Annotated in this window: 187 protein-coding genes and 4 pseudogenes (2 of these 191 running past the window's edge); 107 read left to right on the top strand and 84 right to left on the bottom strand. The window is 74.1% G+C overall.

Annotated elements, in window-relative coordinates; translation table 11 throughout:
- Positions 1 to 126 carry the 3' end of a sensor histidine kinase gene (locus IE217_RS06650; protein WP_190176775.1) on the top strand. 1,101 nt of this gene lie to the left of the window's left edge, so the window shows 126 of its 1,227 coding nt (coding positions 1,102-1,227); its start codon lies beyond the left edge, outside the window; it ends in the stop codon at positions 124 to 126.
- The gene (locus tag IE217_RS06645; protein WP_190176774.1) at positions 123 to 788 is read left to right on the top strand and encodes a response regulator transcription factor; all 666 of its coding nucleotides are present in this window, start codon (positions 123 to 125) and stop codon (positions 786 to 788) included. Before IE217_RS06650 ends, IE217_RS06645 begins: the two co-directional genes overlap by 4 nt.
- 23 nt (positions 789 to 811) lie before the next feature.
- Here IE217_RS06645 and IE217_RS06640 read toward each other — a convergent pair whose 3' ends face one another.
- Positions 812 to 1,555 carry a maleylpyruvate isomerase family mycothiol-dependent enzyme gene (locus IE217_RS06640; protein WP_190176773.1) on the bottom strand — a complete coding sequence of 248 codons (744 nt, stop codon included), beginning with the start codon at positions 1,553 to 1,555 and terminating at the stop codon, positions 812 to 814.
- Between the two features lie 150 nt (positions 1,556 to 1,705).
- On the opposite strand from IE217_RS06640, the gene IE217_RS06635 reads away from it, so the two are divergent.
- On the top strand, positions 1,706 to 4,219 hold the full coding sequence (locus IE217_RS06635; protein ID WP_190176772.1) for an ATP-dependent Clp protease ATP-binding subunit: 2,514 nt from the start codon (positions 1,706 to 1,708) through the stop codon (positions 4,217 to 4,219).
- Between the two features lie 499 nt (positions 4,220 to 4,718).
- Here the strand turns inward: IE217_RS06635 and IE217_RS06630 are convergent, their stop codons facing one another.
- The 3 genes and pseudogenes from IE217_RS06630 to IE217_RS06620 all read right to left on the bottom strand — a co-directional run bounded on the left by IE217_RS06630 (position 4,719) and on the right by IE217_RS06620 (position 6,936).
- Positions 4,719 to 5,981, bottom strand: a complete 1,263-nt coding sequence (locus tag IE217_RS06630; protein WP_190176771.1) for an MFS transporter — start codon at positions 5,979 to 5,981, stop codon at positions 4,719 to 4,721.
- Between the two features lie 72 nt (positions 5,982 to 6,053).
- Positions 6,054 to 6,284, bottom strand: a pseudogene (locus IE217_RS35195) (cytochrome P450); the annotation flags it as partial.
- Positions 6,285 to 6,330: 46 nt separating this feature from the next.
- Positions 6,331 to 6,936, bottom strand: coding sequence for an Rv1733c family protein (locus IE217_RS06620; protein WP_229865070.1), 606 nt, complete (start codon positions 6,934 to 6,936; stop codon positions 6,331 to 6,333).
- Between the two features lie 198 nt (positions 6,937 to 7,134).
- Between IE217_RS06620 and IE217_RS06615 the strand changes: the two genes are divergently transcribed.
- Positions 7,135 to 7,518 (top strand): luciferase domain-containing protein, encoded by a 384-nt coding sequence (locus IE217_RS06615; RefSeq protein ID WP_190176770.1) that lies wholly within the window; start codon positions 7,135 to 7,137, stop codon positions 7,516 to 7,518.
- Positions 7,519 to 7,607: 89 nt separating this feature from the next.
- Here the strand turns inward: IE217_RS06615 and IE217_RS06610 are convergent, their stop codons facing one another.
- Positions 7,608 to 8,387: a DeoR/GlpR family DNA-binding transcription regulator gene (locus IE217_RS06610; RefSeq protein ID WP_190176769.1), complete on the bottom strand. Its 780-nt coding sequence runs from the start codon at positions 8,385 to 8,387 to the stop codon at positions 7,608 to 7,610.
- 123 nt (positions 8,388 to 8,510) lie between these two features.
- On the opposite strand from IE217_RS06610, the gene IE217_RS06605 reads away from it, so the two are divergent.
- Positions 8,511 to 9,392, top strand: a complete 882-nt coding sequence (locus tag IE217_RS06605) for an SIS domain-containing protein (protein WP_190176768.1) — start codon at positions 8,511 to 8,513, stop codon at positions 9,390 to 9,392.
- Between the two features lie 96 nt (positions 9,393 to 9,488).
- Entirely contained in the window at positions 9,489 to 10,349 is an 861-nt protein-coding gene (locus IE217_RS06600; protein ID WP_190176767.1) for a class II fructose-bisphosphate aldolase, read from the top strand.
- 23 nt (positions 10,350 to 10,372) lie between these two features.
- On the opposite strand, the gene IE217_RS06595 is transcribed toward IE217_RS06600, so the two are convergent.
- On the bottom strand, positions 10,373 to 11,518 hold the full coding sequence (locus IE217_RS06595) for a methyltransferase (protein ID WP_190177022.1): 1,146 nt from the start codon (positions 11,516 to 11,518) through the stop codon (positions 10,373 to 10,375).
- Positions 11,519 to 11,644: 126 nt separating this feature from the next.
- On the opposite strand from IE217_RS06595, the gene IE217_RS06590 reads away from it, so the two are divergent.
- On the top strand, positions 11,645 to 12,295 hold the full coding sequence (locus tag IE217_RS06590) for an alpha-ketoglutarate-dependent dioxygenase AlkB family protein (protein ID WP_190176766.1): 651 nt from the start codon (positions 11,645 to 11,647) through the stop codon (positions 12,293 to 12,295).
- Positions 12,296 to 12,529: 234 nt separating this feature from the next.
- On the top strand, positions 12,530 to 13,768 hold the full coding sequence (locus IE217_RS06585) for an ROK family protein (protein ID WP_190176765.1): 1,239 nt from the start codon (positions 12,530 to 12,532) through the stop codon (positions 13,766 to 13,768).
- Between the two features lie 476 nt (positions 13,769 to 14,244).
- Here IE217_RS06585 and IE217_RS06580 read toward each other — a convergent pair whose 3' ends face one another.
- Genes IE217_RS06580 through IE217_RS06570 form a run of 3 tightly spaced genes read right to left on the bottom strand, consistent with a single transcriptional unit; the run spans position 14,245 to position 16,359 of the window.
- Positions 14,245 to 15,156 carry a phosphotriesterase family protein gene (locus tag IE217_RS06580; protein ID WP_190176764.1) on the bottom strand — a complete coding sequence of 304 codons (912 nt, stop codon included), beginning with the start codon at positions 15,154 to 15,156 and terminating at the stop codon, positions 14,245 to 14,247.
- A complete protein-coding gene (locus IE217_RS06575) occupies positions 15,153 to 15,749 on the bottom strand; it encodes a DUF4865 family protein (RefSeq protein WP_190176763.1) in 597 nt (198 codons plus the stop codon). Before IE217_RS06575 ends, IE217_RS06580 begins: the two co-directional genes overlap by 4 nt.
- 16 nt (positions 15,750 to 15,765) lie before the next feature.
- Positions 15,766 to 16,359: a TetR/AcrR family transcriptional regulator gene (locus IE217_RS06570; protein WP_229865069.1), complete on the bottom strand. Its 594-nt coding sequence runs from the start codon at positions 16,357 to 16,359 to the stop codon at positions 15,766 to 15,768.
- A gap of 157 nt (positions 16,360 to 16,516) precedes the next feature.
- On the opposite strand from IE217_RS06570, the gene IE217_RS06565 reads away from it, so the two are divergent.
- Both IE217_RS06565 and proS read left to right on the top strand, forming a co-directional pair.
- Positions 16,517 to 16,807, top strand: a complete 291-nt coding sequence (locus IE217_RS06565) for an SHOCT domain-containing protein (RefSeq protein WP_190176761.1) — start codon at positions 16,517 to 16,519, stop codon at positions 16,805 to 16,807.
- A gap of 243 nt (positions 16,808 to 17,050) precedes the next feature.
- Positions 17,051 to 18,463: a proline--tRNA ligase gene (gene proS / locus IE217_RS06560; protein ID WP_190176760.1), complete on the top strand. Its 1,413-nt coding sequence runs from the start codon at positions 17,051 to 17,053 to the stop codon at positions 18,461 to 18,463.
- A 502-nt stretch (positions 18,464 to 18,965) separates the two neighbouring features.
- Here the strand turns inward: proS and IE217_RS06555 are convergent.
- Positions 18,966 to 19,505 (bottom strand): ATP-binding protein, encoded by a 540-nt coding sequence (locus IE217_RS06555; protein ID WP_190176759.1) that lies wholly within the window; start codon positions 19,503 to 19,505, stop codon positions 18,966 to 18,968.
- A 196-nt stretch (positions 19,506 to 19,701) separates the two neighbouring features.
- Positions 19,702 to 20,025 (bottom strand): hypothetical protein, encoded by a 324-nt coding sequence (locus IE217_RS06550; protein ID WP_190176758.1) that lies wholly within the window; start codon positions 20,023 to 20,025, stop codon positions 19,702 to 19,704.
- A gap of 299 nt (positions 20,026 to 20,324) precedes the next feature.
- Here IE217_RS06550 and IE217_RS06545 point away from each other — a divergent pair, with 299 nt between their 5' ends.
- Positions 20,325 to 21,452 (top strand): PLP-dependent cysteine synthase family protein, encoded by a 1,128-nt coding sequence (locus IE217_RS06545; protein WP_190176757.1) that lies wholly within the window; start codon positions 20,325 to 20,327, stop codon positions 21,450 to 21,452.
- Positions 21,453 to 21,511: 59 nt separating this feature from the next.
- On the opposite strand, the gene IE217_RS06540 is transcribed toward IE217_RS06545, so the two are convergent.
- Positions 21,512 to 21,979, bottom strand: coding sequence for an SRPBCC family protein (locus IE217_RS06540; protein WP_190176756.1), 468 nt, complete (start codon positions 21,977 to 21,979; stop codon positions 21,512 to 21,514).
- 71 nt (positions 21,980 to 22,050) lie between these two features.
- Positions 22,051 to 22,878 (bottom strand): DeoR/GlpR family DNA-binding transcription regulator, encoded by an 828-nt coding sequence (locus tag IE217_RS06535; protein ID WP_190176755.1) that lies wholly within the window; start codon positions 22,876 to 22,878, stop codon positions 22,051 to 22,053.
- 367 nt (positions 22,879 to 23,245) lie between these two features.
- On the opposite strand from IE217_RS06535, the pseudogene IE217_RS06530 reads away from it, so the two are divergent.
- Positions 23,246 to 25,634, top strand: a pseudogene (locus tag IE217_RS06530) (hypothetical protein).
- On the opposite strand, the gene IE217_RS06525 reads toward IE217_RS06530, so the two are convergent.
- The 4 genes from IE217_RS06525 to IE217_RS06510 form a co-directional block, all read right to left on the bottom strand.
- Positions 25,604 to 28,042, bottom strand: a complete 2,439-nt coding sequence (locus tag IE217_RS06525; protein ID WP_190176754.1) for a right-handed parallel beta-helix repeat-containing protein — start codon at positions 28,040 to 28,042, stop codon at positions 25,604 to 25,606. The pseudogene IE217_RS06530 and the gene IE217_RS06525 overlap by 31 nt on opposite strands.
- A gap of 153 nt (positions 28,043 to 28,195) precedes the next feature.
- The gene (locus IE217_RS06520) at positions 28,196 to 28,801 is read right to left on the bottom strand and encodes an Rv1733c family protein (protein ID WP_190176753.1); all 606 of its coding nucleotides are present in this window, start codon (positions 28,799 to 28,801) and stop codon (positions 28,196 to 28,198) included.
- Positions 28,802 to 28,968: 167 nt separating this feature from the next.
- Positions 28,969 to 29,793 carry an MOSC domain-containing protein gene (locus tag IE217_RS06515; protein ID WP_190176752.1) on the bottom strand — a complete coding sequence of 275 codons (825 nt, stop codon included), beginning with the start codon at positions 29,791 to 29,793 and terminating at the stop codon, positions 28,969 to 28,971.
- Positions 29,794 to 29,834: 41 nt separating this feature from the next.
- Positions 29,835 to 30,275 (bottom strand): DUF6643 family protein, encoded by a 441-nt coding sequence (locus IE217_RS06510; protein ID WP_190176751.1) that lies wholly within the window; start codon positions 30,273 to 30,275, stop codon positions 29,835 to 29,837.
- Positions 30,276 to 30,566: 291 nt separating this feature from the next.
- Here IE217_RS06510 and IE217_RS06505 point away from each other — a divergent pair, with 291 nt between their 5' ends.
- A complete protein-coding gene (locus IE217_RS06505) occupies positions 30,567 to 31,922 on the top strand; it encodes a TerD family protein (protein WP_190176750.1) in 1,356 nt (451 codons plus the stop codon).
- A gap of 25 nt (positions 31,923 to 31,947) precedes the next feature.
- Here IE217_RS06505 and IE217_RS06500 read toward each other — a convergent pair whose 3' ends face one another.
- Entirely contained in the window at positions 31,948 to 33,153 is a 1,206-nt protein-coding gene (locus IE217_RS06500) for a glycosyltransferase (RefSeq protein ID WP_190176749.1), read from the bottom strand.
- A gap of 57 nt (positions 33,154 to 33,210) precedes the next feature.
- Between IE217_RS06500 and IE217_RS06495 the strand changes: the two genes are divergently transcribed.
- Both IE217_RS06495 and IE217_RS06490 read left to right on the top strand, forming a co-directional pair.
- Entirely contained in the window at positions 33,211 to 33,996 is a 786-nt protein-coding gene (locus IE217_RS06495; RefSeq protein ID WP_190176748.1) for a glutamate racemase, read from the top strand.
- Between the two features lie 197 nt (positions 33,997 to 34,193).
- The gene (locus IE217_RS06490; RefSeq protein WP_190176747.1) at positions 34,194 to 34,736 is read left to right on the top strand and encodes a hypothetical protein; all 543 of its coding nucleotides are present in this window, start codon (positions 34,194 to 34,196) and stop codon (positions 34,734 to 34,736) included.
- Between the two features lie 72 nt (positions 34,737 to 34,808).
- On the opposite strand, the gene IE217_RS06485 is transcribed toward IE217_RS06490, so the two are convergent.
- A complete protein-coding gene (locus IE217_RS06485; RefSeq protein WP_229865068.1) occupies positions 34,809 to 35,888 on the bottom strand; it encodes an O-antigen ligase family protein in 1,080 nt (359 codons plus the stop codon).
- Positions 35,889 to 36,220: 332 nt separating this feature from the next.
- Between IE217_RS06485 and lnt the strand changes: the two genes are divergently transcribed.
- The 4 genes from lnt to IE217_RS06465 all read left to right on the top strand — a co-directional run bounded on the left by lnt (position 36,221) and on the right by IE217_RS06465 (position 41,656).
- On the top strand, positions 36,221 to 37,831 hold the full coding sequence (lnt, locus tag IE217_RS06480; protein WP_190176746.1) for an apolipoprotein N-acyltransferase: 1,611 nt from the start codon (positions 36,221 to 36,223) through the stop codon (positions 37,829 to 37,831).
- 155 nt (positions 37,832 to 37,986) lie between these two features.
- Positions 37,987 to 38,466 carry an NUDIX hydrolase gene (locus IE217_RS06475; RefSeq protein ID WP_190176745.1) on the top strand — a complete coding sequence of 160 codons (480 nt, stop codon included), beginning with the start codon at positions 37,987 to 37,989 and terminating at the stop codon, positions 38,464 to 38,466.
- Positions 38,467 to 38,520: 54 nt separating this feature from the next.
- Entirely contained in the window at positions 38,521 to 39,321 is an 801-nt protein-coding gene (locus IE217_RS06470) for a 3-hydroxybutyrate dehydrogenase (protein ID WP_190176744.1), read from the top strand.
- Between the two features lie 82 nt (positions 39,322 to 39,403).
- The gene (locus IE217_RS06465) at positions 39,404 to 41,656 is read left to right on the top strand and encodes a helix-turn-helix domain-containing protein (RefSeq protein WP_229865067.1); all 2,253 of its coding nucleotides are present in this window, start codon (positions 39,404 to 39,406) and stop codon (positions 41,654 to 41,656) included.
- 284 nt (positions 41,657 to 41,940) lie between these two features.
- Here the strand turns inward: IE217_RS06465 and IE217_RS06460 are convergent, their stop codons facing one another.
- The gene (locus IE217_RS06460) at positions 41,941 to 43,338 is read right to left on the bottom strand and encodes an MFS transporter (protein WP_190176743.1); all 1,398 of its coding nucleotides are present in this window, start codon (positions 43,336 to 43,338) and stop codon (positions 41,941 to 41,943) included.
- A gap of 741 nt (positions 43,339 to 44,079) precedes the next feature.
- Here IE217_RS06460 and IE217_RS06455 point away from each other — a divergent pair.
- The 3 genes from IE217_RS06455 to IE217_RS06445 all read left to right on the top strand — a co-directional run bounded on the left by IE217_RS06455 (position 44,080) and on the right by IE217_RS06445 (position 48,518).
- The gene (locus IE217_RS06455) at positions 44,080 to 46,206 is read left to right on the top strand and encodes a serine/threonine-protein kinase (protein ID WP_190176742.1); all 2,127 of its coding nucleotides are present in this window, start codon (positions 44,080 to 44,082) and stop codon (positions 46,204 to 46,206) included.
- A 73-nt stretch (positions 46,207 to 46,279) separates the two neighbouring features.
- On the top strand, positions 46,280 to 46,723 hold the full coding sequence (locus IE217_RS06450; RefSeq protein WP_229865065.1) for a MarR family winged helix-turn-helix transcriptional regulator: 444 nt from the start codon (positions 46,280 to 46,282) through the stop codon (positions 46,721 to 46,723).
- A 73-nt stretch (positions 46,724 to 46,796) separates the two neighbouring features.
- Entirely contained in the window at positions 46,797 to 48,518 is a 1,722-nt protein-coding gene (locus IE217_RS06445; protein WP_190176740.1) for an MFS transporter, read from the top strand.
- A 31-nt stretch (positions 48,519 to 48,549) separates the two neighbouring features.
- On the opposite strand, the gene sbnA is transcribed toward IE217_RS06445, so the two are convergent.
- The 5 genes from sbnA to IE217_RS06420 are packed head-to-tail and all read right to left on the bottom strand — an operon-like array spanning position 48,550 to position 57,691.
- Complete coding sequence (sbnA, locus tag IE217_RS06440) at positions 48,550 to 49,635, bottom strand: 2,3-diaminopropionate biosynthesis protein SbnA (RefSeq protein WP_190176739.1); 1,086 nt, start codon at positions 49,633 to 49,635, stop codon at positions 48,550 to 48,552.
- A 38-nt stretch (positions 49,636 to 49,673) separates the two neighbouring features.
- Positions 49,674 to 50,756: a 2,3-diaminopropionate biosynthesis protein SbnB gene (gene sbnB, locus IE217_RS06435; protein WP_373297963.1), complete on the bottom strand. Its 1,083-nt coding sequence runs from the start codon at positions 50,754 to 50,756 to the stop codon at positions 49,674 to 49,676.
- Entirely contained in the window at positions 50,753 to 51,766 is a 1,014-nt protein-coding gene (locus IE217_RS06430) for a TauD/TfdA family dioxygenase (RefSeq protein ID WP_190176738.1), read from the bottom strand. Before IE217_RS06430 ends, sbnB begins: the two co-directional genes overlap by 4 nt.
- A 55-nt stretch (positions 51,767 to 51,821) precedes the next feature.
- Positions 51,822 to 55,085 carry a non-ribosomal peptide synthetase gene (locus IE217_RS06425; RefSeq protein WP_190176737.1) on the bottom strand — a complete coding sequence of 1,088 codons (3,264 nt, stop codon included), beginning with the start codon at positions 55,083 to 55,085 and terminating at the stop codon, positions 51,822 to 51,824.
- Between the two features lie 14 nt (positions 55,086 to 55,099).
- A complete protein-coding gene (locus IE217_RS06420) occupies positions 55,100 to 57,691 on the bottom strand; it encodes a Pls/PosA family non-ribosomal peptide synthetase (RefSeq protein WP_190176736.1) in 2,592 nt (863 codons plus the stop codon).
- Between the two features lie 834 nt (positions 57,692 to 58,525).
- Between IE217_RS06420 and IE217_RS06415 the strand changes: the two genes are divergently transcribed.
- The 7 genes from IE217_RS06415 to IE217_RS06385 all read left to right on the top strand — a co-directional run bounded on the left by IE217_RS06415 (position 58,526) and on the right by IE217_RS06385 (position 82,234).
- On the top strand, positions 58,526 to 59,947 hold the full coding sequence (locus tag IE217_RS06415) for an NsdA family TPR-like regulatory protein (RefSeq protein WP_190176735.1): 1,422 nt from the start codon (positions 58,526 to 58,528) through the stop codon (positions 59,945 to 59,947).
- A 547-nt stretch (positions 59,948 to 60,494) separates the two neighbouring features.
- Complete coding sequence (locus tag IE217_RS06410) at positions 60,495 to 61,427, top strand: MIP/aquaporin family protein (protein ID WP_190176734.1); 933 nt, start codon at positions 60,495 to 60,497, stop codon at positions 61,425 to 61,427.
- A 417-nt stretch (positions 61,428 to 61,844) separates the two neighbouring features.
- Positions 61,845 to 63,569 (top strand): fatty acyl-AMP ligase, encoded by a 1,725-nt coding sequence (locus IE217_RS06405; protein ID WP_190176733.1) that lies wholly within the window; start codon positions 61,845 to 61,847, stop codon positions 63,567 to 63,569.
- 159 nt (positions 63,570 to 63,728) lie between these two features.
- Positions 63,729 to 77,804 carry a type I polyketide synthase gene (locus tag IE217_RS35065; protein WP_190176732.1) on the top strand — a complete coding sequence of 4,692 codons (14,076 nt, stop codon included), beginning with the start codon at positions 63,729 to 63,731 and terminating at the stop codon, positions 77,802 to 77,804.
- A 57-nt stretch (positions 77,805 to 77,861) separates the two neighbouring features.
- Positions 77,862 to 80,255, top strand: coding sequence for a thioester reductase domain-containing protein (locus tag IE217_RS06395; RefSeq protein ID WP_229865064.1), 2,394 nt, complete (start codon positions 77,862 to 77,864; stop codon positions 80,253 to 80,255).
- Positions 80,252 to 81,391, top strand: a complete 1,140-nt coding sequence (locus IE217_RS06390; RefSeq protein WP_190176730.1) for an alpha/beta hydrolase — start codon at positions 80,252 to 80,254, stop codon at positions 81,389 to 81,391. Before IE217_RS06395 ends, IE217_RS06390 begins: the two co-directional genes overlap by 4 nt.
- Positions 81,392 to 81,454: 63 nt before the next feature.
- Entirely contained in the window at positions 81,455 to 82,234 is a 780-nt protein-coding gene (locus IE217_RS06385; RefSeq protein ID WP_190176729.1) for an alpha/beta fold hydrolase, read from the top strand.
- A 61-nt stretch (positions 82,235 to 82,295) separates the two neighbouring features.
- Here IE217_RS06385 and IE217_RS06380 read toward each other — a convergent pair whose 3' ends face one another.
- Both IE217_RS06380 and IE217_RS06375 read right to left on the bottom strand, forming a co-directional pair.
- A complete protein-coding gene (locus IE217_RS06380) occupies positions 82,296 to 83,324 on the bottom strand; it encodes an alcohol dehydrogenase (RefSeq protein WP_190176728.1) in 1,029 nt (342 codons plus the stop codon).
- A 119-nt stretch (positions 83,325 to 83,443) separates the two neighbouring features.
- Positions 83,444 to 84,160: an SDR family oxidoreductase gene (locus IE217_RS06375; RefSeq protein ID WP_190176727.1), complete on the bottom strand. Its 717-nt coding sequence runs from the start codon at positions 84,158 to 84,160 to the stop codon at positions 83,444 to 83,446.
- Between the two features lie 62 nt (positions 84,161 to 84,222).
- Here IE217_RS06375 and IE217_RS06370 point away from each other — a divergent pair, with 62 nt between their 5' ends.
- On the top strand, positions 84,223 to 85,038 hold the full coding sequence (locus IE217_RS06370) for a helix-turn-helix transcriptional regulator (RefSeq protein ID WP_190176726.1): 816 nt from the start codon (positions 84,223 to 84,225) through the stop codon (positions 85,036 to 85,038).
- Positions 85,039 to 85,054: 16 nt separating this feature from the next.
- Here the strand turns inward: IE217_RS06370 and IE217_RS06365 are convergent, their stop codons facing one another.
- The 3 genes from IE217_RS06365 to IE217_RS06355 form a co-directional block, all read right to left on the bottom strand.
- Positions 85,055 to 86,209, bottom strand: coding sequence for a Gfo/Idh/MocA family protein (locus IE217_RS06365; protein ID WP_190176725.1), 1,155 nt, complete (start codon positions 86,207 to 86,209; stop codon positions 85,055 to 85,057).
- Positions 86,210 to 86,323: 114 nt separating this feature from the next.
- Complete coding sequence (locus IE217_RS06360) at positions 86,324 to 87,775, bottom strand: purine-cytosine permease family protein (RefSeq protein ID WP_229865063.1); 1,452 nt, start codon at positions 87,773 to 87,775, stop codon at positions 86,324 to 86,326.
- A gap of 167 nt (positions 87,776 to 87,942) precedes the next feature.
- Positions 87,943 to 88,368 (bottom strand): ATP-binding protein, encoded by a 426-nt coding sequence (locus tag IE217_RS06355; RefSeq protein WP_190176724.1) that lies wholly within the window; start codon positions 88,366 to 88,368, stop codon positions 87,943 to 87,945.
- Between the two features lie 145 nt (positions 88,369 to 88,513).
- Between IE217_RS06355 and IE217_RS06350 the strand changes: the two genes are divergently transcribed.
- Together IE217_RS06350 and glpK are read left to right on the top strand one after the other, a co-directional pair.
- Positions 88,514 to 89,281, top strand: coding sequence for an IclR family transcriptional regulator (locus tag IE217_RS06350; protein ID WP_190176723.1), 768 nt, complete (start codon positions 88,514 to 88,516; stop codon positions 89,279 to 89,281).
- 46 nt (positions 89,282 to 89,327) lie between these two features.
- The gene (gene glpK / locus IE217_RS06345) at positions 89,328 to 90,845 is read left to right on the top strand and encodes a glycerol kinase GlpK (RefSeq protein WP_190176722.1); all 1,518 of its coding nucleotides are present in this window, start codon (positions 89,328 to 89,330) and stop codon (positions 90,843 to 90,845) included.
- Between the two features lie 16 nt (positions 90,846 to 90,861).
- On the opposite strand, the gene IE217_RS06340 is transcribed toward glpK, so the two are convergent.
- Complete coding sequence (locus IE217_RS06340) at positions 90,862 to 91,185, bottom strand: helix-turn-helix transcriptional regulator (protein WP_190176721.1); 324 nt, start codon at positions 91,183 to 91,185, stop codon at positions 90,862 to 90,864.
- Between the two features lie 132 nt (positions 91,186 to 91,317).
- Between IE217_RS06340 and IE217_RS06335 the strand changes: the two genes are divergently transcribed.
- Both IE217_RS06335 and IE217_RS06330 read left to right on the top strand, forming a co-directional pair.
- Entirely contained in the window at positions 91,318 to 91,659 is a 342-nt protein-coding gene (locus tag IE217_RS06335; RefSeq protein WP_229865061.1) for an STAS domain-containing protein, read from the top strand.
- A 211-nt stretch (positions 91,660 to 91,870) separates the two neighbouring features.
- Positions 91,871 to 92,278 (top strand): SseB family protein, encoded by a 408-nt coding sequence (locus IE217_RS06330; RefSeq protein ID WP_190176720.1) that lies wholly within the window; start codon positions 91,871 to 91,873, stop codon positions 92,276 to 92,278.
- Positions 92,279 to 92,305: 27 nt separating this feature from the next.
- Here the strand turns inward: IE217_RS06330 and IE217_RS06325 are convergent, their stop codons facing one another.
- Both IE217_RS06325 and IE217_RS06320 read right to left on the bottom strand, forming a co-directional pair.
- Positions 92,306 to 92,695, bottom strand: coding sequence for a MarR family winged helix-turn-helix transcriptional regulator (locus IE217_RS06325; protein WP_190176719.1), 390 nt, complete (start codon positions 92,693 to 92,695; stop codon positions 92,306 to 92,308).
- Positions 92,696 to 92,781: 86 nt separating this feature from the next.
- Complete coding sequence (locus tag IE217_RS06320) at positions 92,782 to 93,123, bottom strand: VOC family protein (protein ID WP_190176718.1); 342 nt, start codon at positions 93,121 to 93,123, stop codon at positions 92,782 to 92,784.
- 206 nt (positions 93,124 to 93,329) lie between these two features.
- Here IE217_RS06320 and IE217_RS06315 point away from each other — a divergent pair, with 206 nt between their 5' ends.
- From IE217_RS06315 to IE217_RS06270, 10 genes are all read left to right on the top strand, one after another.
- The gene (locus IE217_RS06315; protein WP_190176717.1) at positions 93,330 to 93,617 is read left to right on the top strand and encodes a helix-turn-helix domain-containing protein; all 288 of its coding nucleotides are present in this window, start codon (positions 93,330 to 93,332) and stop codon (positions 93,615 to 93,617) included.
- Positions 93,618 to 93,687: 70 nt separating this feature from the next.
- A complete protein-coding gene (locus IE217_RS06310) occupies positions 93,688 to 94,659 on the top strand; it encodes an SMP-30/gluconolactonase/LRE family protein (RefSeq protein WP_190176716.1) in 972 nt (323 codons plus the stop codon).
- Between the two features lie 188 nt (positions 94,660 to 94,847).
- Positions 94,848 to 95,312: a fluoride efflux transporter CrcB gene (crcB, locus tag IE217_RS06305; protein WP_190176715.1), complete on the top strand. Its 465-nt coding sequence runs from the start codon at positions 94,848 to 94,850 to the stop codon at positions 95,310 to 95,312.
- Positions 95,309 to 95,689 (top strand): DUF190 domain-containing protein, encoded by a 381-nt coding sequence (locus IE217_RS06300; protein ID WP_190176714.1) that lies wholly within the window; start codon positions 95,309 to 95,311, stop codon positions 95,687 to 95,689. Before crcB (IE217_RS06305) ends, IE217_RS06300 begins: the two co-directional genes overlap by 4 nt.
- The gene (gene crcB, locus IE217_RS06295) at positions 95,686 to 96,054 is read left to right on the top strand and encodes a fluoride efflux transporter CrcB (protein ID WP_190176713.1); all 369 of its coding nucleotides are present in this window, start codon (positions 95,686 to 95,688) and stop codon (positions 96,052 to 96,054) included. Before IE217_RS06300 ends, crcB (IE217_RS06295) begins: the two co-directional genes overlap by 4 nt.
- A 78-nt stretch (positions 96,055 to 96,132) precedes the next feature.
- On the top strand, positions 96,133 to 96,969 hold the full coding sequence (locus IE217_RS06290) for an undecaprenyl-diphosphate phosphatase (RefSeq protein WP_190176712.1): 837 nt from the start codon (positions 96,133 to 96,135) through the stop codon (positions 96,967 to 96,969).
- Between the two features lie 174 nt (positions 96,970 to 97,143).
- Positions 97,144 to 97,830: a FadR/GntR family transcriptional regulator gene (locus tag IE217_RS06285; protein ID WP_190177016.1), complete on the top strand. Its 687-nt coding sequence runs from the start codon at positions 97,144 to 97,146 to the stop codon at positions 97,828 to 97,830.
- Positions 97,831 to 98,028: 198 nt separating this feature from the next.
- Entirely contained in the window at positions 98,029 to 99,045 is a 1,017-nt protein-coding gene (locus IE217_RS06280) for an asparaginase (protein WP_190177015.1), read from the top strand.
- A 49-nt stretch (positions 99,046 to 99,094) separates the two neighbouring features.
- The gene (aspA, locus tag IE217_RS06275; protein WP_190176711.1) at positions 99,095 to 100,504 is read left to right on the top strand and encodes an aspartate ammonia-lyase; all 1,410 of its coding nucleotides are present in this window, start codon (positions 99,095 to 99,097) and stop codon (positions 100,502 to 100,504) included.
- Positions 100,505 to 100,541: 37 nt separating this feature from the next.
- Positions 100,542 to 101,474: a glutaminase gene (locus IE217_RS06270; protein ID WP_190177014.1), complete on the top strand. Its 933-nt coding sequence runs from the start codon at positions 100,542 to 100,544 to the stop codon at positions 101,472 to 101,474.
- 27 nt (positions 101,475 to 101,501) lie between these two features.
- Here IE217_RS06270 and IE217_RS06265 read toward each other — a convergent pair whose 3' ends face one another.
- Together IE217_RS06265 and rho are read right to left on the bottom strand one after the other, a co-directional pair.
- Complete coding sequence (locus IE217_RS06265) at positions 101,502 to 102,662, bottom strand: D-alanyl-D-alanine carboxypeptidase family protein (protein WP_190176710.1); 1,161 nt, start codon at positions 102,660 to 102,662, stop codon at positions 101,502 to 101,504.
- A gap of 243 nt (positions 102,663 to 102,905) precedes the next feature.
- Positions 102,906 to 104,057 (bottom strand): transcription termination factor Rho, encoded by a 1,152-nt coding sequence (gene rho / locus IE217_RS06260; RefSeq protein WP_190176709.1) that lies wholly within the window; start codon positions 104,055 to 104,057, stop codon positions 102,906 to 102,908.
- 305 nt (positions 104,058 to 104,362) lie between these two features.
- Here rho and IE217_RS06255 point away from each other — a divergent pair, with 305 nt between their 5' ends.
- Positions 104,363 to 105,088 (top strand): class I SAM-dependent methyltransferase, encoded by a 726-nt coding sequence (locus tag IE217_RS06255; protein WP_190176708.1) that lies wholly within the window; start codon positions 104,363 to 104,365, stop codon positions 105,086 to 105,088.
- Positions 105,089 to 105,113: 25 nt separating this feature from the next.
- Here the strand turns inward: IE217_RS06255 and IE217_RS06250 are convergent, their stop codons facing one another.
- The 3 genes from IE217_RS06250 to IE217_RS06240 all read right to left on the bottom strand — a co-directional run bounded on the left by IE217_RS06250 (position 105,114) and on the right by IE217_RS06240 (position 108,109).
- Entirely contained in the window at positions 105,114 to 105,881 is a 768-nt protein-coding gene (locus IE217_RS06250) for a GntR family transcriptional regulator (protein WP_190176707.1), read from the bottom strand.
- 151 nt (positions 105,882 to 106,032) lie between these two features.
- Positions 106,033 to 107,199 carry a serine hydrolase domain-containing protein gene (locus tag IE217_RS06245; protein ID WP_190176706.1) on the bottom strand — a complete coding sequence of 389 codons (1,167 nt, stop codon included), beginning with the start codon at positions 107,197 to 107,199 and terminating at the stop codon, positions 106,033 to 106,035.
- Positions 107,200 to 107,524: 325 nt separating this feature from the next.
- Positions 107,525 to 108,109, bottom strand: a complete 585-nt coding sequence (locus tag IE217_RS06240; RefSeq protein ID WP_190176705.1) for an Rv1733c family protein — start codon at positions 108,107 to 108,109, stop codon at positions 107,525 to 107,527.
- Positions 108,110 to 108,413: 304 nt separating this feature from the next.
- Between IE217_RS06240 and IE217_RS06235 the strand changes: the two genes are divergently transcribed.
- Together IE217_RS06235 and IE217_RS06230 are read left to right on the top strand one after the other, a co-directional pair.
- Positions 108,414 to 109,340 carry an NADP-dependent oxidoreductase gene (locus IE217_RS06235; protein WP_190176704.1) on the top strand — a complete coding sequence of 309 codons (927 nt, stop codon included), beginning with the start codon at positions 108,414 to 108,416 and terminating at the stop codon, positions 109,338 to 109,340.
- A gap of 236 nt (positions 109,341 to 109,576) precedes the next feature.
- Positions 109,577 to 110,353 (top strand): GNAT family N-acetyltransferase, encoded by a 777-nt coding sequence (locus IE217_RS06230; protein ID WP_229865093.1) that lies wholly within the window; start codon positions 109,577 to 109,579, stop codon positions 110,351 to 110,353.
- On the opposite strand, the gene IE217_RS06225 is transcribed toward IE217_RS06230, so the two are convergent.
- Positions 110,317 to 110,802 carry a MarR family winged helix-turn-helix transcriptional regulator gene (locus tag IE217_RS06225; RefSeq protein ID WP_190176703.1) on the bottom strand — a complete coding sequence of 162 codons (486 nt, stop codon included), beginning with the start codon at positions 110,800 to 110,802 and terminating at the stop codon, positions 110,317 to 110,319. The two genes, IE217_RS06230 and IE217_RS06225, sit on opposite strands and share 37 nt — an antisense overlap.
- Before the next feature lie 81 nt (positions 110,803 to 110,883).
- Between IE217_RS06225 and IE217_RS06220 the strand changes: the two genes are divergently transcribed.
- Both IE217_RS06220 and IE217_RS06215 read left to right on the top strand, forming a co-directional pair.
- Positions 110,884 to 111,945: an ABC-2 transporter permease gene (locus IE217_RS06220; RefSeq protein WP_190176702.1), complete on the top strand. Its 1,062-nt coding sequence runs from the start codon at positions 110,884 to 110,886 to the stop codon at positions 111,943 to 111,945.
- A gap of 62 nt (positions 111,946 to 112,007) precedes the next feature.
- Positions 112,008 to 112,835 (top strand): putative protein N(5)-glutamine methyltransferase, encoded by an 828-nt coding sequence (locus tag IE217_RS06215; RefSeq protein WP_190176701.1) that lies wholly within the window; start codon positions 112,008 to 112,010, stop codon positions 112,833 to 112,835.
- A gap of 1 nt (position 112,836) precedes the next feature.
- Here the strand turns inward: IE217_RS06215 and IE217_RS06210 are convergent, their stop codons facing one another.
- Positions 112,837 to 114,915: a SpoIIE family protein phosphatase gene (locus tag IE217_RS06210; RefSeq protein WP_190176700.1), complete on the bottom strand. Its 2,079-nt coding sequence runs from the start codon at positions 114,913 to 114,915 to the stop codon at positions 112,837 to 112,839.
- Positions 114,916 to 115,186: 271 nt separating this feature from the next.
- On the opposite strand from IE217_RS06210, the gene IE217_RS06205 reads away from it, so the two are divergent.
- The 3 genes from IE217_RS06205 to IE217_RS06195 all read left to right on the top strand — a co-directional run bounded on the left by IE217_RS06205 (position 115,187) and on the right by IE217_RS06195 (position 118,275).
- Positions 115,187 to 115,558: a hypothetical protein gene (locus IE217_RS06205; protein ID WP_190176699.1), complete on the top strand. Its 372-nt coding sequence runs from the start codon at positions 115,187 to 115,189 to the stop codon at positions 115,556 to 115,558.
- A gap of 117 nt (positions 115,559 to 115,675) precedes the next feature.
- Positions 115,676 to 117,691, top strand: coding sequence for an NADPH-dependent 2,4-dienoyl-CoA reductase (locus tag IE217_RS06200; RefSeq protein WP_190176698.1), 2,016 nt, complete (start codon positions 115,676 to 115,678; stop codon positions 117,689 to 117,691).
- Between the two features lie 32 nt (positions 117,692 to 117,723).
- Positions 117,724 to 118,275, top strand: coding sequence for a PadR family transcriptional regulator (locus IE217_RS06195; RefSeq protein WP_190176697.1), 552 nt, complete (start codon positions 117,724 to 117,726; stop codon positions 118,273 to 118,275).
- A 32-nt stretch (positions 118,276 to 118,307) separates the two neighbouring features.
- Here the strand turns inward: IE217_RS06195 and IE217_RS06190 are convergent, their stop codons facing one another.
- Positions 118,308 to 118,850, bottom strand: a complete 543-nt coding sequence (locus IE217_RS06190; protein WP_190176696.1) for a hypothetical protein — start codon at positions 118,848 to 118,850, stop codon at positions 118,308 to 118,310.
- A gap of 658 nt (positions 118,851 to 119,508) precedes the next feature.
- On the opposite strand from IE217_RS06190, the gene IE217_RS06185 reads away from it, so the two are divergent.
- A complete protein-coding gene (locus IE217_RS06185) occupies positions 119,509 to 120,279 on the top strand; it encodes a glycoside hydrolase family 75 protein (protein ID WP_190177012.1) in 771 nt (256 codons plus the stop codon).
- Here IE217_RS06185 and IE217_RS06180 read toward each other — a convergent pair.
- The 5 genes from IE217_RS06180 to IE217_RS06160 form a co-directional block, all read right to left on the bottom strand.
- Positions 120,264 to 120,674 carry a PTS-dependent dihydroxyacetone kinase phosphotransferase subunit DhaM gene (locus IE217_RS06180; protein ID WP_190176695.1) on the bottom strand — a complete coding sequence of 137 codons (411 nt, stop codon included), beginning with the start codon at positions 120,672 to 120,674 and terminating at the stop codon, positions 120,264 to 120,266. The genes IE217_RS06185 and IE217_RS06180 overlap by 16 nt on opposite strands.
- A 1-nt stretch (position 120,675) precedes the next feature.
- Positions 120,676 to 121,275 (bottom strand): dihydroxyacetone kinase subunit DhaL, encoded by a 600-nt coding sequence (dhaL, locus tag IE217_RS06175; protein WP_190176694.1) that lies wholly within the window; start codon positions 121,273 to 121,275, stop codon positions 120,676 to 120,678.
- 52 nt (positions 121,276 to 121,327) lie between these two features.
- Positions 121,328 to 122,320: a dihydroxyacetone kinase subunit DhaK gene (dhaK, locus tag IE217_RS06170; protein ID WP_190176693.1), complete on the bottom strand. Its 993-nt coding sequence runs from the start codon at positions 122,318 to 122,320 to the stop codon at positions 121,328 to 121,330.
- 123 nt (positions 122,321 to 122,443) lie between these two features.
- Entirely contained in the window at positions 122,444 to 122,935 is a 492-nt protein-coding gene (locus IE217_RS06165) for a DUF1360 domain-containing protein (RefSeq protein WP_190176692.1), read from the bottom strand.
- A 94-nt stretch (positions 122,936 to 123,029) separates the two neighbouring features.
- On the bottom strand, positions 123,030 to 123,749 hold the full coding sequence (locus tag IE217_RS06160) for a YhjD/YihY/BrkB family envelope integrity protein (RefSeq protein ID WP_229865092.1): 720 nt from the start codon (positions 123,747 to 123,749) through the stop codon (positions 123,030 to 123,032).
- A gap of 300 nt (positions 123,750 to 124,049) precedes the next feature.
- Here IE217_RS06160 and ctaD point away from each other — a divergent pair, with 300 nt between their 5' ends.
- On the top strand, positions 124,050 to 125,723 hold the full coding sequence (gene ctaD / locus IE217_RS06155; RefSeq protein WP_190176690.1) for an aa3-type cytochrome oxidase subunit I: 1,674 nt from the start codon (positions 124,050 to 124,052) through the stop codon (positions 125,721 to 125,723).
- Positions 125,720 to 126,238: an aa3-type cytochrome oxidase subunit IV gene (gene ctaF, locus IE217_RS06150; RefSeq protein ID WP_190176689.1), complete on the top strand. Its 519-nt coding sequence runs from the start codon at positions 125,720 to 125,722 to the stop codon at positions 126,236 to 126,238. The genes ctaD and ctaF overlap by 4 nt, the downstream gene beginning before the upstream one ends.
- Here ctaF and qcrB read toward each other — a convergent pair.
- From qcrB to IE217_RS06130, 4 genes are all read right to left on the bottom strand, one after another.
- Positions 126,187 to 127,803: a cytochrome bc1 complex cytochrome b subunit gene (gene qcrB, locus IE217_RS06145; protein WP_190176688.1), complete on the bottom strand. Its 1,617-nt coding sequence runs from the start codon at positions 127,801 to 127,803 to the stop codon at positions 126,187 to 126,189. The two genes, ctaF and qcrB, sit on opposite strands and share 52 nt — an antisense overlap.
- A gap of 88 nt (positions 127,804 to 127,891) precedes the next feature.
- On the bottom strand, positions 127,892 to 128,245 hold the full coding sequence (locus IE217_RS06140; protein ID WP_190176687.1) for a DUF8129 domain-containing protein: 354 nt from the start codon (positions 128,243 to 128,245) through the stop codon (positions 127,892 to 127,894).
- 111 nt (positions 128,246 to 128,356) lie between these two features.
- A complete protein-coding gene (locus IE217_RS06135) occupies positions 128,357 to 128,725 on the bottom strand; it encodes a DUF6479 family protein (protein ID WP_190176686.1) in 369 nt (122 codons plus the stop codon).
- 60 nt (positions 128,726 to 128,785) lie between these two features.
- Entirely contained in the window at positions 128,786 to 129,190 is a 405-nt protein-coding gene (locus tag IE217_RS06130) for a ChaB family protein (RefSeq protein WP_190176685.1), read from the bottom strand.
- Between the two features lie 124 nt (positions 129,191 to 129,314).
- Here IE217_RS06130 and IE217_RS06125 point away from each other — a divergent pair, with 124 nt between their 5' ends.
- The 6 genes from IE217_RS06125 to IE217_RS06100 all read left to right on the top strand — a co-directional run bounded on the left by IE217_RS06125 (position 129,315) and on the right by IE217_RS06100 (position 136,052).
- On the top strand, positions 129,315 to 129,698 hold the full coding sequence (locus tag IE217_RS06125; protein WP_190176684.1) for a four-helix bundle copper-binding protein: 384 nt from the start codon (positions 129,315 to 129,317) through the stop codon (positions 129,696 to 129,698).
- A gap of 135 nt (positions 129,699 to 129,833) precedes the next feature.
- Complete coding sequence (locus tag IE217_RS06120) at positions 129,834 to 131,012, top strand: acyl-CoA dehydrogenase family protein (RefSeq protein WP_190176683.1); 1,179 nt, start codon at positions 129,834 to 129,836, stop codon at positions 131,010 to 131,012.
- A gap of 93 nt (positions 131,013 to 131,105) precedes the next feature.
- A complete protein-coding gene (locus IE217_RS06115; RefSeq protein ID WP_190177011.1) occupies positions 131,106 to 131,903 on the top strand; it encodes an oxygenase MpaB family protein in 798 nt (265 codons plus the stop codon).
- Positions 131,904 to 131,969: 66 nt separating this feature from the next.
- A complete protein-coding gene (locus tag IE217_RS06110) occupies positions 131,970 to 134,138 on the top strand; it encodes a serine/threonine-protein kinase (RefSeq protein ID WP_190176682.1) in 2,169 nt (722 codons plus the stop codon).
- A 58-nt stretch (positions 134,139 to 134,196) separates the two neighbouring features.
- Positions 134,197 to 135,765 carry a phytoene desaturase family protein gene (locus IE217_RS06105; protein WP_190176681.1) on the top strand — a complete coding sequence of 523 codons (1,569 nt, stop codon included), beginning with the start codon at positions 134,197 to 134,199 and terminating at the stop codon, positions 135,763 to 135,765.
- A 95-nt stretch (positions 135,766 to 135,860) separates the two neighbouring features.
- On the top strand, positions 135,861 to 136,052 hold the full coding sequence (locus IE217_RS06100; protein ID WP_190176680.1) for a DUF2795 domain-containing protein: 192 nt from the start codon (positions 135,861 to 135,863) through the stop codon (positions 136,050 to 136,052).
- Between the two features lie 79 nt (positions 136,053 to 136,131).
- Here the strand turns inward: IE217_RS06100 and IE217_RS06095 are convergent, their stop codons facing one another.
- From IE217_RS06095 to IE217_RS06075, 5 genes are all read right to left on the bottom strand, one after another.
- On the bottom strand, positions 136,132 to 138,081 hold the full coding sequence (locus tag IE217_RS06095; RefSeq protein WP_190176679.1) for a serine/threonine-protein kinase: 1,950 nt from the start codon (positions 138,079 to 138,081) through the stop codon (positions 136,132 to 136,134).
- Positions 138,075 to 139,697: a VWA domain-containing protein gene (locus tag IE217_RS06090; protein WP_190176678.1), complete on the bottom strand. Its 1,623-nt coding sequence runs from the start codon at positions 139,695 to 139,697 to the stop codon at positions 138,075 to 138,077. The genes IE217_RS06095 and IE217_RS06090 overlap by 7 nt, the downstream gene beginning before the upstream one ends.
- 32 nt (positions 139,698 to 139,729) lie before the next feature.
- The gene (locus tag IE217_RS06085) at positions 139,730 to 142,354 is read right to left on the bottom strand and encodes a hypothetical protein (RefSeq protein ID WP_190176677.1); all 2,625 of its coding nucleotides are present in this window, start codon (positions 142,352 to 142,354) and stop codon (positions 139,730 to 139,732) included.
- 37 nt (positions 142,355 to 142,391) lie between these two features.
- Positions 142,392 to 143,921, bottom strand: a complete 1,530-nt coding sequence (locus IE217_RS06080; RefSeq protein ID WP_190176676.1) for a hypothetical protein — start codon at positions 143,919 to 143,921, stop codon at positions 142,392 to 142,394.
- 98 nt (positions 143,922 to 144,019) lie between these two features.
- Positions 144,020 to 145,927 (bottom strand): hypothetical protein, encoded by a 1,908-nt coding sequence (locus tag IE217_RS06075; protein ID WP_190176675.1) that lies wholly within the window; start codon positions 145,925 to 145,927, stop codon positions 144,020 to 144,022.
- A gap of 489 nt (positions 145,928 to 146,416) precedes the next feature.
- Between IE217_RS06075 and IE217_RS06070 the strand changes: the two genes are divergently transcribed.
- From IE217_RS06070 to IE217_RS06055, 4 genes are all read left to right on the top strand, one after another.
- Positions 146,417 to 147,526 carry an NAD(P)H-dependent flavin oxidoreductase gene (locus IE217_RS06070; RefSeq protein WP_190176674.1) on the top strand — a complete coding sequence of 370 codons (1,110 nt, stop codon included), beginning with the start codon at positions 146,417 to 146,419 and terminating at the stop codon, positions 147,524 to 147,526.
- Positions 147,523 to 149,223, top strand: a complete 1,701-nt coding sequence (locus tag IE217_RS06065) for an acyl-CoA synthetase (protein ID WP_190176673.1) — start codon at positions 147,523 to 147,525, stop codon at positions 149,221 to 149,223. The genes IE217_RS06070 and IE217_RS06065 overlap by 4 nt, the downstream gene beginning before the upstream one ends.
- A 192-nt stretch (positions 149,224 to 149,415) precedes the next feature.
- Positions 149,416 to 150,915, top strand: coding sequence for an acyl-CoA synthetase (locus IE217_RS06060; protein WP_190176672.1), 1,500 nt, complete (start codon positions 149,416 to 149,418; stop codon positions 150,913 to 150,915).
- A 32-nt stretch (positions 150,916 to 150,947) separates the two neighbouring features.
- Positions 150,948 to 151,526, top strand: coding sequence for a GNAT family N-acetyltransferase (locus tag IE217_RS06055; RefSeq protein ID WP_190176671.1), 579 nt, complete (start codon positions 150,948 to 150,950; stop codon positions 151,524 to 151,526).
- Here the strand turns inward: IE217_RS06055 and paaK are convergent.
- On the bottom strand, positions 151,507 to 152,805 hold the full coding sequence (paaK, locus tag IE217_RS06050) for a phenylacetate--CoA ligase PaaK (protein ID WP_190176670.1): 1,299 nt from the start codon (positions 152,803 to 152,805) through the stop codon (positions 151,507 to 151,509). The two genes, IE217_RS06055 and paaK, sit on opposite strands and share 20 nt — an antisense overlap.
- A gap of 152 nt (positions 152,806 to 152,957) precedes the next feature.
- Here paaK and IE217_RS06045 point away from each other — a divergent pair, with 152 nt between their 5' ends.
- Positions 152,958 to 153,797, top strand: coding sequence for an alpha/beta fold hydrolase (locus tag IE217_RS06045; RefSeq protein ID WP_190176669.1), 840 nt, complete (start codon positions 152,958 to 152,960; stop codon positions 153,795 to 153,797).
- 87 nt (positions 153,798 to 153,884) lie between these two features.
- Here the strand turns inward: IE217_RS06045 and IE217_RS06040 are convergent, their stop codons facing one another.
- The gene (locus IE217_RS06040; protein ID WP_190176668.1) at positions 153,885 to 155,504 is read right to left on the bottom strand and encodes an acyl-CoA synthetase; all 1,620 of its coding nucleotides are present in this window, start codon (positions 155,502 to 155,504) and stop codon (positions 153,885 to 153,887) included.
- A 193-nt stretch (positions 155,505 to 155,697) separates the two neighbouring features.
- Between IE217_RS06040 and IE217_RS06035 the strand changes: the two genes are divergently transcribed.
- The 7 genes from IE217_RS06035 to IE217_RS06005 all read left to right on the top strand — a co-directional run bounded on the left by IE217_RS06035 (position 155,698) and on the right by IE217_RS06005 (position 161,776).
- Entirely contained in the window at positions 155,698 to 156,498 is an 801-nt protein-coding gene (locus IE217_RS06035) for a crotonase/enoyl-CoA hydratase family protein (RefSeq protein ID WP_190176667.1), read from the top strand.
- Positions 156,499 to 156,543: 45 nt separating this feature from the next.
- A complete protein-coding gene (locus IE217_RS06030) occupies positions 156,544 to 157,494 on the top strand; it encodes a Zn-ribbon domain-containing OB-fold protein (RefSeq protein WP_190176666.1) in 951 nt (316 codons plus the stop codon).
- Positions 157,491 to 158,561: a thiolase family protein gene (locus tag IE217_RS06025; protein WP_190176665.1), complete on the top strand. Its 1,071-nt coding sequence runs from the start codon at positions 157,491 to 157,493 to the stop codon at positions 158,559 to 158,561. Before IE217_RS06030 ends, IE217_RS06025 begins: the two co-directional genes overlap by 4 nt.
- Positions 158,558 to 159,724 (top strand): thiolase family protein, encoded by a 1,167-nt coding sequence (locus IE217_RS06020; protein ID WP_190176664.1) that lies wholly within the window; start codon positions 158,558 to 158,560, stop codon positions 159,722 to 159,724. Before IE217_RS06025 ends, IE217_RS06020 begins: the two co-directional genes overlap by 4 nt.
- An 83-nt stretch (positions 159,725 to 159,807) precedes the next feature.
- Positions 159,808 to 160,050: a DUF397 domain-containing protein gene (locus IE217_RS06015; RefSeq protein ID WP_190176663.1), complete on the top strand. Its 243-nt coding sequence runs from the start codon at positions 159,808 to 159,810 to the stop codon at positions 160,048 to 160,050.
- 128 nt (positions 160,051 to 160,178) lie between these two features.
- The gene (locus IE217_RS06010; protein ID WP_190176662.1) at positions 160,179 to 161,108 is read left to right on the top strand and encodes a universal stress protein; all 930 of its coding nucleotides are present in this window, start codon (positions 160,179 to 160,181) and stop codon (positions 161,106 to 161,108) included.
- A 170-nt stretch (positions 161,109 to 161,278) separates the two neighbouring features.
- On the top strand, positions 161,279 to 161,776 hold the full coding sequence (locus tag IE217_RS06005; protein ID WP_030166146.1) for a glycosyltransferase family protein: 498 nt from the start codon (positions 161,279 to 161,281) through the stop codon (positions 161,774 to 161,776).
- A gap of 74 nt (positions 161,777 to 161,850) precedes the next feature.
- On the opposite strand, the gene IE217_RS06000 is transcribed toward IE217_RS06005, so the two are convergent.
- The gene (locus IE217_RS06000; RefSeq protein WP_190176661.1) at positions 161,851 to 163,842 is read right to left on the bottom strand and encodes an N-acetylmuramoyl-L-alanine amidase; all 1,992 of its coding nucleotides are present in this window, start codon (positions 163,840 to 163,842) and stop codon (positions 161,851 to 161,853) included.
- A 1,122-nt stretch (positions 163,843 to 164,964) separates the two neighbouring features.
- A complete protein-coding gene (locus IE217_RS05995; RefSeq protein WP_190176660.1) occupies positions 164,965 to 166,095 on the bottom strand; it encodes an aminoglycoside phosphotransferase family protein in 1,131 nt (376 codons plus the stop codon).
- Positions 166,096 to 166,331: 236 nt separating this feature from the next.
- Here IE217_RS05995 and IE217_RS05990 point away from each other — a divergent pair, with 236 nt between their 5' ends.
- A complete protein-coding gene (locus IE217_RS05990) occupies positions 166,332 to 167,825 on the top strand; it encodes a DNA-binding protein NsdB (protein ID WP_190176659.1) in 1,494 nt (497 codons plus the stop codon).
- A 22-nt stretch (positions 167,826 to 167,847) separates the two neighbouring features.
- Here the strand turns inward: IE217_RS05990 and IE217_RS05985 are convergent, their stop codons facing one another.
- Positions 167,848 to 169,299: a PP2C family protein-serine/threonine phosphatase gene (locus IE217_RS05985; protein WP_190176658.1), complete on the bottom strand. Its 1,452-nt coding sequence runs from the start codon at positions 169,297 to 169,299 to the stop codon at positions 167,848 to 167,850.
- Between the two features lie 334 nt (positions 169,300 to 169,633).
- Between IE217_RS05985 and IE217_RS05980 the strand changes: the two genes are divergently transcribed.
- Entirely contained in the window at positions 169,634 to 170,047 is a 414-nt protein-coding gene (locus IE217_RS05980; RefSeq protein WP_190176657.1) for an SsgA family sporulation/cell division regulator, read from the top strand.
- 23 nt (positions 170,048 to 170,070) lie between these two features.
- Here IE217_RS05980 and IE217_RS05975 read toward each other — a convergent pair whose 3' ends face one another.
- Both IE217_RS05975 and IE217_RS05970 read right to left on the bottom strand, forming a co-directional pair.
- The gene (locus IE217_RS05975) at positions 170,071 to 171,108 is read right to left on the bottom strand and encodes a Gfo/Idh/MocA family protein (RefSeq protein WP_190176656.1); all 1,038 of its coding nucleotides are present in this window, start codon (positions 171,106 to 171,108) and stop codon (positions 170,071 to 170,073) included.
- Between the two features lie 64 nt (positions 171,109 to 171,172).
- Positions 171,173 to 172,273, bottom strand: coding sequence for a baeRF3 domain-containing protein (locus IE217_RS05970; protein ID WP_190176655.1), 1,101 nt, complete (start codon positions 172,271 to 172,273; stop codon positions 171,173 to 171,175).
- A 314-nt stretch (positions 172,274 to 172,587) separates the two neighbouring features.
- Here IE217_RS05970 and asnB point away from each other — a divergent pair, with 314 nt between their 5' ends.
- Positions 172,588 to 174,429: an asparagine synthase (glutamine-hydrolyzing) gene (asnB, locus tag IE217_RS05965; protein ID WP_190176654.1), complete on the top strand. Its 1,842-nt coding sequence runs from the start codon at positions 172,588 to 172,590 to the stop codon at positions 174,427 to 174,429.
- A gap of 30 nt (positions 174,430 to 174,459) precedes the next feature.
- Here the strand turns inward: asnB and IE217_RS05960 are convergent, their stop codons facing one another.
- Complete coding sequence (locus IE217_RS05960; protein ID WP_190176653.1) at positions 174,460 to 176,073, bottom strand: alpha/beta hydrolase; 1,614 nt, start codon at positions 176,071 to 176,073, stop codon at positions 174,460 to 174,462.
- Between the two features lie 293 nt (positions 176,074 to 176,366).
- Between IE217_RS05960 and IE217_RS35190 the strand changes: the two genes are divergently transcribed.
- The 5 genes from IE217_RS35190 to IE217_RS05935 all read left to right on the top strand — a co-directional run bounded on the left by IE217_RS35190 (position 176,367) and on the right by IE217_RS05935 (position 182,354).
- Positions 176,367 to 177,062, top strand: coding sequence for a chaplin (locus IE217_RS35190; protein ID WP_190176652.1), 696 nt, complete (start codon positions 176,367 to 176,369; stop codon positions 177,060 to 177,062).
- A gap of 241 nt (positions 177,063 to 177,303) precedes the next feature.
- Positions 177,304 to 178,179, top strand: coding sequence for a GNAT family N-acetyltransferase (locus IE217_RS05950; RefSeq protein ID WP_190176651.1), 876 nt, complete (start codon positions 177,304 to 177,306; stop codon positions 178,177 to 178,179).
- Between the two features lie 88 nt (positions 178,180 to 178,267).
- On the top strand, positions 178,268 to 179,191 hold the full coding sequence (locus tag IE217_RS05945) for a Rieske (2Fe-2S) protein (RefSeq protein ID WP_190176650.1): 924 nt from the start codon (positions 178,268 to 178,270) through the stop codon (positions 179,189 to 179,191).
- 199 nt (positions 179,192 to 179,390) lie between these two features.
- Positions 179,391 to 180,620, top strand: a complete 1,230-nt coding sequence (locus IE217_RS05940) for a cytochrome P450 family protein (protein ID WP_190176649.1) — start codon at positions 179,391 to 179,393, stop codon at positions 180,618 to 180,620.
- A 273-nt stretch (positions 180,621 to 180,893) separates the two neighbouring features.
- Positions 180,894 to 182,354: a hydrolase gene (locus IE217_RS05935; protein ID WP_190176648.1), complete on the top strand. Its 1,461-nt coding sequence runs from the start codon at positions 180,894 to 180,896 to the stop codon at positions 182,352 to 182,354.
- 63 nt (positions 182,355 to 182,417) lie between these two features.
- Here IE217_RS05935 and IE217_RS05930 read toward each other — a convergent pair whose 3' ends face one another.
- Positions 182,418 to 185,147 (bottom strand): glycoside hydrolase family 2 protein, encoded by a 2,730-nt coding sequence (locus IE217_RS05930; protein ID WP_190176647.1) that lies wholly within the window; start codon positions 185,145 to 185,147, stop codon positions 182,418 to 182,420.
- A 108-nt stretch (positions 185,148 to 185,255) separates the two neighbouring features.
- Positions 185,256 to 186,440, bottom strand: coding sequence for an ROK family transcriptional regulator (locus IE217_RS05925; protein ID WP_190176646.1), 1,185 nt, complete (start codon positions 186,438 to 186,440; stop codon positions 185,256 to 185,258).
- A gap of 103 nt (positions 186,441 to 186,543) precedes the next feature.
- Here IE217_RS05925 and IE217_RS05920 point away from each other — a divergent pair, with 103 nt between their 5' ends.
- From IE217_RS05920 to IE217_RS05900, 5 genes and pseudogenes are all read left to right on the top strand, one after another.
- Complete coding sequence (locus IE217_RS05920; RefSeq protein ID WP_190176645.1) at positions 186,544 to 188,004, top strand: APC family permease; 1,461 nt, start codon at positions 186,544 to 186,546, stop codon at positions 188,002 to 188,004.
- Positions 188,005 to 188,038: 34 nt separating this feature from the next.
- Positions 188,039 to 188,500: pseudogene (locus tag IE217_RS05915) on the top strand (SRPBCC family protein); the annotation flags it as partial.
- A 42-nt stretch (positions 188,501 to 188,542) separates the two neighbouring features.
- The gene (locus IE217_RS05910) at positions 188,543 to 189,016 is read left to right on the top strand and encodes a MarR family winged helix-turn-helix transcriptional regulator (RefSeq protein WP_229865060.1); all 474 of its coding nucleotides are present in this window, start codon (positions 188,543 to 188,545) and stop codon (positions 189,014 to 189,016) included.
- Between the two features lie 144 nt (positions 189,017 to 189,160).
- Positions 189,161 to 191,251, top strand: coding sequence for an MMPL family transporter (locus IE217_RS05905; RefSeq protein WP_190176643.1), 2,091 nt, complete (start codon positions 189,161 to 189,163; stop codon positions 191,249 to 191,251).
- Between the two features lie 117 nt (positions 191,252 to 191,368).
- Positions 191,369 to 191,533 carry a DUF8839 family protein gene (locus IE217_RS05900; RefSeq protein ID WP_190176642.1) on the top strand — a complete coding sequence of 55 codons (165 nt, stop codon included), beginning with the start codon at positions 191,369 to 191,371 and terminating at the stop codon, positions 191,531 to 191,533.
- 206 nt (positions 191,534 to 191,739) lie between these two features.
- On the opposite strand, the gene IE217_RS05895 is transcribed toward IE217_RS05900, so the two are convergent.
- The gene (locus tag IE217_RS05895) at positions 191,740 to 192,216 is read right to left on the bottom strand and encodes a hypothetical protein (protein ID WP_190176641.1); all 477 of its coding nucleotides are present in this window, start codon (positions 192,214 to 192,216) and stop codon (positions 191,740 to 191,742) included.
- 201 nt (positions 192,217 to 192,417) lie between these two features.
- Between IE217_RS05895 and IE217_RS05890 the strand changes: the two genes are divergently transcribed.
- From IE217_RS05890 to IE217_RS05875, 4 genes are all read left to right on the top strand, one after another.
- Positions 192,418 to 192,774, top strand: a complete 357-nt coding sequence (locus IE217_RS05890; RefSeq protein ID WP_190177009.1) for a YciI family protein — start codon at positions 192,418 to 192,420, stop codon at positions 192,772 to 192,774.
- Positions 192,774 to 194,102 (top strand): RNA polymerase sigma factor, encoded by a 1,329-nt coding sequence (locus IE217_RS05885; protein WP_190176640.1) that lies wholly within the window; start codon positions 192,774 to 192,776, stop codon positions 194,100 to 194,102. Before IE217_RS05890 ends, IE217_RS05885 begins: the two co-directional genes overlap by 1 nt.
- A 152-nt stretch (positions 194,103 to 194,254) precedes the next feature.
- Complete coding sequence (locus IE217_RS05880) at positions 194,255 to 195,148, top strand: glycoside hydrolase family 19 protein (RefSeq protein WP_190176639.1); 894 nt, start codon at positions 194,255 to 194,257, stop codon at positions 195,146 to 195,148.
- An 81-nt stretch (positions 195,149 to 195,229) separates the two neighbouring features.
- Positions 195,230 to 196,600, top strand: a complete 1,371-nt coding sequence (locus IE217_RS05875) for a phosphoinositide-specific phospholipase C-related protein (RefSeq protein WP_190177008.1) — start codon at positions 195,230 to 195,232, stop codon at positions 196,598 to 196,600.
- 28 nt (positions 196,601 to 196,628) lie between these two features.
- Here the strand turns inward: IE217_RS05875 and IE217_RS05870 are convergent, their stop codons facing one another.
- Positions 196,629 to 197,345, bottom strand: coding sequence for a dienelactone hydrolase family protein (locus IE217_RS05870; RefSeq protein WP_190176638.1), 717 nt, complete (start codon positions 197,343 to 197,345; stop codon positions 196,629 to 196,631).
- A 205-nt stretch (positions 197,346 to 197,550) separates the two neighbouring features.
- Between IE217_RS05870 and IE217_RS05865 the strand changes: the two genes are divergently transcribed.
- The 4 genes from IE217_RS05865 to IE217_RS05850 all read left to right on the top strand — a co-directional run bounded on the left by IE217_RS05865 (position 197,551) and on the right by IE217_RS05850 (position 200,723).
- Positions 197,551 to 197,922: a BlaI/MecI/CopY family transcriptional regulator gene (locus IE217_RS05865; RefSeq protein WP_190176637.1), complete on the top strand. Its 372-nt coding sequence runs from the start codon at positions 197,551 to 197,553 to the stop codon at positions 197,920 to 197,922.
- Positions 197,919 to 198,848, top strand: a complete 930-nt coding sequence (locus IE217_RS05860) for a M48 family metalloprotease (RefSeq protein WP_190176636.1) — start codon at positions 197,919 to 197,921, stop codon at positions 198,846 to 198,848. Before IE217_RS05865 ends, IE217_RS05860 begins: the two co-directional genes overlap by 4 nt.
- Before the next feature lie 292 nt (positions 198,849 to 199,140).
- A complete protein-coding gene (locus IE217_RS05855; RefSeq protein WP_190176635.1) occupies positions 199,141 to 199,536 on the top strand; it encodes a VOC family protein in 396 nt (131 codons plus the stop codon).
- Positions 199,537 to 199,625: 89 nt separating this feature from the next.
- Positions 199,626 to 200,723: an adenosine deaminase gene (locus IE217_RS05850; RefSeq protein ID WP_190176634.1), complete on the top strand. Its 1,098-nt coding sequence runs from the start codon at positions 199,626 to 199,628 to the stop codon at positions 200,721 to 200,723.
- Here the strand turns inward: IE217_RS05850 and IE217_RS05845 are convergent.
- Positions 200,705 to 201,220 carry a mycothiol transferase gene (locus IE217_RS05845; protein ID WP_190176633.1) on the bottom strand — a complete coding sequence of 172 codons (516 nt, stop codon included), beginning with the start codon at positions 201,218 to 201,220 and terminating at the stop codon, positions 200,705 to 200,707. The genes IE217_RS05850 and IE217_RS05845 overlap by 19 nt on opposite strands.
- Before the next feature lie 58 nt (positions 201,221 to 201,278).
- Entirely contained in the window at positions 201,279 to 202,172 is an 894-nt protein-coding gene (locus IE217_RS05840; RefSeq protein ID WP_190176632.1) for a LysR family transcriptional regulator, read from the bottom strand.
- Positions 202,173 to 202,300: 128 nt separating this feature from the next.
- Here IE217_RS05840 and mgrA point away from each other — a divergent pair, with 128 nt between their 5' ends.
- Positions 202,301 to 203,296, top strand: a complete 996-nt coding sequence (gene mgrA, locus IE217_RS05835) for an L-glyceraldehyde 3-phosphate reductase (RefSeq protein ID WP_190176631.1) — start codon at positions 202,301 to 202,303, stop codon at positions 203,294 to 203,296.
- 16 nt (positions 203,297 to 203,312) lie between these two features.
- Here mgrA and IE217_RS05830 read toward each other — a convergent pair whose 3' ends face one another.
- On the bottom strand, positions 203,313 to 203,696 hold the full coding sequence (locus tag IE217_RS05830; protein ID WP_190176630.1) for a nuclear transport factor 2 family protein: 384 nt from the start codon (positions 203,694 to 203,696) through the stop codon (positions 203,313 to 203,315).
- A 347-nt stretch (positions 203,697 to 204,043) separates the two neighbouring features.
- Here IE217_RS05830 and IE217_RS05825 point away from each other — a divergent pair, with 347 nt between their 5' ends.
- From IE217_RS05825 to IE217_RS35185, 3 genes are all read left to right on the top strand, one after another.
- Positions 204,044 to 204,454, top strand: coding sequence for a hypothetical protein (locus IE217_RS05825; RefSeq protein ID WP_190176629.1), 411 nt, complete (start codon positions 204,044 to 204,046; stop codon positions 204,452 to 204,454).
- Between the two features lie 78 nt (positions 204,455 to 204,532).
- Positions 204,533 to 206,872 carry an ABC transporter ATP-binding protein/permease gene (locus tag IE217_RS05820; RefSeq protein WP_190176628.1) on the top strand — a complete coding sequence of 780 codons (2,340 nt, stop codon included), beginning with the start codon at positions 204,533 to 204,535 and terminating at the stop codon, positions 206,870 to 206,872.
- A 10-nt stretch (positions 206,873 to 206,882) separates the two neighbouring features.
- A complete protein-coding gene (locus IE217_RS35185; protein WP_308432690.1) occupies positions 206,883 to 207,758 on the top strand; it encodes a hypothetical protein in 876 nt (291 codons plus the stop codon).
- Here the strand turns inward: IE217_RS35185 and IE217_RS05810 are convergent.
- A complete protein-coding gene (locus tag IE217_RS05810; RefSeq protein ID WP_229865059.1) occupies positions 207,736 to 209,127 on the bottom strand; it encodes a streptophobe family protein in 1,392 nt (463 codons plus the stop codon). The two genes, IE217_RS35185 and IE217_RS05810, sit on opposite strands and share 23 nt — an antisense overlap.
- A gap of 179 nt (positions 209,128 to 209,306) precedes the next feature.
- Here IE217_RS05810 and IE217_RS05805 point away from each other — a divergent pair, with 179 nt between their 5' ends.
- The 3 genes from IE217_RS05805 to IE217_RS35180 all read left to right on the top strand — a co-directional run bounded on the left by IE217_RS05805 (position 209,307) and on the right by IE217_RS35180 (position 211,740).
- The gene (locus tag IE217_RS05805) at positions 209,307 to 210,602 is read left to right on the top strand and encodes a DUF6777 domain-containing protein (RefSeq protein ID WP_190176627.1); all 1,296 of its coding nucleotides are present in this window, start codon (positions 209,307 to 209,309) and stop codon (positions 210,600 to 210,602) included.
- Positions 210,603 to 210,735: 133 nt separating this feature from the next.
- A complete protein-coding gene (locus IE217_RS05800) occupies positions 210,736 to 211,191 on the top strand; it encodes an ATP-binding protein (RefSeq protein ID WP_190176626.1) in 456 nt (151 codons plus the stop codon).
- A 126-nt stretch (positions 211,192 to 211,317) separates the two neighbouring features.
- Positions 211,318 to 211,740 carry a helix-turn-helix domain-containing protein gene (locus tag IE217_RS35180; protein WP_190176625.1) on the top strand — a complete coding sequence of 141 codons (423 nt, stop codon included), beginning with the start codon at positions 211,318 to 211,320 and terminating at the stop codon, positions 211,738 to 211,740.
- Positions 211,741 to 211,791: 51 nt separating this feature from the next.
- Here IE217_RS35180 and IE217_RS05790 read toward each other — a convergent pair whose 3' ends face one another.
- A complete protein-coding gene (locus IE217_RS05790) occupies positions 211,792 to 212,394 on the bottom strand; it encodes a ClpP family protease (RefSeq protein ID WP_190176624.1) in 603 nt (200 codons plus the stop codon).
- Position 212,395: 1 nt separating this feature from the next.
- Positions 212,396 to 213,034: an ATP-dependent Clp protease proteolytic subunit gene (locus IE217_RS05785; RefSeq protein WP_189703779.1), complete on the bottom strand. Its 639-nt coding sequence runs from the start codon at positions 213,032 to 213,034 to the stop codon at positions 212,396 to 212,398.
- Between the two features lie 187 nt (positions 213,035 to 213,221).
- Here IE217_RS05785 and IE217_RS05780 point away from each other — a divergent pair, with 187 nt between their 5' ends.
- Positions 213,222 to 213,704, top strand: a complete 483-nt coding sequence (locus IE217_RS05780) for a VOC family protein (RefSeq protein WP_190176623.1) — start codon at positions 213,222 to 213,224, stop codon at positions 213,702 to 213,704.
- A gap of 132 nt (positions 213,705 to 213,836) precedes the next feature.
- On the opposite strand, the gene IE217_RS05775 is transcribed toward IE217_RS05780, so the two are convergent.
- Positions 213,837 to 214,844, bottom strand: coding sequence for a zinc-binding alcohol dehydrogenase family protein (locus IE217_RS05775; RefSeq protein ID WP_190177006.1), 1,008 nt, complete (start codon positions 214,842 to 214,844; stop codon positions 213,837 to 213,839).
- Between the two features lie 205 nt (positions 214,845 to 215,049).
- Between IE217_RS05775 and IE217_RS05770 the strand changes: the two genes are divergently transcribed.
- Positions 215,050 to 215,847, top strand: a complete 798-nt coding sequence (locus IE217_RS05770) for a VOC family protein (protein ID WP_190176622.1) — start codon at positions 215,050 to 215,052, stop codon at positions 215,845 to 215,847.
- Between the two features lie 19 nt (positions 215,848 to 215,866).
- Positions 215,867 to 216,586, top strand: coding sequence for a ribonuclease H family protein (locus IE217_RS05765; RefSeq protein WP_190177005.1), 720 nt, complete (start codon positions 215,867 to 215,869; stop codon positions 216,584 to 216,586).
- Between the two features lie 42 nt (positions 216,587 to 216,628).
- On the opposite strand, the gene melC2 is transcribed toward IE217_RS05765, so the two are convergent.
- Positions 216,629 to 217,453 carry a tyrosinase MelC2 gene (melC2, locus tag IE217_RS05760; RefSeq protein WP_190176621.1) on the bottom strand — a complete coding sequence of 275 codons (825 nt, stop codon included), beginning with the start codon at positions 217,451 to 217,453 and terminating at the stop codon, positions 216,629 to 216,631.
- A gap of 34 nt (positions 217,454 to 217,487) precedes the next feature.
- On the bottom strand, positions 217,488 to 217,874 hold the full coding sequence (gene melC1, locus IE217_RS05755; protein WP_190176620.1) for an apotyrosinase chaperone MelC1: 387 nt from the start codon (positions 217,872 to 217,874) through the stop codon (positions 217,488 to 217,490).
- Between the two features lie 347 nt (positions 217,875 to 218,221).
- Here melC1 and IE217_RS05750 point away from each other — a divergent pair.
- Positions 218,222 to 219,194, top strand: a pseudogene (locus IE217_RS05750) (FAD-dependent monooxygenase).
- A gap of 12 nt (positions 219,195 to 219,206) precedes the next feature.
- Positions 219,207 to 220,190: an aldo/keto reductase gene (locus IE217_RS05745; RefSeq protein WP_190176619.1), complete on the top strand. Its 984-nt coding sequence runs from the start codon at positions 219,207 to 219,209 to the stop codon at positions 220,188 to 220,190.
- Positions 220,191 to 220,202: 12 nt separating this feature from the next.
- On the opposite strand, the gene IE217_RS05740 is transcribed toward IE217_RS05745, so the two are convergent.
- Complete coding sequence (locus IE217_RS05740; RefSeq protein WP_190176618.1) at positions 220,203 to 220,547, bottom strand: hypothetical protein; 345 nt, start codon at positions 220,545 to 220,547, stop codon at positions 220,203 to 220,205.
- A gap of 150 nt (positions 220,548 to 220,697) precedes the next feature.
- Here IE217_RS05740 and IE217_RS05735 point away from each other — a divergent pair, with 150 nt between their 5' ends.
- Positions 220,698 to 221,195 (top strand): DUF6328 family protein, encoded by a 498-nt coding sequence (locus tag IE217_RS05735; RefSeq protein ID WP_190176617.1) that lies wholly within the window; start codon positions 220,698 to 220,700, stop codon positions 221,193 to 221,195.
- On the opposite strand, the gene IE217_RS05730 is transcribed toward IE217_RS05735, so the two are convergent.
- From IE217_RS05730 to IE217_RS05700, 7 genes are all read right to left on the bottom strand, one after another.
- On the bottom strand, positions 221,180 to 221,620 hold the full coding sequence (locus tag IE217_RS05730; protein ID WP_190176616.1) for an SsgA family sporulation/cell division regulator: 441 nt from the start codon (positions 221,618 to 221,620) through the stop codon (positions 221,180 to 221,182). The two genes, IE217_RS05735 and IE217_RS05730, sit on opposite strands and share 16 nt — an antisense overlap.
- Before the next feature lie 118 nt (positions 221,621 to 221,738).
- Complete coding sequence (locus IE217_RS05725; RefSeq protein ID WP_190176615.1) at positions 221,739 to 222,710, bottom strand: LLM class F420-dependent oxidoreductase; 972 nt, start codon at positions 222,708 to 222,710, stop codon at positions 221,739 to 221,741.
- A 97-nt stretch (positions 222,711 to 222,807) separates the two neighbouring features.
- A complete protein-coding gene (locus tag IE217_RS05720) occupies positions 222,808 to 224,403 on the bottom strand; it encodes a serine/threonine protein kinase (RefSeq protein WP_190176614.1) in 1,596 nt (531 codons plus the stop codon).
- 243 nt (positions 224,404 to 224,646) lie between these two features.
- Positions 224,647 to 225,606, bottom strand: a complete 960-nt coding sequence (locus IE217_RS05715; protein WP_190176613.1) for a threonine/serine dehydratase family protein — start codon at positions 225,604 to 225,606, stop codon at positions 224,647 to 224,649.
- 116 nt (positions 225,607 to 225,722) lie between these two features.
- Positions 225,723 to 226,760 carry a polyprenyl synthetase family protein gene (locus IE217_RS05710; protein ID WP_229865058.1) on the bottom strand — a complete coding sequence of 346 codons (1,038 nt, stop codon included), beginning with the start codon at positions 226,758 to 226,760 and terminating at the stop codon, positions 225,723 to 225,725.
- The gene (locus tag IE217_RS05705) at positions 226,757 to 227,821 is read right to left on the bottom strand and encodes a tetratricopeptide repeat protein (protein ID WP_190176612.1); all 1,065 of its coding nucleotides are present in this window, start codon (positions 227,819 to 227,821) and stop codon (positions 226,757 to 226,759) included. Before IE217_RS05705 ends, IE217_RS05710 begins: the two co-directional genes overlap by 4 nt.
- A gap of 111 nt (positions 227,822 to 227,932) precedes the next feature.
- Positions 227,933 to 228,578, bottom strand: partial view of an AIM24 family protein gene (locus tag IE217_RS05700; RefSeq protein ID WP_190176611.1) — the 3' portion only. 32 nt of this gene lie beyond the right edge of the window; the window shows 646 of its 678 coding nt (coding positions 33-678); its start codon lies beyond the right edge, outside the window; it ends in the stop codon at positions 227,933 to 227,935.

The raw sequence follows: 228,578 nt of genomic DNA, 5'->3' as shown, positions 1-228,578 counted from the left end.
GGGCTGGCCGGGATGCGGGAGCGGGCCGCCGCGCTCGGTGGCACCATCGACGCCGGTGAACAACCGGGCGGCGGCTGGCGGGTGGTGGCCGTGCTGCCCCTGACGAACCAGGAGGACAACCGGTGATCCGTGTGCTGCTCGCCGACGACCAGTCGCTGGTGCGGGCCGGCTTCCGGGCCCTGCTCGACGCGCAGCCGGACATCGAGGTCGCCGGGGAGGCCGCCGACGGCGAGGATGCCGTGCGCCAGGTGCGCCAACTGCGCCCGGACGTCGTCCTGATGGACATCCGCATGCCGCTGCTCGACGGCCTCGCGGCGACCCGGCGCATCACCGGGGACGCGGCGCTCGGCGAGGTCAAGGTGGTCATGCTGACCACCTTCGAACTGGACGAGTACGTCTTCGAGGCGATCCGCTCGGGCGCCTCCGGCTTCCTGGTCAAGGACACCGAACCCGATGAACTCCTGCGCGCCGTCAGGGCGGTGGTCGCCGGCGACGCCCTGCTCTCGCCCGGCGTGACCCGCCGCCTGATCGCCGAGTTCGCCGCCCGCTCCAAGCAGCCCGCGGCCGCCGGGGCGCTCTCCCGGCTCACCGAACGCGAGCGCGAGGTCATGGCCCTGGTCGGCATCGGCCTGTCCAACGACGAGATCGCCCGCCGCCTGGTGGTCAGCCCCCTGACCGCCAAGACCCACGTCAGCCGCACCATGATCAAGCTCGGCGCCCGCGACCGCGCCCAACTCGTCGTGATCGCCTACGAGTCGGGCCTGGTCCGCCCCGGCTGGCTGGGCTGACCGCGCGCCGGTCCCGTCCGTGGTCAGGTGATCGCCGAGGTCCGCCGCCACAGTTCGGCGAGCGCGGGGTCTCCGGTCACCTCCGGCACCGGGCGCCGGTTCCACAGGGACAGGTACAACTGGTCGGCAGGACCGGCGAGTTCGGCGTCCGCCGGCCCCGAGGCGTCCCGAACGGTGACCGGCGGCGCGTCCGACAGGCGTACCGTCCACACCGCGTCGGCGTCCGTGGCGCGCACCCGCAGCACCCTCGGCTCGGGGCTGCGTACACGGCTGCGGGAGCGGGCGTGGAAGCCGCGCAGCAACTCGTCCACGCCGTCCACGGCGAAGTCGGTGCCGATCGCGGACGGGGCGCCGCCGCGCGCCGACTCGGCGTCGAAGCGGTGGACCGCCGTCTCGTGCGCCTGGCGGCGGGTCCAGAACGCCAGCGGCGAGGGGTCGGCCGAGGGCGCCGGGTGGAACGTCCAGCACTCGACGTCCGAGGGCGCCTTCGCCAGCGTCTCGACGAGCCTTCGGTGGCTCTCGCGGTACCAGTCCACCAGCTCGGCGCTGTCGAGGTCCGGCCCGTCCGCGATGGGGCGCGGCGCCGTTCGCGCGCCGGCGACGAAGGCGGCGGCCCATTCGTGCACGGCGCCCGTGTGCCGCAGCAGGTCCCGCACCCGCCAGCCGGGGCAGGGCGGCACCCCGGCCCCCGTGCCCGCCTCCTCGGCGGCCGCGGCCAGCAGGCGGCCCTCCTGGTCCAGTACGCGCAGGAGCTCCTCGGTGTCCATGCGGGGGAGTGTGCCCCACGTGCCCCGCCCCCGGGCAAGAGGGTCCCGGCGAAGGCGCCGCCACCCGGGTCGGCGTATGCCGCGTTGCGGTGGGCCATTCGGTGGGTTGGGGTGGAAGGGACTCATTTCCCAGTGTCCCGGACGGCGATCATGACGATGTCCTCCTTCGGCGCCTCCTTCGGCGGCCCGGACCCGTTCTCCGAGATCCTCAACCGGTTCTTCGGGATGACGCCGGGAGCCTCGCCCCCGCAGGTGCAGCGGGTGCCCATCGGGCGGCTGCTGACCGAGTCCGCGCGCGAACTGATCAACCGCGCCACCAGCCGGGCCGCCGAGGACGGCAGTTCCGACCTCGACACCGAGCACCTGCTGTGGGCGTGCACCCAGGTGGAACCCACCCGCGGCCTGCTCGCCCATGCCGGGGCCGACCCCGACCGGCTCGGCTCCGACCTCGCCGAGGCGCTGCCCGGCGAGAGCGGCACCCCTTCGTCCCAGCCGGGCCTCACCCCGGCCGCCAAGCGCGTACTGCTGCGCGCCTACGAGCACTCACGGGCGGCCGGAGTGTCGTACATCGGCCCGGAACACATCCTCGGCGCCCTGCTCGACACCCCGGGTGCGGCGGCCGGGCGGGTCCTGGCCGCGCACGGCCTCGAGGCGGAGCAGGTGCGCCGCGGCGCGGAGACGGCCGCGCGCGCCGAGGCCGCCCAGGGCGGCGCCGAGACCCCCAGCAACACCCCGACCCTCGACCAGTACGGCCGCGACCTCACCGAGGAGGCCCGGGCCGGGAAGCTGGACCCCGTGGTCGGGCGGGCGCTGGAGATCGAGCAGACCGTGGAGATCCTCTCCCGCCGCTCCAAGAACAACCCGGTCCTCATCGGCGAGCCCGGCGTGGGCAAGACCGCGATCGTCGAGGGCCTCGCCCAGCGGATCGTCGCCGGGGACGTGCCGAAGACGCTGGAGAACAAGCGGGTCGTCGCGCTCGACCTGACCGGGCTGGTGGCGGGCGCCCAGTACCGCGGGCAGTTCGAGGAGCGGCTGAAGAACGTCATCGACGAGGTGAAGGCGGCCTCGGAGTCGACGGTCCTCTTCCTCGACGAGCTGCACACCGTCGTCGGCGCCGGCGCCACCGGCGAGGGCTCCATGGACGCGGGCAACATCCTCAAGCCGGCCCTGGCCCGCGGCGAACTGCACGTCGTCGGCGCCACCACCCTCGACGAGTACCGGCGGTACGTGGAGAAGGACGCCGCCCTGGAGCGCCGCTTCCAGCCGGTCATGGTGCCCGAGCCGAGCGTCGAGGAGACCGTGCAGATCCTGGAGGGCCTGCGCGACTCCTACGAGGCCCACCACCAGGTCCGCTACAGCGACGACGCCCTCGTCGCCGCGGCCGGGCTCTCCGACCGCTACGTCACCGACCGGTTCCTGCCCGACAAGGCCATCGACCTGCTCGACCAGGCCGGGGCGCGGGTGCGGCTGCGTTCGCTGGGCCGGTCCACCGAGGTCGCCGAGCGCGAGGACCGGCTTGCCAAGCTGCGCCGCGAGAAGGACGAGGCCGTCGCCGCCGAGGACTTCGAGCGGGCCTCCGGGCTCAAGGACCGCATCGCCGAGGTGGAGACCGAGCTCGAAGGGCTCGCCGAGCGCCGCGAGGGCGTCCTGGAGGTGACCGTCGACGACATCGCCGACGTGCTGTCCCGGCGCACCGGCATCCCCGTCGCCCAGCTGACCGAGACGGAGAAGGAACGGCTGCTGAAGCTGGAGGACGCGCTGCACGACCGGGTCGTCGGGCAGGACGAGGCCGTCACCGCCATCGCCCAGGCGGTGCGCCGCAGCCGTGCCGGCATGAGCGACCCGAACCGGCCCGTGGGGTCCTTCCTCTTCCTCGGCCCCACCGGGGTGGGCAAGACCGAACTGGCCAAGGCGCTCGCCGAACTGCTCTTCGGCGACGAGAGCCGCATGGTCCGCTTCGACATGAGCGAGTTCCAGGAGAAGCACACGGTCTCCCGGCTCGTCGGGGCCCCGCCCGGCTACGTCGGCCACGAGGAGGCCGGCCAGCTCACCGAGAAGGTGCGCCGCCAGCCGTACAGCGTGCTGCTGTTCGACGAGGTGGAGAAGGCCCACCCGGACGTCTTCAACACCCTGCTCCAGGTCCTCGACGACGGCCGGCTCACCGACGCCCAGGGCCGCACCGTCGACTTCCGCAACACCGTGGTCATCATGACCTCCAACATCGGCGCCCAGCGGATCCTGGCCCACCACGGGGACGTGAGCGCGATCAAGGACCAGCTGATGGAGGACCTGCGGGCGAGGTTCCTGCCCGAGTTCCTCAACCGCATCGACGAGATCATCATCTTCCACGCGCTCGGTGAGCAGGACCTCGACCGGATCGTGGACCTGCTGCTCGACAACAGCCGGCGGCGCGTGCGGGCCCAGGGAATGGAGCTGGAGGTCACCGACGCCGCGAAGAAGCTGCTCATCGCGCACGGCCACCAGCCGGAGTTCGGCGCCCGCCCGCTGCGCCGCACCATCCAGTCCGAACTCGACAACCGCATCGCCTCCCTCCTGCTCAGCGACTCGGCGGACCCCGGCGACACCATCGTGGCCGACGTCGTGAACGACGCCCTGGTCTGCCGGGTGGAGCGACCGGCGGCGACGACCGCACCGTCCATGTGACCGTCCCGCGGCGGGGCGGACGAGGCCGGCGGGGCGACGAGTTCGGCGCGCGCCGGACGGGCACGGGCGGCGGGCGCGGCCAAGCCGGTCGGGCCGATGTGACCGGGAGCGCCGGCGGAGCCGTACGGCCGAGGCGGCGGGCGGGGTGACGAGGACGGCGGGGCCGCCGCGGCGGGCGGCCCCGACGTGCGGCACCGCCGGTCCGCCGAAACTCGGCGCTGGCACCGCGGGCTCGGCCGCGCGGGGAACCGGGTCGGTCGTGCGGTGGGTTCTCGGGTTGGCCGCAGCGCGCGTCCCCCGTCGGTCGCGCGCGTGACCCGTGCCGGCCGTGTGGCGGGTCCCGCGTCGGTCGTGCGGGCGGGTCCCTCGTCGGTCGTGCGGGCGGGTCCCGTGGCGGACGCGCGCGGTCCGCGTCGGGGGGGCGGGAGTCAGGCCTGCGGCGCCCGTGGCGTCCCGCGTCCGGCGCGTTCGGCGTCGGCCGCGTGGGGTGCGTGCCGGCTCAGTCGTGCAGCGCCCGCCGGGTCACGAAGCCGATCGTGGCGGCGACGGCCGCCAGTGCGGCGACGCTGGTGAGTGCGGTCGGCAGGGAGAAGCAGTCGGCCATGAAGCCGATCGCCGGGGGTCCGAGGAGCATGCCGCCGTAGCCGAGAGTGGAGGCCGTCGCGACGCCGCTCGGGCCCGCGAGGGCGCCGGCACGTTCGACGGCCACCGGGAAGAGGTTGGCCAGCCCCAGGCCGGTGACGGCGAAGCCGAGCAGCGCGGCCCACACCGAGGGCGCGAGCGCGCCGAGCAGCATGCCCGCCGCCGCGGTGGCGCCGCCCGCCACGACCGTACGGGTGCGGCCCAGCCGTTCCAGCAGGGCGGTACCGCTCAGCCGCCCTACCGTCATCGCCAGCGCGAAGCACGAGTAGCCGACCGCGGCGGCGCCCGGCGAGGCCCCCAGGTCCTGCTCGAAATGCAACGCGCCCCAGTCGGCCATGGCCCCCTCGCCGTACGCCGTGCACAGGGCGACGAGCCCCAGCACGAGTACGACCCCCCGCGTCCGGCCCCCCGCGCGGCGCACGGCGGAGCCGCCGGCGCGTTCGCGGCCCACCGGGCCGGCCCCTTCCGCCGGGCCCGGCCCGTCCACCGCGCCCGAACCCTCAGCGGGGCGCGCGGCCTGTACCGGGCCCGGTGGCTGGACGCGCAGCAGCGTGCGGCCCGCGACCGCCGTGACGGCGAGGCCGATCACGGTGAGGCCCAGCAGATGCTGTGCGGGGGACACATGTCCCGCGACGATCGCGCCGAGGCCCGCCCCTGTCATGCCGCCCAGGCTGAAGGCGGCGTGGAAGGTCGGCATCACCGGTCGCCGCAGCCCGGCCACCAGGTCGACGGCCGCGCTGTTGAAGGCGACGTTGATGCCCCCGTACGCGGCGCCGAACACCAGCAGTACGGCGCCCAGGGTCCACACGGAGTGGGTGAGCGGGGGCAGCGCGACGCTGAGGGACAGCAGGACCGCGCAGACGACGGTGACGGGATGGCTGCCGTACCGGCGGCACAGGCGCCCGGTCAGTGTCATCGTGATCACCGCGCCCGCGGAGACCCCGAGCAGGGCCATGCCCAGGGCGCCCGCGGAGGCGTTGGTCTGGTGCTTGATGGCGGGGATGCGCACGACCCAGCCGGCGAAGACGAAGCCGTCCAGGGCGAAGAAGGTGGTCAGGGCTATTCGGAGACGGGTGAGGGTGTGGTCCGGCACGGCACTGTGCGAACGGACTTTGTTCATTAGCGGCACAAATGCAGGCTAGGAGGCCCGTCGCTCCGGGGCAAGGGCGGTCAGGGGAGCGCCGGGCTTCCGTCACGCGAGCGTGACCTCCACCGGCAGCCGCTTGATGCCGTTGACGAAGTCGCACCGCACCCGGGGCACGTCGCCGGCGAGGCGGATGCCGGCCAGGCGCGGGATCAGCTCCTCGGACATGATCCGGATCCCGGTGCGGGCGAGGAGGTCGCCCAGGCACAGGTGAGGGCTGCCCTTGCCGAAGGTGACGTGGTCGTTGTTCCGCCGGGTGACGTCGAAGTCGTAGGGGTTCCAGCTCGTGAAAAGCGCGCCGGATCCGGTGACTTGCGGGGACCGCTCAGCCCGTCTTGCGCCCCCACCGCGTGTCCACGCGGGCCCATTCGTCGGCCCACTGCTCGAAGCGGCGGTGGTCCAGCCGCGCCCGCACCAGCTTGGAGCCGCCCACCACCAGTCCGGCCGCTGCCGTACCGGCCCACAGACCGCCGAGCACCGACTGGAACGCGGTGTCCGCGGCGGAGGCGGGCGGGGAGGTCAGAGCGCCGTGGCCGTTCGTCCACACCGTGACGGAGGTGCCGGGCCGCGCGGTGGCCGGAACTCTGGCCCGGTCGGTGTGCGCGGAGCCGTCCGGCTCGGTCCAGCGCACCGTCCCCCAGACCAGGGAACTGCTCGTCGGCCGGGCGGCGCCGTGGGTCGCCTCCTGGGTGAGCACCGCCGCCACCGGACGGCTCTGCGCACGCACCCGGTCGGCGCTCTGCTGCATCGCGCCCGCCGTCAGCAGCCCGGCGACCAGACCGCCCGACACGGCGAGGACCCAGGCGACGAGCAGGATCCACGCCTCCACGACGTCACTGGTCCGCCTCAGCGGATTGCGCCGCCATCGCCACAGCCACACTCCCGCACGACGTGTCACCTTCGACACCCCCTCGTGAGCACCGATGGCCATCAAAGCCAGTGTGCGCCCAGAACGGATCAAAGGCTCCTCGGAGAACCTGGAGCGACGGTGGAACAGGCTCGGCGACGGTTCCCGGCGGCGGCGAGGATCATCAGGACGAGGGCGGCCGGGCGGCGGGTTTTGGACACGGATTGGTTAAGGCTTGCTCACGCGCCGGTTGCCCCGTGGTGAGCGCGCCATGATGGAACCATGACGCTCGCGGCGCGTGCCCTGGCCCAACTGGCCACCTGGCCAGACCTGATGGAGGCGGAGCCGAGTTGCGGCACCGGGCAGGCGCTCACCTCCCGGCATGGCGAGATCGCGCACTTCCACTCCGACCGGGACGTCGACCTCCACCTCACCGACCGGGCCATCCGGCGGCTGGCGGGCGACCTCAGGCGGTTCGCCGCGGCGGTCCGGGTCGTGCCCGGCTCGCAGTGGGTGACCGTCCGCCTCGACGCCTCGGCGGACGTCGATCTGCTCATGACCCTGGTGAGCGTCGCGCTCCAGGCCCACCAGAACGCGCCGACGGGGAACGGCACCGCCGCCACCGGCTGCAACGACGGCCGGGGCGTGGGCTTCCTGCGCACCTGAGCCCGCGTACGCCCCCCTCGCCCACGCACGCCCCCGTCCCCGCACGCACCCCGCCCGCGGGCTCCCTCACGCTGTGGGGCCGGAGTCCCTCACGCCGTGACGACCCGGATGCCCGCCTCCTCGAACCGCCGCACCGTCTCCGGCTCCGCCGCGGTGTCCGTGACCAGCGTGTCCACCGAGGCGGCCGGGCAGATCCGGGCGAAGGCGCGCCGGCCCAGCTTGCTGGAGTCGGCGGCCACGACCACGCGCGCGGCGCGCTCGCACAGCAGCCGGTTGACGGCGGCCTCCGCCTCGTCGTTCGCCGCCGCGCCGTGGGCGACGTCGAAGCCGACCACCCCGAGCACGGCAACGTCGATGGTGATCTGACCGAGTACGCCGTCCGCCAGCGGTCCGATCAGCTCGTACGACTGCGGACGCGCCACCCCGCCCGTCACCACGATCTTGAACTGGGGCCGTACGGCGAGCTCCCCCGCGATGTTGAGGGCGTTGGTCACCACGGTCAGGGCGGGCGAGCCGGTGGCGAGATCGCCGCGCACCGCGAGCGCGCGGGCCACCTCGGTGGTCGTCGTGCCGCCGGTCAGGCCCACCGCCTCACCGGGCGCGACGAGATCCGCGACCGCCTTGGCGATCCGCTGCTTCTCCGAGGCGCGGCGGGCGGTCTTGTAGCGCAGGGGGAGTTCGTAGGAGACGCCGTGCACGACCGCGCCGCCCCGGGTGCGCACCAGCATCTGCTGTTCGGCGAGCTGGTCGAAGTCGCGCCGGATGGTCGCGGCCGACACGCCCAGCTCGGCCGCCGCCTCCTCGACCTCCAGGCGCCCGCGCTCGACGAGCAGCTCCAGCAGCGACTTCCAGCGGGCGTCCCGCGACATCCGCACCCTCCGATCCACGGTCCTCCGTGACCCTAACGCACCCGACATACCTGGTCCGTAGTGCTTGATTGTGCTCGAAAGTCGGCGCTATCTTGCAGGAACAATCACAGCGGAGGGTGTGTCATGACGTATGTGGAGGACGAACTGACGAGCCAGCCCGAGTGCTGGACCCGCGCGGCGGCCGAGGCCGCCGGACACCGCCCGGCGCTGCCGGCACCGGGGGAGCGGGTCGCGATCGTCGGCTGCGGCACCTCGTACTTCATGGCACAGGCGGCGGCCGCCCTGCGCGAGGGCGCGGGACAGGGCGAGACCGACGCCTTCGCCGCCTCGGAGTTCCCCCACGGCCGCTCCTACGACCGGGTCGTCGCCCTCACCCGCTCCGGAACCACCACCGAAGTCCTGGAACTCCTGGGCAAGTCGAGGCCGGGCACCCGCACCACGGCCGTCACGGCGGACCCGCACACCCCCGTCGTCGACGCCGCCGACGACCTCGTCGTCCTCGACTACGCCGACGAACGCTCCGTGGTCCAGACGAGGTTCGCCACCACCGCGCTCACCCTGCTGCGCGCCCACCTCGGCCTGCACACCGACACCGTCGTCGCCGACGCCGGCACCGCGCTGTCCGAACCGCTGCCCCAAGGGCTGGCCGACTGCACCCAGTTCACCTTCCTCGGACGCGGCTGGACCGTGGGACTCGCCAACGAGGCCGCGCTGAAGATGCGCGAGGCCTCGCTGTCGTGGACCGAGGCCTACCCGGCGATGGAGTACCGGCACGGGCCCATCAGCGTCACCACCCGCGGCACGGCCACCTGGATGCTCGGCAGCGCGCCGGAAGGACTCGCCGGGCAGGTGCGCGCCACCGGCGCACTGTGGATCGAGGGCGGCCTCGACCCGCTCGCCGAACTGGTGCGCGCCCAGCGGCTCGCCGTCGCCGTCGCGGCGGCCGGCGGCCTCGACCCGGACCGGCCGCGCCACCTCACCCGCTCGGTGATCCTCACGCCCTGACGGCCATTCAGGAAAGCCAGTCAGGAAAGCACGCCCGTCGTCCTCCGGCGGCCACCCGTCGCCCTCTCCCGCAGGCAGCCCACGAAAGGACAGGCCGTGCCGCTTGCAGCCACCGGCGAGCTGGTCGGCGGCGCCGCCGCCGCGCGCTCCGCCGTCGTCGCCTTCAACATCATCACGCTGGAGCACGTCGAGGCCGTCGTGGCCGGCGCCGAGGCGGCGGGCACACCCGTCGTGCTCCAAGTCAGCGAGAACGCGGTCAAGTTCCGCTACGGACGGCTCCTGCCGCTCGCCCGCGCCGCCGCCGCCGCGGCCGAACGGGCCGCTGTGCCCGTCGCGTTGCACCTCGACCACGTGCAGAGCGACGACCTGCTGCGGCAGGCCGTGGAGGCGGGCTTCAGCTCCGTCATGTACGACGCCTCCCGGCTGCCGTACGCCGAGAACCTCGCCGCCACCCGGGCCGCCGCCGAGTGGGCACACGCCCAGGGCCTGTGGATCGAGGCCGAACTGGGCGAGGTCGGCGGCAAGGACGGCCGGCCCCCGCTCGACGCCCACGCCCCCGGCGCCCGCACCGACCCCGGCGAGGCGCACGCCTTCGTCACCGACTCGGGGGTGGACGGCCTGGCGGTCGCCATCGGCAACACCCACGCCATGACCGAGCGCACCGCCGCCCTCGACCACGATCTGCTCAAGCGGCTGGCCGGCGCGCTGGACGTCCCCCTCGTCCTGCACGGCTCGTCCGGCGTGCCGGACGGCGAACTCACCGCTGCCGTCGCCGGGGGCATCGCCAAGGTCAACGTCGGCACCGCCCTCAACATGGCGATGACCCGCGCGATCCGCGACTTCCTGGCCGCCCACCCCGAGGCCGTCGACTCCCGCAAGTACCTCGGTGTGGGCCGGGAGGCGATGGCGCGGGAGGCGGCACGCCTCATCGGAGTGATCGGCACACCCCGCACGTGAGGCCCCTCACGGCTTGACCCGCCCTACCGCCGGACGGCTTTCAGCACCACGAACTTCGGGTCACCCGCGACGAGTTGGCTGTTCCCGAAGACCCGTCGCAGCTTGACGTGGTAGCCGAGGTGACGGTTGCCGACCACCCACAGCTCGCCGCCGGGGCGCAGCGCCCGCCGCGCCCCGGTGAACATCCGCCACGCGGTCGCGTCCGTCGTGGCCTGGTGGGAGTGGAAGGGCGGGTTGTTGAGCACCAGGTCCACACTGCCGGCCGGCACCCCGGCCAGCGCGTCGCCGACCCGGAACTCGGCGTGCCCGGGCGCGCCGTTCGCCTTGTACGTCGCCTCCGCCGAGGCCACGGCCTGGAACGACTCGTCGGTGAACAGCACCTCGGCCCCGGGGCTGGTGAGGGCCATCGCGGTGCCCACCACGCCGTTTCCGCAGCCCAGGTCCACCACACGGCGGGCGTCGCGGCCGTCCGGGAGGTGCCCGAGGAAGAAGCGGGTGCCGATGTCGAGCCGGTCCGCGCAGAAGACCCCGGCGTGGTTGACGACCGTCCGCCCGGACACGGCGCCGACGCCTTCGGGCAGCGTGTAGGTGTACGGCCACGGGTTCGCGGCCCGCTCCAGGGACGGGTCCGGCGTGCAGAAGATCAGCCGGGCCTTGCGCACGGCCTGCGAGGTCCGGGTCGGACCGAGGAGGCGCTCGAACAGCGCCAGCGTGGAGGTGTGGATCTCCTTCACCATGCCGGCGCCGACGACGACCGTGTCCTGGTGCACCGAGGGCGCGAGCCGCAGCAACTGGTCCTCGAGCAGCGCCAGGCTCTTGGGCACCCGCACCAGCAGCACGTCGATACGGCCGGGCGGCGCGTCCCGCGTGGTCAGCAGCCGCACCTCCCCGGGCTCCACGCCGGCCCGGGCGAGGTTCGCACGGGTCGCCTCCTGACCGAGGTAGGAGTCGGTGATCTGCACCGGGACGCGCACCGAGGGGTGCGTCGCGAGCGCCGTGACCTGGGCGCCCCAGCGGTCCCCCACGGTCACGACGGTCCCCGACAGGTCGGTGCCCTGCTCGGCGAGGTGCCGCAGGAGGTACTCGTCGGAGGCGTCCCAGGCCCGCAGCCGGTCATGCGGGTGCTCGGGGAAGCGCGTCAGCCCGAGCTCGCCCCAGGGCGTGGTCATACGGTCGTTCATCGTCCGTCAAGGTTAGCCGAGCCGCAGCTCACGCCCGGTCCGGCAGGATGGAAGGTACGAGGGGCGTGGACGTCATGGCCATCGTGGACGTCGTGGACGGTTATGGAGGGCACCGTGGACGCCGAGCTGTTCCCCCGCGGCCGTACGACGATCGCGCCGGGCGCGGTGCATGTGCCCGAGTGGCTGGACGCGGCGCGGCAGGCGGAGCTGCTCGCCGCCTGCCGGGAGTGGGCCCGCCCGCCGGCCGGCCTGCGCACGGTGCGCACCCCCGGCGGCGGCACGATGACCGCCCGCCAGGTCTGTCTCGGCCTCCACTGGTATCCGTACGGCTACGCCCGCACCGTCGTCGACGGCGACGGGGCGCCCGTCAAACCGTTTCCGGTCTGGCTGGGCGAACTGGGCCGGCGCGCGGTGGCCGACGCGCTGGGACCGGAGGCGGCGGCCGGCGCGGCGTACGACATCGCGCTGATCAACTTCTACGACGCGGACGCCCGCATGGGCATGCACCGCGACAGCGACGAGCGCTCCGGCGCGCCCGTGGTGTCGCTGAGCCTTGGCGACACGTGCGTGTTCCGCTTCGGCAACACGGAGAACCGCAACCGGCCCTGGACGGACGTCGAACTGCGCGGTGGGGACCTGTTCGTGTTCGGCGGCCCGTCGCGGCTCGCCTACCACGGCGTGCCGCGCGTCCACCCGGGCACCGCGCCACCGGGGTTGGGGCTGAGGGGGCGCCTGAACATCACCCTCCGCGTGAGCGGCCTCTAAAACCTTTTCTTCCGGATCAGGCCGGCTCCCCGTCGCCGCGCCTCCCGGCCGGGCCCGAGCGGGGCGCGGCGCGTGCGGCTGCAAGGCGGAGGAGGGCGGAGGAGGGCGGCGACGCGATGCGGGTCCCCCGCTCGAAGAGCCTGGGGGAGTGCGTGCCGGGCCCCGCGACCGCGGCGGAATCCGGAAGGGAGACTCTGGGCCGCCCGGCCTGCGGATCATGACAGACTCGCCCTCATGAGCGGCAAGGCGGACCCCCGGGCGGCGGGGGAAGGGACCACCTCGAGGACGCGGCTGGACCGGGGGCGCGGCGCGCTCGGGCCCGCGTTGGAGCTCGTGCACACCGGGCGCGCCCCGACCCGGGCCGTGCTCACCGCCGAACTGGGGGTGACCCGGGCGACGGCCGGCGCGGTCGCCGCCGAACTGGAGGCGCTCGGCCTGATCCGCGTGGACGCCCGGCCGGGCGCCGCCGCCGGTTCGCAGGGCCGCCCCTCGCACCGGCTGTCGGTCGCGGAGGACGGCCCGGTGGCCCTCGCCGCGCAGGTGCACGCCGACGGTTTCCGTGCGGCCCTGGTCGGCCTCGGCGGCCGGATCGTGGCCACCGCGCCGGGCTGCGAGACCGTGGACGCCGACCCGGCCAAGGTGCTCGGATCCGTCGTGGAGGCCGGCGCCGAGCTGCTGCGCACCACCGGCCGGCGGTGCGTGGGCGCCGGGCTCGCGGTGCCGTCCGCGGTCGCCGAGCCGGACGGCCTGGCCCTCAACCCGCTCCACCTGGCCTGGCCCGCCGGCGCGCCGGTACGGCGGATCTTCGCGGAGTGCGTGCGCGCGGCGGGCATCGGCGGACCGGCGTTCGCCGCGAACGACGTCAACCTCGCCGCGCTCGCCGAGCACCGCCACGGCGCCGGGCGGGGCGCCCGAGACCTGCTGTGCGTGGCCACCGGCCACCGGGGCGTGGGCGGCGCGCTGGTGCTGGACGGCAGGCTGCACTCCGGCAGCTCGGGCCTCGCGCTCGAGGTCGGCCACCTCACGGTCAACCCCGAGGGGCGTCCCTGCCACTGCGGCAGCCGGGGCTGCCTGGACGTCGAGGCCGACCCGATGGCCTTCCTCACCGCCGCGGGCCGCGAGCCAGGCCCCGAGGTCTCCCTGCTCAAGCAGGCCGACGACCTCATCCGCCACCACTACGACGACACGGCCGTCCGCGGCGCCACCGAGGCCCTCATCGACCGCCTGGGTCTGGGCCTGGCCGGCCTGGTGAACATCCTCAACCCCGACCGCATCATCCTCGGCGGCCTGCACCGCACCCTGTGCGACGCCGACCCGCAGCGCCTGCGCGCCGTCGTCGCCGACCGCAGCCTGTGGGGCCAGAGCGGCGGCGTCCCCATCCTGCCCTGCACCCTCGACCACAACAGCCTGGTGGGCGCCGCCGAACTGGCCTGGCAGCCGGTCCTCGACGACCCCCTCACGGCCCTCACCTGACAGCCCACGCGACGCCCGTGCCCCAGCCGGGCTCGCCCCACCCACGACCGCCCCGGCCGCCTGCCCGGCCTGGTCCCCGCCCGCCCGCCTGCCCGGCGCGTCCGGCTGCCGCGGTCTGCCCGGCTACGGTCGGTACTCCGGGTCTGCCTGGCCGGTTCGGGCGTTCCTGGTCTCCGCACGGTCCTGCCGGTACCGGGCGGCCCGCCCGGCGCGTCCGGCGTTCGCCGTCTGCCCGGCTCCGGCCGCGCCCGCGGTCTGCCCGGCTTGTCCGGCGAGTGCGGCCCCTGGCCGGGCCGCCTCGTCCCGTGACCTGCCCGGTCCGTCCAGCGCCGGCGACGCTGCCGGCGCTTCGGGTGCCCGCGACCTGAACAGCCTGCTCGGGCGCCCGCGGCGCTGACCGGCCCGGCCCGTTCCCCTGTGGCGCTGGCTGGCTCGCCCGGTCCCCGCGGCGCCGACCGGCCCGCCCGTTCCTCCGGTCAGCGCCAGTCGGTGGCGAAGGCGCGGGCCGGGTTCGCCGTCAGGATGAGGTCCACCGCCTCCGCGCCCAGTTCCGCTTCCAGGCGCGGGCGTACACGGCGCAGCAGGTACGGCATCCCGGGACCGCCGTCGACCGAGCGGGCCCCGGCGGTCACCGTGTCGCCGCCGAGCAGCAGCCGGTCGGCGAAACCGGCCTCGGCCAGTGCCCGCACCGCGCCGGGCATCCGCCAGTCGGTCGCGTGATGGGCCCGGGAGGGGCCGTCGAAGGCCAGGTAACAGCCGCTCCGCGCGGCCTGGCGGTGCACCACGGGGTCGGGGGAGCGGTTGAGGTGCCCGAGGATCACCCGGTGCGGCGGCACCGCCAACTCCCCGCACAGCAGGTCCAGTACGTCCATCTCGAGGTGCACGGTGACGGGCGCCCCGGTGGCGTGGTGGGCCTCGGCGGCGGCCTTCGCCGTCCAGCGGGCGTGCGCGTCGAGCGCGTGGAAACCGCCGGCCACCTTGACGAGCCCGGCCCGCGCGCCCGACTCCCCGATGCCCTCGGTCAGTTCGGACACGAAAAGCCGGGCGAGGCCGTCGCCGCGCAGCGCGGTGAGCCGCTCGTCGTCGTAGTGGGCGGCCTGGTGCAGCCCCGTCGCGCACACCACGTGCACCCCGGTGGCCCGCGAGATCCGCACCAGTTCGGCGGCCCGCCGGCCCATCCCGTACGGCGTCCACTGCACCACGCCGGCGCCGCCCGCCGCGCGGAACGCGGCCAGCTCGGCCCGCGCCGCGACCACGTCGGCCAGTTCCCGGCCGGGCAACCGCGGGCTGCGCAGGAAGAGATGGTCGTGGGCGTCGGTCACGCCCAGTTCGTCCGGGCGGATGTCACCGAGGACCGTACGGACGCGGACCGTGTCGGCGCCGTTCACCACTGGCGGCCCCTCGGCAGCGCCTTGCGACCCGGCTGGGACACGTGCAGCACCTGGAACACCTCGCCCTCGGCGTCCGGCAGCCCGTCCTCCCGCCGCGCCCAGAGCGAGAAGTGGACCAGCTCCCAGGCGCGCGTGTCCACGGCGGCCGCCGCGAGCACGGCACCCTCCTGGCCGGCCAGCCGCCGCGTCTCCCGTACCGCCTCCTCCATCAGCTCGGACAGCACCACCGCCTCCGGGACCGGCCGGCGGCGCCGTACGGCCACGCCGATCGCGGAGACGTCCGCGGCGTCGCCCTCCTCATAGGCCAGGCCCGTCCACTGCTGGGCCTCCGGGCGGCCGAAACTGTCGGCGAGACCCTGGAAGGCGCCGCCCCACAGGAACGAGTTCATGCCCTCCACGGTGTTCCACAGGTAGAACGGCGCGTACTGGTTGACCGGCGAGCCGTGCACCCCGCGCTCGCGCATCAGGTACGCCTTGATTCCGAGCCCGTCCCAGTCGTCGAGCAGGTGCCCGATCCTGGCCACGCGGTCGCGGATGATGCCCATGTCGTAGTCGGCGGGCAGGGTCAGCTCGTACTGCAGGGCGTGCATGGTCGGGTTCCTTCCCTCAGGCCGGACGGTCGCAGGCCGGGCGGTCGTGGTTCTCGTGCGGGGCGAGGAGCGACAGCAGTCCCCGGACAGCGGTGTCGAAGGCGGTGGGCGAGCCGGAGGCGCGGGCGAGGACGTAGCCGCCCTGAACGGTGGCGAGGACGGCCGCCGCGATCTCCTCGCCGTCGAGCGTGGCCGCGAACAGGCCCTTTTCCCTGCCCTCCTCGACGATCCGGGCGAGCCGTTCGCGCAGCCAGTCGAGCGTCTCGTCGACCGGCGCGCGCAGCTCCGGGCTGGCGACGACCTCCGGGTCCATGGTGAGCCGGCCGATCGGGCAGCCGCGCAGCACGTCGCGCTCGCGCAGCAGGTACGCCTCGATGCGCTCGTAGGGCGTACCCGGGCCGTCGAGCACGGCCTCGGCGGTGGCGCGCATCTCCTGGGCCGTCCGCCGGATCGCGGCCAGGGCGAGGTCCGGCTTTCCTTTGAAGTGGTGGTACATGCTGCCCTGTCCGGCGCCCGCGCGCTCGAGGATCGCCTTGGGGCTCGTGCCCACGTAACCGCGCTCCCACAGCAGCTCGCGGGTGGAATCGATCAGACGTTCCGGGGTGCTCATGCGGACACTGTACATACCAGTAGGTACAGAAGTCGAGGGTGTCCGTACTCCGCGCGAAGTACCCCAACTGCCGCTGGCCGTACGACGCCCCGCACCCGGTCCGGGTGTGACCCTCGAAGCAGCACATCAGCTCACAACCCCGAGGAGATGAACCGGGATGGAGACCCTTGCCAACTGGCACGGCGGCGGCCCCGGGCCGTGGATCCTGCTCTTCCCGCTGATCTGGGCGGCCGTGATCGTCGGTGCGGTCACGGTCCTGCGCCGCACCGGGTGGCGGACGGCCGGCGGACCGTGGCGCGCCGCCGGCGGCCGCCCCGCAGGCGACTCACCCCTGGCCGTCCTCGGTCGCCGCTTCGCCTCCGGCGAGATCGACGAGGACGAGTACTGGCGCCGCCTGTCGGTCCTGGACGACCAGTTCGGCACCGCGAACAAGGGCGGCACCCACTGACACGGGCCCTCCGCCCGCGCCACCGGCCACGCCCCGCCACATACGTGCGATGCGCGCCGACCGGCGCGCGAGCGGGCCGACGTCACAGGTGCGGGCATCTCGCCTACCCGATGCGGATGTCCGCGCTCGGCGTCTGGACGCGCAGCAGTCTCGCGAGCCGGGGCACTCTGGTGAACCGTCAGCGGCCCGTTCTTGAGGTAATTGATTCGCGCATGGGCAAGCCCGCGCATTACGGTGCGCGCCATGGCAAAGGCGCACGTTCTCACGCCCCGGGCGGACGACTTCCCCCGCTGGTACCAGGACCTGATCACCAAGGCCGAACTGGCCGACAACGGGCCGGTCCGCGGCACCATGGTCATCCGACCGTACGGGTACGGCCTGTGGGAGCGGATGCAGCAGGAGATGGACACCCGGATCAAAGACGCGGGCGCCTCCAACGCGTACTTCCCGCTCTTCATTCCGCAGTCGTACCTGACGAAGGAGGCCGAGCACGTCGAGGGCTTCGCGCCGGAACTTGCCGTCGTCACACACGCCGGCGGGAAAGAGCTGGAAGAGCCCGTCGTCGTCCGCCCCACATCCGAGACGATCATCAACGACTACTTCTCCAAGTGGGTGAACAGCTACCGCGACCTGCCCCTGCTCATCAACCAGTGGGCCAACGTGGTGCGCTGGGAACTGCGGCCGCGCGTGTTCCTCCGTACAACGGAATTCCTGTGGCAGGAGGGCCACACCGCGCACGCCACCTACGAGGACGCCCGGGACTACGCCGCGCACATCCACCGGAACGTGTACGCCGACTTCATGGAGAACGTCCTCGCCATGGACGTCGTGCCGGGACGCAAGACAGCCAGGGAACGGTTCGCCGGCGCGATCAACACGCTCACCCTGGAGGGCATGATGGGCGACGGCAAGGCCTTGCAACTGGGCACCAGCCACGAGCTCGGCCAGAACTTCGCCAAAGCCTTCAACACGCGATACCTGTCGAAGGACGGCCGGCAGGAATACGTCTGGCAGACCTCCTGGGGCTCCACCACGCGTCTGGTCGGCGCACTGGTGATGATGCACGGAGACGACAACGGTCTCCGCATCCCGCCACGTTTGGCCCCGATCCAGGCAGTGGTCCTCGCCGTCAAGGGCGACGACGCGGTTCTGGCCAAGGTCCGCGAGATCGGCGACCGGTTGAGCGCAGCGGGTGTACGCGTGCGCGTCGACGACCGCACAGACACGCCGTTCGGCCGCCGCGCGGTCGACTGGGAGCTCAAAGGCGTGCCCGTACGGATCGAGGTGGGGCCGCGCGACCTGGAGAACGGGACCGCTGTGCTGGTCCGCCGTATCCCGGGGAGCAAGGAGCCGATGGCGATCGAGGCGCTTTCCGCGCTGCTGCCCAGGGTCCTGGAGGACGACCAAGCGCTGCTTCTTGCCCAGTCCCACCAGCGCCGCAAGGACCACACCGTTGAGGTGGCCTCGATCGAGGAGGCCGAGGAGGCCGTGAACAGCGGCTGGGCGCAGATCCCCTGGGCCAGGCTGGGCCCGGAGGGCGAGGCGAGGCTCGCCGAGCAGGGTGTATCCGTGCGGTGCCTGGTGGCCGCGGACGGCTCGGTACCCGAGGCCGACGATCAGCCGGGCAACGTCGCCGTGATGGCACGGGCCTATTGACCGGACGTGGGTGCCACGGCGGTGGGGCTCCAGAGCCGAAACAGGCTTTCGCCGACGGGCTCATGCCTCCTCGTCGACGTCGTCGGGCGCTTCCGGATCGCGAAGGGGGCGCAGACCCTGGCCGGGCCCGCCGGCCGCGAAGTTGAACTGGCCTGCCGGGCCGTGACCGGCCGGCGATTCGGTGACCGGGCCCTACCCGCGAGCCGGTCACCGGCCGCATCCACAGGGCGGCCACCGGCCCCACCCGCGAGGCAGCCAGCGGCCCCGCCCGCGAGCCGGTCACCGGCCCCGCCCGCGAGGCCGTCCATGGCCCGGGCCGCGAACCGGCCCGTGGCTCAGGCCGCGAATAGCCCGGTGGCCCGGCGTGCGGCGCACCGGGTGGCGCTGGTCCCCCCGCCGTGGGTGGCGCGGGTCCGTGGGCCGGCCCGGGGGCTGTCCGGGCCGGCGTGGGTCGGTCGGGGCGCGTGGGTGGGCGCCACGGTGGTGGGTGCGTTGGCCGGGGTCAGCCGGCAACGGCGGACCGGGCCGGGGCGGCGGGGCGGGCGCCCTCGAGGGCGGGGCCGGCTTCGGTGAAGCGGCGGGCGGGCTGGTCCGCGGCCACCAGCCGTGGCGCCCGCGCCGGCACCGCGACGGGCGCGGCGGAGGTCGGCAGGGTGAACCACACCACCTTGCCGTCCTCCCCGTCCGGACGAGCACCCCAGCTCTCGCTCATCGCGGCCACCATGGCCAGCCCGCGCCCCTCGGTGGCGAGCGGCGCGATCTCGCCCATCTCCTCCACGACCGGAAGACGTGGATCGTGGTCGCGTACGGACACGGTGAGCCGGTCGAGCAGCAACTCCAGCTCGACGGTGCACAGCTTGTCGGGCCGGGCGTGCTGGTGGACGTTGGTCAGCAGCTCCGTCACACCGAGCGCGGCCCGGTCTATCAGAGCGTCCAGATGCCAGTAGCGCAGATGCGCCGATACGATTCTGCGGACCTGGCCGATCCGCGACGGCAGGGCTTGGAGCTCCACCGTGCAGTGCCTGCTTGGGTGACTGATCACGGCTGCGACTCCCCGACGTTGAGGTCCGGAAGAACACGACGTTTCGGATGCAGCAGGGCGCCTGCGTGACGCTGCCGCCTGCTGTCGTGGCCGGCGGGCTGGTTCGCAGCGTTATCGCCGGTAAACCCAGAGTGACGTGAGACCAGCGTGACGCAAGGGGTTCGGTACCGCAACTTCGAGCCACCTTCCCGGCCGCTCAGCCGCGCCGCCCCGACGCCCTGCGCACGGCCTCGACGAACCGGTGCGCGGCGGGCGGTCCCGGCTCCCCGGGAGCGGGGTCCCGGCCGCCGAGGGTCAGCACGTACCGCGTGCCGTCGAGGTCGGCGAGTGCCCGGCCCTCCGGCGCGAACCACGGCCTGGAGGCGCGCACCGCCCGCAGCGGCGCGCTGTCGATCTCGCTGCCGCAGCTGTTGAGCAACTCCAGCCTGCCGTCGGCGATCCGGACCCGCCCGGCCCGCGTGAGCGACCGCAGCCGTCTGCCGATCCCCACACCCGTCGCCGTGAACTCCGCCTTCGCCATCCTTCCCCGCCCCCTCGCACGGGTCCTCGCGTCCCGCGCCGTGCAGTCTGCCCCCCTTCGGCACGGAGCACCAGTGCACGCGGCGCGTTCCCGACCGGCGCCCGGAGCACTCGGCCGAATGCGCCCCCACCCGTGCGCTCGATCGCCCCCCGCAGGCTTCTGGCGTGCCATGCCCAAGCCCTCTCTTTGAGACCCTCAAAGGGGCGTTTATGCAGGTGAGAAGCGTACGGAAGCCGTCTATCATCGGTTGCGTCCGGCCGCGCGACACGCCGTCGGCGCCCAGCCCAAGGAGTCCCGCCGTGAGTAGCACCGAGCAGCGCCGGACCGGCGAAACCCTCGACGTCGACCGCAGCGACGCCGGCTACCGCGGCTGGCTGAAAGAAGCCGTGCGCAAGGTCCAGGCCGACGCCAACCGCTCCGCCGACACCCACCTGCTGCGCTACCCGCTGCCCGAGGAGTGGGGCATCGACCTGTACCTCAAGGACGAGTCCACCCACCCCACCGGCAGCCTCAAGCACCGTCTGGCGCGCTCGTTGTTCCTCTACGGTCTGTGCAACGGCTGGATCCGTCCCGGACGCCCGGTGATCGAGGCCTCCAGCGGTTCCACGGCCGTGTCCGAGGCGTACTTCGCCAAGCTGATCGGCGTCCCCTTCGTCGCGGTCATGCCCCGCACCACCAGCGCCGAGAAGTGCCGGCTGATCGAATTCCACGGCGGCCGCTGTCACTTCGTGGACGATCCGCGCACGATGTACGAGGCCTCCGCCGCGCTCGCGGCCGAGACCGGCGGCCACTACATGGACCAGTTCACCTACGCGGAGCGGGCCACCGACTGGCGCGGCAACAACAACATCGCCGAATCCATCTTCCGCCAGCTGGAGTTGGAGCGCTTCCCGGAGCCGGCCTGGATCGTGGCCACGGCGGGCACCGGCGGCACCTCCGCGACCCTCGCGCGCTATGTGCACTACATGCAGTACGACACCCGCATCTGCGTCGCCGACCCGGACAACTCCTGCTTCTTCGAGGGCTGGACGACCGGCGACACGGACGTCACCTGCGACTGCGGCTCACGCATCGAGGGCATCGGCCGGCCCCGCATGGAGCCGAGCTTCGTGCCCGGCGCGATCGACCGCATGATGAAGGTGCCGGACGCGGCCGCCGTCGCCGCCGTACGCGCCCTGGAGCACGCCATCGGCCGCAAGGCGGGCGGTTCCACCGGCACCGGCCTGTGGAGCGCCCTGAGGATCGTCGCCGGGATGGTGGCGGCGGGCGAGCGGGGGAGCGTGGTCACGCTGCTGTGCGACCCGGGCGACCGCTACCTCGACAAGTACTACTCGGACGCCTGGCTGGCCGCCCAGGACCTGGACATCGCCCCCTACGCGCGGACCATCGACGCCTTCCTCACGACCGGCGAATGGCCGCAGGGCTGAGCCGCACGCATCGCGCACCTCACCGAACCGCCCGCCACGTGCGCCCGCGCGCGCCCTCCTCAGCCCGCCGCCAGGCGCCGGTCCAGCGCGGTCACCGCGTCCCGGAAGGCTCGGCCGAGGCCCGCGCGGCCGACGGTGAGCAGGAGCCGCAGCGCGGCCGTGCCGTCCACCGCGAACGTCCACTGGACCCGGGTCCCGCCGCCCGCGGGCGTGAGCCGCCACTCCTCGGCCAGGGCCCGTAGGCCAGGCGCGTTGGTGGCGTCCACGCGGTAGGCGTAGACCTCGGCCTCCTTTGCGGCCAGCACCGTCTCCTCGAACCACGTCCCGCCCCGCAGCCGCACCTCGCGCCCGAGGTCGGTCGGCCGCGCCGACGTCACCGCCGAGAACCAGTCGGACCAGCCCGGCACGTCCTCGGCGAGCGCGCGGTAGACCCGCTCGGGGGCGGCCCGGATCTCGCGCGCGAAGACCAGGCGTACGGGGGCGGTCTCGACGAAGTCGATTCCCACCGGGCGCAGACGGCGAACCATGGACGCAACCCCCTCCTGGCGGCGGCCGGCGGTGGGTCGGCCGGGCGCCGCTCAGCGTAGCTGACGGCCCCTCAGATGTCTGCCCCGTCCTCCGGCTCGCCCGCCACCACCAGCCGCAACTGCTCCGCGACCTCCGCGCGCGCGTCGTCCGGCAGCCCCGCGTCCGTCACCAGAGTGTCCACCTGGTGCAGCCCGGCGAACGAACTCAGCCCCACCACACCCCACTTGGTGTGGTCGGCGACCACCACGACCCGGCGGGCCGACTGCACCAGCCGCCGGTTGGTCTCGGCCTCCGCCAGGTTCGGCGTGGACAGCCCGGCCTCGGCCGATATCCCGTGCACCCCGAGGAACAGCATGTCGAAGTGGAGCGCGGCGATGGCCTGGTCGGCCACCGGCCCCACCAGCGAGTCGGACGGGGTGCGCACCCCGCCGGTCAGCACCACGGTCGCCGCACCCGGCCGCTGACCGGAGGTGCGGTGCGCCGCGTGGAAGACGTCCGCCACCCGCACCGAGTTGGTCACCACGGTCAGGTCCGGCACGTCCAGCAGATGATGGGCCAGCGCGTACGTCGTCGTACCGCCCGACAGGGCGATCGCCGTGCCCGGCGCGACCAGCCGGGCCGCCGCCCGCGCGATGTCCTCCTTGGCGGTCAGCTCGAGACCGGACTTCGCCTCGAAGCCCGGCTCGTGCGTGCTCGCCTCCAGGACCGGGACCGCGCCGCCGTGCACCTTCTCGAGCATGCCCTGGCGGGCCAGCGCGTCGAGGTCGCGGCGGACGGTCATGTCCGACACGCCCAGCTTGCGGGTCAGCTCGTTGACCCGGACACCGCCGCGGCGCCGGACCTCGTCCAGAATCAGGGCGCGCCGCTGCTCCGCGAGGAGGTTCTGATTCTCACTCACGTGTGCTCCGGTTCCTCTCGCCTCAAGCCGACCGACCCGCTTCGCGCACGCGCCCCGGCGAGGAGGTCCGAATCCGTCACGTCACCGGTGTGCGGGCGTCCCATCCTTTCACGGGTGGCCGTCCGGCGCGCCACCGCCCACCTCGGCGCGCTCATGCCATACACACGCCGTCGCCGTCGCTGTCGCCGCCGTCCCGCCGTCACCGTCGCCCCGGTGTCGCCGTACGCCGGTGTCGCCGCACGCCGCTGTCACCCGGATCGGGGACATCGCGTCCCAGGGGCTGTGCCGGCGTGCCCCGACCGGGATCCTGGTGCCACGGGCCCGCACGGACACGGCCCGACGGTGCGTCACGGGGGAGCGGCGAACAGTGGAACGTGCGCAGCAACGCGCGGCGGCCGGGGCCGGGGCCCCCGAGCCGCCCGAGCCGGCGGAGACCGCCCTGGAACTCCTGGTCCACGGAGTCGGCGGCACCACGCCCGAGAAGATGCTCGACGACCCGCGCACCGTGCGGATCACCGGGGACGACACGGCGGCGGTCTTCCGCCGCGCGGCCGACGCCGACGCCGAGGACCGCCCCGCCGGGCGGCGCGCCGAGCCGGTGCCGGAGGCGTACGTGTGGTGCAACCTCACCTCCGGCAACGGCGCCCGCGCGCTGTGGCTGCTGCTCCTGCCGTTCATGGTCGTCAACCTCGCCCACTGGATGCGCCCCACGGCCCACTCACGCCCCCGCACCGTGCGCCTGTACGGGCTGCTCGTACGGCTGGCCGGCCTCACCCTCACCGTGCTGCTCGTCGCCGCCGCCTGCGAGGTCGCCCTCGACCTGGCCGCCTGGCAGTGCGCGGGCACGCGCGCGTGTGCGGCACGGCATTCCTGGCTCGGCTTCCTGTCGCCGGCGGGCGGCGGCTGGTGGAGCGCGCCCGGCCGCCGTCTCTCCCTCGCCGCCCTCGTCCCCGCCGCCCTCACGGCCCTGCTGTGGTACCTCTCCCACCGCACCTGGAGCGCCTACGAGTCCCAGCAGCCGATGTCCCGGGACGCCGAGCCGGAGGAGACCGGCGCCGGCGGGCCGGAGCCGGAGGAGACCGGCGCCGGGGGGCCGCTCGGCCGGCCCGGCTTCTGGTACGGCCGCCGCCTCGTGGCCCGGCTGCGCGCCGCCCACACCGCCGCGGGCCTGCTCACCGTCGCCGCGGCCGTCGCCGCGCCCGCGGCCGCCTTCGACCGCCGTCCCGGCGGCCCGACGGCCCTGGACGTCCTCGGCTGGAGCCTGCACGCCGCGCTCGTCGCGCTCGCCGCCGTGGTGGTGGGCGTCGTCTGCCGCCGGGGCCGCAGCGAGCACCGGCCCGACCGGCGGCTGGACCGCCACCTCGTACGGCGGCTCCCGCTCGCCGCGCTGCTGCTGCTCCTTCTCACCGCCGTGTACGCGGGCTGGCCGCGCCCGGCCTGGCACTCCACGGGCCGGCTGGCCGGCGACACCACGTTCGGCGGGATCGCCCTGGCCCAGGGCCTGCTGGTCGTGCTGCTCGCCGTCACCGCCCACGCCCTGTACCGCACCGCCCCCGACCCCCGCGCCGCGTTACACGGGCAGGGCGGCCCCGCCGTCGCCACACTGGCGTGCGCGCTCGGCGGGGTGATGTCCGGCGGGGTAGCCCAGCGCGTGGCCGACTGGATGGACGGCACCGGCGGCTCGATCCCCGGCCCGCCGGTACTGCTGACCTGGCAGGCCTCCGTCATCCCGCCCCTGCTGCTGCTCCTGCTGGTGCTCGGCGCACGCCTCGCCGGCCGCGCCCGGCGGCTGGCCCGCGCCGAGCGCCACGGTCCGCCGGGACTACCCGGACGAGCCCGAGGACCCCGAACGCACCCGCCGGATCGCCCGCACCCGCGCCATGGCGACCCTCACCGACGACGCTCCCCTCGTCGTGGGCGTCACCTCCCTGGCCACCCTCCTGCTCGGGGGCGCCGCGCTGGCGGGCGCCCTGACCGGCCACCGCACCCCGGCCGGCGCCGCGCGAGGCGCCCACCCGCTGGTCCAGGGCGCGTCCGACACCGCGCAGGCCCTCGGGTCCTGGCTGGTCGGACTCGGCTTCGTACTCCTGGTCACCTGGGGGCGCCGCGCCTACAAGGACGCCTCCGCCCGGCGCACCATCGGCATCCTCTGGGACGTCGGCACCTTCTGGCCGCGCGCCGCCCACCCCTTCGCCCCGCCCTGCTACGCCGAACGCGCGGTGCCCGACCTCACCTGGCGCATGGCCACCTGGACGCGCGCCACCGGCGGCCGGCTGGTGCTGTCCGGGCACTCCCAGGGCAGCGTGCTGGCCGCCGCCGCGGCCTGGCAGCTCACCCCCGCGGTGCGCCGGCGGGTGGCGCTGTTGACCTACGGCTCCCCGCTCACCCGGCTCTACGGCCGCTGGTTCCCCGCCCACTTCGGGCCGGCCGCCCTCGGCGCCCTGCACCGCGACGTCGACTGCTGGCGCAACCTGTACCGGCTCACCGACCCCATCGGCGGCCCGGTCGCGCCGCCCGGCGACAGCGGCGCCGCCGTCGACCGCGCCCCGCTGAAGGACCCGCTCGCCTACGGCCGCACCGCACGGCATCCGCTGCCCGCACCGATCCTCGGCCACTCCGACTACCAGGCCGACCCCGCCTTCGCCGAGGAACGCGCACGCCTGCTCGCCCGCCTCCACCCGGACCTGCCCACACCGCGCCGCGGCCGGAGCCTGCCCGGCGGCGCTCAGGGCAGCGCGGGCAGGTCCTCGGCGTAGAGCAGCGTCAGGTCGTCCGTGCTCGGGTCGGCGAACTGGGCCACCCGGCCCGCGTGCCGCTCCACCATGGCCTCGAAGGTCTGGCGCGCGGTACGGCCGTTGCCGAACGCGGCGCCCTTCGGGATCTCGGTGAAGTACTTCAGCAGCGCCTCGGCCGTTCCCGGCGCCAGCCGGTACTCGTGCTCCTCGGCCTGCTGCTCCACGATCCGCAGCAGCTCCTCGGGACCGTAGTCGCCGAAGGTGATGGTGCGGGAGAAGCGGGACGCCACACCCGGGTTGACGGACAGGAAGCGCTCCATCTCGGCGGTGTAGCCGGCGACGATCACCACTACCGCGTCCCGGTGGTCCTCCATCAGCTTCACCAGCGTGTCGATGGCCTCCTTGCCGAAGTCGCGGCCCGCGTCCTCGGGCGAGAGGGCGTACGCCTCGTCGATGAACAGCACCCCGCCGCGCGCGCGTTCGAAGGCTTCCTGGGTGCGGATGGCGGTGGAGCCGATGTGCTCGCCGACCAGGTCGACGCGGGACACCTCGACCAGATGCCCCTTGTCGAGGACGCCCAGGGAGGCGAGGATCTCGCCGTAGAGACGGGCGACCGTCGTCTTGCCGGTGCCCGGCGAGCCGGTGAAGACCAGGTGCCGCTTGACCGAGGCGGCCTTCAGGCCCGCCCGCTGCCGGCGCCGGCCCACCTCGATCATGTCGGTGAGGGCGCGCACCTCCCGCTTCACGCTGTCCAGGCCCACCAGCGCGTCGAGCGCGCCCAGCACGTCCTTGGCGCTGCGCGCGGACGCCTCCGGCTCGGGGGCGGTCACCGCCGGCTCCTGCTCGGTGCTGCGCTGGCCGGGGATCGCGCCCAGCAGACCGGGCGACGGACTCGTCGTCTGCACGGCCGTCTCCCGGGCCGCCGGCGGGCGCACCCCGCCGCTCTCGTCGCTGGAGCAGTCCTCGACCACGGGTCCGGAACCCGGCCCGGCGTCGGCGCCACCGTCCGCGAACTCGTAACCCCCGCGCGCGCAGCGCTCCGTACGGCACTTGCGCAACGTCGTACGGCAGCCGTCGATCACATGGAAGCCGTAGCCGCCGCTGCCCGTCACCCGGCAGCCCAGGAAGCTGCCGCGGCCGCCCGCCGACACGTAGAAACCGGCCTCGGCGGGGTTGGAGACCGTGCAGCGCTCGACGGTGGGGTCGGCGCCCTTGGTGACGATCACGCCGGTCTGGGTGCCGTCCACCGTGCAGTTGCTGAGCGTGCCCCCGCTGCCGTGGTCGCGGAACCAGGCGCCGGTGGCCGCCTGGCTGATGCGGCAGTCGTCGAGCTGCGCGGTGGCGCCGTCGCTCACCGACACCGCGGTGTTGCGCACCTGGGTGAGGTCGCTGTCCACCACGTCCGCGCGGGAGCCGCGGTCCAGCACGAACAGCGCGTCCGGCACGTCGTGCACCCGGCAGGAGTCCAGGACCGCGGTCGCGCCGTCGCTGACCCACACCGCCGGGTAGTCGCCGGTGCTGTCGAAGATCTCGCACTGGTTGGCGTCCACGCGGGTCCCCGGGTCCCACACGGACAGGCCGTTGCGCCCGAACTGACGCACCGTCGTCCGCTTCAGCGTCAGCACCGAACGCGACCGCAGGTCCACCGCGTTCTCCGGGATGTCGTGGATGCGGCAGTCGGCCAGCGTCAGCACGGCGTCCGTGTCGAGCGTGACGCCGTCCGCGGTGGTGCGGTGCACCTCGCAGTCGGTGAGGTGGGCGGTGGCCCGCGCGGTGACCTGGACGCCGCTGCCCCGCACCTCGTAGACCTCGCAACCGACCGCCTCCAGCGCGGAGTTGTCGCCGGTCACGGTCAGGCCCGAACCCGAGGCATGGTGCACGCGGCAACGCTCCAGGCGGGGGTGCGCGCCGCCGTGCACCGCCACCGCGGCCTGTCCCGCCGCGACGACCTCGCACTCCTCGAACACCCCGCCGCCGCCGTCCAGTACGGCGATGCCGATGCCGGCCGGATTGTCGACGGAGCAGCGCCGCACGGTCGGCCGGGCGCCGCCGCGCACCTCGATGCCCGCCGCGGACCGGGTGACGATCCGCACGTCCCTGAGCTCGGGCGCGCCCTCCTCGACCAGCAGCGCTGGCGCGGCCGCGTCCTGGCCCTCCACGTGCAGGTCCTGCACCACCGCCGAGGCCCGCACGGTCAGCGGCACCCCGTCCGCGGGCGCGATGCGCACCGAACCGGGGGAGCCCTCCGGGCCGCGCAGGGTCACCGCCCGCTGGACGACGAGGTTCTCGCGGTAGGTGCCCGGGGCGACGGTGAGGACGTCGCCGTCCGCCGCGGCCTCCAGGGCGGCGGCGAGCGATGCGTACTCCCCCGTGCGGCGCCGCCACCGCGATGTGCCGGTGTGCGTCACCTGGACCGTGCCCTGTGCCATGGCGTTGCTGTGCCCCCACCTCGTCGTGCTGACGGCTCGTTCGCCTTCGGAGAGCTCCCCGGTGGCTCGCGCGCGTGGACCTGATGCCGAGTGCGTCGGCCGGTCCACCGTAGCGTGCGCGCGGGCGGTCGGTTGACCGGAGCCGGAAGGCCGTCAGCTGCCGGTGCCGGTACGGCCCCAGTCGGGGCCGGCGCGGTCCCATGCCTGGTCCCAGCGGGCGTATCTGCGGCGCACCAGCCGCCAGACGATCAGTCTGCGTATGCTCTCGAAGAGGCCCGCGGAGAGCATCGCCGCGCCGAGTCCGGCGATGACCGCGTGCGTGGTGGCGGTGGCGGAGTCCAGGGGACGGGTCACCATCGTGCCGTGCTCGTCCGTCCACAGGGTGAAGTGGTCGCCGGTGTGCGGGTGGTTGAGGGTCGTGGTGAGCTGGCCGTGCCGCCGGGTGCCGTCGGGGGCGGTCCAGTCGGCGGCGACCCGGCTGCCGGAGTCCCGCCCGGAAGCGCTCTCCGGAGCCGGCGCGGGCGCCGCTTCGGCCGCCTTGCCGGTGATGGTGGCCGTGACGAGGTGGCGGGCCGCGCGCTGCTCGCGCACGGACTGCTGGAGCGCGTCCTGGGCGGCGAAGCCGACGAGCGAGCCGATCACGGGGGCGGCGACCAGGATCAGCAGCAGCGACACCAGGGCCACCCAGGACTCGACCAGGTCCGTTGTGCGCCGCAGCGGATTGTGCCGCCAGCGCCACAGACCGCCCACTGCCCGCAAGGCCCCCACCCCCTTCCCGCTCCGTGATAACCCCCGGCGGAGCCCTTCGCCCGTGGAACCGGCCGAAGAGAGAGCGAAATCACCCCCCGGCCGGCGCCTCGCGGACTGGTCCGCCGACATCACAACGGCCCGGCCCCGGCCGGTGGTTCCCGGACGCGCCGGGCGGATCACTCCAGGATCGCCACCGGGTCGCCGATCCGGAGGACGCCGGTGGACTCCGGCACGAGGTTCTGCCCGAAGACCAGCTCGCCGCCGAAGCGCCTGTGGCGGCCGAGCGTGCGCAGCGGCTCCTTGCCGCGTTCGGCGGTGGCCTGGTCGGTGGTGGTCACCACGCAGCGGCCGCACGTCTTGGCGACCCGGAAGGTCACCTCGCCGATCGCGACGCGCCGCCAGTCGTCCTCGGCCCAGGCGGTGGTGCCCGCGACCACCACGCTCGGCCGGAAGCGGTTCATGGGCAGCGGGCCCTCGTCGGCGTGATCGCCCTCGGCGATCAGGGAGTTGAGGGAGTCGAGCGAGGAGACGGCGGTGAGCAGCAGCGGGAAGCCGTCGGCGAAGCTCACCGTCTCGCCGGGCAGCGCGTAGTCGGGGTCGACGGGCCGGCGCGTGGCGGGGTCGTCCATGTGCAGCAGGCGCACGTCCGCGCCCACGTACTCGCTGCACCAGGCGTGCGCGGCGGGGCCGGCCGGAACGGCCTCGACCTTGTCGCCGAAGATGTCCACGGTCACCGTGGCCCCCGGCCGGGGGGCGTGCACCGTCAGCGGGTCGCGCCCGGGCGCGGACAGACGGAGACCGCCGCCGGGCACGGGCTCGGCGGCGGCCAACGCGAGGTGTGGCTGCTGGCGTTGGGTGACGACCTTTCCCCCGTCGTCGATCAGTGCCCAGCGCCGGTCCCCGGCCAGCCCCCAGGGCTCCACCACGGCCTCCCGGGGCGCGAGGCCCCGGAACGCCTTGACCGGATAGAGGTGGATCGACCGCAGCTCCGCATTCCCCATGACCTCATCCTGCCAGGCGGCGCGGACGGCCGGGGAGCGGATCAGTAACCGCGGTACTGCTGGTTGTTGTACGGGTCCTGGTAGGGCGCCGCGGCGGGACGGGGAGCGGCTGGACGCATCGCCTCGTAGCCCGTGCCGCCCATCATCGGGCGCGGGGGCTGCGGCTGCGGCTGGCCGGGATACCCGCGCGGGGCCGAGGCCTGCTGCGGGATGTAGTACGCCGCCGGCGCCTGCTGCAGCGGGGCGGGCTGCGGCGCCTGCGGGTAACCGTAGGAGGGCTGGGACGGGGCTGCCGGGAGGGCGGGCAGGGCCGAGGGGAGCGCGGGCAGGTGGCTGCTGCTCGTGTCGTACGGCGCGGGGACCCGGATCGGGGCGATCTGCGGGGTGCCCCGCTCGGCCACGAGCGAGTCGTAGATCGGGGTGTCCGGGAAAGGCGACGCGGAGTAGTAACCGCCGCCATAAGTGGAGCGGGGGGAGGTCATGGCACATAAGTTAAGCCCACGATGTGCTGGTTGGGGAGACCGATAAGAGGGTTGTTTTCCGTGTCGGCGGTGACGTGGGATCCCCAATGCGAGCGAACTTGGCAAAAAGGGGCGCCAATCGGTGCTCGGATCGGGTAAATGGCAAGCTCCCGGCGGGTTACCGGCGGTCGGCCGGGGCCCGTCCCACCGCTTTTCCGTGGGAGTCCGGGGCCTGGCGGGAATAGGTTGGGACGGGCGGCGGGCCGAGCGACCGCCGGGACACGGCCTGGCCGACACGCGATGGGGGCGAACATGTCAATGCCGAAAGGCTCGAACACACCGGTGCCGACCGCGGCTCTCCGCGTCGAGATCGGCCGGCGCTCCGGACCGGGCGTGCCCGACACGGACGCCTCGGCGCTCCTCCTGGCGGGCAAGAAGGTCCGCTCCGACTCCGACTTCGTCTTCTACAACCAGCCCGCGCATCCCTCCGGCGCGGTCCGGCACGAGGGCAAGCGCGACGCCGGCGGCCACGTGAGCGAGACACTCCTCGTCGACCTGGCGCGCGTGGAGCCCGGCATCGACCGCATCGTCCTGGCCGCCTCGGCCGACGGCGGCACCTTCGGCCGGGTGCCCGGCCTCTACATCGAGGTGCGGGACGCCGCCGGGGGCCAGGTGGCCGCCCGCTTCGACAGCGTCGGCGCCACCGTCGAGACGGCGTTCCTGCTCGGCGAGTTCTACCGCAGACAGGGCGCGTGGAAGTTCCGCGCCGTGGGCCAGGGCTACGACAGCGGCCTGGAGGGCCTCGCGACCGACTTCGGGATCACCGTCGACGAACCCCGGCACACGGCGCCGCCCACCGCCCCCGCACCGGGACCGGCGTCCGCGACCGGACCCGGGCACGCTCCCGCGCCGGGCACGCTTCCGCCGCCCGCCGGGGCGCCCGTACCGCTTCCCCCGCCCGCCGGCCGGCCGGCGGCGCCCCCCGTCACCGTTCGCCCGCCCGCCGGCTCACCGCCGCCGCCCGCACCCGTCCGCCTGGCCAAGGTGACGCTGACCAAGTCGGCCCCGTCGGTCTCGCTGACCAAGCAGGGCGGCACCTCGGGCGCCATGCGCGTGAACCTCAACTGGCAGGTGCGCAAGCAGTTCACCGGCTGGGGCAGCAAGCGCGGGCGGGCCGTCGCCGCCCACGCCGACCTCGACCTCGACCTGTGCGCCCTCTACGAGCTCTCGGACGGCCGCAAGGGCGTCGTCCAGGCCCTCGGCAACGCCTTCGGCGCCCTGCACCAGCCGCCGTACATCCACCTCGACGGCGACGACCGCACCGGCGCCGTGGCCGAGGGCGAGAACCTCACCGTCAACCTCGACCACAAGGACGCCTTCCGGCGCATCCTCGTCTTCGTGACGATCTACGAAGGCGCCCGGTCCTTCGCCGACCTGCACGCCACGGTCACGCTCCAGCCGCAGCACGGCGCCCCGATCGACTTCTCCCTCGACGAGTGCACCGTCCCCTCGACCGTCTGCGCGCTCGCCCTGATCACCAACACCGGCGGCGACCTCCTCGTCCAGCGCGAGGCCCGCTACCTGGTCCCGGACCGCGGGGTGAGCCCGCAGCGCACCATCGACCGCGCCTACGGCTGGGGCATGAACTGGACACCCGGCCGCAAGTGAGCCGCCCGCCGGGCCCGGCGGGCGGTCACCCCTCGTCGGGCACGGCGTCCGGGCGCGCGTAGGTGCGGCCCTTCCAGGCCGCGCCCCGGCCCCGGTAGTGCTGCACCGCCGAGTCCACCGTCATCAGCAGATAGAGGAACGCGGTCAGCGGCAGCAGCGGAGCGAGCCACAGCGGCAGACGGTAGTAGCGCAGCATCGGGACGTACGTCCCCGTCATCACCAGCCACGCCAGGCCGCCCGCGAGGGCGCCCGCCGCGCTGCCCCCCGCCAGTCCCGCGACCAGGGCCACCGGCGGCACGAGGTAGACCAGGACCAGGCCGGCGACCGTGCCGAGCAGCAGCAGCGGGCTGTGGCGCAACTGCGCATACGCGCTGCGCGAGACCATGCGCCACAGGTCGTGCAGCCGGGGATAGGGGCGCACGCTGTCCACGCCCTCGGCTAGCCCCAGCCAGATGTGCCCGCCGCCGCCCTTCACCGCCCGGGCGAGCGCCACGTCGTCGATCACGGCCTGCCGGATCGCGTCCGGGACGCGCGCCCGCTCGGCGGTGTCGGCGCGCAGCAGGACGCAGCCGCCCGCGGCCGCCGCCGTCCGCGAACCCCTGCGCCCGATCCGGCGGAAGGGGTACAGCTGCGCGAAGAAGTAGACGAAGGCCGGCACCACCAGCCGCTCCCAGGCGCTCTCCACCCGCAGCCGGGCCATCTGGGACACCAGGTCGAAGCCCCCGGCCCGCGCCGACGCCACCAGCCGGCGCAGGCTGTCGGGGGCGTGGGCGATGTCCGCGTCCGTCAGGAGCAGGTACTCGGGGGCACGCCCGCGTGCCAGGCCGATGCCGTGCCGTACGGCCCACAGCTTGCCCGTCCAGCCGGCCGGCGGCTCCCCCGGGGAGGCCACGGTCAGCGGCAGCCCGCCCCCGGCGCGCGCCAGTTCGCGGGCCAGGTCCCCGGTGCCGTCCGTGCTGCCGTCGTCGATCAGGAAGACCTCCGCCCGGCCGGGGTAGTCCTGGGCGAGCAGCGTGGGCAGGCTCCGCGGCAGTACGGAGGCCTCGTCCCGCGCGGGGACCACGACGCACACGGCGGGCCACTCGCCGGCGTCCGGTTCGGCGGGCGGCGGCGGATCACCGGCAGCGGCCCGGGGGAGTCTGACGTCCGTGCGCCAGAAGAACCCCTGGGCGAGCAGCAGCCACAACCAGGCGGCAAGCGATACGACGGCACTCCACACGATCACGCTCACCCGCGCAGTCTGCCCCACGCGGGTCGCTCGTTCGAGGGCATCGTCTATCGTGGCCGGGTGAAGATCGCGCTCATGGACTCCGGAATCGGGCTGCTGGCGGCCACCGCCGCGGTACGGCGTCTGCGACCCGACGCAGATCTGGTGCTCTCCCTGGACCCCGCGGGCATGCCGTGGGGTCCTCGTACGCCGGAGGACCTCACCTCGCGTGCCGTGTCCGTCGCCGAGGCGGCCGCCGCCCACGCGCCCGACGCCCTGATCGTCGGCTGCAACACCGCGACCGTGCACGCGCTGACCACCCTGCGCACGCTCCTGGAACCGGCCCTGCCGGTCGTCGGCACGGTGCCCGCGATCAAGCCGGCCGCGGCGGGCGGCGGCCCCGTGGCCATCTGGGCCACCCCCGCCACCACCGGCAGCGCCTACCAGCGGGGCCTGATCCGCGACTTCGCCGGCGGCGTGCCCGTCACCGAGGTGCCCTGCTGGGGACTGGCCGAGGCCGTGGAGCACGCGGACCAGACGGCGATCGACGACGCGGTCGCCGCGGCCGCCGCGCTGACCCCGGGCGACGTGACGACCGTCGTACTGGGCTGCACCCACTACGAACTGGTCGCCGAGCGCATCCGCGCCGCCGTGCAGCGCCCGGGCCGGCCGCCGCTGGCGCTGCACGGCTCGGCGGGCGCCGTCGCCGCGCAGGCCCTGCGCCGCATCGGCGCCCGGCCCCGGCCCGAGGCGCCCGCGCGGGGCGCCGTGACGGTGCTGCTCAACGGAGAGCAGGGCGTGCTTCCCGCCCCGGCGCTCGCCTACGACGAGGGCCGCCTCCTGCAGCCGGTCACCCCCGCGCTCTGACCCGCGCGTACCCGCGCGTACCCGCGGCGTCCCGCGCGGGTACGCGGCCGGTCCGAAGCCGGTACGGCCGGTAGGGGGCCGGTGCGCGGCCGGTAGGGCCCGGTGCGCCGCCGGTCGGGCCCGGTGCGCGGCCGCCGGGGACACTCGGCGTCCGCGACGCGCTACCCACGGCGAGGAACTTGAGTAACCTCGTTGGCATGAGGGACCACCGCCGAGGCGACCACGGCCCGAACCCCGACGTCTGGACCGGACGCGCCACCAACCGGTTCCAGTGGCTGCTGGCGCTGGTCGGCGCCGCCTGCCTGGCGCTGGGCGTCGAACTCGCGGTGGACTCGGCGTGGAACTCCGGCGTGGCACCCCTGGTGATGTCCGTGGTCGGCTGCATCGCGGCCGGACTGCTCGTCCTCTTCGGCACCCTGGCCTTCGTGCACGTCGCGCTGAAGGTCGACAAGGAGACACTGGAGGTGCGCTGCGGCCACATCGGGCTGCCGCGCCGCCGCATCCCGCTCGCGCACGTCGCCGGCGCCGAGTTCGCACCGCACGTCACCCCCCGCCACTGGGGCGGCTGGGGCTACCGCTGGCGGCCGGAGAAGGGCACCGCCGTCGTCGTGCGGCGGGGTGAGGGCATCGTGCTGCGGCTCTGGGACGGGCACACGTTCACCATCACGATCGACAACGCCGAGTCGGCGGTCCGCGTGATCAAGGACCGCCTGCACCCGCCGACGCCGGGCGCCGTCTGAGCAGCGCCGCACCCGGGCCCACGGCCGCTGAAGACCCAAGGCGTCAGCGGTCGAGCCTCGCAGGGTTGGCGCTCACGGTGTGAGCCGGTCCCGCGACGGGCGTGCCCCGGCCACCGCGGGCCCGGCCTCCTCGGCCAGGGGGCGTGCCGTGGCCAGCCCCGCCAGCAGCCCCGCGCCCACCGACACCTCGGTGAAGCTCAGCGCGTCACCGACGGCGGCGATCGCCGCGAGGGCGGTCAGAGCGGCACCCGCCGTCAGGGCGACGGGCGTGGGCCGCGCGGTGCGCCACAGCGCGTAGAGCACCCATGCGTACGCCGCCGCCAGCAGCGCCACGCCGATCAGGCCCTGCTCGGCGGCCTGCTGCCACAGCGCCGAGTGCGGCTTGCCGTCGGGCTGCAGCGACTGCGCGGCTGTCGCGCTGAACTCCCCGAAGCGGCCCGGTCCGACGCCCAGGCCGGCGTCGCGGTGGGCCAGGTGGAGCGCCTCCCGCCAGAGGGCGACGCGGTGCGCGGTCAGCTGCCCCTCGAGCGAGTCGGCGAGGCCGCCGGGCAGCATCCGCGCGGCCAGCGCCCAGCTCGCCCCCGTCACCCCGGCGGCCACCAGCGCCAGGGCGGCGACGGCGGGCCCGCGGCGCCGTATCCGGCCGGCGGCCAGCGAGCAGAGCAGCACCACGACGCAGCCGGCCAGCCCGGCTCCCGAGCCGAGCGCGGCGGCGGTCACCGCGACCGCGACGGCCAGGGCGCGCAGCGCCAGGCGCAGCACGGGCGCCGGCGCGGCCCACGCGGCGCAGCAGGCGGCGCCCGCCGACAGCGTCAGCACGCCCGCCGTGGCGCCCGCGTGCCCCAGCGGGGCGGTGAACTGCGCACCGGGAGCCAGCCCCGGGGCCGCCACCGCGAGCGCCGCCCCGGCCAGCGCCCCGGCGCAGGGCGCGGCCACCGGCAGCAGCGCGCCGCAGATCCTGCCCGTGGCGTACCCGGCGGCGACGGCGAGCACGGCCAGCAGCACGCCCTCGGGCCGGCCCTCCTGCCACGCGCCCGTGACCAGCGACCATGCCGCGCAGGCGCCGAGCACCGCGACACCGGCCGCGTCAGAAACGTTTCGTCCGGCGTCGTACGCCTGTCTTCCGCCGTCCGCCCCGCCCGCGGACGTCATCCCCGTGGACCGCACCCATCGCCCCCCGGAACACCCGGTCGCCCCCGACCCGACACACGCACCCCGCCCGGCCCGGCCGCGAACGGCCGCACCACCGGGGCTCCGGCACACCGTAACGGCTGATGACCGGATTGTGGACGTCCCGTGCGCAAGGACACGGCCACGCGGGGCACGGATCACGGGCCCCCGAACGGCGACGCCGTCCGGTGCGAACAGGCCCATGAACCGGCGCGGACAGGCCCGTGAAGAGGGCTGCCGTGCGCGCGCCGCCGCCCGCCTGGGCCCGCGGACCGCGCTGTCGGCGCCGAGGTCACGCGCCGTACACTCCCGGGGTGACCGTCACCGCAACTTCCGTCGACGAGTCGGACCGGCTGCGACCGCGGCCCGAGTCCGGGCCCTGGAGGGCCCGGCTGGTCCGGCTCGTGCCTGCCGCCGCCGCGGCGCTGTCCGGCGTGCTCCTGTACGTCAGCTTCCCGCCGCGCGCGCAGTGGTGGCTGGCCCTGCCCGCCTTCGCCGTCCTCGGCTGGGTGCTGCGCGGCCGCGGCTGGAAGGCGGCGCTCGGCCTCGGCTACCTCTTCGGGCTCGGTTTCCTGCTGCCGCTGCTGGTGTGGACCGGCGTGGAGGTCGGCGCCGGTCCGTGGCTGGCGCTCGTCGTCGTGGAGGCCGTCTTCGTCGCCCTGGTGGGCGCCGGTATCGCCGCGGTGTCCAGACTGCCCGCCTGGCCGCTGTGGGCCGCGGCCGTGTGGATCGCCGGTGAGGCGGTACGCGCGCGCGTGCCGTTCCGCGGCTTCCCCTGGGGCAAGATCGCTTTCGGGCAGGCCGACGGGGTGTTCCTGCCGCTGGCCGCCGTGGGCGGCACCCCTGTGCTGGGCTTCGCGGTCGTCCTGTGCGGATTCGGGCTGTGCGAGGCCGTGCGCCTGGCGGTGGAGGGGCGGCGCACCCGCACGGTGCGGCGCCCGGCCGCCGCGGTCGCCCTGCTGAGCGTCGCGGTGCCGGTGGCCGGCGCGGTGGCGGCCCGGCCCCTGGTGAGCGACAAGGCGGAGAACGGCACCGCGACCGTCGCGGTCATCCAGGGCAACGTGCCGCGCTCGGGCCTGGAGTTCAACGCCCAGCGGCGGGCCGTGCTCGACTACCACGCGCGGGAGACCGAGCGGCTGGCGGAGGCGGTCAAGGCCGGGAAGGCGCCCAGGCCCGACTTCGTGCTCTGGCCGGAGAACTCCTCCGACATCGACCCCTTCGCCAACGCCGACGCCCGCGCGGTCATCAACCGGGCGGCGCGGGAGATCGGCGTGCCCATCTCCGTGGGCGCGGTCGTCGAACGGGACGGCAAGCTGCTCAACGAGCAGGTGCTGTGGGACCCGGTCCAGGGCCCCGTGCAGACCTACGACAAGCGGCAGATCCAGCCGTTCGGCGAGTACCTGCCGCTGCGCTCCCTGCTCGGGACGATCAACAAGAACTGGACGACGATGGTCCGGCAGGACTTCAGCCGGGGCGCCAAGCCGGGCGTGTTCGACGTCGAGGGCACCAAGATCGGCCTGGCCACCTGCTACGAGGCCGCCTTCGACTGGGCCGTGCGCGACACCGTCACCGACGGTGCGCAGATGATCTCCGTGCCGAGCAACAACGCCACCTTCGACCGCAGCGAGATGACCTACCAGCAGCTCGCCATGTCCCGCATCCGCGCGGTCGAGCACAGCCGCACCGTCACCGTGCCGGTGACCAGCGGCGTCAGCGCCGTCATCATGCCCGACGGGCACATCACGCAGAAGACCGGCATGTTCGTCCCCGCCTACCTGGTCCAGAAGGTTCCGCTGCGCTCCTCGAAGACCCCGGCCACCGAACTCGGCGTCCTGCCGGAGATCGCCCTGGTGCTGGTCGCGGCGGGCGGCCTCGGCTGGGCGATCGGCGCGGGCCTGCGCGGACGGCGCGCCGGGGAGGCGTAGGCACGGGGCCGTACGCGACCGGCGAATACGGAACGGCCGCTACGAAAGGCGAATACGGAGCGGGCGCTACGGAGCAGGTGCCACGGAGCTGGCGCCACGGAACCGGGCGGTGGGCCGGAGACAGGGGCGCCGAGCCGCCCGTTAAGGTCCCCCGCATGGGTACTCCTGACTTCATCCGCACGATCCGCGCCTCGGCCGGGCAGCAGTTGCTGTGGCTGCCCGGGGTCAGCGCCGTCGTCTTCGACGACCGGGGCAGGGTCCTGCTGGGCCGGCGCGCGGACAACCGCAAGTGGGCGCTGATCTCCGGCATCCCCGACCCCGGCGAGCAGCCCGCCGCCTGCGCCGTGCGGGAGGTCCACGAGGAGACCGCCGTACGGTGCGTGCCGGAGCGGATCGTGATGGTGCAGTCAGGCAGGCCCGTCACCTTCCCCAACGGCGACGTCTGCCAGTTCATGGACATCACCTTCCGCTGCCGCTCGGTCGGCGGCGAGGCGCGGGTCAACGACGACGAGTCGCTGGACGTCGGATGGTTCGAGGTAGACGCGCTGCCGAGGATGGACGAGCGCCACTACGTGCGGATCAAGCAGGCCCTGTCCGATGAACCCACATGGTTCGAGCCCACGAGTCTTGAATGAAGTATGGGGTCGGCCCACATGTGGTCCGGTAGGGGTGCTGCCTAGGCTCGACGTATGACCTCGCCCAGCCCCCCCACGGGATCCCACGCCACCTCGCTCGACCTCGGCGGCCGCACCGCCCTCGTCACCGGCGCGGCCGGCGGCATCGGCCGCGCCTGCGCGCTGCGGCTGGCCGCCGCCGGGGCGAAGGTGAGAGCCGTCGACCGGGACGCCGAGGGCCTGGAGGCGCTCGCCGCGCTGTCCGGCCCGCTCGCGGGCACCCTCGAGGCGCGCGTCCTCGACCTCACCGACCTGGACGCCGCCGAGCAGGTGGCCGCCGGCACGGACGTGCTCGTAAACAACGCCGGCATCCAGTTGGTACGGCCCGTCGAGGAGTTCCCGCCCGAGGTCTTCCACACCGTGCTCACCGTGATGCTGGAGGCGCCGTTCCGGCTCGTCCGCGGAGCGCTGCCGCACATGTACGGGCAGGGGTGGGGGCGGATCGTCAACATCTCCTCCGTGCACGGCCTGCGCGCCTCCGCCTACAAGTCGGCGTACGTGGCCGCCAAGCACGGGCTCGAAGGGCTGTCCAAGACGGTCGCCCTCGAAGGCGCCCCGCACGGCGTCACCTCCAACTGCGTGAACCCCGCCTACGTGCGCACCCCGCTGGTCGAGAAGCAGATCGCCGACCAGGCACGCGCCCACGGCATCCCGGAGGAGCGGGTGGTGTCCGAGGTGCTCCTGCAGGACAGCGCGGTCAAGAGGCTGATCGAACCGGAGGAGGTCGCGGAGGCCGTGGCGTACCTGTGCGGCCCGCAGGCGTCCTTCGTCACCGGCACGTCGCTGGTGCTGGACGGCGGCTGGACCGCGCACTGAACGGCACCGCCGTGCAGCCCGGCCGCTCCGCGGTTTTCCACAGGGCTCACCGCACCGCCGGGCGATGGGGAATCCTGTGACCATGTCCAGCGATCACACGCAGCCCGACGGCCGCCCCGCCACTGCCCAGGCCACCGCGCCCGCCACGCGGACCGACGCCCGCCACGAGGCGGCCGCCGGGCGGCCCGGTCCCAGCGCCGGGGATGCCGTCGTGCGGCCCGGCGCGCCTGGCGGAGGGAGCGGCCCGGGCGGTTCGCGGGGCGACGGCAGGGACGGTCCTGCGGTTGGCCGGCCGGGTAGGCGGCACGACCTGGGTGCCGAGCAGGGCGGCGAGGTGCCGGAGCGGGCGGCCGGGCAGGCCGGCGGGCGGCGGGAGCCGGGTGCGGTGCGCACGCCCGGGCGGCACGAGGCGGACGGGCGGCACGAGGCCGGTGCGCTGTCGTCGGACGTCGCCGCCGGGGCTCCGTTCCTCGAGCTTCTGGCGCGGGGGGCGCCGGCCGCCGCGTACGAGCAGCCGGTGCTGAGGGCGCGGGCCGAGGGGCGTCCGGCCGAGTGGATCGCGGCGCTGGAGCACGCGAAGTTCCTCGCGCTGCGCGTGCGCGCGGAGCTGGAGGGACGCCGCCGCCGCGAGGCGGAGCTCTCGGCGCTGTTCGAGACCGCCCACGACCTGGCGGGCCTGCGCGACCTGAACGCGGTGCTCCAGGCCATCGTGCAGCGCGCCCGCTCCCTGCTCGGCACGGACGTCGCCTACCTCACGCTCAACGACCCCGCGCGCGGCGACACTTACATGCGTGTCACCGAGGGCTCGGTGGCCGCGCGCTTCCAGCAGTTGCGGCTGGGCATGGGGGAGGGGCTGGGCGGCCTCGTCGCCCAGACCGCCCGCCCCTATGTCACCGACGACTACTTCGAGGACGCCCGCTTCCAGCACACCGGCACCATCGACGCCGGCGTCCAGGACGAGGGCCTGGTCGCCATCCTCGGCGTGCCCCTGATGCTGGGTCCCCAGGTCATCGGCGTGCTGTTCGCCGCCGACCGCCGGGCCCGTGTGTTCGAGCGGGAGCAGATCGCCCTGCTCGGTTCCTTCGCGGCCCTCGCTGCCGCCGCCATCGACAGCGCCAACCTGCTCACCGAGACCCGGTCCGCGCTGGCCGGTCTTGAGCGGGCCAACGAGATCATCCGCGACCGCAGCGGCGTGATCGAACGCGCCTCCGACGTGCACGACCGGCTCGCCGAACTCGTCCTGCGCGGCGGCGGGGTGCACGACGTGGCCGCCGCCGTCTCCCAGGTCCTCGCCGGCACCGTCGACTTCACCGAGGCCGGCGACGTCCCCGCGCGCGCCCTGGAGGCCTCCCGGGCCGAGGGACACGCGGTGCGTCACGGCGACGACTGGATCGCGGCGGTCGCCGCCGGTGGCGAACTGCTCGGTGCGCTGGTGCTGCGGGGGCAACCCGGTCTGGATCCCGTGGACCAGCGCACCCTGGAGCGCGCCGCGATGGTCACCTCGTTGCTGCTGCTCGCCAGACGCTCGGCCGCCGAGGCCGAGCAGCGCGTCAGGGGCGAGTTGCTGGACGACCTCCTGGACGCCCGCGACCGCGATCCGCGCCTGCTGGTCGAGCGCGCCGCCCGGCTCGGCGCCGACCTGGACGCCACCCACGTCGTTCTCGCCGCCCGCCTGGACGCGCCGGCCGCCGACGCCGACGAGGAGGCCGACGCCCGGCGCCGCCTGTGGTCCGCGGCCTTCCACCTGGCGGCCACCCGTCGTGGCCTGGCCGCCGCCCGGGACGGCGGCACCGTCCTGCTGCTGCCCCTGCGGCAGGGGGACAGCGCGACCGGACTCGCCCGCCGCACCGCCCGTCACCTGGGCACCGCCGTGCACGAGGCGGTCACCGTGGGCGCCTCCGCCCCGGTCGACGACCTGGCCGCCCACCCCGGCACGGTCACGGCCGCCTACGAGGAGGCGCGGCGCTGTCTCGAGGCCCTCGGGCTTCTCGGCCGCACCGGGGACGGCGCCGCCGCCGAGGACTTCGGCTTCCTCGGCCTGCTGCTCGCCGGAGACCGTGACATAGCGGGCTTCGTCGAGCGCACCGTCGGCCGTGTCGTCGCCTACGACGAGCGGCGCGGCACGGATCTCATACGCACGCTGGAGTCTTACTTCGCCTGCGGCATGAGCCCCGCCCGCACCAAGGACGAGCTGCACGTGCACGTGAACACCGTCGCCCAGCGCCTGGAACGCGTCGCGCGCCTGCTGGGCGACGACTGGCAGACCCCGGCCCGTGCCCTGGAGATCCAACTCGCCCTACGCCTGCACCGCCTGTCCGCACCCCCCCACCCCTGACCCGCCCCCACGCGCCCCACACCGCGCCGGTCCGCACGCGCGGGGCGCTCGGTCCTGCCCCCGCCCTCTTGTCCCGCACCGTGCCGGGCCCGGCAGCCCGCCGACCCCCGCACCCCGAATTCCCACGCCCGGCGCCGCGCGTACGGCGCCGCGCGGCCTCCGCCCGCGCGGCCCGCACCGCCGGGGTTGCGCCGCGCCGCCCCGCACGCGCGGCCCGCACCACGGCGGCCGGCCCCCGCACGTGTGGGCGTGCGGGGGCCGGGTGGAAGGGTGGCGTGGGTGGGTCAGGCGGGCCGTGCGTCGGCGGTCCGGGGCGTCGTGGGCTCGGCGGACTCGTCGGCCTCGGCGGCGGCCAGGTCGCGGTGGCGCGTCTCCTTGGCCACTCCGACGGCGATCAGCGTCAGCACGGAGGCGGCGACGACGTAGAGGGCGATCGGGGTGGAGCTGCCGTAGTCGGACAGCAGGGCGGTGGCGATCAGCGGGGCGGGGGCGCCTGCGGCGACCGAGGCGAACTGGGCGCCGATCGACGCGCCGGAGTAGCGCATCCGGGTCGCGAACATCTCGGAGAAGAAGGCCGCCTGCGGGGCGTACATGGCGCCGTGCAGGACCAGACCCACGGTCACCGCGATGACCAGGTTGCCGAAGCCACCCGTGTCGATGAGGGAGAAGAACGGGAACATCCACAGGCCGACCCCGGCCGCGCCCAGCAGGTACACCGGCCGGCGCCCGATGCGGTCCGAGAGGGCACCCCAGGCCGGGATGACGGCGAAGTGCACGGCGGAGGCGATGAGCACGGCGTTGAGCGCGGTCTGCTTGGAGACCCCGGCGGAGGTGGTGGCGTAGACGAGGATGAAGGCGGTGATGACGTAGTAGCTGATGTTCTCCGCCATGCGGGCGCCCATCGCGATCAGCACGTCGCGCCAGTGGTGCCGCAGCACGCCGACGAGCGGCAGCTTCTCGCTCTCGGCATCGGCCCCGGCGGCGGCCGCGGCCTTGCGGGCCTCGGCCCGCTCCAGCGCCTGCCGGAACACCGGCGACTCATCGACAGAGAGACGAATCCACAAACCGACGATCACCAGCACCCCGGACAGCAGGAACGGGATCCGCCAGCCCCAGCTCCCGAAGGCCTGGTCCGACAGCACGGCGGTCAGCAGCGAGAGCACGCCCGTGGCGAGCAACTGCCCCGCCGGCGCCCCGGTCTGCGGCCACGAGGCCCAGAACCCGCGCCGCCGCGCGTCCCCGTGCTCGGACACCAGCAGTACGGCCCCGCCCCACTCGCCGCCGAGCGCGAAGCCCTGGACCAGACGCAGCGTGGTGAGCAGCACCGGAGCGGCGGAGCCGACGGTCGCGTGGGTGGGCAGCAGACCGATCGCGAAGGTCGCCCCACCCATCATCAGCAGGCTCAGCACCAGCAGCTTCTTGCGCCCGATCCGGTCGCCGTAGTGACCGAAGACGAGCGCGCCCAGCGGCCGGGCCGCGAACCCGACCGCGTACGTCAGGAACGACAGCAGCGTCCCCACCAGCGGATCGGAGTCCGGGAAGAACAACTTGTTGAACACGAGCGCGGCGGCCGAGCCGTACAGGAAGAAGTCGTACCACTCGATGGTGGTGCCGATGAGGCTGGCGGCGACGATGCGGGGGAGGTTCGCCGGTTTGGGCGGGGCGGATGCTGCGGAGGCCATGTGCGCCACTTCCTCGTGTGCGGTGGGGACGGGTACGTGTCGGCACACCGTAGAAACGCACAGGTCGGGCGGACATGTGGTGGGACTACATAGTTCCGGCGTGAGGTGTGCGCGCAGGCGCCATGCTGGGGAGCCGGCGGGTCCCGAAAGCGCCGGGCGGACCTGGACCGCCCGGTCGCCGTCAGCGGTGCCGCCGGCGGACGCTCACGCTCCTGCGCGTGTGCAGCCGGGGCCCCGGCTGTTGCCGTCGGCGCCTCTTTGCCGCGCCCTTGGCGCTCCCCTGCGCACGGGGCCGACCGGGCGGGAGCACCCGCTGAGCTCCCCGATGGCGGTCTCGACGGCCCGCAACTCCTCCTCGGCGCGCCCCGGTTCCTCCGCGTCGAGCCGCAAGAAGGCGTTCCGCGCCTGCTCGTGAACGCGCAGCACCTTGCTCTCGGTGTTCACCGGCGGCTACGGGGCGCCCGGCCGGGTCCGCTGGGCGGTGACGAACACTGCGTCACCTGGGCCGAGGAGATGAGCTTCACGGATGCCTGCTGGGGTGCAACACGGATGAGGCCTGGGGCGTGGTCTGACGGGTACGCCTGCGGCGAGCGGCGGTCCTCGAGGGCGATGTCGCCGTCCCCGTCGCCGTCTCCCGGCATCTGCCCTGTCACCATCGGCGGTGGTCCTCGATCATCTGCGTGATATATACATCCTCCACATCTTCTTCACCGTCTGCTTCGTCGTGCTGGGGGGAGTTCCATGTCCGAAGGGGGACGGGTCGGGCGGGTGCTTCCCGCTCGGCCCGGTGATCCGTCGTGTGTCGGGCCGTACCGGATCATCGGCCGGCTCGGCTCCGGCGGCATGGGTACCGTGTACGCAGGGCTGGACGCCGGGGGACTGAGGGTCGCGGTCAAGGTGATCCATCCCGCGCAGGCGGAGGACCCGGAGTTCCGCGCCCGCTTCCGGTGGGAGGTGCAACTCTCGGCGCGGGTGCAGGGGCCGTGCCTGCTGCCGCTGCTCGCCGCGGACACCGAGGCCGACGCGCCCTGGCTGGCGACCGCCTACGCCCCCGGACCCACCCTCAGCGGGTACCTGGCCGAGCACGGCCCGCTGACCGGCGGCACCCTGTACGCCTTCGCGACCGGCACCGCGCAGGCGCTGGCGGCCGTTCACGCCGCCGGTGTCGTGCACCGGGACGTGAAGCCGCAGAACGTCATCCTCACGCCCGCCGGGCCCCGGGTCCTGGACTTCGGCATCGCCCGCGCGGCCGACGGCACCAGCGTCACCCGGACCGGCGTCATGACCGGCACGCCCGGGTGGATCAGCCCTGAGTACTACCGCACCAGTGAGGCGGGGCCCGAGGGTGACCTGTTCGCCTGGGGCGCGCTCGTCGCGTACGCCGCCACCGGGCGGCTGCCCTTCGGCACCGGCGCTCCGGACGTCGTGGCCTTCCGCGTGCTCTCGGGCGAGCCCGACCTCGGCGAAGTGCCGGAGGCGGTGAGGGAGGTCGTCGAGAAGGCGCTCGCCAAGGACCCCGCCGAGCGGATCACCGCCGAGTCGGCGGCACAGGAGTGCTCGCGGCTGCTTGCCGCCGAGACCACCCAGGTCGTCGCCGGCGCCGGGGGATGGGAACCCACCCGGGTCGGTGAACTGGTCGCCGCCGAGTGGGAGATGCCCACGCTGGACGACCCAGCTTGGCATGCCCCTGCCCCCGCCCCCGCCTCTGCTCCTGTCCCCGATCCGGCTGTCGGCCGAGCCGCCGGTCTCGCCGCCTCCCGCAGACGTACCGTCGTCACCGTCCTCGCCGTCGCCGCCGTCCTCGGTGCCGCGGCGGGCGGTGTCATGGCCCTTCCCGCCCTCGGCCATGGCGGCGGGGCGGACCGGGGAGCCAAGGCCGCCTCCGGCCCGGCCACCGCCGGATCGCCGGCCGCCCCTGTGGACGGCACCGCGCGGTCCGCGTCCGGCGCGTCCGCCGCACCCCGCGCCTCGGCGGAGCCGGCGGGTGATCCGCGTTCGGCCGCCGTCCCGACCGATCCGCTGGCCGGTGTGCCCGACCCCGCCTACACGCGTTCCGCCGACCAGGACCAGCCGACGGACGCCGAGTGGGCGGCCAGTGCCAGGGCGAGCGACGCGGGGGAGCGGGACGCCGCGCTGGCGATCCGGGACGACATGACGTCGATGCTCGCCACCAAGGGCATGGACTTCATGACGCCCACGGTGACGTTCAACAAGCGGGCGCAGACGGTGATGGTGACCGGGGGTCCCGTCTCCCAGATCCCCGAGGAGGACCAGGAGTTCTTCACCAGGACCGGGCAGGCGGCGGCCTGCACCGCACTGGCCCGCCGGCTCGGCGCGGCCCCCACCGCCTGGCCGTACGGCCGCTACGCCGTCTACTGGAAGAACTTCGACGGCGACACCGAGGCCGCCGTCCTCGGCTTCGGCCAGGCGACCGACGGCTGCTACGGCGCGATCGCCGGGCAGTGGCAGGGTGACGAGTCCGGACTCGCCGCCGCCCGCATACCGAGCACCGACCGGGCCGAGATCCGCGTCGCCGACGCCATCGACAAGGCGCTCGGCTCCGCGTGGAAGGCCCGGGTCGCCGAGGGGAGCGGAGTGGATCCGTCCGCGGCCCAGGACGACATCAGTCTGGGCTTCGACCCGGCCGAGAAGGCGACCTACGTGTGGATCGACGACACCTACGGCGACCTCGTCGGCCGCGCCCAGCGGGCCGACTTCCAGGACGTGGTGACCAGGACCGCCTGCCGGAAGCTGGTCGCGGAGTACGGCAGTGACAAGGCCTGGAAGTACACCCGCTGGTCCGTGGCCGTCTACGAGGGCAACAGCGGGCAGCCGGAGTTCACCGGTTCCGGGGACTGTGTGGGCTGAGCTGGGCGGTCGGCCGGGGCGGGTTGTTTCGCATTACACCTAAGTGCATAATGCAGTTATGTATGAGCCGGTCATGGACTCCGAAGGTGCCGCGGCCTCGGCGGAGGAACTGATCATCGCCGTCGAGGAACTGGTCCGGCACGTGCGCCGCAGCGCCACGGCCGGCGGGCTGAGCACCGCGGCCTCCTCGGTGCTGGCCCGGCTGGGCCGGGAGGGTCCGCACCGGCTGACCGAGCTGGCGCGCACCGAGGGCGTCTCCCAGCCGAACATGACCCAGCTCGTGACCCGCCTGGAGCGGGCCGGACTGGTGCGGCGCGCCGCCGACGCGAGCGACGGCCGGGGTGTGGTGGTGCGGGCCACCGACCTGGGCCGGGAGGTGTTCCGGCAGCGGCGTGCCGAACGCGCCGAGGCCCTTGGGCAGCTCGTCGAGGAACTGCCCGCCGCCGAACAGCAGGCGGTGCGCGTCGCGCTGCCCGCGCTGGCCCGCGCGATCAGGAACCGTCAGGCTCGCCCGTGAACCCCGGCAGGGCCGGCGCACCATCCCTCCCCACTCCCGTTCCCAACCCCAACTCCCCGGAAGAGAACCGCACATGAGTGCACCGCACGGAAAGGCTGCCAGCCCCTTCAAGCAGCCCAAGGCCGTCTGGGCCGTCGCGTTCGCCTGTGTCATCTCGTTCATGGGCATCGGCCTGGTCGACCCGATCCTGCCCGCCCTCGCCGAGAGCCTGCACGCCTCGCCCAGTCAGGTCTCCCTGCTCTTCAGCAGCTACCTGATCGTCACCGCGGTGGCCATGCTGATCGTCGGCTGGTTCTCCAGCCGCTTCGGCGCCAAGCGCACCCTCGTCGTAGGCCTGTCGGTCATCGTCGTCTTCGCCGCCCTGGCCGGCTGCTCCGGCTCCATCAACGGCATCGTCGGCTTCCGTGCCGGATGGGGACTGGGCAACGCCCTGTTCATCGCCACTTCCCTGGCCGTCATCGTCGCCTCCGCCAGCGGCGGCTTCGGCGGCGCGATCATCCTCTACGAGACCGCGCTCGGCCTCGGCATCGCGGTCGGCCCGCTGCTCGGAGGCGAGTTGGGCGCGATCAGCTGGCGCGGTCCCTTCTTCGGCGTCGCCGGCCTCATGGCCATCGCGCTCGTCGCCACCCTGGCCTTCGTGCCCGAGCTGCCCAAGCCGGCACGCCGCACCTCACCCGTCGCCCCGCTCAAGGCACTGCGCCACCGCGGCCTGCTGACCATGGGCATCATGGCCCTGCTCTACAACTGGGGCTTCTTCACCATGCTCGGCTACGCGCCGTACCCGATGAAGCTGAGCGCCCATCAGCTGGGGCTGGTCTTCACCGGGTGGGGCCTGCTCGTGGCCGCCTTCAGCGTCTTCTTCGCGCCCCGGCTGCAAGCCCGCTTCGGCACCGCGCCCGTGCTGTACGCCAACCTCCTCGGACTCGGCGTCGTCATGGCCGTCATAGCCGCCGGGGTCGCCACCCCCACGGTGGTGATCGTCGCGGTGATCGTCAGCGGCGCGTTCATCGGCATCAACAACACCCTGACCACCCAGGCGGTCATGCTCGTCTCCCCGGTCGAGCGTCCCGTCGCGTCCTCCGCCTACGGCTTCCTGCGCTTCATCGGCGGCGGCCTGGCCCCCTACGTCGCCGGCAAGCTCGCCGACGCCACCGATCTGAGCGTGCCCTTCTACGTCGGCGCGGCCACCTTCGTCCTCGCCATCCCGGTGCTGGCCAGCGGCCACCGGCTGCTGCGGCAGGCGGAGACGCGCACCGGCGAGGGCGAACCCGTCGAGCCGACGCTCACCCGTGTCGGCGACGCGCCGAGCGGCACCACGCCTCCCGTCGTCGTCGCGGTCGGCGACCACGACCGGGCCGCCGTGATCGTGGACACCGCAGCGCGCCTCGCCCGGGACACCGGCAGTCCTCTGGAGGTCGTGCACGTGCAGCAGACCGCCGTCGTCGAGGAGCAGGCCGTCGACGCCGAGGACCTCGCCCATGCCCGCGCGACCGTGACCGCCCATCTCGACCGGCTGGCCGCCCAGGGCGTCGCCGCGACCGGGCAGATCCTCACCAGCGTCGGCGACCACGCCGCGGCCGGCCGCGCACTGGCCCGGCACGCCGCCGAACTGGGCGCCCGCACCGTGGCGGTGGGCCGCTCGCCGCGCGGCCCGCTGGCCCAGTTCGCCGACGGCAGCTTCACCACCGCCCTCACCCACGCCGCCACCTGCACGGTCGTCCTGGTCGACCCCGACAGCGACCCCCGGCCCCTGGACGCGGCCACCCTGACGGCGCTGCGCGGCGCGGCCGGCTGAGCCGGCGCCCGCGCCACGCCGTTCCCCGCGCCTAGGACTTGCGACGGCGCCCGTCGGCGCGGGACATCCGGTCGGCGCCCCTGGAGCCGGCGGTCACCTGCTCCGACTCCGACTCGGAGTCCTGGCAGGAGCCGCCGGTTTCGCCGTCCGGGCCGTCCTCGCCGAGGTCGAGTATGCCGTCGCCGTACAGGTCCTCCAGCCAGGTGGTCTGGTAGATCGTGTCGAGATAGCGCTCGCCGAGGTCCGGCGCGATGGCCACCGCGGTCAGCCCGGGACACTCATGGCGGGCCAGCCACTCCATCGCGCCGCTGACCACCGTCCCGGTGGAGCCGCCGAACAGGAAGCCGCGCCTGGCCAGCCGGTGACAGGCCCGGATGGTGTCCGCCTCCTCGACCCGGACCACCTCGTCCACGTAGGACTCGTCGAGCAGCGGCGGGCGCATGCTCATGCCGAGGCCGGGGATCATCCGCCGGCCCGGCTTGCCGCCGAAGGCCACCGAGCCGACGGTGTCCACCGCCACGATCCGCACCGGCCGGTGCCACTCGCGGAAGTAGCGCGCGCAGCCCATCAGGGTGCCCGTGGTGCCGGCGCCCACGAACAGCACGTCCAGGCGCGGGAACTGGGAGGCGATCTCCGGCGCGGTCCTGCGGTAGTGCGCCCCCCAGTTGCCCGGGTTGGTGTACTGGCTCAGCCAGACGTACCGCTCGTCGGCGGCGCACAGAGCGCGGACGTAGTCGATGCGCGCGCCCAGGAACCCGCCGTTGGCGTCCAGGTCGGCGATGACGTGCACCTCGCTGCCCAGCGCCTCCATCAGCAGCCTGGTCGACAGGTTGCAGCGGGAGTCGGTCACGCACAGGAACCGGTAGCCCTTGCTGGCGGCGATCATGCTGAGCGCCACCCCCAGGTTGCCGGACGAGGACTCGATGATGACCGAGTCGGGGGACAGGAGGCCGTCGCGCTCCGCGGTCTCCACCATCTCGATCGCGGCCTTCAGCTTGATCGAGCCCGCGAAGTTGAAGCCCTCGCACTTCAGGTAGAGCGAGCGCCCGAAGATCGGCAGAAGGTCGACGTAGAGCTGGCCTTCGTTGAAGGCGTGGGGAGTGGAGATGACGGTCACGCTGGCCTCCTGATGCCTGGGCCGGGGAGAAGGGACGGTCAGCCGTACCGGCGCAGCTCGTGGAAGAAGTCGTCGATGACGCGGAGATCACCGGCCCGGGCCACCTCGTCGTAGACGTACTTGCCGACGGCCAGGTCGAGGACGCCGAGGCCGAACGGCGAGAAGACCACCGTGCGGTCGGCCGGCGGATCCACCCGGCCGGTCAGCACGTCGTCGAGCGTGCCGTCGAGGAAGCCCCGGCCGCCGGTGAGCTGTTCGGCCAGGTGCGGGGAGGTGTCGGCCTTCAGGCAGTGCTCGACGTCGTCGACGAAGTTGGCCGAGGCGAGCAGGACCTCGGGCGCGAGGTCGCGCAGCGAGACGTGCAGCACCACGGGCGCGTGGTCGAACAGCGACGGGTCGCTCACGTGCGGCCGGCCCGCGACGGTCGCGAAGACGACCAGGTCGCTGGAGCGGATCAGCTCCTCGGGGCTGTCGTGGACGGTGATCTCGCCGCCGCCCTGTCCGTCCGCGCCGGACTGGCGCAGGTAGCCGCAGAAGCCGGCCGCGCTGTCCGCCGAGACGTCGTACACGCCGACCTGCTCGAAGCTCCAGCCGGTGCCCGTGAGGAAGGTGTGGATGTAGCGGGCGATCAGGCCGGTGCCGAAGAAGCCGACGCGGGTGGGGCGCCGCCGGGTCCGGGTGAGCCGGTCGGCGGCCAGCGCGGCCGACGCGGCCGTCCTGGTGGCGCTGATGATGGAGCTCTCCAGGCAGGCGAACGGGTAGCCGGTGTCGTGGTCGTTGAGCACGAGCACGGCGGACGCCCGGGGCAGCCCGGCCGCCACGTTGTCGGGGAAGCTGGAGATCCACTTCAGCCCGTCCACGCCCACCGAGCCGCCGACCGAGGCGGGCAGCGCGATGATCCGGGAGGAGGGCCGGTCGGGGAAGCGCAGGAAGTACGAGGGCGGGTTGACCGTCTGCCCGGCGCCGTGCAGCCGGTAGGTGGCCTCGACGAGCTCGGTGATCTCCTTCTCGCGTCCCTGGAGAGCCTCGTGGACCTGGGCGCCGGGGATGACGGCGAAGCCGGGCACCGGGGCGGCGCCACGGGCGGCCGACTCGGCGGCGGCGGACGTCACGGGGTTCACCGCCGGGCTCCCTTCGAGGCGCCGTCCGCCGGGCCCGGCGCGGCCGGCCGCTGCGGGTCGGCGAGCGCGACCACCACCTGCCGTTCGCCGGTGAAGGCCTCACGGCTGTGCGCGGTGCGGATGTTGTCGACGAGCATCAGGTCGCCCTCCTGCCAGGGTTCGCGCCGGGTGTGCCGGTCGTAGGTCGCGTTGAGCAACTCCACGACGTCCTCGCCGATCGGAGTGCCGTCGCCGTAGCGGGTGTTGAACGGCAGCCCGTCCTCGCCGTACTCGTCGACCAGGTACTCGCGCACCTCCGGCGCCAGCGTCCACTGGTTGAGGAAGGCGATCTGGTTGAACCAGCACCGGCGGCCGGTGACCGGATGGTCGACCACCGCGGCGCGCAACTGCCGGGTGCGCAGCGAGCCGTCCGGCTGCCAGGCGAAGTCGATGGAGTGGGCGCGGCAGTAGTTCTCGACGGTCTCGCGGTCGTCGGTGCCGAACGACTCCTCCAGGGAGGCCCCGATCTCGTCGTTGTAGCTGCGGGTGAGCAGCCAGCCCTCGCGCTCGAAGCGCTCGGTCAGTTCGCGGGGCAGCGCCCGCAGCACCTCCTCGCCGTCGGCCACGGCGGTCGCCCCGCCCTCGGCGGGCGCGGTCAGGCACGCGAAGAGCATCAGGCCGGGGACCTCCAGCGCGTAACTGAGCTCGTGGTGCATGCACATGGGCTGGTTGGCCGGCCACGCGGTGGAGGAGTACAGCTTGGGGCCGTGCAGGTCGCGGGGTGCGAACGCCTCGCGCTCGGTCATGAGCGTGCCGGCCAGCCGGGAGAAGACCGCGCCGGCCTGGTCCGCGTCCCGCAGTCCGAGTCCGCGCACGAGGACGGCGCCGTGCTCGGTGACCTGGGCGCGCAGGGCCTCCCGGTTCCCGGCCGCCCATCCGGCGGCGTCGACCGGGGCCTCGACGCGCAGGATCGCGGGCCGGTCCGGCCGTGGCTCCACCTCCAGCAGTGACGCCGGGGACGAGAACGACATCTCGGTTTCCTTTCGTAGGGCACATCTGGTCAGGGGGCCGGCCGGTCTTGGCCGCTCAGGGAGAGGCCAGCAGTTCGCCGGCGCCCAGCACGACCCGGGCCGCCTCGGCCGGGCGGGTGCGCAGGAAGTAGTGGCCGCCGTCGGCCAGTTCGTGCGGCTCGACCCGCTCGGCCAGCAGCCGCCAGTCCTGGTGGCGCTCGGCGAAGCGCGCCGTGTGCGGGTCGTCCGCGGCGGCGACCACGGTCACCGGAGCGGTCAGCTTCGCCGCCGGAGGGGACTTCAGCAACTCGGCGAAGTAGCGGTGCGCGGCCACGCAGTCGTGCCGGTAGGCGGCGGCGACGAGCTCGGCGTGCCGCGCGTTCAGCTCACCGAGCTCGGGATGACCGCCGTCCGCGGTGAGGGCGGCGGCGATCTCCGCGTCCGTGCGCCCGGTCAACTCCGCGGCGGCAGCCTGCCGTTCGACCGCCGTGCCGAGGAGCTGCGCGCCGAGGAAGACCCGCGCGACCTCCACCCCGCTCTCCCGCAGCCGCCTCGCCGTCTCCAGCGCGGGCGCGGCGCCGGAGGAGTGGCCCCAGAGCATCACCCTCCTGGCGCCGAGCGCGGTGATCTCGGCCACCGCGTCCGCCACCACCCGCGGCAGCGGCGCGAACGGCTCGTCCCGGGCGGCCGGGTCGTGACCGGGCAGGTCGACGGCGTACACCGCGAGCCCGCTGCCGGCCAGCGCGTCCGCCAGCGGGCGGAAGTTGACGGCGTTGCCGCCCGCGTAGGGGAAGCACACCAGGGCGCACTCGGGCGGGCCGGCCGGCGCGGTGAGCGGTTGGAGGAGGCCGGTACGCCGGCCGGAGGCGCCGTCGAGCACGGCGGCGAGGTCGGCGAGGACCGGGTGCCGGGTGATGTCCTTGAGGGACACCTCACGGTTCAGCGCGATGGTCAGCTTCACCGCCGACAGCGAGGTGCCGCCGCGGGCGAAGAAGTGGTCGCGCCGGCCCACCGAGCGCTCGGGCAGGCCCAGCAGTTCGGCCCAGGCCGCCGCGAGCCGCCGCTCGGCCGGGGTGCGCGGGGCGTCCTCGCCGTCCGCGTCCGCCTCGCGGCGGTCCGGCTCGGTGCGCTCGGCCAGCGCGGTCAGGGCCTTGCGGTCGATCTTGCCGTTGCCGGTCAGCGGCAGGCTCTCGTGCCAGTGGAACGCCGAGGGCACCATGTACGCGGGGAGCGCCGCGCCCAGCGCCTCGGCCAACTCCCCGTCGGACAGGCGGCGGCCGCTGTAGAAGGCGATCAAGTGCTTCGACCCACCGGCGAGTTCGGCGACGACCACCGCGCCGTCCCGCACGCCCGGGACCCGCAGCAGGGTGTTCTCGATCTCCCCGATCTCGATCCGGAACCCGCGGATCTTGACCTGGCTGTCGCGGCGGCCGAGGAACTCCAGCTTGCCGCCCGGGTGCCAGCGCCCCCAGTCACCCCCCAGGTAGAGCCGCTCACCGGGACGGTACGGGTCCTCGCGGTACGCCTCACGGGTCCGCTCGGGATCGTTGACGTAGCCGCGGCCCACGCACACCCCGGAGAAGGCGATCAGCCCCGGCGCGCCGAGCGGCACCAGCGACAGCTGCTCGTCGACGACGTAGACCCGCACATTGCCGACCGGGGGCCCGAGCAGCACCCGGTCCGGCACCGCGTCCATCACCTCGTGGTTGGTGTCGTCCGAGGTCTCCGTCAGGCCATAGGCGTTGACCAGCCGGGTGCCCGGCCGGACGGCGAACCAGCGCTGTACCAGCTCCCGCTTCAGCGCCTCACCGGTCACCGACACGCAGGCGAGGTCGGGGAGTTGGCGCGGGTGCCGTTCCAGGTACGACGCCACCACCTCCAGGTACGAGGGCACGACCTGCGCCACCGCGACCCGGCCCCGCTCCAGGGTGTCGACGAAGCGCTCCACGTCGGTAATGGCGTCCTGCTCCACCAGCAGGGTCCGCCCGCCCACCAGCAGCGGGGCCAGCAGCTGCCACAGCGAGATGTCGAAGCACTGCGGGGCCGTCTGCGCCACCACCCGCTCCGGGCCGATCCCCAAGTCGTCGATCTTGGCGTACAGATGGTTGAGCATGCCCGCGTGCTCGCACATCGCGCCCTTCGGCTCACCCGTGGAGCCGGAGGTGAAGTAGATGTACGCCAGCTGCCCGGGCGTCACCTCCACACCGGGGTCGGTGCCGGGGTGCTCCTCGGCGTACGCCTTCTCCACCAGGAGTTTCTCGGTGGCCGTGGGCAGCCCTGCCAGGGCCTCGTCGAGGGTGGCGGTGCTGCCCGGCTCGGTCAGCACCAGCCGGCAGCCCGCGCGGGAGAGCGTGGCCGCGATCCGGCCGGCCGGGAAGTGCGGCTCGACGGGCAGGTAGACCCCGCCGGCCTTGAACACGGCCAGCACCGAGGCCAGCCAGTCCAGGTTGCGCTCGGTGACCACGGCCACCACGCCCTCCCGGCCCAGCCCGCGGGCCAGCAGCGCGCGCGCCAGCCGGTTCGCCCGCTCGTTGAGTTCGGCGTACGTCCACGAGCGCCCGCCGTGCACGGCCGCCACCGCCTCGGGACGCTCCCGCGCCTGCCGCTCGAACAGCTCGTGCGCGCGGGCCCGCGGCAGCTCCCGGTGCGGTCCGGCCATCCCGTCGAGCTGCTCGCGCACCTCGGCCTCGGACAGCAGGGTCCGGGCGGTGTGCCCGGCGTCGGCGTCGGCCGCCATCAGCTCGAGCGCCGTGAGGTGGTACCCCGCGACGCGGGCCGCCGCCTCGGCGTCCAGGGCGTCCGTGCGGTACCGCAGCCGCAGCTCGCTCCGCCCGTCCCGGTCGCCCCAGGCGACCGACAGGACCGCCTCGCCGGGCAGCTCGCGCAGTACGCCGTCGGGGTCGAGGACGACCTCGAAGGCCGGACCGGTCAGGCCCATCTCGCGGCGCAGCTCCTCGACGGCGAAGTCCTGGTGAGCGTGCAGGTCCGCCTCAGCGCGGCGGGCGCCGAGCACCAGCTCACGCCAGGAGTGCGGCGCGAGGGAGACCCGGCACGGCAGGGGAGCGGCCCCCGCCCGGGCGGCGTAGCCCGTCACCACGTCCCGCTCGGCCGACAGCGCGGCCAGCACCTTGGCGTGCGCGGCCAGCAGCACCGCGCTCACCGGCGCCCCGAGCTCCGCCGCCAGGGCGCGCACGGCCCGGGCGGTGCCGGCCGGCACGGCCTGCTCGTGGACCGCCACGCCCGGCGCCGGCTCCCCGGCCCACCGCGGAAGCGCGGTGAAGCCGCCGGCGGCCAGCGCGCCGGCCCAGAAATCCCTGTCCGCTGCCACGAACGCTCCCATCGGAGGTTCCTTCCTCACTTCGCCGTCGGAGCGGCGGGGTTTCCTCCCCAGACCGCGTTCGGGGGGACTTCCTCGCCCTTCATGAGGAAGGAGTCGGGCGCCAGTACGGCCCCGTCGCCCACCGTCACTCCGTAGTGCACATGCGCGCCGACGCCGAGCGTGCACCCGGCGCCGAGCGTGCTGTGGTCGGACTTGAAGGTGCCGTCCTCCTGCGAATGGCACTGGATCTTGCTGCCGGTGCCGAGCGTGCAGTCGTCCCCGATCGAGGCGAGCGTCCGCTCGGTGATGTAGCAGCCGTCGTCGAAGACCCGGCGCCCGATGCGCACCCCCATCAGCCGCCAGATCACGTTCTTGAACGGGGTGCCGTTGAACAGGTTGAGATAGCGGTCCGGCACCTTCCACAGCCGCTCGTGCCACCAGAAGTACGGGTCGTAGATGGAGCACAGCCGGGGGGACAGCGGGCGGAAGGAGGTGATGACCCGTTCCACCAGCACGAAGTAGAGGGCGGAGAAGGCCAGGGTGAGCGCCAGGTAGGCGCCGATCACCACATGGCCCAGCGCGCCGTACAGGCCCACGGAGCCGAACGCGAACGCGGTGAGGGCCGCGGTGTGCAGCCAGCGCAGCAGCAGGAACAGCGCCATCGAGCGGAGGTTGTAACGGTTCTTCGCGGCCAGGTTGCGGCCCAGCTCGTCGCCGGTGCGCAGATGGTCGAAGCGGGTGTCGCGCTCCACCGTGCGCGGGATCTCGAAGCACGGCGAGCCCAGCAGCCCGACGCCCTCGCGGACCTCGCCGTCCAGGGGCACCATCACCTTCGTCGCCAGCAGGCAGTTCTCGCCGGTCCGCGCGCCCGCCGGATAGGCGATGTTGTTGCCGAGGAAGTTGCGCGCGCCGATGCAGGCGCGCGAGAGGCGGAACGAGGTGCTGGAGAAGTCCGCGTTGATCACGGACAGCCCGTCGGCGACCATCGTGCCGCTGCCCACGGACACCAGGTACGGGCTCTCGTGCTGGACCTCGGTGCCGAAGTTCGACCCGGTCTGCTCCACCCGGGACAGGTCGTACCCGAGGCCGCGCAGATAGGGGACGATGTAGGAGCTGTCCCCGAACAGCCAGGTGAAGAACCGGATGTTGGTCATCCCGGCGACCGCGCGGTGCACGGCGTAGTGGAAGCCGTAGAGGGGGTAGACCCGGTCGGGCCTGACCAGCAGGCTCAGCAGCCGCGGCACGGTGAGCATCGCGGCGAGCCCGAGCAGGACCGCGCCGAGGAAGAGCACGGCGGACACGAGCAGGACGTCGGTGAAGAACTCGGCGGCGGTGGTGCCGGCGGTCTCCGCGTTCACCCGCTTGCTGAGCGCCGGGACCTCGGCGAACAGCATGTACACCCCGCCGACCGCCAGCGGCAGGTACACCAGGAACAGCTGCACGAGCGTGGTCAGCGCGAACCCGGCCCGGCGCAGCCGGCCGCAGCGGGCGGGGGCGACCCGTACGTAGTCGACGTCCGTGGGCTGGGCGGGTGAGCCGTGCCAGTGCTCGCCGGCCGGGATCTCCTGGCCCCGGTACAGCGCGGAGGCGTGGCCGAGTTGCGCGCCGTCGCCCATCGCGGTGTCGATGTCCAGGACCGTCTTCTCGCCGACGAACACGTCCCGGCCCAGGGTGATCCGGCCGGTGCGGATGCGTCCGGCCTGCGCGTGGTAGCCCAGCAGGAAGGCGTCCTTGCGGACGACCGTGCCGGAGCCGATGGTCAGCAGGTCGGTGCAGACGGGCACGGAGCGGGACAGGATCGTGACGCCGCGGCCGATCCGCGCGCCCAGCGCCCGCAGGTAGAGCACGTACAGCGGGTTGCCGACGAACAGGACCATGGGGTTGGCGTGCAGCAGCGCCTTCACGGTCCACAGGCGCAGGTAGGCCGGCCCCCAGACCGGGAACTCCGCGGGTTTCCAGCGGCCGACGAGGATCCACTTGGCGGCGACCGGGAAGACGCACAGGACGACGAAGCCCGCGCCGCCGAACACCAGCGACCGCACGTAGATGCCGGCCAGTCCGGATCCCCTGGCCACCCACTCGTAGCCGCGGGCGGTTGCCATGCCGATGACGAAGGAGTAGCCCAGGAAGATCAGCAACTGGGCGGTGCCGCACAGCGCGTACCACAGCGAGCGCCTCGGGCCGGCCGGCGGGGCGGGCGATGCCGTGCCGTCAGGGGCGGCGCCTTCGGCTTCCGCGGTGGAAGCCGCCGGGGTGCCGGGGCCGGACCCGGCCGTCGGCCGTCCGGTCGCCGGGGATCCGGCTGCCGGCGCAGCGGTCGCGGCCTGGGCGAGGGCCGTCGCCAGGCCGCGCAGTGTGGGGTGCCGGTAGATGTCCTTCATCGACACGGACGGCAGGTCCGGATGCTTGCGCACCCGTGCGCAGAACTGGGCCATGACCAGGGAGTTGGCGCCGAGGTCGTCGAAGAAGTGGCTGTCGGCGGAGACCTGCTCGGCCTGGACGACCTCCGCCAGGATGCCGGCGAGTGCTGCCTCGCTGTCCGTGACCGCCGGGCGGGTGGGCGAGCGTCGGGCGATCGCGGGTCCGTCCGGTCCGGGCATCAGGATGTCGGCAGACTTCTCCACCATGCGAACTCCCTGAGGAAAGGCCGAAAGCCATCGGCCAGGGGCGGCCGGTCCCCGAGACCGTGCGTTTTCGCCTGATCACGAAACCAAGGACCTGATCACGAAACCAAGGATCAGTCTTGTTCCGTGATCGCGGAGTTGCCACTCGGACGGGACCGCCGGGTTTCGACGTGGACACCTGTGCGGGCGCTCGTCGGGCCTGTTCAGCGGGCCTGGCCGGGATCGTGCCGGGCGGAGGGATCACCCGGATGGAGGTTCACCCCAGAAGGGGGGTGGGAGGAACGACGTGTTGCCGGAGCGCACCGGATCCGTGTCCCCGGAGCCTGCCGCACCCCCTCCGGTCGGAGCCCTCGCCGGACCTGTGGCCGGTGCGGCACACCGGGAGTGATCTTCAGGATCGGGCGGGACAGGGCCGGCCCGGGCTTCCGCGCCGGCGCCTGAGCCGTAAGCGGTGCGGGTGGCGAGGCCGAGGCCGGCGAGGACCCGGCCGTCCGCGACGAGCGCCGCGGCGCTGTCGTAGCTCATGTCCGAGCCGACGACGACGGTCATGAGGCTCCTCTCGGACAGACGGAGAACAGCAGGAGACCACCGGTGCGGGAGAACGACCTGAATGGTCGTCAGTGGGCTGCTGAGGCCCTTCAAGGGTGAGGGGCGTGTCCGCGCAGCCGCCAGAGCCGGATGCCGTGCAACCTGTGCAACCCGCCGCGGCCCCTCCCCGGCGGCCGCCCAGTGGCGGGACGATCGATCCGCTTCCCCGGACTGACCCCGGGACGACCGGCAACGCCGTGTAGATTCTCCGTCACCCTCTGATGCGCCATTGTGTTGAAGGGCTGCCCCATGGCTCGGTCAAAAGAGCTCTCACCCAATCACCGGCTCGGACAGCTGATAGCCGCGACCGGCTGGGACAGTGCCGGCGTCCTCGCCGACCGCGTGAACCGGCTTCTCTGCCAGGCCGGCAGCCGCCGCGTGATCCACCGCACCACCCCGTACAAGTGGCTGCGCGGGCACGTCCCGAGCGGTTCCGTACCGGCTCTCGTCGTCCGGGCGTTGTCGACCGCCCTGGGCAGGGACCTCACATTCGACGACGTCTGGTCCCACCGCGGCCCGACCACCGTCACCGAGGTGATCCGCGCGCACGAAGGGCTTGATCAACCCTGGGACATCACCGGCCTGCACAAGCTGCTGAGGGAACTGGACGCGGTGCCCGCACGCCGTGTGGTGCCGGCCTCCACGGGAACCGTCCTGACGACGCCGGCCTGGCAGTCCCTCGCCGCACCGGTTCCCCGTCTCATCGCTCCACGCGAGCCGACCACCGCGGTCCCGCCGTCCGCACTGCGGATCGTGGACAGCCTGGTCGCCTCCGCGCAGGCCGCCGACGACAGGGAGGGCAGCTCCGCCAGGCAGACCATCGGCATGTCCGTCCCGATCATCGTGAAGCTGCTCCAAGAAGGCGACTACACCCCCGATGCCGGGGCGCACCTGGCCCGATCTGTTGCCCAGGTCTGCCAGACGCTGGCCTCCATGCATCATGACGAACTCGCTGCCGGCGTTTCCCAGCGCCTCTACCTCATGGCCTTGCGAGCCGCCCATGCCGCAGGCGATCGCGCCCTCGTCGCGAACATCCTCACTCGCATGTCGGGGCAAGCGGCTGACTTCGGACAAGCCGCCGACGCCGTCCAACTCGCCGCGGCGCCCACCGAGGCAGCCGCGCACACGGCACCGGGCGTGCGCGCGCTCGTCGCCGCCCGCAAGGGAATCGCCCACGCCAGCGCCCGGGAACTGGACGCCTTCGAGGCATCGATCGACGACAGCAACCGCTTCTTCGAAGAGGCCGCTCCTCAAGTCGCCACCCCCTGGGCCGGCCACGCCGACCGGACCGAACTCGACGCCATCGCCGGACGCGGCCTGGTCATTCTGGCCGCCAAACGCACCGCTGACCCGTTGATCGCGTTACCCCGGGCATCCGAGCTCCTGCGGGCCAGGGCGCAGACGCCGCTGGGTGGCGACCACCAGCGCTCCGCCCTGCGTCACGGAGCCCTCTACAGCCTGGCTCAGGCCCACCTCGGCAACCTCGACACCGCCGTCGACGCAGCCGAGACGGCCCTCACCCGGCTGCCGACCGTCGCATCCACCCGAAGCGTGATGCTGCTGCGCGATCTCGCCTTCGCCCTTGACCGGCACAGCGCCTCATACCCACGGGCCCGCACGGTCGTTCACGAGATTCACGATGACCTCTGCCGGCGCCTTCGTCTGCACTAGTCCTGCGGCCGCTGTCCCAGACGCCCCATGCGGTTACCCGGCCGCACCTGCGGCACCGCGGAACCCGACGCGGGCGTTCGGACGGTTCCGCATCCCGGCGGGCCTTGCGGGGCATAATGCAACCATGGCTTGCGGGGCCGCCCGGACGCGTCCCCGCCCGGCCCGGAGGATGTGACGGGATGGACGAGTCACCGGTCCACGAGTCGTACTCGTTCGTGTCTGAGCTGCGGATTCGCCTGGGAACGGACCTTCGGGATCCGGCATGTCCTCGACGTCGGGGGTGTGCGCGGGGCGGCCCGCTTCGTGGGGGGCGTCAAGGAACCCTCTCCGCTCTCCCACGGTGTGTGCCGGGAGTGCGGCGGGCACCCCATCCGCATACTCAGGGCCGGCCGAGTGGCCTCCGCCCGGCTCGGCGCGCAGACTGGGCAGTGACGCGGGGCCGCGACTAGGGCCTTTCTCCTGGGAGAGGACCTGGGCAGTGACGCGGGGCCGCCCGAAGCAGGGCTGTGCCGGCGGTTGTGCCGGACCGTTCGTTGAGGGGGCCGATATGGCCGTAGAAATACCGCCCCTGGTCAAACCCTCGCGCCTCAGGCGCCGGGGAGGGCTGTGGGGCGAATGCCTGGCAGAGTTCCTGGGGACCTTCGTCCTCATCTCCTTCGGTACGGGCGTGGTGGCCGTCGCGGTCGCCGGACTGCCCGGCTCGGGGCGCACGTCGGGCCCCACGACCTTCTTCATCAGTGCCGGCGACTGGCTGCTGATCACCTGGGGCTGGGCATTCGCCGTGGTCTTCGGCGTCTACGTGGCCGGCGGCGTGAGCGGCGCCCACATCAACCCGGCGGTGACGCTGGCCTTCGCGGTGCGGCGCAAGTTCCCCTGGGTCAAGGTGATCCCGTACTGGATCTCCCAGCTGGTGGGCGCCTTCGTGGGCGCGGCCCTGGTGTACGGCGTCTACCACGACGCCATCAACACGTTCGACGCGGCGATGAAGGGGCCCAAGACACACGGGCACACGCTCGCCTCTTTCTCGATCTTCGGAACGTTCCCTGCTCCCTACTTCCACGGCGGCAACTGGGGTCCGCTGGTGGACCAGATCGTCGGTACGGCGTTCCTTGTCATGCTGGTGGTGGCCCTCATCGACATACGCAACACCGCCGTTCAGGCCAACCTCGGGCCACTGCTGATCGGCTTCGTGGTCGCCGCCATCGGCATGTCCTTCGGCCCGAACGCCGGTTACGCCATCAACCCGGCCCGCGACTTCGGCCCACGCCTGTTCACCTATTTCGCGGGGTGGGGTGATCTCGCCTTGCCCGGCAGTGTGGCGGGGGCGTTCAGCGACTACTGGTGGATCCCGATCGTCGGACCGCTCGTCGGCGGCGTGGTCGGCGTCCTCGTGTACGACCTGTTCGTCGGCGACGTGCTTCACATCCGCGCCCAGGAGGGCGAGTTGCCGGAGGTCGGCCGGACCCGGCCCGAGGACTGACGCAAAACCGGCGACAGGAGGGGCCGGCCGCTCGGCGGCCGGCCCCTCCTGCCCGAGATTGCCCTCTGGCGGGCGGCAGCCGGGTGGGCCGGCGGCGGAATCTTGAAAGCCGTACCGAAAATGAGGCGCTAGGGTCGGTGACGGACCCAACTCCGTTTGGACACGCGGCGTTTACGCGTGTATGTCCCGTCGACCGGCGGGACTTGTTATGGTGCTACTCGTCAGTAGCAAGCTGAACGGGGGGCACGGGGAGCGCGCGGTCACGTCACACGTCACCGCGGTTTCCCGGGCGGGTGGTCGAGACCGGACGACCTGGCAAGGGGGCCAGGGCGGCCCGCGGCTTTCGCGCGGACGCGTCGCGCGGCCATCGAACTAAGGTTCCCCCGCCCGATATTCCGGACAGGTGAGACTCGTCACATGGTTCACACCCTGGTCGATTCACTGACCGCCCACGCCTCGCGACACCCCGACCGCACCGCCTACCGCTATCTGGTCACCGGCGACTGCGACGGGGAGATCCAGGAGATCTCCTACGGCCGACTGGCCCGACGCACCAAGGCAGTCGCGGCCTGGCTCCAGGAGCGCGGACTGACCGGCTCCCGCGCCATGCTGCTGTACCCGCCCGGGCTGGAGTTCGTCAGCGCCTTCCTCGGCTGCCTCGCCGCCGGAGTCGTCGCCGTACCCGGCGTGCCCCCGCAGGGCAGGTCGCACAACCACCGCGCGCTGACCCGGATGAAGCGCCTGATCGCCGACGCGGACGTCAAGGTCGTCCTCGGCGGGCGTGAAGTCCTGGCATCGCTGGGGCAGTTGGCGGAGCACCTGCCCGAACTCGACGACATGGCCCGCAAGGCGAGCGAGGACATACCCGACGGCGCGGCCGACGGCTGGCTCGAGAACTCGCCCCCCGCCGACTCGGTCGCCTTCCTCCAGTACACCTCCGGCTCCACCTCCGCCCCGCGCGGAGTGATGGTCACCCACGCCAACCTGCTCGACAACGAACGGCTCGTCACCGAGCGGATGGGCCACACCCCGGACGTCCTCGCCGAGTACGGCCACGAGATGTTCGTCAGCTGGCTGCCCGTCTACCACGACATGGGCCTCATAGGACCCGTCCTCAACACCGTCCACCTCGGCGCCACCGCCACGCTCTTCTCGCCGCTGCACTTCCTCCAGCGCCCCGAGCGCTGGCTGGAGGCCGTCACCCGCTACCGCCCGCACACCTCCGGCGGCCCCAACTTCGCCTACGAGCTCTGCCTCAAGCACGCCGGACCGGCCCTGCTCGACCGGCTCGACCTGAGCGGCTGGAAGGTCGCCTTCAACGGCGCCGAACCGGTGCGCGCGGCCACCCTGCGCCGCTTCGCCGACACCTTCGCCCCGGCCGGCTTCGCACGGCGGGCGCTCTACCCGTGCTACGGCCTGGCCGAGGCCACCTTGATGGTCACCGGCGGGTCCGTGCACACCGAGCCCGTCCTGCTGCGCGCCGAGGACGACGGGCCGCACGCCGGCGCCCTGGACGCGGCGGCCGTCGGCTGCGGACGCCCCGGCCCCGGCCTGACCGTGGCGATCGCCGACCCCGAGCGCGGGACGGAACTGCCCGAGGGCGAGACCGGCGAGATCTGGGTCGCCGGCGCGAGCGTCGCCAAGGGCTACTGGCGCAACGCCCTCGCCACCCGCCAGACCTTCCGCGCCACCCTCCCCGGCCACGAGGGCCGCTTCCTGCGCACCGGCGACCTCGGCTTCCTGCGCGACGGCGAACTGTTCGTCACCGGCCGCCTGAAGGACCTCATCGTCATCGACGGCCGCAACCACTACCCGCAGGACCTGGAGCTGTCCGCCGAACTGTCCCACCCCGCGCTGCGCCCCGGCTGCACCGCCGCGTTCGCGGTCGACGGCGGCACCGAGGGCGAGCGGCCGGTCGTCGTCGCCGAGGTCGCCCCGGACGCCGAGGGCGAGGCGGAGAAGATCGCCGACCAGGTGCGCAGCGCCGTCGGCGAGGCCCACGGCCTGTCCCTGCGCGAGGTCGTACTGGTGCGGCCCGGCACCATCCCCAAGACCTCCAGCGGCAAGATCCAGCGCCGTGCCACCCGGGCCGCGTACCTCGACGGCACCCTCGCCGTGATCGGCGTGCCGGACCGGGAGTGACGCCGGGCCGGGGCGGTGCGGTCCGGCCCGGCCCCGGCGCGAGGCCGGACCCGCCGTGGGTCCCGTCCCGTTCCCGCCCGTTCCAAGCTCCTCACCCGCGGCCTCCGCCCGAACGCCCGCACGCCCAGACACCCCCGTTCCCGAGGACACCCTTCCCTGATGCCTGCGAACGAGTTCCCGAAGCAGTCCGCCGAGACGGCTCCCACCACCCGAGAGGGCCTGCGCGCCTGGCTCACGTCCGCCGTCGCCGAGGCCGCCGGGCTCGACCCGCTGGCCGTGGAACCGGACCGTCCGGTGGCCGAATTCGGTCTGGGATCACGCCAGTTGGTCACCCTGGCCGCCGGGGCCGGGGAGCGCACGGGCCGTCCCGTGGACCCGTCCCTCGTCTTCGAACACCCCACGATCGACGAACTCGCCGCGGCGATCCTGGGCGAACGCCCCACGCGTGCCGCCGATCCGGCCGCCGTACCGCCGGCCGTATCGGCGGTGGCCGGACCCGCGCGCGCCGACGACGGGATCGCCGTCGTCTCCATGGCCTGCCGCTACCCCGGCGGCGCCGACGACCCCGGGAAACTGTGGCGGCTGCTCCTCGCCGGGGAGGACGCCGTCCGCGAGGTGCCGCCGGGTCGCTGGGACACCCAGGGGCTGTACGACCCCGATCCCGAGGCCACCGGGAAGGCGTACACCCTGCGCGGCGGCTTCCTCGACGGCATCGACCGCTTCGACGCGCCCTTCTTCGGCATCTCCCCGCGCGAGGCCGCGGCCATGGACCCCCAGCAGAGGCTGCTCCTGCAGACCGCCTGGGAGACGCTGGAGCGGGCGGGCGTCGTCCCGCAGACCCTGCACGGCACCGCCACGGGCGTCTACGTCGGCCTGTACGACAGCGGATATCTCGCCACCGCCCCGCTCGGCCGGCTCGACGGCCACGTGGGCACCGGAACCGCGCCCAGCGTGGCCTCCGGACGCATCGCCTACACGCTGGGCCTGCACGGACCCGCGGTCACCGTCGACACCGCCTGCTCCTCCTCCCTCGTCGCCCTCCACCTGGCGGCGCGGGCGCTGGCGAACGGCGAGTGCGACCTGGCGCTCGCGGGCGGCGCGACCCTGCTCGTGACCCCGCGCGGGCACGTCGAGTTCAGCAGGCTGCGCGCGCTCTCCCCGACCGGGACCTGCCGTCCCTTCTCGGCGGACGCCGACGGCGTGGTCTGGTCGGAGGGCTGCGGCATGGTGCTGCTCAAGCGGCTCTCCGACGCCCGCCGGGACGGCGACCGGGTGCTCGCCGTGATCAAGGGCTCGGCCGTCAACCAGGACGGGCGCAGCCAGGGCCTGAGCGCTCCCAGCGGACTCGCCCAGGAGCGCGTGCTGCACGCGGCCCTGCACGCGGCGGGCCTGAAGCCCGGCGACCTCGACCACGTCGAGGCGCACGGCACCGGCACCCTGCTCGGCGACCCGATCGAGGGGCGGGCGCTGGCCGCCGTCTTCGGCCCGGACCGCCCGGCAGGCCGGCCGCTGGGCGTGGGCTCACTGAAGTCCAACATCGGCCACACGCAGGCCGCCGCGGGCATCGGCGGCGTCATCAAGACCGTACTGGCCCTCCAGCACGAACGCGTGCCGGCGTCCCTGCACGCCCAGCACCCCACCGAACGCGTCGACTGGGCGGCCGGCGGACTCCGCCTGCTCGACAAGGCACGGCCCTGGCCGCGCGAGGCGGGCCGGGTGCGCCGGGCCGGGGTCAGCGCGTTCGGCATCAGCGGCACCAACGCGCACGTGGTGCTCGAGGAGGCGCCCGAGGAACTCCTACGGCCCACCTCGGGGAAGGGGACACAGGCGGAACCGGAGGCCGGGGCCGAGGCCCCGGACACCCGCCCCGCCCTCTTCCCCCTCTCCGCCCGTACCCTCCCCGCCCTCGGGCAGCAGGCCGCGCGCCTTCGCGAACACCTCGCCGGGCACCCGGACCTGCCCCTTGCGGCCGTAGCCGCGACCCTCGCGCACCACCGCACCCACTTCGAGCACCGCGCCGTCGTACGGGCCGCCCACCGCGACGAGTTGCTGACCGCGCTGCGCGCGCTGGCCGAGCCGGAGCCGGACGCCGACCCCGCCGGCGACCTCGTCATCGGCCCTCACCGGGTCTGCCCGCCCGGGAAGACGGCGTTCGTCTTCCCCGGCCAGGGCGCCCAGTGGGAGGGCATGGCACGCGACCTGCTCGCCTCCGACCCGGTGTTCGCCGACGAACTCGACCGCTGCGACGCCGCGTTGCGCCCCTTCACCGAGTGGTCGGTGGCCGCCGTCCTGCGCGGCGACGCGGGCGCGCCCCCGCTGGAGCGGGTGGACGTCGTCCAGCCGGTCCTCTTCGCGGTGATGGTGTCGCTGGCCGCCGTGTGGCGTGCCCGGGGCGTCCGGCCGGACGCCGTCGTCGGGCACAGCCAGGGCGAGGTCGCCGCCGCCTGCGTCGCCGGCGCGCTCAGCCTCAACGACGCCGCGGCCGTGGTCGCCCTGCGCAGCCAGGCACTGACCGTGCTGTCCGGCACCGGGGCCATGGCCGTGGTCGCCCTGCCGCACCCCGAGGTCGAGGCGCGCCTCGGCGGTACGGCGGGGCGGGTGTCCGTCGCCGCCGTGAACAGCGGACGCTCCACCGTCGTCGCCGGTGAAGCCGAGCCGCTCCAGGCCCTGCTCGACGAACTCGAACGGGAACAGGTCTTCGTCCGCCGCCTCGGCGTCGACTACGCCTCCCACAGCGTCCAGGTGGAAGCGGTCCGCGAGAACGTCCTCGAGGAACTCGACGGTGTCACCGCCTCCCCGGCGCCGGTCGCCTGGTACTCCACGGTCACCACCGAGCCGGTCACGGACGAACTGGACGCCGGCTACTGGTACACCAACCTCCGCGAACCCGTCCGCTTCGCGCCCACGGTCGCGCGTATGGCGGCCGACGGCTACCGACGCTTCGTCGAACTCGGCCCCCACCCCGCGCTGCTCACCGCCGTGCACACCATCGGCGAGGAGTCGGGCCACGAACTGGTCGCCGTCGGGTCGCTGCGCCGCGACGAGGACGGGCCCGCCTGCCTCGACCGCGCCGCCGCCGAACTCCACGCCCGCGGCCACCGCGTCAACTGGCCCCGCCCGGCCACCGGCACCGCGCCCGTGGAGCTGCCGACCTACGCCTGGGACACGCGGTCCCACTGGACGGAACCCGAGTCCGCCACCGGCGCCCCCGGCCTCCTCGACCGCGCCGCGCACCCGTTGCTCGGCGTCCAGTTGCGGTCGGCGGACGAGACGCGGTGGACCTTCCGCAACGAGTGGTCCGCGGCCACCGCCGACTGGCTGCCCGACCACACCGTCTTCGGCCGGATCGTGGTCTCCGGCACCACCGTGCTGGAGCTGTGCCGGGCCGCCCTCGCCGCCGCCCGGCCCGGCGAACCGGCCGACGTCACCGACCTGCTGCTGCTCAGCCCGCTCGTGCTCGCGGAGTCCGGGACCATCGAGGTGTCCGTCGAGGTCGACACCGCCAATCCGGTCGCCGAGGTCACCGTGCACAGCCGTCCGCGCGACCGGGCGGACGCGGGCTGGACCCTGCACGCCAGTGCCTCTTCGGACGCGTCGGCCCCCACCACGGCCGCCCGGTCCGGCCCGCCTCCCGCCTGGCCCGAGCCCAACGGCTCCGCAGCGGCGGCCGCGCCCGCCGAGCCGGTCTGGTCCCCGGACACGTACGAGCGCCTGGACGCGCTCGGTCTCGGCTACGGGGCCGCCTTCCAGGGCGTACGGGAGGCCGTGCGCACCGGCGACGGCGAGTTGCTGGCCCGCCTCGCGCTGCCGCAGGCGGCCCGTGACGCGGCCGACACCTACCCGGTCCACCCCGCGCTGCTGGACGCCGCGCTGCACGTGGCCGCCGCCTTCCCGGACCTGGACGGCGGTGTACTGCTGCCGGTCGCCGTGGGCCGCTGCACGCTGACGCCGACCGGGTCGGCCGGCGAACTCACCGCCTGCGTGCGGCGCGTCGGCGGCACCGGCCCCGACCTCGGCCTGGACGTCACGCTGTGGGACACGGACGGCTTCCCGGCCGGCCGTCTGGAGGGCGTACGTCTGCGGGCGGCCGACCCGGCGGATCTCGCCGCCGGGTCCGAGAGCGCACGGCATCTGTACGAGGTGACCTGGACGGCTCTCCAGGACGAGGAGCCGGGCGAACGGACCGGCACCGTGCGCCTCGTGGCCGACGACCCGGCCGACGGGGAGGTCCTGGCGGCTCTGGAGCGGGACTTGCGGGCGGCCGGCGTGCACGTGGAAGAGGGGGATGCCGAAGTCGTCGTACGCCTGTGGCCGCGCCCGGACTCCGGCGCCGAACCGGTGGCGCTTGCCCACGAGTTGGCGGCGACCGCCCTCGCGCAGCTGCGGGCGCTGATCGCGGCGGAGGAGCAGAGGGCCGCACGGACGGTGTGGGTGACCCGCGGCGCGGTGGCGGCGGGGGCCGGGGACGCGGTGCCCGCCCTGGCCCAGTCGGTGCTGTGGGGGCTGGTCCGCGGCGCCCGTGCGGAACATCCAGAACTCGCTCCGGTCCTGCTCGACTTGGACGACTCCCACGACGCCCACGACTCCGACGACTCCGAGGGCCGTGCACAGGCCCTCGCCGCCGCGCTCGCCCGACCTGACGAGCCCGAGATGGCGGTCAGGGGCGGAGCGCTGATCGCCCCGCGCCTCACGCGCGCCCGGGCGGAAGCCCCGAGGTCCGCCGAGCCTCCCGCCGTCCCCACCGACGGCACGGTGCTGATCACCGGCGGGCTGGGCGCGGTGGGCATGCACATCGCCCGTCTGCTCGCCGAACGCGGCACGCCACGACTGCTGCTGACGAGCCGCCAGGGCGCCGACGATCCGCGCGCCGCCGAAGCGGTCGCCGAACTCTCCGCGCTGGGCGCGCGGGCCGAGGTCGCCGCGTGCGACGTCTCGGACCCGCGGGCCCTGGCCGGACTGCTCGCCGGTGTCGGTGACGAACTGCCGCTGCGGGGCGTCGCGCACTGCGCGGGCGTCCTGGAGGACGGGGTCGTCGCCGAGCTGACGCCCGAGCGGCTGGCGAACGTGCTGCGCCCCAAGGTGGACGGCGCCGCCCATCTGCACCGGCTGACCGCCGGCCTGCCGCTCGAGATGTTCCTGCTGGTCTCCTCGGCCGCCGGAGTGGCCGGCAACGCGGGCCAGGCCAACTACGCCGCCGCCAACGTCTTCCTCGACCAACTGGCCCATCACCGGCGGGCGTCCGGACTGCCCGCGGTGTCCGTGTCCTTCGGTGCCTGGGCCGGCGAGGGGCTGGCCGGCGCCCACGCCGACCTGGACCGCATGGCCCGCCTCGGCCACCGCGCGCTCACTCCGGCCCAGGGTCGCGACCTGGTCGAACTCGCCCTGCGCCGGGGCGCACCGCACCTGGTCGCCTGGATCCTCGACCTGCCGCGCCTGCGCGAAGCCATGGCCGTCGCGCCGCCTGCCGCCACCGCGCTGTGGCGTTCCCTGCTTCCCGGTTCCCGCGCCACCGGCACGGGCGCGGGAACCGGTGGCGTCGCCTTCGCCGACCGCCTGGCCCTCCTGCCGGAGGCGCAACGCGCCGAACGTGTCCTCGCGTTGGTCCGCGAGGAGGTCTCCCGTGCCCTCGGCCTGCGTTCGCCGGAGTCCGTGCGCCCCGACCAGCCGTTGCGCGAACTCGGCATGGACTCGGTGACGGCGGTCGAGCTCCGCAACCGCATCGGCGCCCGTCTGGGCGCCCGCCTCCCCGCGACCCTGCTGTTCGACCACCCCACACCGCACCGTCTGGCCGGGCACCTGCTCGGCACGGTCCTCGCCCCCGGCGGTCGGCAGGGGGCGCCCGCTTCGACGGGCGTTGCCCGCAGCCCCGCGGCCGCCACCGCGGTCCCGTCCGACGAGCCGGTGGCCGTCGTGGCCACGGCGTGCCGGCTGCCGGGCGGCGTGCACGACCCGGAGGGCCTGTGGCGGCTGGTCGCGGAGGGCCGTGACGCGGTCGGCCCGTTCCCCGGGGGACGCTGGGACGTCGAGGCGCTGTACGACCCCGACCCGGACGCCCCCGGCAAGTCCTACGTCCGCGAGGGCGGCTTCCTCGACGACATCGAGTCCTTCGACGCGGGGTTCTTCGGCATCACGCCGAAGGAGGCCGCCGCCATGGACCCCCAGCAACGGCTGCTCCTGGAGACGGCGTGGGAGGCGCTGGAACGCGCCGGCATGGTGCCCGCCCGGCTGGCGGGCAGCGCCACCGGCGTGTACGTCGGCATGTTCGGCAGCGACTACCTGTCCGGCTCCCGGCTCGACCAGCTCGACGGGTACGTCGGCACCGGCTCCGCGCTCAGCGTCGCCTCGGGCCGGCTCGCCTACGCCCTCGGGCTGCACGGGCCGGCGCTCACGGTGGACACCGCCTGCTCGTCGTCGCTGGTGGCGGTGCACCTTGCCGCCCAGGCGCTGCGGTCGGGCGAGTGCGAGCTGGCGCTCGCGGGCGGTGCGACCCTGATGGTGACCCCGCAGACCTTCGTGGAGTTCAGCAGGCTGCGAGGGCTGTCGCCGACCGGGCGCTGCCGGTCGTTCTCCGACGACGCCGACGGTGCCGTGTGGGCCGAGGGCGCCGGCATGGTCGTACTGAAGAGGCTGAGCGACGCCCGGCGCGACGGCGACCCGGTGCTGGCGGTGCTGCGCGGCACGGCCGTCAACCAGGACGGCCGCAGCCAGGGGCTGTCCGCGCCCAACGGGCCCGCCCAGGAACAGGTCGTCCGGCGCGCGCTGGAGCTGTCGGGCCTCGAACCCGGGGACATCGACCACGTGGAGGCGCACGGCACCGGCACCACGCTCGGCGACCCCATCGAGGCGAACGCGCTCGCCCAGGTGTTCGGCGGGTCGCGTCCCGCGGGACGGCCGCTGTACCTCGGTTCGCTGAAGTCCAACATCGGCCACACGCAGGCCGCTTCGGGCGTGGCCGGGCTGATCAAGGTCGTCGAGTCCCTGCGCCACGGCAGACTCCCGGCCACGCTGCACGCGGACACGCCCAGCAGGCACGTCGACTGGGAGGGCAGCGGGCTGCGGCTGCTGCACGAGTCCGTCGACTGGCCGGTGACGGAACAGCGGGTCCGGCGCGCCGGGATCAGCGCCTTCGGCATCAGCGGGACCAACGCGCACGTCATCGTCGAGGAGGCGCCCCGGCAGGCGGAGGAGCCCGGGCAGCCGGAGGACGCGGGGGCCTCGGACCGGGCCGCGGGCGAACAGCCCGGCGGCAAGCGCCTGTTCGTGCTGTCCGGGCGGAGCGAGGCCGCGCTGCGCGGGCAGGCGGCCCGGCTGGCACGGCACCTGACCGACGGCACCAGTCTGCCCGACGTCGCGCACACCCTGGCCCGGCACCGCTCCCACTTCGAGTGGCGGACGGCTGTCGTGGCCGAGGACCGCGACGAACTCACCTCCGCGCTACGGGCGTTCGGCGCCGGACGCGCCCCTCTCACGCCGCCCCGCGAGGAGCGGTCCGGCAAGGTGGCCTTCCTCTTCGCCGGACACGGGGGCCAGTGGCCCGGCATGGGCATGGAGCTGGCCGCCGGAACCGGAGCCGCCTCGCGGGCCTTCTGCCGGGAACTGGACCGGATCGACGAGGCGGTGCGCCGGCACGCCGGCTGGTCGGTGCTCAACGTGCTGCGCGCACCGGAGGAGTTCTCCCCACTGGAACGCACCGAGTACCTGCAACCCGCCCTGTTCGCCGTCAACGCCTCCCTGGCCGCCGCCTGGCGCGCGCTCGGCGTCACCCCGGACGCCGTGGCGGGGCACAGCCTCGGCGAGATCGCCGCCGCCTACAGCGCCGGGGCCCTCGGCCTCGAAGACGCCGTGGCGGTCGTCACCGGCCGCGCCCAGGGCGTGGTCCCGCTGGTCGGGCACGGCGGCATGATCTCCGTGGAACTCCCGGCCGCCGAGGTCGCGGGACTGCTCGCGCCGTACGAGGGACGGCTGTTCGTGGCCGCCGTCAACAGCGCGGCCTCGACGGCCGTCTCCGGTGACACCGGGGCCCTGGCCGAACTGCGCGGACTGCTCGAGGAGCGCGGGGCCGCCGTTCGCCGGCTGTCGACGCCGTTCGCCTCCCACACCCCACTGATGGAACCGGTGCGCGCCGAACTGCTGGAGAGCTTCGCGGGCGTCACGGGCGCCCCGGCAGCCACCCCGCTGTACTCGACCGTGCTCGCCGAACCCCTCGCCGGGGAGCGGCTGGACGCCGCCTACTGGTACGCCAACGTCAGCCGTCCCGTCCGCTTCGCCGACACGGTCCGGCGGATGCTCGCTGACGGCTGCCGCTACTTCGTCGAGCTCAGCCCGCACCCCTCGCTGCTGTCCTCCGTCGAGGCGGTCGCCGCCGAGGCCGGCGTCGAGGCGGTGGGCGTCGGCTCGCTGCGCAGACAGCAGGACACCCCGGACGTACTGCTGCACAGGCTGGGCGAGTTGTACTCCGCCGGGCACGAGCCCGACTGGGCCGCGCTGTTCCCGCGCGGCCGCCGCACCGACCTGCCCACCTACGCCTTCGCGCGCAGCCGCCACTGGCTCGCGCCCGCACCGGCCGCGTCGGCGGGCACCTCGCCGCTGCTCGGCACGCACATCGAGGCCGGGGACGAGCCCGGACGGCACATCTTCCAGACCGAGATCGACCTGCGGGACGCCCGCTTCGCTCACCTGAACGACCACCGCGTCAACGGCGAGGTGTGGCTGCCCGGCGCCGCCTTCCTCGAACTCGCCCTGGAGGCCGCCTCCGAGGTGCGGAGCGGCGGTGAAGTCCGACTGGCCGACGTGAGGTTCGTACAGCCGCTGCGGCTGGATCCCGAACGGCCGGTGCGCCTGCAACTGGTGCTGCGGCCCGACGGGAACGGCTCCCAGGCCTTCACCGTCGCCTCCGCGCCCGCCCGGGAGCGCGGCGCCCGGTGGCAGCGGCACGCCACCGGGCGCGTCACGACGGAGGACGGCGGAACGGGGGAGAGCGGGCCGTCGCTCGCGGCCGTGCGTGAGCACTGCGCTCAGCCGGCCGACGTGCCCGCCGTCTACGCCGCGCTGGCCGCGCTCGGCATCGAGTACGGTCCTGCCTACCGCGGGCTCGCGGAGGGCCGCCGTACCGGTGACGCTGCCGTGGCCCGGATCGCCACCACGCCGGCGGCCGGACACCTCCTGCACCCCGCCGTCCTCGACGCCGCCTTCCACACGGCCGCCCTGCCCGAAGGGGCCCCGCAGGGACGGGCGTTCGTGCCCGCCGGTGTGGGCCGGCTCAGGTTCACCGGGCTGCGCACCACCCCGGCGTGGGCGGCCTGCCGACTGCGCGAGGCGCACGGCGACACCGCCACCCTGGACGTGAGCGTCTGGGACGAGGACGGGCAACTCGTTCTGGAGGTGCGAGAGTTGGAGCTCGCGGCCCTGTCCCCGCTCGACGGCGCCCTCTTCAGGACCCGCTGGCAGCCGCGCCCCGCCGCCGGGGAACCGCCCACGACGGGCGGCTGGCTGCTCCTCGCCGACGGCGGCGGGGTCGCCGACGCGCTCGCCGCGCGGCTGCGCGAGGCGTCCGTACCGCACGTAATCGCCCGCGGCGGCGATGACTTCGCCGCCGAGGGCCCCGGCCGCTACGTGCTCGACCCGGCCGACGCCGGGCACCTGACCAGGCTGCTGGACGAGGCGTTCCCGGACGGGCCGCCCGAGCGCGTCGTCCAGCTGACCGCGCTCGACGCGCCGGCCGTCACCGGCCCCGACGCGGCGGGGGAGGCCGCGCGGCTGTGCTGTCTGAGCACCCTGCACCTGGTGCGCGCCCTCACCGACAGGCCGCGGGGCCGGGCGCCGCGCCTGTTCGTGGTGGCGCGTGGCAGCCAGGCCGCCGGGGACAGCGCCCTGGTCACCCACCCCGAGCAGGCGCTCGGCTGGGGATTCGGGCTCGCGGTCGCCCAGGAGCACCCGGAGCTGGAGACTACCCTGGTCGACCTGCCGCCCGAGGGCGGCCTCGACGAGCTGTGGACCGAGCTGCGGCACGCGGACGACGAACGTCTCGTGGCGCTGCGCGACACAGGCCGGCTGGTCCCGCGCCTGGCCCGCACCAGGCCCGACGACACCGGCGCCGACGGCGGTGGGGCGTTCGCCGCGGACGGCGTGCACCTGGTCACCGGCGGCCTGGGCGGCCTCGGCCGCGTGGTCGCCGAGCGGCTGGTGCGGCGCGGCGCCCGCCACCTGGCACTCCTCGGCCGGGGCGTGCCCGACGCCGGGACGGCCCGCTGGATCGAGGGCCTGGAGGAGCGCGGTGTCACCGTGCACCTCGCCCGCGCCGACGTCGCCGACCGCGCCGCGCTGGCGGCCGCCCTGGACGGCGTGCGCCGCGCGGCCGGCCCGATCACCACGGTCGTGCACGCGGCCGGTGTCCTCGACGACGCGACCCTGGCCCACCTGACGCCCGAGCGTGTACGGCGCGTGCTCGCACCGAAGGTGCTGGGCACCGCGCTGCTCACCGAACTCGTCCCGGAGGCCGACAGGCTGATCCTGTTCGCCTCGGCCGCCGGACTGCTCGGCTCGGCCGGGCAGAGCCCCTACTGCGCGGCCAACGCCTTCCTCGACGCCTGGGCCCACCACCTCTCCCGCACCGGCCGGTCCGCGCTCAGCCTGGACTGGGGTGCCTGGTCCGGCGTCGGCATGGTCGCCGGGTCCGGCGCGCGGGCGGCCGAGACCAGCAGGTCCGGCCTGGTCGCCTTCACCCCGCAAGAGGGCGGCGAACTCTTCGAACGGGTGCTGACCACCTCCCACCGCCAGCTCGCGCCCCTCGCGCTGGACCGGGAGGTGCTCGCGCTCGTCCCGGACGCCGTGCGCAACCGCCCGATCCTGGCCGACCTCGCCCCCGTGCCCACCGGGCCGGCCCCCGCGGACGGCCTGGTCGACAAGGTGTTCGCGGCGGCCTCCGAGGAGGAGCGCGCCGCCTGGCTCGAGGCGTACGTACGGGCCCGGGTCGGCGAGGTGTCCGGCGGCACGGTGGACGCCTCCGCCACCACCGCACTGAAGGAACTCGGCCTGGACTCCCTGATGCTGGTCCGGCTGCGCAACGCCTTCGCCCGCGAACTGGGCGCCGAACTCCCGGCCGCCGACGTCTTCGCGGCCTCCGACATCCGCGGCCTCGCCCGCGCACTCGGCGCGGTCCTGCCCGAACGCCCGGCCGCGGAGGCCGAGCGGGCGTCCGGGCCGGGGCAACCGGCGGACGGGCCGGCCGAGGAGGTCCCGGCGACGGACCTGCGGCCCGCCACCCGCGATGTCGTACGGCTCCTGCGCAGCGCCCGCCCGGACATGCCGGCCGCGGCCCACGCCATCGGCCTGGCCGTACGCCTCACCACCCCGGCCACCCGCGAGGCGCTCACCTCGGCCCTCGACCGGCTCGCGGCCCGGCACGCCGCCCTGCGCACCGCGGTCACCCCCGGCGGCGAGGGAGGCGGCCGGCAACTGCGCGTGGACCGGGAACCGGCCGCACCGCTGCTGCGCTGGACCCGCGCCGAGGGCGACACGGACCCGGCCGAGCGGCTGCGCACGCTGCTGGAACCGCCGTTCGACCTGGCCGAGGCGCCCCTGTGGCGGTTCGAGCTGGTCGACGGCGGCGAGCGTGGCCAGATACTCGTCTACGGCGCCCACCACGCCGTGAGCGACCTCCAGTCACTGCTGCTGGTGGCCGCGGAGCTCGACGCCGAACTGTCCGGCACCCCGCTCGACGCCTCCGTCACCAACCGCGACATCGCCCTGCTCGTCGAGGCCCAGCAGGGCGGCGAGGGTCCCGGCCCCGAGTGGCGCGAGGCGTTCCACGGCAGCGAGCGGCTCGACCTGGAACTCACCCGTCCGCGCCCCGCCGAACGGTCCTACCGCGCGGGCAGCGTCACCGTGACGATCCCCGACGGGCTCACCGAGAGGGTCGCCGCGGCCGCGAGCGCCCTCGCGGTCACCCCGGCCGCCTTCTGCCTCGGCACGCTGACCGTACTGCTGGCCAGGAAGCGGCGGCGGGAGCGGTTCGTGCTCGCGGTGCCCGTGGACACACGGGTCCACGCCGACGCGTACGACGCGGTGGGCTTCTTCGGCGTGCCGGTGCCGTTCCCCGCCGAGGCGCGGGCGGCCGAACCGGTCGCCGAGGTGCTGCGCCGCACGGACGGCCGGATGCGGCGGATCCTGGCCAGGGGCGCCATGTTCTCCGACGTCCTGGCGACCCTGGCCCGGCAGGGGCTCCACCGGCCCGGCGCGCCGCTCGTCGAGGTCTACTTCAACTACGTGCGCTCCTCGCGCCGCCTGACCGGGCTCGAGGTGCTGCCGGCGGGCACCGGTTACTCCGACCTCGACCTGATGATCACCATGACCCCGGACGTGGGCCGCGTGCGCATCGACCACAACCTGGACATCCTGGACGCGTCGGCGGCGGGCGGGCTGGGGGAGGAGTTCCTGCGGCTGCTGGACGAGACGGCACAGGACGACGCCACCGTCCTGGTCGGCCCCGAGCCGGCGCGGGAGCCCACGGCGCCCCTCGCGCCCGAGCCGGCGCCGGACTCCACCGTGCCCGCCGTCCCCGAGACGGCGCCGGACTCCACCGCGCTCGCCGTCCCCGAGCCGACTCCGGACTCCACCGCGCTCGCCGAGCCGGAGCTCGCGGCCCCGCGGCGCCGTTCCCTCGCCCTGGCCGCCACCTTCGCCCTCGGCAGTCTGCCGCCGATGTGCGAGGCGGCCGTGGCCGAAGGCGACGGGGAGCCGGAGTGGACGGTGGCGGAAGCGCCGTACCACCACGTCCTCGCGAGCCTGAAGGACCCCGCGGGGGTCTTCGCAGACCCGGCGACGACGGTCGGGGCGGTGCTGCTGCGGGCGGCCGACCTGGAGCGGTTCGGTCCCGTCGACGACGCGCTCCTCGCTGAACTGCGCACCTCCTACCCGGTCGCGCTGAAGGCCCTGGCCGAGCGCACCCGCAAGCCGCTGATCGTGGGCTTCCTGCCCGCCGCCCGCCTGAGCGAGAGGCTCCAGGAGTGGGAGCGCGGGGTCGTCGCGGAACTCGCCGAGGCGCCCGGTGTCGCGGTGCTCGGCCCCGGCGACTGGGACCGGCACCACGATGGCGGCGAACGCTTCGACGAACGCACCGAGCGGCTGGCCCACCTCCCCTTCACCCCGCCCTTCCAGGCGGCGGTGGCCCTCCGACTGGCCGACACCGTAAGGGCGGTGCTGCGGCCGGCGCCGAAGGTGATCGCGGTCGACGGCGACGAGACCCTGTGGGGCGGGGTCGCCGGCGAGACGGGGCCCGAGTCCGTCGACCTGACGGGACCGCGCGCCCTGCTCGCCCGCAGGCTGCTCCAGTGGCGGGCGGCGGGCGCGGTGCTGGTGCTGGTCAGCAACAACGACGAGGCGACCGTCCGGGCCGTCCTCGACCGCCCCGACAGCCCGCTGAAGGCCGGGCACTTCAGCGTGCTGTCCGCCGCCTGGGGGCCCAAGCCCGACCGGCTCGCCGAGGCGGCGCGCACCCTCAACCTCGGTCTGGACAGCTTCCTCTACCTGGACGACAACCCGGCCGAGATCGCCAGAATGCGCTCCGCGCTGCCGCGGGTGCTCTCGGTGACCTGCCCTCCGGCGGAACAACTCCACGAATTCCTGGACCGGTTGTGGCCCATGGTCCCGGCGGCGGCCACCGCCGAGGACGCGCTGCGCGCCCGCTTCTACGAGCAGGAGCGCGAACGGGACGCGGCACGCGAGCAGGCCGGCTTCGAGGAGTTCCTCGCCGGGCTGGGGCTCGAGGTCGACGTGCGGCCGCTGGGGGAGGGGGACGTCCAGCGGGCCGAGCAACTCGTGCGCCGCACCAACCAGTTCACCCTGCGCGCCCGCTCGTCCGACGGCGGTGACGTGACGCGGTGGCGGGAGCGGGGCGAAGTGTGGACGGCCTCGGCGCGCGACCGGTTCGGCGACTACGGCCAGATCGGCCTGATCGCCGTGCGCGCCGAGGCCGGCCGGCTCGACGTGCTCGCGTGGCTGATGAGCTGCCGGGCGCTCGGCCGGGGCGTCGAGGAGCGCCTGCTGGCCTGGCTGGCCGGCCGGGCCGGGGAACTGGGCTGCACCGAAGTGCGGTTGACGGCGCTGCGCACCGAGCGCAACACGCCGGCCCGGCGGCTGGTGGCCGCGCTCGGCGGGGGCGACCCGGACGACGAGCGCCTGGAGGCCGTGGTCACGCCGGACCGGCTGCGGGGCTTCCGCTCCTGGCACCAGCGGTGAACGCAGCAGTTGACGAGAGAAGGACGTGGTACGTCGTGAAGGGCTCTGATGCGTGACATGAACAACGAGGACACCGGACAGCGGGCGGCCGCCGAGGCGATCGAACGCGGCGGAAGCGGCGGAAGCGGCGGCCTGAGCGTCGCCGACCTGCTGGCCAGGGTGAGATCAGGGACGCCCCCCACAGCTTCGCCCGCCACGGCCCCGCCCGACACCGCCGCGCCGGCTCCCGTCCCACCCACTCCCGCTTCCGCCCCGGCGCGGACCGTGGAGGAAGTGGCCGCCGTCATCGCCACCGCCGCGGGAAGCCACCTGCCCGGCGGTCGTCTGGCGGTCGACGCCGACTTCTTCGACGCCGGGGGCACCTCCGTGCAGGCCGTGGAACTCGTCGCGGAACTGGAGGCCGAACTGGGCGTCGAGTTCGACCTGGACGAGGTGTTCGCCGACGCCCGCCCCGTCAGCCTGGCCCGGCGCCTGCTCGCCACGACCGCCCACGCGGACGGCCCGGTCGCCGCCCAGGGCGCCGGTCCAGTGACCGCCACCCCGCTCACGCCGGCCGCGGCCGCCCCCGCCGCCCCGGCGGCCGCCCGGCACCCCGCGCCCGCCGAGGAGCCGTACACCAGAGCCCGCCGGGAGGACCTCGACCAGATCCTCGCCGATCTCGCCCTCGCCGACCGGCTCCCCTTCACCGACGTGCCCGAACCGGTGCCGCCGCGCCGGATCCTGCTGACCGGCGCCACCGGATTCCTCGGCAGTCACATGCTGCTCGACCTGCTGCGGCACAGCGACGCCCACGTGTACTGCCTGGTCCGCGCCGCCGACGAGGAGGCGGCCGCCGCACGGCTCGGCGAGGCGCTGAAGGGCTACCGGCTGCCGTGGTCGGCGGAGGTGCGCCGCCGGGTGACCGTGCTGCCCGGCGACATCCGGCGGCCGCGGCTCGGCCTGTCCGAGGAGCGGTGGCAGACGCTGGCCCGGGAACTGGACAGCGTCGTGGGCGTCGCGGCCGCCGTGGACTTCCTGCGCGGCTACCACTCCCTGCGGTCGGGCAACGTCCTCGGCGCCCTGACCCTCGCCGAACTCGCCGCCACCGGACGGCCCAAGCCGCTGCACCACATCTCCTCGATCGCCGTCTTCAACCAGGTCGGGATCACCGCCATGGGCGAGGACGACCCGCTCGCCCACGCCGACCGGCTGATCTCCGGCTACGACCAGTCGAAGTGGGCCGCCGAGGTCGCCCTGCGCCGCGCCCGCGACCACGGCCTGCTGGTCACCGCGCTGCGCCCGGGCGGCATCGGCGGCCACACCAGGACCGGCGCCTACAACCCGCAGGACCTCAGCAGCGGCCTCATATCGGCCTTCGGCCGCTTCCGCACGGTGCCCGCCTTCCACTACCTGAACGCGGCCCCGGTCGACTGGGTCAGCCGCGTCGCGGTCGCCGCGATCTGCGAACCCGACGCCTGGGGCTACGACTACAACCTCACCGGCGTCCCCAACACCCTCGACGACGTGGTGCGCGACATGGCGCTCGGCGGGATGCACGTCCGCGTCCAGGACTGGGACGAGTGGCGCACCGGCGCCCTGGCCCGCCTGGAGGCCGAACCGGTGCCCGAACTCGCCTTCCTCAGCCGGGTGTTGAGCAGCCCCACCGCGCTCAAGCTGTGCGAGGCCACGCTGAAGGGCCCCGCGGCCGGCGGCGAGCGCACCGCCGCACTCGTCGACGCCCTCGGCCTGCCGCCCGCCGCACGCTACGACGCCCGGGCGCAGCTCAGGACGTTCGAGCGGCTGGCCGAGGACGGCCTGGCCCGGCTGCCGCACAAGGACGACCAGCCCTACCTGTGGTTCGCCGAGACCACCGAGGGCCACGTGGGCCCGGTCGGCGCCGCCGCCGACACGCCCTGCTCCATGGCGCTCACCCTGTCCATCGCGAGCATGTACCAGCTGGTCAAGGAACGCCGGGTGGACGTGACCGGCGAGGTGAGCTGCGCGGCCGTGCACCCCCGGCCCCTGACCGTGGAACGCGGCGACATCTGGGTCCGCCCCGACGAGGGCATCCCGCAGCGCCACGGCACGACCCACCAACTCCTGCGCTACCGGCTGCGGTTGCGCGACGCGGACGGCGGCCTGTGGTGGCTGGAGGGCCGCAAGCACGCCCGCGCCCGCCGGGACGTGTGGCGGCAGACGCGCGCGCTGACCGTGGAGATCGGCCGGCAGGGCGAGGCGGCCCGCCTCATCGGCGAGGTCGTCGTCCCCGCGGACACCTACGTCCGCGACCAGATCGACGGCATCCGGGTCGACCCGCGCCTGACCGCCCGGGAGAAGCGGGCGGCGAAGCTGACCTGGCTCGCCTGGTTCGGCATGGAGATGGGCCGCGGCCTGCTCGGCCCCTTCGCCCGGGCCGCCGCCGACCTCCTCGACCTGCGCCGCACCCCGACCCTCACGGAGCAGCACCGATGATGTTCAGGACCACGAACACGCGCCCGGCCCGGCCCGCGCTGCGCAGGGTCAGGACCGCCGCGGCCCCGCGCCCCCTGCGCCACCGCCTCGACCCGGCGTCCGTGGAGGAGATCCCCCTGCGGGCCGGCGACGGGGTCCGGCTCGGCCTGACCCGCGTCGGCGCCCGCGGGACGGACCGGCCCGCGGTGCTGCTCCTGCACGGGCACACCGCCTCCGCCGACATGTTCCTGCTGCCCGAGACCCGCAACCTCGTCGACGCGCTGCTCGACGGCGGCTACGAGCCCTGGCTCCTCGACTGGCGGGGCAGCTGCCGGCTGCCGTACAACGAGACCGGCGGCCGCTACACCTACGACGACGTGGCGCTGTACGACATCCCCGCCGCCGTGTCGTACATCCGCGAACGCATCGGCGGCCGGCCGCTGTTCGTGGTCGCCCACTGCATCGGCTCGCTCACCCTCTCCCTGAGCATGACCGCGGGACTGGTGCCGGGCCTGGCCGGCGTGGTCTCCCAGGGCGTGTTCCTCACGCCCAAGCTCGCCGGGCGCACCTCGCTGCGCATGTCGGTGGCCGGGGAGCTGCTGCGCGGCCGGATCGACCACATCCCCGTCGACTTCCGCCGGGTGGGCCTGTGGTCGAAGTACACCCCGCTGTTCGCGCTCGCCTCACGTGGGGCCCACTGTCCGGACCCCACCTGCCAGATCCTGCACAACTCCGCCTGGGGATCGGGTGCTTCGCTCTTCCGCCACGAGAACCTCGCCGCCGCCACCCACGACCGGCTCGCCGAGCTGCTCGGTCCCGCGCCGCTGTGGATCGTGCCGCACCTGCGCCGCATCGAGCTGGCGCGCAGCGTGGTCCGCTGGCACGACACCGACCACCGCTACCGGGTGCTGCCGCCCAACGCCCTCGACGCGGCCGACCGCATCGACACGCCCGTCCTGCTGATCGCGGGCAGCGACAACGGGCTGTGGCTGGACTCGCAGAAGCTCTGCCACGAGGTGCTGGCACACCGGCAGCCGCAGCTGGACGTGACGTACACAGAGATCCCCGGCTACGGGCACCTGGACACGTTCATCGGACGGGGGGCCGCCCTGGACGTGTTCGGTCACATCCTCGACTTCCTGGACGAACGGCGGTGACGCGGACCCGGACCACCGCTACCGTACTCGCCAGTAACTCGATCGCACTCCCGGAGGTGCCCCATGCCGCAGCTCGAGGTCGACGGCGCGCTGCTGACGTACGACGACGAGGGCCCGCGCGACGGTGACGGCGTGCCCCTGGTGTTCGTGCACGGCTGGACGGCCGACCGGCACCGCTGGGACCACCAGCTGGATCACTTCTCCGCCGGCCGCCGGGTCGTCCGGCTCGACCTGCGCGGGCACGGTGAGAGCGGCGGGGCCGGGTCGCGCACCATCGAGGCGGCGGCGGCGGACGTCGTCGCGCTCCTGGACCATCTGAAGATCGAGCGGTGCGCGCTCGTCGGGCACTCGATGGGCGGGATGATCGCCCAGACCATCGCGCTCGCCCATCCCGAACGGGTCGAGCGCCTGGCGCTGGTCGGCTCCATCAGCCGCATGACCTACAGCCGGGGCAGGGGGCTGCTGATGGCGGCGTCCACCCTCGTCCCGTTCAAGCTGTTCGTCGCCGCCAACATCCAGCGCGCGTTCGCCCCCGGTCACCCGCGCGAGGACATCCGCCGCCACATCCGGGCCTCGGCCGCCACCCCGCGCGAGGTCGTCATGACGTGCTACTCGGCGATGCGCGCCTTCGACGTCCTGGACCGGCTCGGCGAGATCCGCGTGCCGGTCCTGCTGGTGCACGGCTACCACGACATCCAGCTGCCCGTGCGGCAGATGCTGCGGATGGCCAAGGCGTACCCCGACGCGGAGGTCCGCGTCATCGACGCCGGGCACGAGATCCCGCTGGAGAAGCCGGCCGAACTGACGGCGGCGCTCGACCGGTTCCTCACCGCCCGCGGCTGAGACACGCCGGGGCGCGCGGGCGCGCCGGCTGGGCCCTCGTGGGCCCGGCCGCACGCCCGCGTCAGCCGGTGGTCAGCACCATCCGGAAGCGGGCCGCGCCGGAGAGCATCTTCCGGTACGCCTCGCCGGCCTGCTCGAGCGGCACCGTCTCGGTCATCGGGCGGATCCCGTGCAGGACGCTGAACTCCATGGTGTCCCGCACGTCCTGCGAGGTGCCCGACGGATGGCCGCGGACCACCTTGCCCTTCATGAGCAGCTGGACCGGGCTGATCCCCATGGGCTCCGGCGCCGCCCCGATCACCACCAGCTCGCCCCGGGGCGTCAGCCCGTCCACGGTCGCCGTGATGGCCTGCGAACTGCCCGCCGTGGCCAGCACCGCCTTCGCGCCGCCGAGCGCCCCCAGCGCCTCCGCGACGGGCGTGCCGGCCGTGCTGTCGACGTAGTGGTGCGCGCCGAGCTGCTTGGCGAGGTTCGCCTTGTCGGCCCCGCGCGCGATGGCCACCGTCTCGAAGCCCATGGCCACCGCGTACTGCACGCCCAAGTGCCCGAGCCCGCCGATGCCGAGCACGGCGACCAGGTCGCCGGGGCGCGCGGAGCTGCGCCGCAGCCCGTTGAACACGGTGACGCCCGCGCACGCCATCGGACCCGCGTCGCTCGCCGCGAGGGCGTCGGGGATCCGGGCCAGCGCGTCCACCGGCACGACGGTCCGCTCGGCGAAGCCGCCGTCGTAGGCCCAGCCGGGAACCTTCAGGTAGTCGCACACGATGAAGTCGCCCCGGCGGCACGGCTCGCAGTGACCGCAGCTGCCCCCGAACCAGCCCACCGCCACCCGGTCGCCCACCTGCCAGCCCTTGTCGCCGGCGCCCTCGCCGAGCTTCTCGATCCGCCCGGCGATCTCGTGCCCGGGCACCACCGGGAACCGTACGCCGGGCACCGCGGCGTCCACGAACAGGACGTCGCTGTGGCAGATCCCGCAGGCCTCCACCGCGATCCGCACCTGGCCGGGACCGGGCTCGGGCACCTCACGCTCGGCGATCTCGAACCGGCCGCCGGCGGCGGCCACCTGCGCGACTCTGTACGTACTGGTCATCTGTCTCTCCCGCGGCGGCTGCTACGACGTCCCCCGCACCCCAGCACACCAGTTCACCGCCGATCCCGCGCGCCGAGCGGCCGCCGCCAGGGGCGGCCCGCGCGCCGCCGCGCCCGCTCTCACCACGGCACGGGCGTGCCGTCCCAGGAGAAGAAGCCGCCGGTCGGGCCGTCGTCGGGCAGCAGCGCCAGACGTACGGCACCCTCCGCGCCCTCCGCGGGGTCCCCGCCGAGGGCCGCGGCCCGGGGCGTGAGATCCGTGGCCCGCGCGCCGGGGGCGAGCGCGTTGACCTTGAAGCCCTCCCCGTCCAGCGTCAGCGCGTACAGGACGGTGAGCGCGTTCAGGGCGGCCTTGGACGAGCGGTACGCGGCCGCCCCGCCGGCGCCGGTCAGGAACTGCGGGTTGGGTCCTGTGCTCCAGGCCAGCGAGGCGGTGCCGCTGGAGACGTTGACGATCCGGGGCCGCGCGGACCGGCGCAGCGCCGGCAGGAAGGCGTTGGTCACGGCCACCACCCCGAACACGTTGGTCTCGAAGGTCTCCCGGAACTCCGCCACGCCCGACGCCTGAGGCGGGTCGAGGCTGACCGAGATGCCGGCGTTGTTGACGAGGACGTCCAGACGGTCCACCCGCGCCGCCGCCGCGGCGACGCTCCGCGGGTCGGTCACGTCCAGGTCCAGCGCAAGCGCGCCGTCCCCGATCTCCGCCACGGCCCGCCGGCCCCGCTCCGCGTCCCGCGAGCCCACGTACACGGTGAAACCCCCGGCGGCGAGCAGCCGGGCGATGTGCTTGCCGATGCCCTTGTTGGCACCGGTGACCAGTGCTGTGCGATCGTTCATGACACCCACCGTCCCCCGCCCGGTCCCCGCGTGCCAGGGACAGGCTGTACCAGGGAGGCAGCATGGCGAGGCAGGAACTGGCCCGCTTTCTGCGGGAACGCCGTGAGGCCCTCGGGCCCGAGGAGTCAGGCTTCCCCAGGGGCGCGATCCGCCGGGTGCCGGGCCTGCGGCGCGAGGAGGTGGCCGAGCTGGCGCACATCTCGGTCGATTACTACACACGGCTCGAACAGGCGCGCGGCCCCCGGCCCTCCGACCGCGTCCTCGAAGGTCTCGCGCAGGCGATGCGGCTCGCCCCGGCCGAGCGCAGCCACCTGTTCCGGCTGGCCGGATCGGCGGTGCCGCCCGGCGCGGGCGCGGTGCGCCGGGTGCGCCCGCACGTGGCCCGGATGCTGCGCCGCCTGCCGGGAACCGCCGCGATCGTCACCGACGCGGGCTACGGCGTCGTCGCCTGGAACCCGCTCGCCCGGCGCCTGCTCGGCGGCGACCTCGGCACCGGCGCCGCCAACCTGGCCCGCCGCCGCTTCCTCGGCACGGGCGGCCGGATGTACGGCAGTTCGGGCGCCGAGGAGTTCGGGCACGTGGTGGTGGCTCGGCTGCGGCGGGCCGTCGACCGCTACCCGCACGACGCCGCCCTCGCCGCGCTGCTGGCCGAACTGCGAGCCGGCAGCGAGGAGTTCCGGCAGATCTGGGAGACGCGGCCGGTCCACGCCCCCGGTCACCGCACCAAGGTCCTGGACCACCCCACCGTGGGAACCCTCCGGCTGAACTGCGACGTGCTGCTCGTGCCCGAGGACGACCAGGAGGTCGTCCTGATCACGGCCGACCCCGGCTCGCCCTCCGCGCGGGCCCTCGAGGAACTGTCCGCGGGCCGGCCCTGACCGGCGCCCGCGGCCCTCAGCGCAGGTTCACCCAGGCGCGCCCGGCGGCGGAGCGGGCCATGGCGTCCAGCGCCACCGCCGAGGCCACGGCGTCCTCCAGGGTCGCGCCGTGCGGGGCGCCCTCCGCGATGGAGCGCAGGAAGTGCCAGGCCTCGACGACCTTGAGGTCGTCGTAGCCCATGGCGTTGGCCGAGCCCGGCTGGAAGGCGCCGTACTCGCCGTGGCCGGGGCCCACGTACACGGTGGCGACGGGCTGGTCCTGATAGGCGGTGCCGCGGCTGACGCCGAGCTCTCCCATGCGGCGGAAGTCCCAGAACAGGGCGCCCCTGGTGCCGTGGATCTCGAAGCCGTAGTTGTTCTGCTCGCCGACGGCGACCCGGCTGGCCTCCAGGACACCGCGCGCGCCGGAGGCGAAGCGCAGCAGGCAGCTGACGTAGTCGTCGTTCTCGACCGGGCCCAGGACCCCTCCGGCCGCGCGGGTGTGACCGGCGGTGGCGCCGGACGGGCGGGCCCGCTCGGGCACGAACACGGCGGTGTCGGCGGCCAGCGAGTCGATCTCGCCGAGCAGGTGGCGGGCGAGGTCGACCCCGTGCGAGGCGAGGTCGCCGAGGACTCCGCTGCCGCCGCGTTCGCGCTCGTAGCGCCAGGTCAGCGCGCCGTCCGGGTGGGCGGCGTAGTCGCTCAGCAGACGGATGCGGACGTGGGTGACCGTGCCGATCTCCTCGGCGGCGACCATCTCGCGGGCGGCGGCCACGGCGGGCGCGTTGCGGTAGTTGAAGCCGACCGTGCCGGCCACCCGCGCCTTGGCGGCCGCGTCCGCGACCGCGCGGGCGTCGTCGGCGGTCAGGCCCACCGGCTTCTCGATCCACAGGTGCTTGCCGGCCTCGGCCACGGCGACGCCGATCTCCCGGTGCAGGAAGTTGGGGGCGGTGACGCTGACCGCCTCGACGCGGGGATCGGCGACGACCTCCCGCCAGTCGCGGGCCGCGCTCTCGAAGCCGTAGCGCGCCGCCGCCTCCTCGGCGCGGCCGGGCACCTCGTCGGCGACCGCGACCAGGCGCGGGCGCAGGGGCAGCCGAGGGAAGTGGTGGAGCACCCTGGCGTACGCCTGGGCGTGCACCCGGCCCATCCAGCCGAACCCCACGACGGCGACGCCCAGCGTGTTCACCATGACAGCCCCTCCGCAGCCGGCCGGGCCGTACCCGGACCGATCGAGAACCTGCGGCTCACCCTGCGGGGTGCAGCCGGTCCATGTCAAGACATCCGGACAGCACCGGTGGGCGTCTCAGGGCTCGCGGTGCTCGTGCGCGGCCCGGTCCAGTTCGGCGGCCTCCTCCTCCGCCAGCCTCCGCTCGGCCTCCACGTCGATGGACCTGGTCAGCCACCAGTACAGGAGCGCGGAGACGGGCAGCCCGACGAACAGGGAGATGTCCGCGCCGCCCAGGGCGTGCGCAGCCGGGCCGACGAAGAGGGTGCCGACCGAGAAGAACGGCACCATGGCGGCGAAGCCGGCCAGGTAGGAGACGATGCCGTGCAGGCCCCAGCGCCCGTAGATGCCGTGCGGGTTGAAGATCTCGGCGATCGCGTAGTGCCCGCGCCGGACGACGTAGTAGTCCATGAGGTTCACCGCGGTCCACGGGATGAACAGGTACAGCACGAGCAGCAGGAAGTCGTTGAAGTTCTGCAGGAAGTGGGAGGTCGCGGCCAGCGCGCCGATCAGGGACAGCACCGCGGTCAGCCCGAGGGTCAGCAGCCGCACGCGGAGTGTGGGCCGCACCCGCCGGAAGGAGTCGATGCCGCTGATCAGCGTCAGCGAGCCGCCGTACATGTTCAGCGCGGTGACGGAGACCAGGCCGAGGGCCGCGAAGAGCAGCACCACCGCGCCGAATCCGGTGAACACGGTGTCGCCGGCCGCCTCGATCGAGCGGATCGTGTCGAAGCCCTTGCCCGCCCAGGCGGCCAGCAGCGTGCCGAGCACCATGAGCCAGATGCCGCCGAGCGCGGAGCCGAAGTAGGTCCAGTAGAAAGTCTTGCGGACGGTCACGCCGGGCGGCAGGTAGCGCGAGTAGTCCGAGACGTAGATCGCCCAGCTGATCTGGTAGCCGGCGACGACGCCGAACTGGGCCAGGAACGGCGTCAGCTTGAAGGCGCCGAGGTCGAACGAGCCCGCCGGGTAGTGCAGGTTGACCAGCACGGCCACGGTGAAGATCCCGAAGACGACCAGGAAGGTGTACGTCAGGATCCGCTCGGCCTTGTGGATGATGTCGTACCCGACGAGCGCGACGACCAGGGCGACGGCGGTGACCACGATCACCCACAGCTTGACGCCGCCGTGCAGGGTGGTGTGCAGGGCCTCGCCGGCGAGGATGGTGTTGAAGACGTTGAAGCCCGCGTACTGCACATAGGCGAACAGCCACACCAGCAGGGCGCCCACATAGCCGAACTGGGGCCGGGACTGGATCATCTGCGGCAGCCCCAGCTGCGGGCCCTGGGCCGAGTGGAACGCCATGAAGAAGGTGCCGATGACGGTGCCCGCCACGATGGCCAGCAGCGACCAGACGAGGTTGCCGCCCTCGGTGATGCTGATCAGACCCACGGCCAGGGTGGCGATCTGGGCGTTGGACATGAACCACAGGGGCCCGAGGTGCCAGAGCTTGCCGTGACGCTCGTCCAGGGGCACGTAGTCGATGGACCGGATCTCCAGGCCCGTCACCCGCGGCTCGCCCGATGTGGTCACGGTGCCTCCCGGTGCGTTCGAGTGCAGATCACCCCTGGGGCAACATTCGCCCCCTGGCGGCCCGCGGTCAATCCGCGCGCCCGCACCCGCACCTGCGCACCCGCGCACCCACACATCCGCACCCGCACATGCGCACACCGGGACCGGCGCCCGCGGCGCCGGGCCGCTCAGCCCGCCGGCACCTCCGCCCAGCGGCTGGTGCCGCCCCGGTGGGTGAGGACGCCGCAGCGGGCCGAGAGCGCGGTGACGATGCCCAGGCCCCGGCCGTGCTCGTCGGGGTCGGGCGCGGACGAGGGACCGGCCGCGGTGGCCGCCCCCTGGTCGGTCACCTCGACCCGCACGGCACCGCGGCCCTGCGCGGGGACACGGCACAGGCGCAGGGTCGCCGGCGGCCGGGCGTGCACCAGCGCGTTGGTGACCAGCTCCGAGACCACCAGCAGTACGTCGTCGGCGGCCTCGGCCGACAGGTTCCAGCCGCTGAGAACCGCCCGTACGCGCCTGCGTACGGCGCTCACGCCCCCTGGGGCACGCGGCAGCACGATGCCGGTGGCGGCCTCCTCGCGGGGCACTGCGTCGAGCTGGGCTGCGGTCATGTGCCCTCCTTCTCCGGGCGGCGCTGCCGACCGGTGGCCGGGCGCGTCAGGCACGCTAGGCAACCAGCGCGCGGCGGTCAATGAACGGCGGTCGGCATTGCCGAACGCCAGTCCCGATCAGGGCAAATCGGGCTACGATCGCTCCATGGCCGGACCTGTCCAGTCCATCGAACGAGCGGCGGCGATCCTGCGCCTGCTCGCCGGCGGCCCGCGCAGACTGGGCCTCGGCGAAGTGGCGTCGTCCCTCGGTCTGGCCAAGGGAACCGCCCACGGCATCCTACGCACACTTCAGCACGTGGACTTCGTCGAGCAGGACGAGGCAACAGGAAAGTACCAGCTCGGGGCGGCCCTGCTGCACCTGGGCACCAGCTACCTCGACGTCAACGAGCTGCGCTCGCGCTCCATCAACTGGGCCGACGCGCTGGCCGCCCGCAGCGGCGAGGCCGTACGCCTCGGCACGCCCCTGGAGGGCCAGGTCCTCATCATCCACCACGTCTTCCGCCCGGACGACACCCTGCAGACCCTGGACGTGGGCGCGCTGCTGCCGCTGCACGCCTCCTCGCTCGGCAAGGTGCTCCTGGCCTTCGGGGCGGCCTCCCTCGACCCGCCGCCCGAGGACGGCCTGGCCGCCTACACCCGGCACACCCTGGTGGACCCCGAGGACATCGACCGGGCGCTGGCCGGGATCCGGGAGGTCGGCTGGGGTTCCGAGGTGCAGGAGATGAGCATGGGCGACGCGGGGATCGCCGCGCCGATCCGGGGCCACGGCGGTCTCGTGGTGGGCGCGATCGGGCTGTCCGGGCCCGTCGAGCGCATCTGCGACCCGCGCGGACGGCCGCTGCCCGCACTGACGGCCCTGCTCCGGGAGGCCGCCCGGGCGATCTCCCGGGATCTGGGAGCCGCCCGCTGGTAGGTCTCCAGGGCCCCCACCCGCGCGACGCATCGGAAGGCAGGCCGACATGGTGGAACGGTATGTGATGTCCATCGATCAGGGCACCACGTCCACACGATGCATCCTGTTCGACCACCGCGGACGGCTGAACGCCGTCGCCCAGCGCGAGCACCAGCAGCACTTCCCGCGCCCCGGCTGGGTCGAGCACGACGCGGTCGAGATCTGGCGCAACCTCCAGCGCATCGTCCCCGAGGCGCTGGCGGGCGCCGGAGTGGACCCCGCGCAGATCGCCGCCATCGGGATCGCCAACCAGCGCGAGACGACCGTGCTGTGGGACCGGCGCACCGGCGCCCCGCTCGGCCGGGCGATCGTCTGGCAGGACACCCGCACCGCACCGCTGGTCGACGAGCTGCGCGACCGGCCCGGCGACGAGTTCTTCCTCGACCGCTGCGGCCTGCCCCCCTCGACCTACTTCTCCGCCCCCCGCATCCGCTGGCTGTTCGACCACGTCGACGGCCTGGAGCAGCGCGCCCGGGACGGCGAGGTCCTGTTCGGCACCATGGAGAGCTGGCTGATCTGGAACCTCACCGGAGGCGCCGAGGGCGGACTGCACATCACCGACCCCACCAACGCCAGCCGCACCATGCTCGTCAACATCCGCACCCTGACCTGGGACCCGGAACTGATGGACTTCTTCGGGGTGCCCAGGGAGATGCTCCCGGAGATCCGCTCCTCCGCCGAGAGCTACGGCGAGGCCCGCGCCCTGCTCCCCGGCGTGCACATCACCGCGGCACTCGGCGACCAGCAGGCGGCCCTCTTCGGGCAGACCTGCTTCTCGCCCGGTGAGGCCAAGTGCACCTACGGCACGGGCAGCTTCCTGCTGATGAACACCGGCACCGAACTGGTCCGCTCCCGCAACGGGCTGCTCACCACCGTCGCGTACAAGATCGCAGGCCAGCCCACGGTGTACGCGCTGGAGGGCCCGATGGCCGTCACCGGCTCACTGGTCCAGTGGTTCCGCGACCGGCTCGGCATGATCAGCACCGCGCCGGAGATCGAGACGCTGGCGCGCACGGTGGAGGACAACGGCGGCTGCTACATCGTGCCGGCCTTCTCCGGCCTCTTCGCCCCGCACTGGCGCAGCGACGCCCGGGGCGTGGTGGTCGGCCTGACCTCGTACATCACCAAGGGCCATCTGGCCAGGGCGGTGCTGGAGGCGACCGCCTGGCAGACCCGGGAGGTCGTGGACGCGGTCAACGCCGACTCCGGGCTCGCCCTGAAGCAGCTCAAGGTGGACGGCGGCATGACCTCGGACAACCTGCTCATGCAGATGCTCGCCGACGTGCTCGACGTGCCCGTCGTACGCCCCCTGGTGGCCGAGACGGTCTCGCTGGGCGCCGCCTACGCGGCCGGACTGGCCGCGGGCTACTGGCCGGACATGGAGGTACTGCGCCGCAACTGGCACCGCGCCGCCCAGTGGCTGCCGGACATGGACCCCGAGCGGCGGGAGTGGGAGTACGAGTCCTGGCAGCGGGCCGTGCAGCGCTCGCTGGGCTGGATCCGGTCGCCCGGGGGAGCCGGCTGAGAGCCTCGCGGCCGCCTCAGTCCCCGGGGCCGGCGTGCCCGGCCTCCGCCTTGACCAGCAGCGACAGCAGGGACGCCACGGTCAGTCCGGCCTCGGCGGGATGGCGCAGCACCTTGCTCGGATCGATGCGGTAGATGTTGCCGCGCCCCTCCCGGGTGTGGGAGAGATAGCCGTCGCGCTCCAGGTCCGTGATGATCTTCTGGACGGCGCGCTCGGTGAGCCGGCAGTGGGCGGCGATGTCACGGATACGGGCGTTGTTGTCGTCGGCGATCGCGGCCAGCACCCGGGCGTGGTTCGTCATGAACGTCCATCCGGTGTGCGGCTCGGGCACTTCTACCATGCCCCAAGACTAGGGCCCATGTTTCATGTATGCAAAAGCATGAACAAGTTTTCCGGTATAACTTGACGTGTGCCATACACGGGAGTGAGCCTGATGCGGGAAGACGGGCACGCACGGGCGGGAGAGGCGGTCATGCCGGTGATCGAAAGCCGTCCCGCCGGCGACCGGGTGGTCGTGGCGGTGCGTGGCGAGCTGGACCTCGATGCCGGCCAGGCGTTCCAGCGCGCCCTGCGGCAGGCCCTCGCGTGCTCGGCCCGGGGCGTCGACGTGGACCTCGGGGCGGTCGCGTTCTGCGACTGCTCGGCCCTCAACATCCTCATCAGCCTGCGCCGGCGCGCGCTCACCCAGGGCAAGAGCGTCGTCATCACCGCCGCCACCCCGGTGGCCGAGCGGCTGCTCGCCCTCACGGGCACGGGCCCGCTGTTCTCGGCCGGCGCGGCAGCGGACACGGACGCCGGCGCCAGGCCGGAGTGAATCGGCGAATCGCCTCCGGAGTCGTGGTTACCCAGTCCCCACGGGGTTCGGAAGTGAGCCCCGGTGGGCTCTCCGCGTCGCGTATCGCGGAGAGCCCGCCGCCGTGCACTCGGGTGGTTGCGCCGCCGGTGATCGGGTACGCGAGCAGGAACGTGCCCGCGACGAGCACCGTCCGGGCGGCCGCACGACTGCCGCTACCAGGGAATCAGCCATGGAGACACCCGCGAACGACAACGCCGCGACGCCCGCGCAGCACGCGCTGGACGTCCTCGCCCGGAACGCCGAGGACGCGGTCGCACTGGACACGCTCGCCGGCAGCGACGTCCTGATCCCCGTGCCCGACGACGTGAGCGAGGAGGACGCCACCAATCCCTCGGCCGTCGCCCTGCCGGTCCTGGAACAGCCGGGCGGGGTGCCGGTGGTGCCCGTGTTCACCTCGGAGCTGGAGATGTCGGAGCTGCTGCCCTTCGTCTCCCGCTACCGGCTGGTGCCGCTCGGCGCGCTGGCCTCCCAGTGGCCCGCCGACGACCTGTCGCTCACCATCGACGCCAGCTCGCCGCACGGCCTGACGCTGACCTCCGAGGGCGTACGGACGCTCCTGGCCCGGCCGGAGGGCTGAGCCGGGGGACGCCCCGGACGGACCGGACTAACCGTTCAGCGTGCGGGCCAGCGCCGCGCGCTGGAGCGGGAGCACCTCGGCGTGCAGCGCGCGGCCCCTGGCGGTCAGGGACACCCACACCCCGCGCCGGTCCTCCGCGCACACCGACCGCTCGACCAGGCCCTCCTTCTCCAGGCGGCCGATCAGGCGGGACAGCGCGCTCTGGCTGAGGTGCACCCGGCCGACGAGGTTCTGCACCCGGCAGTGCTCGCCCGCGTCGGGGCCCTCGGAGGCCAGGATGTCGAGCACCTCGAAGTCGCTCGCGCCCAGCCCGTGCGGGTGCAGGGCGCGGTCGATCTCGCACATCGTCCGCGCGTGCACCGACAGGATGTCCCGCCACTGCTCCTCGAGCCGGGGCCCGGCCGCGTTCGCTCCCATACACCGCATGTTAATGCGCGTGCATCCAGACGCGCCGACGCCCACCGGGCGACCCGCCCTGGAGCGGTTCGCGGATCAACCCTTGATCAACCCTGGATCAGCCCGATCAGGTTGCCGTCCGCGTCCTTGACCGAGGCGATGAGCCGGCCGCCGCCGACGTCCTGCACGTCCTGGAGGATCTCCGCACCCGCCGACACCAGGGCCGTCAGGCGTGTCCGGATGTCCTCCACGTGCCAGTACGGGACCGGGCCGGTCATGCCCTTGGCGTGCCCGTTCGGGTCGAGGCCGACGTCCTGGCCGGCGTCCTTGAAGCCGACGTAGTACGGCTCGTCCGCGTACGGCTCGGTCTCCAGCAGCGTCCTGAACAGGGCCTTGGCCCGGTCGAGGTCCTTGACGGGGTAGATGACGGTCTTCAGGCCTTCGGTCATGGCGCGCTCCTCATGGTGGTGGCCGGTCCGCCGGCGCGTGCTGTGCTGCGCCGGTGGTCCCACGCTAGGCCGCGAACGCGCCGCACCGCTTCTCCGATCCTGACCGGTCGTACCGGACAAGACCCGGGAGTGCCGTACACGCCGGGTGCGCGCGCGGGACAGTGGGAAGGGTCAGGACGAGGCGGCTTGGAGGACAGGAGGCGGCGATGCCCGAGGCGCCCGCCGGCCGGACACGTCTGGCCATCCTGGAGTGGCTGAAGAATCCCCCGGCTCGCCCACGCCGGCCCTGGTACGGGCGTCCGCCGGCGGACGGCGCGACCGCGCGGGCCGTGGCCGCCGGCCTCGGCATTCCCCGCCGGGCCGCCGAGTCCCACCTGGAACTGCTGGCCGCTCTGGGCCTGCTGCGCACCCGGCGCGTCCGGCGCCGCACGCACTACCGCCGTGACGAGTTCCGTATCGCCGAGGTGGCGCGGATGTTCGAGAAAGGCTGGTGACGGGGCTGTCGCGGGGGGACCGGCCTGCGAGGATGAGGCGTCTTGTGACGACGTCGAAGGGCAGGCACCCATGGACCGTCCCACCGCTCTCGTCCCGCTCGCCTACGTGGGCGTCGGCGGTCGTGGCCCCGAGGACGTCGTCGCCGACGACCGCGGCCGCGTGTTCACCGGCGTCGAGGACGGCCGGATCCTGCGCCTGGACGGCCTGACGGAGCAGCCCGTGGGCGCCGCCGCGCGGGTCTCGGTGCTCGCGGAGACCGGCGGCAGGCCGCTGGGCCTGGAACTCCTGCCGGACGGCGACCTGTTGGTGTGCGACGCCGAACGCGGTCTGCTGCGCGTCGATCCGGACGGCGGGACCGTCCACGTGCTCGCCGACGCGGTGGCGGGGGAGCGGCTGCGGTTCTGCAGCAACGTCGTCGCCCTGTCGGACGGCACCGTCTACTTCACCGTCTCCAGCCGCCGCTACCCGCTCGGCCAGTGGATCGGCGACATCGTCGAACACACCGGAACGGGACGGCTGTTGCGCCTAGCGCCGGGCAGCCGGACGCCCGAAGTGGTCCTCGACGGGCTCCAGTTCGCCAACGGCCTGGCGCCGAGCGCCGACGAGTCCTTCCTCGTGGTCGCGGAGACCGGCGCGCGCCGGCTCACCCGGTACTGGCTCGCCGGAGCGGGCGGCGGCCGGGCCGAGACCTTCGTGGCGGACCTGCCGGGCATGCCGGACAACATCTGGCGGGCGGGCAAGGACGGACCGGTGTGGGTCTCCCTGGCCGGTCCCCGCGTGCCCCCGCTGGACCTGCTGCACCGCTCCTCCCCGGCCGTGCGCGGGGCCGCCGCCCGCGTCGCCGTGCGCGCCCCGTACCGGCCGACCGGCGCGGCCGGCGTCCTCGCCGTGGACGACGAGGGCCGGATCACCCACCACCTCGCCCGCCGCCGCTCCGGCTACCGCATGGTCACCAGCGTCTGCGAGACCGGCGGCCACCTGGTCCTCGGCAGCCTCTGGGAACGGGGCGTCGCCCTCTGCGAGGCGCCGTCCCGCCCCTGACCCACCGTGTCCGAAGTGACCCCGGTGACCACCTGGGGCTACCCTGTTGGGCGGCCGCGGTCGTCCGCGGCGCGGCGGTGGGGCCCGCCGTACCCGAACCGCGGCACCGGCGCCGCCAACGGTCCCTACTTGCGAAGGCAGCGGCCCCGCGCACCCGGGGGCCCGGGCGAGTAGGAGACGTACGACCGATGACAGCCCCGGAAACCGAGAGCCTGCGCCTGCGCGCACCGGGCGCACGCCCGCGCCGCGCCTGGCGGGCCCAGGCGCCGGTGGTCGCGGTGGTGGCGCTCGGCGGCGCGCTCGGCGCGACCGCCCGCTACGCGGCCTCCCTGTGGTGGCCGACCCCGCCCGGCGGATTCCCGTGGGCGACCTTCTGGACCAACGTCCTCGGCTGCGCCGTCATCGGCGTCTTCATGGTGGTCGTCACCGACGTGTGGGCCGCCCACCGCCTGGTCCGCCCCTTCTTCGGCACCGGCGTGCTCGGCGGCTTCACCACCTTCTCCACCTATGCCGTGGACATCCAGAAGCTCGTCGACTCCGGCCACGCCCGCACCGGGCTGGCCTACCTCGCCGCGACCCTGTGCGCGGCGCTCGCGGCCGTGTGGCTCGCCGTGACGGCGGCCCGCCGCGTCCTGAAGTGGAGGCAGCGATGACCAGGCTCACCGGGAGCGCCCTGCGCGTGACCGTCTTCATCGGCGAGAACGACACCTGGCACCACAAGCCGCTCTACTCGGAGATCGTGCACCGGGCGCACACCGCCGGGCTCGCCGGCGCCAGCGTCTTCCGCGGCGTCGAGGGCTTCGGCGCCTCCTCCCTGATCCACACCTCCCGGCTGCTGTCGATGAGCGAGGACCTGCCGGTGGCCGTCGTGATCGTCGACACCGAGGAGCGGGTCCGGGCCTTCCTGCCGCAGCTCGACGAACTGGTCGCCGAGGGACTGGTGATCCTCGACGACTGCGAGGTCATCCGCTACGTGGGCCGGGGCGACGAACCCGGCGCCCCCGCCGCGAAGGGCAGGAGGCGGTCGTGAACTGGCTGCTGGTCGTCCTGGGCGCCGCCGTCGGCGCCCCCCTGCGCTACCTCACCGACCGCGCCGTGCAGTCCCGGCACGACTCGGTCTTCCCCTGGGGCACGTTCGTCGTCAACGTCACCGGCTGCCTGATCCTCGGCCTGCTGACCGGCGCCGTGGCCTCCGGCGCGGCCGGCCCGCACCTCCAACTGCTATTGGGCACCGGGCTGTGCGGCGCGCTGACGACGTACTCGACCTTCTCCTACGAGACGTTGAGGCTGACCGAGACCGGCGCCGGGCTCTACGCCGTGGGCAACGCGGCCGCGAGCGTGGTGGCGGGACTCGGCGCGGCGTTCGCCGGCGTGTGGCTTTCCGCCGCGTTCTGACGCCGTCCACCTCCGCTTCACCTCGGCGCGATAGGGCTGTGCACGACACTGTCGACCCCATCCGCAGAACTGGATCCCATGAGCGCCATCTCCGTCGGTCAGGCCGTCGTCCTAGGAGTAGTCGAGGGGGTGACAGAGTTCCTCCCCGTGTCCTCCACCGGCCACCTCAAGATCGCCGAGGGGCTCATGGACATCCCGGTCGACGACACCTCCGTCGTCGGTTTCTCCGCCGTCATCCAGGTCGGCGCCATCGCCGCCGTGCTCGTGTACTTCTTCAAGGACATCGTGCGGATCGTCTCCGCGTGGGTGCGCGGCCTCGCCCACCGCGAGGAGCGCTACCACCACGACTACAAGTTCGCCTGGTGGGTCATCTACGCGACGATCCCGATCGTCGTCGTCGGCCTGGCCGCCAAGCCCCTGATCGACGGGCCGCTCGGCTCGCTGTGGGTGGTCGCCGGTTCGCTGATCGCGGGCAGCGCCGTGATGTGGTGCGCGGACCAGATGGGCCGGCACAAGCGCGGCGAGGACGACACCTCGTTCAAGGACGCGATGCTGGTCGGCACCTCCCAGATCCTCGCCCTGCTCTTCCCCGGCTTCTCCCGCTCGGGCGCCACCATGTCGACCGCGCTGATCCTGGACCTCGACCGCGTCGCCGCCACCCGGCTCTCCTTCTTCCTCGGCATCCCGGCCCTGACCGGCGCCGGCATCTACGAGCTCAAGGACGCCCTCGGCGCGGGCGTGGGCGCCGCCCCGCTGGCCGTCGGCACGCTGGTGTCCTTCGTGGTGGCCTACGCCTCCATCGCCTGGCTGCTGAAGTTCGTCGCCAAGCACTCCTTCAACGCCTTCGTGCTCTACCGCATAGCGGTCGGCGTGCTGCTCTTCGCCCTGCTGGGCAGCGGCGTGCTCGACGCCTGAGCGACCCCGCGGCCCGGCCGCGCCCACGGGGTGTGAGGCCCGTACACGGCCTCACACGCCGTGGATGTTTTCTCACGACGCCCCTTGACAGTGCCGTCGCGCACCCCGGAGGATCGCCCCGTGAACCTGTCAGACAGCCAGACAGGTGGCTCGGCACCCCGGCGCGTCAGCGCGATGGAAGCGGTGCTCACCCACCTCCGCGGAGCCATCGAGCGCGGCGAGTACGCGATCGGCGACAAGCTGCCCTCCGAGGCGGAACTGTGCCGCACCCTGGAGGTCTCCCGGCCCGTGCTGCGCGAGGCGCTGCGCGCGCTGCAGACGATGGGCCTGACCGTGTCCCGCACCGGCAGGGGCACCTTCGTGGTCGCGAACGCGGTGGAGGACCCCACCTTCGGCGACTACGCGGCCAGCGACCTGCTGGAGGTGCGCCGCCACATCGAGATCCCGGTCGCCGGGTACGCGGCGCGGCGCCGCACCCCGGAGGACCTGGACCACCTCGTCCACCTGCTGGAGCGGATGGAGCGGGAGACCGACACGACCTCGTGGGTCGCGCTGGACACCCTGTTCCACCTCGCCGTCGCGCAGGCCGCGCAGAACCCGGTGTTCCGCCGGGTGATCGAGGAGATCCGCGACGCGCTGGCCCGCCAGTCGGCCTTCCTCAACGAACTGGGCGGCCGCCGCGAGCAGTCCAACCGCGAGCACCGGGCGATCGTCGAGGCGCTGACCGACGGCAGCGAGCCGGACGCCGTCGAGGCCATGTCCCACCACCTCGACCGCGTCGAGAACACCCTCACCGACATCGTGCGCCGCGCGCACGACTCCACCGGCGACGGAGCCGAGCGTCGAGCGAACAGCACCTGAAAGGGCGTCACGCGTCCCGAACGCCGTCACACCGTCACGCCGACGCGGCCACCGTGCCGTGCCCGCCGCTGACCGCCGGGCGCTCGTCGCGGGCTGGTTCGCCGCCCGCCGCCGCATCGCCCGCACCCCCGCCGGCGCGTGACCCCCGCGCCGGCCGGCCACACCACCACCTCACCGATGAAGACGAACCAGGCAGTGATGCACAGCAGTCCCCCCGCCCAGGCACCCCCCGTCCGCGAACCCCTCCACGCCCCCGTCGCCCACGTGATCCGTGGCGCGGTGATCGAGGGCGTCCACTACGGCTCCGTCGTCGTCCTCGGCGCCGACGGGCACGTCGGCCTCCGGCTCGGCGACATCGAGGCCGCGTTCTTCCCGCGCTCCGCGCTCAAGCCCCTCCAGGCCGTGGCCATGGTCCGGGCCGGGCTCCCGCTGGACGGCGGCCTGCTCTCCCTCGCCGCCGCCAGCCACTCCGGCGAGGAACGCCACCTCGCCGGGACCCGGCGGATCCTGGAACTCGCCGGACTCACCGAGGACGACCTGCGCAACGTCCCCGACCTGCCCTACGACCCCGCCGTACGGGACGCCTGGGTGCGCGAGGGCCGCATGCCCTCCCGGCTCGCCCAGAACTGCTCCGGCAAGCACGCGGCCATGCTCCACACCTGCCGCCTCAACGGCTGGTCCCTCGAGGACTACCTCGACCCGGCCCACCCCCTCCAGCAGGTGATCGCCGGGACCGTCGAGGACCTGACCGGGCAGCGCGTCGCCCACGTCACCGTCGACGGCTGCGGCGCGCCCCTGTTCGCCGTCTCCCTGCACGGCCTCGCCCGCGCCGCCGCCCGCCTCACCACCGCCGCGCCCGGCAGCCCCGAGGCGCGGGTGGCCGGCGCGATGCGCGAGCACGCCGAGATGGCCTCCGGCTCCGGCCGGGACGTGGCCGCGCTGATGCGGGCCGTGCCCGGGCTGCTCGCCAAGGACGGCTTCGAGGGCGTGCAGACGGCCGCCCTGCCCGACGGCCGGGCCGTTGCCGTGAAGATCGCCGACGGCGCGAACCGGGCCCGGATCCCGGTCGCCGCGGCCGCCCTGGCCCGGGCGGGCGTCGACCCCGCCCTGCTCGCCGGGTTCGCGGGCGAGACGCTGCTCGGCGGCGGCGAGCCGGTCGGACGGGTACGCCCGGTCCGCGCCCTGGCCCCGGCCCAGCTCACCGCCCGCGCCTGAGCGCGCACCGCCCACCCCCTTCCCGTACCGCGAAAGAGGCCGCACCCTCATGACCGCCGCCACCCGGAGCGAGCACGACCTGCTCGGCGACCGCGACGTCCCCGCCGACGCGTACTGGGGTGTCCACACCCTGCGCGCCACGGAGAACTTCCCCATCACCGGCACCCCGATCTCCGCCTGCCCGCACCTGGTCGACGCCCTCGCCGCCGTCAAGGAGGCCGCCGCCCTCGCCAACGAGGAACTCGGACTGCTGGCGCCAGAGAAGGCCGCCGCCGTCGTCGCGGCCTGCCGTGAGATCCGCGCCGGGAAGCTGCACGACCAGTTCGTCGTGGACGTGATCCAGGGCGGCGCCGGCACCTCGACCAACATGAACGCCAACGAGGTCGTCGCCAACCGTGCGCTGGAACTGCTCGGCCATGCCAAGGGCGAGTACCGCTTCCTGCACCCCAACGAGGACGTCAACCTCGGACAGTCCACCAACGACGTGTACCCGACCGCCGTCAAGATCGCGACGATCTTCGCGGTGCGTGGACTGCTCGACGCGATGTCCGTACTGCAGGACTCCTTCGCCGGCAAGGCCGTCGAGTTCCGCGATGTGCTCAAGATGGGCCGTACACAGTTGCAGGACGCGGTGCCGATGACGCTCGGTCAAGAGTTCTCGACATACGCCGTCATGATGGACGAGGACCGTCATCGTCTTGACGAGGCCGTCCAGTTGATCCATGAGATCAACCTCGGGGCCACCGCCATCGGCACCAGCCTCAACGCCCCTGCCGGATACGCCGAGTCGGCCCGCCGCCACCTCGCCACCGTCACCGGACTGCCGCTGGTCACCGCCGCCGACCTGGTCGAAGCCACCCAGGACTGCGGTGCGTTCGTCCAGTTGTCCGGCGTGCTCAAGCGGATCGCGGTCAAGCTCTCCAAGTGCTGCAACGACCTGCGACTGCTGTCCTCCGGACCCCGCGCGGGCCTCGGGGAGATCAACCTGCCGCCCGTGCAGGCGGGATCGTCCATCATGCCCGGCAAGGTCAACCCGGTCATCCCCGAGGTGGTCAACCAGGTCGCCTTCGAGGTGATCGGCAACGACGTCACCATCACCATGGCCGCCGAGGCGGGACAGCTCCAGCTCAACGCCTTCGAACCGGTCATCCTGCGCTCCCTCTCGCAGAGCATCGCCCACCTGCGCAGCGCCTGCCTGACCCTGGCCGGACGCTGCGTCGACGGCATCACCGCCAACACCGAGCGGCTGCGCGCCACCGTCGAGAACTCCATCGGCCTGGTCACCGCCCTCAACCCGCACATCGGCTACACGGCCGCCACCGGCATCGCCAAGGAGGCCCTCGCCACCGGCCGGGGCGTCGCCGAACTCGTCGTGGAGAAGGGCCTGCTGCCCGCCGACCGGCTGGCCGGCCTGCTGCGCCCGGAAGTCCTCGCGGGCAGCGGCACGCCCCGCGCCTGATCCGCACCACGCGCGCCCGCACCGGCCCGGAGGCATGATGGTGATCATGACGTCGTCGAGAACCTTCCAGCCGATCCTGGAACGCATCGCGGAGGAGATCGAGCGGACCCCCGGCCGCGGGCGGCCCGCCGACTACATCCCGGCGCTGGCCGCCCGCGATCCGCGCGCCTTCGGCATGGCCGTCGCCGAACTGGACGGCACGGTCTACGGGGTGGGGGACTGGCGGGAGCCCTTCTCCGCCCAGTCCGTCACCAAGGTCTTCACCCTCGCCCTCGACCTCGCCCGCGAGGGAGACGAACTGTGGGAGCACGTGGGCCGCGAGCCCTCCGGCAACCCGTTCAACTCCCTGGTCCAGCTGGAGTACGAGAACGGCATCCCGCGCAACCCGTTCATCAACGCCGGCGCCCTCGTCGTCACCGACCGCCTCCAGACCCGTACCGGGGACGCGGCCGGCGAACTGCTGCGGTTCCTGCGCGCCGAGAGCGGCAATCCGGACCTGGACTTCGACCAGGAGGTCGCCGCCTCCGAGACCGCGCACGGCGACCGCAACGCCGCCCTCGCCCACTTCATGGCGGCCTACGGCAACATCGACAACCCGGTGCCGGTGCTGCTGGACCAGTACTTCCGCCAGTGCTCCATCGCGGCCTCCTGCGCCGACCTCGCCCTGGCCACCGCCTTCCTCGCCCGGCACGGCATACGGGCCGACGGCACCCGGCTGCTCAGCCGCAGCCAGGCCAAGCAGGTCAACGCGATCATGCTGACCTGCGGGACGTACGACGCGGCCGGCGACTTCGCCTACCGCGTCGGGCTGCCCGGCAAGAGCGGCGTGGGCGGCGGGATCGTGGCGGTCGTGCCGGGCCGGTGCGCGCTGTGCGTGTGGAGCCCGGGCCTGGACGAGCGCGGCAACTCGGTGGCGGGCGTGGCGGCCCTGGACCGCTTCACTACGCTGACGGGCCTTTCGGTGTTCTGAGCCCCGGTGGGCTTCCGCGCCCTTCGGTCAGGTCCGCGCCGTGCGCCTGCGCCGGGACCGCCAGCCGAGGAGCGCGGCGCCGGCGCCCAGGCCCGCGGCGCCCGCGATCGTGCCGGTCCCCGGCCAGTCGGACTCCTCGTGCCGCACGGCGGAGGCCACGATCGCCGGGCCGTGGGTCACCGGGCGCAGCGCGTCGAGCGAGCCGACCGGGTCGACGTGCCCGGCGGCGGCGAACCCCCAGTCGAGCAGGGCCCGCGCCTCGTCGTACACCGCGAAGCCCCCGCCGTCCTGGGGGTTCATCACCGTGACGACGAGGGTGCGGCCGTCCCGGTGGGCCGCCGCGACCAGGGTGTTGCCCGCGTTGCTGGTGTAGCCGTTCTTGATGCCGATGAGCCCCGGGTACGGCGCCACCCCGTCCGCGCCGGTCAGCAGGCGGTTGGTGTTGGCGATGCCGTAGCTCCCGCCGTCGCCGGGGAAGTAGGCCTGGGCGGTGGAGCAGTAGCGGGCGAAGTCGGGGTTGCGCAGTCCGGCGCGGCCGAACACGGCCAGGTCGTAGGCCGAGGACACCTGCCCGTCGGCGTCGTAGCCGTCGGGTGAGACCACGTGGGTGTCCACCGCGCCCAGCGCGCGGGCCTTGGCCTGCATCTGCCGGGCGGTGTGCTCCCAGCCGCCGTTGAGCGAGGCGAGCACGTGCACGGCGTCGTTGCCTGAGTTGAGGAAGACCCCGCGCCACAGGTCGGACACCTGGTAGGTGTGCCCCTCGGTGACGCCGACCAGACTGCTGCCGGGTCCGATCCCGGACAGTTCCTGGGCGGTCACGGTGTGCCGGACCCCGCCGGGGAAGGCCGGCAGCACGGTGAGCGCGAAGAGGGTCTTCAGGGTGCTGGCGGGCGGCAGCTTCTCGTGCGCGTTGTGCGCGGCGAGCACCTCGCCGGTGCCGGCGTCGGCCACCAGCCAGGACAGTGCGGAGACTTCCGGAAGCCCGGGCGCCTGCGCGCGGAGCCGGACCTGGGTGCCCTCGTGCTGGAGCACGGCCGGCTGTGGCACGGCGGTGACCGGCCCGCCCGGTGAGCCGGGGTCCGAGCCCGCCCGGCCCGCCGCGGCGGCGGGGGAGGCCAGGAGCAGGATGCCTGCCGCACAGAGGGAGCAGGCCGACACCGCGGCGCGAGAAGCAAATCCGATCGTCATATCGCAAACGTAGGAAGGATCTGGCGCAGGCGTGACGCCGCCGGGGGCCGAACGGGGTGCACGAACACCCGGATGCCCCAGCGGCCGTGCGCCCGGGTCCTGCGTACGGGTGAGGGCTGACGCGGGTGAGGGCGGACGCGAGTGACGGCGGACGGGGGTGAGGGCGGACGACGGGCAGGCCGGGTGCGCGTCAGGCGGTCGCGCGGCGGTTTCTCGCCCGGCGTCCGGTCGCCCGGCGGGCGGTCAGGCGGCCGGCAGGGTCGGCTGGACGCGGCGCAGGAACGCGGCGTTGTCGGGCGTCGTGCGCAGCTTCTCCAGCAGCGGCTCCAGGGCGCTCTGCCCGTCGCGGCCCCGCAGGGCGCGGCGCAGACCCCGCGTGCCCGCCAACTCCGGCGGGGACAGCAGGAGTTCCTCACGCCGGGTGCCGGACCCGTCGATGTCGACGGCGGGGAAGACGCGGCGGGAGGCGAGCTCGCGGCTGAGCCGCAGCTCCATGTTGCCGGTGCTCTTCAGCTCCTCGAAGAAGAAGTCGTCGGCGCGGGAGCCGGTCTCCACCAGCGCGGTGGCCAGGATGGTGAGCGAGCCGCCCTCCTCGGCCAGGCGCGCGGCGCCGAAGAACCGCTTCGGGCCGAGCAGCGCGGCCGCGTCCACGCCGCCGCTGAGGGTGCGCCCACCCGAGGCGGCCGCGTTGTTGTGGGCCCTGCACAGCCTGGTCAGGGAGTCGAGGAGGATGACGACGTCCTCACCCGCCTCCACGAGCCGCTTGGCCCGCTCGATGACGAGTTCGGCGAGCGCGATGTGCTGACGGGGCGCCCGGTCGAAGGTCGAGGCGTACACCTCGCCGCGCACCGAGCGCCGCATGTCGGTGACCTCCTCGGGGCGCTCGTCCAGCAGCACCACCATCAGCCGGCACTCGGGGTGGTTGCCGGCCACGGCGGCCGCGGTCTGCTGGAGCAGGACGGTCTTGCCCGTCTTGGGCGGGGCCACGATCAGCCCCCGCTGCCCCTTGCCCACGGGCGCGACCAGGTCGACGACACGGCCGGTCAGTCCGGCCGCGGGGTGCTCAAGGCGCAGCCGGTCGCGCGGGTGCAGCGGGGTGAGGACGTGGAAGTCGCGGCGCTGCCGGGCCTCGTGAGGCGCGCGTCCGTTCACGCGGGTCACGTCGGTCAGCGCGCCGCGGTCGCCGCGCGCGCCCTCGACCAGGTCGCCGGCGCGCAGGCCGAGGCCGCGGACGAGGGCGGGGGAGACCTGGGGGTCGTCCGGTCCGGGCAGCAGCGCCGGGCCGCGAAGCCGGCCGCCCTTCCCGTTCGCGTCGAGGTCCAGGACACCGGAGACGGTCCGGACGGCCGGGGACGGCTGCTGCCGCACCGGGGGGTGTTCGAGTGTGGTGGTCATGGGGTGCGGTCCTTTCAGGACGTACGGCACGGGGGCATGCGGAGGGGGAAGGGGAGAAGCCGCGGACGGGGGAGACACCACCCCGGCCGGTCACGGCGGAAGCGGCCACCGACGAACTCACGGGGCTCGAAGGTGGTGACAGGAAGCCGAAGCGCCGCCGCTGCCGCGTGGATGATTCGACGCTTGAGTCGAAGAGAACTCGCACCGTCGTCCGCGAAGGGACGTACACAGGTGCTGACTGCACTGTACCACTCCCGGCCGCCGCCCGGTCCGGGCGCGGCCCGGCGTCCTCTAGGCTGGCCCCGATGTTCAGTCCCGAGGGCCCCACCCCGCGCGAGCTCGCCGTTCAGGCGCTGTCGTCCGTCGAGCGCGGATACGACCTGCTCGCGCCCAAGTTCGACCGCACCCCCTTCCGCACCCCGGACCCGGTGCTGGACGCGGTGGGCGCGGCGCTGGAGCGCGTCGGACCGTTCGGCGACGGACTCGACCTGTGCTGCGGCACGGGCGCCGGACTCGACGTGCTGGCCCGGGTGTGCCGCGAGAGCGTCACCGGGGTCGACTTCAGCACCGGGATGCTCGACATGGCCCGCGAGCACGCCCCGGACGCGGGCCCCGCGGTCTCCCTGGTGCGCGCCGACGCCCGCGCGCTGCCGTTCGCCGAGGCCTTCGACCTGGTCGTCAGCTTCGGCGCGCTCGGGCACTTCCTGCCGCGCGAACTGCCCGGTCTCTTCCGGGGGGTTCACTCGGTGCTGCGACCCGGCGGGCTGTTCGCGCTGCCGGTGTCCGCCCCGCCGCGCCCCGGTTCGGGGGCGTACTGGACGCTGCTGGGCTTCGACGCGGTGATGAGGGTGCGCAACGCCGTGTGGCGGCCCGCCTTCGTCATGTACTACCGGGCCTTCCGATTCCCGGACCTGGTCAGGGAGTTGGAGGTGGCCGGCCTGCGGGTGGAGCTGCACGCGCCGCCCGAGTTCGGCCGGCGCGCCGACGGCAGCCCGCGGGCCCGGATGATCGCGGCACGCAGGCCGCGCTGAGCGGCGCCCCGGCCTCCAGGCTTCCTCAGACGGCCGCCGGCAGGGTGAACTCGTATACCAGCGCGTCCTGTTGGGCGTCCACGATCAGGTCGGTGATCTCCAGCGGGCGCGCGTACTGGTCGTGGACGCGCCGCCGCACGCGTACCGAGGGGCCGTCCGTGAGCGGGGTGATCGAGTCCCGGTGGTGCAGGGTCAGCCCCGCCCGGCGCATCCAGTCGTACGCCCGGCGCAGTTGGGCGGCGCCCGAGCCGTCGGCGCGGTCGCGGTAGCGGCCCAGCTCCTCCACCTCGGCGAGGGCGACCGCCGAGAAGGAGGTCACCGCGGTGCGCAGCGCGCTGCCGTCGGCCGCCGCCGAGTGGTAGCGGTGGACCAGGGTCGGCCGGAGCGGGGCGAGCCCCAGGGCCGCCGCGTGCTCCGGCGGGGGCGTCTCCCAGGTGACCGTGGCCCGGTCGCGGGCGCCCGGGTCGGCGGCGCGGGCGCCCACCGGGAAGGTCAGGGTGGCCGGCGCCTCGACGGGCAGTCCGGGCAGCGTGACATGGCTGCCCCGGCGGTCGGTGGCGACCAGCCCGTCGCGCCGCAGCACCTCCAGGGCCTGCCGTACGGTCTCCCGGCTGACGCCGAAGCGGACGGCCAATTGCCGTTCGCTCGGCAGCCGTTCACCTGGACCCGCGGCGCCCGCGCGCAGCTCGCCGAGCAGGCGGGTGGCGACCTTCCAGTACAGGGGGCCTTCGTCTTCCGGATCCGGCGCCCGCGTGGGCGTCGTCGGGTGGTCTTGCGGGGTGGTGCGGGCCATGCCGCGCCTCCTGGTTGGTGACGTACCGTAGCCGCTCGGGCTCGTTGCGCCACCAGGTCTAACATTGGTCTAAACCAGAAGGGAAGGGCGGCCCGGCATTCAGGCCGAAATCCGTCCGCCCGGGTCGCCCCTCACGCGGTGCCGCGGCCCGTCACAGGGCGCTGTAAAGCGCGTCGATCAGCGCCATCTTCCGCGGATCGTCGGCGATGTGGGGCCCCAACCGGTTCATGACGTACCCGAGCGAGACGCCCGCCTCAGGGTCGGCCAGACCGCAGGAGCCGCCGAGGCCGTCGTGTCCGAAAGCGCGCGGATTGGGGCCGTAGGAGCCGTTCGGGCCGCTGAGCCACAGGCCGAGGCCGATCTCCGTCTCCCGCTCGAAGCCGGCCCCCAGCACCAGGTCGCGGCAGCTGCCCTGCCCCTCGCGCACCCGCTCGGCCGCCTCCGGGGACAGCACGCGCCGGCCGTTCAGGGTGCCGCGCCCGGCGAAGACGCCGTAGAGCGCGGCGACCGCCCGCGCGGTGCCGTGCCCGTTGGCCGCCGGGATCTCCGCGGCCCGCCACTCGGGCGTGTTCGCCTCGGCCGCGCCCACGAGCGGATTGGTCAGCGCGGCGATCGCCGCGGGCGTCAACTGGCTGAAGGCGGCCGCCCGTTCATCGCTCAGGGGGTCGCGGCCGTGGACCAGTTCGGCGGCCCGCCCGGCCTCCTTCTCCGGCAGGCCCACGGTGAAGTCGATGCCGAGCGGCCCGGTCACCTCGCGCTCCAGGAAGGCGCCCGGCCGCAGCCCCGAGATTCGCCGTACGACCTCGCCGACCAGGAAGCCGTACGTCAGCGCGTGGTAACCGGACCGGGTGCCCGGCTCCCACCACGGCTCGGTCGCCGCCAGCCGCGCGCAGGTCAGGTCCCAGTCGTACAGTCCGGCGAGCGAGTGCGGCTCGCGCAGCCCGCAGAGGCCCGCGCGGTGCGACAGCAGATGGCGGACCAGGACCCGCTCCTTGCCCGCCGCCGCGAACTCCGGCCAGTACGCGGCCACCGGGGCGTCGAAGTCGAGCAGTCCCCGGTCGGCGAGCACGTGCGCGCACAGCGCGGTCGGGCCCTTCGTGGTCGACCACACGTTGACTAGCGTGTCCCGCTCCCAGGGGCGGCTGCGGGCCGGGTCGGCCCATCCGCCCCACAGATCGACCACCGTCTCGCCGCCCACGGTGACGGCCACCGCCGCGCCCAGTTCGTCCCGGTCGCGGAAGTTGTCCTCGAACGCCGTGCGCACCGCGGCGAAGCGCGGATCGCAGTGGCCGTGGACCTGCGGGTCGTGTGCGGACATGGGTCCTCCGTGGTCGCCGGGAAGCCGGATCGCCGGTGGGCCGGGAAACCGGACGCCGGGCCGCCTCGGCGCGGCCCGGACGCCCCGAACGTACCGACTGGTCGGACTGGAGGGAAGGCGCCGGAGCCGACCCGGCCGGATTCGAGCGCACGACCTCGGCCGGCGCGGCCGCACCGCCGCCAGGCACGGACCGGCCGTGGACGGCGGGGCGGGGTGGGCGAGCCGGAGGAGCGGCAAGGGGTGCGACCGGCCGTGGACGGCGGGACGGGGCGGGCGAGCCGGAGGAAACGGTAAAGGGGCTGCAGGGGATGGGGGAGCGGTGGGGTCAGGCCCGGCGGCCGCTCCACCGCGGTCCGGTACGGGCCCACTCGCGCTCCCACTCGGCCAGCCGGTGCCGCAGCGCGACGCGCCCCACCAGCGAGCGGGCCAGCAGGACGACGGCGGCGGCCCCGCATGCGCCGCAGGCGCCCAGGGCGACGGTGTGCTGCCAGACCGCGGTCTCGTCCGGGGGCGGCGGGACGCTGCGCCCGCCGGGATCCAGCCACACGTCGACCGTGTCGCCCTGGCGCGTTCCGGGCGGCACCCGCGCCACGAGGGTGTGCGCCCTGTGGTCCGCGTCGCTCCAGCGCACCGCCACGCGGTACGTGTGCCGGCCGCCGCCCCGCACGGACGGCGGTGGGTCCGGCCTCCGGCCGGCCACCTCGGCGTGCACGCGGTGCCGGCCGGCGAGTTCCGCCCGCTGCACCGCGCGTGCCTGGCCGTGGGCCCACCAGCCGGTGAGCGCACCGAGCAGGGGCGCGCCCAGGAACAGCGTGAGCGTCACCGCGAGCGCGGTCCATGCCTCGACCACGTCCGACCGGCGCCGCAGCGGATTGCGCCGCCACCGCCAGCCGCGCACGGACGCACGCATGCCGACCTCCTCGCCGGGCGGAAGGCACCCCACGCGGCCTGGCGGGAGTCGCCCGGCTCCCGGGCGTCACGCGCCCCGCGCGTGACGCGGCGGCGGTCAACGGCCCGCTTCCGTGGGGTGGTTGCCTCCCCTCGGAGTCCCCGGCCGGGCCGCCGCGAAACGTGACTTCGTCAAGGGCGTATGAACGCTCGCCCGCGCCGGGAATAGCCGCCCGGTGATCTTCCTTGCACCTCCCGTGCGGGCCTTCGCGCCCGCCACCGGAGCCACGGTGACAGTGCGGTGAGAACGAAGGAGAGTGGGAGCGATGCCGAAGGCGTACGTGTTCACCCGGTACGGCGGCCCGGAGACCGAGGCGCTCGCCGAGGTGGACCGGCCCACGCCGGGCCCCGGCCAGATCCTGGTCGCGGTGCGCGCGGCGGGGGTCAACCCGGTCGACTGGAAGCAGCGCACCGGATACCGCCGTCCCGGTGAGAGCGGTGAGCGTGACTTCCCGGCCGTCTTCGGCAACGAGGTGTCCGGAGTGGTCGAGGAGACGGGCGAGGGCGTGACCGGCTTCGCTGTCGGCGACGAGGTGTTCGGCAACACCGCGTCCGGCGGCTACGCGCAGTACGCGGTGCTGCCCGCCGGGGTCACCGCGCACAAGCCCGCCGGGGTGCCGCACACCGACGCCGCCACCCTGCCCGTCGCCGCGGCCACCGCGTACGACGGCCTGCGCCAGCTCGCGCTGCCCGCGGGCGCGACCGTGCTGGTCACCGGCGCGGGCGGCGGGGTCGGCGCGGCGGCCGTGCAGATCGCCCGGGCCTTCGGGCTGAACGCCGTGGGCGTCGCGAGCGAGGGCAAGAAGGACTTCGTGGAGAGCCTCGGCGCCGTGCATGTGCCCTCGGGGGCGGGCTGGGCCGAACGGGCGCGGGCGGCCGCGCCGGAGGGCATCGACGCCGTCTACGACCTGGTCGGCGGCGAGGTGCTCACCGAGGCGGCAGGCCTGGTGGCCGACCGTACGAAGCTGATCACCGCGGGCGCGCCGGCCCAGGCCGTCGAGGAGCTGGGCGGTGCGCGGGTGGCGCGTGCCCGTACCGCGGCCGTCCTGGACGAGGTGGCCCGACTCGTCGTCAGTGGCGAGCTCGACCCGCACGTCACCCGCACCTATCCGCTGGAGCGGGCCGGTGAGGCGCTGCGCGCCGTCGAGGACGGGCACGCCCGCGGCAAGATCGTGATCGAGGTCGCCGCATGAGCGAGGCGACGGCGGTGGCGCCCGCGGCGGAGGGGAGCGCGGCCCCGGCGGCCGCGGCTGACGCGAACGCCGCAGCGACGGGCGGCGTCGGCGCGACGGGCAACGTCGTCGTGCTCGACGGCGACGCCGACGGGGGCGCCGACGCCCACAGGGGCGCGGGCACCGGCCTGGCGGCGGGTGCCGGCGGGGTGAGTGCTGTCCCGGTGACTGGTTCCGGCCAGGCACAGGCCGTCGCCGTGACCGGGCACGTGCTGACCGGGCACGTGCTCGACAATCCGGCGCTGGGTTCGCTGGCCGGCCCGCATGCCCGTTTCGCCGAGCGGTACGGCCGGGTGCTGCGCTATCCGGTCGACGTCTCGCCCTGGCTGGCGCTGCCCGATGAACCGGAGGACGGCGACTGGGCGGATGTCGCGGCCCTCGCGGGCGCCGGCGCCGAGGTCGCCCTGGCGGGCTTCGACGGAAGCCTGCCGGACGGGTGGGAGGTCACCTTCCGGATCGAGGGCGTGCAGCTGGTGGACGACGGGCTGGCCGCGGCCCCCGACGCGGAGGCGGTGCTCCTCGGCCCCGGCGACGTGCCCGAGATGCTCGACCTGGTCGCCCGCACCCGGCCCGGCCCGTTCCTGCCCCGCACCGTCGAACTGGGCACCTACCTGGGCATACGCCGTGACGGCGCCCTGGTCGCGATGGCGGGGGAGCGGCTGCACCCGCCCGGCTGGACGGAGATCAGCGCGGTCTGCACCGACCCCGCCTTCCGCGGCCAGGGCCTGGCGACCCGGCTGATCCTCGCCGTCGCCCACGGCATCCGGGAGCGCGGCGAGACCCCGTTCCTGCACACCGGCGCGGGCAACACCGCGGCGGTCCGGCTCTACGAGTCGATGGGCTTCCGGCTGCGGCGCCGCACCACCTTCCTCGGCGGGCGCGTCCCCGGGTCCTGGCCGGCGGCCGCGCCCGGGGACCGGCAGGCGCGGACAGGAGTTCAGGCGTCCTCGTCCGGCCGGGGCCAGTCGTTGTAGCGGGTGAGATAGGCGGCGAAGCGCACCAGGTCCTCCTCGGGCCAGTCCGCGAGCCGCTCGCGGAAGGCCGCCCGGCGGCTCTCGGTGACCTGGGCGAGGATCCGCCGGCCGGCGCCCGTCAGGTGCAGCACCTGCACGCGGTGGTCGTCCGGGTCCAGGCGCCGCTCGATGAGCGCGGCCCGCTCCAGGGCGGCCACCTGCCGGCTGACCGTGGACTTGTCCAGCGCGTAGTGCGCGGCCAGGTCGGTGGCGCGGCAGCCGCCTCTCTCCTCCAGGTGCCCGAGCAGGGTGTACGACACCAGGGACAGCTCGGGGTGCATGCGCCCCGCCGAGGCACGCGCCCGGCGGGCGAAGATCGTCATCTCGCGCTGGATGGTCTCGACGGCCGTCTCCCCGGCGGCACCGCGAAAGACGGCGCCGGTCCCGTCCGGCCGTTCGGCTGCTGGCATGGAATACCTCCCCGGCTGTTCCGGTTGTATAGTACAACTGAATTTCGAGTTGTATATGCCAACCATTGGAGGGAACGAGCGATGAGGTCGCCCGCGCTGCGCCATGTGCTCACCCACCTGATCACCCCGCTGCTGATGTGCCTGGGCATGGGGCTGGCGTACATGGGCGCGTTCGTCACCCCGCAGCCGCACCACCTGCCCGTGGCCGTCGTCGGCGAGGGACCGCGGGCCAAGGTGTTCGCCCAGACCGTGAAGGACGAGGCGGGCGACAAGCTCGACGTCCGCACCGTCGCCACCCGCTCCGAGGCGGTGGACCTGCTCAAGTCCCGCCGTATCACCGGGGCTTACGTACCGGACGGAGGCGGCCCCGAGGTCGTGGTCGCCAGCGCCGCCTCCGACATGGGCGCCACGGCCGTGGAGAAGGTCTTCACGCCCGTCGCCGCACGGCAGGGCCTGCCGCTGAAGGTGACCGACGTGGCCCGGCCCACCGCCTCCGACCCCACCGGCCAGGGCCTGTTCTTCCTGCTCATCGCGCTGAGCATCGGCTCCTACGCCTCCGTGGCCGCCCTGGGAGCCGCGGGCGCCGCGCTTCCCATGCGGATCCGGGCCCTGCTCACGCTCGGCGTGTCGGCCGTGGTGAGCGGCATCGGCGCGCTGCTCGCGGGACCGGTCTTCCATCTCGCCTCCCACGATCTGGCCGGTGTGTGGGGCATGGCCTGGCTCTACTGCGCGGGCATCCTCTTCCTCGGCGTGGGCCTGCACACCTTCCTCAAGCGGTGGACCACGCTCACCATGATGGTGCTCTTCGTGATGCTCAACTTCACCAGTTCCGGCGGCCTGTTCCGGCCCGAGCTGCAGAACGGCTTCTTCGGCTCCCTGCACGCCTTCTGGAACGGCGCGGGCTTCGTCGAGGGCGCCCGGGGCCTGCTCTACTTCGGCGGTGACGGCCTGAGCCGCAGCGTGTGGACGCTCGCGGTGTGGCTGCTGCTCGGCCTGGCGGTCACCGCGCTCGCCGCCGCCTGGGAGCGGACGCGGACCCCCGTGGGGCGCCACGCCGCCCAGAGGACCGCGGCGGTCACCGCGCCGGGGACGCACGCCGGGGCCGAGGCCGAGGAGGAGAGCGAAGAGACCGTCGGCGTCTGAGCGTTGTTAGGGTGAGCCGCGGCCGTGAACGGCCGCGTGGCTCCCGAAAGGTCCCGGCCCGCATGCCCGTACCCCCTCCGCCCGTGCCCTCCTCCGTCGCGCCGGTGCCGTTCCCGCCGTCGGCGCGGGAGGCCGCCGTCACGGCGCTGCGGGCGGCCGGCTGTGTGTTCGCCGAGGACGAGGCCGAGCTGATCCTCGCCACCGCGCGCACCGAGCAGGAGGTCGCCGCCCTGGTCGGCCGGCGCGCGACGGGCCTGCCCCTCGAACACGTCCTGGGCTGGGCGGAGTTCCACGGCCGGCGTGTCGCCGTGGAGCCGGGGGTCTTCGTGCCCCGGCGCCGCACCGAGTTCCTGGTCGATCAGGCGCTCGGCCAGGTCCCGGACGCGTCGGTCGTGGTGGACCTGTGCTGCGGCTCCGGCGCGGTCGGGGCCGCGCTGGCCGCCGCGCTCGGCGGTCCGGTCGAACTGCACGCCGCCGACATCGACCCGGTCGCGGTGCGCTGTGCCCGCCGCAACGTCGAGCCCCTGGGCGGCCGGGTCCACGAGGGCGACCTGTTCTCGGCGCTTCCGGTGGCCCTGCGCGGCCGCGTCGGCATCCTCGCGGCCAACGTCCCCTACGTTCCCACCGCGGAGGTCGGCCTCCTCCCGCCCGAGGCGCGGGAGCACGAGCCACTGGTCGCCCTCGACGGCGGCGCCGACGGCCTCGACGTGCTGCGCCGGGTCGCCGCGAAGGCCCCGGAGTGGCTCGCCCCCGGCGGCTGCCTCCTGGTGGAGACCGGCGAGCACCAGGCCCAGGCCGCCCTGGCCGCCTTCACCGGCACGGGCCTGACCGCCCGCCTCGCCGTCAGCGAGGAGCTGTACGCCCACGTCGTGACAGGCACGAAGCCCTGAATCAGCGTGCCGACTGGGCGCGGGCCACGAGCAGGGCCACGTCGTCGTGGTTGTCCGGCTGGTGGAGGGTGCGCAGGAGCAGGTCGCACAGCTCCTCCAGCGGGCGGGCCGGGTCGTCGAGCAGGGTCAGGAGGGTCTGGAGCCGTTCGTCCAGCGGGTGGCGGCGGGTCTCGACCAGCCCGTCGGTGTAGAGCACCAGCTGGTCGCCGGGCTCCAGGTCGAAGGTGGTCGTCGAGAACGGGATGCCGCCCACGCCCAGCGGGACCCCGGTCGGCAGGTCCAGCAGCTCGGGCGGGCGGCCCACGCGGATCCGGGCCGGCGGCAGGTGGCCGGCGTTGGCGATGCGGCACTGCCGCGTACGGGGGTCGTGGACGGCGTAGAGGCAGGTGGCGATGGAGTGGTCCAGGCCGTCGGTGATCCGGTCCAGGTGCTCCAGCAGCCGGGCCGGGTCGAGGTCGAGGGAGGCCAGCGCCTTGGTCGCGGTGCGCAGCCGCCCCATGGTGGCCGCCGCGCTGATCCCGCTGCCCATGACGTCGCCGACGACCAGCGCCGTCTTGTCGTCCTCCAGCGGGATCACGTCGAACCAGTCGCCGCCGACCTCAGTGGTGGCGCCCGCCGGCTGGTAGCGGGAGGCGACCTCCAGGCCGCCCGTGACGGACGGGTGCCGGGGCAGCAGGCTGCGCTGCAGTGTGAGGGCGGTGTCGCGGGCGTTCTGGTACCAGCGGGCGTTGTCGATCTGCACCGCCGCACGGGCCGCCAGCTCCCGGGCCAGCAGCACGTCGTCCTCGCTGAACGGCTGCGGGTTGCGGGTGCGCTTGAGGTCCAGCGCCCCCAGGACCTCGCCCCGCGCGATGAGCGGCACGGCGAGATACGAGTGCACGCCCACCCGGTCCAGCAGCACGGCCGCCTCCGGTGAGCGGGCGATCCTGGCCAGGTCCTCGTCCTTGACCAGGGCCACCAGGACCGGGCGTCCGGTGCGCACGCACTCGGTGACCAGGCGGTCCGGGCCGTAGGTGGCGATCTGACCGGGAGGGTCGGCCGCCTCCAGCGCGTCCGCCGAGTGCTCGGCGCGCACGGCCAGGGCGCGGATGACCGCTGGTTCGGCCGGGCCCAGGCTGCTGCGCCGGCCCGCGACGACCGCCTCCAGCAGGTCGACCGCCGCCACGTCGGCCAGCTCGGGCACGGCGACCTCGGCCAGCTCGCGGGCCGTGCGTTCCAGGTCCAGGGTGGTGCCGATCCGGGCGGAGGCGTCCGCGATCAGCGCCAGGCGCCGGCGTGCCGCCTCCGCCTCGATGCCCGCCCGGTACTGCTCGGTGATGTCCACGATCGACACCGCCACGCCCAGCACCGTGCCGGCCGCGTCCTCCAGCCGGTACAGCGAGACCGTCCAGGCGTGGTCCTCGTCCGGGTCGGCGGGGGTGCGGCCCACGGCGAAGACGTCGACGAGGGGCTGCCCGGTCTCCAGCACCCGCCGGGCCGCGCTCTCCAGGGCGTCCGCGTCGACCTGGGGCAGCACCTCGGGGATCGTCCGCCCCACGTGCTCGTCGGCCGGCACCCCGTTGATGCGCTCCAGGGCCGGGTTGACCGAGACGTAGCGCAGCCGGGTGTCCAGGACGGCCAGCCCGATCGGGGACTGCGACACGATCCGCGCCGACAGGGCCACCTCGCGCTCCAGCCGCCGTACGGTCGACTGGTCGGCGGCGAGACCGAGCGCGTACACGTCACCCCGGTCGTCCAGGAGCCGCATGTTGCGGAACTCCACCAGACGGGTGCTGCCGTCCTTGCAGCGGATGGGGAAGGCCCCCGCCCAGCTCTGGCCGGTCTGGAGCACGTCGGCGAAGAGCTTGACCACCAGGTCCAGGTACTCCTCGTGGACCATGATCCGTGCCGCGTACTGCCCCAGCGCCTCCTGCGCCGAGTAGCCGAACAGCTCCTCGGCCTGCGGGCTCCAGAGCACGACGCGTCCCTGGGCGTCGAGGACCACCGAGGCCACGCCGAGCACGTCGAGCAGCCCGCTGGGCCGCACCGGTCCGCGCACCGGCCCGTCTCCCCCGGTCGAGGGAGCCCCGGCTGCAGTCATCCCACGCACCGCCTTCGCCCGTCCGCGCGGCCCGTCGTCCTCGTGCCGACACACCCTGTTGTACCGCGCCCGCACGCTCTTTTGAGACGGTCCGGCGCTGCTTCCACCATCTCTCAACACTGGGGCGCCCGTCCCGCCGAGTCGCCCGGACGGGCCGCCGGGAAAAGGACGCAGGTGGTGGTGCCGTTTGCGGGCAGCGGTGCTTTGCTGAGGGGTGAGGGTGGGGCGCGGCTTCGGGGGGACCCCTGCGGTACCGGAAGGAGCGATCACCATGGACAGCGAGCGAGGGCACCCGGAGTCCGTCTCGGTGGAGCTGAGCGGATGCAGCAAGGAGGACGCCCGGACGGTGTTCGACGCCCTGTGCGCGTGCTTCTCGTCGGACCGGTGCGAGCAGGACGTGCCCCGCGACTACCACGAGGTGCGGCCGACGGTGTGGCTCGGCACCTTCGACGTGGCCGACGCCCACGGCGGGGACTGCGGCCCGGCCAGGCTTGGCGCCTCCGTCACGGCGGACGTGCAGGGCGGCTACTGGGCGATCGACCGGTTCCGTACGACGCTGGACTCCCTGTTCACCGTCCAGGACATGAGCTCGGCCTCCGGCGACCAGGAGCGGGAGCTGCACGTGCGGCTGGAAAGCCGCTGAGCGCCGTACCGCCGCCGGGGTGAGGTGCCGGTGCGCCCGCACGTTTTGCAACTAGTTGCATAAAGGTCCCTCCGTCCTCTACAACTACGGGTGACGACACCGCGCACGGAGGGGCCCATGAGCCGTTACCCGCACCTGCTGAGCCCGCTCGACCTGGGCTTCACCACGCTGCCCAACCGCGTCCTGATGGGCTCCATGCACGTCGGCCTGGAGGAGGCCGAGCGGGGCTTCGAGCGGATGGCGGAGTTCTACGCCGAACGGGCCCGCGGGGGAGTGGGCCTCATCGTCACCGGCGGCATCGCCCCCAACGACGAGGGCCGGCCCTACGAGGGCGGGGCGAAGCTCACCACCGACGAGGAGGCCGCCCGGCACCGGCTCGTCACCGACGCCGTGCACCGCGAGGGCGGCCGGATCGCCCTGCAGATCCTCCACTTCGGCCGCTACGCCTACCACCGCGACCTCGTCGCCCCCAGCCCCCTGAAGGCGCCCATCAGCCCGTGCGTGCCCCGCGAGCTCACCGACGCCGAGGTCGAGCGGACCGTCGACGACTACGCGCGCACCGCGCGCCTGGCCCGGCAGGCGGGCTACGACGGCGTGGAGATCATGGGCTCCGAGGGCTACCTCATCAACGAGTTCATCGCCGCGCCGACCAACCACCGCACCGACCGCTGGGGCGGCTCGTACGAGAACCGCATGCGCTTCCCGGTCGAGATCGTCCGCCGGGTGCGCGAGGCGGTCGGCGAGGACTTCATCGTCGTCTACCGGCTGTCCATGCTGGACCTGGTGCCCGGCGGCTCCTCCCTGGACGAGGTGATCACCCTGGCCAAGGCCGTCGAGGCCGCCGGGGCGACCATCATCAACACCGGCATCGGCTGGCACGAGGCCCGCATCCCCACCATCGCCACCTCCGTGCCGCGCGGCGCCTACACCTGGGTGACGAAGAAGCTCATGGGCGCGGTCTCGGTGCCGCTGGTCACCACCAACCGCATCAACACTCCCGAACTCGCCGAGCGGTTGCTCGCCGAGGGTCACGCCGACATGGTCTCCATGGCCCGCCCGATGCTCGCCGACCCCGACTTCGTCGCCAAGGCCGCCGCCGGCCGCCCCGAGGCCATCAACACCTGCATCGGCTGCAACCAGGCCTGCCTCGACCACACCTTCAGCGGGCAGATCACCTCCTGCCTGGTCAACCCGCGCGCCTGCCATGAGACCGAACTCGTCCTCGCGCCGACCCGCCGCGTCAAGCGCGTCGCGGTCGTCGGCGCGGGCCCCGCCGGCCTCGCCTGCGCGGTCTCGGCGGCCGAACGCGGCCACCGGGTCACGCTGTTCGACGGCGCCGGCGAGATCGGCGGCCAGCTGAACGTCGCCCGCAAGGTCCCCGGCAAGCAGGAGTTCGACGAGACGCTGCGCTACTTCCGCCACCAGCTCGACGCGCACGGCGTGGACGTACGGCTGGACACCTGGGTGGAGGCCGGCGACCTGGAGGACTACGACGAGGTCGTCGTCGCCACCGGTGTCACCCCGCGCACCCCCGACATCCCCGGCGTCGACCACCCGCGCGTCGTCGGCTACCTCGACGTGCTCCAGGGCGGCGCGCCCGTCGGCGACCGGGTGGCGGTCCTCGGCGCCGGCGGCATCGGCTTCGACGTCGCCGAGTACCTGACCGACGGCGGCGACAAGGCGAGCGAGGACCCGGCGGCGTACTTCCGCGCCTGGGGCGTCGACATGGACTACCGCGCGCCCGGGGGACTCGCCGCGCCCGAGCGGCCCGCCCCGCCGCGCGCCGTCCACCTGCTCCAGCGCAAGACCACCAAGGTCGGCGCGGGACTGGGCAAGACCACCGGCTGGATCCACCGCACCGAGCTCAAGCACCGCGGCGTGACCATGGTGCCGGGCGTGCGCTACGACCGCATCGACGACGCGGGGCTGCACATCACCGTGGACGGCGAGAGCACCGTCCTGGAGGTGGACACCATCGTGCTGTGCACCGGCCAGGAGCCGCGCCGCGGCCTGTACGAGGAGCTGGTCGCCGCCGGGCGCTCCGCGCACCTGATCGGCGGCGCGGACGTCGCCGCCGAACTGGACGCCAAGCGCGCCGTCAAGCAGGGCACGGAGCTGGCGGCGGCCCTTTAGGGACGCCCGCCGGGCGTCCCTAGGATGAGGCCATGTCCCTGCCGCACGCGATCCTCACCGCCCTGCTCGAGAAGCCGTCGTCGGGGCTCGAGCTGACGCGCCGCTTCGACCGGTCGATCGGCTACTTCTGGTCGGCGACGCACCAGCAGATCTACCGCGAGCTGGGGAAGCTGGAGGGCGACGGCCTCATCCGGGCCCTGCCGGCCGAGCAGCCGGCCCGCGGGCAGAAGAAGAGCTACGAGGTCCTGCCCGCGGGCCGCGCCGAACTGGCCCGCTGGACGGCGGCCTCCCAGGACCCGAAACCGCAGCGCGACGCCCTCCTGCTGCGGCTGCGCGCCGCGGCCGTGGTCGGCACCGCGGGCCTGGAGAGCGACCTGCGGCGCCATCTGGAGCTGCACGGCAAGCAGTTGGCGGAGTACCGCGCGATCGAGGAACGCGACTTCCCGCCGGGCGAGGACACCCCGGCCAAGCGCCTCCAGCACCTGGTGCTGCGCGCCGGCATCGATCTGGAGACCTTCTGGACCCAGTGGCTCACCCACGCCCTCGCGGAATGCGAGGCGCTGGCGGACGGCACCACCGCCTGAACGGACCCTGGCACAGGCTGGGGACGGGCGGCTCAGAGCCGGTACGGCTTGGAGCGGCGGCGCAGGACCCAGCCCGTGGCGATCATCGCGACCGCGACCAGCGACCCGCCCAACGCGAAGGTCAGGGGTCCGTAGTCCTTGGTGCCGCCGCCCTCGCCGCCCATCACACCGCGCGAGGGGGCGGGCTTGGACGTCGCGGAGATCGTCGGGGTCGAGGAACCGGAGACGATCACCGACTGGCTGCCCGCCGTGATGTTGTTGGCGCACACCACGATCACCGTGTACGTGCCCGGGCTGATGCTCTGCCAGGCGGCGGACTGGCTCACCTTCGTCCCCGTCAACGCGACCTGGCGGCCCTGGGTGAAGCTCGTCTGACTGCTGGTGAGCAGGGACGCCGTGCCCCAGCTGCCGTCGACGAGCGTGCAGGCGCTGGTCGTCACCGACACCGTCCTGCCGCTGGTGCTCACCGAGATGCCCGGTCCGGCCGCGGCCGGATGGGCGGCCAGACCGCACGCGAGCGCGGCCGCGACCGCGGCGACCGGGGCCGAGCGGAACAGTGGCTGAGTGTTGCGCATGGGTCTGCCCTCCGGCGGCACGGTCGGCGGTCCATCCCAGGTGCCGCCGGACATAGGGGAGCGCCCGTGCTGCCTCAAGAGGCAGCCAATGTCCTGCGCCGGCCGCCCGCACCCGGTGCGCGGCCGCTCGGGTGAACACAGCGGGTTGCCCGCCGAAGGGCTGAGCCGGGACACGTCGACACGCCCGGGAACGTGGCCGTGGGGCGGGACGGGGGCGGTGGCGCGTGGCACGAGGTCCGTCTCCCCCTCAACGGCGGTGCGGGCGCCCGCACTCCGCCCGTCCGGCGCTCCGGTGAGGGGCCCCGGCAATGGTCTGGACCAATATGGCGCGGCGGCCGGGTTGCGGCGAGAGGGCCGGGCGTTGGTGACCACCGCCGGCGGTTACGTATGCTGAAGGTCCTCCCGGCCGAACTCCCGTGGGAACGCGCGGAGTTCACGTCGAGGCGCGGACCGCTGTCGTCGCTGGTGCCGCGCCGTGCGGATGCGCCGGAGGCCGGGCCGGTACGCGCCCCGGCCTCCGGCCCCGCGAGAGCCCTACCGGGCGCGGGGCGTCCGTTCCCCTAACGTGGGCGCACGATCGAATGCTGATCGAATTCACCTCTTGTGGGATGTATGGGGTGAATGTCCGTCCATGTCCCCGAGGAGAGGGTTCCTCATCGTGCGTCTGAAGTCGCTGACGCTCGTCGCGGCGAGCGCTGCCCTGCTCGCCCCGACGACACCGCCCGCCGCGAGTGCGCCCCACCGCCCCCGCGAGGAGCCGCCGGCGCGCAGCGAGCGCGCCGTGCGCGCCGCCGACCTGCTGGCCCGGATGCGCCACTGCCGTCCTGTCTCCCGCGGCCGCTACCGCCCCGACGCGGGCGCGCGTGCCACCATCCCGGTCTGCGGGCTGCGCGGCGCGGTGTTCTGGAAGGCCGACATGGACATCGACTGCGACGGACGGCCCACCGCCCGCTGCAACGGCCGCACCGACCCGCAGTTCTCCCCGGCCGCGGCCTACACGCAGTCCGACGGCCGCCGCCTGAACGCCGAGCGCCTGCCCTATGTCGTCCTGCCCGCCCCCAGCCGGATCTGGGACCCCGGTGCGCACGGCGTGGGCGGCGGCTCCATCGCCGCCGTCGTCTACCGGGGCCGGGTGCAGTACGCCGTCGTCGGCGACATCGGTCCGCGCGACGTCATCGGCGAGGCGTCCTACGCCACCGCCCGGCACCTGGGCATCCCCGCCGACCCGCACGGCGGCGGCGTCCGCTGGGGCGTGACGTACATCGTGTTCGAGCACGCCCGCGTCGACGCCCTGGAGGACCACGCGGCCGCCGTGGCCCTGGGCAAGCGCCTGGCCCGCCGCCTGCTGGACGACACCCCGCCCCAGGACGACACCCTGCGCCAGGGCTACTCCCCGCCCCAGGGCACGCGCCGTCAGGTCTTGCGGTAGCCGTACGCCTCCACCGCCGCGGCCTCCACCGCGTCGAGGCCGGCGCCCGTGGCCGCCGTGACGACCGCCGCCACCGCGCCCTCGACGAAGGGGGCGTCCACCAGGCGGGTGTTGTCCGGCAGTTCGTCGCCCTCGGCGAGGAGCGCCTTGACGGTGAGCACGGCGCTGCCGAGGTCGGTGAGGACCGCCACCCCTGCGCCGCGGTCCACGGACGCGGCCGCCGCGCTGACCAGTTCGGCGCTGGTGCCGAGCCCGCCGCCCGGCCTGCCGCCCGCCGGAGCCACCGGCACCGACGTCGTGCCGCCCGCGAGCCCCTTCGCCAGCTCGGCCACCGACGCGGCGACGTCCGCGCTGTGCGACACCAGCACGATCCCGACCAGCCTCTCCTCGCTCACCTCAGGCCTCCGCCACTTCGGCGAGGGCCGCGATCAGCAGCGCGGACGAGGTGGCGCCCGGGTCCTGGTGCCCGATGCTGCGCTCACCCAGATAGCTCGCCCGCCCCTTGCGGGCCTGGAGCGGCGTGGTCGCCACGGCGCCCTCCTCGGCGGCGGCGCGCGCGGCGGCGAAACCGTCGCCGAGCGCGTCCACCGCGGGCATCAGCGCGTCCACCATCGTCTTGTCGCCCGGCGCGGCCCCGCCCAGCGTCATCACGCCGTCCACCCCGGCGCGCAGCGCCTCGGCCAGCTGGTCCTCGCCGACCTCGGGGGCGTCGCCGAGCGCCTTGCCGGTGCGGCGCAGCAGCGTCCCGTACAGCGGCCCGGACGCGCCGCCCACCGTGGAGATCAGCACGCGCCCGGCCAGGGTCAGGGTCGCGCCCGGCGTGTCCGGCGCCTCCTTCTCCAGCGCGGTCCGCACGGCCGTGAACCCGCGCTGCAGATTGCTGCCGTGGTCGGCGTCCCCGATGGGCGAGTCGAGGGCGGTGAGCCGTTCCGCCTCGCGGTCGACCAACGCGGCGGTCGCCGTCATCCAACGGCGGAAGAAGTCGGCGTCGAGCACTGGGTCTCCCTTGCTTGGTAGGTACGGTCGGGTCCCGCGGACACGCTCGCGCTCACGCGCCCCAGCGCAGGCCCGGCGTGTTCACCGGCGCGTCCCACAGCCGCAGCAGCTCCTCGTCGACCTGGCACAGGGTGACCGAGGCGCCCGCCATGTCGAGGGAGGTGACGTAGTTGCCGACGAGCGTGCGGGCGATGGCCACACCGCGCTCGGCGAGGACCCGGTGCACCTCGGCGTTGAATCCGTACAGCTCCAGCAGCGGCGTCGCGCCCATGCCGTTGACCAGCAGCAGCACCGGGTTGCGCGGGGGCATGTCCTCCAGGATCGCGTGTACCGCGAAGTCGGCGATCTCGCCCGAGGTCATCATCGGCCGCCGCTCCCGGCCCGGCTCGCCGTGGATGCCGATGCCCAGCTCCAGCTCGCCGGGGGGCAGGTCGAAGGTGGGGCTGCCCTTGGCCGGGGTGGTGCAGGCGCTCAGCGCCACGCCGAAGCTGCGGGAGCTCTCGTTGACCTGCCGGGCGATCGCCTCCACCCGCTCCAGCGGCTGCCCCTCGTCCGCCGCCGCGCCCGCGATCTTCTCCACGAACAGGGTCGCGCCCGTGCCGCGCCGGCCGGCCGTGTAGAGGCTGTCGGTGACGGCCACGTCATCGTTGACCAGCACCTTGGCGACCTGGATGCCCTCGTCCTCGGCGAGCTCGGCCGCCATGTCGAAGTTGAGCACGTCCCCGGTGTAGTTCTTCACGACGAACAGCACGCCGGCCCCGCTGTCCACGGCGGCCGCCGCCCGCAGCATCTGGTCCGGCACCGGGGAGGTGAAGACCTCGCCGGGACAGGCCGCCGACAGCATCCCGGGACCCACGAACCCGCCGTGCAGCGGCTCGTGCCCCGAACCGCCGCCGGAGACCAGGGCCACCTTTCCCGCCACGGGGGCGTCCCGCCGTACGACGACCCTGTTCTCCACGTCGACGGTCAGCTCGGGATGGGCGGCCGCCATACCGCGCAGCGCGTCCGCGACCACGGTCTCGGCGACGTTGATGAGCATCTTCATGGCTGCCTCCAGGTGAGCCCGGCCGGTACATCCATCCGCTCTCCGCAGTATCGGCCCTGCGGCGGCGAAGGTCACCTGTACGGCACCTGAGCCCCGGCCGCCGCGGCTTCCCGGGACCGCCCCTCAGCCCCCGGCCCGCTGCTCCGTGAAGCTCCACGCGTACTGGAGCCAGTCCGCCACGGTCACCGCGGTCAGCCCGGCCGACACCAGCCGGGCGGCCCGGGGCACGCAGGCGTAGCCGCCCACCAGCGCCGCGGCCACCCACACGGAGGCGCAGAACGGGCAGGACACCAGGTCGCCGATCGCGCGCTGGACGCCGCTGCCGCGCGGCTCGTCCATCACCTCACCGGCCGGGATCTCCTCCGTACGGCGGGTGAAGGGCGCCCGCAGAAAGCTCGTGACCTTGTCCTTGGACAGCAGCCGGGACGCCTTGAACGTCGCCACGCCCAGCAGCGCCACGTCCCACGGCGGCACCCGCTCGGGCAGCCGTACGCCCTGGCGGCGGGCCGTGGCCGTGAACACGGCGACGCCGGCCGTGAAGGTCGCCACGAGCGCGGCGTACCCCGCCAGGGGCGCCTCGTTCCTGTCGTCGTAGGACCCTTCTGCGGCCGCCATGAGAGCCTCCCTCGTCCACTTGCGCGCGTGCCCGGTCGGCGGGCGCGGCCCGAGTGCCCCGCCGGGCCGCCGCCACACGTGACCGGCCGCCGGGTCAGCCCCTCGGCGGCTCCGGATGCTCCAGCAGGTGCCCGGCCCGGTCGCAGAGGAGGTGCCCGGCCAGCGCGCCGCCGTAGACGACGAAGCCCGCGCCGATCAGCCAGGACTCCACCACCAGGATGGTGCCGATGGCGCCGTAGCTGACCGCGTTGGTCACGATCAGCGGGGTGAACACCAGGAAGGAGAAGGCGCGCAGCCCCACCAGGCCGATCATGGTGGCGACGGCGCCCGGCAGCAGCAGCCGCCACCGCACCTGGTGGCCGAGCAGGAAGTGCTGCCCCCACCAGAAGAACAGCACCCCGATCGCCACGCTGATCAGCATCCGGTACGTCCCGGCGAGCTCCGCGCGGGTCTGCACCTGCGCGTAGAGGTAGCCGATGAGCGCGCACAGCCAGACGGCCTGCCGCCAGATCCGGTGCCACGGCCCCGACGGCAGCCGCCACACCCTCTCGTACGCGTTCTGCACGCTGCCGCCGAAGGCCACGCCGAACACCGCCAGGAGCACCCCGCCCAGCACGCTGGTGCCGCCCACCACCTTGCGCGGCGGGCTGAAGACCTGCGACAGCACTTCAGCGGACCTGCCGGACAGGTCCATGCCGTCCACCAGCCACAGCGCGAACCCGCCCCCGATCAGGGGGTCCGCGGCCGCCACGACGATCAGCAGCGGGGCCAGTGTGACCAGGACCAGGGTCGCGAACCCCATGGCGCGGTGCATGAGTTCGAGGTCCTTGCCGCGCCGGTAGAGCTCAACCGCCCACGACACGTTGCCCGTCGGGCGGGGCCGGGACTCACGCGTGTTCAACCCGGCCGCCGCAAAAGCCTGTCCACGCGTCGTGCGGGACGGGACGGGGCCGGACGTGGCATGGCGGCGGCGCCTCCTCTCCCGGTCCCGGCCGGCCGGCGCGCGGTGCCGACAGGGCCTGGCACCATCATCGCGGCCCCACCGGCCGTACGCACGCGGGCACGCGGCCGGAACGGACGGCGTGAGACCGACAAGCCCGGGTACCCACGGCGCATGGCGGTGGACAGGGAGATCGCGCAGCGGCCGCGCCGGGCGCCGCGGCGGACGCGACCGGGATTCGGACGGGCCCTCATGCGCTGGGCCACCACGACCGATCACAAGGTGATCGGCAACCTCTACATGGCGACGGCGTTCTCGTTCTTCCTCTTCGGCGGCGTGCTCGCCCTGCTGATGCGGGCCGAACTCGCCCGCCCGGGGCTCCAGTTGTTCAGCACGGAGCAGTACAACCAGCTGTTCACCATCCACGGCACAGTGATGATGCTGCTGTTCGCGACGCCGATGTTCGCCGGATTCACCAACGCCGTCATGCCGCTGCAGATCGGCGCGCCCGACGTCGCCTTCCCGCGCCTGAACGCGCTGTCGTACTGGCTGTACCTGTTCGGCGGGCTGACGGTGGTGTCCGGGTTCCTGGTGCCCGGGGGAGCGGCCGGCTTCGGCTGGTTCGCCTACGCGCCGCTCAACAGCGCGATGCGCAGCCCCGGCGCGGGCGGCGACCTGTGGGTGATGGGACTGGTCGTCACCGGACTGTCCACGACGCTCGGCGCGGTCAACTTCATCACCACGATCCTGTGCCTGCGCGCGCCCGGCATGACCATGTTCCGGATGCCCATCTTCACCTGGAACGCGCTGTTCACCTCGATCCTGGTGCTGCCGGCGTTCCCCGTGCTGACCGCCGCGCTGCTCGCGCTGGAGGCGGACCGCAAGTTCGGCGCGCACATCTTCGAGGCGGCCGACGGGGGCGCCCTGCTGTGGCAGCACCTGTTCTGGTTCTTCGGCCATCCGGAGGTCTACATCGTCGCGCTGCCGTTCTTCGGCATCGTCACGGAGATCATCCCCGTCTTCAGCCGCAAGCCGGTCTTCGGCTACGTCACCCTGGTCGGCGCGACCATCGCGATCACCATGCTGTCGGCGGTGGTGTGGGCGCACCACATGTTCGCCACCGGCGCGGTGCTGCTGCCGTTCTTCTCGCTGATGTCCTTCCTGATCGCCGTGCCGACCGGGGTGAAGTTCTTCAACTGGATCGGCACCATGCACAAGGGCTCGCTGTCCTTCGAGACGCCGATGCTGTGGTCGCTCGGCTTCCTGGTGACCTTCCTGCTCGGCGGGATGAGCGGCGTCCTGATCGCCTCCCCGCCGCTCGACTTCCACCTCACCGACAGCTACTTCATCGTGGCCCACCTGCACTACGTCCTGTTCGGGACCGTGGTGTTCGCGATGTTCGCCGGCTTCTACTTCTGGTGGCCCAAGTTCACCGGCCGCTTCCTCGACGAACGCCTGGGGAAGATCCACTTCTGGACGCTGTTCGTCGGCTTCCAGACCACCTTCCTCGTCCAGCACTGGCTGGGCGAGATGGGCATGCCCCGCCGCTACGCCGACTACCTGGCCGCCGACGGGTTCACGCTGCTCAACACGATCAGCTCCATCGGCGCCTTCCTGCTCGGCCTGTCCACGCTGCCCTTCCTCTACAACGTGTGGCGCTCGGCGAAGCACGGCCGCAAGGCGGACACCGACGACCCCTGGGGCTACGGCCGTTCCCTGGAGTGGGCCACCTCCTGCCCGCCGCCGCGGCACAACTTCATCGCTCTGCCCAGGATCCGCTCCGAGTCCCCGGCCTTCGACCTGCACCACCCCGACATCACCCGGCACGAGCAGGAGCAGGCGCAGTGAAAACCGAGTCCCGGCTCTTCGGCGGCGTGGCCGTCTTCTTCGCCCTCACCTCCAGCGGCTACGGCTGGTGGAGCCATACGGAACCGGCCGGCACCGCCGCCCTGGGCGTGGCCGCGCTGATGGCCACGCTCGTCGCCTTCTTCCTGCACGTGCAGTACCGCCGGCGCGGTCCGCGCGCCCAGGACCGCACCGAGGCCGAGGTGGTGGACACCGCGGGCCCGCTGGACTTCTTCTCCCCGCACAGCCCGTGGCCGATCGTCGTCGCGCTCGGCGCGGTCGTGCTGGCCCTGGGCATCGTCTTCGGCCTGTGGCTGGCACTGATGGGCTTCGGGATACTCGGCCTCGGCCTCTTCGGCCTGGTCTTCCAGTACGTGGGCCGCGACGACCCGGGCAGCGCGCCGACCGGCCCGGACGTCGTCGTGGTACGCGCCCGCCGTCCCGCCGCGCACCGGCCCGCGGGCGCTCAGCCCTCCAGCTCGCGCGCCGACTCCGGCTCCGGCTCCTCGCCGTCCTGAACGGCCACCCGGTCGCCGTAGTACCAGGAACTCAGCGTCGCCCGCAGCCGCTGCAGCTGCGGTACGTCCCCGTCGCCGTTCTCGGGGGACTTCAGCGGGCGCGGCAGCCGCCGGCTCAGGATGACGTAGCGGGTCTCCTCGTCGACCGGCTCATGGCTCTCGGTGTATCCGCCGGCGACGGTCTGGCTCACCTCGCCCGTCTCCTCGCCCTCGGCCAGCCGCTCCAGCTCCGCCTCCCGCAGGGCGAGGCAGATCCGCTTGGTGACCATGAACGCCAGCGGCGGCAGCACCACGAGCGAGACGCGGAAGATCCAGGTGAGGGCGTTGAGGGAGACCTTGAAGGTGTGCGCGATGATGTCGTTGCCGCCCGCGGCGAGCAGCACCGCGTAGAAGGTGATCGCGGCGACCCCGAGCCCGGTGCGCACCGGCTTGTCGCGGGGCCGGTCGCACAGGTGGTGCTCCTCCTCGTCGCCGGTGATCCACGCCTCGAAGAACGGATACGCGTACAGCACCGCGAACAGCGCGAGCGGCAGCACCACGGCGGGCAGGAAGACGTTCCACATGATCGTGTGCCCCGCCACCGCCGTCTCCCACGGCGGCACCAGACGCAGCGAGCCCTCCAGGAAGCCGACGTACCAGTCGGGCTGGGAGCCCGTCGACACGGCGTCGGGGCGGTAGGGGCCGTACACCCAGATCGGGTTGATCTGGGCCAGCCCGGCGAGCAGGGTCAGCAGCCCCGACACCATGAAGAACAGGCCGAGGGAGCTGGCCATGAACTGCGGGTACAGCGGCTTGCCCACCGCGTTGGCGTTGGTGCGGCCGCGCCCGGCCCACTGGGTGTGCTTGAGGTAGAAGACGAGGATCAGATGGGCGGTGACGAGCGCGAGCAGCAGCCCGGGGATCACCAGGATGTGCAGTGAGTACAGCCGGGAGATCAGCTCGTGACCGGGGTACTGGCCGCCGAAGACGAAGAAGCTGATGTACGTGCCCACCACCGGCACCGACAGCATGATGCCCTGGGCGATCCTCAGGCCCGTGCCTGACAGCAGGTCGTCGGGGAGCGAGTAACCCGCGAAGCCCTCGGCGAGCGCGAGCAGGAACAGCGTCACGCCGATCATCCAGTTGATCTCGCGGGGCCGGCGGAACGCGCCGGTGAAGAACACGCGCAGCAGGTGCACGCCGATCGCCGCGAGGAACACCAGCGCCGCCCAGTGGTGCAGCTGCCGGATCAGCAGCCCGCCGCGCACGTCGAAGCTGATGTGCAGGGTCGACTGGTAGGCGTCCGACATCCGGATCCCGTCGAGCGGGGTGTAGGAGCCGTTGTAGACGACCTCGGTCATCGCCGGATGGAAGAACAGGGTCAGCCACACGCCCGTCAGCAGCAGGACCGCGAAGCTGTACAGGGCGATCTCGCCCAGGAGGAAGGACCAGTGCTCGGGAAAGGCCTTCCGCAGAAGGCCACCCCCTTCGGACACCGGTAGGCGCCCGTCCAGATAGTCGGTCGTCCGCTCCGCCGCATGGCGGGCCCGGGCCGATGCCCGGGCCCTTCTCTTCCGCAACAGCACGGCGCCCGGGTGCCCGGGCACCGGGCACGGAAACCAGGTGTGACGCCTTCTCCACGCGCGGTGGCGCGCGGGCGGTCCCTGAACGGCCCTACGTGCGGTCGCCCTTGGGCTTGCCGCGCTGGTCCGGGGTGCCGTGCGGGGGCGGCCCGAAGGGCTCCGGCGAGGTCGCCGGGGTCACCGGGGAGCCCGTACGGCTCTCGCCCTGCTCGGGGCGCAGCGCCGACGGATCGCCCTGGGTCGGCTGGGCGCCGGACTTCAGCTGCTCCAGCCGGGCGTTCAGCACCTCGGTGACCGGCAGGCGGTCGGCGTGTGTGCGTTCGAAGGCCAGCAGCTCCTCGACCTCCTCGGCGGTCAGCGAGCGCACCCGGCTCTCCAGCGCGCCCAGGGGCAGATGGTCGTAGTCGGGCAGGGGCAGGGTGCTGCGGCCGGAGTCGTCGGCCATGGATCTCACTTCCTCTGTACGACGGCCTGTGCGGCAGCCTGTACGACGACGGTGTTCACGCCGGCCCTCGCACCGGCCCGCACGCCGGCCGGACGGGCGGGACCGGCCGGGTCAGCGACCGCCGGTTCCACCGCTGCCGAACGAGCCGCTGCTGCCCTCGTCCCAGCGGGGGCGGCCCTGCGTCGGGCTGGTCCGGGACCCGAGGTTGCCGTGCTCCTTGAGCTGGTGCGGGGTCAGCCGGTCACGGCCGCGCGGCACCTCGTCCGGCTCACGGTTCTCCAGCACCTCGCCGACCGGGCCGCCCTCCGGCACCCGGGGCTGTTCCTCCGGGCGCGGCGGCGCCGACTCGCGGCGGCGGACGCGGATCCCCATCCAGAAGGCGCCGATCAGGAGCGCCACCAGGACGAGACCGATGACGAAGGGCCAGATGCCGATCGCGGCACCCTGAGCCGCGGCGATGTCCAGCGATGCGGTACTCATGACCTGCGGGTACCCCTGGACCGGCCCGCGAACCTGCCGCCCGGCGGGCCGGCGCCCGGCTCAGCGGGAGCGGGCCTTCCGGCTCTGCGAACGGTTGGCCTTGCGGACGGCGTCCATCAGCTCGCCCTTGGACATCCGGGAGCGGCCCTCCACGCCGAGGCGCTTGGCCAGGTCGTACAGGTGCTCCTTGGAGGCGCTCTCGTCGACGCCCTCGCCGCTGCGCCCGCCCTGCCCGCGCGGCCGGGCCGACCGCGGGTCCGAGGGGCCCTTGCGGCCGCCCTCCTTGCGCTCCCAGTGGTCGCCGACCTTCTCGTACTTGTGCTTGAGCGCGCCGTAGGCCACCCGGTGCGCCCGTTCGCCCTCGCCGTAGCTCTCCACCGCCGAGTCGTGGGCCTTGATCCAGGTGCGCCGGGCGTCCTCGGGGGAGCGCTCCAGCGTCGACGGCAGTTCCTGCTCTCCGGGCACGGTTCCCACCTCCGCGTCACGTCGTCTCCCGGGCCGGACGGGTGCCCCGCCGGGCAGGCCGAAAACGGACCGAACCCCTGCGAGCACTGGGTTTGGCGGTGATGGCACCGGCTACCCGAGCCGTGTGACTACGACATCGACGACGACTTCGCAACAGGAACTGATCCAGTTCCTCGAGGACCGGTTCGCCTGCGCGCAGGCGTGCACGGACTGCGCCCGGGCCTGTGCGCTGCGCGCCAGCCTGGTGGACCCGGGCAGTGGTGACGAGCAGGAGCTCCTGCGCCGCAAGGGCATCATGTGCGCCGAGGTGTGCGACGCGACCTGCCGGGTGCTGTCCGAGCAGAACCGCCAGGACGAGGACGGCATCCGCGTCCAGCTGGAGTGGTGCCGGACCGTCTGCCTGGAGAGCGCCCACGTCTTCGACCGGCAGCCCGGCGCCGAGCAGACCGCCGAGGCCTGCCGCGCCTGCGCCCGCGCCTGCGGCGACTTCATGGCGACCCTGGCCTGACACCGGCGTACACGCGGGGGGCCGCGCCGCGCCGCCGGACGGGCGTGCAACACGACGCCGCACCGGCATTCCCAATTTCTGTAACACGTTCTACGGTGTGCGCCGTCGAACCGGCCTTGGGAGCCTGGAGGCGCCGTGCACCTCGACCACACGCCCGAGCAGCAGCGGCTGCGCAGCGAACTGCGCGCCTACTTCGCCGAACTCGTGCCGGACAACGCCGGTGCCCGCCACTACGACCCCGCCGCCCAGAAGCGGTTCTACCGCGCCACCATCCGGCGCCTGGGCGCCGACGGCTGGCTGGGCGTGGGCTGGCCCGAGGAGTACGGCGGCCGGGGCCTGACCCCCATGGAACAGTTCGTCTTCTTCGACGAGGCCGCGCAGGCCGGTGTCCCGCTGCCCCTGATGGCGCTCAACACGGTCGGCCCCACGCTGATGCGCTACGGCAGCGACGAGCAGAAGGCGTACTTCCTGCCGAAGATCCTCTCCGGCGAGATCGACTTCGCCATCGGCTACAGCGAGCCCGCCGCCGGCACCGACCTCGCCTCCCTCACCACCCGCGCGGTCCGCGACGGCGACGAGTACGTCGTCAACGGGCAGAAGATCTGGACCACCAACGGCGACACCGCCGACTGGGTGTGGCTGGCCGTGCGCACCGACCCCGCCGCCCCGCCGCACCGCGGCATCACCATGCTCCTGGTGCCGACCACCGACCCCGGCTACTCCTGCACGTTGATCCACACCCTCGCCTCCCACGACACCACGGCGAGCTACTACGAGAACGTCCGCGTCCCCGTCTCGCACCGCGTCGGCGAGGAGAACCAGGGCTGGCGGCTGATCACCAACCAGCTCAACCACGAGCGCGTCACGCTGGCCGCGCACGGCACCATGGCCATCCGCGCCCTGCACGACGTGCGGCGCTGGGCCGCTGCCACCAAGCTCGCCGACGGCCGCCGCGTGATCGACCTGCCCTGGGTGCGCCGCCGCCTGGCGCGGACGCACGTCAGGCTGGACGCGCTCAAGCTGCTCAACTGGCGCATGGTCGGCGCGGTCCAGGACGGCACCCTCACCCCGCAGGACGCCTCCGCGGTCAAGGTCTACGGCTCCGAGGCCCGCCGTGACGCCTACGCCTGGCTGATGGAGGTCGTCGCCGCCGCGGGCGCCCTCAAGGAGGGCTCGGCCGGGGCGGTCCTGCACGGCGAGCTGGAACGCGGCTACCGCTCCGCGGTCATCTTCACCTTCGGCGGAGGCAACAACGAGATCCAGCGCGAGATCATCTCCTGGATCGGCCTGGGGATGCCGCGGGTACGGCGTTAGCCTGCGGTGGTGGCGACCACGCGCGGCGGTGATTCCGCACCGGGGCCGGCCCCCGACCCCGGGCTGTTCGGGCCCGGCTCGGTGACCTGGCAGATGCACGGTGACCCGATGATGTGGGTCGCCGGCGTCCGCGCGCTCTACCTCCAGGCCCTGCACCCGCTCGCGGTGCGCGCGGTGATGCAGAACTCCGACTTCCGGCGCGACGCCTGGGGCCGGCTCATGCGCACCGCCAACTTCGTCGGGACCACGACGTACGGCACCACCGAGGCCGCCGAGCTGGCGGGCGCCCGGGTCCGCAGGATCCACGGCATGCTGTCGGCGACCGACCCCGCGACCGGGCGGGCGTACGCGATCGACGCGCCCGAGCTGCTGCTGTGGGTGCACTGCGCCGAGATCGACTCCTATCTGCACGTGCTGCGCCGCTCCGGATACCCGCTCACCGACGCCCAGGCCGACCGCTACCTCGCCGAACACCGCGTCAGCGCACGCCTGGTGGGCCTCGACCCCGCCGGAGTCCCGGCCGACCGCGCCGGGATGGCCGCCTACTTCGCCGAGGTGCGTCCCCGACTGGCCGCCGGGGCCGACGCCCGCGCGGTGGACGACTTCCTGCTCCGTCCGCCGACGCACCCCCTGCTCGTCCCGGCGCGGGAGGTGCTGTGGCGGCGCGTGGCGCAGCTGGCGTACGCCTCTTTGCCGCCGTACGCCCACGAGCTGTACGGCAGACCGGCCCCCGCGCCCGCCGCCGTGACGCGCGGGCTGCGCGTCACGGGGACCCTGCTGCGCGGCATTCCCGCACGTCTGCGCTGGCAACTGCCGCCCAAACACATCCTGCGCGCGATGGCGAGGCTCGGTCCCGGGGCGCGGCCCGCACCGTACAAAGCCGGACGGTAGCCCGCCATACTGGGCGCGGGCCCTGGGGAGGGCGGGGCACAGGGGCGACGGGGGCGACGGCGCGAGATGGCGGACAGCAGGCTGATCCACGGCCGGTACCGGCTGCTCGAGGCGATCGGGCGGGGCGGCATGGGGGAGGTGTGGCGGGCGCGCGACGAGTCGCTGGGCCGTCAGGTCGCCGTGAAGTGCCTCAAGCCGCTCGGCCCGCCGCGGGACGCGTCCTTCGCGCGGGTGCTGCGCGAGCGGTTCCGGCGCGAGGCCCGGGTGGCGGCCGCGCTCCAGCACCGCGGGGTGACCGTCGTGCACGACTTCGGCGAGGACGACGGCGTGCTCTACCTGGTGATGGAACTGCTCGACGGGAGCGACCTCGGCCGGCTCCTCGCCGGAAACGGTCACCGGCCGCTGCCCGTCGCCGACGTGGTGGAGATCGCCGAGCAGGTCGCGGCCGCGCTCGCCTACACGCACCGGCAGGGCATCGTGCACCGGGACCTGAAGCCCGCGAACATCGTGCGGCTGGCTGACGGCACCGTGAAGATCTGCGACTTCGGCATCGCCCGGCTCGGCCACGACATCGGCTTCACCGCCCGGCTCACCGGCACGAACGTCGCCATGGGCACCCCGCACTACATGTCGCCCGAGCAGATCGGCGGCACCGGCGTCGACCAGCGCAGCGACCTGTACTCGCTCGGCTGCGTGCTCTACGAGATCTCCACCGGGGCCCCGCCGTTCGACCTCGACGACGCCTGGGCGATCCTCGTCGGCCACCGCGACACCCCACCGGCACCGCCCCGCCACCACCGCGCCGACCTCCCCGCGCACCTCGAACGCCTCATCCTCGACCTCCTGGCCAAGAATCCCGACCAACGCCCGCGCGACGCCGAGGAGTTGCACCACCGCCTCACCACAGGAGCCGCCCCGGCGGTGGCCGCGGGGGCGGCACCGCCGCTGTCCGCCCGCGCCGTCCCGCCGGAGGTCGCAGGGGGCGGCCTGCCCGGGTCTGCCGGTGGTGCTCCGCCGAGGCCCGTGGGGCCTGCCCTGCCCGGGTCCGCCGGTGGCGCTCTGCCGCAGTCCGCCGGGGCTGTCCTGCCGGCGGCGGGGCTCGACAGGGCCGTCCCGCCCCCGCCCCGGCCCGGTGCCCCCGGGCGGGCCGCACGGCGGGCGGAGGTGCCGCCGGCCCTGGCGGACCGGTACGACCTGGCGGTGGGGCTGGTTCGGAGCGGGCGGTGGCGGGAGGCCCTGGCTGTCTATCGGGAGGTCGGGGCGGCGCGGGCCGGGGTTCTCGGTGCGGAGCACCCCGACACGCTCGCGGTGCGGCACGAGATGGCGTTCGTGCTCGGGCGCACCGGGCGGGCCGCCGACGCGCTGCGGGAGTACAAGCGGGTCGCCGAGGCCCGTATCCGGGTGCTCGGTCCCGACCATCCCGGCACCCTCGCCACCCGGCAGGAGATGGCGTACGTCCTCGGGCAACTGGGACGTCACCTCGACGCGCACCAGGTGTACGCGGCGGTGCTCGCCGACCGTGAGCGCACGATGGGCGCGGACCACCCCGACACCCTGCGCTGCCGGCACAACCTCGCCCTCAACCTCAGCCGGCTCGGCCGGCCGGAGGAGTCCCACCGCATGGCCCGCGAGGTGGCCGCCGCCCGCGCCCGCGTGCTCGGCCCGCGGCACCCCGACACCCTGGTCAGCCAGTACGAAGTCGCCTACGCGCTCGGTCAGTCGGGCCGCTGGACCGAGGCCCTGCACACCTACCGCGAGGTGGCCGCCGCCCGCGCCGAGACCCTCGGCCCCGACCACCCCGACACCCTCGCCGCCCGCCACGAGGCCGGCATCAGCCTCGGCCGCCTAGGCCGCGGCGCGGAGGCGCTCGAGGTCTACCGCGACCTGACCGCGGACCGCACCCGCGTGCAGGGCCCCACCCACCCCGAGACCCTCCGCGCCCGCCACGGCCTCGCCGTCAACCTCGGCCGCCTCGGCCGCTGGGAGGAGGCGCTTGCCGAGTCCCGCGACGTGTGGGCGATCCGGCACCGCGTCCTCGGGCCCGACCACCCGGACACCCTCGTCAGCCGCCGCGAGGTGGCCGTCAGCCTCGGCTGGCTGGGCCGCTGGGCCGACGCGCTCGCCGAGTACCGCGAGGTCGCCGCCGCCCGCGCCCGCGTACTGGGCGCGGGTCACCCCGACACCCTCGCCAGCCGCGAGGACGAGGCCCACTGCCTGCGCCAGCTCGGCGCCTGAGCCGGGTGACCGGAACGGACCCCTGGCCGCCGTGGATCACCGCGTGTTACGAAGAACCATGAGCGCACACGAGGCACACAGGCAGCACGGCTATGACGTCGTGGTCGTCGGCGGCGGCCACAACGGGCTGGTCGCCGCCGCCTACCTGGCCCGGGCCGGACGGTCGGTGCTGGTGCTGGAGCGGCTGGACCACACCGGCGGCGCGGCCGTCTCCACCCGCCCCTTCGCCGGCGTCGACGCCCGGCTGTCCCGCTACTCCTACCTGGTCAGCCTGCTGCCGGAGAAGATCGTCCGGGACCTCGGCCTGGACTTCCGGCTGCGCACCCGCACCATCTCCTCGTACACCCCCGTCGAGCGCGACGGACGGCCCACCGGGCTGCTCGTGGGCGGCGGCGAGGAACGCACCCGGGAAGCCTTCGCCCGGCTGACCGGCTCCGAGCGCGAGTACGAGGCCTGGCAGCGCTTCTACGGCATGACCGGCCGCCTCGCCGAGCGGGTCTTCCCCACCCTCACCGAGCCGCTGCCCACCCGCGCGGAACTGCGCCGCCGCGTCGACGACGAGGAGGCCTGGCGCGCCCTGTTCGAGGAGCCGATCGGCGTCGCCGTGGAGGAGAGGTTCGCCGACGACCTCGTACGCGGAGTCGTCCTCACCGACGCCCTCATCGGCACCTTCGCCGGCGCCCACGACCCGTCGCTGGCGCAGAACCGCTGCTTCCTCTACCACGTCATCGGCCGTGGCACCGGAGCCTGGGACGTCCCCGTGGGCGGCATGGGGGCCCTGACCGACGCGCTCGCCGACGCGGCCCGCCGGGCCGGCGCGGTCCTCGCCACCGGCCACGAGGCGGTGCGGGTGGCCGCCGACGGACGGGGCGCGGAGGTCACCTACCGCACCCGGGACGGCGAGGGCACCGCCGCCGCCCGGCACGTGCTCGTGAACGCCTCCCCGCAGGCCCTGGCCGCACTGCTCGGCGAGGAGCCGCCCGAGCCCGCCGAGGGCGCCCAGCTCAAGGTGAACATGCTGCTCAAGCGGCTGCCCCGGCTCCGCGACCGCTCGGTCGACCCGCGCGAGGCCTTCTCCGGCACCTTCCACATCGCCGAGGGCTACGAGCAGCTCGCCACCGCACACGCCCAGGCGGCCGCCGGTGACCTGCCCGCCGCCCCGCCCTCCGAGATCTACTGCCACTCCCTGACCGACCCCACCATCCTCGGCCCCGACCTGGCCGAACAGGGCTACCAGACACTCACCCTGTTCGGCCTGCACACCCCGGCCCGCCTCTTCGCCCGCGACAACGACACCGTGCGCGAGGAACTGCTGAAGTCGACACTGGCCCAGCTCGACGCCCACCTCGCCGAACCGCTGGCCGACTGCCTGGCTACCGACGCCGAGGGCCGGCCCTGCATCGAGGCGAAGACCCCGCTCGACCTCGAACGCGACCTGCGCCTGCCCGGCGGCAACATCTTCCACCGGCCGCTGAGCTGGCCGTACGCCGAGGAGGGAGCGGGCCGCTGGGGCGTGGAGACCCGGCACGCCAACGTGCTGCTGTGCGGCGCGGGCGCGGTGCGCGGCGGCGGCGTCAGCGGGGTGCCCGGGCACAACGCGGCGATGGCGGTGCTGGAGGGGGCCTGAATGCCCCGGCCCGCACGGGGCACTCCGATGGGGCCAAGGAAACCGCACGACGGCCGTCCGGTGGACGGCCGTACCACCCCCCACGGGAGGCTCCCATGGCCGATCTCAGCCCGATCGAACTGCAGAAGGCCCTCAGCGGCATGGACTACCCGACGGACAAGCAGCACCTCGTCGACCGTGCCCGCAAGAACAAGGCCGACGACAAGATCGTCAGCCGGCTCGACGGCCTGAAGAAGGACCACTTCGACGGACCCAACGAGGTGCAGAAGGCCATCTTCAACGAGTGACGGCCCGCCCGGGACCCGGAACACCCGCGGGCCCGCCGTCCCCCGCCGGGACGGCGGGCCCGCGGCATGGGCGGCAGGCTCAGGGCGGTCCGGCCACCGAGGGCAGCGCGTGCAGCGTCCCGCTCGACGACGCCGCGTGCACGCTCCGGCCGCCCGGGGCGCAGGCGGTCGCGAGGATCTGCCCGCCCAGGTCGAAGCTCTGCAGCGACGCGCCGTCCGCCGCGTCCAGCAGATGCAGCCGGCCGCTCCAGCCGCCCGCGTACACCGCCGCGCCGTCCGTGCACAGCGCGAAGAACTCCTCCCGCCCGCCGTGGTGGGCGCGCCACAGCGGCTCCCCGGTCGCCGCGCTCACACAGTGCACCGTGCCCGCCGCGTCGCCGACGATCACCGTGTCGACCACCCGCACCGGCGCCGCCACCACCGGCGCGCCCAGCCGGGCCTCCCAGACGAGGGAGCCGTCCGCGGCGGCCAGGCACCGCACGCCGCCCTCGCCGTCCGCGACCACCAGGTGCGCCTCCAGCGGCAGCGGCGCGGCCAGCACCGGCGCGGGCAGCCGCACCGGCGCCTTCCAGGTGAGGGCGCCGTCCTCGTCGTCCACCGACAGGATCTCCCCGCCCCGCACCGCCGCCAGGTAGACGTGCCCGGCCCCCGCGGCCACGGGCAGGGCCGGGGCGCCCGAGGTGTCGGTGAGCGGATCGGTCTCCCACCACAGCCGGCGCGTCACCGCGTCGAAGTGGTGCAGCCGGCCCGTGGCCTCCCCGAGGAACACGCTCTGCCCGCGCAGCAGCGCCCGCGCGCCGGCGAGGGCGCCCGCGGGCCACGACCACCACCTGCGGTGGTCCTGCGTGTTCCACGACTCCAGCCGGCCCTCCGCGTCGCACACCAGCAGCACCCCGCTCTCCGCGCACAGCTGCACCGGCGCGGTGAAGTCCGTGCGCCGCTCCATTTCCTGCCCGGTGGCCGCGTCGAGCCAGCGCACCGCGCCCCCGCGGTCGGCGGTCACCACACCGCCGTCCTCGGTGGCCGCCACGCTGTGCGGCCACTCCCCGACGCCGGCGCTCCAGCTGCGGCGCCCGGGCCTGAACGGCACCGTCAGGTCGGCGGAGTTGCCCTGCGCGGCCAGGAACTCCCGCAGCTCAGCCCGGTAGGCGGCCAGGGTGCGGGCCACGTCCTCGGGCAGCCGCAGCGTGCCCGGCGGCCCGAAGCCGTCGGCGATCTCCTCCAGGGCCGGCCGGTCGGCCGGGTCCGGGGCGAGGCAGGCGCGGATCAGCCGGCCCATCGAGTCCTCCGGCAGCCCCGACAGGTCGGGCGGGACCCCGCCGACCCGGCGCACCAGCATGGCCCGCGAGTCGCTCTCCTCGGTGTACGGGGGGTGGCCGGTCAGGGCGTACAGCAGGATCCCCGCGATGCCGAACACGTCGGTGGCGTCGCCGGTCCTGGCCAGGCCCCGCACCTGCTCGGGCGCGCAGAAGTGAGGGTGGCCGATCACCATGTCCAGGGTCAGCGTGACCCGCTGGCCGCGGATCCGGGTGAGCCCGAAGTCGATGATCCACGGGCCGTCCCGGGTCAGCAGGATGTTCCCCGGGTGCAGGTCGCGGTGGAGCAGCCCCTTGCGGTGCGCGGTGCCGAGGGTGTCCACGAGCTCGGCCGCCACCGCTTGCACCGTGTCGCGGGGCAGCGGACCGCCGTGCGACTCCACGATCCGGTACAGCGACAGACCCGGGATGAAGCGGGTCGCCAGCGTGGGCTGCCGGCCCGCCGCGAAGTCCAGCGCGAGCAGCTCCGGGATACGGGCGCCCCTGCAGCGCTCCAGCGCCTTGCTCTCCTGGTGGAAGCGCTGCATGTGCTGCGCGTCCTCGGTGAACTCGCGCTTGAGCAGCTTCACCGCCCCCAGGGTGTCCGGCCCGTGCCGCTCATCTGGGCGTCTGCCGAGGTACACGGTCCCGAACCCGCCGGTGCCCAGGCGGCCCAGCAGGCGGAACCCGGCGGCCTCGGACGGATCGGACGCCGGATCCAGGGGCGTCACCATGCCGGCGTCCCTTCCCGGGGTTCGCCCGCCCCGTGCTCCGTCTCGCTGCGCGTGTCGTGGGAGAAGCCGATGCCGCACAGCACCGTGGACTTGCCGAGCTCGCAGGTGCCGGTGTCGCGCAGCCGCTCCCCGCCCGGGCGCGGCGAGTCCCGCTCGCAGCGCAGCAGCAGCACCAGGCGCCCCGCGTCCTGCCGGCCGCGCACGGTGACCTGCGCGCGCACCTGCCCGGCGTCGGTCTCCTGGGCGACCTGCCGGCCGCGCAGCGGGATGGACTGGCGGCTGCCGGACCGCAGGTCGGTGACGACCAGCACGCCGGACAGCAGCGGGTTGCGCCGCTTGTAGTACCGCCGGCCGGCCGCGGCGCCCAGCAGCAGCACCAGCAGCACGAGCGGGTAGAGCCAGCCGGGCGTGCGGCCGGGAACGCTGCCGCTCAACTCGACGTCGGTGACGACCGGTTCGCCGGCCGAGAACCGGGTGTCCCCGAGCGAGCCGCGGATCACCGGCGTCCACGGCGAGGACACCTCCGCGCGCAGGCCCACGCGCGCCTGGAAGTCGCGCGAGCCGGGGACCAGGCTGAACACCGGGTCCTGATGCCAGGTCAGCGTCATCCGCACGGTCTTCTTCTCGCCCGGCAGCAGGGTGACAGGGCCGGCCGGACCGGCTTGGGCCAGGCGCGGGCCGCCGGAGCCGCCGTCCCCCGTGAGCCGCACGGTCAGCGGCACGTGCGCCGCCCTGGACTCCAGCGTGACCTCGACCGTCCGGCTGCGCCCGCCCGTGCCCGATCCGGTCCGCACGCCGGCGTGTCCGGGGCCGCCCTGGCTCACGCCCTCGCCGGAGACCGACACGGCGACCGTGTCGTCCCGTTCGGCGCGCAACACGCTCAGCGCCTTCTGGGTGCGCACCTGGTCCTTGGCCGCGCTCAGCTGCGAGCCGAGGGCGGCCGGGGCGACCGGCAGGATGCGCGGGGCGCCGAAGGCGCCGCCGAGGACGTCGGAGACCCGGGTGCCCTCGGCCAGCGGCAGCCCGTAGCCCATGATCTTGTGGTCCGCGCCGAGCGCGGCGTAGCGCTTCTTCAGCTGCTGCCAGGCGGGGCTGCCCAGGCGGCCGTACGGGCTGCCCGGCGCGTTGACCGCGCCGTCGGTGAGCAGCAGCACCGCCCCGACCGGGGCCGTGCTGCGCTCCAGCTGGTCGGCGGCCGCGTTCAGCGCGGCGCCGTGGTCGCTCGCCGTCTCCTCGGCGGAGCGCGGGAGTTCGCCGTCGAAGAGGCCGCCGGTGCGGTCGGCCGCGGACATCGGGTGGACGACGCTGGTGGCCCGCCCGAAGGTGACGACGGCCACCTGGTCGGCGGGTGTGAGCGAGCCGAGGAAGTCCGCCAGGCGGCGTTTGACCGTGGTGTAGAGCGGTACGCCGTCGGGCCCCTTGTCCTGCATGGAGCTGGAGACGTCGACGAGGACGACGTAGGCGGCGGGCACCTCGTCGACCTTGAGCGCGCGGTAGACGTCGTCGCGCGTGACGGGTGTGTCGGCGGCCGCGGCGGTCGCCGCGCCGCACAGGGGCAGCAGGACCGCGAGGACGAGCAGCGCGGCGCTGCGGGCCGTGGCCCGGATGGTGAGCATGAGGTGTGTGTCCCCCCTGGGTTGTGCGTGGTTCAGACGCGGGTGCGTACGGCCGAGGCGCGGAGTTTGTGCATCCGGGTGATCTCCCGCTCAAGCAGCGGTAGTTGCTCCTGACGCTCGCGGATCTCGCGGACGTGTTCGGCCTTGGTCTTCGTCAGCTGCCTGAGACGGTGGTCGCAGTAGTACTCGGCCACCGGCTCGTCCCCCTCGTAGCGGGCGAGGGCGTCCTCCATGTGGTGGCGTTCCTCGGCGGCACGGCCGGCTCCGGAGTACGAGACCCACTCCCTGTGGTAGGCCGCCAGCAGCGCGTCGAGCCGCTCCCCGACCCGCCCGCGGACGGCCCACACCACCAGGGCCGCGCAGACGTCGTCGTTCTCGGCCCCGGCCAGGCGCGCGGCGCGGGCGCGGGCGGCCAGCTCCTCGTGGTCCTGCTCCGTGGCCTCGGGCCGTCCCGCGAAGCGCGTCACCCGGCGCAGGGCCAGCGAGGATCCGAGCCCGTGCAGCCGCTCGGCGAGCCGGTCCAGCCACCGCGCGTCCTCCGGTGTCTCGCTCCAGTGCGGCGTCCGGGCGACCAGCCGGTGCACGGCGTCCCGGACGAGCTGCGCGTAAGGTCCCGACCAGTCCAGGACGCGTTCGGTCAGTTCCCGGTCGGCCTGCCCGGGGCCGTACCCGCTCTCCGCGTCGACCGCGAGGGCGACCCGCAGCAACTCGTGCACGACGTGCTTGGCGTCCTGCCTCAGCCCCCGCCAGTCGAGCTCCGCCCGGAGATTGGTGACGTACGTGTCGACCCGGCCGGCCGGGTCGGTACCGCCCGCGGGCCGTCCCGCCGCGACCACGTCGGTGAAACCGGTCGGCGGCAGCCCGGTGAGCGCGCACAGCACGTCCCAGCGGGCCGCGGTCGCCGCCCGCAGTCCGGCGGGGCTGCGCCGCAGCGCCTCCTCCAGCACGGTCCGGGCCTCGTCGCCGTCCACCCCGGAGGGCGACCGCAGAGCACCGGTGACCAGCCCCCTGAAGAAGTCGGGGTGCCGCAGGACCTCGTCCGCCAGGCCGCACACGACGGCCGCCTCCAGCAGCCGAGCCGCCGCCGCGGGATGCCGGCCCGCCCACTTCCTGTCGGCCTCCACCGGGCACACGCGCGTACTCAACAGGGCGTGGATCAGCGGGAGTTCCGGGCTGCCGGCGATCTCCGGCCGCCGGTCGGGGGAGGGTTCGTCGCACAGCCACCGCAGCCAGTCGCGCACGAGGCCCACCGGCTCCGGGCGGCCGTACAGCGCGCGGACCAGTCCGCTCGCCAGCCCGGGGACCCGGCGCAGCATGGACTGCGTCAGGCCCATGGTGCCCATGGTGAACGGCGCGACGGCGGGCAGCAGTTCGCCGGTCACCGGGTCCGGCGTGCCCTCGGGGCGGCTGTGCAGGATCTCGCTCATGACGTCGGCCAGGATCTGGTCCAGCCGGTCCAGGCTCAGCCCGGCGGCCACGAGGGAGGCGCGCCGGCCCTCGAACTCGCGGCGGGCCGCGTCCGTCCGGTGGCCGAGCAGATCGCGCCGCAGCCCGTCGCCGATGGCCTGGGAGACGGCGGGCTGCGACATGAGGGGTGCGACCGCCTCCGGGTCGGTGTCCGGATGCGTCAGCACCCCGTGCCGCGCGAACACGGTGAGCTCCTGGTCGGTGATCCCCGGACTGCGCAGGGCCACGTGCACCTCCTCGGCGCTCACCTCCCGGCCCTCGGTGAGGGCCTGGACGGCGGCCAGCGGCCGGTCCAGGCGCTTGAGCACCTCCAGCGCCCGTGCCGCCGCGTCCGGCTCGTCGATGTCCAGGGCCTCGCGGCAGTCCGCCAGATGGCGTACGACGGTGGCGCCGCCGTGCTTCTCCCAGTTGTCCAGGAGCAGGTCGTGGTAGCGGCGGGCCCGCGGGGACAGCGCGCGCAGGTCCGGCAGCGGGCCGCCGCCCAGGGTCAGGCCGGTCGCCCCGGGGGAGGCGGCCGTGTCGCCCCAGTACAGGCGCATGGGCACCTCGGAGCCGGGGGAGGTGGCGCTCGCGGCGGACAGAGTGCTGCGCACGCCGAAGGGCAGCAGGGCGGCCACCGAGTCCAGGGTGAGCAGCAGTTCGAACGGGCCGTGGCTGCCGTCGCCCGCCACCGCCACGGGCCCGTCCAGCAGATGGGCCGCCGCGGCCGCCAGCCAGCGCGTGATCCCCGAGATGCTGGAGGTGACGTTCTTGGCGACCTCGGCCACGAGCCCCTCGTCCTCCCCGAGGGGCAGCGCGGCGGGCCCGGCCGTGGTCAGGGTCAGGGTCTGGGCGGCCGCGTGCGCGGCCCGGGCCAGCGCGCACCAGCCGATCCCGGCGTCCCGGACCCGCGCGTAGGGCACGGCGAAGTGGCTGACGCGGTGGATCATCCGGTTGGTGCCGTCGACGCCGTCCGTGCCGTCCAGCAGGAAGACGCCGACCGTCCCCTCGCCGCCGTCCTGTGGGGCGCAGCCGACGGTGATCCACGGCAGCCGGTCCCCGGCGCCCGGCGTGCCGGGCAGCCAGTGCAGGACGGCGGTGTTGAACTCGGCGCTGCGGCCGGGCGGATGGGCGGCGAGAACCTCGTAGCCGCTGGTGGTCCGGGGCACCTTGCCCCACAGTGCCCAGTCGGCGATCAGCCCCGGTGCCATGGTGTGTCCTTCCTCGTGCGGGTGTCGGGTTGCCGGATCAGGACTGCGTCGGGACGAAGCCCCGCAGGAAGAGGAAGGGTTCGAGGATGTTGACGGGCCGCGGCGCCGCCGCGAAGCGCACGGTGTCCTCGACCTGGTTGATCAGGTACGGGTTCTCGAAGTCGAAGCCGCGGTCGGGGTCGACCCAGAAGCCGACGGCGGAGCAGACGAAGTAGCCGACGCGTTCGGGGGCGAAGTAGGACTCGATCTGGCGCTGGATGTCGCGCAGGCTGCCGTGCGGCAGGGCGTGGCACAGGCCGTCGAACAGCCGCTTGGCGTCCATGACCTCGGGCTGGCCGGTACGGGGGTTGACGCGCACGTTGCCCTGTTCGCAGGCGAAGCGGAAGATCCGGTCGTCGTCGAACTTGGCCAGGCACACCGCGATGCTGTGCGGCAGTACGGTGCCCTGGCGCTCGCCGCGCATGTTGATCTCGGTGGCCACCCGGCCCAGGACCTCGGTGAAGAAGTCCGCGTTCTGCCGGGCGTCCTTGGTCAGCGGCCCGTCCTCGCCGTTGACCTGCCACTCCCGCACGGGGTCGACGACGTAGACCATGGCCCGGGAACCCACGAAGTCCTGGATCAGCTGGTCGCCGAGGGCGGCGCCCGTCTGCGAGTGCAGGTCGAACGCCTCGCCGGGCATGTCGCGCACGCTGACCTGGAACTCGGTCAGATCGCGCGCCCGCTCGCCGCGGCGCCGGAAGAGGGTGCGCCGGGCGCGGGAGTACCGGGTGCCGGTGAGGTCCCCGGCCAGGGTGAAGCGCACCGGGCGCTCGGGCTTCAGCGTGGCGTTGGGGAACTTGCGCTCGCGGTACAGGACGCGGGCCAGTTCGCCGAGGAACCGCTGCGAGGCGTGGTCCGCCGGATACATGGTCCACTTGCCGTACAGCGGGTCCTGCACGGCCTTCGACACCGCCGCCAGCAGCGTCGACTTGCCGCTGCCCATGCCGCCCCAGAGGGTGACCGCCGACTCGGGCGCGGCGGCCCGGCCCTCCGGCTCCCGTACGGCGGCCTCCTGGTTCTCGTGCTGGGCGGCTGCGCCCTTGCGGCCGTTCTTCGCGTACTTGTCGGCGCGGGCGGGCGGGGCCTCCTCGTCGAGCTTCTCCAGGAAGACACTGGGCAGTTGCTCCGCCTCCGGCGCCGACCGGGGTGCCGGCGCGGCGGCCGCGCGGGCCCGGCCGCCGCCCGCGTCGTCCCTCCGGTCGTTCCGCCTGGCGTCCCTGGCGTCCCTGCCGTCGTCCCTCCTGTCGTCGCGCCGGCCGTCCTTCCGGTCCCTGGCGTCGTCCCGCCTGCCGTCCTTCCTGCCGGCGGGCGGTCCCGGGCGGGGGCGCGGGGGCGCGGTCCCGTCGCCGGCCGGCGTGCCCGCGGGCGGGGCCGGAGGCAGGGCGGCCCGGCTTCCCACGAGGGTGGACCGGCCCAGTACGTCCAGCGGCCCCTGCTCCCGGTCCTGCTGCCCGCGCTCGCGGTCCCGCTCTGCGCGGTCCGGCTCGGCGTCCTTGTCGCGCTCGGGCCGCGCGTCGTCGTCGACCATGGCTGTGCTCCTGCTTGACGGGCGGCGGACGGTGTCCGCCGTGCGTGGTGGCCCGGTCCGCGCGCCCGCGCGCACCGGCTGGGTGGGCGATGTCTTCGTCAGCCGGCGACGGCCTGCTGCCACTCGCCGGCGGTGCCGTCGGCGACGACCAGCCGGATCGGCGCGCCGTCCGGGGGCAGGCAGAGCGCCGGCGCCACGACGGCGGCGGCGATGAGCCGAGGGTCGTGCCCGGCGGTGAACCGTCCCTCGGTGCCGAACGCGCCCCAGGCGTCCGCAGCCCAGTGCGCGAGGTGGGGTTCGCCCGCGAGGTCCTCCATCCAGACCGGCTCGTCGACGACGGCCACGCACGCCAGGCCGTCGTAGTGCCGGGCCGCCGCCAGATCGGCGTGCCAGTCCAGCCGGTCCGGGCAGATGCGCACGGCCGCGCCGCGCCGCAGCACCTGGGGCGGCCGGGTGCGTGGGTGCGGCGGGCGGGAGCCGACCACGAGCAGCACCCGGTGGCTGCCGGGCCGCCACAGGTGGCGCCAGGCGGCGAGCTCGTGCGGCACGTGCTCCAGTCCGGTGGCGAAGTCGTGCCGCAGCGGGCAGGGGCGCCAGGCCGCCAGGCCCCGCACCGCGTCCGGCGCCGTCGCCATGCCGAACCGGTGCACCACGGGCTCGTGTTCACCGGCCCGGTGCAGCGGGTCGTGGTCGCGGTAACCGAGCAGCCCGACGTGCAGGGTGTCCTCGGCGCCCACCGCCTCCGACACGGCATCCACCACGGCGGCGGCCTCCTGCAGCCGCTCTTCCACGGCGGTGCCCCCGTCGACCTGGGGTCCGGCGATCTCCACGGCGACCATCAGGTCGACCGGGCGGGGCTGGGACAGCCGGCGCGGGGTGCCGGAGGCCAGGACGGCCCAGGGCGTGGGCTCGGACTCGTGGGGGCCGTCGTGGTGCAGCTCCACGCGGTGGCGGCCGCGCAGCTCGTAACGGAGCGTGCTGCGGGAGCCGGGCGGGAGTTCGAGCCGGTCGACGCGCAGCGCCTGCCACCGCGACGGCGGCTCCTCGGGTCCGGCGGTGACCACGGCGGCCACGCTCCCGTCGCCGGCCGCTCCGGCCGCGCCGGGCGGTGGCGCGGTGACGGGGACGTGGACCATCGGGCCGGCGTGGTGGTCGTCCGCGCGGGTGCCGGCCGCGAACAGCGGCCGGCGGACCAGGCCGACCGTCCCCGAGCCGCCGTCCACACGGGCGGCGGCGAGCCACACCGTGGTGCGCAGCGGCAGCGCCGCCACCAGGTCGTCCGGGGCCGTGGGCCAGCCGGCGGGCAGCCGCAGGCACAGCAGCGCGCCGGACTCCTCCCGCACGGCCTCGGCCGCCCGCTCCAGGGGCTGCCAGCCGGTGGCCCGGACGGCGAGCAGCAGGGGCCCGGCCGCGTCGTCGCGGTGCGCGCCGCGCACGAAGGCGGCCAGGGACTTGTGCAGCGCCTCGCCGAGCCCGGCCGTGGCGTGGCCGGCGCCCCCGGCCAGCAGGAACAGACGCGCGGCACGCTCGGGCGGCAGCACCCCTGAGGCCGGGGCCGGCTCGGTCCAGGCCGACTCGGCGAGCCGTATCACCTCGGGGCCGGTGGCGGCCGGGGCGTAGGCGAGCCGGGTCAGGCGCAGGCGCTCGCAGCCGACCTCCAGGAGGTCCAGGGCCGGGAACACCCCCGCGGCCAGGCGGGTGAGGACCCAGCCGAGGCCCGCCCGGGACAGCCGCGCCCGCTCCTCGGCGAGGACGTCCTGCCAGGCCGACCGCCAGGCGCCGGGCGTGGGTCCGGCGCCCGTACCGGCGGCGGGCAGCGCGGCGGCGAGCGCGGCGACGCGGTGACCGACGGGCGGTATGGCGCGGCCGGAATTCCCGTCCTCGTACTCGGCGTTCGTGGCTCCCTCGGTGTCGCGCGCGCCGGGTCCCGCGGTCAGCTGGTCCGCGACACGGAGCGCCGCCCTGAGATCGGCCGCGCGGGCGTTCGGCCCATTGTTCGACTGCACTGTTCCCCACCCCCCGATACGGCCGACGTGCCGCGACTTGACGGCGGACGACCGCTGTTGCACGTGCATCAGGCATGGATGAGCCCAGGTGAGAAGGCGGCCACGACTGATCGCAGAACCCGGAATCCCCAGTCCGGTTGCGGATTCACATTATCGCCCGCTGAGCGGATGGGACCCGTATTCGTGAGCTTTTATTGCCGCTTCTGGAACGCGTAGCCCGAAATGAAAGAAAGGGGGAGTGGTGGTGTCGATGTATTTCGAATGCCGATTGATATTCGAAAGATGGAGTGCTGGGGATGACTGTGATTGACCGAAATTGATCACGCGCCGCGCGCGGCGGCGACTGCGAGACGGCCGCGAGACGGCCGTGAGACGACGGCGAGGTGGCGGCGGGGCCGCAGCGGGGTCGCGACGGGGCCGGGAAAGTGGATCTGACGGCGTATCAGAAACGCTCTTCCGTCGTCCGGAGGACTGCGGCATCCTGCGCCCATGCAGACGGAGCTGAGCAGGAAACTGGGAGTCGAGCACGCCGTCTTCGGCTTCACGCCGTTCCCCGCCGTCGCCGCGGCCATCAGCCGGGCCGGCGGCTTCGGAGTGCTCGGCGCGGTCCGCTACACCGCCCCCGGCGACCTCGAGCGCGACCTCGACTGGATCGACGCGCACATCGGGGGACTGCCGTACGGCCTCGACGTCGTCATGCCCGCCCGCAAGGTCGAGGGCGTCACCGAGGCGGACGTCGAGGCGATGATCCCCGAGGCGCACCGGCGGTTCGTACGGGAGACCCTCGCCAAGTACGGCGTGCCCGAACTCGCCGAGGGCGAGGCGGCCGGCTGGCGCATCACCGGCTGGATGGAGCAGGTCGCCCGCTCCCAGTTGGACGTCGCCTTCGGCCACCCCATCCGGCTGCTGGCCAACGCCCTGGGCTCGCCGCCCGCCGACGTGGTGGCCCGCGCCCACGAGCGGGGCGTGCTGGTCGCCGCGCTCGCGGGCAGCGCCCGGCACGCCCGCAAGCACCGGGACGCCGGCATCGACGTCGTGGTCGCGCAGGGCTACGAGGCAGGCGGCCACACCGGCGAGATCGCGACCATGGTGCTCACCCCCGAGGTCGTCGAGGCCGTGGCCCCGCTGCCCGTGCTGGCGGCGGGAGGCATCGGCAGCGGGCAACAGGCCGCCGCCGCGCTCGCGCTGGGCGCCCAGGGGGTGTGGCTGGGCTCGGTCTGGCTCACCACCAAGGAGGCCGACCTGCACTCGCCCGCCCTGACCCGCAAGCTGCTGGCCGCCGGGTCCGGCGACACCGTGCGCTCCCGCGCCCTGACGGGCAAGCCGGCCCGTCAGCTGCGTACGGAATGGACCGACGCGTGGGACGACCCGGCCGGCCCTGGCGCCCTGCCCATGCCTTTGCAGGGGCTGCTCGTCGCCGAGGCGGTCTCCCGCATCCAGAAGTACGAGGTCGACGCGCTGCTCGGGACGCCCGTCGGCCAGATCGTCGGGCGGATGAACAGCGAACGCAGTGTCCAGGCCGTGTTCGACGACCTCACCCGCGGCTTCGAGCGGGCCGTCGACCGCGTCAACCGCATCGCCGGAAGGAGCGGCCAGTGAGCAGCACGTCCGAAGCGAACACGGGCGGCACGTCCGAAGCGAACACGGGCAGCACGTCCGAAGCGAACACGGGCGGCACGTCCGCCGCGGGCGCTGGGAGGCCCACAGCGGGTGCCGGGAACCCCGGTACGGGCACCGGCACCACGACGGGCGCGCCCCCGAACGGGTTCTGGGCGCAGGCCACCGCCGAACCCGGCCGCACCGTCCTGGTCGCGCCGGACGGTGAGGAGTGGACCGCCGGGCGGCTGCACGCCGACGCCAACCGGCTCGTGCACGGCCTGCGGGCCGCGGGCCTGGAGCGCGGTGACGCCTTCGCGGTGGTCCTGCCCAACGGCGTGGAACTCCTCACCGCCTACCTCGCCGCCACCCAGGCCGGCCTCTACCTCGTCCCCGTCAACCACCACCTGGTCGGCCCCGAGATCGCCTGGATCGTGGCCGACTCCGGCGCCAAGGTGCTCATCGCCCACGAGCGCTTCGCCGACGCGGCACGCCGGGCCGCCGACGAGGCCGGCCTGCCCGCCTCGCACCGGTACGCGGCGGGCGAGGCCGAGGGCTTCCGTCCGTACCCCGAACTGCTCGACGGGCAGCCGGAGTCGCCGCCCGCGGACCGCACCCTCGGCTGGGTCATGAACTACACCTCCGGCACCACCGGCCGCCCCCGCGGCATCAGGCGCCCGCTGCCCGGCAAGCCGCCCGAGGAGTCCTACCTCGGCGGCTTCCTGGGCATCTTCGGGGTCAAGCCCTACGACGGCAACGTCCACCTCGTCTGCTCGCCGCTGTACCACACGGCCGTGCTCCAGTTCGCGGGCGCGTCCCTGCACATCGGGCACCAGCTGGTCGTGATGGACAAGTGGACGCCCGAGGAGATGCTGCGCCTCATCGACACCCACCGGTGCACGCACACCCACATGGTCCCGACCCAGTTCCACCGCCTGCTCGCCCTGCCCGAGGAGGTCCGCGCCCGCTACGACGTCTCGTCCATGCGGCACGCCATCCATGGCGCCGCGCCCTGCCCCGACCACGTCAAACGGGCGATGATCGACTGGTGGGGCCGGTGCGTGGAGGAGTACTACGCGGCCAGCGAGGGCGGCGGTGCGTTCGCCACCGCAGAGGACTGGCTGAAGAAGCCCGGCACGGTCGGCAGGGCGTGGCCCATCAGCGAGCTCGCCGTCCTCGGCGACGACGGCACCCGGCTGCCGCCCGGCGAACTCGGCACCGTCTACATGAAGATGAGCACCGGCTCGTTCTCGTACCACAAGGACGAGGACAAGACCCGCCGGAACCGCGTAGGCGACTTCTTCACCGTGGGCGACCTCGGGTACCTCGACGAGGACGGGTACCTCTTCCTGCGCGACCGCAAGATCGACATGATCATCTCGGGCGGGGTCAACATCTACCCCGCCGAGATCGAGTCGGTGCTGCTGGCCCACCCCGCCGTCGCCGACGCGGCCGTCTTCGGCGTCCCGCACGACGACTGGGGCGAGGAGGTCAAGGCCGTGGTCGAACCGGCCCCCGGCCACGAACCGGGGCCGGCCCTCGCCGCCGGCCTGCTCGACCACTGCGCCGGCCGACTCGCCGGCTACAAGCGGCCCAGAAGCGTCGACTTCATCGCCGAGATGCCCCGCGACCCCAACGGCAAGCTGTACAAACGACGGCTGCGCGAACCGTACTGGGAGGGCCGCACCGGGCCCGTGTGAGCGCGCGGCCCCGACGGGCGCCGCCCCGACTCCGCTCCGGACGCCGCCCCGACCCCGCTCCGGATGCCCCTGCGGACGCGGCCCCGGCTCCTGCCCGGACGCCTCCAGGGACTCGGCCCCAGGAGGCCTTCACTGACTCCGCCCCGGGCTCCTCCTTGACCTCCTCGCGCGGCGAGCCGAGGATCATGTGGCATGACGCCTGAACGCGGGAGCACGGTCGACGCGGTCCTGCGCCGCAGCGCGCGGCGCACCCCGGCGCGGGTCGCCGTCGAGTACGGCGAGCGGTCCTGGACGTACGCCGAACTCGACGACGCCGTCTCGCGCGCGGCGAGCGTGCTGCTGGGCCAGGGCCTCACCCCGGGCGACCGGGTCGCGGCCTACGGCCACAACTCCGACGCCTACCTCATCGCCTTCCTCGCCTGCGCCCGCGCCGGCCTGGTGCACGTGCCGGTCAACCAGAACCTCACCGGGGACGACCTCGCCTACATCGTCGGCCAGTCGGGCAGCGCCCTGGTTCTCGCCGACCCGGACCTGGCCGGCCGGCTCCCCGACGGCGTACGGACGCTGCCGCTGCGGGACGACGCCGGCGGGCTGCTCGCGCTGCTGCCGGACGCGCAGCCGTACGGCGGTCCGGCGCCGCGCGGTGAGGACCTGGTGCAGCTGCTCTACACCTCGGGCACCACCGCCCTGCCCAAGGGCGCGATGATGACCCACCGGGCGCTGGTGCACGAGTACTTGAGCGCGATCGCCGCGCTCGACCTGAGCGCGGGGGACCGGCCCGTGCACTCGCTGCCGCTGTACCACTCGGCGCAGATGCACGTCTTCCTGCTGCCGTATCTCGCGGTGGGCGCGACCAACGTGATCCTCGACGCGCCCGACGGCGACCGGATCCTCGACCTCGTCGAATCCGGCCGCGCGGACAGCCTGTTCGCCCCGCCGACCGTGTGGATCGCCCTGGCCAACCGCCCCGACTTCGCCACCCGCGACCTGGACGGGCTGCGCAAGGCGTACTACGGCGCTTCCATCATGCCGGTGCCGGTCCTGGAGCGGCTGCGCGCCCGGCTGCCGAAGCTGGCCTTCTACAACTGCTTCGGCCAGAGCGAGATCGGCCCGCTGGCGATGGTGCTCGGGCCCGACGAGCACAAGGGGCGGATGGACTCCTGCGGGCGCCCGGTGCTCTTCGTGGACGCCCGGGTGGTCGACGAGGACGGCCAGGACGTGCCGGACGGCACCCCTGGTGAGATCGTCTACCGCTCACCGCAGTTGTGCGAGGGCTACTGGGACAGGCCCGAGGAGACGGCGGAGGCGTTCCGCGAGGGCTGGTTCCACTCCGGGGACCTCGCGGTGCGCGACGCCCACGGCTACCACACGATCGTCGACCGCGTGAAGGACGTCATCAACTCCGGCGGCGTGCTGGTGGCCTCCCGCCAGGTCGAGGACGTCCTCTACACCCACCCGCGGGTCGCGGAGGTGGCCGTGGTCGGCCTGCCCGACGACAAGTGGATCGAGGCCGTCACGGCGTTCGTCGTCCGCCGCGGCGAGACCACCGAGGCCGAGCTGATCGCCCACGCCCGCGAGAGGCTCGCCCCCTTCAAGGCCCCCAAACGCGTCGTCTTCGTCGACGAGCTCCCCCGGAACGCCAGCGGCAAGATCCTCAAGCGCCGGCTCCGAGACGAACACGGCACCTCGTAGAAGCCGTTCCGGCCCTGCGGCAGGATGGCGGCATGACCGCGAACGAGATCGCCGGCCGGCTGCGCGCTGAGGCGACCGCCTCGGCCCCCGCGCTCCTCCTGCGCCGGTGGGAGGACGCCGACGCCGCCGCCCTGGCGGAGGCCTACCGGGACGAGAGCCTGCGCCGCTGGACGTCGCACGCCATCGGCGACGAGGAGAGCGCCCTGCGCTGGATCCGGGAGCAGGGGCGCCGGTGGGAGGCCGGGGACCGGTTCTCCTTCGCGGTCCTGGAGACGGGGGCACAGGAGAAGCCGGTCGGGCATGTCGTGCTCAAGGGGCTCGTGGCCGGGAGCGGGCGGGCCGAGGTCGGTTACTGGACCGCTGCCCACGCGCGCGGGCGGCGGGTGGCCTCGCGGGCGCTGGAGGCGCTGACCGGGTGGGCCTTCGCCACCTTCGCCGGCCAGGGGCTGCACCGCCTGGAGCTGCTGCACCAGGCGGACAACGAGGCGTCCTGCAGGGTGGCGCGGGCCTGCGGCTACGAGCGGGCCGGCACGCTGCCCGCCGCGCCCCCGGCACACCCGCTCCAAGGGCACCTGCACCTGCGGAGCCGGGTCAGCCCCGTAGGTCCATGATGCGTTTGATCTTGCCGACCGAGCGCTCCAGGGACTCCGGTTCCACGATCTCGACGGCGACCGAGACGCCGATGCCGTTCTTGACCGCCGCCGCGATGGAGTGCGCGGCGGCCTCGCGGGTCTCCGGGGTGGCGCCCGGGCGGGCCTCGGCGCGCACGGTGAGGGCGTCCAGGCGTCCCTCGCGGGTGAGGCGGAGCTGGAAGTGGGGGGCCACGCCCGGGGTGCGCAGGACGATCTCCTCGATCTGCGTGGGGAAGAGGTTCACCCCGCGCAGGATCACCATGTCGTCGCTGCGCCCGGTGACCTTCTCCATCCGCCTGAACACCCGCGCCGTCCCCGGCAGCAGCCGCGTCAGGTCCCGTGTGCGGTAACGGATCACCGGCATGGCCTCCTTGGTGAGCGAGGTGAACACCAGCTCCCCCTCCTCGCCCTCCGGCAGCACCTCCCCGGTGATCGGGTCGACGACCTCGGGGAAGAAGTGGTCCTCCCACACGTGCAGGCCGTCCTTGGTCTCCACGCACTCCTGCGCGACCCCGGGCCCGATCACCTCCGACAGCCCGTAGATGTCGACCGCGTCGATCCCGAACCGCTCCTCGATCTCCCGCCGCATCTCCTGCGTCCACGGCTCCGCCCCGAACACACCGACCTCCAGCGAGGTCCCGCGCGGGTCGACGCCCTGCCGCTCGAACTCGTCCAGCAGCGTCAGCATGTAGGACGGCGTGACCATGATGATCCGCGGCCGCAGATCTTCGATCAGCCGCACCTGCCGCGCCGTCATGCCGCCCGAGGCCGGCACGACCGTACAGCCGAGCCGCTCCGCGCCGTAGTGCGCGCCGAGACCACCGGTGAACAGCCCGTACCCGTACGCCACGTGCACCACGTCACCGGGGCGCGCGCCCGCCGCCCGCAGCGAGCGGGCCACCATGTCCGCCCACATGGACAGATCGGCGTCGGTGTAGCCCACCACGGTGGGCCGCCCGGTGGTGCCGCTGGAGGCGTGGAGGCGGCGCACCCGGTCGCGGGGCACGGCGAACATTCCGTACGGGTAGTTCTCCCGCAGGTCCGCCTTGGTGGTGAACGGGAAGCGGGACAGGTCGGCGAGCGACTCGCAGTCCTCGGGGCGCACACCCGCCTCGTCGAAGGACCGCTGGTAGAACGGCACGTTCTCGTACGCGTGCCGCAGCTGGGCCCGCAGCCGCTCCAGCTGGAGCGCCCTGAGCCCGGGCGCGTCGAGCCGTTCCCCCGCGTCCAGCACCGGCACCTGGTTCACGTCCGCCATCGGGGTCTCCCTCACCTGCCACCACCCTACGTCGACCGATCATTCGGTCGAGATACGGAGATCAGTAATCCAGGCCGCCCCGGCCCCGGGCAAGACCCCGGGCGCGGAAAAATCCCTGGCGGCCGCACCCCCGACCAGCCAGGATGAGCCCCGTGCCGAGCTTCACCGCGCCCGACGGGACCGAACTCGCCTACCATGTGCGCGGGCGGGGCGCCCCTCTGGTCGTGCTCCCGGGCGGCCCCATGCGCGCCTCCGCCTACCTCGGCGACCTGGGCGGCCTCACCGCCCACCGCACCCTGATCCTCCTCGACCTGCGCGGCACCGGCGACTCCGCGGTCCCCGCCGACCCGGGGACGTACCGCTGCGACCGCCAGACCGACGACGTCGAGGCGCTGCGCGCCCACCTCGGCCTGGAGCGGACGGACCTGCTCGGGCACTCGGCGGGCGGCAGCCTCGCCGCCCTGTACGCGGCCCGGCACCCGGACCGGGTGGCGCGGCTGGCGCTGATCACCGCCGCCCTGCGCCCGCTGGGCCTCGCCGTCACGCCCGAGGACCGCCTGACCGCCGCCCGGCTGCGGGCGGGCGAGCCCTGGTTCGGGAAGGCCTATCCCGCCCTCCGCGCCTGGCTGGCCGGCACCGGCGAGTACGACCCGGCGTTCACCCCGTTCTTCTACGGCCGCTGGGACGCCACCGCCCGCGCCCACGCCGACGCGGAGGAGGAGCAGACCAACGAGGGCGCGGCACAACGCTACTTCGCCGAGGCCGCCTTCGACTCCGCCGCCACCCGCGCCGCGCTCGGCGCGCTGACCGCCCCGGTCCTCGTCCTCGCCGGGGGCCTCGACGGGGGACCCCTCCCGGAACTGGCCCGCCGGGCCGCGGAGGCGTTCCCGCACGCCGAGTTCGCGGTCCAGCCGGGCGCCGGGCACTACCCCTGGCTCGACGACCCGGAGTGGTTCGCGAACCGCGTCACCGGCTTCCTCGACCGATCGTGACCGGGTTCCGCAACCGATGGTGACCGGCTTCCCCGCCCCCGTGCCCCGGTTTGGCCACCCGTGGACCCGGCCCGCTCGCCGGCGGTCTCACTCGTCCGCCGCGGCCGCCACCTCCCGTGCCCAGCGGTAGTCCGCCTTGCCGCTCGGTGAGCGCCGGATGGACTCGGTGATCACCAGCTGGCGCGGGATCTTGTAGCCGGCCAGCCGGTCCCGGCAGTGCGCCTGGATCTCCCGCAACGAGGGCCTGGCCACTCCCTCGCGCAACTGCACCACCGCCGCCACATGGCTGCCCCACCGCGCGTCCGGAACCCCGGCGACCAGCGCGTCGTAGACGTCGGGATGTGCCTTGAGGGCCTGCTCGACCTCCTCCGGATACACCTTCTCGCCACCGGTGTTGATGCACTGCGAGCCCCGGCCGAGGACGGTGACCACGCCCTCCTCGTCGACCGTCGCCATGTCGCCGAGCAGCACCCAGCGTTCACCGTCCTTGACGAAGAACGTCTCGGCGGTCCTGGCCGGGTCGTTGTAGTAGCCGAGCGGCACGTGACCGCACTGCGCGACCCGGCCGATCCCGCCGGGGGCGACCGGCTCCCGGGTGGCCGGATCGACCACTCGGGTACGGGAGTTCATCCGGATGCGGAAGCCGCGTCCGGGCCCCGAGTCGTCGGTCGCCGTGCCGTTGAAACCGGACTCCGAGGAGCCGAAGTTGTTCAGCAGCACGGTGTTCGGGACGAGCTCCCGGAACTGCTGCCGTACCGTCTCCGACATGATCGCGCCCGAGGAGGACACGCTGAACAGCGACGAGCAGTCGGTGCCTTTCATCGGCCCGCCCAGCGCGTCGATCAGGGGCCGCAGCATCGCGTCGCCCACCAGCGAGACACTGGTGACCTTCTCCTTCTCGATCGTGCGCAGTACCTCCTCGGCCACGAACTTGCGGTGCAGCACGATGCGTTGACCGAAGTTGAGGCCGATGAACGTGGTCAGGATGGAGGTGCCGTGCATCAGCGGGGGAGTGGGGAAGAAGGTGATCCCGTCGCCCCCGGCGGCGACGCGCTCGGCCAGTTCCTCAGGCCTGCTCACCGGCTCGCCCGTGGGCGCGCCGCCGCCCAGTCCCGCGAAGAACAGGTCCTCCTGACGCCACATCACACCCTTGGGCATGCCGGTCGTGCCGCCGGTGTAGATGATGAACTGGTCGTCGCCGGAACGCTTTTCGAAGCCCCTCCCGGGCAAGGCGGCGGCCTCGGCGTCCGTGAAGTCCACGGCGGGCACCGCAGCGGCCCCCGGCAGCACGCGGCCCACCCGCACGAGGTGCCGCAGCCCCCGCGCCCGCGGCAGCGCGCTCGCCACCCGGTCGGTGAACTCCGCGTCGAAGACCAGTGCAGCCAGGTCCGCGTCCTGGTAGAGGTAGGCCAACTCCTCTTCTACGTATCGATAGTTGACGTTGACCGGAACGATCCGCGCCTTGAGGCAGCCGAGCACGGTCTGGAGGTACTCGACCCCGTTGTAGAGGTGCAGCCCGAGGTGCTCGCCGGGCCGCACCCCGCTGTCGAGCAGGTGGTGGCCCACGCGGTTGGCGGCCGCGTCCAGCTCCGCGTAGGTCAGCCGGCGCTCCGCGCCCGTGCCCGGGTGGTCGACGTACACCAGCGCCTCGCGGCCGGGGACGACGTCGACGACCGACTCGAACAGATCGGCAAGGTTGTACTCCACCGCTCCTCCTGACCCGCGCGGCGCCCGGCGAAGAAGGGCGCGTTGGTCGGTTCGCCGGTCATCAGAGCAAAGGGCACCGCAACTGGGAAGGCCCCGCGCGGCAGAAATCTGACTGACTGTCAGAAAACTCTTGAAGAGCCTCCCCGCCTACTGCAACCTGTTCTCGTTCCCCCAGACGGGACGGGAGACCGCCATGGACGGCACCGAACACCTCACCGTGCGGCGCGAAGGCGCCACACTGGTGCTCACCCTCAACAGGCCCGAGGCCAGGAACGCCCTCTCGCTCGCCATGCTCGTCGGTCTTCACGACGGCTGGCTGGCGGCCGACGCCGACGACACCGTCCGCTCGATCGTCCTCACCGGCGCGGGCGGCGCGTTCTGCGCGGGCATGGACCTCAAGGCCCTGGCCGGCGACGGCATGGCGGGGCAGGAGCACCGCGACCGGCTCAAGGCCGACCCTGACCTGCACTGGAAGGCGATGCTCCGCCACCACCGCCCCCGCAAACCGGTGATCGCCGCCGTCGAGGGCCCGTGCGTGGCCGGCGGCACCGAGATCCTCCAGGGCACCGACATCCGGGTGGCGGGCGAGTCGGCCACCTTCGGCCTGTTCGAGGTCCGCCGCGGACTGTTCCCCATCGGCGGCTCCACCGTGCGCCTGCAACGCCAGATCCCCCGCACGCACGCCCTGGAGATGCTGCTCACCGGCCGCCCCTACAGCGCGGCGGAGGCCGCCGCCGTCGGCCTGATCGGACACGTGGTGCCCGACGGCACCGCCCTCACCAAGGCACTGGAGATCGCCGAACAGGTCAACTCCTGCGGCCCGCTGGCCGTCGAGGCCGTCAAGGCCTCCGTCTACGAGACCGCCGACATGACCGAGAGCGACGGACTGGCCGCCGAACTGGGGCGCGGCTGGCCGGTGTTCGCCACCGCCGACGCCAAGGAGGGCGCCCGCGCCTTCGCCGAGAAGCGCACCCCCGTCTACAAACGCGCCTGACCCGCCGGAGCCAGGGACGCGACCCACCCCAAGGAGCAGCCGAGCATGCCCGAAGTCCTCAAGGCCCCCCTCGTCGTAGAGTTCCCCTTCACCCGCTCCCTCGGCCCCGTGCAGAGCGCCTTCCTGACCGGCCTGCGCGAACGCGTCGTCCTCGGGGTGCGCACCGGCGACGGCCGCACCCTCGTCCCGCCCGTCGAGTACGACCCCGTCACCGCCGAGGAGATCGACGAACTCGTCGAGGTCGCCCCCACCGGCACCGTCACCACCTGGGCCTGGAACCACGAGCCCCGCCGCGGCCAGCCCCTCGGCACGCCCTTCGCCTGGGTCCTGGTCCGCCTCGACGGCGCCGACACCGCCCTCCTGCACGCGCTCGACGCCCCCGGCCCCGAGGCCGTGCGCACCGGCCTGCGCGTCCGGATCCGCTGGGCGGCGGAGCGCACCGGCGCCATCACCGACATCGCCTGCTTCGAACCGTACGACGACCCGCACGGCGAGACCCGCCGGCCGGCCCCGCACAGCGGGCACTTCGACGGCCAGGTCACCGGCATCGTCGCCCCCGCCCGCCTCGACTACACCTACTCGCCCGGCCGCGCCCAGAGCGCCTACCTCGACGCCCTCGCCGGACACCGCACCGTCGGCGAACGCTGCCCCTCCTGCCGCAAGGTGTACGTCCCCCCGCGCGGCGCCTGCCCCACCTGCGGCCTCGCCACGACCGAGCGGGTGGAGGTGGGGCCGCGCGGCACCGTCACCACCTTCTGCATCGTCAACATCAAGGCCAAGAACCTCGACATCGAGGTCCCCTACGTCTACGCCCACATCGCCCTCGACGGCGCCGGCCTCGCCCTGCACGGCCGGATCGGCGGCATCCCCTACGACCAGGTGCGCATGGGCCTGCGCGTCGAACCCGTATGGGCGCCCGGCGCCCGCCACCCCGACCACTACCGCCCGACCGGCGAACCCGACGCCGACTACGACACCTACAAGGAGCTGCTGTGACCGGCCAGGAACCCCCCGGGCCGCGGGACGTCGCGGTCGTCGCCTTCGCCCAGAGCGACCACCGTCGCACCACCGACGAGCTGTCCGAGGTGGAGATGCTGATGCCGGTCCTGCACGAGGTGCTGCGCGCCACCGGACTGCGGACCGCCGACATCGGCTTCACCTGCTCGGGCTCCAGCGACTACCTCGCCGGCCGCGCCTTCTCCTTCACCATGGCCCTGGACGGCGTCGGCGCGTGGCCCCCGATCTCCGAGTCCCACGTGGAGATGGACGGCGCCTGGGCGCTGTACGAGGCGTGGACCAAGCTCCTCACCGGTGAGGCGGACACCGCGCTGGTGTACTCCTACGGCAAGTCCTCACCCGGCCCGCTGCGCGACGTACTCACCCGGCAGCTCGACCCGTACTACCTCGCCCCGCTGTGGCCCGACTCCGTGGCCCTCGCCGCCCTCCAGGCCCAGGCCCTCATCGACGCCGGCGACACCGACGAGCCGGCCCTCGCCGCGATCGCCGCCCGCAGCCGGCGCGACGCGGCCGCCAACCCCCATGCCCAGCTGAGGGGTCCGCTCCCGCACGGCGACTACGTCGTACGGCCGCTGCGCACCGGCGACTGCCCGCCGGTCGGCGACGGCGCCGCCGCCGTGATCCTCGCGGCCGGCGACCGGGCCCGCGAACTGTGCGAACGGCCCGCCTGGATCCGGGGCATCGACCACCGTATCGAGGCACACGCCCTCGGCGTGCGCGACCTCACCGACTCGCCGTCCACGCGCCTGGCCGCCGAGAAGGCGGGCGCCTTCGAACGCCCCGTCGACACCGCCGAGTTGCACGCCCCCTTCACCGCCCAGGAGGTCGTGCTGCGCAAGGCGCTCCGGCTCGGCGACGGCGTGCGCGTCAACCCCTCCGGCGGGCCGCTCGCCGCCCACCCGGTCATGGCCGCCGGGCTCATCCGCATCGGGGAGGCCGCCGCCCGCGTCCACCGGGCCGAGTCCGACCGCGCCCTCGCCCACGCCACCTCCGGCCCCTGTCTCCAGCAGAACCTGGTCGCCGTACTCGAAGGGGAGCCCCGATGAGCAAGGAACCTGTGGCCGTCGTGGGCATCGGCCAGACCAAGCACGTCGCCGCCCGCCGGGACGTGTCGATCGCCGGCCTCGTCCGCGAGGCGGCCCGGCGCGCCCTCGACGACGCCGAACTGACCTGGGCCGACGTCGACGCCGTCGTCATCGGCAAGGCCCCCGACTTCTTCGAGGGCGTGATGATGCCCGAGCTGTACCTCGCCGACGCCCTCGGCGCGGCCGGCAAGCCCATGCTCCGCGTGCACACGGCCGGCTCGGTCGGCGGCTCCACCGCGCTCGTCGCCGCGAACCTCGTCGCGGCCCGCGTCCACGGCACCGTCCTCGCCCTCGCCTTCGAAAAGCAGTCCGAGTCCAACGCCATGTGGGGACTGTCCCTGCCCATCCCCTTCCAGCAGCCCCTGCTCGCCGGCGCGGGCGGCTTCTTCGCCCCGCACGTGCGCGCCTACATGCGGCGCAGCGGCGCGCCCGACACCGTGGGCGCGCTGGTCGCCTACAAGGACCGGCGCAACGCGCTGAAGAACCCCTACGCCCATCTGCACGAGCACGACATCACCCTGGAGAAGGTCCAGGCCTCGCCCATGCTGTGGGACCCCATCCGCTACTCGGAGACCTGCCCGTCCTCCGACGGCGCCTGCGCGATGGTCGTCACCGGCCGGGCGGGAGCGGCCCGCGCGCCCCGGCCGCCCGCCTGGATGCTCGGCGGCGCCATGCGCAGCGAGCCCACGCTCTTCGCGGGGAAGGACTTCGTCTCCCCGCGGGCCGGCCGGGACTGCGCCGCCGACGTCTACCGGCAGGCCGGCATCGCCGACCCGCGCCGCGACATCGACGCCGTGGAGATGTACGTGCCGTTCTCCTGGTACGAGCCCATGTGGCTGGAGAACCTCGGCTTCGCCGAGCCGGGCGAGGGCTGGAAGCTCACCGAGTCCGGCGTGACCGAGCTGGACGGGGACCTGCCCGTGAACATGTCCGGCGGGGTGCTGTCCACCAACCCCATCGGCGCGTCCGGCATGATCCGGTTCGCCGAGGCCGCCCTCCAGGTGCGCGGGCAGGCCGGAGAACACCAGGTCGCGGGGGCGCGCCGGGTGCTCGGGCACGCCTACGGCGGCGGGTCCCAGTTCTTCTCCATGTGGCTGGTGGGATCCGAGCGCCCCGACTCCTGAAAGGTCCCCCTCATGTGGCCTGTTGGCACCCCGACGCGATCGCTAGGCTGACCCGCGGACGACGATTCGGGAGGAGCACGGACGTGGCCGAGAGCACTATCCAGCAGCACCCGCTCGCGGGATGGGACAAGCCGGAGCTGGATCTCAGCAACGCCGAGTGGCAGTCCAGCAGCCGTGGCCTGGGGGATGTCCAGATCGCCTTTGTCGAGGGATTCATCGCGATGCGCAACAGCGGCCGTCCGGAAAGTCCCTCCCTGATCTTCACGCCCGCCGAGTGGGGCGCGTTCGTGTCGGGGGCGAGGGAGGGAGAGTTCGACCTCACCTGACCGGAGGAGACCTCCGGGGTGTTCCGCGCGCGTTTGCGGACACGCGACCCTGAAAGCCCCGCCGGGGCCCGCTCCTGAGCGAGGCTGGGCCCCTGCGGGGGAGGTCGCCACCCGGAGATGAGGAACCCATGAGCACCCCACCGGTCGTCGCCGCGGTCGACGGATCCGACGACAGCCTGCGCGCCCTGGACTGGGCGTACGACGCCGCGCTGCGCCGGGGCGCGCCGCTGCGGGTGGTCCACGTACGGCAGTATGCGGCCTGGATCCAGCCCGAGGTGCTGGTCGCCGCGCCGCCCGAGGCCGAGGACGAGGTCCTCGCCCAGGCCCGCACCCACCTGGCCGGCCGGTCCGGCGGCACCGGCGGTCCCGCCGGCGAGGCGGACGTGGAGTACCGCGGGCTGGACGGGCTGCCGAGCGCCCTGCTGCCCGAACTGGGCGCCGAAGCCCAGCTGCTGGTGCTCGGCTCGCGCGGGCGCGGCGGCTTCGCCAGCCTGCTCCTCGGCTCCAACGGGCTGGCCGCCGCGCGGGACGCCGAGTGCCCCGTCGTCGTGGTGCCCCGGCCCGGCCGCGAGGTCCCCGACCCCGCCCCACCCGCCGGGCCCGGGCCCCGCGTGGTCGTCGGCCTCAACGTGGACAGCCCCGACGAGGCCACCCTGGCCTTCGCCTTCGGCGAGGCCGCCCGGCGCGGCGCGCGGGTCGAGGCGGTCGTCGCCTACCCGTGGCCCGCCCGCACCTGGGTGACGCCCGGCGAGTTCACCCCGCCGGCCGCCGACCAGCAGGAGATCGAGAACGAGACCCGCACCCTGGCGGAGGGCTTCCTCGCCCCGCACCGCACCCGCCACCCCGGCGTCCACGCCGAGGCCCGCGTACTGCCCGGCGACGCCGCCGGCCGCCTGGTCGCCGCCTCCCCGGGCGCCGAACTGGTCGTGGTCGGCCGCCACCGCCGCCGCCTCCTGGCCCCGGCCCGCATGCTCGGCTCGGTGACCCAGGCGGTCCTCCTGCACGCGGCGAGCCCCGTCGCGGTGGTGCCCCCGTCCCCACCGTCACCGGAGGAGTAGTCCCCACCCGCCGCCGCAGTGGCGGTGGCGTGGCGCCGCCTGTCGTCGGGTCCGCGTCCTCCGGGGGGCGTGGGGGCCTCGCCGTGGGTGCCGGGCGGACGGCGCGGGGCACCCCCGGACGGGTGTCGGGTGGGCGTCGCGGTGCGGGCCGGGGCACGTACCATGGCGGCATGTCGTTCCTCCGTCGCCGTAGCGCCACGCCCGCCGGGCCCGACTTCGACGTCCTGGCCATGGACCCGGGCGACTGGCCCGGCAACCTCGGTGCCGGGCTGCTGCCCGCGCCCGACGGCACCTGCCAGGGCGTGTTCCTGCGCTACGACCTGTTCGGCGGCCGCGGCACCGCGATGATCATCGGCAATCTGCCCGAGGGCTCCCCGGCCCGCGAGGTCGCCGAGGGCGAGGTGCCCTTCGAGGTCGCCCAGCTCCTCCTCGCCCTGGAGAACGACGAGGAGGTCACCGTCGTCGGCACCGAGGACATGCCGGTCCTCCAGGGCGACAACCTCCTGATCGTGCGCAGGCTGAAGCTTTCGGAGAGCCGGATCTCCTGCGTGCAGTTCGACCGCAGCGACGGCGTCCTGGTCACCATCGCGGCCTGGGACCGCCCGATCACCGACGACCTGTACGCCCTGCTCAAGCCGCTTCCCGCGGAACTGTTCCAGCAGGGCTGACGTCCCCGGCGGCACCCGGACGCGCGAAGGGCCGGCCCCCACCCGGGGCCGGCCCTTCGCACGCCCGCGCCCCGCTACAGGCGCGACGGCAGGATCCGTACGTCGGCCGCCCGGACGAACTCCACCCGGTGGCCGAACTGGATCTCGTAGTACAGGTCCCGGCCCCGCACCACCTTGTGCGAGTCCGTGGTGAAGGTGACCGAGTAGTAGTACTCGCCCGGGACCACGTCACCGGCCACGTACCGCTGCCCCGCGAGGAGCTTGTACGGCAGCGGCGACACCGCCTGCACGGGCACGCCCGCCGGGTACGCCTCCTTCTCCGGGTACGCGCGCCCGTACACCGGCACGCTGTCCAGCCCGTCCCTGGGCGTGATCACGAAGCCGGCCGCGTCCACCGCCGTGGGCTGCCCGGCCGGGTTCTGGAACCAGGCCTTCTGGCCCAGGTACCAGATCGCCGTCCAGTCGCCCCGCCGCTCGGCGACCGCGTACTGCTGCCCGGTCTCCACCCGCGAGGCCACGTCGTTCACGTCGATGGTCGAGTCGCTGCCGTCCGGCCGCAGGCCGATGTCCTTGATCAGCGGCGAGGAGGTGTCCGGCTGCGAGTACAGCCGCACCTCGCTGGACCCGTGGGCCGGGCAGGGCTCGCCGCCGGTGGTGCAGCCGGTGTACTCGGACTGGTTGGCCGCGTAGTCGGGGCGGATCGTCACCAGGCCGCCGTGCTTGCCCGCGGTCGGTTCGAAGGGCCGGCCCAGCAGCTCGAAGTAGTGCCGCCAGTCCCAGTACGGACCCGGGTCGGTGTGCATGCCGGGGATGGTGCCCGTGGTCGGGCCGGGCACGGTGTCGTGGCCGAGGATGTGCTGCCGGTCCAGCGGGATGCCGTACTTCTCGGAGAGGTACTTCACCAGCCGCGCCGAGGAGCGGTACATCGCCTCGGTGTACCAGGCGTCCGGCGAGGCGAGGAAGCCCTCGTGCTCCAGGCCGACCGACTCGGCGTTGACGTACCAGTTCCCGGCGTGCCAGGCGACGTCCTTCGCTTTGACGTGCTGCGCGATGTGGCCGTCGGTCGAGCGCAGGGTGTAGTTCCAGGACACGTACGTGGGGTCCTGCACGAGGTTGATGACACCGTCCCAGCGGCCCTCGGTGTCGTGGATGACGATGTAGCGGATGCGCTGGGACGCGGGGCGGTCGCCCAGGTCGTGGTTGCCGTAGTCGTTGTTGCCGAACTGCTGGTACGGCGCCGGGATCCACTCGCAGGACACCGACGCGGGGCACTCGGTCCCGGCCGCGGACACGTGCCTCAGGCCCGTCCGCGCGAGCTGGGCGGTGTCGGGCGCCAGGCGGGGACGGGCGTCGAGGACCACCCGCTGGCCGGAGTCGGTGGTGCGCCGCTCACCGGAACGGATCACGTCGTAGACGTCGTTCGCGTACGCCGCCGCGGTGGCGCTGTCGTCCGCGCCGGAGAACCGGGCGACCGCGCCGTACCAGGCGGCCGGGTCCGCGCTCAGCGGTTCGCCGAGGCGCTTCTGCGCGGCGGCGAGCAGGGCGGCGCCGCCCTCGATGTTCGCGGCCGCGTCGGCGCGCAGCCGCCCGGCCGGGATGCCGGTCAGCCCGGCCGCCTCGGTCAGGGTCTTGAGCCGGGCGGGCAGGTCGGAGTCCTCCGGCACCGTCGTGTCGGGGTGCAGCGTCCGGCGGGCGGAGTCGCCGCGCGGGTCCTCGCCGGTCTGGCTGTGGTGCGGTGCGCGGGCGAGCGCGGTGCGGGCGTCGGTCAGGTGCATCGGGCCGTAGCCGCCGGTCACGCTGGGCGCGCCGCCGTGACCGTCCCAGCGGGACTGCAGGTAGGACACGCCCAGCAGGACGCTGACCGGTACGTGGTACTCGGCGGACGCGGAGGCGAAGGCCCGCTGGAGCCGGCCGGTGTCGTCCGCAGCGGACGGCGCGGTGGCGCCGGCGGACGGGGCGGCGCCCAGCAGCGGCAGCAGCAGCGCCGCCGAGGCGACGACGCCGGCCGCCGTGCGCGCGCGTCTGCGGCCCGGCGTGGGTGTGGGGTCGGTGGCGGATCCTCGCAATGCGGCCTCCTGGGGCACTCGGGCGTGGCGGGGCGTGCGGGGTCGGCGTGGACCAGTGGTACCGGCTTGCCGACGATCCGTCAATCATGCGCGCGGAAAGGCGATTTCCCATGTCATGCGGGGTCCCGGCGAGTTTCCCCCACGCCACGCCGAGGCCTGCGGAGCGTCAGTGGCGTACACCAATGTCCCCCTCGAAACCAGCACCCCATCCGGACCACGCGACACACCTGAGCACGGGGGAGGCGGGTCGCCCGGGGGCGCCGACCGGACCGGCCCGCGCGCGGGGCTGCCGAATCGCGGGGCGCGCGCGGGCGCGTGCGGGTGGGTGAGTCGCCCGGCGGGCGGTGTCGGCCGGGTCTGCCTGCGTGCGGGGCGCGAGGCAGGGGAGCGCCCCGCGGGCGGTGTCGGCCGGGTCGTTGCGTGCCCTGGGCTGCCGGGGCTCGCACGGCCCAGCGGATGGCACCGTGCGCGCCGGGGCGTCGCGACGCCACCCGCCGGTGCGTGTGCCCGCCGCGTTGTCGCCCGCGGGACCGCCGGGCCTGACGCGGTCCGGCGGGCAGCACTACGAGCACCGGGACGTTGCCTGGGGCCGACAGTACTGACACCGCGTCACCCGCGCGGGGCTGCCGCGCCTGAGGCGGCTCGGTGGGTGGCGCGGTGCAGGCGTGCTCCCGCGCGTGGCTGTTGCTCGCTCGGGCGGCGCCGGGCCTGACGCGGCCTGGTGGGTGGCGCGGTGAGCATGGGGGCACTGCCCGATCTGCCTGCGCCCAGCGCCGTGTCGCCCCCGTCGACGATCCCGCGCGTGGCCGTTGCTCGCGCGGGGCTGCCGCGCCTGAGGCGGCTGGGCGGGTGGCGTGGTGGGTGCCGGGGCATCGCTGCCCAGGTCTGCCCGTGCCGGTGTGCGCGCGTGCGGGGCGCCTGGCCTGCCCCCGTGGGGACTTGACGTGCTCGGGCTGCCGGGCTTGGCCGGCGGCTCTCGCGGCGTCGAGGTGTCGCCGGGGCGGCAGTGCCGGTGCCGCGTCGCCCGTGGTGGCGGGCGGCGCGGCGACGTGGCGTGGGCCGGGGGCGGCCGAGGGGCGTGGCGGGGTGCGTGGGAGTGATCGCCGTGCCCCTCGGCGGTTGTCAGCGGGTGCCGACTGCCGCGCGGACCGCTCGGCGGGCGAGTTGGCAGTCGTCGTGCAGGCGGCGCAGCAGCAGTCGCTGTTCCTCGCCGGACGGGGCGGTACCCGGCTGGGCCGGGCCCGGGGCCACCTCGTGCATCGAGCGCTGCACGGCCGTCTCGTACGTACGGATCTCACGGGTCAGCACGAGCATGAGGTTCACCAGGAACGCGTCCCGCGCCCCCGGCCCGGCCGCCTGGGCCAGCTGACTGATCTGCCGCCGCGCCAGCGGCGCGTCCCCGAGCACCGACCACAGCGTCGCCAGGTCGTACCCCGGCAGGTACCAGCCCGCGTGCTCCCAGTCCACCAGCACTGGACCGGCCGGTGAGAGCAGGATGTTCGCGAGCAGCGCGTCGCCGTGACAGAACTGGCCCATGCCCTGCCGGCCCGCCGCGTGCGCGATGCCGTGCAGCAGCTTCTGCAGGTCGCCCATGTCCCGGTCGGTCAGCAGGCCCAGTTCGTGGTAGCGGGAGATCCGGGCCGCGTAGTCCAGCGGGGCGTCGAACGTGCCCGCCGGCGGCCGCCAGGCGTTGAGCCGGCAGATCGCGCCGAGGGCCGCCCTGATGTCCGCCCGCGGCGGGGTCTCCACCGGGTGCCGCTGGAGCGCGGCCACGCGCCCCGGCATGCGCTCGATCACCAGCGTGCAGTTGTCCGGGTCCGCCGCGATCAGCCGCGGCACCCGGACCGGCGGCCGGTGCCGGACGAACGAGCGGTATGCGGCTATCTCGTGCCGGTAGCGCTCGGCCCACGCGGGGGAGTGGTCCAGTAAGCACTTGGCGACGGCCGTGCTGCGCCCGGTCGTGCCGACCAGGAGCACGGAGCGTCCGCTGCGGCGCAGTACCTGAACCGGGGCGAACTCCGGGCAGATCCGGTGCACCGAGGCGAGCGCCGTGCGCAGCTGGGCACCCTGGGGGCCGGACAAGTCGATTCTCCCGCTGAGCGGTTGCGTGCCGAGCCCCGCGGGACGCCGCGGCCGGCCCGCGCCGAGCACGGGCGCCGCCGGACGCGCGGGGTCGAGGTAGGGGCCGCCGGCGCCCGGACGGGGGCGCAGCGACCGGGGCGGGGCGGACACGGAGGACGATGCTGCGTACATGAGGCGAGACAGATCCCTTCGTGTGCCTTCTGCTGGGCGCGCCCCGCCCGGCCCGGACGCCCGGGAGCACCCTGGGGAATGTCCCTCGGGCACCGGGTCGGGGTGGCGCGTTCCTACCTGACACCCGGCGCCCACTGGCACACCATCTGGCGCACCCTGGCGAACCCTGGCGAATAGTCGCCCGGCAACATTCACCGGGTCTACTGTCAACTCAGCCGAGTACCTGGGGGCTTGACGTGACAGGACAACCCAACACCCGTCTCGCGGACCTGTTCGGCCTGGCCGGCTGGTCCAAAGGGGAACTCGCGAGGATGGTCAACCGGCAGGCGGCGGCCATGGGCCACCCCCAGCTGGCGACCGACACCTCCCGGGTGCGGCGGTGGATCGACATGGGAGAGATCCCGCGCGATCCGGTGCCGCGGGTGCTGGCGGCCCTGTTCACCGAGCGTCTCGGCCGTGTCGTGACCATCGAGGACCTCGGTCTGGTACGGCACGGGCGTACGGGGAAACGGCAGGGCGACGGGAACGTGGACCATCCCGACGGAGTGCCGTGGGCGCCCGAGCAGACCGCCGCGGTCCTCACCGAATTCACGGGAATGGACCTCATGCTCAACCGACGCGGCTTGGTGGGCGCGGGTGCCGCGCTCACCGCGGGAAGCGCACTCAGCGCCGCCATGCACGACTGGCTGCACACCGATCCGACCCTGAAGGCCGACGCCCCCGAACTCGACCACCCCCTGCACGCCGACCCCGCCGGGCTGGACCGTTACGACGCCGCTCCCGTCGGGTCGCAGGAGATCGAGGAACTGGAACGCTCGGTGGAGGTGTTCCGCGCCTGGGACGCCGCCCGCGGTGGCGGGCTTCAGCGCAAGGCGGTGGTCGGCCAGCTCAACGAGGTGGGCGGCATGCTCGCCTACCGCCATCCGCCCCACCTCCAGCGGCGCCTGTGGGGCGTCGCCGCCAACCTGGCCGTCCTCGCGGGCTGGATGTCCCACGACGTCGGCCTAGAACCCACCGCGCAGAAGTACTTCGTCATCGCCGCCCACGCCGCGCGCGAGGGCGGCGACCGGCCCCGGGCCGGCGAGGCGCTGTCCCGCGCGGCGCGCCAGATGGTGCACCTGGGCCGGCCCGACGAGGCGCTGGACCTGATGAAGCTCGCCCAGTCCGGCTCCGGAGACGCGCTACAGCCGCGCACCAAGGCGATGTTCCACACCATCGAGGCCTGGGCGCAGGCGTCGATGGGCAAGGGCCAGGCGATGCGCCGCACCCTGGGGCAGGCGGAGGACCTCTTCGTCTCCGACCGGGGCGAGGCCGAGCCGCTGGACTGGATGCAGACCTTCAAGGACGAGGACCTGTACGGCATGCAGGCCCTCGCCTACCGCACGCTGGCGGAGTTCGACCCGGACGCGGCCGCGCACGCGCAGCACTACGCGCAGAAGGCCCTCGCGCTGCGGATCGACGGACGCGAGCGGTCGAAGATCTTCGACCACCTGTCCATGGCCTCCGCCTGCTTCATCGCGGACGACCCCGAACAGGCGGCCGGTTACGCGCGGCTGGCCCTCATGGCGATGGGTTCCAACTCCTCCCGCCGCACCTGGGACAGGCTGCGCGAGATGTACCGGCTCACCGCCGAGTACGCCACCTACCCGAAGATCCACGAACTGCGGGAGGAGATCCAACTGGCGCTGCCGGGCATGAAGGTCAGAAGCGCCGGCGCCGCCCCTGCGTAGTCACGGCGCCGCCCCGGCGTAGTCACGGTGTCAGACGGGCGACGAGCACGCAGGCGTCGTCGTCGCGTTCCCCCGCGCCGAACTCCTCGGCCAGCACGCGCACGCAGTCCCGCGCGGAGCGGGCCGCGGTGAACCGCGCCGCCAGCCCGAGCAGCGTGTCCCCGGCCGTACCGGTGTCCGGCCCGGCCCCCGTACTGGTGTTCGGCGGCGGCAGCAGTCCGTCGGTGTGCAGCAGGAGCACGTCGCCCGGTTCCAGGGTCTCCTCGGCCTGCTCGTAGACGGTGTCCGACGCCGCGCCGAGCAGGGCGCCGTCCGGCGCGTCGAGCGCCCGTCCCGTCCCGTCGCGGAACAGCAGGGGGGCGGGGTGCCCGGCCCGTGCCCACACCAGGGTGCGGGCCTTCGGCCGGTAGCGGCAGCACAGGGCGCTCCCGAGGGCGGGCCGGCCGGTGCTGTCCAGCAGCCGGCCGAGCCAGGACAGGAGCGGGGCCGGCGCGGTTCCCGCCATCGCCATGCCCCGTACGGCGCCCAGCACCATGGCCATGCTCGACGTCACGCCGGGGCCGTGCCCGGTGAGTCCGCCGACGCTGAGCAGGGTGTCGCCGTCGGGCAGTTCGAGGGCGTCGTACCAGTCGCCCCCGATGCGGGTGCCGGGGCCGGCGGAGAGGCGGCGGGCGGCGAGGTCGAGCTCCAGGCGCCCGCCCGGCGGGAGCCGCAGGGGGCCGCCCCACGGCGGCAGCACGGCCTCCCGCAGCTCGGCCGCGAGCCGGTGTTCGGTCCGGGCGCGCTGCCGGTGGTGCTGGAGCGAGTCACGGGTCTCGCGCACCGCCGACTGGCTGCGCCGCAGTTCGCTGACGTCCCGCAGCACCGCCCACATCGAGGCGGTGCCGCCGTCGGCGTCGAGCACGGGCTCGCCCATCATGTGCACCGTGCGGACGGCCCCGTCGGGCCTGACGATGCGGAACTCCCCGTCCACGGGCCGCGCGTCGACCAGGCAGTCGGTGACCATCGACGTCAGCCGTGGCCGGTCCGCCTCGAGCACCAGGGACGGCAGTTCGTCCAGGGTCAGCGCGGGCTCGGCGGGGTCCCGGCCCAGGATCCGGTAGAGGTCGCCGGACCAGCCGGCCTCGTCCGTCAGGAGGTTCCACTCCGCGCTGCCGACCCGGCTGAGCAGCGAGCCGGTCGGCGCTCCGGTGCCGGAGCCGGGGGTCGCGGCCGGCTCGTCCGAAGGCGCCGGCATCGGCGGCGGGCCGTCCCTCAGCTGCGCCAAGTGCTCGTCCAGATCGGTGAGTTGATGCAGCGCCAGATCGCACAGCGCGCGCTCCCACCGGCCCTGCGGGTCCGACGCGCCGTCCTCGGCCTCCCGGCGGACGGCGTCCACCTGGCCCTTGAGCCGGCGCGCCTGCGATATCAGGGCGTCGACCGAGCCGCGCCCCGGCGGCTGGGCGGGTGAACGGTCCGCGGAGAGGTGGGACATGACGCACTCCGATGCGGGAACGGTACGACCTGGGCGGCGCGGGGAGCCGTTACGACTGTTGCACAGCCGGCGACGCCCCGTAAGGGATTCGGCGACACACGATCCGGTGGTGCGGGCGGCATATGCCACAGGCTCCCCGGCGTGCACCGCCGCTCAATCGGTTGTTCGACGGCCGCTTGTTCCCGTGTCGGCCGACCTGTACGAGTCCGCCCCCAAAGGTGATGCAGGTCACACCAATTGGTAGGGGCTCAGGCGTAATGCAATCGGCGTCTGCGGGCTCCTAAGAACAACACGGCAGAACCGGCCGTCCTCCTACCCGCTGGGGAGACCGACCATGGACATCACCCTCGAGCAGCCCGCCCGCGCCCAGCTGATCACCGCGGACCAGCGGGAACGTCCCGTACCCGCCACGCTCCGGTACGCCTGCGCGGACCCGCTGGCCGTGCACGTGGACTTCCCGTCCGAGGTCTCCCTCGACGGCGACGACGTCTCGTGGACCTTCTCCCGGGCCCTGCTCGAGGAGGGCATACGCCGGCCGGCCGGCGCCGGGGACGTACACCTGTGGCCGTGCGGCGCCTCCCGTACGGTGCTGGAACTGCACTCCCCGTCCGGCATGGCCCTGCTCCGCTTCGACACCCCGGCGCTGCACCGCTTCCTGCTGCGCACCTACGCCGTGGTCGCCCCCGGCCAGGAGGACGTCGCCGCCGCCGTCGACCGCGGCCTGAGCGCCCTGTTCGGCTCGGTGTGAGCCGAACAGGGCTCCGTGAGCGGTCAGCGGGCGCCGTCGCCGCCGTCCTCCGCGTACAGCGGCGGGCGTTCGGCGAGGGTGATCCCGACTCTGCCGCCGTTCTCCAGCGACCGCACGCCGGCCTCGGCGGCGACCGAGGAGGCGTAACCGTCCCAGGCGCTCGGGCCGGTGACCCGGCCCCGGCGGGTGGCGTCGACCCAGCTCTGGACCTCGCGGTCGTAGGCGGCGGCGAAGCGCACCAGGTAGTCCTGCGGCACCGGCGCGGACGCGGCGCCCCCCGCGGTGACGACCGTGCCGTGCTCCTCGCCGATCCGGGCGCTGCCCGCCTCACCGACCGCCTCGCACCGCACCTGGTAGCCGAAGCCGCAGTTGACGAAGACCTCCACGTCCACCAGGGCGCCCCGCTCGGTCTCGAACAGCACGAACTGCGGGTCCACCAGCCCCTCCGGGGCGCCCGAGGAGGAGGCCGGGCGCAGCACCGTCACCGCGGTCAGTTCCTGCCCGAGCAGCCAGCGGGCCGCGTCGATCTCGTGCGACACCGAGCTGTTGATCAGCATGGCGCTGGTGAAGCCGGGCGGGGAGGAGACGTTGCGGTGCGTGCAGTGCAGCATCAGCGGCCGTCCCAGTCGTCCGCCGTCCAGCAGGGACTTGAGCTCCAGGTAACCGGAGTCGTAGCGGCGCATGAAGCCGATCTGGGCGAGCCGCCGCCCGAGCCGCGCCTCGGCCTCGACCACGCGCAGCGCCCCGTCCGACTCGGGCGCCATCGGCTTCTCGCACAGCACCGGAAGCCCGCGGCCGAAGGCCGCCAGCAGCGCCTCCTCGTGCGCGGGACCGGGCGAGGCGATCAGCACCGCCCGCACACCCGGGGCGTCCAGGGCGGCCAGCGGATCGTCGTGCACGCGGACGCCCTCGATGCCGCCGACGGCCTCCTCGGCCCGGTCCCGGTCCGGGTCCGCCACCGCGACGACCCTGGCGCCGTTCACCACCCGGTCCAGGCGCCGTATGTGGTCGGCCCCCATGTGCCCCGCGCCCAGCACGGCCACCCCCAGCAACTCACCCACGTGCGCACTCCCTCCCTGCAACTCTCGCCGACGCGTCCCGCCGTAGCGTAGACACGCCCGCGGGTCAGAAGCGCAGCACTCCGGCGATGCCCTCGGCCTCGCTCAGCGTCCCGTCCGGCACGAAGCGGACCTCCGCCCCGGTCTCCAGGCACTGCTCGACGATCTCGTCCACGATGTCCTCGCGGGCCCTCGGATCGCCCGCCTCGGCCGGGATCAGATGGTCGCCGGCGTCGTCGCGCACGGTGACCCGGCGGTTCTCCTCGACGGCGAGCAGCCCCACGCGGCCCTCGCGGGCGCTGCGCCAGACCTCGTCGACACCGGCCGCGTACGCCCGCCGCCCGCGCGCCGCCTCCAACTCCCGCCGCACCGCGGCCGTCTCCCTGGCCGCCTCCTCCTCCCGCACCGGGCGGATCGCACGCCAGACCGCCTCGGGGGTGCCGTGCGCCAGCCCGCCGTGCGGGACGTGCACGGCGTGCCGGACCGCCCCGTCGAACTCGTCCAGGACGGCCAGCGCGCCCTGCTCGCCGGTGACGTAGAGCGGACGCGGGTCCTGGCGCAGCACCGCGCCGATCGCGCTGTCCGCCTCGCGCAGGAAGTGGTGGGTGCGCTCGTCGCGGAACGTGCTCGGCGCGTCGCCGATCCGCTCCTGCCGCTCGGCGTCGAAGTTCTCCGCGAGGTCCCTGGTCAGCGGGAAGCCGCCGGTACGGTCCTCGGTGACGCGGTCGGCACCGCCGCTCCACAGCGTCACGCGGTCGGCCGCCACGGACAGCACCCAGAAGGGCCGCTCGGCGGCGTGCGCGGAGACCAGGTTGCGGGTGAGGAAGGTGTCGGAGAGCACCACCCGTTCCGGCACGCTGCGGCCCAGCGACCACACCTGGTGCTCACCGGGAGCGGCGAAGATCAGCAGCCCGTCCTCGGCGTGGGTGAGGTCCACTTCGGTCAGGGCCTGGTCGAGCTGGCGTACGACGTCGGCGCGCCGCTCACGCGTGACGTCCGGGTCGGTCTCCAACTGCTTCTTGGCCTCGGCCACGACGTTGCGCAGCCGGACGCGGTCCTGGGCGTTGTCGGGTTCCCGGCGGTGCGTGGGCGTCAGCACGGACACCGCGGGGTAGCCGCGCGGACGGCGCAGCTCGGCGAGGGTCGCTGGACTCAGCTCGTGCTCCATGACAGCACCATAGGTCCGATCGGCGTGTCGGGCATTTGGAGCAATTGGGTCGGCCGGGCCGGTCAATTGGGAAGGCTTTGCCGTTGGCCGGTTCACGCGGCGCCCGTGCCCGTCCGTGCCGCGCCCGCCCCGGTGTGCGGCCTCGCGCGAGCCGGTGCGCGGTCCGCGTGAGTGTTTCCCGCGAGCAAAGTGCGGCCGGATCCGCGCGGGCGCGGGCGCCTGACGCGCCAAGGTCGCGTTGACCGGTCCACGGGTGTGGCGCACGCTCGTCATATAGATGCTCGTTACAACTGGTTTTGCTCGGGAGGCAGTACATGTGCGGCATCACCGGCTGGGTCTCCTACGACCGCGACCTCGGCACCGAGAGCGCGACGCTGGACGCGATGACGGAGACGATGGCCTGCCGCGGACCGGACGACCGCGGCACCTGGACCGGCGGACCCGCCGCCCTCGGCCACCGCCGGCTCGCGATCATCGACCTGCCCGGCGGCCGCCAGCCGATGACCGCCGCCACCCCCGACGGCACCGTCGCGCTGGTCTACTCGGGCGAGACCTACAACTTCACCGAACTCCGCCGGGACCTCACCGCCGCCGGCCACCGCTTCACCACCGACTCCGACACCGAGGTCGTCCTGCGCGGCTACCTCCAGTGGGGCGACTCGGTGGCCGAGCGCCTCAACGGCATGTACGCCTTCGCCGTCTGGGACGGCCGCCACGACCGGCTCGTCATGGTCCGCGACCGCATGGGCATCAAGCCGTTCTACTACTACCCCACCCCCGACGGCGTCCTCTTCGGCTCCGAGCCCAAGGCCGTCCTCGCCAACCCACTGGCCCGCCGCCGTGTGACGGCCGACGGACTGCGCGAACTGTTCACCTTCGTGATGACCCCCGGCCACGCCGTGTGGGACGGCATGCGCGAGGTCGAGCCCGGCACCGTCGTCACCGTCGACCGCTCCGGCATCCGCACCCGCGTCTACTGGCGGCTCGAGACCCGGCCGCACCCCGACGACCGGGACACCACCGTCGCCACCGTGCGCGGTCTGCTGGAGGACATCGTGCGCCGCCAGCTCGTCGCCGACGTGCCGCGCTGCACCCTGCTCTCCGGCGGCCTGGACTCCTCCGCCATGACCGCGCTCGCCGCCCGCGAACTCGCGCGGCGCGGCGAGCGGGTGCGCAGCTTCGCCGTCGACTTCGCGGGCCAGAGCGAGAACTTCGTCGCCGACGAACTGCGCGCCACTCCCGACACCCCCTACGTGCACGACGTGGCGCGCTCCGCCGACACCGAACACCAGGACATCGTGCTCGACGCCCACGCCCTCGCCGACCCGGAGATCCGCGCCAAGGTGGTGCGCGCCCGCGACCTGCCCATGGGCTTCGGCGACATGGACGCCTCGCTCTACCTGCTGTTCCGCAGCATCCGCGACCACTCCACCGTCGCGCTGTCCGGCGAGTCCGCCGACGAGGTCTTCGGCGGCTACCAGCAGTTCTTCGACGAGGAGGCCCGCCGCGCCGACACCTTCCCGTGGCTGGTGCGCCACGCCCGCCACTTCGGCGACGACACCGACGTCATGCGCCCGGACCTGACCCGCGCCCTGAACCTGCCCGCGTACGTCGCCGACGCCCACCGCTCGGCCGTCGCCGGCGTCGAGCGCCTTGAGGGCGAGAGCGACCTGGAGTTCCGGATGCGGCGCATGAGCCACCTCCACCTGACCCGCTTCGTACGCGCCCTGCTCGACCGCAAGGACCGGATGAGCATGGCGGTCGGGCTCGAGGTCCGCGTGCCGTTCTGCGACCACCGCCTCGTGGAGTACGTCTACAACGCGCCCTGGGAGCTGAAGTCGTTCGACGGCCGGGAGAAGAGCCTGCTGCGCGAGGCCACCGCGGACGTGCTGCCGAGGTCCGTGTACGACAGGGTCAAGAGCCCCTACCCCTCCACCCAGGACCCCAAGTACGCGCTCGCCCTCCAGGACCACGCCAAGGAACTCCTCGCCCGCCCCGGCCACCCGGTCTTCGACCTCGTCGACCGCGAGCGCCTGAGCAGGGCCGCGCACCACGACGCCCCCGTCAGCACCCAGGCGGCCCGGCGCGGCCTGGAGAAGGCCCTGGACCTGGCGCTGTGGCTGGACCTGTACCAGCCGGAACTCGTGCTCGGCTGACGCGCGGGCCGGTCACCCGCGTTCGTCGCCTCAGCCCGTCCCGGCGGACGGTTCCTGGTCCGCCGGGCAGGAGCTGCCGGTGGGCGGCAGGGTGCCGTAGAGCAGGAAGTCGTTCACCTTGCGGTGCACGCACGTGGAGGAGCCGTACCCGGTGTGGCCGTCACCGCGGTTGTCGAGGACCACCGCCGACGAGCCGAGCCGCTTGGCGGTCTCCTCGGTCCAGCGGTACGGCGTCGCCGGGTCGCCGCGCGTGCCGACCAGCAGCATCCGGGCGGTGTCGACGTTCCGCACCTTCTCGCGGATGAAGTCGGTGCCCTTGGGGCGGCCGTAGCACATCATCAGCTCGTTGAGCCGGTAGCGGCCGAAGACGGGGGAGGCCTGCTCGTACTCGGCGCGCAGCCGGCCGAGGTCCTTGGTGATCTGCGCGGCGGCGGGCCGGTCGGGGTCGTCCGCGCAGTTGATCGCCATCATCGCGGCGGGCAGGTTGTCCAGCGGCACGTCCGCCGCGTCCACCAGCCCGTTGTGGCGGCCGCGGCCCGCCGGGGCCGTCCGCGCGGGAAGGGCCACACCGCCCCCGGAGAACGCCTCGATACCGCGCGTGTCGCCGTCCTGGACGAGCGAGGCGATCGCCCGCTCCAGCGAGGGCCACATCGACTTGCTGTAGAGCGCCTGGCCGATCGCGCCCACGAGATCCTGCCCGGACAGCCTGCCGCCGGAGGGCGTCGGCACCGGGTTCTGGTCGAGCGAGCGGACGAGCTGGGGGACCTGGTCGCCGGCCGCCCGCCGGTCCTGGCCGAACGGGCAGGCGATGTCCTGCACGCACCAGTCGAGGAAGTCCTCCAGCGCCGTCTGCTGCCCCTCGGCGCCGGCCACGCCCTGCTCCGCCAGCGGCTCGGTCAGCGTGTCCACGCCGTCCAGCGCCAGCCGCCCCACCTTGTCGGGGAACTGCGCCGCGTAGACCGCGCCGAGCCGGGTGCCGTACGAGAAGCCGAGGTAGTTGAGCTTGCCGTCGCCGAGCGCCTGACGTATGACGTCCAGGTCGCGGGCCGAGTCGACGGTGCCTATATGGGGCAGGACCGCCCCGGAGTGCTTGATGCACTCGGACGCGACCTGCTGCCAGGCCTTGATCACCTTCAGCGCGGCCTGCGGGCTGCCCAGGTCCGCGTTGCCGTCCGTCGCCGCCGTGGACTGGCCGCCGGCGCCCAGACCGCAGCTGACCGGGGAGGACCTGCCGACGCCACGGGGGTCGAACGTCACCACGTCCAGGCCGTTGGTCAGGTCCATGAACTCCTTGCCGTCCGCGGCGAGTCCGGGGACCCCGGCGCCGCCCGGGCCGCCGAAGTTCAGCACCACCGAGCCCCGGGAGTGCCCGGTCGCCCGGTAGCGGGCCAGCGCCAGGTCGAGCGTGCCGGCGTCCGGGTGGGCGTAGTCCAGGGGTACGGTCACCTTGCCGCACTGGAGGTCCCGGGGGGCCTCCTTGTCGCACGCCGCCCAGGTCACCTTCTGCGCGTAGAAGCGTTCGAGGCCCTGCTGTCCGCCGTCCGCGGCCGCCGCCGGCAGCCCCGCGCCTAGCAGGGCCAGCGTGACGGCCCCGGCGCACGCACACCGCCGGGCCGCGAACCGCGTCGACAGCTTGGCCAGCATCGATGCCTCCAGGAACGCTCCACCTCAGGCCGGCTACAGCGCCCTCGCCCACGATAAGCGGCCCCCGCGCGGGGCGCCTGTCGATGAGGGCGGGCCGCCCGTGGGCCGCTTGTCGCCCGCCCGGGGGCGCCCGCGCGGGGCCGCGGCGTTCGCGCGCGGGGCTCCACGGAGTGTTCGAGAACCGGGCCCCCCGAAGGGGTGAAAGGCCGATAAGCCATAACTCGGATCGTTCACCAGCGTTTTACCCGGTGCGGGCGAGCGCCCGCGACCATGTCTGGAAGGCAGGGAAACCTATGAAACGGGTTACCCGAAACGGTGTCATCGCCGTGGCCGCCGCCTCGGGCGCGATGGCGATGGCCGTACCGGTGTCCGCGTTCGCGGCCGACGGCGGCGCCGCGGCGGACGGCGCCGCGGTCGGCTCACCCGGGGTGATCTCCGGCAACACCATTCAGCTCCCGGTGCACGTCCCGGTGAACATGTGCGGCAACACGGTGAACGTGGTAGGGCTGCTCAACCCCGCGGCGGGCAACCAGTGCGCCAACGTGTCCGGATTCTCATCGGGGTCCGACTCCGGCTCCGGGTCCGCGTCCGCCGGGAGGGATCGGGCGACCTCGACCGGAGGCGCGACCGCACGGGAGAGCGGAAAGGATTCGCCCGGAGTGCTCTCCGGCAACGGCGTCCAGCTTCCGGTTCACCTCCCGGTGAATGTCAGCGGCAACAGCGTCGGCGTCGTGGGCATCGGCAACCCGGCCACCGGGAACACCTCGACGAACACCACCGTCGAGCACCCCGCCCCGCAGCCGGTGACCCCGCCGGAGCGTTCCCGGCCCGAGCCGGTGTCGCACGCGGCTCCCGTGCCGCGCAACGAGGCCCCCTCGCTCGCCCACACCGGCGCCGACGGGACCGTGCCCACCGTCGCCGTCGGCGCGGGTCTCCTGCTCGGCGGAGCCGTGCTGTACCGGCGCTACCGCCCCGGGGCATCGCACTGACGCCCACCCGGTGACCGCCCATGGAAGCCCCCACCGCAGTCGCCCGGGCCGCGACGGGTGGGGGCTCCGCGGCCCCACCTCCGCCGTGAGCCGAACCGCCGTGCACCGAACCGCCGTGCGCCACATCCCGTACGACGCCGACTGGTCGGCGTTCGCGGCGGCTTGATCCCGACGTGGCGCCGGCGCGCATGATCCGCGAGGATTCCGCCTGTACCGGCCGTCACGGAGAGGGAGCCGCACGATGACCACCCCCGCAGCCGCGGAACACCCCGGAGGGCTCGTCGTCGGGCGGGCCGGACTCGAGGACTGGCCGGTGATCAGCGGATGGGCGGCGGACGAGGGCTGGAACCCCGGGCTGTCCGACGGGCCGGCCTTCTTCGCCCAGGACCCCGAGGGCTTCTTCCTCGGCCGTGTCGACGGCGAGCCGGTCTCGGCGGTCTCCGTCGTCAACCACGGCCCCGACTACGCCTTCCTGGGCTGCTACCTCGTACGCCCCGACCGGCGCGGCCGCGGCCACGGACTGGCCACGTGGCACACCGCCCTCGCCCACGCAGGGAACCGCACGGTCGGGCTCGACGGAGTCGTGACCCAGCAGGACAACTACCGGCGGTCGGGCTTCGAGGCCGCGCACCGCACCATCCGCTTCACCGGCCCGGCGCCCGCGCCGAGGGCGGCCGGGCTGCCGGCGGAGGTGCGGCCGGTCACGCCCGATGACCTGGACGACGTGACGGCGTACGACACCGCCTGCCACCCGGCGCCGCGCCCGCGCTTCGTCGCCGCCTGGCTGGCCACGCCCGGGCATCGCGCGGTCCTGCGCCGCTCCGGCCGCCGCCTCACCGGGTACGGCGTGCTGCGCCCCGCCCGCGACGGCGCACGCGTCGGCCCGCTGTTCGCCGACACCGCCGTGGACGCGCGCGCCCTGTTCACCGCGCTCACCGCCCACGCGCAGGGCCTCCCGGTCTCGATAGACGTGCCCGAGACCAACAAACCGGCCCTCGCCCTGGCCGAGGACGCCGGCCTCGTCCCGTCCTTCGAGACCGCACGCATGTACACGGGCCCGGTACGGCCCTACGCCCGCGAACGCGTCTTCGGGGTGACCACCCTGGAACTGGGCTGACCCACCGGCGAACGGGGCCCGCAGGGGCGCGCGCCGGCCCGGACGGCCGGGGCGGGTTGTCCTCGCGGGGAGGGGCTACTCGGGTGGCATGACACATCACTCCCTCGCCCGCCGGGCCGCCGAGGCGGCCGGGCGGCTGCTGCCCAACGACGCAGGGCCCGGTCGGGTCCTGCGCGGTGTCGACAGGATCGAACAGTTCTCCGGCGCCGACCAGGCGCTCGACCGCATCCGGGACGTCATACGCGCCGTCCCGCTGGGCCGCGCTCGCGACGCGCTGCACGGACGGTGGCTCGGCCACCCCGTGCACCCGCTCATGGTGCAGGTGCCGGTCGGCAGCTGGCTTTCGGCGGCCGTCCTCGACCTCTTCCCCTCGCAGCGCCGCGCCGCGCGCACCCTGATCGCCACCGGCCTGATCGGCGCCGTACCGGCAGCGGTGGCCGGCTGGGTGGACTGGGCGGAGCTGCACCGCGAGCAGATGCGCGTCGGTGCGGTGCACGCCGCCGCCAATGTCACCGCACTCACCCTCTACACCGCCTCGCTCAGCTCACGCCTGCGCGGCCGCGAGGCGCTCGGCAGGGCGCTCGGCATGGCCGGACTCACCGTGGTGGCCGCGGGCGGCGCGCTGGGCGGGCACCTCGCCTACCGCCAGGCCTCCGGCGCCAACCACGCCGAAGCCATTCCCCACCTGGTGTCCCCGGGCTGGCACCCGGTGATCGGCCTCGCGGAGCTGCCGGACGGGCAGCCGGTGCGGCGCGACATCGAGGGAATCGCCGTCGTCGTGGTCCGGCAGGGCCCGCAGACCGTGCACGTGCTGGCCGAGCGGTGCAGTCACATGGCCGGCCCGCTCGCCGAGGGCACCGTCCGGGACGGCTGCATCCAGTGCCCCTGGCACGGCAGCGTCTTCCGCCTCTCCGACGGCTGGAACGTCAGGGGCCCGGCCACCGCTCCCCAGCCCGCCTTCGACACCCGGATCATCGACGGCCGCGTCGAGGCACGCCTGCGTGCCTCCTGACCCGCACGCTCCCGCGGACCCCTTGGCGAAAAGGGGTCCGTGCCCGAGAGGGCGCGGGTTACAGTCGGCGGGCGGCGCGCCGTGGTGCGGCGTCGCACGTCGTTGATCCGAGGGGGCGGACCATGACCACGCACACGAGCCGGCCGGCGGCACCGGCCACGCCGGCACGACGGGCCACACCGCCGGGGGCGGTGGCCCGGTGAGCATCGTCGACCTCGCCGCGCTCGGCGAGTCCTTCACCCGCGACCCGTACTCCGTCTACGCCCGCTTACGGGCCCAGGGCCCGGTGCACCGCATTCGCATGCCTGAGGGCGGCGCCGAGGCCTGGCTGGTGGTGGGCTACGAGGCGGGCAGGGCCGCGCTGGCCGACCCCAGACTGTCGAAGGACTGGGGCAGGGCGTCGCCCTCCCTGCCGCTGGGCTCCGTCTCCTCCGGTTACCACATGCTCAGGGCGGACCCTCCGGACCACACCCGGCTGCGCAGACTCGTCGCCCGCCAGTTCACCCCGCGCCGCGTCGAGGAACTCGCGCCGTGGGTGCAGAAGATGACCGACGAACTCCTGGACCGGATGCTCGCCGCACCCGACGGCCGCGCCGACCTCGTCGAGGCGCTGTCCTTCCCGCTGCCGATCTCCGTGATCTGCGAACTCCTCGGCGTGCCGGACCTCGACCGCTCCTCGTTCCGTGAGTGGTCCAACGACGCGCTCGGCGCGACCGACCCGGCCGAACGCGCGGCCGCCGCCGACGCGATGGCGCGCTATCTGGCCGAACTCGTGGACCGCAAACGCGGCCGGCCCGGCGACGACCTCATGAGCGCGCTCATCCACGGCCCGGACGACGACGGCGACCGCCTCTCCCACGGCGAACTGCTCGGCATGGCCTGGCTGTTGCTCGTCGCCGGCCACGAGACCACGGTCAACCTCGTCTCCAACGGCGTCCTCGCCCTGCTCACCCACCCCGCCCAACTGGCCGCCCTCAGGGCCGACCTCACCCTCATCGACGCGGCGGTGGAGGAGATGCTCCGCTACGACGGCCCGGTGGAGACGCCCACGTACCGCTTCACCACCGAGCCGGTGACGATCGGCGACACCGTCGTCCCGGGCGGCGGCGAACTCGTCCTCGTCGCCATGGCCGACGCCAACCGCGACCCTGCGCGCTTCGCCTCTCCCGAGCGCTTCGACATCTCCCGCGACGCCCGCGGCCACGTGGCCTTCGGGCACGGCATCCACTACTGCCTGGGCGCGCCCCTGGCCCGGCTGGAGGCGCGCATCGCCATCAGGACGCTGCTGGAGCGGTGCCCGGAACTCGCCCTGGACATCCACCCGGCAGCGATCACCTGGCGCCCCGGCATGATGATCCGCGGCCCGCGAAGCCTGCCCGTACGGTTCGCCGGACAGGGCGGCGCGGCCGGGGCGGCGCGGACGGGCTGAGCCCGGCAAGGACGGGCGAGGGCAGGGCGAACGCGCATAGCCCGACCGTACCCACGCGTCGGCGGCGGTCCACGCCTCCCTCTGGTCCGCCAGCCACCGGACGGCGCCCGCAACTCCGCGCGGTTATTGCCGGGACTTGATGTTCACCGCGCGGACATGCCATGTACCTTTCAAACAATCGACGCGTGTAGAACGCTCAACCATGTTCTACGCGCGCAGATCCGCCGCCGCGCCGCCCGCACCGCCCCTTCACCCCACTCGGAGGTCAGCCGGATGCCCGGATCCAGAAGGTCCCGTCGTCAAGTCACCACCGCTCTCGCCGGCTTCGGCCTGCTTCTCGCCTCGGCAGCCCTGCAGTTCGGCGCCGGCGCCGCGCCCGCCCACGCGGCCACCACCACCCACCGCGTCCTGTTCGACAACGCGCACGCCGAGACGGCCGGCAACGCCGACTGGATCATCTCCACCAGTCAGCCCGACCCGCTCGGCGAGAACCCCTCCCCGTCCGCGGAGACCGACTGGACGGGTGCGCTGTCCTCGTGGGGCGTGGCGCTGCAGAAGACCGGCGCCTACAGCCTCAAGACCCTGCCGTCAGGGTCGAGCCTGTCCTACGGCGGCTCCTCCTCGACCGACCTGTCGAACTTCGACACGCTCGTCCTGCCCGAGCCGAACACGCTGTTCACGTCGGCGGAGAAGACCGCCATCATGAACTTCGTCAAGAACGGCGGCGGACTGTTCATGATCTCCGACCACACCGGCTCGGACCGCAACAACGACGGCGCGGACTCGGTGAAGATCCTGAACGACCTGATGAGCAACAACAGCGTCGACTCCACCGACCCGTTCGGCTTCTCCATCGACGCGCTGAACATCGCCTCCGGCTACCCGGCGGCGATCAACGACAGCACCGACCCGGTGCTGCACGGCTCCTTCGGTACCGTCACCAAGAGCCTGTTCGCCAACGGCACCACGGCCACCCTCAAGCCCTCCGACAACTCCGCCGTCAAGGGCCTGGTCTACCGCACCGGTTACTCGGGCAACACCGGGGCGTTCTTCGTCACCAGCGCCTTCGGCAGCGGCCGCGTCGCCTTCTGGGGCGACAGCTCACCCATCGACGACGGCACCGGCCAGGCCGGCAACACCCTCTACGACGGCTGGAACGACCCGGGCGCCACCAACGCGGCCCTCGCCCTCAACGCGACCGCCTGGCTCGCCGGTTCGGGCACCACCACCGGCGGCGGAGGCGGCGGGGGCGGCGGCACCTGCACCGCGGCCCAGCTCCTCGGCAACAGCGGCTTCGAGTCCGGCAACACCGTGTGGAGCGCGAGCAGCGGAGTCATCACCAACGACTCGGGTGAGCCCGCCCGCACCGGCTCCTACAAGGCATGGCTGGACGGCTACGGCTCGGCGCACACCGACACCCTCGCGCAGACCGTCACCATCCCCGCGGGCTGCACGACGGCCGCCCTGAGCTTCTACCTCCACGTGGACACCGCCGAGACGACGACCACCAAGGCCTACGACACCCTCAAGGTGCAGGTCCTCGACAGCAGCGGCAGCGTGCTGGCCACCCCCGCCACGTACTCCAACCTCGACGCGGGCAGCGGCTACACCAGGCGGAGCCTGGACCTGTCGGGCTACGCGGGCCGGACGGTGACGGTCAGCTTCACCGGCACCGAGGGCTCCACCCTCCAGACCTCGTTCGTCGTCGACGACACGGCGCTCGACGTGAGCTGACGCGAGACCCGGCGAACAGGGGCCCCGCCGGCCGTCCGGCGGGGCCCCCGCCCGTCGTACGCCTCATCCGGCGGGGACGGTCGACTCCGGTGTGTTCCAGCCGGAGACCCTGACCCGCGGCGCGGCCCCGTGCAGGTCCGCCGTGCGGTAGGTCGCGGTCAACGTGACCGACTCGCCCGGCCAGAGGCTCACCTCGTTGTCCGACCACCGCACCGGCAGCACCGGCGAGCCGCCGGCGCCGACCAGGTGGGCGTCCGCGAACAGCGCCGGGGTCCTGCCGCGTCCGGTGTTGCGCAGGGTGACCGTCGTGGTCGACGTCCCGTCCGCCGCGCTCGTGGACGCCGTCGCGGCCAGGGGCACCCGGGCCATGGAGTTGAGCCCCTTGAGGTCGGCGTAGCTCGTCGTCGGGGTGTGGTACCAGTCGGTGCGGTCCCAGTCGAGCGTGTCCGGGCGGCTGGAGAGCCAGTACACGTTGCGGCTGACCTTCTTGCCCGAGGCGTCGGTCAGCGTCAGCCGCAGCAGATGGGTGGCCGCCGGCCCGCTCACCGACGCCGGCAGGGTCAGTACGGTGCTGTGGGCGCCGTCCCCGGCCACGCGCACGCCGGTCACCGTCCGGTCGTAGCGCCGCGTGCCGTCGGGGTCGAACAGGGTGGCGCGGGCGGTGAGCCCGGAGGCGGGGGCCCGCCGGTTGGCGACGACGACCACCGAGCGGTCGTCGTAGGAGTACTGCACGTGCAGCGGCTCGTTCGCCTTCTTGGCGCCGAAGTAGGCGCCGCCCTGGTCGAGGTAACGGTCCATCAGCTGCCAGTGCAGGGAGGTCCAGCCGCTGTTGAACATCCAGTAGACCACCCCGGTCGCCGGCTTGTCGGCGTCGGTGGCGTTGCGCCCGTAGGCCTCGAACTGGGCGCGGACGTTCTCGTACTGGGCGAGCTGCGCCTTGCGCACGTAGTCGGTGAGTCCGGTGGGGGCGCCGTAGCGGCCGGCGAGGGCCTGGTCGTAGATCTTCAGGGTGCCGAAGACCGGGGACGGCGAGCGGTGGTACTGGCGGGCGCCGGGGTCCTTCCAGAGGGTGCCGAGCTCGGCCGGGGTCATCATGCGGCGCAGGGTGTCGAGGGTGGGGATGTCTGGGCCCGCGCTGGTCTCGGAGTTGAAGCCGGTGGCGCCGCCCTCGCGCTTGGCGTACCAGTAGCCGGGCGGCACCCAGTCGTAGGGGCCGGTCATCTTCATGCCCGAACCGCCGAGCCGCGGCGAGGAGCTGTCGGAGGCGGAGCTGACGACGGGGACGGGCCAGTCGGCGGCGGCGAGCGCGTCGAGGTAGTTCCTCTCGATCGTGGCGTCCGGCGCGAAGTCGCTGCCGACCAGGAAGGAGATCACGCTGGGGTGGTCGCGCAGCCGGGCGGCCTCGGCGGCCATCGACGCCTTGGCGACCGGGTAGTCGGCGGCGGTCCACTTGTCGCCGGTCTCGCTCCCGTTGACGTTGCCCTCCCACTTGTCGCAGCACTCCCAGCCGGGCAGGGTGAGGACGCCGTAGCGGTCGGCGAGGTCGAAGAACTCGTCCGGTTCCAGGTGCCCTTCGAGGCGGATGGTGTTCAGGCCCAGGTCGAGCGCGTACTTCAGCCGGTCCTCCACGTACGTCCGGTCCCAGCGCAGGAACTCGTCCGGGGACCAGCCGCCGCCCTTGACCAGCAGCCTGCGGCCGTTGATCCGGTACTGCCGGGCCCCGTCCGCGTCGAGCGGTGCCCGTACGTCCCGGATGCCGAAGCTCTCGTGCGCGGTGTCCGAGACGGTGCCGGCCACGGAGGCGGTGAGATCGAGGGCGTAGAGCGGCTGCCCGCCCATGCCGGCCGGCCACCACACGCGGGGCGCGGCCAGGTGCAGCCCGGGCACGTCGTCGGGGGAGAAGGTGACCTGGCGTGTCTCGTGGGCGGCCAGGGTGAGGGTCCGGCGGAACGTGGCGGCGCCGACGGTCCCGGCGACGGTGGCCGTCACCGGCGCCCCGGAGTCGTTGCGGGCCGTCGCCTTGACGGTGAGGTCGGCGGAGGCGAGGGACGGCACGTCCAGGCGGGTCACCACGTGCGCGTCGCGCAGGGCGACGGGGCCGCCGCGGCGGACCAGGACGTCCCGGACGATGCCCATGTTGCGGTCGGGCGGCGGCTGGAGCCAGTCGATCCAGCCCATGGTGAGGTGCTTGTCGGGATCGTTGGGCCGCACGCGCAGGGCGACGGTGTTCGTGCCGGAGCGGACCAGGGAGGTCACGTCCAGTTCGTGGCGGGTGTAGGCGCCGGTGACGTCCTTCGCGGGGGCGGCCAGGCGGCCGTCGACGTAGACGTCGGCCGCGGACATCACGCCGCTGAGGTCGAGGTAGGTGCGGTGGGAGGTGTCGGCGACCGTGAAGTCGGCGCGGTACCACCAGGGGACCTGGAAGTCCGCCCGCGGGATCCGCTGCTGGCCGGTCGAGCGGAACGGGTCGGGATACTTCCCGGCGGCCAGCAGGGCGGCCAGGACGGTGGAGCGGGAGCCTGCCGCGTACCAGCCGGCGGGGGAGTAGCCGGGCGAGGACACCTCGGCCGCGGGGTCGGTCACCTCGGCCGCCGACTGGATGGCGTACCCGGCGATGGGCGTGGCGCTGCCCGGGGCGGGGGCGACCTCGGTGATCCTGGTGTGCGGGACGACCGACCGGTGGCCGCCCGCCCAGGCCCCGGTGGCGTGCGAAACGAGCAGTCCGAGGACGACCGCGGCCGCGGGGAGACGGTGCCGGGCGGTGGGGCGTCCGGGAGCGGAGCGGTGGAACACGGGTTCTCCAGCCTCTTCGCGAGCCTCGTATAGTTAGGAAACTTTACTAATCGGACGATAGGAGCCCGTGCGGAACGTGTCAATCACCTTGGCGGCCCGGCGAGTTGGTCAGGACGGGACGGACCGGCGCTCGAAGACCACGTCACGGGCCGTGCCCAGCGCGGTCGCCACCGCGCCCAGCAGCACCGCGTCCGCGCCGAGCCGGCTGGCCGCGACCTCGGGGCGCAACGGGGTGAGCGTGCGCAGGTGCTCGCGCACCGGCTCCAGCAGCAGGTCCACGCTGTGACCCACCCCGCCGCCGAGCACGACCAGGTCCGGGTCGAGCACGGCCGCGGCTGCGGCCACCGTGTGCGCTATCCGCTCGCCCTCCAGCCCTACCGCCTTCACCGCCGCGGGACTGCCCCCGCGCGCCGCGTCGAACACCGCCTTCGCGGTGAGCCGCCCGCTCATACCGAACCGGCGGGCGGACTCCACCACCGCCAGCCCGGACACCGCGTCCTCCAGCCGCTCCGGGCGCTGCTGCCCCGGCCACGGCAGGAACCCGATCTCCCCGGCCAGCCCGTGCGCGCCCGTGAACAGCCGCCCCTCGCTGACGACGCCCATGCCGAGACCCGTGCCGATCAGGATGTACGCGAACAGCCGGCTGCCCGCGCCCACGCCGTACGCGTACTCGCCGAGCGCGGCCAGGTTGGCGTCGTTGTGGATCTCCAGCGGCACGCCCAGCTCCGCGCGCATGTGGTCGAACAGCCCGGCCCGGCCCCAGCCGGGCAGGTGCATCGCGTACCGCACCCGGCGCTGCTCCTCGTCGTAGACGCCCGGGGTGCCCACCACCGCGTGCACCACCTGGTCCGCGTCCACGCCCGAACCCGCCACCACCTGCCGGGCCGTGGCCACCACCAGGTCGGCCAGCGCGCCGGAGCTGCGCGCCCTGTTGCGCACGTCGCTGCGGGCGACGACGGTGCCGTCCAGGTCGGCGACCGCGCACCGCAGCCAGCCGCGCCCGATGTCGACGCCCAGTACGTGGCCGGCCGCCGGGTCGGGGGCGTACAGGACGGCCGTGCGGCCGCGCTCGGGCGCGTGGGTGCCCACCTCGCGCACCAGTCCGGCGGCCTCCATGGCGGCCAGCGCGCTGGAGACGGTCGGCTTGGACAGGCCGGTCTCGCGGGCCAGCTGGGCGCGTGAGGCGGCGCCCGAGGCGCGCAGCCGGTCGAGCAGCAGCCGCTCGTTGGTGCTGCGCAGCCGGCGGCGGTTCCACGGCTGCTCCGGCCGTTCGGTGGCGTCGGTGGCGGGCATCGCACCATTCTCACGCATCGGCGAAGACCCCTTGACGTACCAAGTAAGTCTCTTTAACTTTATCGCCCGTTCCCCTCCGACCCGCCGCCCCGCAGGAGTTGCCATGTCCGGTAGTCCGCCCTCCGGCGGTGGTTTCGTCCGGCGTGTCGGCCTGTTCCAGGCCACCGCCATCAACATGAGCCAGATGTGCGGCATCGGCCCCTTCGTCACCATCCCGCTGATGGTCGCCGCGTTCGGCGGTCCGCAGGCGGTCATCGGCTTCGTCGCCGGGGCGATCCTCGCCCTCGCCGACGGGCTGGTGTGGGCCGAACTCGGCGCCGCGATGCCGGGCTCCGGCGGCAGCTACGTCTATCTGCGCCAGGCCTTCCAGTACCGCACCGGGCGCCTGGTGCCGTTCCTGTTCGTCTGGACGGCGATGCTGTTCATCCCGCTGATCATGTCCACGGGCGTGGTCGGCTTCGTCCAGTACCTCGGCTACCTCGCGCCCCACCTCGGCCGGACGTCCGGCGACCTGATCGGCCTCGGCGTCATCGCCCTGGTCGTGCTGCTGCTGTGGCGGGGCATCGAGAACATCGCCCGCATCACCGCCGTCATGTGGGCCGTCATGGTCACCTCGGTGCTCCTGGTCATCGTGGCGGCGGCCACGCACTTCAGCGCGCACCTCGCCTTCACCTACCCGGCGCACGCCTTCGACCTGGGCGGCGACCACTTCTGGCTGGGCTTCGCCGCCGGCCTGACCATCGGCATCTACGACTACCTGGGCTACAACACCACCGCCTACATGGCGGCCGAGGTCAAAGAGCCGGGCCGCGTCCTGCCCCGGTCGATCATCTACTCGATCCTCGGCATCATGGCGATCTACCTGCTGCTCCAGATCGGCACCCTCGGCGTGATCGACTGGCACCGCATGACCCACGCGGACGACATCGCCTCCACCTCGGTGGCCTCGGCGGTGCTGGAGAAGACCTGGGGCAGGGCGGCGGCGGACACCGTCACCGTGCTCATCCTGATCACCGCGTTCGCCTCGGTCTTCACCGGCCTGCTCGGCGGCTCCCGGGTGCCCTACGACGCCGCCCGCGACCGCGTCTTCTTCCGCCCCTACGCCGCCCTGCACCCCAGGCACCGCTTCCCGACGCTGGGCCTGGCCACCATGGGCGTGATCACGGCGATCGGCTTCCTGATCGGACGCCACACCGACCTGGCCACCCTGATCCAGCTCCTGACCACCGTGATGGTGATCGTCCAGGCGCTCGCCCAGATCGTCGCCGTCACCGTGCTGCGCCGAAGGCAGCCGGGGCTGCGCCGCCCGTACCGCATGTGGCTCTACCCGCTGCCGAGCGCCGTCGCCTTCGCCGGCTGGTGCGTGATCTACGGTTACGCCGACGAGAACTCTCCCGGCCGTCACCCCATCGAGTGGTCGCTGGCCTGGCTCGCGCTCGGCTGCGTCGCCTTCCTGCTCTGGGCGCGCTTCGAGAAGGTCTGGCCGTTCGGCCCCAAGGAGATCTCCGAGGAGTACCTCCAGGGGGCGGACCCGGACGTGGAGCCCGCCGGGAGCCCCGGTTGACAGGCGGACGGGCCGCTGCCTGACTGGAGGCACCATGACAGGCAAGCCGGCGTACGCGTACGTCATCTACATCGGGAGCACGCCCGAGGCCGTGTGGGACGCGCTCACCGACGCCGACCTGACCGCCTCCTACTGGGGCCACAGCAACGTGTCCGACTGGCGGCCCGGGTCCCCCTGGCGGCATGTGCGCACGGACGGGTCCCAAGTCGCCGACGTGGTGGGCACCGTGGTGGAGGCCGAGCGGCCCACCCGCCTGGTGACCACCTGGGCCGAACCGGCGGACGCCGAGCGGCCGGACAAGCACACCCGGGTCACCCTCACCGTACGGCCGCACGGCGACATCGTCCGGCTCACCGTCACCCACGAGGACCTGCCCGACGAGGAGGCGCTCGCCGTGGTGTCGGGCGGGTGGCCCGCGGTGCTGTCCAACCTCAAGTCCCTCCTCGAGACCGGCAGCCCCCTGCCCCAGGCACCCTGGCTGGTCCCGGACCCCTGACCACCGCGGCCCGCCCGGCCACGGGTTCTATACGCTGATCCCGTGGCCACAGCAGACGACCCCGAGCGCGCGGCGGCCGGCCTGCAGGCCTTCGCCCTGCAACTGCGGCGGATGAACGGCGAGATCAACCGGCTGGTGCAGGGATTCGCCGGCGATCAGGGCCTGCATCCCACGGACGTGCAGGCCCTCGCCGCCATCCTGGACGCCGAGGAGCCGATGACCCCCAGCCGGCTGGGTGCCCACCTCGGACTGACCTCCGGCGCGGTGACCGCGTGCGTCGACCGCCTCGAACGCGCCGGGCACATCCGCCGCGTCCGGGAGAGCGCCGACCGTCGCGTGGTCCATCTGCACTACGCCGCCGAAGCCCGCTCGGCGGCCCGCACCTACTTCCGACCCCTGGCCCGGGCGACCGAGGCCGCGCGGTCCCGGTTCACCGACGAGGAACTGTCGGTCGTGCTGCGCTTCCTGACCGCGATGAACGAGGAACTCTCCCTGGAGAGCGGCGCGGAGCGCTGACGGCGCGGCCGGCGCCGAGGGTGTGGCGCCGACGGTGCGGCCGGCGCCGACGGTGTGCGGAGCGCCGACCCGGGTAGCCGTTACCTCGATTATTAAGATACTTTTTCCTAGAGGTATCAGGCTTCTCCGCCTGGGAAGGAAGCGATGCGTATCACGTCCCGCCGAGCACGCCGGCTGCTCCCGCTGGCCCTGCTCGCGCTCTGGCTCGGCATCGGCGGGGCCTTCGGCCCCTTCGCGGGCCGTCTCGGCGAGGTGGCCACCAACGACCAGGCCGCCTTCCTGCCCCGCAGCGCCGAGTCCACCGAGGTCGTCGCCGAGCAGCGCGCTTTCCGCCAGGGCGAGACACTGCCCGTGATCGTCGTCTGGACCGCCGGCCCGGACACCCCGCTGAGCGGCCGGCGGGACGCGGCCGGCCGCGCCCTGGCCGCGACCGCGGACGTGCCGGGCGTCACGGGCCGGCCCTCGCCCGCGCTGCTCTCGGCGGACGGCAAGGCGCTCCAGGGCGTCGTGCAGGTGCGGCCGGACCTCGGCAAACGGCTGCCGGACACCCTCGGCCGCATCAAGGACGCCGCCGCACGAGTGCCCGGCACCACCGTGCGGCTCGCCGGTCCGGCCGCTACCCAGGCGGACCTCTCCGACGCCTTCTCCGGCATCGACGGACTGCTCCTCGGCGTCGCCCTGGCCACCGTGCTGGTCATCCTGCTGCTGGTCTACCGCAGTGTCCTGCTCCCGCTGGTGGTCATCCTCGGCGCCGTGTTCGCGCTCGGCCTGGCCTGCGCGGTCGTCTACGCGCTGGCCCGGCACGGCGTGGTGCGCGTCGACGGCCAGGTGCAGGGCATCCTCTCCATTCTTGTGATCGGCGCGGCCACCGACTACGCGCTGCTGCTGACCGCCCGCTACCGGGAGGAACTGACCGCGCGCGACGACCGGTTCGCCGCCGCCGGCGCCGCTCTGAGACGGTCTTGGGGCCCGATCACCGCGAGCGCGGCCACGGTCGCCCTCGGCCTGCTCGCCCTGCTCATCAGCGACCTGACGAACAATCGCGCCCTCGGACCGGTCGGAGCGGTCGGCATCGCCTGCGCCGTGCTCAGCGCCCTCACCTTCCTGCCGGCCGCGCTGGTCCTGCTCGGCCGGGCCGCCTACTGGCCCGCCCTGCGGCACCGCCCCGGCACGCGGGACCGCCGGGACGCCGACGGCATCTGGCAGCGCGTCGCCCGGCTCGTGGACCGGGCACCGCGACGGGTGTGGGCCCTCGCCCTCGCCGGGCTGCTGGCCTGCGCGGCCTTCGCGCCCACGCTCGCGTCCAAGGGCATTCCGCTGGAGGAGACGTTCGTCAACGACGCCCCCTCCGTCGCCGCCCAGCGAACGCTCGGCCGGCACTTCCCCGGCGGTGCGGGCAACCCCGCCGTCGTCATCGCCGACGCCGGCCACCTGAAGGACGTCCTCGCCGCGGCCCGCCGCACCGAGGGCGTCGCCTCCGCCGCCGGGGTCACGAAGACCGGCCGGCCGGGCGGAACCGCGCTGGTCGCCGACGGCCGGACCCGGATCGACGTGACCCTGCGCGACGCCGCGGACAGCGACGCCGCCCAGCGGACCGTGGCCCGGCTGCGCACCGCCGTGCACGCGGTGCCGGGAGCCCACGCGCTGGTCGGCGGCTACACCGCGCAGCGCTACGACACCCTCCGCACCGCCGAGCGCGACCGCGCGCTCATCGTCCCGGTGGTGCTCGGCATCATCCTCGTCATCCTCACCGTGCTGCTGCGCTCGCTGCTCACGCCCCTGCTGCTGGTCGCCACCGTGGCCCTCAACTTCGCCGCCACACTGGGTGTCTCGGCACTCGTCTTCCCGCATGTGTTCGGCTTCGGCGGCACCGATCCGTCGGTGCCGCTGTACGGGTTCGTGTTCCTGGTGGCGCTGGGCGTCGACTACAACATCTTCCTGATGTCCCGGGTGCGTGAGGAGTCGTTGCGGCACGGGGTGCGCGAGGGCGTCCTGCGGGGCCTGGTCAGTACGGGCGGGGTGATCACCGCGGCGGGTGTGGTCCTGGCCGCCACCTTCGCCGCCCTCGGGGTCATCCCGCTGGCCTTCCTGGCGCAGATCGCGTTCATCGTGGCCTTCGGCGTCCTGCTCGACACCCTGGTGGTGCGGTCCCTGCTGGTGCCGGCCCTGGTCCGCGACATCGGCGCACCCGCCTGGTGGCCGGGACGGCTGAGCCGCGAACGGAGGGCGCGCTGAGCCGCCGCGGCGGTGGTCGTACATGGTCCCGCGGTCAGCGGGCAGGCGGTTCACATGCGCTGGAAGCCGTCCGCCGAGGCCGAACGCGGACGACGAGACACGGAGGTGAGTGCCGGTATGGGTGCGAAGGTGCTGGAGCGGTTCCCCGCGGGGTCTCCGCGCGGATCCTGGCCGGCGGAGGAGTACGCGGCGCGGCGGCGGGCGGAGGGACAGCCCGCCACCGTGGTGATGGATCTGAGGGAGGACGCCTTCCTCGTGGTGGTACCCGCCGAGGACGACTGACCGTGGGGCTCTGACCGGGCGGGCCGCCTTCACCCGGCCGGACGGCCGAGGTGGAACCGCCGCACCTCGGCCGTCTGCCCCCGCACCAGCAGGAACAGGCCCTCGCGGGCCGGCCGCCGGGCGCGGCTGCCCGGGTCCAGGGACCGGCCCGCCGCCCGCCACGACCGCGGCGGGCGGCGTCCCGGCTGAGGTCGTCGCCCGCGTCTTCACCGCCGGCCGTTCCTCGACGCGCCTCGTGCCTCGTGCGGCACCGGGGGCCCACAGCGCGGCACTCCTCCGAGCGGGCGCCCGGCGGACGTGCCGTCCCGGCGGCCTCGGACCCGGACGCCCGCCTCGTCGAGCAGCACGAGCGCGGCGCGGGCGACGCCGAAGACCGCGGGGGAGGCGTTGGTGCTGCGCGGCCGGTCCACGCGGGCGAACCGCTCCCTGCGGGGTGCGCGGCACGACGGCCTCCCCGGCAGCCACAGGCCGTCGAGCTCCAGCGGCGCCGTGCGGGCGGCGCTCAGCGCGGCGAGCCGCCGGGGCGCGCGAGTGGCCGGGCGCGGCCCCGCCCCCGGCCACTCGCGCGCCCCGGCGAACGCGCACACGACCTCGGCGCCGTCCGTGACCCCGGCGAGCAGCCGCTCCCGGACGGGCCGCGGGGCGTCGGCCAGGAGCTTGACCGGGTCCGCCGGCGGTGCCACCGAACCCGCGTACTCCACCGGCGCGTCGAGCCCCGGCAGAACCCGACTTCCGTACGGCCTGGAGGCGACCGGCCGGCATGCCCTCCTGCGGGAGAGAGGCCAAGGGAAAGTTTCTCCCGATCGGGCCGGGCGAGGTGTCGATACGGGAGTGCGCCGTTCGTGTAGGAGGTGGGACAACGGCACGACGCCAAGGAGGACGTCATGAAGTACTACCTGCTCAGCGTGATCCAGCCGAGCGAGGGCACCCCGCCCTCGGCCGAGGCGCTCGCCGAGATCATGGGCAACGTCGAGGCCTTCCACCAGGAGCTGCGCGAGGCCGGGGCCTGGGTGTTCGCGGGCGGGCTGCACGGCCCGGAGACCGCGACCGTGCTGCGCCCCAAGGGCGACGACGTACTGATCACCGACGGGCCCTACGCCGAGGGCAAGGAGTACCTGGGCGGCCTGTGCCTGATCAAGGCGCCCGACCTGGACGCGGCCCTGGAGTGGGGGCGCAAGGCGGGCCGGGCCACCACGCTGCCCATCGAGGTGCGCCCGTTCCTGCACACGGCCGAGGACTGATGCACGCACCGCCCGGCGCAGGCGGCGCCGGGACCGCGCCCGGCGCGGGTGACGCGGTGCCCGGCGCGGGTGACGCCGTGCCCGGCGCCGGGGACGTGGAGGCCGTCTTCCGCGCCGAGTACGGCCGCGCGGTCTCCGTCCTGGTCCGCTTCCTCGGCGACATCGACCTCGCGGAGGAAGCGGTCCAGGACGCCTTCGCCACGGCCCTGGAGAAGTGGCCGCGCACCGGAGTGCCGCCGAGCCCGGCCGGCTGGATCATCACCACCGCGCGCAACCGCGCCGTCGACCGGCTGCGCCGCGAGTCCTCGCGGGACACCCGGCACGCCGAGGCGGCCCGCCTGTACGGGCCCGGCTCGCCGGCGTACGCGGTGGCAGGCACGCCGGCCGGCGCGGTGGCGGGGCCGGACCCCGGGCAGGACGAGGAGGGACCCGTGCGCGACGACCGGCTCCGCCTGATCTTCACCTGCTGCCACCCCGCGCTCGCCCCGCGGTCCCGGGTGGCGCTCACCCTGCGCCTGCTCGGCGGGCTCACGACGGCGCAGATCGCCCGCGCCTTCCTGGTGCCCGAGCCGACGCTGGCCCAGCGGATCGTGCGGGCCAAGGCCAAGATCCGCGCCGCGGGCATCCCCTACCGCGTGCCGCGCGACGCCGACCTGCCCGACCGCCTCGGCGGTGTCCTCGCCGTCGTCTACCTGATCTTCAACGAGGGTTGCGCAGGGGCCCCGGAGCTGTGCGCCGAGGCGCTGCGCCTGGGCCGGCTGCTGTCCGAACTGATGCCGGACGAGCCCGAGGTGACCGGGCTGCTGGCGCTGATGCTCCTCGTCAAGTCGCGCCGCCCGGCGCGCGAGGGCGGCGGCAGTGAGCTGGTGCCGCTGCCCGCGCAGGACCGCGGGCGCTGGGACCGGGACATGGTCGCCGAGGGCCAGGAACTCGTCCGCCGCTGCCTGCGCCGGAACCGGCCGGGGCCGTACCAGATCCAGGCCGCGATCCACGCGGTGCACAGCGACGCGCCGACCGCCGAGGCCACCGACTGGGGGCAGATCCTGAGGCTCTACGACCACCTCATGGCGCTCGCGCCGAGCCCGGTCGTCGCGCTGAACCGGGCGGTGGCGGTCGCCGAGACCGAGGGCCCCGGACCGGCCCTCGACCTGGTCGACGGGCTCGAACTGGACGGCTACCACGTCTTCCACGCCGTCCGCGCGGGCCTGCTGCGCCGTCTCGGCCGCACCGGGGAGGCCCTACGGGCCTACGAGGCGGCCCTCGCGCTGAGCCCGAGCCCGGCCGAACGCACCTACCTCTCACGGGAGTTGGCCGGCCTGCGGCCTTGACTGGTACAGACCAATGCGGTTGAGTGTGGCACCACACCCCCCACCGCGGCCGCCCCCCCACGCCGTGTCCGGTACCACCCGCACGCGCGCCGGGGCGCGGTTTCCTCCGCCCTCTTCCGGGTGCGGCCGTGGACCGCAAAGGAGTTGATCCAGTGTCGAGACGACACGTCTCCGCCGCGCTCACCGCGCTCCTGATCGGCGGCGCCGCCCCCCTGGTCCTGCCGGCCGCCCACGCCTCGGCGGCCTCCTGCTCCAGCTACCCCGACTGGGTGGCCGGGAAGTCCTACCGCACCGGTGACATCGTCCGTTACACGGACGGCAGGGCGTACGTGGCCGAGCACGACAACCCGGGCTACGACCCCACCATCAGCACCTGGTTCTGGGACCCGTACTCGTGCGACAGCGGCTCCGGCAACGGCAACCCGTCCGGATTCGTGGTCAGCGAGGCCCAGTTCAATCAGATGTTCCCGAACCGGAACTCGTTCTACACCTACAGCGGGCTGACCGCGGCGCTCAGCGCCTACCCCGGCTTCGCCGGCACCGGCAGCGACACGGTCAGGAAGCAGGAGGCGGCGGCCTTCCTCGCCAACGTCAGTCACGAGACCGGCGGTCTGGTGTACGTGGTGGAGCAGAACACCGCCAACTACTCGCACTACTGCGACTGGAGCCGGCCGTACGGCTGTCCGGCCGGTCAGTCCGCCTACTACGGGCGCGGCCCGATCCAGCTGAGCTGGAACTTCAACTACAAGGCCGCGGGCGACGCGCTCGGCATCGACCTGCTCGGCAATCCCTGGCTGGTGCAGAACGACTCCGCCGTGGCCTGGAAGACCGGCCTGTGGTACTGGAACACGCAGTCCGGGCCCGGCAGCATGACGCCGCACGACGCGATGGTGAACCAGGCCGGGTTCGGCCAGACCATCCGCAGCATCAACGGCTCCCTGGAGTGCGACGGCAGGAATCCGGCGCAGGTGCAGAGCCGCGTCGACGCCTACCAGCGGTTCACGCAGATCCTCGGGGTTTCACCGGGCGGCAACCTCTACTGCTGACGCACGTCCGTACGGCATGGTGTCATGCACCTGCCACACGGGGTCGTCATCACCCCCGTACGGACGAAGGGGCACACCGTCATGCGCACCCCCCACGCCCTGCTCGCCACGACCGCGGCCCTGGCCGCCGCGGTCGTGGCGTCCCCCGCTCCCGCCGCCGGCGCGACCGCCGCACCGGCGGCGGGGGCCTACTACGTGCAGAGTGTCACCACCGGTCTGAACGCGGCCGCCGCCGGCGGCGCCGTCGAACAGCGCAACCCCAAGGGCGACGAGGACCACCAGCAGTGGAACCTCCGTGCCGCCGGATCCTCGTACGTGCTGGAGAACGCCGACACGGCGGGCAGCTGCCTCGGCCGCTCGGGCGACCAGGCGCGCACCGTCGACTGCTCGGCCGCCGACGCCCTCTGGGACGTCACCGCCGCCGGAGCCGACCAGTACACGCTCGAGGTGCCCGGCAGCGACCGGCGGCTCACCGTCTCCGCCAAGCCGGCCGGCGCCAACTACCCCGCCCAGCTGGCCATCGGCTCCTCACCGGACCTCGCCGCCTGGTACCTCACCCCGGTGACCCCGCCCACCAGTCCCATGCCGCCGGCCGACCGGCGCACCCTGGACCAGGTCACCTTCCTCACCGCCCACAACGCCTACGCCAACGGCGTCGACGGCGGCTTCGCCCCGCCCTTCATCAACCTCGCCCCCAACCAGAGCCGGGGCATCGACCGTCAACTCGCCGACGGCGTACGCGGGTTCATGCTGGACATCCACCAGACGCCGGACGGCGCGATCCTCTGCCACGACAGCTGCACCCTGGTCAGCAGACCGGTCGCGCTCTGGGTCGACATCCAGCGCATGGTGAACTTCCTCAAGGCGCACCCGGACCAGTTCGTCACCGTCTTTCTGGAGGACTACGTCGACCCCGGCGTCCTGCGCTCCGAACTCGCCCGCGTCAGCGGCCTGTCCGACGTGCTCTACCGCCCCGACCTGACCGGTGTGCGCCAGAACGGCTGGCCGAAGCTGGCCGACCTGACCGCCGCCGGCCACCGACTGCTGATCTTCACCGACCACAGCCGCTCCGCCGACGAGGCCGCGGGCCTGACCCGGGACAGCTTCGGCGTGATGTACCAGCGTGAGTGGACGGTCGAGAACTACTGGTCGATGGGCTCCGGCCTCGGGTCCTCCGACTGGTCCTGCTACAGCCGCTGGTACGGCGCCGACACCGACATCCCGCTCACCCGCACCGAACCCGGATTCCGCCCGCTGTTCGTGATGAACCACTTCCGTGACGTCACGATCTCCGGCACCGCGCGGACCGACAACACCAAACTCGCCGACCGCGCCCGCCGGTTCTGCGAGCCCGCCGCCCGCAAGAAGCCCAACTTCCTGGCCGTCGACCGCTACGACCTGGGCGACCCGGCCTCCGCGGTCGACGCGCTGAACACCTACACGTATCCGTGAGCGGACCACGTGACCGCCGGGCCCCCGGTCATGGCCGGGGGTCCAGCCGTTCGTGCAGGAAGGCGACGGTGCCGCGCCAGGCGGCGGCGGCCGATTCGGGGTGGTAGGTCGGGCGGCGGTCGTTGAAGAAGGCGTGGCCGGCCGGGTACATGCGGAAGTCGGGGGAGAGGCCCGACTGGCGGTGGATGGTCTCGCGCAGTTCCTCCACCCGCCGGGGCGTGATGCTGCGGTCCCGTTCGCCGTAGTGGCCGAGGATGTGCGCCCGCAGTCCGGAGAAGTCCGGGAGTCCGTCACGGATCACCCCGTAGAACGGCACCGCCGCGCTGACCCTCGGCTCCACCGCGGCCAGGTACAGCACGAAGCCGCCGCCCATGCAGAAGCCGACCGCGCCGACCGTGCCGGAGGTCACCTCCGGCAGCGACAGCAGGTGGCCGACCGCGCCGGCGAGCAGTTCGACCCCGCGGGCGACCGGCAGGGCGCGCATCATGCGCCGGGCCTCCTCGGCGTCGTGCGCCACGCTCCCGCCGTACAGGTCCGGGGCCAGCACGACGAAGCCCTCCGCGGCCAGCCGGTCCGCGACCTCGGCGATGTGGTCGGTCAGCCCCCACCACTCCTGGATGAGCAGCACACCGGGGCCGCGGCCGGACGGCGGCAGCGCGAGGCAGCCGTGGGCGGTGGCGCCCGCGCTCGGGAAGGTCACGTTCTGGCGGGCCGGGGTCTCGGCGGGCTTCGGCTGCTCGGACATGGCACGTGCTCCTGCGGGTACGGCATCGACTCCTGCGGGTATGGCATCGCTCCTGCGGACTGGGAGGGACCTCACGGAGGGGGCCCTCCCATAATGGGTGGGCGGGCGCGGCCACGCGCGGCAGGCGCACACCGGCTTGACTACACTCCTGTAGACGGCCGGCCGGACGGTGACCGTGGACGAGGACGGGGTGAGGGACGTTCCCATGACCGACGCGAAGGACGAGCGCAGGCCGGCCGGCGAGCTGGAGGCCAGTGTCATGGCCGTCCTGTGGGCCGCCGGCGCTCCCCGGACGCCCGGCCAGGTCCAGCGCAGCCTCGGCGCCGAACTCGCCCGTACGACGGTGACCACCATCCTGACCCGGCTGCACGACAAGGGCGTCGTCGAGCGCAGCCGCCAGGGCCGCGGCTACGCCTACTACCCCGTCCAGGACGCCCACGGCCTGACCGCCCGCCGGATGCACTCCGAACTCGACCGCGACACCGACCGCGAGACGGTGCTCGCCCGCTTCGTCGCCCAGCTCAGCCCCCAGGACGAGCGCGTCCTGCGCGACCTGCTCGAACCCGGTGAGCGATGACCGCGCTCCTGCTGCTGCCCCTGCTCCTGCCGTTCGCCGTGCCGGCGCTGGCCCGGCGCGCGCTCGACCGGCTGGCACCCGTGACCGCGCTGTGGGTGATCACCGTCTCCGCCGTCGTGCTCGCGGGCTGCTCCCTCGCCGCCCTCGGCGGCTTCGTCCTCACCGGCCTGCTCAAGCTGCCCGTCTTCGCCGCGCTCGGCGAACTCGTCCGCCCCCTGCCCACGCCCTCCGACCTCGTCGTCGTACCGGCGGCGGCCGTCTCCGTGGGAGCCCTCGCCGTGTGCGCGGGCACCCTCGTGCGCGCAGCCCTGCGCGAGTTCCGCGCCTTCCGCAGCGCCCGCACCGAGGCCTGCCGCCGGCCCGCCGCCGGCGACCTGTGCGTCGTCGACTCCCCGCACCCGGACGCCTACGCCCTGCCCGGCCGCCCGCACCGCATCGTCGTCACCACGGCCATGCTGCGCAGCCTGGACGTGGCCGAGCGCGAGGCCCTGTTCGCCCACGAGCGGGCGCACAACCGCGGCGGCCACCACTACTTCCTCGCCGCCGCCGAACTCGCCGCGCACTGCCACCCCGCCCTGCGCCGGGTCCGCGGCACCATCCGCCTGGCCGCCGAGCGCGCCGCCGACGAGGCCGCCGCCGCGGCCGTGGGCGACCGCCGGCTGACCGCCCGCGCGATCGCCCGCGCCGCCCTGGCCGGCCAGGACGCCCGCTCGACGCGCCCGGACCTCGCCCCCGCCGCCGCCTCCGGGCCCGTACCGCACCGCGTGAAGGCGCTGCTGGCCACGCCCCATGTGCCCCGGCGCGCCGCGGCCTGGATCGCGGCGCTGCTGGTGGCCTGCACGGCCCTCTCCTTCGCCTCCTCGGCCACCGGCGTCCTCGTCGTCCACCACCGTGTGGAGATCGCCCAGGGCGAAGAATCCCGCTGACCGTTCCCGGTCGCCCGTTCGTTTCCTCCGGGTCCTCCGGGTCCTCCGGTCCTGCGGGTCCTGCGGGTCCTCCGGGCCTCCGGGTCCTCCGGTCCTGCGGGTCCTCCGGTCCTCCGGTCCTCCGGTCCTCCGGTCCTCCGGGCCCTCCGGGTCCTCCGGGTCCTCCGGGTCCTCCGGTCCCCGGCTCGTCCCGGTCCTCGGCTCCTCCGGTCCCCGGCTCTTCAGGCTGACTGGCGCGACGGAGGTTTTACGTATAACCTCACCCGTCAATCGCCCGTCCCGGAAGGCCCTGATGAGACGCATCGCCCTGGTCACCCTCGTCGTCGACGACTACGACGAGGCGATCCGCTTCTACACCGGGGCCCTCGGATTCCGGCTCGCCGAGGACGCCCCGCGCCCGGACGGCTCCCGCTGGGTCGTCGTCGCCCCGGGCGCCGGCCAGGACGGCACCGCGCTGCTGCTCGCCCGCGCCAGGGGCGAGGACCAGCGGGCCCGGATCGGCGACCAGACCGGCGGACGCGTCGGGTTCTTCCTGCACACCGACGACTTCGCCGCCGACCACGCCCGGATGCGCGCGGCGGGCGTGACCTTCCTGGAGGAGCCCCGGCACGAGCCGTACGGCACCGTCGCCGTCTTCCAGGACCTGTACGGCAACCGCTGGGACCTGCTCCAGCCCGCCGCCCCCTGACACCGCCGCAACCCAGCACCGCCGCCCCCTGACACCCACCCGCCGGATCCCGAACGGCCCGGCACGCCACCGCCGAGGAAACACCGCACATGACCGCCGCCCCGCGCACCGCCCCCCGCACCGACACCCACCTCGACACCGAGGCCATCCGCCGGCTCCCCAAGGCCGTGCTGCACGACCACCTCGACGGCGGCCTGCGCCCCGCCACCGTCGTCGAACTCGCGGACGCGGCCGGACACACCCTGCCCACCACCGACCCCGACGAGCTCGCCGCCTGGTACGTCGAGGCCGCCGGCTCCGGCGACCTGGTCCGCTACATAGCGACCTTCGAGCACACCCTCGCCGTCATGCAGACCCGCGAGGGCCTGCTGCGCACCGCCGAGGAGTACGCCCTCGACCTCGCCGCGGACGGCGTCGTCTACGGCGAGGTCCGCTACGCCCCCGAGCTCATGGTCAACGGAGGGCTCACCCTCGGCGAGGTCGTCGCCACCGTCCAGGAGGGGCTGGCCGCCGGCATGGCGAAGGCGGCCGCCGCCGGCACCCCGGTGCGGGTCGGCACCCTGCTGTGCGGCATGCGGATGTTCGACCGCACCCGGGAGGTCGCGGACCTCGCGGTGGCCTTCCGCGACGCCGGCGTCGTCGGCTTCGACATCGCCGGCGCCGAGGACGGCTTCCCGCCCGCCGACCACCTCGCCGCCTTCGAGCACCTGCGGCGCGAGAGCGTGCCGTTCACCATCCACGCCGGCGAGGCCCACGGCCTGCCCAGCATCCACCAGGCCCTCCAGGTGTGCGGCGCCCAGCGCATCGGGCACGGCGTGCGCATCACCGAGGACATCGTCGACGGCAAGCTCGGCCGGCTGGCCGGCTGGGTGCGCGACCGCCGCATCGCGCTGGAGATGTGCCCGACCTCCAACCTCCAGACGGGCGCCGCCGCCTCGATCGCCGAGCACCCGATCACCACGCTGAAGGACCTCGGCTTCCGGGTCACCCTGAACACCGACAACCGCCTGGTCTCCGGCACCACGATGACCCGGGAGATGTCCCTGCTGGTCGAGCAGGCCGGCTGGACCGCGGCGGACCTGCGCACGGTCACGGTGAACGCGGTCAAGAGCGCGTTCATCCCCTTCGACGAGCGCAACGCCCTGCTGCGGGACGTGGTCCTGCCCGGTTACGAGTCCGCGCTCTGAAGGAGCCCGCGGACGTAGGCGGCCTGTCCGACGTGCTGGAGATCGTCGGACAGGACGCTCACCAGGCGCACGCCCAGAGTGACCGGCGGGTCCCAGCGCTCGTCCACGACGCGCTCGAGGTCCTTGGCGGCCAGCTGCCGCAGGACCCCGAGCGTCTGCTCGTGCACGGCGTCGTAGTAGCCGGTCAGCAGGTCGCCCGAGTCGACCCGCACCTTGGCGACCTCGGCCGGGCTGTGCCCGTAGCCCGTGTCGTGGCGGCCCAGGCCGAGACCGAAGCGCTTCTCCCAGTCCTGCGCGAGCCACACCTGCTCCAGGCCGAACGCGCCGGCCACGTGGTCGTCCTGGACGCGGGTGAGGTGCCACAGGAGCCAGGAGACGGAGTTCGCGCCGGCGGCGGGGCGTGCGTTGAGCCGCTCGGCCGTCAGGCCGTCGACGACGGCGTGGACTTCTTCCTGGATGCGGCCGTAGCCGTCGATGAGGATGTCCTTCGCATGCATGCGTCCACCATCGCGCATCACCGCCCGCCGTGCGGCCGGGACACCCGCTCCGGCGTTGCTAGGGCTGGTCCGCGTCCCGGCTCATGAGCAGGGTCATCAGGGCGCGCGCCGCGGGGCTGGCGGCCCGTTCGGGCGGCAGCAGCGCGACGGTCTCGTACTCCGCCTCACCGGTGCCCTTGAGGGGCAGCGGCGTCAGCGACGGCCGCTTGTGCCGGAAGTGCTGGGGCACGACGGCCACGCCGAGGTTCTCGTCCACCAGGTCGAGCAGGGTGTGCACGTCGTTGACCTCCAGGGCCACCGTGCGGCGTACGCCCGCGGCGGCGAAGGCCGCGTCGGTGGTGCGGCGCGGCCCCCAGTCCGGATGGAAGTCGACGAAGACCTCGCCGCCGAGGTCCGCGGGTGTGACGGCCGCGCCGCGCGCCGCGAGCGGGTGTTCCGGGTGGCACAGCACCGTCATCGGCTCGCTGGTCAGTCCGACCGAGCGCAGCAGGTCGCCGTCCGCGCGGGTCCGGTAGGCGAACGCCAGGTCCAGCCGGCCGGCCGCGACCTCCTCAGCCAGCGCGCCCGAGCCCGCCTGCCGCAGCCTGATCTCCACGTCCGGATGCCGGCCCCGGAACGCGGCGAGCAGCCCCGCCACGTGCACCCCCGCTATGCACTGCTCGGTGCCCAGCGACAGCGTGCCGCGCAGCACGCCCTGCACCGCGGCCACCGCCTCGTGCGCCGACCGCACCTGGGCGAGGATCCGCTCCGCCTCGCCGAGCAGCGCGCGCCCGGCCTCGGTGAGCGTCACCCGGCGCGTGGTGCGCACGAACAGCGGTGTCTGCAACTCCCGCTCCAGCGCCCGGATGGACGCCGACAGGCCCGACTGGGACACCATCAGCCGCTCCGCCGCACGGGTGAAGTGCCGGTCCTCGGCGACGGCGACGAAGTGCTGGAGGTGGCGCAGTTCCATGACTGAGAAGCCTAGTCGTTGAATCCCATCGGATTCTCCTGTTGGACCACTGCCCGCGGCCGGCGTCAGAGTGGGGGCGCCGGTTCCGCCGGGCCGGCGCTCCACCGCCAACCCCTCATGGAGTCGCGTTGCACACCGCCCACCCCGACCGCTATGCCGACATGCCCTACCGGCGCACCGGACGCAGCGGCCTGAAGCTCCCCGCGCTGTCGCTCGGCCTGTGGCACAACTTCGGGCCCAACCGCCCGGTGGAGACCCAGCGCGCCATCCTGCGCCGCGCCTTCGACCTGGGCGTGACCCACTTCGACCTCGCCAACAACTACGGACCGCCGCCCGGCGCCGCCGAGTCCGCGCTCGGCGAGGCCCTCGCGGCGGACTTCGCGCCGTACCGGGACGAGCTGGTGATCTCCACCAAGGCGGGCTATCTGATGTGGCCGGGGCCGTACGGCGAGTGGGGCTCGCGCAAGTACCTGCTGTCCTCGCTCGACCAGAGCCTGAAGCGCATGGGCCTGGAGTACGTCGACATCTTCTACTCGCACCGCCCCGACCCGGAGACTCCCCTGGAGGAGACGATGGGCGCCCTGCACTCGGCGGTCCAGCAGGGCAAGGCGCTCTACGCCGGCGTCTCCAACTACTCCCCGGAGCAGACCCGCGAGGCCGCCCGCATCCTCGCGGACCTCGGCACCCCGCTGCTGATCCACCAGCCGCGCTACTCGATGCTGGACCGCCGCCCCGAGGAGCAGGGCCTCCTGGACACCCTGGACGACCTCCAGGTCGGTTCCATCGCCTACTCCCCGCTGGAGCAGGGCCTGCTCACCTCGCGCTACCTCGACGGCATCCCGGAGGACTCGCGCGCCGCGAGCGACAGCCCCTTCCTGAACAGCGACGCGGTCACCGGCGAACTGGTGGACCGGCTGCGGGCCCTGGACGAGATCGCCAGGTCCCGCGGCCAGTCCCTCGCCCAGATGGCCCTCGCCTGGGTGCTGCGCGGCGGCCGCGTCACCTCGGCCCTGGTCGGCGCGAGCAGCCCGCGGCAGCTGGAGGACAGCGTCGCCGCCATCGGCAACCTCGACTTCGACCCGGCCGAACTGACCCGCATCGACGCCCTCACCACCGGCGCGTGAGCGCACCCGCGGGCCCCTACGCCCCCTGCGGCACCCGGTCCAGGAAGCCGAGGACCGAGCGGATACGGCCCTCGGCGTCCAGGGTGATCACGTCGGAGCCGGCGACCGGGGCACTCCCGTCGGTCCCGTTGACCAGTTCCCACGAGAACCGGGCGGTGTCGTGGTGGCCGTCGACGCCCCCGGTGAGCCGGAAGGCGAAGCCGGGGAACTGCTCGCGCGCCGCGGCGATGACGGCGCCGATCCGCTCGTGGCCGGCCGCGTCGGCGAGGGGGTCGGTGTAGCGGCCGTCCGGGGTCCAGGCGGCGGCCACCGCCTTGGCGCGGGCCTCCGGCTCGGCGGCGTTCCAGGCCTCGAAGTAGCGGGCGACGGCGTTCTCGTAACGGTCGGTGTGCGTGGACATGGCTGATCGGCCTCCATCGAGGTCACAGGTGCGGATCGTGGACTTCGGACGTCCGTCCGATGGCTCCACCCTGCCGGGCCGTGCCCGGGGGGTCGATTACCGCAGGGGTAATGGCGGCCCCGAACCTCCGCGGCCCCGAACCCCCGCGCCCCAGTCACCGCACCCGCACCGCCCGGCCGGATTTCGGCCAACTGCCGCGCGGAATATGCCAGGAGACTGGCCGGAAAGTCATGGTGACACTGTTTCAGGAGTCAACATACTCGAAGGTCAGGGACGTAGTACCGCACACGGGTCGCAAGGGGAACGAGGAAGCACCGGCAGAAGCGGAGCGCGACGGGGGAGGAGCAGTGCACGACGAATTCCTGTGCCACGTCACGGCGTACGGCATGTGCGACGGCCGCCGGATCGGGGTGCCGCTCGGTACCTACCGGGCGCCCACCCTCGCCCTCGCCCTGTGGTGGCTGCGCGACCGGGCCTCCTGGATCGCCGAGCGGCTCGACCCGTTGCCCGAGACCACCCGCATCCCGGCGAGCGCGCTCGTCCCGGTGCCGGACGGCGTGCCCGACGTGCCCGCCTTGCTGCGCGCCTGGTGCGCCGACGTGGCCCGGCAGGAGACCGTGGCCGAGCGGCTGGCGGAGGGACGCCTGGTGCGGATCGCGGCCGGCGACGACACCACCGAGTACGAACTGCTCGCCGAGTCCGTGGACGCCCTGCGCATGCAGCGCACCCTCCCGGCCCTCGTCCTGCCCAGGGCCTGACACCCACGACCACCCGCGACCACCGGGCGAGCCCGTTCAGGCAGGGCGCGAAACGGGGCACATCGGTAGAATTCAGCCATGGCTGAGCAGCCGGTCGCCCCGACTGCACCCGAGCTCCTCCTGGAGACGGAGACGGGCTCGACGGTGATGACCCCCAGCCGCGACTACCACGTCGGACGCGACCCGCTCAGCGACGTGGTCCTCGACGACGCCCGGGTCTCCTGGCACCACGCGGTGCTGCGCCCCGAGGACGGGCACTGGACGCTGCACGACGACGACAGCACCAACGGCACGTACGCCGACGGCCGGCGCGTGAACGACTGGGGCGTCCGCCCCGACAGCGTGATCCGCTTCGGCAACCCCGTCGACGGCCCCACCGCCGTCCTGGTGCCCCGCCCCGACCCGGCCCCCGACCGCCCGTCCTCCGTATCCCTGCCGTCCCTGACCACGACGTTCCGCCGGCCCACCGCCGTACGGCCGCTGCCCGCCCGCACCCTGCGGATCGGCCGCGCGGACGACAACGACCTCGTCGTCGACGACCTGATCGTCTCGCGCCGCCACGCCGAACTGCGCGCCCGCGAGGACGGCGGCCACGACATCGTCGACCTCGGCAGCCACAACGGCACGTTCCTCAACGGAACCCCGGTGAGCCGGGCCCCGGTCGGCCCCGGCGACATCATCGGCGTCGGCCACTCCTCGTTCTGCCTCGTCGGCGACGAGCTCCAGGAGTACGTCGACACCGGCGAGGTCTGCCTGGACGTGCAGGACCTCACCGTGACCGTCGACCGGGGCCGCAAGATCCTGCTCGACCGGGTGTCCTTCCCGGTGGGGGAGAAGTGCCTGCTCGGCGTGGTCGGGCCGAGCGGCGCGGGCAAGTCCACCCTGCTCGGCGCGCTGACCGGGCAGCGCCCGGCCGGACACGGCACGGTCCTCTACGACGGCCGCGACCTCTACCGCGACTACGCCGAGCTGCGCCAGCGCATCGGCCTGGTCCCGCAGGACGACATCCTGCACGCCCAGCTGACCGTGCGGGCCGCCCTCACCTACGCCGCCGAACTGCGCTTCCCGCAGGACACCTCGCAGGCCGAGCGCCGTACCCGGGTGGAGGAGGTGGTGCGCGAACTCGGCCTCCAGGAGCGCGTCGAACAGCCCGTGCACAGCCTGTCCGGCGGACAGCGCAAACGCGTCAGCGTCGCCCTCGAACTGCTCACCAAGCCCTCTCTGCTCTTCCTCGACGAGCCGACCTCCGGCCTCGACCCGGGCATGGAGCGCTCGGTGATGCGGATGCTGCGGGGCCTGGCCGACGACGGCCGCACGGTCGTCGTCGTCACCCACAGCGTCCTCAGTCTCGACGTCTGCGACCGGCTGCTCGTCCTCGCGCCGGGCGGCAAGGTCGCCTACTTCGGGCCACCCGGCGAGGCGCTGGACTTCTTCGGCTTCGACCAGTGGCCCGAGGCCTTCGAGGCGTTCGAGAACGACCGCGGACGGGACTGGGCGGGCGCCTACCGCGACTCGCCGCAGTACCGCCGCCACATCCTGGACGCCGGCGCCCAGCCGCACCTGCCGCGCTCCGGCCCCCTCCCGGCGGCCCCGCCGCCCCGGCCGCGCAGCTGGATCGCCCAGCTCGTCACGCTCGTACGCCGCTACACGGCCGCGCTCGCCGCCGACCGCACCTTCATCGCCACCATGGTCGCCCTGCCGTTCCTCACCGGGCTGATGGCCCGCGCGGTGGCCGGCAGCAGGCTCACCCCCCTGACCGCGATGAACGTGCTGCTCATCCTGTGCGTGGGCGGCATGCTGACGGGCTCGGCCAACGCGGTGCGCGAACTGGTCATAGAACGGGTGATCTACCAGCGCGAACGGGCCGTTGGCCTGCCCAGATCGGCGTACCTCGTCTCCAAGGTCGTCGTGCTGGGAGCGATCACGGTCGCGCAGGCCGTGGTGCTGACCTTGGTGGGCCTGCTCGGCGTCGATCTCAACGCTCCGGGCGGCAGAGGCGTGCTCATGCCGCCGCTGCCCGAGATCGCCCTCGCCGTGGCCCTGCTGGCCTTCACGGCGATGCTGCTCGGCCTGCTGGTCTCCGCGCTGGTGCCCAAGGAGGACGTGACGATGCCGCTGCTGGTGCTGCTGACCGTCGTCCAGGTCACCTTCTGCGGGGCCCTGGTGCGGCTGCACGGCATCCCCGGGCTGGACCAGCTGACCTGGCTCGTGCCCTCGCGGTGGGCGCTCGGGGCGATGGCGGGCACCGTCGAACTGGCCCGGATCGTGCCCAGCGACCTGACCTCCGACCCGCTGTTCCGGCACTCGGCCGAGGTGTGGCTGCGCAACCTGGCCGTGCTGCTGGTGCTGGCCGCCGCCTTCGGCTGCGCCGTCTCCCGGCTGCTGCGCCGGCACGAACCTGCCGTGATGCGCAAGTGAGGGCGCCCCGATGACCAGCCCCGGCTTCCGGCCCACCCACGTGATCCCCCAGGACGGGCTGCCGGCCTGGGAGGAGCCCGACCCCGCCCGGCCCACGCTGCCCCTCGACCCCCTGCTGCCGGTGCGGCTGGAGGAGCGGCGCGGCGACTGGGGCCGCATCCTGTGCGCCAACGGCTGGACCGCCTGGGTCGACGGCCGCCTCCTGATCGCCGTGCCGCAGGAGCCGCCCGGGGCCGACGGACCGCCCGCCCGCACGGCCGACCCGCGCCCGCTGCTGGAACGGGCCGCGCAGGCGCTCGCCCACTACCGGGCCGCCGTGGACGAGCTGACCGGCGGCGGCCTCGACGGCGAGGCCTTCCGCGAACGCACGCACGGCATGCGGGTCGGCGTCGTCGTCGACGGCGAGTCGGTGTGGCTGTACGACAGCGACCACGGCCGCTGGGAGTACGCCGACGGCGCCCACCTGACCACCTTCGCCACCGACGCGGCCCCCCGGGACGCGGCCCCGGACGCCCTGGCCGCGTCCCGCCCGGACGAGGTGCACGGCGCGAGTTCCGCGAGCGGCGCCACGAGTGCGGCCGGTGCCACCGGCGCGAGCGGCTCGACGGGCGCGGCCGGCACCGCGGGCCGGGCCGGTGCCACGGCAGCCGCCGGTGCCCTCGCGCAGCCGGACCGCTTCCCCGCGCCCGGCTCTGGCGGCGGACCTGGCCCGGCCGGTGAGCCCGCCGAGCCCGCCCCCGCTCACGGGACGGCCGACCGTCCCACCACGGGCCGGGTACCGGACCGCCCGCAGGAGCAGCTCCCCGAACGTCCCCCGGACCGCCGCCCCGGCCGGGCCGACGTCCGCACCGCGACCCGGGTCGTCACCCCCGACGGCGACCCCTGATCCCGCCGCCGGCGCCACCCGTGCCGCCGGCGCCCCCGGCACCGCCCCGGTCACCGCCCCCGTCACCCGCGCCGCCGGTCCCTCGCGCGGCGGGCCCGGCACCCTCCGCCGGGATCTCGCCCCTGCGGCGGACCCGGCGGGCGCCCAGGGCGCCGACAAGGCCCGCGAACACGCCCCACAGGAGGGCGAGGCCCAGGGCGCTCCAGAACCGGGGGCGCAGGAGGACCTCGCCGGAGAGGTTGCCGCCGAGGTCGCCGATGCCGAGGAGGGACAGGCCGTAGTGGGCGAGGACGCGGCCCACCAGACAGATCATCAGCACGGTGAGCAGCAGGGCCACGGCCATGCGCACGGCGTGCCGCGGGACCCCCACGCCCGCCGGTGAGCGTGTCGCCATCAGGAAGCCCGCCGCGGGCAGCAGCACCAGGTCGGCGACGAGCAGCCACCACACCCGCCCGTCGTGCTCGGCGAGCGTGCCGAGGTTCAGCGTCGACACGTCGGGGGTACGCAGCACCTCGTCGAGGATGTGGGGCATCGGCAGCCCGAACGGGCCGTCCACGCGGCCGTTCCAGGTGGCGCCCATGCCGATGGTGAGGGCGAGCCAGGTGAGGTTGGGCAGGCCGAGCAGGATCACCGCGAAGGTCTCCGCCGGGTGCCCGCGGGTGGCGGCCGTCACCAGGGCGACAACGAGCCCGACGAGGACGTACACCAGCAGCAGCGCGACCATGGCGTACGCCGCCGGGCGCACCGCGGTGCGGAACCGCAGCAACCCGGCCGGCAGCGGAGCGCCGTGCGCCACGAGCAGCGCCAGCACCAGCACACCGGCCAGCCACAGCAGCCCGAACAACACGGTCAGCGGCACTTGCGTGGTGAAGCCGACCTCGGGCGTGGCCCCGAGCAGCCCGCCGATGGCGCCGAGCACGCCGTCGCCGAGGTCGACGGCGAAGGTCTGCCGGGCGCCGAACGCCAGGCCGATCAGCGCGAGCAGCCACAGGACGCCGATCCGGGCGGCCCACCCGGCCAGTTCGCGGGCCCCGGCCACCGCCCGGTTGCGCAGCGGGCGCAGGAAGCCGGCCGCGACGACCAGCGCCCCGACGAGCGTGACCGACAGCGGCATCACCGTGATCCCGGCGTGCGTCCGGGCGAGTTCGCCCGCGTTGCCCGTGAGTTCCACGGTGCCGCCGACCGCCGCGACCACGGTGGCGGCGACCACGCGCGCGAAGGCGTTGTCGGGCAGGTTCGCGGCCCCCGCCGCCCACAGCCCGAGCGCCGCCACCACCCACATGGCGACCAGCCCGGCCAGCACCGTGGCCAGGGCCTGGACCCAGCCGTGGCGGGCGACGGGCGGCGCGGAGGGGCGCGGTGGGCTCACGCTGCCACGCTAAGCAGGGCGGGCACGGCACGCCCGCCGGGAGGTCCGTCCGCGTCCGCTTGCGGGCCGCACGGGACCGGAGCACACAATGGTGGTGTCCGCGAAGAGCGGAGCCAATCGAGTGATTCTCCGTTGATTCCCCGTTGGTTCGCCGCGGAAAGCCGACGTCGGGAGTGCTCGTGAGCGTCGAACCGCCGGCCTCCGGCCGTCCCACAGGACCTCCGTCCGGCCCCCTGTCGGGACCCCCTTCCCAGCCGCCGGGAGGCCCGCCCACCCGGCCCTCCGGCGCCGGGGGCGGCCCCCCGCGCGAGCCCCGGCGGCCCTGGTGGACCTCGGTGCCCCGTATCGGCGTTCTCGCCGCCGTCGTGGTGGCCGCGGTCGTCGTGGCCGTCGTCCTCACCAACTCCGGCGGACCGCAGGCGCGCGGCGAGGTCTTCCTCCAGCCGGCCGCGGCCACCGGCCCCGACCCCTTCACCGCCTCCTCGGCGACCGGCTCGGACACCTCCACCGCACAGCCCCCGCAGGGCCGGCCCTCCGGCACGGCGCCCACCGCGCCCTCGGGCACGGGATCGGCGGCCCCGAACACGCTGCGCGGCATATCCGGCGGGGCGCCCGGCCTCTACACCGGCACCCACAACTCCGCCAGCTGCGACGTGGAGAAGCAGATCAAGGACCTCCGGGCGGACCCGGCCCGGAACGCCGCCTTCGCCTCGACCGTCGGCGTCAGCCCCTCCGGCGTGCCCGGCTACCTGCGCTCGCTCACCCCCGTCCAGCTCGGCATGGACACCCGCGTCACCGCCCACGGCTACCGGGACGGCTCGGTCACCACGTACCAGTCCGTCCTCCAGACCGGCACCGCCGTCCTCGTCGACGCGCACGGCGTGCCCCGCACCCGCTGCGCCTGCGGCAACCCGCTGTCGCCGCCGGTCGCACAGTCCGCCGCGCCCAAGTACACCGGCCAGTCCTGGGCGTCGTACCGCCCGCAGAACGTCGTCGTGGTCACGCCCGCGCCCAGGCCCGTCAAGACGTTCGTCGTCTACGACCCCGGTCAGCACAAGTACTTCTCCCGCGACCACGGCGACCACGGAGGCAAGGACCACTGGACCGAGCCGCCCAAGCACCCGCCGGCCCCGAGCGCGAGCGTGACGCTGCCCAGCAGCACGCCGCCGTCCGCCTCCAAGCCGGGCTCTCCCGGCTCGGCGCCGCCGAGCCGGCCCTCGGGCAAGCCGTCCTCCGCCCCGCCCAAGCCGCCGGGGTCCTCGAACGCGCCGTCGTCGAACGCCCCGTCCTCCCACGCGCCCTCCTCGGCCCCGTCCTCGCAGCCGCCGTCGTCGCACGCGCCGCCCCCGTCCTCGCCGCCCCCCTCCCAGCCCTCGCAACCCGCGACACCCTCGGCGCCGCCGTCCTCCGGGCCGCCGTCGAACGGATCGCCCGCCCAACCGCCGGCGGGGACACCCCCGCCGCCGGCCTCCTGACCGCCGCGCGGCGGCACGGGCAGGGCGGCGGGTGCCGCGATGGCCGGAACCGGTGGACTGGCGCGCGCCGCGCTGGGTAAGGGCACTGTGCAGCGGTGTCCGGCCGGACCTGCGCTTGGCGAGGAAGACACGCATGACCGAGGATCTGGGCGGGGCAGTGGCGCCGACCGGCTTCGACGTGCCCGTGGAACCGCTCCGGCGGGCGGCGCACTACACCGGGGAGCCGGGATCCATAGCCGAGGCGCGCTCCTTCGCCGCGCACTTCCTGGACCGGCTCAGGACCGAGTGGTGCGCGGGGATCGGCCCGCGCTGCGGCGAGGCGCTGCTCCTGGTGGTGAGCGAGCTGGTCACCAACGCCGACCGGCACAGCAACGGGCCGTACATCCTCGAACTCGAGGGAACGGACAGCGCGGTGAGCGTGTGCGTCTACGACAGCAGTGCGGCCGTACCCCGGCGCTTCCCGCGCGACCCCGAGCGCGTCGGCCGGCACGGACTGGAGATCGTGCACGCGCTCGCCGCGGAGGTGACCGTCGAGCGGGTCCCGGTGGGCAAGCGCGTGCGCGCGCTGGTCCGCCTCGACGGCGACTGAGCGGGGTGAACACCCCCAAGTACCCGCACGCGGGCGGATGTATGCCTCGCCCGGCCGAGAGCGGAATTCACCCAGGGCGGAACGCCGCGGCCTTCCCCGCGCGGCCGGGACTCCTAGGCTGAGAAGGTGAGCAGCCAAGCGTCCGACCGAGCCCAAGCGCCCGACCGAGCCCGCGTCATCCCCCTGCGTCCGGGGGCCGTTGGGCAGGGAGCCGCCCGACCACCCTTCGAACGGCCCGTTCCTCGCGAACCCCTATGGCGCGACCTGGTCGGCGACGTGCTGCGCCGCGAGCGCCTCGCCCAGGAGCGCACGCTCAAGGACGTCGCGGACGCGGCGCGGATCTCCATGCCGTACCTCTCGGAGGTCGAGCGCGGCCGCAAGGAGGCGTCCTCGGAGGTCCTGGCCGCCGCCGCCCAGGCCCTCGGCCTCGGCCTCGGCGACCTGCTGTCACGGGCCCACGGCGAGCTGACCCGCCTCACGAGCCGCACCACGGCCCGCCGCCACGCCCCGGCCACCCCGCACCGCGACGGCCTGTGCCTGGCCGCCTGACGTGAGCGACGGGGCCCCGGGTCCGCCCCGGGGCCCCGTCCAACCCGGGGCTCAGACCATCGCGAGGCGGCGGCTCAGCACCTCGTCGGCGAGGCCGTAGGCCACCGCCTCGTGGGCGGTGAAGACCTTGTCGCGGTCCATGTCGGCGCGCAGGGCCGCCGCGTCGTGCCCGGTGTGGCGGGACAGCACCTCCTCGACCTGGGAGCGGATGCGGACCATCTCCTTGGCCTGGAGGGCCAGGTCGGACACCGTACCCTGCCGGCCGCCGCTCGCGGGCTGCCCGAGCAGCACGCGCGCGTGTTCCAGCACGAACCGCCGCCCCGGGTCCCCGCCCGCCAGCAGCACCGCCGCCGTGGAGGCGGCCTGTCCCACGCAGAACGTGGAGATCGGCGACTGCACGAACGTCATGGTGTCGTAGATCGCCATGAGCGAAGTGAACGACCCTCCCGGCGAGTTGAGGTACAGCGACACCTCCTGCTCCGGGTTGGCGGACTCCAGGTGGAGCAGCTGCGCGATGACGACGTTGGCCACCCCGTCGTCGATCTCCGTGCCCAGGAAGATGATCCGCTCGTTCAGCAGCCTGCTGAACACGTCGTAGGACCGCTCGCCCTGCGCCGTCCGCTCGATCACGTACGGAACCGTGTACGACCCCATGTCACAGCCCCATTCGCCGGCGCGAGGAGGCCGGGCGGACGTCGGCGAGCGATTCCACCACCCGGTCCACCATCCCGTAGTCCCTGGCCTGTTCGGCGGTGAACCAGCGGTCCCGGTCGCCGTCCCGCGAGATCGTCTCCACGCTCTGCCCGGTGTGCTCGGCGGTGAGCCGCTCGATGGTCCGCTTGGTGTGGTCCAGGTTCTCCGCCTGGATCTCGATGTCCGCGGTGGTGCCGCCGATCCCGGCGGACGGCTGGTGCATCATGATCCGCGCGTGCGGCAGCGCCAGCCGCTTGCCGCTGGTGCCCACGGTGAGCAGGAACTGGCCCATGCTCGCGGCGAACCCCATGACCAGCGTCGACACGTCGTTGGGGATGAGCCGCATCGTGTCGTAGATCGCCAGCCCCGCGGTGACCGAACCGCCGGGGCTGTTGATGTAGAGGCCGATGTCGGTGCGCGGGTCCTCCGCCGACAGCAGGAGCAGCTGTGCGCACACCCGGTTGGCCGACACCTCGTCGACCTGGGTGCCCAGGAACACGATGCGCTGGGCGAGCAGCTGGGCCGCGAGGTGGTCGTCGAAGCGGCTGGGCGGGGTGTCGCCCTCCTCGGCGCGCGGCAGCAGCGAGGTCAGTGGTGTCATCGTCTCTCCTCGTCGTGGACTGGGAATGCCGTCGACCCCACTGTCGGCCGCGCACGCGTCCCGCGGCCGGATTCTCTGCCGGCGGCAGATTCGCCACGGGCGGAACTTTCCCGCCGGTGCTCCGATGAGTTCCGCGGCCCGCGCCGGTCACCACTACTGACCGCGTCCGACACCCCAGGAGGTACTCGTGGCCGCCGAAGGATTCACCACCTGTCTCTGGTTCGACGGGCAGGCCGAGGAAGCCGCCCACTACTACGTCTCGGTCTTCAAGAACTCCAGCATCGGCCGGATCGGCCGCTACACCGAGGCCGGCCCGGGCCCCGCCGGGTCCGTGATCGCGGTCGACTTCACGGCCAACGGCCACAAGTTCGTCGCGCTCAACGGCGGCCCGCAGTTCAAGTTCAACGAGGCGATCTCCTTCCAGATCCACTGCCGGGACCAGGAGGAGGTCGACCACTACTGGGCCAAGCTCACGGAGAACGGCGGCGAGCCGGGCCCCTGCGGCTGGCTCAAGGACAAGTACGGCGTGTCCTGGCAGGTCGTCCCGGACGGGCTGATCGAGATGATCGGCGACGCGGACCAGGAGAAGGCCGCCCGCACCACCCGCGCCATGCTCGCGATGGGCAAGCTCGACATCGCCGCCCTGAAGCGGGCGTACGCGGGGGAGTAGCGGGTGCGGAGCGGCCGGCCCACCCGTCCGGGGGAGTGGGCCGGCCGCACAGGGGGGCCGGCGGGCGCGCTCGCGGGGATGCGCGCCCGCCGGGACGTGTGCGCCGGGACGCGTGCCCGCGCGGGCCGGGCCTCAGGAGAGGTCGTTCACCAGGACGGCCGCCCCGTCGAAGCGCCCGGCCTTGAGGTCGCGCAGCGCCTCGGGCGCGCGCGAGAGCGGATACGTGTGGGTGGTGGCGCGCACCCCGTGCCGGGCGGCCACCGCCAGGAAGTCCCGCGCGTCCTCGCGGGTGTTCGAGGTGACGCTGCGCAGCTCCTTCTCGTAGAACAGGTCGCTCTCGTAGTGCAACGGGGGGATGTCGCTGAGGTGGATGCCGGCGACCGACAGCACACCGCCCCGGTCGAGGGCGCGCAGTGCGACGGGGACCAGGTCCCCGGCCGGCGCGAACATGATCGCCCCGTCCAGCGGCTCGGGCGGCGGGTCGTGGGCGCCCTGCGCCGAGGCCGCGCCCAGTTCCAGCGCGAGCGCCCGGGCCGCGGCCCCGCGGGTCATGACGTGCACCGTGGCGCCCTCGGCCAGCGCCACCTGGGCGCACAGGTGGGCGCTGCCGCCGAAGCCGTACAGGCCGAGCCGTCCGCCGCGCGGCAGCGAGGTGCGCCGCAGCGCACGGAAGCCGATGATGCCCGCGCACAGCAGCGGCGCGAGCGCCACGTCATCCACCTCGCCGGGCAGCCGGTGGGCGAAGGCGGCCGGCACGGTCGTGTACTCGGCGTAGCCGCCGTCGGCGTCCCAGCCGGTGTACCGCGAGGCCGGGCACAGGTTCTCCGCGCCGCGCGCGCAGTAGGCGCAGGTGCCGTCGGTGCGGCGCAGCCAGGCCACGCCCACCCGGTCGCCGGGCGCGAAGCCGCTCACCCCCCGGCCCAGGCCCGCGACCTCCCCGACGACCTCGTGCCCCGGGGTGACGCCGGGCCGCCGCACCGGCAGGTCGCCCTCGGTGACGTGCAGGTCGGTCCGGCACACCCCGCAGGCCCGCACGCGCACCAGCAGCTCGTCGTCGGCCGGGACCGGCACCGGCCGCTCCACCAGCCGCAGCGGGTCCTCCTCCACCGGCCCGGGCGCGGCCACCGCCCACGCCCGCATGGTCTCGCCCGACATCGCATCCCCGTCCTGGTGAGGTCCGGACTCCTGCGTGCTCCTCCGCGTCCAGTGTGGCCCCCATGGGGCCCGGACCGAAGCGGAGTGGGGCGTTCGGCGCGCGGGCCGTCCGGCTCGCAACTAGCGTGAGGAGGCGGCAGCGAAGGCACGAGCCACCGCACGGGAGAGGCGGCGGGAAAGGGCGGCAGCCATGGCGCTACAACCTGAGGGAACCCCCTGCTGGACCGACGCGATGTTCACCGACCTGCAGGGGGCCAAGACCTTCTACGGCGAGGTGCTCGGCTGGACCTTCGCCGAGTCGTCGTCGGAGTTCGGCGACTACACGCAGGCCTACGCGGACGGCAAGGCGGTGGCGGCCGTCGTACCGCCCATGCCGGGGCAGGAGGGCCAGGCGCAGTGGTGCCTGTACCTCGCCTCGCCGGACGCGTCCGCGACGGCCGGGCGGATCCGGGAGCACGGCGGCGAGATCCTGATGGAGCCGATGCGGGTCGGCGACTTCGGCACCATGTGCCTGGCCCGCGAGCCCAGCGGCGCGGTGTTCGGGGTGTGGCAGGGCGGCGCCCACGAGGGCTTCGAGGCGACGGCCGTGCCCGGCGCGTACTGCTGGGCGGAGGTCTTCACCCGCGAGCCGGAGAAGGCCGACGCCTTCCTCACCTCCGTCTTCGGTTACCGCGCGCAGCGGGTCGCGGACGGGCAGGAGGACTTCACCATGTTCTCCGTCGGCGACGACACGGTGCTCGGCCGGATGCGGATGACGGACGACTTCCCGCCCGAGGTGCCCTCGTACGTCAACGTGTACTTCACCGTGCGGGACTGCGACGAGGCGGTGGCCGCCGCGACCCGGCTCGGCGGTGTGCTGCGGTTCGGCCCGATGGACAGCCCCTTCGGACGGTTCGCGGCCCTCAGCGATCCGCAGGGCGCGAACTTCTCGGTGATCGACATCACCACCACCAAGGGCGAGATGCCCCGCACCGAGGACGTCACCTAGGGCCCGCCCGGGACATGGCATCATCGGGGCCATGCGTGAACGTGTGGTGGCCGCCTGCGACGGGGCCTCGAAGGGAAATCCGGGTCCGGCGGGCTGGGCGTGGGTGGTCTCCGACGGGGCCGGGACCGCCCCGGTGCGGTGGGAGGCCGGCGCGCTGGGCACCGCCACCAACAACGTCGCCGAACTCACCGCGCTCGAGAGGCTGTTGGCGGCGACCGACCCGGAGGTGCCGCTCGAGGTCCGGATGGACTCGCAGTACGCGATGAAGGCGGTCACCACCTGGCTGCCCGGCTGGAAGCGCAACGGCTGGCGGACGGCCGCCGGCAAGCCGGTCGCCAACCAGGAGCTCGTCGTGCGGATCGACGAGCTGCTCGACGGCCGCTCGGTCGACTTCCGCTACGTCCCCGCCCACCAGGTCGACGGCGACCCGCTCAACGACTTCGCCGACCGCGCCGCCAGCCAGGCCGCCACCGTCCAGCAGGCCGCGGGCAGCGCCCTCGGCTCGCCGGAGCCGCCGCCCTCGCCCGTCGCCGCCGCCCCGGCCGCCGCGCGCCGCCGGGCGGGCGGGACCAAGGCGGCGGCGCCCAAGCGCGGCGGCGCCGGTTCCTCCTCGCGCACGATCAAGGCTAAGTTCCCGGGCCGCTGCGTCTGCGGCCGCTCCTACGCCGCCGGTGAGCCCATCGCCCGCAACGACCAGGGCTGGGGCCACCCGGAGTGCCGCACGGCGGCGGCCGGCTAGGCCCACTGGGCGGACTGGGCCGACTGGGCCGGCTCTGCCGTCTCAGTCGGTGTCGAAGGTGTAGTGGGCCGTGTGGTCCAGCATGTCCGCCGGGGTCACGTCGTTCCACGGCTTCATCGTCTCGCGCAGGTCCACCACGTCCGGCGTGCCGCCGGTCGGCACATAGCCCGAGCCGGGGTGCCGGCGCTGCCACTGGGCCCACAGCTTGTCGACGTAGGCGTGGTGCAGCCAGAAGACGGGGTCGTTGGGGGAGACGCCGGTGGCCATCTGGCCGCCGACCCAGACGTGGACGCGGTTGTGCAGATTGGCCCCGCGCCAGCCCTCGAGGTGGTTGCGGAAGCCGTCCGAGGCGCTGTTCCACGGCGCGGCGTCGTACGCCGTGATCGCCAGCACCGAGTCCACCTCCGCCCGCGTCGGCAGCTCGCGCACGCCGGTGCCCAGGGAGCGGCGCAGGTAGGTGCGGCTGTCGACGCGCACGTTGATGGGCCAGTTGCCGGTCGAGGCGGCGAACGGGCCGTCCGTCACGCGGCCGTCCGAGGCGCGGCCGGTGCCGCCGAGGAAGTCGGGCGCCCACAGCGGGGCGCGGGCCGTGCGGTCGGTGCTCCAGTCCCAGTAGGGCAGCGCGACCGAGGAGTCCACGGACTGAAGCGCCCGCTCGAACTCCAGCAGGAATCTGCGGTGCCAGGGCAGGAACGACGGCGAGCGGTGCCCGGTGCGTTCGCCGCTGTCGGTGTCGGCCATGATGAAGCGGTTGTGGGTGGTGACGAAGGCGTCGTAGCGGCCGCCGCGCTTGAGCTCCAGGACGGCGGCGACGAAGCGCCGCTTCTCGTCGGCGGACAGCGTGGCCTGGTTCTTGCGTACGGTCATGTGCGGGTGCTCCGGAAGTCCTTGCTCGGCGTGGTCAGTTGGCGGGGAAGGGCAGGAGCCGGGCGCCCTGGAGCTCGTCGACGGCGGCCCGCGCGGCGGCCCGCGGGGTCGCGACCGGGGCGTAGTGGCCCACGACGCTGATCCAGGTCCCGTCCGCGTTGCGCATCACGTGCAGTTCCGCGCCGTCGACGAAGACGGCGTAGTCCATGCCGTCCATGCCGTGGTGGTGGCCGCCGCCGGCGGGCCGGCCCTGTATCCGGCGGCCCTTGTAGACCTCGTCGAACGGCTCGGGCGCGCCGTGGGGGTGGTGCGCCTGCGCCGGGGCGGCCCACGCGCCGGGCATGGTGACGGCGTGGGCGCCGGCGGCCGCGGCGAGGGCGGCGGTGGCGGTGAGCGCGCGGCGACGGCTGAGTTCCGGCATACGGGACCTCCGGGGTGTGTCGGGGTGGGTCGCCGCATGCCTATCGGGCCGCCGTGGGCGGGGAGAAATCGGTGGGAACCGGTTGGTCATGATCCGGACAATCGCCTACATGTCGTACAAGCTTGAACCAGGATGATCTTGCCGCGGATGCCCCCGGCAACGCTCCGGAAGGGGTAATTCCTCGCTCCCGCGGGTGTGTTCCGCGTGTTCTCCGGCGGGCCGCCGCGCCACCTGTGGCCCCGGTCACGCACGGAAACTGACGCGATCATGGAAGGCGGTGTGGCGTACGGGGCTCCCGCTGCCCTGCGAGGTCAAATGACCGCTTTCGGTAGTTATCAGGGGTTTGCGTGAAGGCCGCCTGTGTCGGTGGCGGGCCCGCCTGCCTCTATCTCTCCATCCTGCTCAAGCGCCAGGACCCGGCCCACGACGTCACCGTCCACGAGCGCAACCCCGAGGGCTCGACCTACGGCTGGGGCGTGACGTACTGGCACGGGCTGCTGGACCTGCTGCGGGTCTGCGATCCGGAGTCCGCCCGCGCCGTCGAGCAGTGCTCGGTCCCGCTGGAGCGACGGCGTCGGGCGCAACCACTACGTCTGGCTCGGCACGACCAAGGTGTTCGACGCGTTCACCTTCTCCTTCGTGGACAGCGGCCACGGCTGGATCTGGTGCTACGGCTACGGGTACGGCGAGGGACACAGCACCTGCGTCCTCGAGTGCGCCCCGCACACCTACACCGGCCTCGGACTGGGACCGGCTCGCCGAAGGCGACCAACTCGCCCTGCTGGAGGAGCTGTTCGCCGGCGTCCTGGACGGCCACCCGCTCATCGGCCGCGCCGCCCCGGACGCGGGCGCCGCGCCCTGGCCGCACTTCCGCACCCTCACCGACCGCACCTGGTACCGGGACAACCTCGTCCCGCTCGGCGACGCCGCCCACACCACGCACTACTCGATCGGCGCCGGCACCACCCTCGCGCTGGAGGACGCGATCTGCCTGGCCGGCGCCCTGCGCGAGCACACGAGCCTCCGCAGGCCCTCGCCGCCTACGAGAGCCGGCGGTGGACGGCCCTGCTGTCCGCGCAATGCGCGGCCCGCCTGAGCGCCCAGTGGTACGAGAACCTGCCCCGCTACATCCGGCTGCCCCCGCACCGCATGTTCGCCCTGCTCGGCCAGCGCCACTCGCCCCTGCTGCCGTACGTCCCGCCGCAGCTGTACTACGGCCTCGACAAGGCGGCCGGGCAGTTGGAGGCGCTGCGCAGGCTGAAGCGGTGGCTGGGCCGGAGGGTGGCGCGCTCGGTGCAGGCGCGGGCGGGGCGCGAGTGACACACTGACGCCATGGACGAACGTGAATTCCGCAGGTCAGGACAGCACGCCTCGGTCGTCGGACTCGGCACCTGGCAACTGGGCGCTGACTGGGGCGACGTGGACGCCAAGGACGCCGAGGCCGTGCTGGAGGCCGCCGCCGAGTCGGGCGTGACCTTCTTCGACACCGCCGACGTCTACGGCGACGGGCGCAGCGAGCAGACCATCGCGACCTTCCTCAGCACCCGGCCGGACCTGCACGTGCTGGTCGCCACCAAGATGGGCCGCCGCGTCGAGCAGATCCCGGAGAACTACGTCCTGGACAACTTCCGCGCCTGGAACGACCGCTCCCGCCGCAACCTCGGCGTCGACCGCGTCGACCTCGTGCAGCTGCACTGCCCGCCGACGCCCGTGTACTCCAGCGACGAGGTGTTCGACGCGCTGGACGCCCTGGTCGCCGAGGAGCGGATCGCCGCCTACGGCGTCAGCGTCGAGACCTGCGCGCAGGCGCTGACGGCGATCGCCCGGCCGAACGTGGCCAGCGTGCAGATCATCCTCAACCCCTTCCGCATGAAGCCCCTGCGCGAGGTGCTCCCGGCCGCGCGGGAGGCCGGCGTCGGCATCATCGCCCGCGTGCCGCTCGCCTCCGGGCTGCTGTCCGGCAGGTACACCAAGGACACCGTCTTCGCCGCCGACGACCACCGCACCTTCAACCGGCACGGCGAGGCCTTCGACCAGGGCGAGACCTTCTCCGGCGTCGACTACGCCTCCGGCGTCGAGGCGGCCGCCGAGTTCGCCGCCCTCGCACCCGAGGGATACACCCCGGCGCAGACGGCACTGCGGTGGATCGTCCAGCAGCCGGGCGTCACCACCGTCATCCCCGGCGCGCGCTCCCCGGAGCAGGCCCGCGCCAACGCCGCCGCCGCCAAGCTGCCCCCGCTGCCGAAGGAGACCCTCGCGGCGATCGACGAGCTCTACGAGCGCCGGATCAAGGACCAGGTCGAGCACCGCTGGTAGCGGGCGCGCCCGTCACGGCTCCAGACGCAGCTGCCGTTCCTGCTCCTGGTCGCCGGGGGCGGTGCCCTCGTCGTGCGCCGTGAAGGCGCGGGCCAGCGTCTCGCTCGCCCGGCGCACGGACTCCGGGGTGCCCTGGACGGTGACGGTCACCGGCGCGGAGAGCCGGCCGCCGCCCTCACCGCCCCCGGGGGCCGCGCCGGCCGGGTCGGCGGAGAAGGTGGCCGTGCGGACCGTCGCGTCCTCGTCGGCGGGGAGCCGGTCGGGCGCCCCGAAGGCGCCCTCCAGGGCCTTCACCACCGCCTGGGCGTCGGCTACACCGCCGCCGTCGAGCGTCACCGTGAGCTGCGTGCCGGGCATCTGCCCAAACCTCCTCGGCCGGTCCGTGTGGGTCACGCAGCCGTGTAACCCCCGGGCCCTGCCTCAAACAGCCGTCCGGCCGGGCACGATTTACGTGCTTCGGGGAACTCGCGATGGCATGGGGCCGGGTTCGCGGAACGGGGAGGCGGCATGACGGTGACAGGAGACGACGTGGAGCGGCGACGGGGGCGCGACGAGACCGAGGAGGAGAGAGCCGACCGCATGTGGGTCGAGCTCATCCAGGAGGTGCGGGTCGCCCAGACCGGTGTGCAGATCCTCTTCGGCTTCCTGCTCACCGTGGTCTTCCAGCAGAAGTACGCCACGCTCGGCGCCACCGACAAGACGATCTACATCGTCACCGTCGTCCTGGGCGCCACGGCCACCGGCGCGCTCATCGGGCCGGTGTCCCTGCACCGGCTGGTCTCGGGCCGCCGGGTCAAACCCCAGGCCGTGCGCTGGGCCTCCCGGCTGACCTTCGTCGGTCTCGTCCTGCTCCTGGCCACCATGGCCGCCTCGCTGCTGCTGATCCTGAGGGTGGCGACGAACGGCGGCTTCGTGCCCTGGCTGGTCGCGGTCGTGGTCCTCTGGTACGTGCTGTGCTGGTTCGTCCTGCCGCTGTGGACCCGGCGCCGCTACACCTCCCGCTGAGACCCGCCCGCGAAGATCTCCGCCAGGAAGCCGTCGGCGCCGAAGTCCTCCTCGCCGGGGGCGACCACGTCGTGCGTCTCGCGCAGGAACGCCGACACCGCCGGCGCCCACACGAACACCGTCGCGTGGTGCCGTCCCCCGTCGGGGTGGGCGTTGCCGTAGAACTCCATGCACAGTTCCTCCCACGGGCCGTCGGACTCGGGGCGGAAGCGGACGTCGCCGAGGCCGACCGGCCGGGTCAGCCCCTCGCCGAGCATCTCGCGGTCCAGGGTCCACCGGGCGAGCACCCGGCCGTCGTGGCTGAAGACGACGGTGACGGCGAACGGGTCGCCGGCGTCGTAACTCAGGTGGGCCAGCACGGGAAAGCGTTCCGTGTCGCCCGCCTGCAACTGCACGACGAGACTCTTGTGCACGTAGGAGTTCACGAGAGGGGCCTCCGAGGGCATCAGGACGTAGAGCCCTCTAGTACCCCCCAAACGCGCAAGATGCTCAGGCAAGCGGGTGATTCACCGAACACCGCCCCGCGCGGTCCGCCGAAGCCGGTCAGCGCAGGGCGTCGCGCAGCGCCGGCAGCAGCGTCTTCGCCGACCATTCGAGGAACGCGTCCTGGGTCTCGCCGCCGATCTGCACCAGCGCGATCTCCGTGAACCCGGCCTCGGCGTAGGGGCGTACGGCCTCCACGAAGGCGTCCGGGTCGTCGCCGCACGGGATCGACCCGGCCACGTCATCGGGGGTGACGAACTGGGTGGCGGCCTCGAACGCGTCCGGGTGGGGCAGTTCGGCGTTGACCTTCCAGCCGCTGCCGAACCAGCGGAACTGCGCGTGCGCCCGCTTGACCGCCGTGTCCCGGTCGGGGTCGTAGCTGACCGGCAGCTGCCCCACCCGCGGCTTGCCCTCGCCGCCGTGCCGGTCGAACGCCTCCAGCAGCCCCGCCTTGGGCTCGGTGGCGATGACCAGGTCCGCGAGGTGGCCGGCGAGCCGGCAGGACTGCTCGCCGGAGACGGCGATGCCGATGGGCGGCGGCTGGTCCGGCAGGTCCCACAGGCGCGCGGAGTCCACGTCGAAGTGGGCGCCGTGCCGGGTGACATGACCGCCCTGGAACAGGGCGCGGATGATCTCGACGGCCTCCTCGAGCATCTCGTGGCGCACGTCGACGGGCGGCCAGCCGCCGCCGACAACGTGCTCGTTGAGGTTCTCGCCCGCGCCGAGCCCGAGCCGGAACCGGCCCTCGGACAGCAGCTGAAGCGTGGCCGCCTTCTGCGCCACGACCGCCGGGTGGTAGCGGAAGGTCGGGCAGGTCACGTACGTCATCAGCGGAATGCGCGAGGTCGCCTGGGCGGCCGCGCCGAGGACGCTCCAGGCGTACGGCGCGTGCCCCTGCGAGCGCAGCCAGGGAAAGTAGTGGTCCGAGGTCACCGAGAAGTCGTAGCCGGCCTCCTCCGCCCGCACCACGTGTCCGACCAGTTCACGCGGACCGGCCTGCTCGGTCATCATCGTGTATCCGATTTGCACCATGAGGGCCGGGTCCCCGGCTCACGGCGGGCGGAAACGGCGTTCTGGGGCCCGGCCGCACGCCGCCCGGCCGCACGCCGCGTGGCCGGGCGGGGCGCGTTCACACGTGTGCCGGGCGGAAGGTGTCCAGGAAGACGGTGAGCGCCTGCTTGTCCGCGGCCGAGGCGAAGACGCCGGCCGGGGTCGTCCAGCGCAGCGAGAAGCCCTTGCCGCCGCCGAGCAGGAAGCCCCGGCCGAAGGTGTGCACCCGGTCCTCCCCGCTGCCCGAGAGCCACTCCATGTCGGCCGCCCGGTGGCCCTGGTACGTCGTGGCGCGGATGTCGCCGATCCGCACGTACCCGCGATGCCGCCGCAGATCCGGCTCGACGTCCTCCCGCCACACCACGACCGGGTCGGGGCCGACGCGGTCGCTGTAGGTGACGGCGAGGGTGCGGTCGTCCCCGCCGGCGCCGAACAGGACCCGGTAGGACCCGTCGGGCGCGCGCGTGGTGCGCAGCCGCCCCCAGCCGGCGGGCAGGGCGACGGAGAAGCCCTCGGGGGCGGTGTAGCGGCGGTACCCGGAGGGCAGCGCGCCGGCCGTGGCGGAGGGGGAGGGGGAGGCGGACGGCGAGGCGCCGGTCCCGGTCCCGGTGCCGCCGGCGGAGGCCGAGGCCGAGGCGGTGGGCGGTTTCCCGGTCCGCGCGGAGGCTGCGGACCCGGAGGTGCCGGTGCCGGGCAGTTGGTGGGTCACGGCGAGGACGGCCACCGCGACCGTGACCACGGCGAGGGTGGTGCCCACGGCCATGGTCCGTCTGCTCCAGTTGCGGCCCGCCTCCCGGGCGGCGGCGTACACACCGCGCAGCCGGGGCCCAGGGAGCGGGGGCGCCACGGTGCCGGGGTCCTCGTTCGTCACGCGGGTGAGCGCCTCGCGGACCACGGGACGGGTCAGCCGCTCCCTGGAGTCCTTGCGCAGCAGGCCCTGTACGGCCTGGGTGAGCGGCCCGGCCCGCACCGGGCCGCGCAGCGGCAGCCGGTCCACGCTCCTGAGCGTGGCCTCGATCCGGCCGCGGTCGCGGAACGGCGGCCGCCCCTCGACCATCGCGTACAGCATCGCGCCGAGTGCCCACAGGTCGGCCGCCGGGCCGACGCGCTCGTCGCGGGCCTGCTCGGGGGAGGCGTACGAGGGCGCGGTGATACGCGGTGCCAGGGTGGCGCCCGCGAGCCCGAAGCCGGTGACGACCACCCCGCCCTGCTCGCGTACGAAGACCTGCCCGGGATTGAGCTCGCCGTGGGTGATGCCCTCCGCGTGCGCGGCCTCCAGTACGTCGAGGACGTCGACGCCGATGCGGGCGGCCCGTACGTAGTTGAACAGGCCCTCGGTGGCCAGGAGTTCGCCCAGCGGGGTGCCGTCGATCCACTCGGTGACCGTCCACAGCGCGTCCGCGCCGACGACGGCGTCCACGACGGTGGCGATACGGCCCGGCCGCAGCAGCCCCATGGTCTCCGCGGTGCGCATGACGCGCGCGGTGATGCGGCGGGCGCTCTCGGGATCCACGCCGGCCGGGAGCGTGGTCCGCGTCAGCAGCCGGGGGCGCTCCGCCGCCACGTCCTCGCCGTACCAGCAGACCTGGTTCGTCTCACGGTGGATGACCTCCAGGAGCCGGTACCGCCCGGCCACCAGGTCCTGTGCCGACACGTGTCCCTCGACCATGGTCATCCCTCGCTGAACCCCCGGTTTACGCCTTCCCCAGAGGTACGAAGGCGGAGACCGCATCTGTTCAAAGGAACCGCGTCCGAAGGCTGTTGCTGCCTTTTATTCAGTCGCTGTAGAGCGTGTGTGCGAGGGAATCTCATTTCCGGGTGCGTTCCATGGACCGAACGCACCCGCGCCGACCTCTGGTAACCATCGGTAAACAGCGTGCGGTGGCCGAATTCCGCCCGGGTGATCCCCTGTGACGCCTCAGCGCAGTCCGAACCTCTCGGCCCAGGACATGATGTCGGCCGTCGTGGCGTTGCCCCCGCACACCACCAGCCCGAGCCGGGCGCCGGACCCGATCCGCTCGCGGACCTGCCGGGCGGCCGGGAGCAGACAGCCCGCCGCCGGCTCGGTCCACACCTTGGCGTGCCCGGCGAGGTCGAGGCAGCCGCGCACCGCCTCCCGGTCGGAAACCACGAGCACCTCGTGGACCAGGGCCGAGACATGGTCGTACGTCGACTGCGAGACGGCCGGCGCGCTGAGCGTCGTCACGATCGAGGACAGGGCAACCGGGACCGGGCCGCCGGCCGCCAGCGCCTCGGACATGGCCTGGGCGCCCTCGGTCTCCACGCCCCAGATCCGCACCCCGGGCCGCAGCGCGCGCAGCGCGGCGGCGACGCCCGAGATCAGGCCGCCGCCACCGATGCTGACCAGGACATCGGTGAGTTCACCGGCGTCCGCCGCGAACTCCAGGCCGACCGTGCCCTGTCCGGCGATGACCACCGGGTCGTCGAAGGGGTGCACGAGGGTCAGCCCCTCGTCGCGCAGCCGGGTCGCGGTGGCGAACGCCTCGTCCATGCCGTCGGTCAGCCGCACCGAGGCGCCCGCCTCCTCGGCGATCGCCACCGACCGGGCCGGCGCCGACCTCGGCATGACCACCGTGGCTTTCACATGGAGGGCGGCGGCCATCACGGCGAGCGCGATGCCGTGGTTGCCGCCGCTGACCGCGACGACGCCCGCCGCCCGCTCGGCCGCGCCGAGCGAGAGCAGCTTCGCCGTCGCGCCGCGCGCCTTGAACGAGCCGGTGCGCTGGAGCAGTTCGAGCTTGGCGGTGACCGGTGCGCCGAGCAGCTCGGACAGGCCGGGGCTCGGCACGGCGGGGGTGCGCACGATGTGTCCGGCGATCCGCTCGGCCGCGGTTTCGATCTCCGAGATGCCGATCAAGGCCCTTCACCCTTCCGGCACGGAACCCACGACCGCACCGACCCGACCTTCACCCACCGAACCGTCCCAGGTCAACACGGGGACCCGTCGCGCGCCCCGGCCCGCTCCGGCGGGTTTCACAGGTCGCGGTCGAGGAGGAAGGCGGGCAGGGCGCGCAGCAGGGCCCCGGCCGGCGGGTGCGGGGCGGCCGAGTCGAGGGCCTCCCCGGCCGCCGCGATCCGGTTGCGGGCCTCGGCCAGCGCCAAGGTGCGGCCGCCGGCCGCCTCGACGAGCGCGGCCGTCCGGGCCGGGTCGGCGTCCGACTCCAGCAGTGCGGCGAGGCGCCGGCTGTCCGGGCCGGGCACCTCCAGCGCGGCCAGCACCGGGTAGGTCTTCTTGCGCTCGCGCAGGTCCGCGTGGACCGGCTTGCCCGTCACCGCCGGGTCGCCCCACAGGCCCAGCACGTCGTCCACGATCTGGAAGGCGACCCCGAGGTGCCGTCCGGCGCGGTCGAGGGCGTCGGCGCGCGCGGGTTCCGCCCCGCCGAGCACCGCGCCCAGCGCCATCGCGCAGCCCAGCAGCGAACCCGTCTTGTGCACGGCCATCGTCCGGTACGCCGCCAACGACACCCGCTCGCGCCCGGTCCAGGGCCGGGCGGCGAACAGCAGGTCGTCGGCCTGGCCGCGCAGCAGGTCGGCGAGGGTCGCGGACAGCCGGCGCAGGGCCCCGGGGCCGGCCGGGGCGGCGGCCAGGGTCTGCACGGCGAGCGCGAACAGGGCGTCACCGGCCAGGACCGCGGGCCCGGTGCCGTAGGCCTTCCACACGGCCGGGCGGCGTCGCCGCGTCGCGTCGCCGTCCATGATGTCGTCGTGCAGCAGGGAGAAGGTGTGCACCAGCTCCACCGCGACGGCCGCCGGCACTCCGGCCGCACCGGGCGCGCCGGCCGCCTCGGCCCCGAGCACCGCCAGCGCCTGTCGCACCCCCTTGCCACCCGGAGCGGCCGCCGGGGCGCCGCCCACCTCGCACCATCCGAAGGCGTACGCGGCCATCTCGCCGACCCACGGGTGCAGCCGCCCGACCGCCTCGCCGAGCGCCGGACGCACCAACGCCCGGCAGCGGTCCAGCAGTTCGGGCACGGCGACCGCGGCCGGCGCGGCCGCGGGCCCCGCGCTCACCGGCCCGCCCGCACGAAGGACCCGGTCTCGGGCGCCCGCTCCCCGCAGAACTCCTCCTGCGCCCGGCGCACCATCTCCAGGGCGTGGCGCAGGCCGATGCGGTCCATCGTGCGGGCCAGGCCGGCGAGTTCGGCCGCCGTCTCGGCGCGGTCGCGGCCGAGGTGCGCGAGACACTTGACGAGGCCGAGCCGGGAGAGGGCCTGTCCGCGCGGCTCGGCGATCGCCTCGAACTCCGCCAGCGACTCCTCGTACATCGCCCGCGCCTCGGCGTGGCGCCCGGCGCGGTACAGGACGTTGCCGCGCATCTTATGGTTGTAGGCGAGCGCGCTCGACAGCCGCATCGCCCGGCAGCTCTCCTCGGCCCGCGTGAGCAGTTCCAGCGCCCGCTCCGTGTCGCCGTCGCGCACCGAGACGACGTCGGCGAGCCCGCGCAGCGCCCAGGCGTGGCCGCGCCGGTCGTCGGCGTCCTCGGCTATCGCGGCCGCCTCCTCGAACATCGCGTACGCGGTGTCGTAGGACCCGGTGTTGCGGTGCATCTGCGCGATGCCCTCCAGGGCCCACACGGTGTGCCGCGCCTCGCCGCGCCTGCGGGCCTCGGCGAGCAACTGCTCGTGCAGCCGGCCCACAGCCTCGTAGTCGCCCTGGATCCGGCCGGTCTCGGCGAGGCCGGCCAGCGAGTAGCCGCGTACGACCACGTCCCCGCCGCGCTCGCCGAGCTCGGCGGCGAGCCCCAGCAGCCGCCGGGCCAGCGCGAACGCCCCGCGCTGCCGGGCCAGGGTGCCGCCGCTCCACAGCGCCCAGGCCATCGCCGCCGTGTCCCCGGCCTCCCGTGCGGCCCGGTAACTGGCCTTCCAGGCCCGGTCCGCATCCCGCACCTGGCCGAGCCGGCGGTGCGCCTCGGCGACGGCGAGTCCGGAGCGCGCCGCCTCCCCGTGCCGCCCGGCCCGCTCGGCGGCCGCCAGTTGCTCGTGGCCGGCGGCCAGCACATGGTCGAGGGAGGAGTTCACGGACAGGGAGGTGAGGGGGCCCTGGTATTCCGGGGCGAAAGCCTTGCCGTACATGCGTGCCTTCCTATACACAACGCGTATACATGATGTGCATAGCAGGACGGGGATACGGCCGCCGGGGTTGCCCGTGCGACGCGGATCACCTCGGGCCGGGCGTCAACTCCCTCAGTTCTGCTGGGGTTTGTGCGGTGTCGCCTCACTCGGCCGGACGACGGCGTACCCCTCGCCCTGGAGCATCAGCTGAACCGCCTCGCCGGAACCCCCGCGCAGCATCGAGCCGATCGACTGCGAGCGGTGCAGCGAGGTCCGCAGCCGGGCCGTCCAGCCCACCACCGCGTCGGTGTCCACGTACACCGGTTGCTGCGGGCTGACCGGTATGACGAGCGGGTTGCCCTCGCAGACCAGGCCCAGCCGCCCCTGCCCGGTGAACACGCTGTTGAACAGCCCGCCACCCGCTATGCCCGACCCCTTCACCGTCCTGATCGCGTAGGACAGCGAGGAGTCGAAGCACAGCACGTTGCGTCCGTTGACGGTGAACTCGTCCCCGGCTTCGAGGTCCACCACGAAACAATTCTGCGCCTCGTGCGCGAACCAGGCCTCGCCCTGCCCGCGCACGGCCATCAGCGGCAGCCCCTCCCCGGTGACCGCGCGCTTGAGCATGCCGCCCACGCCCTGGCCCTTGCGCTCGAACTGGAGGCTGCCCCGGAAGGCCACCATCGAGCCCTGGCGGGCGAACATCTCGCCGTTCACCGTGTACTTCAGGCACTTGGCGTTCTCGACGGACATGCCCGGCGCGGTCGCGGGCCCCACC

The organism is Streptomyces naganishii JCM 4654, from assembly GCF_014650575.1.
GTDB lineage: Bacteria > Actinomycetota > Actinomycetes > Streptomycetales > Streptomycetaceae > Streptomyces > Streptomyces naganishii.
This window is presented reverse-complemented; position numbering and strand designations above follow the sequence as displayed.

What these genes read in the sequence shown, in the direction of transcription:
- IE217_RS06640 (WP_190176773.1), bottom strand. Translation starts at nt 1,555, where the DNA reads ATGGACACCGAGGAGCTCCTGCGCGTACTGGACCAGGAGGGCCGCCTG.
- IE217_RS06635 (WP_190176772.1), top strand. Translation starts at nt 1,706, where the DNA reads ATGACGATGTCCTCCTTCGGCGCCTCCTTCGGCGGCCCGGACCCGTTC.
- IE217_RS06630 (WP_190176771.1), bottom strand. Translation starts at nt 5,981, where the DNA reads ATGAACAAAGTCCGTTCGCACAGTGCCGTGCCGGACCACACCCTCACC.
- IE217_RS06620 (WP_229865070.1), bottom strand. Translation starts at nt 6,936, where the DNA reads ATGGCCATCGGTGCTCACGAGGGGGTGTCGAAGGTGACACGTCGTGCG.
- IE217_RS06615 (WP_190176770.1), top strand. Translation starts at nt 7,135, where the DNA reads ATGACGCTCGCGGCGCGTGCCCTGGCCCAACTGGCCACCTGGCCAGAC.
- IE217_RS06610 (WP_190176769.1), bottom strand. Translation starts at nt 8,387, where the DNA reads ATGTCGCGGGACGCCCGCTGGAAGTCGCTGCTGGAGCTGCTCGTCGAG.
- IE217_RS06605 (WP_190176768.1), top strand. Translation starts at nt 8,511, where the DNA reads ATGACGTATGTGGAGGACGAACTGACGAGCCAGCCCGAGTGCTGGACC.
- IE217_RS06595 (WP_190177022.1), bottom strand. Translation starts at nt 11,518, where the DNA reads ATGACCACGCCCTGGGGCGAGCTCGGGCTGACGCGCTTCCCCGAGCAC.
- IE217_RS06585 (WP_190176765.1), top strand. Translation starts at nt 12,530, where the DNA reads ATGAGCGGCAAGGCGGACCCCCGGGCGGCGGGGGAAGGGACCACCTCG.
- IE217_RS06575 (WP_190176763.1), bottom strand. Translation starts at nt 15,749, where the DNA reads ATGCACGCCCTGCAGTACGAGCTGACCCTGCCCGCCGACTACGACATG.
- IE217_RS06570 (WP_229865069.1), bottom strand. Translation starts at nt 16,359, where the DNA reads ATGAGCACCCCGGAACGTCTGATCGATTCCACCCGCGAGCTGCTGTGG.
- IE217_RS06565 (WP_190176761.1), top strand. Translation starts at nt 16,517, where the DNA reads ATGGAGACCCTTGCCAACTGGCACGGCGGCGGCCCCGGGCCGTGGATC.
- proS (WP_190176760.1), top strand. Translation starts at nt 17,051, where the DNA reads ATGGCAAAGGCGCACGTTCTCACGCCCCGGGCGGACGACTTCCCCCGC.
- IE217_RS06550 (WP_190176758.1), bottom strand. Translation starts at nt 20,025, where the DNA reads ATGGCGAAGGCGGAGTTCACGGCGACGGGTGTGGGGATCGGCAGACGG.
- IE217_RS06540 (WP_190176756.1), bottom strand. Translation starts at nt 21,979, where the DNA reads ATGGTTCGCCGTCTGCGCCCGGTGGGAATCGACTTCGTCGAGACCGCC.
- IE217_RS06525 (WP_190176754.1), bottom strand. Translation starts at nt 28,042, where the DNA reads ATGGCACAGGGCACGGTCCAGGTGACGCACACCGGCACATCGCGGTGG.
- IE217_RS06515 (WP_190176752.1), bottom strand. Translation starts at nt 29,793, where the DNA reads ATGGGGAATGCGGAGCTGCGGTCGATCCACCTCTATCCGGTCAAGGCG.
- IE217_RS06510 (WP_190176751.1), bottom strand. Translation starts at nt 30,275, where the DNA reads ATGACCTCCCCCCGCTCCACTTATGGCGGCGGTTACTACTCCGCGTCG.
- IE217_RS06505 (WP_190176750.1), top strand. Translation starts at nt 30,567, where the DNA reads ATGTCAATGCCGAAAGGCTCGAACACACCGGTGCCGACCGCGGCTCTC.
- IE217_RS06490 (WP_190176747.1), top strand. Translation starts at nt 34,194, where the DNA reads ATGAGGGACCACCGCCGAGGCGACCACGGCCCGAACCCCGACGTCTGG.
- IE217_RS06485 (WP_229865068.1), bottom strand. Translation starts at nt 35,888, where the DNA reads ATGACGTCCGCGGGCGGGGCGGACGGCGGAAGACAGGCGTACGACGCC.
- IE217_RS06475 (WP_190176745.1), top strand. Translation starts at nt 37,987, where the DNA reads ATGGGTACTCCTGACTTCATCCGCACGATCCGCGCCTCGGCCGGGCAG.
- IE217_RS06470 (WP_190176744.1), top strand. Translation starts at nt 38,521, where the DNA reads ATGACCTCGCCCAGCCCCCCCACGGGATCCCACGCCACCTCGCTCGAC.
- IE217_RS06465 (WP_229865067.1), top strand. Translation starts at nt 39,404, where the DNA reads ATGTCCAGCGATCACACGCAGCCCGACGGCCGCCCCGCCACTGCCCAG.
- IE217_RS06460 (WP_190176743.1), bottom strand. Translation starts at nt 43,338, where the DNA reads ATGGCCTCCGCAGCATCCGCCCCGCCCAAACCGGCGAACCTCCCCCGC.
- IE217_RS06455 (WP_190176742.1), top strand. Translation starts at nt 44,080, where the DNA reads ATGTCCGAAGGGGGACGGGTCGGGCGGGTGCTTCCCGCTCGGCCCGGT.
- IE217_RS06450 (WP_229865065.1), top strand. Translation starts at nt 46,280, where the DNA reads ATGGACTCCGAAGGTGCCGCGGCCTCGGCGGAGGAACTGATCATCGCC.
- IE217_RS06445 (WP_190176740.1), top strand. Translation starts at nt 46,797, where the DNA reads ATGAGTGCACCGCACGGAAAGGCTGCCAGCCCCTTCAAGCAGCCCAAG.
- IE217_RS06430 (WP_190176738.1), bottom strand. Translation starts at nt 51,766, where the DNA reads ATGTCGTTCTCGTCCCCGGCGTCACTGCTGGAGGTGGAGCCACGGCCG.
- IE217_RS06425 (WP_190176737.1), bottom strand. Translation starts at nt 55,085, where the DNA reads ATGGGAGCGTTCGTGGCAGCGGACAGGGATTTCTGGGCCGGCGCGCTG.
- IE217_RS06420 (WP_190176736.1), bottom strand. Translation starts at nt 57,691, where the DNA reads ATGGTGGAGAAGTCTGCCGACATCCTGATGCCCGGACCGGACGGACCC.
- IE217_RS06415 (WP_190176735.1), top strand. Translation starts at nt 58,526, where the DNA reads ATGGCTCGGTCAAAAGAGCTCTCACCCAATCACCGGCTCGGACAGCTG.
- IE217_RS06410 (WP_190176734.1), top strand. Translation starts at nt 60,495, where the DNA reads ATGGCCGTAGAAATACCGCCCCTGGTCAAACCCTCGCGCCTCAGGCGC.
- IE217_RS06405 (WP_190176733.1), top strand. Translation starts at nt 61,845, where the DNA reads ATGGTTCACACCCTGGTCGATTCACTGACCGCCCACGCCTCGCGACAC.
- IE217_RS35065 (WP_190176732.1), top strand. Translation starts at nt 63,729, where the DNA reads ATGCCTGCGAACGAGTTCCCGAAGCAGTCCGCCGAGACGGCTCCCACC.
- IE217_RS06395 (WP_229865064.1), top strand. Translation starts at nt 77,862, where the DNA reads ATGAACAACGAGGACACCGGACAGCGGGCGGCCGCCGAGGCGATCGAA.
- IE217_RS06390 (WP_190176730.1), top strand. Translation starts at nt 80,252, where the DNA reads ATGATGTTCAGGACCACGAACACGCGCCCGGCCCGGCCCGCGCTGCGC.
- IE217_RS06385 (WP_190176729.1), top strand. Translation starts at nt 81,455, where the DNA reads ATGCCGCAGCTCGAGGTCGACGGCGCGCTGCTGACGTACGACGACGAG.
- IE217_RS06380 (WP_190176728.1), bottom strand. Translation starts at nt 83,324, where the DNA reads ATGACCAGTACGTACAGAGTCGCGCAGGTGGCCGCCGCCGGCGGCCGG.
- IE217_RS06375 (WP_190176727.1), bottom strand. Translation starts at nt 84,160, where the DNA reads ATGAACGATCGCACAGCACTGGTCACCGGTGCCAACAAGGGCATCGGC.
- IE217_RS06370 (WP_190176726.1), top strand. Translation starts at nt 84,223, where the DNA reads ATGGCGAGGCAGGAACTGGCCCGCTTTCTGCGGGAACGCCGTGAGGCC.
- IE217_RS06365 (WP_190176725.1), bottom strand. Translation starts at nt 86,209, where the DNA reads ATGGTGAACACGCTGGGCGTCGCCGTCGTGGGGTTCGGCTGGATGGGC.
- IE217_RS06355 (WP_190176724.1), bottom strand. Translation starts at nt 88,368, where the DNA reads ATGACCGCAGCCCAGCTCGACGCAGTGCCCCGCGAGGAGGCCGCCACC.
- IE217_RS06350 (WP_190176723.1), top strand. Translation starts at nt 88,514, where the DNA reads ATGGCCGGACCTGTCCAGTCCATCGAACGAGCGGCGGCGATCCTGCGC.
- glpK (WP_190176722.1), top strand. Translation starts at nt 89,328, where the DNA reads ATGGTGGAACGGTATGTGATGTCCATCGATCAGGGCACCACGTCCACA.
- IE217_RS06340 (WP_190176721.1), bottom strand. Translation starts at nt 91,185, where the DNA reads ATGGTAGAAGTGCCCGAGCCGCACACCGGATGGACGTTCATGACGAAC.
- IE217_RS06335 (WP_229865061.1), top strand. Translation starts at nt 91,318, where the DNA reads ATGCCGGTGATCGAAAGCCGTCCCGCCGGCGACCGGGTGGTCGTGGCG.
- IE217_RS06330 (WP_190176720.1), top strand. Translation starts at nt 91,871, where the DNA reads ATGGAGACACCCGCGAACGACAACGCCGCGACGCCCGCGCAGCACGCG.
- IE217_RS06325 (WP_190176719.1), bottom strand. Translation starts at nt 92,695, where the DNA reads ATGGGAGCGAACGCGGCCGGGCCCCGGCTCGAGGAGCAGTGGCGGGAC.
- IE217_RS06320 (WP_190176718.1), bottom strand. Translation starts at nt 93,123, where the DNA reads ATGACCGAAGGCCTGAAGACCGTCATCTACCCCGTCAAGGACCTCGAC.
- IE217_RS06315 (WP_190176717.1), top strand. Translation starts at nt 93,330, where the DNA reads ATGCCCGAGGCGCCCGCCGGCCGGACACGTCTGGCCATCCTGGAGTGG.
- IE217_RS06310 (WP_190176716.1), top strand. Translation starts at nt 93,688, where the DNA reads ATGGACCGTCCCACCGCTCTCGTCCCGCTCGCCTACGTGGGCGTCGGC.
- crcB (WP_190176715.1), top strand. Translation starts at nt 94,848, where the DNA reads ATGACAGCCCCGGAAACCGAGAGCCTGCGCCTGCGCGCACCGGGCGCA.
- IE217_RS06300 (WP_190176714.1), top strand. Translation starts at nt 95,309, where the DNA reads ATGACCAGGCTCACCGGGAGCGCCCTGCGCGTGACCGTCTTCATCGGC.
- IE217_RS06290 (WP_190176712.1), top strand. Translation starts at nt 96,133, where the DNA reads ATGAGCGCCATCTCCGTCGGTCAGGCCGTCGTCCTAGGAGTAGTCGAG.
- IE217_RS06285 (WP_190177016.1), top strand. Translation starts at nt 97,144, where the DNA reads ATGGAAGCGGTGCTCACCCACCTCCGCGGAGCCATCGAGCGCGGCGAG.
- IE217_RS06280 (WP_190177015.1), top strand. Translation starts at nt 98,029, where the DNA reads ATGCACAGCAGTCCCCCCGCCCAGGCACCCCCCGTCCGCGAACCCCTC.
- aspA (WP_190176711.1), top strand. Translation starts at nt 99,095, where the DNA reads ATGACCGCCGCCACCCGGAGCGAGCACGACCTGCTCGGCGACCGCGAC.
- IE217_RS06270 (WP_190177014.1), top strand. Translation starts at nt 100,542, where the DNA reads ATGGTGATCATGACGTCGTCGAGAACCTTCCAGCCGATCCTGGAACGC.
- IE217_RS06265 (WP_190176710.1), bottom strand. Translation starts at nt 102,662, where the DNA reads ATGACGATCGGATTTGCTTCTCGCGCCGCGGTGTCGGCCTGCTCCCTC.
- rho (WP_190176709.1), bottom strand. Translation starts at nt 104,057, where the DNA reads ATGACCACCACACTCGAACACCCCCCGGTGCGGCAGCAGCCGTCCCCG.
- IE217_RS06255 (WP_190176708.1), top strand. Translation starts at nt 104,363, where the DNA reads ATGTTCAGTCCCGAGGGCCCCACCCCGCGCGAGCTCGCCGTTCAGGCG.
- IE217_RS06250 (WP_190176707.1), bottom strand. Translation starts at nt 105,881, where the DNA reads ATGGCCCGCACCACCCCGCAAGACCACCCGACGACGCCCACGCGGGCG.
- IE217_RS06245 (WP_190176706.1), bottom strand. Translation starts at nt 107,199, where the DNA reads ATGTCCGCACACGACCCGCAGGTCCACGGCCACTGCGATCCGCGCTTC.
- IE217_RS06240 (WP_190176705.1), bottom strand. Translation starts at nt 108,109, where the DNA reads ATGCGTGCGTCCGTGCGCGGCTGGCGGTGGCGGCGCAATCCGCTGCGG.
- IE217_RS06235 (WP_190176704.1), top strand. Translation starts at nt 108,414, where the DNA reads ATGCCGAAGGCGTACGTGTTCACCCGGTACGGCGGCCCGGAGACCGAG.
- IE217_RS06225 (WP_190176703.1), bottom strand. Translation starts at nt 110,802, where the DNA reads ATGCCAGCAGCCGAACGGCCGGACGGGACCGGCGCCGTCTTTCGCGGT.
- IE217_RS06220 (WP_190176702.1), top strand. Translation starts at nt 110,884, where the DNA reads ATGAGGTCGCCCGCGCTGCGCCATGTGCTCACCCACCTGATCACCCCG.
- IE217_RS06215 (WP_190176701.1), top strand. Translation starts at nt 112,008, where the DNA reads ATGCCCGTACCCCCTCCGCCCGTGCCCTCCTCCGTCGCGCCGGTGCCG.
- IE217_RS06210 (WP_190176700.1), bottom strand. Translation starts at nt 114,915, where the DNA reads ATGACTGCAGCCGGGGCTCCCTCGACCGGGGGAGACGGGCCGGTGCGC.
- IE217_RS06205 (WP_190176699.1), top strand. Translation starts at nt 115,187, where the DNA reads ATGGACAGCGAGCGAGGGCACCCGGAGTCCGTCTCGGTGGAGCTGAGC.
- IE217_RS06200 (WP_190176698.1), top strand. Translation starts at nt 115,676, where the DNA reads ATGAGCCGTTACCCGCACCTGCTGAGCCCGCTCGACCTGGGCTTCACC.
- IE217_RS06195 (WP_190176697.1), top strand. Translation starts at nt 117,724, where the DNA reads ATGTCCCTGCCGCACGCGATCCTCACCGCCCTGCTCGAGAAGCCGTCG.
- IE217_RS06190 (WP_190176696.1), bottom strand. Translation starts at nt 118,850, where the DNA reads ATGCGCAACACTCAGCCACTGTTCCGCTCGGCCCCGGTCGCCGCGGTC.
- dhaK (WP_190176693.1), bottom strand. Translation starts at nt 122,320, where the DNA reads ATGAAGATGCTCATCAACGTCGCCGAGACCGTGGTCGCGGACGCGCTG.
- IE217_RS06165 (WP_190176692.1), bottom strand. Translation starts at nt 122,935, where the DNA reads ATGGCGGCCGCAGAAGGGTCCTACGACGACAGGAACGAGGCGCCCCTG.
- IE217_RS06160 (WP_229865092.1), bottom strand. Translation starts at nt 123,749, where the DNA reads ATGCACCGCGCCATGGGGTTCGCGACCCTGGTCCTGGTCACACTGGCC.
- ctaD (WP_190176690.1), top strand. Translation starts at nt 124,050, where the DNA reads ATGGCGGTGGACAGGGAGATCGCGCAGCGGCCGCGCCGGGCGCCGCGG.
- IE217_RS06140 (WP_190176687.1), bottom strand. Translation starts at nt 128,245, where the DNA reads ATGGCCGACGACTCCGGCCGCAGCACCCTGCCCCTGCCCGACTACGAC.
- IE217_RS06135 (WP_190176686.1), bottom strand. Translation starts at nt 128,725, where the DNA reads ATGAGTACCGCATCGCTGGACATCGCCGCGGCTCAGGGTGCCGCGATC.
- IE217_RS06115 (WP_190177011.1), top strand. Translation starts at nt 131,106, where the DNA reads ATGCACGGTGACCCGATGATGTGGGTCGCCGGCGTCCGCGCGCTCTAC.
- IE217_RS06110 (WP_190176682.1), top strand. Translation starts at nt 131,970, where the DNA reads ATGGCGGACAGCAGGCTGATCCACGGCCGGTACCGGCTGCTCGAGGCG.
- IE217_RS06105 (WP_190176681.1), top strand. Translation starts at nt 134,197, where the DNA reads ATGAGCGCACACGAGGCACACAGGCAGCACGGCTATGACGTCGTGGTC.
- IE217_RS06100 (WP_190176680.1), top strand. Translation starts at nt 135,861, where the DNA reads ATGGCCGATCTCAGCCCGATCGAACTGCAGAAGGCCCTCAGCGGCATG.
- IE217_RS06095 (WP_190176679.1), bottom strand. Translation starts at nt 138,081, where the DNA reads ATGGTGACGCCCCTGGATCCGGCGTCCGATCCGTCCGAGGCCGCCGGG.
- IE217_RS06090 (WP_190176678.1), bottom strand. Translation starts at nt 139,697, where the DNA reads ATGCTCACCATCCGGGCCACGGCCCGCAGCGCCGCGCTGCTCGTCCTC.
- IE217_RS06085 (WP_190176677.1), bottom strand. Translation starts at nt 142,354, where the DNA reads ATGGCACCGGGGCTGATCGCCGACTGGGCACTGTGGGGCAAGGTGCCC.
- IE217_RS06080 (WP_190176676.1), bottom strand. Translation starts at nt 143,921, where the DNA reads ATGGTCGACGACGACGCGCGGCCCGAGCGCGACAAGGACGCCGAGCCG.
- IE217_RS06070 (WP_190176674.1), top strand. Translation starts at nt 146,417, where the DNA reads ATGCAGACGGAGCTGAGCAGGAAACTGGGAGTCGAGCACGCCGTCTTC.
- IE217_RS06060 (WP_190176672.1), top strand. Translation starts at nt 149,416, where the DNA reads ATGACGCCTGAACGCGGGAGCACGGTCGACGCGGTCCTGCGCCGCAGC.
- IE217_RS06055 (WP_190176671.1), top strand. Translation starts at nt 150,948, where the DNA reads ATGACCGCGAACGAGATCGCCGGCCGGCTGCGCGCTGAGGCGACCGCC.
- paaK (WP_190176670.1), bottom strand. Translation starts at nt 152,805, where the DNA reads ATGGCGGACGTGAACCAGGTGCCGGTGCTGGACGCGGGGGAACGGCTC.
- IE217_RS06035 (WP_190176667.1), top strand. Translation starts at nt 155,698, where the DNA reads ATGGACGGCACCGAACACCTCACCGTGCGGCGCGAAGGCGCCACACTG.
- IE217_RS06030 (WP_190176666.1), top strand. Translation starts at nt 156,544, where the DNA reads ATGCCCGAAGTCCTCAAGGCCCCCCTCGTCGTAGAGTTCCCCTTCACC.
- IE217_RS06020 (WP_190176664.1), top strand. Translation starts at nt 158,558, where the DNA reads ATGAGCAAGGAACCTGTGGCCGTCGTGGGCATCGGCCAGACCAAGCAC.
- IE217_RS06010 (WP_190176662.1), top strand. Translation starts at nt 160,179, where the DNA reads ATGAGCACCCCACCGGTCGTCGCCGCGGTCGACGGATCCGACGACAGC.
- IE217_RS06005 (WP_030166146.1), top strand. Translation starts at nt 161,279, where the DNA reads ATGTCGTTCCTCCGTCGCCGTAGCGCCACGCCCGCCGGGCCCGACTTC.
- IE217_RS05995 (WP_190176660.1), bottom strand. Translation starts at nt 166,095, where the DNA reads ATGTACGCAGCATCGTCCTCCGTGTCCGCCCCGCCCCGGTCGCTGCGC.
- IE217_RS05985 (WP_190176658.1), bottom strand. Translation starts at nt 169,299, where the DNA reads ATGTCCCACCTCTCCGCGGACCGTTCACCCGCCCAGCCGCCGGGGCGC.
- IE217_RS05980 (WP_190176657.1), top strand. Translation starts at nt 169,634, where the DNA reads ATGGACATCACCCTCGAGCAGCCCGCCCGCGCCCAGCTGATCACCGCG.
- IE217_RS05970 (WP_190176655.1), bottom strand. Translation starts at nt 172,273, where the DNA reads ATGGAGCACGAGCTGAGTCCAGCGACCCTCGCCGAGCTGCGCCGTCCG.
- asnB (WP_190176654.1), top strand. Translation starts at nt 172,588, where the DNA reads ATGTGCGGCATCACCGGCTGGGTCTCCTACGACCGCGACCTCGGCACC.
- IE217_RS05960 (WP_190176653.1), bottom strand. Translation starts at nt 176,073, where the DNA reads ATGCTGGCCAAGCTGTCGACGCGGTTCGCGGCCCGGCGGTGTGCGTGC.
- IE217_RS35190 (WP_190176652.1), top strand. Translation starts at nt 176,367, where the DNA reads ATGAAACGGGTTACCCGAAACGGTGTCATCGCCGTGGCCGCCGCCTCG.
- IE217_RS05950 (WP_190176651.1), top strand. Translation starts at nt 177,304, where the DNA reads ATGACCACCCCCGCAGCCGCGGAACACCCCGGAGGGCTCGTCGTCGGG.
- IE217_RS05945 (WP_190176650.1), top strand. Translation starts at nt 178,268, where the DNA reads ATGACACATCACTCCCTCGCCCGCCGGGCCGCCGAGGCGGCCGGGCGG.
- IE217_RS05935 (WP_190176648.1), top strand. Translation starts at nt 180,894, where the DNA reads ATGCCCGGATCCAGAAGGTCCCGTCGTCAAGTCACCACCGCTCTCGCC.
- IE217_RS05925 (WP_190176646.1), bottom strand. Translation starts at nt 186,440, where the DNA reads ATGCCCGCCACCGACGCCACCGAACGGCCGGAGCAGCCGTGGAACCGC.
- IE217_RS05920 (WP_190176645.1), top strand. Translation starts at nt 186,544, where the DNA reads ATGTCCGGTAGTCCGCCCTCCGGCGGTGGTTTCGTCCGGCGTGTCGGC.
- IE217_RS05905 (WP_190176643.1), top strand. Translation starts at nt 189,161, where the DNA reads ATGCGTATCACGTCCCGCCGAGCACGCCGGCTGCTCCCGCTGGCCCTG.
- IE217_RS05900 (WP_190176642.1), top strand. Translation starts at nt 191,369, where the DNA reads ATGGGTGCGAAGGTGCTGGAGCGGTTCCCCGCGGGGTCTCCGCGCGGA.
- IE217_RS05890 (WP_190177009.1), top strand. Translation starts at nt 192,418, where the DNA reads ATGAAGTACTACCTGCTCAGCGTGATCCAGCCGAGCGAGGGCACCCCG.
- IE217_RS05885 (WP_190176640.1), top strand. Translation starts at nt 192,774, where the DNA reads ATGCACGCACCGCCCGGCGCAGGCGGCGCCGGGACCGCGCCCGGCGCG.
- IE217_RS05875 (WP_190177008.1), top strand. Translation starts at nt 195,230, where the DNA reads ATGCGCACCCCCCACGCCCTGCTCGCCACGACCGCGGCCCTGGCCGCC.
- IE217_RS05870 (WP_190176638.1), bottom strand. Translation starts at nt 197,345, where the DNA reads ATGTCCGAGCAGCCGAAGCCCGCCGAGACCCCGGCCCGCCAGAACGTG.
- IE217_RS05865 (WP_190176637.1), top strand. Translation starts at nt 197,551, where the DNA reads ATGACCGACGCGAAGGACGAGCGCAGGCCGGCCGGCGAGCTGGAGGCC.
- IE217_RS05860 (WP_190176636.1), top strand. Translation starts at nt 197,919, where the DNA reads ATGACCGCGCTCCTGCTGCTGCCCCTGCTCCTGCCGTTCGCCGTGCCG.
- IE217_RS05855 (WP_190176635.1), top strand. Translation starts at nt 199,141, where the DNA reads ATGAGACGCATCGCCCTGGTCACCCTCGTCGTCGACGACTACGACGAG.
- IE217_RS05850 (WP_190176634.1), top strand. Translation starts at nt 199,626, where the DNA reads ATGACCGCCGCCCCGCGCACCGCCCCCCGCACCGACACCCACCTCGAC.
- IE217_RS05845 (WP_190176633.1), bottom strand. Translation starts at nt 201,220, where the DNA reads ATGCATGCGAAGGACATCCTCATCGACGGCTACGGCCGCATCCAGGAA.
- IE217_RS05840 (WP_190176632.1), bottom strand. Translation starts at nt 202,172, where the DNA reads ATGGAACTGCGCCACCTCCAGCACTTCGTCGCCGTCGCCGAGGACCGG.
- IE217_RS05830 (WP_190176630.1), bottom strand. Translation starts at nt 203,696, where the DNA reads ATGTCCACGCACACCGACCGTTACGAGAACGCCGTCGCCCGCTACTTC.
- IE217_RS05820 (WP_190176628.1), top strand. Translation starts at nt 204,533, where the DNA reads ATGGCTGAGCAGCCGGTCGCCCCGACTGCACCCGAGCTCCTCCTGGAG.
- IE217_RS35185 (WP_308432690.1), top strand. Translation starts at nt 206,883, where the DNA reads ATGACCAGCCCCGGCTTCCGGCCCACCCACGTGATCCCCCAGGACGGG.
- IE217_RS05800 (WP_190176626.1), top strand. Translation starts at nt 210,736, where the DNA reads ATGACCGAGGATCTGGGCGGGGCAGTGGCGCCGACCGGCTTCGACGTG.
- IE217_RS05790 (WP_190176624.1), bottom strand. Translation starts at nt 212,394, where the DNA reads ATGGGGTCGTACACGGTTCCGTACGTGATCGAGCGGACGGCGCAGGGC.
- IE217_RS05785 (WP_189703779.1), bottom strand. Translation starts at nt 213,034, where the DNA reads ATGACACCACTGACCTCGCTGCTGCCGCGCGCCGAGGAGGGCGACACC.
- IE217_RS05775 (WP_190177006.1), bottom strand. Translation starts at nt 214,844, where the DNA reads ATGCGGGCGTGGGCGGTGGCCGCGCCCGGGCCGGTGGAGGAGGACCCG.
- IE217_RS05770 (WP_190176622.1), top strand. Translation starts at nt 215,050, where the DNA reads ATGGCGCTACAACCTGAGGGAACCCCCTGCTGGACCGACGCGATGTTC.
- melC2 (WP_190176621.1), bottom strand. Translation starts at nt 217,453, where the DNA reads ATGACCGTACGCAAGAACCAGGCCACGCTGTCCGCCGACGAGAAGCGG.
- melC1 (WP_190176620.1), bottom strand. Translation starts at nt 217,874, where the DNA reads ATGCCGGAACTCAGCCGTCGCCGCGCGCTCACCGCCACCGCCGCCCTC.
- IE217_RS05745 (WP_190176619.1), top strand. Translation starts at nt 219,207, where the DNA reads ATGGACGAACGTGAATTCCGCAGGTCAGGACAGCACGCCTCGGTCGTC.
- IE217_RS05740 (WP_190176618.1), bottom strand. Translation starts at nt 220,547, where the DNA reads ATGCCCGGCACGCAGCTCACGGTGACGCTCGACGGCGGCGGTGTAGCC.
- IE217_RS05735 (WP_190176617.1), top strand. Translation starts at nt 220,698, where the DNA reads ATGACGGTGACAGGAGACGACGTGGAGCGGCGACGGGGGCGCGACGAG.
- IE217_RS05725 (WP_190176615.1), bottom strand. Translation starts at nt 222,710, where the DNA reads ATGGTGCAAATCGGATACACGATGATGACCGAGCAGGCCGGTCCGCGT.
- IE217_RS05720 (WP_190176614.1), bottom strand. Translation starts at nt 224,403, where the DNA reads ATGACCATGGTCGAGGGACACGTGTCGGCACAGGACCTGGTGGCCGGG.
- IE217_RS05705 (WP_190176612.1), bottom strand. Translation starts at nt 227,821, where the DNA reads ATGTACGGCAAGGCTTTCGCCCCGGAATACCAGGGCCCCCTCACCTCC.